This is a genomic window from Streptomyces sp. NPDC031445, from assembly GCF_055581365.1.
On sequence record NZ_JBVIJO010000007.1, the window covers coordinates 281,915 to 444,865 of the forward strand.

Genomic DNA, 162,951 nt, shown 5'->3' on the forward strand with positions numbered 1-162,951 from the left:
TGCAGCCCGTGGCGTCCGTCCTCGGGGACGGCGGGCTGTACCGCCATCTGTGGCGCAGCGTCGTCGAGTTCGACACCGTCGACCGCCTGGCCGCCCGCGTCCGCGCGGCCGGCTTCGAGCGGGTCCGGGCGCTGCCCCTGCCGGGCTGGCAGACCGGCATCACCCACACCGTCGTCGCCCGGCGCGCGGAGAGCGCGCGATGACCGCGGCGGAGCGGGCGGCGGCCGCGGCCGAGCGGCCGGACGGCGATCGTCCCGGACGGGACCGGCGGGCCCGGATGCTGCCGGCGCCGCCCGGCGCCCGGCGCGTCGGCGGGACCCGCCCCAGCGCGGCCGTCGTCGGCGGCGGCATCGCCGGTCTCGCCGCCGCCACGGCGCTCGCCGAACGCGGGGTGGCCGTGACGCTGTACGAGCGGCAGCCGTACCTCGGCGGGCGCGCCGGGGGCTGGCCGACCACCCTGCGGGACGGCACCCGGGTGACCATGAGCCGGGGCTTCCACGCCTTCTTCCGCCAGTACTACAACCTGCGCGGGCTGCTCCGCCGTACCGACCCCGGCCTGCGGCGGCTGACCGGTCTGCCCGACTATCCGCTGCTGCACGCCGGCGGAACGCGCGACAGCTTCCGCCGCGTCCCGCGCACCCCGCCGTGGAGCGCGCTCGGCTTCGCCGCGCTCAGCCCCACCTTCACCCTGCGGGACATGTGCCGCATGAACCCGGTCGCGGCCCTGCCGCTGCTGGACGTCCGCGTCCCCGAGATCTACGACCGGCTCGACCACGTCAGCGCCCACGCGTTCCTCGACGCCGTCCGCTTCCCCGAGAAGGCCCGGCACCTCGCCTTCGAGGTGTTCTCCCGCAGCTTCTTCGCCGACCCCCGGCAGCTCTCGGCGGCCGAGATGGCGCTGATGTTCCACGTCTACTTCCTCGGCTCGGCCGAGGGCCTGCTGTTCGACGTGCCCCGCGCGCCCTTCCCGGCCGCCCTGTGGGAGCCCCTGGCCGGTCACCTGCGGCGGCACGGCGCCGAGGTGCGCACCGCCACGGCCGTCGAACACATCACGCCGGGGCGCGGCGGCGGTCACCAGGTCGTCACGGACCGGGACGAGCGGCATCACGACGCCGTCGTCCTCGCCCTGGACACCGCCGGCCTGCGCCGCCTCGTCGCCCGCTCGGACCTGCTGGGCGACGCCCCGTGGCGCGAGCGGATCGCACGGCTGCGCAACGCGCCGCCGTTCCTGGTGACCAGGCTGTGGCTGGACCGTCCCGTGGCGCCGGGCCGTCCGGGCTTCCTGGGCACCGGCGGATTCGGGAGCCTGGACAACGTCAGTGTCCTGGAGCGCTGGGAGGACGAGGCCGCCCACTGGGCCGCACGCACCGGGGGGTCCGTGGTGGAACTGCACGCCTACGCCGTCCCGGCCGGCGCCGCCCGGGACGTCGAGGAGAAGCGCCTGATCGAACAGATGCACCGCGTCTATCCGGAGACGCGCGACGCCACGATCGTCGACGCCCGCCACGAATGGCGCGACGACTGCCCGCTGTTCCCGGTGGGCGGGCACGGCGACCGGCCGGCCGTCCGCACCCCGGACCCCCACCTCGTGGTGGCCGGCGACCTCGTCCGCACCGGCCTGCCCGTGGCGCTCATGGAACGGGCCGCGACGACCGGCTTCCTCGCGGCCAACGCCCTGCTGGAGCAGTGGGGCGTGCGGGGAGTGACCCTGTGGACGGTTCCACGGCACGGCCGGAACGCCCTGCTGCGGGGCCTGGCCGGCGCCGCCGACCGGGGCTTTGGCACGCGGTGAACGCCCCTCCGCGCATGGCGATCCCGGAGAGCGCGCGGCCACACGACGCACGACGGCTCCTCACCCGTCCGGCCCACGCCGCACGCGGTCGCCCGGTGCGACGGGAAGGGATGCGGGGACCGACAGAGCCACAGCACCCAGGGAGTGCCATGAACGAGTACCAGGGCGGCCCCGAGCACCGGTACCACCGCCCGGAAGGCGTCGACGACCTGACCGTCGAAGCCCTCGGATCGCTGTCGAAGGCCCTGGAGACCACGGAACGCGCCCGCGGCCACCTGTACAGCTTCCACCAGCTGACCGGCGGCGCCGACCGCGAACTGGAACGAGCGGTAGGGCTGTTGCGCGAGGCCGGGCACACCGAGTGGGCGGCGAAGGCCGAGGCGGAGATCCTGGGCCGCGACGTCATCCCCGGTCACTGGACCTTCCAGATCATCGAGGCCTACAACGACACCTACTACGGGCCGTTCCGGGAGCTGGAACGCGGCGTGGTCAACGCACTCGCCCAGGGCCGGGACCACCTGTACGAGGCGGAGATGAAGGAGGCGCGCCGCACCCTCGGACACCCCGGTCACACGGCGAGCCCCCCGGCCGCCGACGGCTGACCGCCCCCTCGCCCCGCCGGGCCCGGCGGCACACCTCCGAATGACCCCGGAGCACCCGAACTCCCGCACCAGCCGCACGACTTCCAGGACGGCGACCATGCAGACGTTCCTGCCCGATGCCGACTTCCGGCGCTCCGCCCTGCTCCTGGACCGGCGCCGCCTGGGCAAGCAGCGGGTGGAGGCACTCCAGGTCCTGCGCGGCCTGACCGTTCCCGGATACGGCTGGCGCAGGCACCCGGCCGTGCGCATGTGGAACGGCTACGAGGAGGCCCTGGTCCGCTACGGGCTCGAAGTATGCCGGGTCTGGCGCGAGCAGGGGCACCAGGACAGCTGTGCCGCGTCACTGATCGCCGGATACGCCGCGGGCCGTCCTGGCGCACACGTGCGCGACCAGCCCGCTCTCGCCGCCGCGGGCGAACTCCCGCCGTGGCTCGGTGACGAGGCCTTCCACCGCAGCCACCAGTCAGCGCTCGTCCGCAAGGACCGGGACACGTACGCACCCGTGTTCCCCGGCGTGCCGGACGACCTGCCCTACGTGTGGCCGTCCTCCGACCGGGAGGGGACGACCGCCTGACCCGGTGCGCCGGACGACGTGGCGGGCCCGGACGGCGGGGCCGCCGACGCAGGCGCACGGCTGGGGGTTTTCCGAAGGCCCCGCCCGCCCTGCGACGCCCTGCGGGGCTCCCACGAGCCGTGCTTCACGACCGACGGGGCCGAGGGGTCGCGGACCGCCCGGTCCGTGTGCCCCGGTCTGCGGCCTTCGTCGGGACGGTCAGGCGCCCGAACCCGAACGGCGGGTCCGCAGCTTGCCGATGAGCCGCTGGGCCTGGGCTCGACGGCGCGGATCGGCGGCGGTACGGCGCACTTGGTCGATCGTGCGCCGACCCTGCGGGCTGTTGGCGAACTGCTTGAGTCGTTGGAGAACTCCTGACATGACACTCCTCTCGCCGGGGGTGCCCTGCTCTCGGCGGGCCCCACGGGGTTCGGCTACCCGTAAACCGGTGGTCCAGCCTCCGGCGTCCGGGGACGCGGCTGTCAGCGCGTCGAATGGGCGGTGCCGGTGCGGACATCGCCGCCCCGTGCCCTGAGAGGCGCGCCGACTTCGGTGAGCACGCGGTGCACGAAGCCGTACGACCGGCCATGAGCCTCGGCTATGGCGCGGATCGACCGCCCCTCCCGGTACTCCTTGGTGAAGGCGTCGGCCAACTCCTTGCGCGCGCTGCCCGTTATCCACTTGCCCTTGTGCACGGAGAATCTCCTCCCGCATCGCCGAAACGTGATCACCGGTTTCCCGCGTCGGCGCGACCCATGCGGGACAAACGGTCACAGGGTCTGTCCGGGCCCGTCACAGCGGTGGCAGACGGTCGCCAAGGGGCCTTCGCCGACCGGATCCTCCAGGACCGCGATCAGGAGCACGAACCAGTCGTGCGCCGTGTCGCCGTCCCACACGGCCTCGATCGCGGCCACGCGGCCCCGGCAGGGGGCGCGGAACGGGCCGCGAGCGAGGGGACGTCGAGCGGACCCTCGGCCGGCCGGGGCCTACGGCGACGGGGTCCAGCGGGGAGCCGTCCGGGCCCAGGCGGTGTCCCACGCGGCGAGGTTGCGGCGCTGGATGACGAGGCAGGCGGCGCCGTAGGCGGCGGCCGCCGCGGCGTGGAGGCCCAGGGTGGCGATGATGCCTGATCCCATGGCGCGGCTGCGGACCTCACGGGGGCTCATCGGCGGGCCGGTGACCGTGCCGTCGGTGCCGACCCAGACGCGGACCGCGCTGCCCCGGGGGAGCGCGGGCTGGACGTCGGCGGTGGCCGTGCGGGTGCGCCCGTGCGGGTCGGTGAAGCGGACCTCGGCCGGGTAGCGGGTCTTCCTGGCCTCGGCGGATCCGGGTTCGGGGTGGTGCCGGGAGTCCTCCAGGAGGACGGCGGTGGTCTGGTGACGGGTGGCGGCCTGGTGCTGGGCGGCGCGGGCGTAGTGGCGGTGGGCGGCGTCGCCGACGAGGACCATGGTGACAGGGGTGGCCGCCAGCGCGGCCAGCAGCAGGCACAGACGTGCCCACGCCCGGACCAGGTCGCTGCGGCGGCACAGGGGGTTGCGTCTCAGGCGCCGGAGCGCGGGTCCGGGCGAGTCCTCGGGAGGGGGCGGATTGCGGCCGGGCACGTGTCCTCCTTCCGGCGTGGACGCAGTGGACGGGGCACCCGGGGCGCCCGGGGAAGCGGGGCACGAGCGCGGCCCGGCAGTGTGTCTCGCCGTTCGTCCCGGGGTCTCGCCGTTCGTCCCCGGGGCCACGGGACTCGGCACGTACGTCTGCCCCCTCGCCGTCGGTCACCCGACGCGCCGAGCCATCCCCCTCCGCCTCACGGCCGCACGCGTCGAACCCCGCGCGCCACGGTCTAGCGGGGGCGGACGGGCGGGAGAACGCCGGACGCGGAGGGGTGGGTGTGGGCGGCTTGCAGGAGCTTGGCGGCCCCGCGAACCGCTGCGGTGTGCGGGGCCGTGACCACGTGCAGCGGCATGTGCAACCGCTCGGTGAGACTGCGGGTGATCCCGGGACGCAAGGCGCCCCCACCGGCCAGCAGGACGCCGCGGTGCGCCGCGTCGGCGGCGAGCGAGGTGCGGTCCTGCCGGAGCATCGCGGTCAGCATCGAGGCCACCGCCCCGGCGATCTCCTCCGGTGTGGTCGTGTCGTCCAGATCGCCGGTGCCCAGGGCGGTGCGGCGCGCGTCGGTGATGTCACCGCCGGCCAGCAGCACCACCTCGGTGAGATGGGCGCCGATGTCCACCACCATCAGCGGACGGGACATGTCCGCGCCGGCCGCCACGGCGATGGCCCGGGCGCTGGGCACGGTCAGGACGCTGCGCGGACGCAGCACGTCGACCGCGCCACGGGCGTGGGCGCGGTAGGCGACGCCGTCCAGGACGGGCGCGGTCACGATGACCATGGGGCGGGCGGAGCGCGGCAGGCGGTGGGCGAGCAGACGGTGGAGCATACGGGCGCACTCCGGGGTGTCGATGATGGTGCCGCGCTGGATGGGGTGCACCGCGCCGGAGCCCGGGAAGGTCACGGAGGGCACGTCGACGACCACGCCCTTTCCGGCGATCCAGGCGCGGGTGCGCGCGCTTCCCATGTCCAGGGCGACGCCGCAGCAGCGCCGGCACAGCGGCCAGGGCAGGTGCCGGACGGCGGCGGTGCGGTCGTGGCCGGTGCCGGTCATGGGACCGCCCGCCTGACCTGCTGGCAGCGGACGCAGTAGCGGCACTGCGGCACGATCATCAGCCGCTCCCGGTCGACGGGGCGCCGGCACAGGTGGCAGATGCCGTACGAGCCGTCGTCCATGCGCCGCAGGGCCGCCTCGACGTCGGCGAGGACCATGCGGGCGGACGCGGCCAGCTTGACGCGTACCTCGATCTGCGCGGCGTCCTGCCGCTGCAGCCGGTCCTCGGCGCGTGAGGTGACCGGCCCGGCGAGCTGCAGCAGTTGCTCCTGGCGGAACAGGCGCTGCTCCTGGAGGTGCCGGCGCAGCGCGGCGAGGTCATCGGCCGACAGGTGTGCCGTGCTCTGGCCGATCGTCTGGTGGTTCACCACTTCACCCCTTCGGGGGCAGGAGGAGGGCGGCGTGACGGGCGGTGGTCAGGTGGCGCGGCGCTGGCAGGCGACGCAGTAGCGGGTGTAGGGCAGGATCTCCAGCCGTTCCGCGGGGATGGGCTTGGCACAGTCGTGGCAGGCGCCGTAGGAGCCGTCGTCGACGCGGGTGAAGGCATCCTCGATCTCCTTCAGGACCCGCTTCATGGCGGACTTCTGCTCGGACAGCAGGTACGCGTCCGTGGTCTGCACGGTCTCGTCGAGCGCCTGGAGCTGGGCCAGCCGCGAGACACGGGCGTGCTCCAGGTGCCGTCGGGCCTCGTCCGGGTGGGGTTCGGCCCGGGTGACGTCGAGTGACATGGTCGGTTCCTTTCACGGCGGCCCACGGCGCGGCGGCGTCGCCGAGCCGCACGCTCGTCGTCGGCGGTGATCGTGTGCCTCCCACCATGGCCGGGCCGGCGGCGGACACCCATCGGGCGCGGAACCCATCTACGCGGGGGCGCGGGACCCATACGGGAGGGCCATGGGTGGTGCGCGCCCCGTGAAATGGGGTCCGAGCCCCATCGACGCGGCACACGCGGCGGGGGGACGCTGGCCGCAGGCGCACCCGAGCGCCCCGGTACCGTGGACGCGGTGGGGCTGCGCGATGGCCGACAGTGGAGGTGGACCGAGAGTGTAGAAGGGGAGGCGTGGGGCCGGTGTCCTTGTTCTGGCGGATCTTCGCCCTGAACGCCGTCGTGCTGGGCACGGCGACCGCCCTGCTCCTGTGGGCCCCGGTGACCGTCTCCGTGCCGGTCCTGCTCACCGAGGCGGTCATCCTGGTCGGCGGAATGGCCGTGATGCTCGTCGCCAACGCCGTGCTGCTGCGGCTCGGACTGGCCCCGCTCGACCGGCTCACGAAGCTCATGACCACCGTCGACCTGCTGCGCCCCGGCCAGCGTCTGCCGGCTTCCGGGGGCGGCGAGGTCGCCGAGGTGATCCGCACGTTCAACGCCATGCTGGAGCGGCTGGAACACGAGAGGGCCACCAGCAGCGCCCGCGCCCTGCTGGCCCAGGAGGCCGAACGCCGCCGCATCGCCCAGGAGTTGCACGACGAGGTCGGCCAGAGCATGACCGCGATCCTGCTGGGACTGAAGCGGGCCGCGGACGAGGCACCGGCGGCGCTGCGGGAAGAGCTGCACGAGGCGCAGGAGATCACCCGGCAGAGCCTCGACGAGGTCCGTCGCCTGGTACGCCGGCTGCGGCCCGGCGTGCTGGACGACCTGGGGCTGGTCAGTGCGCTGACCTCGCTCACCGAGGACTTCGCCACGCACACCGGGCTGCGGGTCAGCCGCCGGTTCGACGCCGACCTGCCCGCCCTCGCGCCGGAGACCGAACTGGTCCTCTACCGCGTGGCCCAGGAGTCGCTGACCAACGTCGCCCGGCACGCGGACGCCCAGCGGGTCACGGTCGCCCTGCGCCACGCCGACGACAGCGTGGTGCTGACGGTCACCGACGACGGCTCCGGCATCAAGGCCCCCCGCGAAGGCGCCGGCATCCGCGGCATGCGCGAGCGGTCCCTGCTCATCGGGGGGAGCCTCGAGATCACCCCGGCTCCCGGTACCGGCACCCGGGTCCAGCTCACCGCGTCCGTTCCCAGGAAGCAGCCCTGACCATGCCCGACGCCACGACGCCCTCGGCGGGGACACCGCACCGGACGGCCTCCCGGAGCACGATCCGTATCCTGCTCGCCGACGACCACGCGCTGGTCCGGCGGGGTGTGCGGCTCATCCTCGACCAGGAACCGGACCTGGAGGTGGTCGCCGAGGCCGGCGACGGCGCCGAGGCCGTCGGCCTGGCCCGCACCCATGACGTGGACCTGGCCGTGCTGGACATCGCCATGCCGCGCATGACCGGCCTGCAGGCCGCCAGGGAACTGGCCGTCCTCAGGCCGGGCCTGCGCATCCTGATGCTCACCATGCACGACAACGAGCAGTACTTCTTCCAGGCCCTGAAGGCCGGCGCGAGCGGGTACGTGCTGAAGTCGGTCGCCGACCGGGACCTGGTCGCCGCGTGCCGGGCCGCGATGCGGGACGAACCGTTCTTGTACCCCGGCGCGGTCACCGCCCTGATCCGCAACTACCTGGACCGGGCCCGACGCGGCGAGGAAGCCCCCGACCAGGTCCTCACACCCCGCGAGGAGGAGGTCCTGAAGCTGGTGGCCGAGGGGCACTCGTCGAAGGAGATCGCCGAGCTGCTGTTCATCAGCGTCAAGACGGTCCAGCGGCACCGCGCGAATCTGCTGCAGAAGCTCGGCCTGCGTGACCGCCTGGAACTCACCCGGTACGCCATCCGCGTCGGCCTGATCGAACCCTGACGTCCCGTCCGACCCCACCGGTGGCCGCCCGCTCCCGGACCCGGCATCCGCACACCACGACGAGAGGGGAGGGGCATGCGCCACGCCTCCCGCCGAGGAAACGCCCGGCTCTCCGCCGGAGCGGTCCTGGCGGCCGTCGTCCTGACACTGCTGACCACGGTGGGCCTCACCGGCCCCGCGAGTGCGGGCGGCGCCGCGGTGAGGGGTGGCCCTGCGATGACGGGCGGCCCGGCGTTCGGGGGTGGCCCCGCGATGACGAGCGGCGCCTCGGCGGCGGGTGGCGCCGGGATGACGGGCGGTTCCGTGATCGCGGACGGCCCTGCGATGACGGGCGGCCCGGCGTTCGGGGGTGGCCCCGCGATGACGGGCGGCGCCTCGGCGGCGGGTGGCGTCGGGATGACGGGCGGTTCCGTGATCGCGGACGGCCCCGCGATGACGGGCGGCCTTTCGACGGCGGGTGGACCCGCGATGACGAGCGGCGCCTCGGCGGCGGGTGGCGCCGGGACGGCAGGCGGCCCCGCGACCCCGTACGGTTCCTCAGCCCCGGGTGCTCCCGCCGCTATGGGCGGCCCCCTGGACACGGGCGGCCCTGCCACCGCGTACGGTTCCGCAGCCCCGGGCGACCCCGCGCCCCCGGGTAGCCCCGCGCCCACGAGTGGTCCCATGCCCGCGGACGGCCCCCCGGCCGTGATCGCGGAAGGAGCGGGTCACCACCTGGACCCCGGGCCGCGCGTCGACGACGGGTGTGACCCCTTCTGCGTCGTCCGGGCGGCACCGCGTCAGGAGCAGCACGGCGAACTGCCCGCTCCGCGTTGCCATCCCGGTGTCTGTCCCGAGGGCACGGACGTCGGTCCGCCCCGCCCGGCGCGGCACACGGAATCCACCCGGCACGTCCCCTCCTCGGGTCCTCACGCACCCCCTGACCGTGGCCGGGCGCCGCCGGTCGCCTCCGGCACCTGACACCCCCTCACTTTTCCCTCACCGCTCACCCCGCCCCCGGCCCGCGCCGTGGCCGTGGTGTGCCTGCCGGAGGCTCCCGTTGACCCGTTCCCAGCGGGTGAGGGCGTTGCTCGCCCTCGCCGTGATCGCCGTATCGCTGTACATCGCCGTCACCGTGCCGGTCCGTCTCGGACTCGACCTGCGCGGCGGCACCCAGATCGTGCTCCAGACCCGGTCCACCGCCACCACCGACGCCGACCGCGCGGCCACCGACCGCACCCTGGAGGTGCTGCGCGGCCGCATCGACGCGCTCGGCGTCGCCGAACCCACCCTCGTCCGCTCCGGCGACGACCGCATCCTCGTCGAACTGCCCGGTGTGCAGGACCCGAAGAAGGCCGCCGACGTCCTGGGCCGCACCGCGCAGCTCACCTTCCACCCCGTGCTCGGCACCGCTGCCGACGCCGGCGACGACTCCCGTTCCCTGCCGGGGCGGTCCCGGGAATCCGTCCTGCCCGACGAGTCCGGTACGCCCCTGCGCCTCGGTGCCGCCGCCCTGACCGGCGCGCACGTCGAGGAAGCCGCCGCCCGCTTCGACCAGCAGGGCGGCGCCGGCTGGCACGTCACCGTCGGCTTCGCCGGCGCCGGCCGCGACGGCTGGGCCCGGCTGACCGGCGAGGCCGCCTGCCACCCGCCGGGCGCCCCGGAGCGGCGGGTCGCCATCGTCCTCGACGGCAAGGTCATCTCCTCACCGCAGGTCGACCCGTCCGTCGCCTGCGGGACCGGCATCCGCGACGGCGCCACACAGATCACCGGCTCCTTCGGCCCCGAGGAAGCCCGCGAGCTGTCCCTGCTCATCAACGGCGGAGCGCTGCCCGTGCCGGTCGAGACCGTCGAACAGCGCACCGTGGGCCCGACCCTGGGCGCGCAGGCCATCACGGCAAGTGCCTGGGCGGCGGCCATCGGCACGGCGCTGACCTCGCTGTTCATCATCGCCGTCTACCGGCTGATGGGAGCGCTGGCCGCCGTGGCCCTGGTCTGCTACGGCCTGGTGTCCTACGCCGCTCTGGCCGTGCTGGGCGCCACCTTGACCCTGCCGGGCCTGGCCGGTTTCGTCCTGGCGATCGGCATGGCCGTGGACGCCAACGTGCTGGTCTTCGAACGGGCCCGCGAGGAGTACGCCGCCCGCCGCCGCCCCAGTGCCCGTTCGGCGCTGGCGGCCGGGTTCCGTAACGCGCTCAGCGCGATCGCCGACTCCAACATCACCACCCTGATCGCCGCCGCCCTGCTGTTCTTCCTCGCGTCCGGACCCGTGCGGGGCTTCGGTGTGACCCTCGGCATCGGCGTGCTCGCCTCCATGTTCAGCGCCCTGGTGATCACCCGGGTGTTCGCCGAGTACGCCGCCGGCCGCCCCGGGCTGCGCCGCCGCCCGCACCTGACCGGCATCGCGACCACGGGCGCCGTCCGTGCCCGGCTCACCCGGCGCGACCCCCACCTCATGCGCCGCCCGCGCCGCTGGCTGGCCACGTCCGCCGCCGTGCTCGTCCTGGCCGCGTCGGGCATCGCGGTGCGGGGCCTCGAACCGGGTGTGGAGTTCACCGGCGGCCGCCTCGTGGAGTACGCCACCAGCGCGCCCGTCGACGCCGACCGGGCCCGCACCGCGCTCGCGGAGGCCGGATTCCCCCGGGCCGTCGTGCAGTCCTCCGGCGACAGCGGCCTGACCGTGCGCACCGAGCAGCTGACCGACGCCGAAGAAGCCGAGGTCACCGGCGCGGTACGCGACCTCGCGGGCGGGGCGGACAAGGTGCGCGACGAACTGATCGGCCCCAGCCTCGGCAAGGAGCTGCGCCGGGACGCCCTGACCGCGCTCGCCGTGGCCCTCGGTGCGCAGCTCGTCTACCTGGCGGCGCGCTTCCGTCTGCTGTTCGGCACCGCCGCGGTCGCGGCCCTCGCCCACGACGTGGTGATCCTCGTCGGCGTCTTCGCCTGGCTGGGCAAGCCCGTCGACGGGGTGTTCCTGGCAGCCCTGCTCACCGTCATCGGCTACTCGGTGAACGACTCCGTGGTCCTCTTCGACCGCGTCAGGGAACTGACCCGCACAGCCGGACCGACCCGCCGAGCCGCCTCCACACCGCTGCCCGACCTCGCGAACCAGGCGATCCTCCAGACCCTGCCCCGCACGGTGAACACCGGCATGGGCGCCGTCTTCATCCTCACCGCCCTCGCCGTGCTCGGCGGGTCCTCGCTCACCGACTTCGCCCTGGCCCTGCTCATCGGCCTCGCGGTCGGCACCTACTCCTCGGTCTTCACCGCCGCTCCGGTGGCCCTGGAACTCCACCGGCACGGCGCCGACGACCGCGGGCGTCATCGTCCGAAACCCGTCGGTACCGCACCGTCCTGACGGACGTGCCGCGGCGAAGGGAGCGTCACGTGGCGGTGCCGTCACGGTCAGAGGCGTACGACGATCAGCGCGATGTCGTCGCGGCCGCCGCTTGAGACGCCGAGGCGTGCCAGGACCGTGTCGGCGAGTTGTCCGGTGCCGAGGCGACCGTGTGCGCCGAGCACGTCGGTCAGGCGTCCGAGGCCGGCGTCGATGTCCTCGCCGCGGCGCTCGATCAGCCCGTCGGTGTACAGCACCAGGGTGTCGCCGTGTCTGTAGGACAGGCTGGCCTGCGGGCGGGGAACGTGCTGGGGGCGGGCGCCCAGCGGTGGGTCGGTGGCCTGGTCGAGCAGTTCCCAGTCGCCGCCGGGGTGGAGGAGCACCGGCGGTGGGTGGCCGGCGTTGCTGTACGTGATCAGGCGGCAGCGGGTGTCGGCGAGTACCTGGACGGCGGTGGTGCCCAGCGCGTCCTCGATGGACCGGGCGTACAGGCCGAGCACTTCCAGCGCCTGGGCGGGGCGTTCCAGGGCGCGGGTGGCCGCCGACAGGGCGCTGCGGAGCATGCCCATCACGGCCGCGGCCCGCAGGCCGTGGCCGATGACGTCGCCGACAGCGAGGGCGAGCCGGTCGGGCGGGATGTCGACGACGTCGTACCAGTCGCCGCACACGTTGAGGGAGCCGGTGGCGGGCAGGTAGCGGACGGTCACATCGTGGGGGTGCTGGGCCAGGTCGGGGGCGTGGAGCATGGCTTCCTGCAAGGCGAGGGCGACCGTGCGTTCCCGCGTGTGGGCCTGGCGCAGTTCCTCGTTCAGCCGCTGGAGCTCCCGCGCCCGTGAGTACAGTTCGGCCTCCAGCGCCTGGGTTTCCTCCAGGTACTGGCCCGCCCGGAGGCCGGCGGGCCGCACGGCCTGGTGGGCCTTGACGAAGGCGGTGACGTCCTCCACCCGGTGGATGATGTAGGCCACCTGCCCGTCCGGTCCGAGGACGGGGGTGTTCACCGGGGACCACCACCGTTCCTCGAAGACGCCCGGCCGGTCCATGACGGGGATGTCGTACTTCTGCAGGCCCATCGTGTCGGGCCGGCTGGTGGTCAGGACCCGGTGCAGCGAGGCGTCGAGGTTGCGGACCCCGTCGGCCTCCGGGTCGGCGGGGTTGTCGGGGAACGCGGTGAAGACGTGCCGGCCGAGCAGTTCCTCGCGGGTGCGTTCGGTGGCCTCCAGGTACGCCTGGTTGACATCGACGATGATCAGGTCCGGGCCCAGTACCAGGTACGGGCTCGGTGTGGCGGCGAACAGCGCCGCGTGATCGACCCGAGATGCCACCGGCGGCGCTCCCTTCCGGCCCCCACAGCCCTCACCCTCAACTTACGGTCCGCCCCGCGTCCGCGCCCGCCGTCCCCTCTCCGCACCGCCGGCCCCCGTACCGGGGCCGCCCCGGGCCGCCGGCATCACCCGACGCGGCGACGACAGGGGGACCAGGCGCTGCGCCGACCGGTGCCGGGTTCTAAGCTGCGGTCATGACCGAGATCCAGACCCCGACGCCCCGCGACGCCTTCGAGCTGCTGCTGGCCGGCAACCAGCGCTTCGTCGCCGGCACGCCCGAGCACCCGAACCAGGACGCCACCCGCCGTACGGAGATCGCACCGTCCCAGCAGCCCTTCGCCGTGCTGTTCGGGTGCTCGGACTCCCGGCTGGCCGCCGAGATCATCTTCGACCGCGGTCTGGGGGACCTCTTCGTGGTGCGCACCGCGGGCCACGTGGCGGGCGCGGAGGTGCTGGGCAGCATCGAGTACGGCCTGGACGTGCTGGGCTGTCCGCTGGTCGTGGTGCTCGGTCACGACTCGTGCGGCGCGGTCGGCGCGGCGTGCGCCGCGCTGGAGGACGGCATGACCCCGTCCGGCTACGTCCGGGACGTCGTCGAACGGGTGACTCCCAGCGTGCTGGCGGCGCGGGCCGCCGGACGGGTCGAGCCGGACGAGATCCTCGCCGAGCACATAAGGCACACCGTCGACCTGCTGCTGGACCGCTCCCGGGTGCTCGCCGAGAAGGTCGCCGCCGGCCAGGCCGCCGTGGTGGGCCTGTGCTACCGCCTCGCCGACGGCAGCGCACAGCTCGTCGCCTCCCACGGCCTCGACGCGGCGCTCCCCACCGCGTCCTGACCGCCGGCCCCCGCCCCCTGGAAGCGCAGCCCGCCCCCGCGCCGACCTGACGGGGGCCGGGCGGCGCCGGAGCCGGCCGGGCAGCCATGAAACCGGGGTTCACTCCGCTACCGCCGGCCACACTGATCGGCGTCGCGGCGCCGGACGTTGCCGAGCACCCGGTCGGGAGCGAGGCGGCGCGGAGCTGCCGCGGCTCCCGCCAGGGCCGCCGTAAACGCGGACGGGACGACCGGCACCCCGCGCCCCGCAACGGGCGTACGCGCGCCCCCGCCGTGTCGCGCGCCGTGCACCGGCCCGGACGTGCAGCCCTCGCCGGGTCCTGCGCGGTATGCCGGCCCAGACGTACAGCCCCGCCGTGGCGTCCCTGGTGCGCTGGTACCAGACTCACAGTCCCCGCCGTGACGTCCCCGGTGCGCCGGTACCAGACTCACAGCCCCGGCCGTGGCGTCCCCGGTGCGCCGGTACCGGACTCACAGCCCTCGCCGGGTCCTGCGCGGCGTGCCGGCCCGGACGTGCAGCCCTCGCTGTCGCGTCCCCCGTGCGCCGGCCCGTATACCACCCGGCCCTGTCGTGTCCGGGGCACCCGCCCCGGACGCGCACGCGTGTTTCGTGCAGCGCGGCGCGCGCATCGTGCAGGACGACGTGTCTGCCTCCTGCGCACACTCGGTGATCCAAGCCATCGGCGCACACCGGATGACAGACGGAGGCAGAACTCCATGCGGACGTTCGTCCACACATCCCGTCCCTCGCGGGTCGTCTTCGGATCCGGCACGGTGGACCGGCTCCGCGAGGAGGTCCAGCGGCTCGGCCGCTCCCGTGTCCTGCTCCTGTCCAGCCGGCCCCTGGCCCGCACCACCACACGGGTCCGCGAGGCGCTCGGGGACCTCGTGGCGGCGGAGTTCGGCGGTGCCGCCATGCACACCCCGTTGGACGTGACCGAGCAGGCGCTGGACGTGCTCACCCACGCCTCGGCCGACGTGATCGTGGCCGTCGGCGGCGGCTCGACGACCGGCCTGTCCAAGGCGCTGGCGCTGCGCACCGACCTCCCGCAGGTGATCCTGCCGACCACCTACGCCGGTTCCGAGGTGACCCCGGTGCTCGGCGAGACCCGGGACGGGCGCAAGGTCACCCGGTCCTCCCCGGCGATCCTGCCCGAGACCGTCGTCTACGACGTCGACTTCACCCTCGCGCTGCCGCTGCCCCTCACGGTGACGAGCGGCGTCAACGCCCTCGCGCACGCCGTCGAGGCCCTCTACTCGGCCGACGCCGACCCGGTGACGGACCGGCAGGCCCTCGACGCGATCTCGGGCATCGCCCGGGCGCTGCCCCGGCTGGCCGCCGACCCGGCCGACCCGGAGGCCCGGACCGGCCTGCTGCACGCCGCCTGGCTCGCCGGGACCTGCCTCGCCACGGTCGGCATGGGCCTGCACCACAAGCTGTGCCACACCCTCGGCGGCAGCTTCGGCCTGCCGCACGCCGAGACCCACACCGTCGTCCTGGCACACGCCATGGCGTACAACGCTCCCGCCGTCCCCGAGGTCATGCGCCGCATCGCCGACGCCCTGGGGGTGCCCGACGCGCCGAGCGGTGTGTACGACCTGATCGTCTCCCTGGGCGGCCCCACCTCCCTGCGCGACCTCGGCATGGCGGAGGCAGACCTGGCGCGCGCCGCCGAGCTGGCCGCCGCGACGCCGTACCCCAACCCGCGCGAGCTGACCACCGAGGGCATCGGTGAGCTGCTGGCCGGAGCCTGGCAGGGATGCCGCCCGCAGGGGCCGCCCTCGACGGAGGCGAAGCTGGCCCGGCTCACCGAGGAGGTGGTGGCCAGCTTCGCGCACGCCCCCGACGCCAGGGTCCGTACGCTGATGGCCGACCTCGTCCGGCACCTGCACACGTTCGTCGCGGCCAACGACGTCACGGACGCCGAATGGCAGTACGCCATCGACTTCCTCACCCGTACCGGGCAGATCTGCGGTCCGACCCGCCAGGAGTTCGTCCTGCTGTCCGACACGCTCGGCGTCTCCAGCGCGGTGGACCTGCTCACCAACTCCCGCACCCCCGGCACCACCCCGTCCGCGGTGCTCGGCCCCTTCTACGTGGAGGGCCCGCCCGAGGCCGCGCCCGGCAGCGACATCTCCGGCGGCCTGCCCGGCACCCCGCTGTGGGTGGACGTCCGCGTCACGGACGGCGAGGGCGAGCCGGTCAAGGACGCGGTGGTGGACGTGTGGCAGTCCAACGAGGACGGCTTCTACGACGTACAGCTCCCCGATCTGGAGGGGCCGGTGCTGCGGGCCCGGCTGCGCAGCGACGGCCAGGGGCGGGTCACCTTCTGGTCCATCCTGCCCTCGTACTACCCGATCCCCGCCGACGGACCGGTCGGGCAGATGCTCGACGCGGTCGGCCGTCACCCCTACCGGGCGCCCCACCTGCACTTCATGTTCGACGCGCCCGGCCACCGCCGGCTCGTCACACAGCTGTTCGTGGCCGGCGGAGCGTACCTGGACAGCGACACCGTCTTCGGCGTCAAGGACGAACTCGTCGTGGACTTCACCCCGGGGTCCGGCCCCGCCCCCGACGGCCGTCCGGTCGACGGTCCGTGGTGCCGGCTCGACTACACCTTCCGTCTCGCCCCCCAGGCCGGATGACCGAGGAGCGCACACCCATGACGACCACCGACCCGCTCGACGCCTACGACACCGACGTCCTCGTCGTCGGCAGCGGCCCCGCAGGCGGCTCGGCCGCCCTGCTGCTGGCCACCTACGGCGTCCGCACCCTGCTGGTCACGAAGTACGGATGGCTCGCCAACACCCCCCGGGCGCACATCACGAACCAGCGCACCATGGAGGTCCTGCGCGACCTCGGCGTCGAGTCCGAGGCACTGGCCCTCGGCAGCCCCTCGCACCTGATGGGGGACACCGTGCTGTGCACGGCGCTCACGGGCGAGGAGATCGGCCGCATCCGCAGCTGGGGCACCGGCCCCGCGACGGCCACCGAGTACTCCGCCAAGAGCCCCTGCGAGATGATCGACCTGCCGCAGACGTATCTGGAGCCGATCCTCGTCGACAACGCGGCGGCCCGCGGCGCCAAGGTCCGCTTCGACACCGAGTTCATCAGCTTCGACCAGGACGAGGACGGGGTCACCGCCCTGCTGCGCGACCGGGTCCGGGGCGACGAGTTCACGGTCCGGGCCCGCTATCTGATCGGCGCCGACGGCGGACGCAGCGCGGTCGCCGGGCAACTCGGCCTGCCCTTCGCCGGCCGCATGGCCAAGGCCGGCAGCATGAACATCGTCTTCAAGGCCGACCTCGCCCGGTACTGCGCCCACCGTCCGAGCGTCCTGTACTGGGTGCTGCGGCCCGGCGCGGACACCGGAGGCATCGGCATGGGCCTGGTCCGCATGGTCCGCCCCTGGAACGAGTGGCTGCTGGTGTGGGGTTACGACATAGAGCAGCCGCCGCCGCGGGTCGACGAGGAGGCCGCGCGCGCGATCGTCCGCGACCTCGTCGGTGATCCGGACCTGCCGGTGGAGATCACGTCGACCTCGCTGTGGACCGTCAACCACGCCTACGCCGTGGAGTACGCGAGCGGCAGGGTCTTCTGCGCCGGCGACGCCGTGCACCGCCATCCGCCGTCCAACGGACTGGGCTCCAACACCTCCGTCCAGGACGCGTACAACCTCGCGTGGAAGCTCGCGATGGTGATCCGCGGTGAGGCGGGCCCCGCGCTGCTCGACAGCTACACGGCCGAACGCGCCCCCGTGGGGCGGCAGATCGTCGAACGGGCCAACCTCAGCCGCGACCAGTTCGGGCCGGTCTTCGACGTGCTCGGCGTCGGCGGCGGCAGCGACGCGGAGGCCATCGCCGAGGGGATCGCGGCCATACGGGCGCGGACACCCGAGGGCGCCAAGAAGAGACGGCGGCTGGAGGAGGCGATCCAGCTGAAGAACTACGAGTTCAACGCGCACGGCGTGGAGATGAACCAGCGGTACGTCTCCGGCGCGGTGCTCTCCGACGACAGCCCGGCCGAAGTCTGGGCGGGCGACCGCGAGTTGGTGCACCAGCCGACGACCCGGCCGGGCGCCAAGCTGCCGCACGCCTGGCTGGTCGACGCACAGGGCGAGCGCGTCTCCACGCTGGACGCCGTCGGCCACGGCGTCTTCACCGTGCTGACCGGCCTGTCCGGCGGTGTCTGGGACACGGCCGCGCGCGCCTGCGCTGACGCCCTCGGCGTACCGCTGCGCGTGGTCCGCGTCGGTGACGACGACTACCGTGACGCCTACGGCGAGTGGAGCCGCGTCAGCGAGATCGCCGAGGACGGCGTGCTGCTGGTGCGCCCGGACGGACACGTCGCCTGGCGCCGGGCCACCGCCGCCGGGACCGACGAGGCGGCGCGGGACGAACTCCTCGGCGCGCTCCGCCACGTCCTGGCGCGGTAGGGGAGGACCCGGTCGGCCTCGCCCCGCGGCACACCCTCACCGGGCGGCTGCGAGCGGGGGAGTGGGCAGGGGGTGCGGAACTCCCGTCTGGCCGCGGCGGGAGGGGGCGCCCGGACGGCGGAGGTGTGCGTCCGGGCGGGCCAGGCACCGGCGCTGGAACGCTGGGAGCCGTGGCCGCGCCGGTCAGCCCGCGCGGCGCAGTGCGGCGGGGGTGGTGCCGAGCCGGGCGCGCATCACCCGGGTGAGGTGCTCCTGGTGGGAGAACCCGCAGGCGACGGCCACCTCGGCGATCGGGTCGCTGCCGGCGCGCAGCAGCCGGCAGGCCCGCTCCAGGCGCAGGCCGAGCAGGAACTGGTGCGGCGACTGGCCCGTGCTCGCCCGGAACCGCCGGGTGAACTGGCTGCGGCTCAGTGAGGCCGCGTCGGCGAGGTCCGCGATCGGCAGCGGTTCGGCCAGCCGTTCCTCCATGAGCGCGCGGACGGCGGCGAAACGGCGTGCGGACAGCCCGGACCGCCGGTCCGCCGGCACGGCCTCCCGGACGCCGTGCCGACGGGCGAGCTGTGCGGCGAGCATCCCGGTCAGGTGGTCGGTGTAGGTACGGGCCGACGGTTCCCACGAGCGCACCGCGCCGGCCAGCGCGAGCAGGAGCTGCTCGGCCAGGGGGTCGGTGGTGCCGAGTTCCTCGGACAGCTCCACGCGCCGTCCGTCGTTCGCCTCGCACAGCGCGTCGTCGGTGAGGTAGGCGTGGACCGTGTCGAGCGTGCCGCCCAGTTCGACGGCGAGCGTCCGGCCGGCCGGTTGCAGGAACAGCCCACCGGCCGGGATGGTCCTGGACCGGGTGACCGCACCCCGTCCCCGCCGCACGGTGACGGGGCCGCTCAGGTGCAGGATCAGCAGATGCGTGGGCGCCGGATCGAAGGCGGCACGATAGGGCTGCTCCTCCTGGACGGAGACGTACAGCCGCTCCCACCCGAGCCCGGCACTGCTGTGCCGCGTCCGTACGCCGGGTTGCCGAAGGATGCCGACGGTGTCGGCCAGGCCCAGCTCCGCCATGGTGCGACCTCCTCGTGGCACCGAATGTTGTTGAATAGTAAACCGTGATGGCGGGAGCGGAAGGGTGTGCGGCACCACCGGCACACAGAACACGGCGGCGAGTGCGTCGCGGAACCGCTCAGGCGGCGCGCGTGGCCCGGTCGCACCGGGCCGGCGCCGGCACGGTCGCGAGGTACGCGGTCGCCAGGAGGCCGCCGGCGTCCCGTACCCGCGGCAACAGCCCGCAGGCGGTGCCGAGTCGGAGCGCAGCCGTCGTCGCCGGAGGCGTTCCGGCTCCTGTACGACGTCGCAGCCGCGGCTTGCCGCCCCGATCGCCGCTCACGGAAGGGCACTTGGGGGCCGGTTCACCGCCGCACGCGCAGCACCAGTCGCGGAAGACGCCTGACCAGCCAGGCGCTGGCCAGCCCGATCGCGGCACCGGCGGCGACGTCACTCGGGTAGTGGGCGCCCGACTGCACCCGCTCCACCGCCACCAGCGCGGCCGGCACCGCGCAGACCGCCCCGGCCGACGGCCACGAGGGGGCGACCGCAGCGGTGAAGGCCAGCGCGGCCGCGGTGTGCCCGGAGGCGAACGACGAGGAACCGGGCCGGTCCTCGACCCCGTCGTGAGGGATCCACTCCTTGGGCGGACGCGGACGGTCGATCACCTGCTTGCACACACCGTTGCACACCAACTGCGCCAAACCGAGAGCCGCGATGCCCGCCACCGCGGCCTTACGGCCCTTCCACCCGCCGGCCCCGGCCATCACCGCGGCGGCACCCCACCACAGCTTGGTGGCTTCCGCCGTTTCCTCCACCACCGACAGCGTCCGGTGCACCCCGGGTTTCCGGCAGGAAGCCACCCGCTTGGTCAGCCGACGGTCCATCTCACGCACTAGGGCAAGCAACCTCATGACCTGCTGGTATCCCGCGCTCACCGGATCACGCGCGTCCGGATTCGGCACACGCACCGACCCGTCCGCGCGGCGCCCTAGCTAGGTCGATGTGCCGAGGCAGGATCGGCCGCGGGCGGGTTTCCACGCCCGGCCGCGTCGCCGGCGTGGGCGGTCAGCCACGATCACGCGCGTGCCGCTCCCGGCCTGTCCACGCACCCCGGTGGGGCGGATGCGCCGCACCCGCGCACGCGGCGGGCCGCTTCCGCGGAGCCACACCTGACCGAGCCCTCGGACGATCCCGCCGGGGAACGTGCCGACGCCGTCCGTAACCGCGCCCGGCCGCTGGAGGCGGCTGCCTGGCTGGTGGCCGAGCGGGGCGCCGAGCGCCTGACGATGCGTCAGGTCGCGCAGGCGGCCGGGGTGGGCAAGGGCACGCTCTTCCGCGGGTTCGGCGACCGCGGCGGCCTCCTGCTGGCCCTGCTGGACGACGCCGAGGCGGACTTCCACGAGGCGTACACCTGCGGACGCCCTCCGCTGGGGCCGGGCGACCGCCGGAGGGGTCGCCGTCCGCGGGCGCGCCGGGCGGCTCCCCTGCGGGGCACCATGCCTCGACTACGACGCCCTCGAAATCCCCGCCGACCCCGGCCTGACGACCGTCACCTGCACCCTCGCCCCCACCGCACCCCGCGCCCCACGCTCCTCCGGCTTCACCACCACATGCCGGCTCCCGTCACGGGGCCGGACCCGGCGGCGCGGTGACACGGCACCCGACGACGCCTCCCGGTGGGGAGAGGGGACGGCGCCGGCCGCCGGGCGGGCGCGCACGTCAGCCGGCGGGGTCGTCGCCGGAAGAGGTCTCGGCCGCGCGGCAGGCCGCGCACACGACCTGCGCGGCGGGCCCGTAGCGGCGCGTCAGCCCCTGGCAGCGTGCGCAGTAGCCGACCTGGTTCGGAGTGCAGCCGAGCAACAGGGCGGCCGTGGCTCGATCCGTCGAAGGGGCGATGCGCCGAGGCATCTCCTCCACGTGTCCGAATGTACGGCCGTCCGCCGCTCCGGGCAGCTCGTCAGGGCCTCGGCACGTACGCCGGGGCCGTGCGGGCAGAGCCTGCGGGAAGGGGGCGCGCGACCCGTCCGGCTGTGCCACCGTGGCACGGAGGGACGCGTGAGAGGCGAGCGCAGCCACGGGAGGCGTCATGAGCATCGGTCCTGCCCGCCGAGGAGGCCCGGACGACGGGGCGGCACCCGCGGGGCGGCCCGGACGCAGGCGCTTCCTCGGAGCGTGCGCCGGCCTCGGGCTCGCCTCGATGACGGCGGCCTGCGACGCGTCCCCTCCCGCCCACGGACACCCCCCGGCGGCCCTGTCCCACCGGCCCGAAGCGGAACGGGACCGGCCCGGGACACCCGATTGGCGTATCACCTCCCGGGGCCCCGCCCCGGCCGTCGCCGGCTACGCGGACCGGGTGAGCGTGACACCCGGCGAGGAGTGCGGCCTGTACGTGTCGACGACCGCGTCGTCCTTCCGGGTCTCGGCCTTCCGCGTCGGCTGGTACGGCGGCAGCCAGGCCCGGCTCGTATGGTCGTCCGGGCGCGTACGCGGCCGCGTCCAGCCGGAACCCCGCTTCCTGCCGGACACCCGCACCGTGCGCGCGGACTGGCCGCGCACGCTCACCGTCGGCACGGCCGGCTGGCCGGAGGGCGCGTACCTGCTGCGGCTGGACGCGGACAGCGGCCACCAGCGCTACATCCCGCTGATCGTGCGCTCCACGCGGGGCACGGGCCGAACGGTGCTGATCCACGCCCCCGCCACCTGGCAGGCGTACAACCGCTGGGGCGGCTACAGCCTCTACGCCGGTGCCTCCGGCGCGTACGCCACCCGCTCCCTGGCCGTCAGCTTCGACCGCCCCTACGACGCCGACGGCGCGGAGAAGTTCATGGTGTACGAACGGGCGGCGGTGGTCCTGGCGGAACAGCTCGGCATACCCCTCGCCTACACCACCGGCACGGACGTGCACCGCGACCCGGGGGTCCTGCGCGGCGCGGCCGCGGTGGTCTGCCTGGGGCACGACGAGTACTGGACCCCTCAGCAGCGCCGGCATGTCGCCCAGGCCCGCGACGCCGGCGCCAACGTGCTCTTCCTCGGCGCCAACACATGCTTCCGCCGGGTCCGCCTCGCGCAAGGGGAGACACGGCCGGACCGCACGGTGGTCTGCTACAAGACCTCCGTACGGTCGGACCCGCTCTACACCACCCAGCCCGCCCTGGCGACCACAGACTTCCGCCAGGCCCCGGCGCCGGATCCGGAATCCTCGCTCACGGGAGTGCTCTACGAGGGCTACCCGACGGACGCGCCGTACGTGGTCCACGCGGCGGACCACTGGCTGTACGAGGGAACGGGCGTACGGCCCGGCGACGCCTTCGACCACCTGGTCGGCGTCGAGTACGACCGGGTCACACCCGCGGCCCCCGTCCCCGGGCCGCTGGAGATCACGGCCCACTCTCCTCTGGTGTGCGGTGGCCGGCGCAGCCACAGCGACTCCGCCTACTACACGGCTGCCGGCGGCGCGGGCGTGTTCGCCACCGGCACCATGCGCTGGGTGGAGGCCCTCATGGCCGGCACCCCCGACGGCGGCCGCGACCACGGAATGGACGCCCGGACCCGCGCCTTCGTGACCCGCACGACGGAGAACGCCCTGCGCGCCTTCGCACAGGGCCCCGCCGCCCGACACCGCCCGGCGGCCCGTGCGAACATCAGCGAGCTGTACAGGACCCGTACATGAGGCGGCACCGCGGAATCCGCACCTTCAGCCCGCGGCTCAGGCCTCCTCCGGCACCCGCGATCCTTCCTCCTCACGGCTGAAGGCATAGGCGCGTTCCACCCGCGCGACCTCCACGCTGTACGAGGAGTACCAGCGCTCACGTCCGAGCCGCTGTGCCTCGACATGTTCGGGATGAGCCTTCCACGCCGCTATCGAGGCCTCGTCGGCGTAGTAGATGACGACGAGGTCCCGGCCGTCCTCGTCCGTCAGCGACTCACGGCCGAGATAGCCGGGTTGCGTCTCACCGAGTTCGGCCATGCGCTCGCTCATCGCGGCATAGCCCTCGAGATCCGCGGCGGGCCGGGAAGTGATGATCACGGCGTAATACGGCGGCTTGGGACGGACGAACGAGGTGGTCATCTGAGGAGCCCTCCGTCAGTAAGGAGCGTGGCAGCCAATGCTACTGGCGTCACCCACCGCCAGTCCCGATCCCGGGATCGACTAGGTTTGCCCCATGTTCGAAGGCAAGCTGGTGAGACTGCGCGCGCTGCGCCCCGAAGACGCCGAGCACCATGTGCGGTGGCGCAACGACCCGGAGGTGGTTCGCTGGGCCGCGGCGGGAGACCCGCTGTTCGGCCCGGTCACGGCGGAAGCGATCCAGCTCGGCTTCGACACCATGCTGCGACTGAACCCCAGGGAGTCGGCCGTGTTCACGGTCGAGGACCTGGCGGACGGGAACGTGATCGGCATGGCCGACTACCGTGACCTGGACCCCTATGCCGGAGTGGCCACCCTGGGAGTCACCATCGGTGAGCGGGAGTTCTGGGGCCGCGGCCACGGCAGTGACGCGTTGCGGCTGCTCGTGGACCACCTGTTCGGCGCGTACTGCCTGAGCCGGCTGGAGCTGGACACCTGGAGCGGCAACGAGCGTGCCGTGCGCGCCTTCACCAGGCTGGGCTTCCGCGAAGAAGGCCGCCGCCGCTCGGCCGTGCTGGTGGCGGGAGAGCGTTACGACCGTGTGCTCTTCGGCATGCTGCGCGAGGAGTGGGCGAACCGCACGTGAACGCCGGCCGCGGCCCGTTCTCCGCTCACACCCCCGCGGACGCCATGAGCTCGTCCAAGGTGGGAATCCTCTCGGCCACCGGATCCCCGGTGAAGTCGCCTGTCCATCCGTCGTCCTCCTCGAAGAAGCGGATGGCGCAGAAGCGCGGTACCTCCCCCATGTCGTACCCGTGCCTGGTCCCGGCCGGCACCGACAGCAGGTCCCCCGCCTCGCACACGACGGCGTACACACGGTCCTCCAGGTGGAGGTAGAAGCAGCCGCGCCCCTCGACGAAGAAGCGCACCTCGTCCTCGCTGTGCCGGTGCTCGCTCAGGAACTTCTGCCGGGCGGCGCGGGCCACGGCGGTCCATTCCGGGTCGTCGGTGCGGGGTGTCATCCGCGCCACGTCCACCAGCCGGAACCCGCGCTGTGCGCGGAGCCGGTCGACCTGGTCGCGGTACAGGGCGAGGACCTCCTCCTGTCCGGCCTCCCCGGAAAGGGCGTGATCGGTGCGCCGGCGCCGGAACTCGACGTGGTGAGCGCCGAGTTCGGCCTCGATCCGCGCCGGATCGGTGGTGCGCAGGAGCGTGTCCCGACCGCTGTCGGGCATGATCTGCAGGACTGTCACGTCGATCTCGCCTTGTCGTGTCTCCTCATGGCGGCGCCCGACGGGTCGTTTTGACCAGTCCTAACACCGAGGTCGAGAGTCCGAAGCGGTCACGCAGACTCGGCAGGAACAGCCCGTAGCCGTACCGGGCGAAGCGGTAGGCCACCGCCTGGGCCGCCACGCCCACACCGCCGACCTGCCAAGCCACACTCGACGCCGCCGACTTACGCCGTCCGGTCACGCGGATTCTCCTCGTGCTCGGGCCAATTCCGGAACGCCGGTTATCCAGTCAGCGCCCTGGTACACCGGGGCTCGCCGTGACACGAGCCGATCCCGGCCAATGTCACACGACTGCCTCGCGGGAGTGTCCCGGCCGCCGCAGTGGGAATCGGGTCAGGGCTGCTCGTCCGCACGGGTACGCCGGCGGTAGGCGGCGGCGTTGATCCTGCTGCCGCAGCTCCGCTTGGAGCACCAGCGCCGGGTGCCCGCCTGGGAGCGGTCGACGAAGAGACGGGTGCAGGGCTCACCGGAGCAGTGCCGGATCAGCAGGTGGTCGGGCCCGCCGAGCAGGTCGCTGGCGCTCGCCCCGAGGGTGGCCAGCACCTCCTGGACCCCGCCGCGGCGTTCCACCCGGCCGACGGCCTGGAGCGTGAGGCGGACCGGTGGGTGTGCGGCGGCCCGCCGGACCCGGGCGACGTCCCCGGAGTCGTGCGGTTCCCCTTCCGCGGCCGCCAGGGCCAGCCGGTAGACCGCCTCACGCAGCGCCCGTGCCTCGGCCAGTTCCGCGTGGCTCACCGCCTCCAACCGGTCGACCACCCCCGCCTCCACGGCCCAGCGGGCGAAGTCCTCCGGCTCGCCCAGCAGTTCCTTCCGGCGAGTCGTGCGCCACGCCATGGTGGCGGCGAAATCAAGGGCGAGGTGATCACTGACGAAGGCGAAGCTCACCCCCCGAGTATGAGCGGTCCGGACGCCGGACACACATGCCGTCATACCTTCAGGGTATGACACAGAAGGCGAGCCGCGTCGAGCGCCATGCCGCGCACGCGGCACGTGGAGCGCCCGAGCAGCGGGGTCCCGGTCTGGAGGCAAGCGGTGGGTACGCAGACGTCAGTGAAGCCGGATCGGCGTTCAGGCCCGCGGAAGTGGGTGCTCGTCCGCTACCTCCAGGTGGCCCTGCTGGTGCGCCTCGCCTCCGAAGGAGCACGAGTCGGCCTGGTGGTGCTCGCCGTGGACCGCACGCGCAGCACCGGCTTCGGAGGCGCCCTCGTGGCGGCCCTGCTGGTGCCCAGCGTCGTCGCCGCCCCGGCGGCCGGCGCCCTCGCCGACCGGGTCCGGCGACGCCGGCTGTTCCACGGTGGCTGCCTGGTCTTCTACGGGACGGGACTGGCCGCCGTGGCGATGCTCGTCGGACGGGCCTCCGCCCCCCTCGTCCTGGCCGTGGCGGCCGCCGCGGGCTGCTGCACCCCCCTGCTGACCGGGGGCCTGACCAGCCTGCTGGGCGACCTGCTGCCGCCCGCGGCGCTGGACCGTGCCTTCAGTCTGGACGCCGTCTCCTACAACCTGGCCGGAATCGCCGGCCCGGCCCTCGCCTCCGCCCTCGCCGCGGCAGCCGGTCCCGCCCGCGCCCTCGCGGCACTGGGCGCCGGAGCCGCCGCGGGCGGTGCGCTCGTCTTCGCCCTGCCGCTGCAACCCCGGGCCCCGAAAACCCCTGTGCCGCGCCCCGCCGATCTGGGTGCCGCGGCCGTCCTGCTGCTCCGCGACCCGCCGCTGCGCTCGCTCACGTGGGCCAGCGCGGTGGGCCAGCTCGGGATCGGGGCGTTGCCCGTGGCCTGTGTGATGCTCGCCGCCCGCTACCAGACGCCCTGGGCCGCCGGGGGTCTGATGACCGCCATGGCGCTCGGCTCGCTGACCGGCTCCCTGGTGTACGCCTGGCGGCCGTGGGGCACCCGCCGCCCCGAACTGACCGTCCTCGTCATGCTGTTCGCCACCGGAGCGGCGCTGGCCGCCGTGCCCTGGACGGACAGTGCCGGCGCGACGGCCGGCGGCTTCGCCCTGGCCGGGTGCTGCACCGGCCCGCTCTTCGCCGCCCTGCTGACCGGGCGTGACCGTTACGCGCCCCCGGCCGCCCGCACCCAGGTGTTCACCCTCGGAGCCGGCGTCAAGAGCGCCTTCGCCGCGGGCGGGGCCGCGCTCGCGGGCGGCTGGCAGTCAGCCGGGCCGGGAGGTCTCGTCGCGGCGGTGGCAGGCTGCCAGGTCCTCGCGGCGGCCCTGGGCGCGCTCCTGCTCAGGGAACGACGTATCAGTGGGTCAACAGGAAGGCGGCGGCCAGCATGACGAGCACGGAGACACCACAGAACGCCAGGTGCGAGCGCGGATAGTCGTACCGCTCGCGCGTCACTCCCTTGTTGATCTCGTGCGCCCACACCGCGAACAGCTTGCGGCTCGGGTACATGCCGATCGTCAGCCCGATGAGCGCGAACGAGCACAGGACGAGCATGTCCGACAGAGCGAAGCCGCGCCAGGATCCGAGCGACAGCCAACAGCCACGGCCCGTCCGTGGTGAGCGACGTGAACACGGCCTTCCCCCAAAGTCGTTGAACTCCCAAAGAGTAACAGCGAGGTGAGGGAGGACCGTTGGGCGTCACTGGTCACGGGCCGTCAGCGGGCACTAGCACTTGTCCTGGAACTCGATCGCGTCGCCCCGGCGCCCCCGCCCGTCAGTGGCCGGCGCTCTGGCCGCCGTCGACGTGGAGGATCTCTCCGGTGACGAAGGGCGCGTTCTCGAGGTAGACGACCGCGTCGACGACGTCGCTGATCTCGCCTGCCCGGCCGAGAGGGTGGAGGGCGGCCAGCACGTCGTCGGAGTCGCCCGAGTGCATGGGGGTCTTGACGACGCCCAGGGCGACGGCGTTGCTGCGGACACCCCGGCCGGCGTACTCGATCGCCAGGGCCTTGGTGGCGGACTGCAGACCCCCCTTGGTCAGGGACGCCAGCACGGAGGGCACGGCGGAGTTGGCATGGTCGACCAGGCTGGTGGTGATCTGGACGATGTGTCCACCGCCCTGGCGGGTCATCTGCTCGACGGCGAGTTGGGTGATGCGGAAGAACCCGGTCAGATTGACACCCGTCACCGCTTCGTAGTCGTCCTGCGTGTACTCGGTGAACGGCTTCCCGATGAAGATGCCCGCGTTGTTGACCAGTGTGTCGATGCGCCCGAAGCGTTCCAGTCCGGCGGCGATGACGCGCTCGGCGGTGGCGGGGTCGGCGATGTCACCGCGCACGGTGACGACGCCGGGGTCCTCCGGCGCGGCGATGCCACGGGCGGTGGCGACCACGCCGTAGCCGAGCTTGCGGTAGGCGTCCACCAGCCCGGCACCGATGCCCTGCGACGCACCGGTGACGACCGCGACCTTCTCCACGGGAATGCTCATGACTGTCCTCTCGGCCGGGACCGCGCGCAAAACGCACTTCCACCGACATACTGACCGATAATCCCCCGGAGGGCGCTTCGGGCGAGCCTCACGCTCCGCGACGCCGACCTGCGCTGGGAGTGCCGGCCTGTCACCTGGGAGACGACAGGTCCCGGCCTGGGCGCTCCTGGCCTTTGACTCCCTCCGCACGGCCGCCTAGGTTTGCGTAGTCGACCGGTCGGTTCGTGACGTCCGGTCGCGTTCTTCACCGATCCCCTTACCGAAGGCAGAGATCAGCGTGCGTACCACCACCCTGGGCACCCACGGACCCGCGGTCGGCATCATCGGCCTGGGCGCGATGGGCATGAGTTTCGCCTACGACATGGCCACAGCCCGGGATGAAGCCACCTCCGTCTCCGTCATCCACCAGGCCCTCGACCTGGGCATGACCTTGATCGACACCGCCGACGTCTACGGTCCTTACACCAACGAGGAACTCGTCGGCCGGGCCCTGGCCGGCCGACGCGATCAGGCCGTGATCGCCACGAAGGTCGGTTTGGAGTGCATCGACCCCATCGGCGGCCCCGGCGGCGCCCCACTGGTCAGGCCCAACGGCCGGCCCGAGCACGTCCGTGCCGCCATCGACGCCAGCCTGCGCCGCCTGGGCACCGACCACGTCGACCTCTACCAGCTCCACCGCGTCGACCCCGCCGTACCGCTCGAGGAGACCTGGGGCGCCCTGGCGGAGGCGGTCACGGCCGGCAAGGCGCGTCACATCGGCCTGTCCGAAGTGAGCGTCGAGCAGATCAGGCGCGCCCAGACCATCCACCCGGTCACCACCGTGCAGTCCGAGTTCTCCCTGTGGACCCGCGACGTCCAAGCGGAGGTCCTGCCCTACTGCGAGGCACAGGGCATCGGCCTGCTGCCGTACTCGCCGCTGGGCCGCGGCTTCCTCCTCGGCCGGTTCAGCTCCTTCGACGAACTGCCGGAGAACGACCAGCGGCGGCGACTGCCCCGGTTCCAGCAGGACAACCTGCGGGCCAACCTCGCCATCGCCACCAAGGTCCGCGAGGTCGCCGACCGCGTCGGCGCGGCCCCCGCGCAGGTCGCGCTGGCCTGGCTCGTCGCCCAGGGCGAGCATGTCGTCCCGATCCCCGGCACCAAGACACCGAAGTACCTCGCAGAGAACGCGGGCGGTGCGGACGTCCGGCTGTCCGCGGCCGACCTCGCCGAGCTCGACAGCATCCCGGCCCCCGTCGGCGCCCGGTACTGAGCCACGCCCGGGGCCGGCGGGAAGCGGCCGGGACGGACCGTCGAGGGCCGGGCGGGTACGGCGCCCCAGGTGTGCTGTCCCGGGAGGTTGGTGGCACGTGTGCCGGGTGCTCGAGCGCCGCAGGAGGCTGAGGCTCCCAGCAGGGAGGACACCGGTCCTGGAGCCCGCGCCCATGGCGGGGGCAAGCTGGGGCCGTGGACATCGGACAGCACACCTGGCCCTGCTGACGAGGCTGCCGGCCACCGCCTCGAATCCACCCCTCGGCCGGCCCACGCGGCGGGCTCTCGCGACCGCCGCAGGCCGGCCCGGACGAAGGGGCCCCGAGTACGTGATCCACGACTGGACCGTCGAGCATCCCGAGGAAGACCGCATGACCAAGACGCCGTCACCCCACCGGGCCCGAGTCGGGGGGGAGGCGATCCGCTCACCCTGGGCCCACATCGCACAGGCCGCCGCCGCCCTGGCGGCCGGCATGGGAGTGGGACGCTTCGTCTACACCCCGATCCTGCCGCTGATGCACGCACAGGCGGGACTGTCGGCCGAGGCAGGGGCGAACCTGGCCACCGCCAACTACGTGGGGTACCTGGCCGGGGCGCTTGCCGGAACCTTGCTGCCGCGGCTGGTGCGCTCCGCGGCCGTGCTACGCGGCAGCCTCCTGGGACTGACCGCCTCTCTGGCCGCGATGCCGCTGGCCCACTCCACCACCCCGTGGCTGCTGCTCAGGCTGGCCGCCGGGGCCTTCAGCGCACTGATCTTCGTCATCGCCGCGAGTTCCCTGCTCAGCCATCTGCGCGATCACCCGGCCCATCTGCCGGGTTGGGCGTTCGGCGGAGTCGGCGCCGGGATCGCCCTGTCGGGCCTGCTCGTGCTGGTGCTGCGCACGGTCGGCACCTGGCGGGTGGCGTGGTGGGCCTCGGCCGCTCTGGCCGCGGCACTCGCCCTCGCCGCGTGGGGCCTACGACCCGAGCCGGCGCCCCAGCCCACCTCGTCCGCGGCGCACACGCACACCGGGAGCGACGGACCCGGCACGAAGCGCTGGTTCAACACCCTGTTCGCCTCCTACACACTGGAGGGGATCGGGTACATCATCGCGGGCACGTTCCTGGTCGCGGCCATCGAGCAGGCCTCGCCCGGCTGGATCGGCAGCGGCGCCTGGGTGCTGGTGGGCCTGGCAGCCGTTCCCTCCTCCGCGGTGTGGGCCGGTCTGGGACGCCGCTGGTCCCGCCCGGACCTGCTGCTGGCCGCGCTCGGTGTGCAGGCCGTGGGCATCGCCTTGCCCGCACTGGTCGGCGGGGTGGCGTCCGCGCTGATCTCCGCCGTGCTCTTCGGCTCGACCTTCATCGGTGTGAGCACGCTGGCCCTCGCGACCGGCGCGCATCTGCAGTTCCCCCGCGCCGTGGCCCTGTTGACCGCCGGATACTCGATCGGTCAGATCCTGGGCCCGCTGATCGCCAGGCCCTTGCTGCACCACGGCTACCACCAGGCCCTGATCCTGGCCTCCGCAGTCGTCCTCGCCGCGGCGCTCGCCGCCCTGGTTCTCCGCGTCGGCTTCCCGCACCACGTACCGGCACCGGGTGACCTCGTCCGGCGCCCGACGACGGCCCCCGGCCGCCGACGGGCCTAGGGAACGCCGGCTCCGACAAGCGGCATTCATCTCACTTCAGGAGCTCAAGCAGCCGATCTGCCAGAATCGCCGCGGAATGAGGGTTCTGGCCGGTGATGAGGTTGCGGTCCTCCACCATGTACGGCTCCCAGATCGGGCCGCGGCTGAAGTCGACGCCGACCTTCTCCTTCAACTCGGTCTCCAGCAGCCACGGTGCCCGGGACGCGAGCCCGACACCCTCCTCCTCCTCGTCGGTGAAACACGTGATCCTGTACCCCTTGAAGGGCGACTCGCCGTGAATCCTGGTGGCGAGGATCGCGGCGGGGGCGTGGCACACGATCGCGAGCGGCTTGCCCGAGGCGAGTTGTGCCGTCAGCAGCCGGCCGGCGTCGGCGTCGACCGACAAGTCCGCCATCGGGCCGTGACCGCCGGGCAGGTACACCGCGTCGTAGTCCTCGAGACGGACGTCCGACAGCTTCAGGGGCCGACGCATCACCTCCGCGGACCGGATGATGGCCTCCAGTTCGAGAGCGCCTTCCTCACCGCCCGCCATGGAGGGGCGCAGGCTCATCATGTCGACGTTGGGGGTCACGCCACCGGGTGTGGCCACCACGACCTCATGGCCGGCTTCCGTGATCTTCTTGTACGGCAGGGCGAACTCTTCAGCCCAGTAGCCGGTCGCGTATCTGGTGCCGTCCTTGAGTATCCAGTACGTCGCCCCGCTCACCATGAAGAGTATTCTCGCCATCGCGCTCCGCCTCCTCGCCCCCGCCCGAGTCGTTGTGGGATTTGACTTTTTGCCACCCTAAGCGCGCACTTGTCCGGCCGCATGTCGGCGCTCTTCTGCAAGATCTTCGAAACACCGGAGACCCGGCGACCCGTCTTCAGGGCCTGCGGCCGTGGAAGGTGCGGCGCAGGTCGCTCACCCAGGCGTCGGGGTTCTCCCAGGGGATGAAGTGGCCTCCGTGGTCGTGGGCGTTGACGTTGACGTGGTTGAACCAATCGGCCTGTGGGCCGGTCTTGAACGCCCGGACGCGCTCGTCGGCGGTGCGGATGCCGGGCGGGTTCTCGAACGTGACGAAGGTGAGGCCGACCGGTGCCTGCACGACCGGGGTGCGGTCGTGGGCGGGGGCCCACGGGTAGCGGTTGGCGTTGGCGTAGTAACGCATCGACGTGGCGATGGAGTTGTTCACCCAGAAGATGGTGGCGTGGGTGAGCAGGTCGTCCCTGGTGAAGACGGATTCGAGGTCGCCGGCGTTGTCGCTCCAGGCGTTCCAGCGCTCCAGCAGCCAGGCGAGCAGTCCGGCGGGTGAGTCGCTCAGCCCGTGGGCCAGGGTGGCGCCGTCGAGCATGTGCACGGCGAGGTGGGACGCCCAGCGGTGGTCCTGCTCGATGATGCGGGCGCGGACGTCGGCGGGCTGGTCGTCGCCGAGGGGGCGGTTCCGTGCGAAGTCCCATGCGCGGGGGCCGTTGAAGAAGTCGAGCGGCAGACCGGAACCGATGTGGATGCCGTACAGCTCGTCGGCGTACTTGTGGCCGAGCTGGCTGGAGACGAGGCCGCCGATGTCGCAGCCCCCGGCGGCGTACTTCCCGTACCCCAGGGTCTCGGTCATCAGGGTGTGCCAGAGGTCGGCGACCTTCCAGAAGTTGACGTCCGGGAAATCGGTGAGCGGGCCGGGGAAACCGAAGCCGGGCAGGGACGGCACGATGACGTCGAACGCGTCGGCGGGGTCACCGCCGAACGCGGCCGGATCGGCGAGCGGGTCGATCACCTTCGACCAGTGCCAGAACGTCCACGGCCAGCCGTGGGTGAGGATCAACGGGATCGGGCGGGGACCGCGGCCGGGCTTGCGCATGAAGTGCACCGGGACACCGGCGACGCTCACCTGGTAGTGCTCCTGGACGTTGATGGCGGCCTCCGCCTTCCGCCAGTCGTAGCCCTCCCGCCAGTAGGCGACCAGCTCACGGAGACAGCCGGCCGGGACGCCGTAGGACCAGTCCTCGTTCCCCTCGTCCAGCGGCGGACGGGTCAGCGCGAGACGGGCGCGCAGGTCGTCGAGCACCTCGTCGGACACATGGATTGAGGTGGGGGCCAGGGGGAAGGCGCGCGGGATGGTCATGCCGTGATTCCTTACTGGACAGTAGGCGAAACGGTGCCGTGGGCCTGTGGGGTGGACGGGCGGCGAGCCTGGCCGTTTCAAGGAGCGGGGGCAGCGGCGCGGGGAGTGCCTGCCGGTGGCACGGGGCGAGCCGGCCGGCCAGACCACCGATGCTCTCCTTTCGCCGCGACACGGCCATCTTGGCACCGCCGAGCGGGACTTGAGGCAGCAGGCCCGGTTACGGTGCCGCGGTCCAGCCGCAGCGAAGCCGCAGCCGCCGAAGCCGTGGCGCTGCGCCGGGCCCATGCCCCATGCCGGGCGGCAGGACGGCGTGGGTTCGCGCTACGAGCACGTTCGAAAGACCGCACGACCCGCCGCGCCCCGCACGCCCACGGGACGCTCACCCGTCCGGCCGATGACGTCCCGGGCGCGCGTGAGGCGCTGTGCGGGGCGACATGCGGGGTCCCGGTGGTACGGGGGAGACCACCGGGACGACGGCGGCCTGCTCGACACCGTTCACCCGGGTGCCGGGATCGCGGGACGCGTCCGGATGCGGCCGTCCGGGCCACCGGATCCGGGCCGACGTGGTCCACTCGATCGGACCGTATCCGACTCATGGACGAATGATCGAATGACAGGGCCCCGGTCGGGGTAGAACGGACGATGGCATCTCCCCGCAGGGGGAGATGCCGCTACTTACTCCGGCCGGCACCCCCGGCAAGATCGAAGGACGCAGTATGGCCAGCGGCACCGTGAAGTGGTTCAACTCCGAAAAGGGTTTCGGTTTCATCGCCCAGGACGGCGGCGGACCGGACGTTTTCGCCCACTACTCCAACATCTCCGGCAACGGCTACCGCGAGCTGGTCGAGGGCGAGACGGTCACGTTCGACGTCACCCAGGGCCAGAAGGGCCCCCAGGCCGAGAACATCGTCCGCGGCTGACGTCCCTCACCTGACCTGCGGTGCCCTGTGCGGAGCTGCACCACCCACGCCGGGTGGAGCAGCTCGGTAGCCGGCTGGGCGCATGACCCAGAGGCCGCAGGTTCGACTCCTGACCCGCTACGGAAGACGGGGGCCCGGCATCGGCCGGGCCCCTGACGCGTTCCTGCGTACATTGCGGGAAGGCGCTCGGCTCCCAGCGACGGCAGGCGTCCATGGCCCGGCCACCCGGTGTTCGAGGTCGACCCGGTGGTTGTCCGGTTCGAACCGTGGCACGGGCCTTCGGCGGGGTAGCCGCTGTTGTGATCGACACAGAGCGGCTGAGGCGTCCGCTCGCAGGAGAGGAGAGGAGCCGCATGGCTACCGGCGCGGACTCGGCGAGGATCACGGCGAAGATCCAGGGCAAGGACATCACCTTGGACGGCCCGCTGACGAAGGACGAGATCCGGAGCAGGATCTGGTGGTGGCAGAGCGTCGGCACCACGTACGACGACTCCCACAAGGACGTGATCACGACCCTGGGCGGGTACTACGAGGTCTCCCCCGACCCCCGTACGCCCGAGGCCCAGGGGCTCGTGGACCTGGTGTACGACGAGCTTCACCCGGACGAGTGACACAGCGCGGCACGGACGGAGCCGGGATCAGGCTCTCCGCCGGGACGAGAGGCCCCAACCGAACGCGGCAGGAGCAATGCATACGGTGATCAAGCCGGGGCACACGACTCCCTGAAGCACGCACCCACCGCTCTCGGCCCCGCCGCCCGGCGGGTGCGCGCTCACGGACGTCGCGGGCCCTGCGGAGCGGCCCGCCCTGCGAGGAGGATGTCGCTGTGTTGCTGCCTGCGGAGAAGGAACTACGCGCGGTACTGGCCCGCTTTGCCGACGCCCGCTTTCGCCATGACCTGCACCCCACCGGTCGCTCCAGCCGGGAGCTTGAGGACACCACCTACACGCTGTGCGTCATGACCGGCACCCAGTCGGTGGACGAAGCCCTCGCCGCCGCCGACGTTCTTCTGGAACGGCTGCGGGCGAATCGCACCGCGCCCACGAAGGCGACGCAGACCCTGGCCGCCTGACGCCGGCCCTCCGGCAGCAGCCTCGCGCAGGGTGAGCAGCCTGTACGAACGGTCAGGAATACGGACAGAACTCCGATGCCTGAAAAATCCGTGGATGTGTGTACGGCAGGAGGAACGGGTAGGGGCGCTCCCGCGACCGCACCACCGCTGGAACACGCGTCACGCGCTGTCTCGCCCTGAGGGACAGGGGAACGCGGCCCGGCAAGAAGGAGAAGATCATGCAGATGACTGGACGGATCGCGATAGTAGGCGCTTCCACGATGCTCGCCGCGGGCGCCATGGCGATCGGCAGCGGTCCCGCGACGGCGAACACGGCCCAGGCACCCGAGCCCCGTCCGGCCGTCGCCGTGTCCGGTTGCGCCCAGAGCTCCGCCGACCGCCATCCTGCCGCCCGGCAGCCCACGGACCAGTGGATCGAGGACCAGCTGGCGACCTTCTACCCGTCGGCCAGGCAGCGGCTCGCGGTGTTCGACCCCTGGGTCAAGGACCAGCTCGCGCTGTTCCAGGAGACCGGCCGGTGAGGGAGGCCGACGGCCACTCTCGCGTGCCCTCGGGCAACACCGCACACCGTGCCCAGACGTGACGACGTCTCAACATGCTGTGCCCTTCGGAGTGACTCACGCCGATGAAGCCACGGTGACTCGGCCCAGAGGATCCTGCGCGTCGCGATGAGTCCCGGCGTGTCCGGCAGTCCTACTGTCGAACCCGTCGTCAAGGAGGACTCCCATGCGCAGCGTGACCTACTCGATGAGCGTCTCCCTCGACGGCTACATCGTCGGGCCGGACGGCCGCTTCGACTGGACGGCGCCCGACGAGGAGGTCTTCCGCTTCGCCACCGACGAGGTGCGAGAGGCCGGCGTCCACGTGCTGGGACGACGGCTGTACGAGACGATGCTGTACTGGGAGAGCGTGGATCAGAACCCTTCGCTCGATTTCTCCACGCTGGAGTTCGCCGCGCTCTGGAAGGCGCTCCCCAAGGTGGTGTTCTCCACCACGCTGCCGGCGGTGCAGGGCAACGCCCGCCTGGCCTCCGGCGGCCTGGCGGAGGAGATCGAGCGGTTGCGGGCCGAGCCGGGAGAGGGTGACATCGCGATCGGCGGCGCGACTCTCGCCGCCGAGGCCGCCTCGTTGGGTTTGATCGACGAGTACCGTGCCAGGGTCCACCCGGTCCTGGTCGGTGGTGGCATCCCGTTCTTCCCCCGGCGCGAGCGCCGGGTGGATCTCGAACTCGTCGAGACCCGTACCATCGGCCCGAAACTCGTCTACCTCCGCTACCGCGCGACGCGCTGACCGGCTCGTCCGCCGAGCGCGGGGGAGACGGGCCGGCCAGTCAGGTTCCGGCGGTGTCAGACGATCTTCACAGTGGTGCCGTTGTTCTCGAGTGCCGCGGTCTCGCCGGCGGGCGCGGTGGTGTCGGTGACGAGGACGTCGACCAGGCTGGCGGGGCCGACGTAGGCGCGTGCGGTGCGGCCGAGTTTGCCGCCGTCGGCGGCGGCGATGACGCGGCGTGCCGACGTGATGACCGCCTTCTTCACCGCTGCCTCGTCGAGGTCGTAGGCGGTCATGCCGTCCCCGGCGGTCAGACCGCAGCAGCCCAGGACGGCGGTGTCGAACCGCAACGCCGAGAGGGAGGCGAGGGTGAGGGGCCCGGTGAGGGCCCCTTCACCGGCGCGAGGCCGGCCCCCGGGCACGAGGAGTGCGGTCGGTTCGGGGGCGTCACCGAGGACGCCGATCGCCTGCAGTGACAGGGGCATCACGGTGACCTGCCGGCCGCGCAGCAGGCGCGCGACTTCCAGACAGGTCGTGCCGCTGTCCAGCAGGACGGTCTCACCGTCGGTGATGAGCGAGGCCACCTCTGCCGCGATCCGGCGTTTGGCGTCGACGGCTTCATGCGTGCGCAGCGCGAAGGGCGGCTCGTCCCCGCGCAGGAGGAGCGTGCGCGCCCCGCCACGGAACCGTTCGAGGACGCCTTGCGCGGCCAACTGGTCCAGATCCCGGCGGATGGTCATGTCCGAGGCGCCCGTCAGGTCGGCCAGTTCGGCGACCGTGACCGTTCCTGCCTCCTGGACGGCCTGGGCGATCAGTCGATGACGTTCCACGGTGCTCATACCGTGATTCAACACCACTCACATCAAACAAGTGAGACGTTCGGAAAGTGATGCTTCAAACATAACTCGTGTTCGTTTAGGGTGCTCGCATGGAAAGAACGCTGCGCGTCTCGCGCGTTGTGACGTTTGTCTACTTCGTCCTCAATGGCACGTTGCTGGGCATGTGGGTGGTGCAGATCCCGGCCGTCGAGGAACGCGTGGGCATCAGTCACGCCGCCCTGGGCGGGTTCCTCGTGTTGCTGGGGGCAGGGGCCTTCGCCGGCATGCAGGTCGGCGGGCGCCTGTCCGACCGGCTCGGCACGCGCACCGTCGTTCCGGCGGCCGGGGTGCTGTGCAGTGTGACCCTGGTGCTGCCCGGCCTCGCCCGGGAGCCGTGGGCCCTCGGAGCAGCCCTGCTGGTCTTCGGATTCGGCAACGGCACCCTCGATGTGAGCATGAACGCGCACGCCGTACAGGTGGAGAAGGCGTACGAACGGCCGGTCATGTCGGCTTTCCACGCCACGTTCTCCGTCGGCGGCGTCCTGGCCGCACTCGCCGGCGCCGTGGCCGTAGGCATCGGATGGGACCCGGCGACGACGCTGGGCGCCGCCGCGGGAGTCGGCGTCATCACCGCCCTGGCGTCGGCTCGCGGCCTGCTGCCCGCCGAGCCGGCCGCCCCCGTGACCGATGCGCAGGGGGAGCCCGGGGAGAGGAAGCGGTCCGTTCCCGCCCGGATCTGGCTCCTGGCCGTTCTGGCTCTGCTGATCATGCTGTGCGAGGGAGCCGCCAACGACTGGAGCGTCCTGCACCTCAAGACCGTTCTGGGCGCGCCCGAGAGCACCGCAGCCTTCGCTTATGGGACGTATGCGGCGACGATGACCATCGGCAGGCTCCTGGCGGACCGGATATCCGCGCGGTTCGGGCCGGTCGCCGTCCTGCGGTACGGCTCGGCCCTGGCCGCCGTCGGCATCACGGTCGTGGCCCTCTCGCCGTGGGTCTGGGCGGCGCTGGCCGGCTGGGCGCTGTTCGGTCTGGGCCTGTCCGGCTGCATCCCACAGCTGTTCAGCGCCGCCGGACACGCCGACCCCACGGCTGCGGGCACCAACGTGTCCCGGGTCGCCGGACTCGGTTACATCGGCATGCTCGCGGGACCTGCTGTCATCGGCTGGATGACCCACGTCGTGGCCCTCAACCACACCTTCCTGCTCCTCGCCCTGTTCTGCGCATCGGCTGCCGCGGCGGCCGGCATCCTGCGCACCTCGCCCGAGCGGTCCCGCGCAGTCGAGCTGACCCCCTGACCCGACCCCGCAACCGGCGGACCGTCGAACACGCCGAGCGGTGCCGCTGTACGGATTCGCCTTCCTGGTCGCCCTCGGTACCGACTCATCACCACCGGCGGGGATGCGGACCCCCGTGCGAGTTCCCTCCACGGGGCTCCTGGACGAACCGTCGGCACCCGGGCGCAGGCCCGACGCGCCCGCGCCGCGAGGCGCCCCGGCGGACTGTGACAATACGATGCAGACCCGATGCGAGTTGCCCCCGCAGTGCTCCCGGACGGACCGTGGCCGTGAGGCGTCAAGCCACTCGGAACAGGCCGCAAAAGGAGCAGGCGACATGACGGCACTTGCTGTGACCGAAGCCGGGCACACGCCCGTAGCCATGACCGTGGCCATGTCCGTACCCGTGCCCGCGGCGTCCCCGGAAGACGACCTGGCCTACCGATTCGCGGCCGGGGACGAGGCCGTCATGGAGGCGGTCTACCGCCGATGGGCCCCCCTCGTCCTGTCGCTGGCGCGGCAGTCGCTGGGCGACGGCGCGGAAGCCGAGGACGTCACCCAGACGGTGTTCCTCGCCGCCTGGCGCGGGCGCCACGGATACCGTCCGGGCCGTGGTCCGCTGCCCGCCTGGCTCGTGGGGATCACCCGCCGCAAGATCGCCGACGCCCTGTCCGCCCGCACCCGGCGCACGGACGCCGCCGCGGCGGCGGCACGCGAGCCGGACCGCACACCGGAGCCGTCGTACGCGCAGGACGACGTCCTGAACCGCGTGGACGTCACCCGGGAGCTGCGCCGCCTTCCCGAGGCCCAGCGGCGGGTGCTGTGCCTGACGTTCTACGGTGACCTGACGCAGACGCAGATCGCCCACGTCACCGGCTGGCCACTGGGTACGGTCAAGAGCCACGCCCGGCGCGGCCTGCTGCGCCTGGGCCGGAGCCTGGTCGGGGAGGCGCCGGAACGAGCCCGCTGAACGGGCGGTGCGCGGGACGTGGAACACGGGCCGCGAGGGGCGGCCCCCGCGGGCCGGCTCGTCGCCGGTCTCGTCCGCGCGACTTCCGGCGCGCGGACACCAGGAGAACAGGGACACTTGACCACCGTGAACCCCGCCGCACCGCCTCCCCCCGAACCGCCCGCCGTACCGGGCGATGCCGGCCTGACCACCGGTGTGCTGGCCCGGCGCCTCGGTGTGTCGCCCATGACCCTGCGCTCGTGGGACCGCCGCTACGGCATCGGACCGACCGCGCGCACCGAGGGCGGCCACCGCCGCTGGACGGCGGCGGACGTGGCCACGGTCGAGGAGATGTGCCGGCTGACGGCGACGGGCGTTCCGCCGGCCGACGCGGCCCGCGCCGCCCGTACGGCCTGTGCCGGCCCGCCCGCCGAGGCCGCGACCGCCACCGCTTCCGCGCCGTCGGCGCCCCCCGGGCGATCACGGGCCGCCGGCGCGCTGCCCCTCGGCGATGTCCGCCAGGAGTGCCGCGGTCTCGCCCGCGCCGCCGTACGGCTGGACGCACCCGCGCTCGAGACACAGCTCGCCGCCGCCGTCGAACGCCACGGCCTCGTCGTCGCCTGGCAGGAGGTGATGGTGCCCACCCTGCACGCCGTGGGACGCCGCTGGGCCTCCTCCGACGACCGGTACGTGGAGGTGGAGCACCTGCTCGCCTGGCACGTCTCCACCGTGCTGCGCCGCAGCACGCCGCCCGCCGCCCCCGTCGCGTCCCCCGGGGCCGGCTGCGTCCTGCTGGCCTGCGTCCCCGGTGAGCAGCACACGCTGCCCCTGGAGGCGCTGCACGCGGCGCTCGGTCAGGAGGGGCTGCCGGTGCGCATGCTGGGAGCCGCCGTTCCGCACGAGGCCCTGGACGCGGCGGTGCGCCGGCTCGGCCCGGCCGCCGTCGTGCTGTGGGCCCAGGAGAGTACGCGGGCGGCCCCGGCCCTGGCCCGGCACGTGGCCGGGCTGCGCTGGGGGATGAAGGGGACGCGGCGCGGCCCGGCGGTGGTGCTCGGCGGTCCCGGCTGGAGCCGGGGCCAGCCCGTCGCCGGCATCAGACCGGCCGGGCTCGCACAGGCGGTGGAGGTGCTGCGCGCGCTCTGCGCCGCCGGGTGAACCGACGCACACCTCTCCGTCCCCCCCCCCGCTCGCCGGCCGCCCCGGCGGGGCGCACGCCGCCGGTCCGTCCGCGACGCCCCCGGCTCCTTCACGGCGTGCCCGCCGCGCGCCGCCGCTCCTGCCGCAGCACCTCTTCCAGGTCGCGGAGACGGTCCAGACCCTGTACCGCGCGTCGCACGCGGGCGTTGCCGGACAACAGCCGCCGGTGCCGGTGCAGGAAGGCCCAGTACCCGGCGGTGAAGGGGCACGCGCGCGGGCCGGTGCGCTCGGTGGGCCGGTAGGCGCAGCCGTCGCACAGGTCGCTCATGCGGTGGATGTAGGCGCCGCCCGACGTGTACGGCTTGGTGGTCATCCGGCCGCCATCCGCGTACTGGGACATGCCCACCACGTTCGGCACCATCACCCAGTCGTAGCCGTCGACGAAACAGCGGTGGAACCAGTCGGTCACCGCGGCCGGGTCCCAGCCCCGCTGCAGTGCGTGGCTGCCCAGCACCATCAGCCGTGGGATGTGGTGCGTCCACCCGCTGTCGCGCACCTGGGCCAGCACGGTGGCCAGGCAGCGCGCGGTGAGCGCGTCCGCGTCCAGCTCGGCGAAGTACTCGGGCAGTTCCGCGGTGTGCCCGAGCGCGTTGCCGTGCCGGTAGTCCTCGCCGAAGTGCCAGTACAGCTGCCACACGTACTCCCGCCAGCCCGCCACCTGCCGGACGAAGCCCTCCGCGCTGTTCACCGGGACCGCGCCCTCCCGCCACGCCCGCTCGGCCCGCTCCACGCACTCCGCCGGGTGCAGCAGTCCGAGGTTCAGCGAGGACGACAGCAGGCTGTGGCTCATCACCGGATCACCGGCGAGCATCGCGTCCTCGTACGGCCCGAAGGACGCCAGCCGGTGCGCCACGAAACGGCGCAGGGCCGACAGCGCCTCCCGCCGGGTGGCGGGGAAGCGGCGGGGCCCGTCCCGGCCGACGAACCGCACCCCGTCCTCGCGCTCCCACCGGTCGAGGTCGTCGCGCACCCCGGCGTCGATGTCGTCCTCCTTCGGCTCGAACGGGCCCGGCACGTCCAGTGCCCGGGTCCCGCTCGGCGGGGGCTCGCGGTTGGCGTGGTCGTGGTTGAACCGGCCGCCCGCCGGGTGACCGCCCTCCATCAGCAGGTCGTGCTGCCGGCGCACCCAGTGGTAGAAGTCCTCCTGGAGCAGCCGTCGCCCTCCGCGCCCCTCGGCCCAGGCGGCGAACTCCTCGCGGGACACCAGGAAGCCCCGGGCGGGCAGCACCCGCACCCGCGGCAGCGAGCGCACCAGCCGGAGCGCCGCGTAGGAGGTGGGGTGGCACACCGTGACCGGCCCGCCGCCGACCGCCCGGCGCAGGCCCTCGCGGTAGGTTTCGGCCCGCACGTACGTCACCCGCCCGCCCAGTTCCGCCGCGCGGTGCCGCATCGCGGAGAGCACCAGGTGCGCCTTGGCGCGGTGGAAGCGGCGCCGCCGGAAGACCGACCGGGCCTCGATCATCACCAGGGGCGCCCCGCGGTCGGGGCCGTCCTCACCGGCGGGCGTGAGGAAATGGGGACCGAGCTGGTCGCCGAAGATCCAGTGCGGGGTGGTCATCGCGGCGGAGCCTTCCGGGTCGTGGCTGGGTGCCTGCCGTGCGGTGCCTGCGCGGAGTTCCTGTGCCGGGCGCCGCGACCGGTGCCTGGCCGGGTCCGGCACCGGGCCTCGCGGTGCCTCACCGGCACCGGAACCCAGTGAGGCCACTCTCGGACGGTTCCGCCCGGTCGGCGGGCGCCGGACGCGGCGCGCCGCCGACGATCCTCCGTTCGGGCGTGGCTGTGGGCGCGGGCGACGGACCGGTATATCCCGAAAGTCGGGTATGGCCTTCCGTGGCCGAGTGCGATTAGCATGACGTCCACCTCTGCCGGGACCGCGGCTTTCCTGCCGCGTTGACACCGATGCCCTGATCGGCCCGTGGAGGCACGAGATGACCCCCTCACCCGTGTTCCGGACCCCCGAACCCGACTGGCGCGTCCGGGCGTTGTGCGTCGGCGAGGATCCCGAGCTGTTCTTCCCGCTGGTGGAGACGGACCTCGCGACGGCGCGTGCCCGCGCGGTGTGCCTGCGCTGCCCGGTGCTGCTGCCCTGCCGTGACTGGGCGGTCCGCCACGGCGAGACCGACGGCGTCTGGGGCGCCACCACCGCGAGCCAGCGCAGGGCGATCCGCCGTGCCGCCCTCGACCGGTGAGCGCGGGTACGAGGACGGCCGGGGAAGCCGCCCGCGCGCCCCTCAGCCCGGGAACCGGCCGGTGGACCGCAGCTGCCAGCGCCGCTCGGCATACGCCAGGTCGTCCCGCCACAACCGCCCCGCCGCCGCACGCACCAAGGGCCGCAGCAAGGGCGCGGCCCGGCGGACGGCGGCGAAACCCGGACGGTCCGAGGCGGCGACCACCGCCTCGATCACGGCGGTGCGGGGCCGCCCGGCCTCGTCCGCGCCCAGCGGCGTGGCATGGGTCTCCACGACGGAACCCGCGCCGTCGCCCTCGGTGATGTGCATGACGACCGTGCGCGGTTCGGGGGCGGTGAACACGGCGCGCACCGGCACGACCAGGCGGCCCGCCACCTTGAAGGACACGTCGACCGTCAGCGCGTCCGGCCCGTCGTCCGCCGCACCGGCCCGGTCTCCGGGCGCGTCGACCACCGTCAGGTCGACGAACGAGTACGGGTGGAACCAGCCTCCGTGCCACGGATCGAGCCGGTTGGCCACCACGTCCTCGGGCTCGCAGACACCCACGACGGTGCAGACGGTGTCCACAGCGCCCGGCAGCCCCGGCCGCCGCGGTACGACCGGCGCGTCCAGCGGCTCCTCACCGCCCATCTCGTCCAGGCGGGCCCACACCAGCACCCCGTCGTCGTGCACCGGCAGCGGCGCCCAGCCCGCGTACGGGCGGCCGTCCAGCGCCAGTCCGTGCCAGTGGCACACCAGGGTGCCGCAGCGCACCGGGCTGTCCCGCAACGGCGCCCCCAGGTGCGGGCAGACGCCCGGCCCGCCCACCAGGCGCCCGTCAGGCCCTCGCCACACCACGACCTCCTGCCCCGCCACGGTCCGCGCCAGCTTGCCGTCGCCGCGCAGGGCGCGGGAGGCGCCGAGCACGAACCAGTTCCCGGACGGACGGGCCTGCGCCCGCTTCAGCGCCCCGGCGATCACCCCGGGCCGCGCCTCGCGCCAGGTGGGCCGCTGCCGCTCCCACGGCACGGCACGGCGACGCAGCGACAGCAGCGGACGACGGCGGCTCACGCGACCTCCTCGGCGGGGCGGACGGCCGCCGTCGCCGGGAACACGGCCGCGGGCAGGTCGCGGGCGCGCTCGGGCGGCCGGTGTCCGCCGCCGGCCCGCATGCGCAGCCGGGCCGCCGCAACCCGGACCAGCCCGTCGGCGGCGACGACCGCCCTGCGCCGTCGCGGCACCACCGACCGCCGGTGCAGCACGGCCCAGCCGTCGCGCGCGACGGCGTCCAGGATGCCGCCGTACAGGACGGCCGCGGTGCGGATGCAGGGCCGGGACACCGGTTCGAGCAGTTCGACGCCCGGCATCGCCGCCCGGTACACCCCGCGGGTCAGCGCCTCGAACTCCCTGAGCGCGGCCGTGATCCGGCGGTCGGGGCGGCCCGACGCGCGGCTGCGGACCAGCAGCTCCCGGTCGACGCCGTGACCGGCGAGCAGGTCGGCGGGCACGTAGACGCGCCCGCGGTCCAGGTCCTCGCCGACGTCCCGCAGGAAGTTGCTCAACTGGAAGGCGACGCCGAGCGCCGCGGCGTACGGCTCGGCCTCCTCCCGCGGCACCACCGTGCCCAGCACCGGCAGCATCTGGAGCCCGATCACCGCGGCCGAGCCGTGCATGTACGCGCACAGGTCCGCGTAGGTGGGGTAGGCGGTCACGGTCAGGTCGGAGCGCATCGCGGTCATGAAGTCGCGGAAGTGGACGTGGTCGATGGCGTACCGGCGGGCGGTGTCGGCGAGGGCCCGCACCACGGGCTCCCCGCCGCCGCCCCGCCGCAGCCCCTCCTCCAGTTCCTCCTGGAGCCGGGTCAGCGCCGCCGCCCGCGCGTCGGCTCCGGCGCCGGTGCCGAGGGAGTCGACGATGTCGTCGGCCCAGCGGGCGAAGCCGTACAGGGCGTGCACGGCCGGCCGCCGCTCGACGGGCAGCAGCCGCGTGGCGAGGAAGTAGGTCCTGCCGTGCCGCGCGTTGAGGGCGCGGCAGTGCCGGTAGGCCGCGCGCAGCGCCGGATCGGTGATCCCCGCCGCGTCCAGCTCTCGATCGGTCATCGGGTCCCGCCTTCGGTCGTGGGGGCAGCAGGGGCGGCCGGGGGGCTCTGTGGTGTACCGGACTGTGCCGCGGCAGCAGGCGGACGCGGTGGGGACGACGGCGGTCCCTGCGTGCCGGCGGCCCGGCCGGGAGGTGTGTCGCACACGCGCGGTTCGGCCGCCGGTTCCGCTCCGCCGGACGGGGACGGGGACACCCTCGGGGAACCGGCGGGCGCCCGCGCGCCGGACCGGGACACGGACGGGCCGGGGGAGCCCGACGGGCCGGGGGAGCCGGCGGGGGCCCGGGCGCCCTGCCGGTCGGGGACGGCGGCGCTCGCGGCGGGGCGCGACGGGTGCGGACGGGTGTTGCCGCGGGTGTCGGCGCGCCCGGGCACCCCCGTGACGCGGGCCGCGGCCAGCTTCCCCGACAGCAGCACCGTGGGCACGCCGACGCCGGGTGTGGTGCCGCAGCCGGCGAGGACGGCGTTCTCCGTGCCGCGCACCAGGTTCCGCGGCCGGAACGGCCCGGTCTGCGCGAAGGTGTGCGCGGCCGAGAAGGGGGTTCCGGCGGCATGCCCCTGGGCCTGCCAGTCGGCCGGGGTGACCAGGCACTCCTCCTCGACGGCGTCCGCGACGCCCTCCAGGCCGCGCCGCCCGAGTTCCCGCAGCAGCGCGTCCCGGTAGCGCGGACCGAGGTCGGACCAGGCCGCCGCGTCCGGGCCGATGTCGGTGTTGGGGCAGGGGGCGAGGATGTAGTGCAGGTGGCGGCCCGGCGGCGCGAGACCCGGATCGGTGGCCGTGGGGCGGGTGACGAGCAGCGACGGGTCGCTCATCAGCCGTCCGGCGCGGGTGAGTTCGTCGAACGTGGTGTGCCACGCCGCGCCGAACATGATCGTGTGGTGGGCGAGGCGGGGCCAGGTGCGGTCCGTGCCGACGTGCAGCACGACCGCCGAGGGCGAGTGGCGCAGCCGCACCGGCCGGCGCGGCCGGCGCCCGAGCAGCCGGTAGGCGACGGGCAGGTCCGGGGTGAGGACGACCGCGTCGCACGGGATGCGGCCCGCGTCGGTGACGACGGCCGTGACGCGCTCGCCGGACCGCTCCAGGCGGGTCACCCGCTGCCCGTACCGCAGGTCGGCGCCCGCCGCCGCGGCCGCGTCCGCCATCGCCCGCGGCAGGGCGTGCATGCCGCCCCGGGGGAAGTACACGCCCGCGACGGTGTCCATGTAGGCGATGACCGCGTACGCGGCCAGCGCGCGGGCCGGGGGCACACCCGCGTACAGCGCCTGGAAGGAGAACACCCGGCGCAGCCGCTCGTCGCTCAGGAACCGGCCGATCCGTGCGTCCAGGCGACCGAAACCGCCGAGGGCGGCCAGCCGGGCGAGATCGGGGGTGAGCAGGCCGAGCGGGGAGTCGAAGTTGGCGTCGATGAACCGGCGCATCTGCGCCCGGTACAGCCGTTCGAGCCAGTCGCGCAGCCGCCGGTAGCCCGCCGCCTCACCGGGGCCGGCGAAGCGCTCCACCTCCGCCGCCATCGCCTCGGCGCCGGTGTGCACGTCCAGGCCGCTGCCGTCCGCGAAGCAGGCCCGGTACGCCGGGTGCAGGGGGACCAGCTCGACCCGCTCGTACAGACTGTCCCCGACGGCGGCGAACGCCTCGTCGGCGAGGTCGGGCATGGTCAGCACGGTGGGCCCGGTGTCGACCCGGTAGCCCCCGAGGTCGAGGCGTCCGGCCCGGCCGCCGGGCAGCCCCTCGCGCTCGACGACGGTGACCCGGCGTCCGGCGCCCAGCAGGTGCAACGCCGCCGACAGTCCGGCGAGTCCGGCGCCGACGACCACCACGTGGTCGGTGCGCCCGGGCAGGGTGCGGGTCATCGGCCGCTCCCCGCGCCGCGGGGATGGGGGGCGTACGGGCCCTGCCAGGACCGCGGCCGTACGGCGGCGTCCCCGCCCGGCCGTGCCCCGGCCGTGGCGAGCAGCAGCGCGCGCAACGGCGCCGCGCCCTCCGGATCGAGCAGGGCGCGGTCGAAGTGCCGCAGCCCCTGCGCGGCCAGCCGGTCGACCTTGGTCTCCACGGTGGCGCGCGCACCCGTCGCGACGAGCACCTCCCGCACCTCGTCCAGGCCGGCCCCGGTGAGGGCCGCGTCACCGAGCCGCCGGTCCAGTACGGCGAGGGCGGCGCCGTCACCGGCGGCCTCGGCCCGCGCGCGGGCGACCGCGACCAGATAGGTGGGCTTGCCCTCCCGGATGTCACCGCCGCACGCCTTGCCGGTCTCCAGCGGGTCGCCGAAGACGTCGTCCAGGTCGTCGCGCAGCTGGAACGCCATGCCGGCACAGCGCCCGGCGTCGCACAGCCGGCGCAGCGTCCCGTCGTCCGCGCCCGCCACGGCGGCTCCCAGGGCGAGGGGCCGCTCGACCGAGTACAAGGCGCTCTTCAGCAGGGCGGCGCGCAGCACGCGGGCCAGGGACCGTGACGCGGTGATCTGCCCGTGCAGGTCCAGGTACTGGCCGGCCACCATCTCCGTGCGCATGTCGCTCCACAGCCGCCGCACCACCACCCCCGTCCACGCCGCCAGCGGGATCTCCGCCACCAGGTCGTCGGCCCAGGCCAGCGCCAGGTCCCCGGCGAGAACCGCCGCCGACTGCCCGAACCGCCGGGCCCGCTCGGGCCCCACCCGGTCCTCGTGCCCGGCCGTGAGGTCCGTGTGCAGCGTGGGCCGGCCCCGTCGCAGCGCGGCCCGGTCCATCACGTCGTCGTGGACGAGCGCGCACGTCTGGAGCAGCTCCAGGGCGCCGCCGATCCGCAGGGCCCTGCCCGCCGTGGCGGCGTCCCGGCCGGCGCAGGCCCGCGCGGCCCACCACACCAGCTGAGCGCGTGTGCGTTTACCACCCTCCAGAGTGAAGCGCGTCACCCGTTCGGCCACGTCCTGCGCGAACAGCGGATCCGCCAGCCGTGCGCGGCGCAGGCGCTCCGCCAGTGCCTGGTCGAGCACCCGGTCGACGGCGCCGGGCACGTCGGCGTCGATCCGGCGCACCTCCTCGGGCCCGGCCGGAAGCGGTCCGGCCGCCGCCGGGCACGCCTCGGTCCCGTCCCGCCCCGCGCCGTCGCCGGCCACCGGCCCGTGGGCGGGCGCCGCCACGGCCGTCGTCGCGACCGGCCGCGGCGGTGAGGCCGCACGGTGGTCCTTCGCGTGGGTAGGACGCATCCCGGTTTCCTCCGTCGTGTCTGTGTCCGTCGTCTCCGTAGGGACTGCTTCCGCGTGGGCGGTGGGAACGGATGCGCGAACCCCCCAGTTGGTCGCGCGGCCGTCGGGTGCTCCGCCCACTCCACCGTGCTGTGTCCAGCGCTCGTCCGCTCGCCGCCGAAGGCGCCCCGCGTCCGCCCGGGTACACCGTCCGGAACACCGGACGGGGGCATCCCCGTCAGCCGGGCACCTCGCTCCCGGCGGTCCGTGACCGCCGCGGGACCCGCTGCCGCGAGGGACGTCCGGACGGATCGGAGCGGAAGCACACCGCACAGGGCAGGCGCCGTGCCGGAAGCGCAGTCAGTAGAGTGGTGGCAGCAAACGAGGGAGGGGTAGTGAGAGCGCCGCGCACTCTGACGACCCTGGACGAGGTCGACACGGGTGATCACGTCTGTCAGGTACTGGACCCCGCTGACGACGTCATCGACCGCAGCCGGGCCTTCGTCGCGGACGGAGAGCTGTACGGCGACAAGGTGGTGATCGTCGGTCCCATGCTCCAGGCCGACAGCGAGTTCGCGCGGCTCGTGCTCGATCCCGCCCGGCTGGGCGGTTCCCTCCTGGCCGCGGTCCGCCGCGAGGCGGCCACCGCCGACCGGCAGGGGTTCCGTTCGCTCCGGGTGCTGCGTCACGTCGCTCCCGGCAGCCGCGCGGCGCGGACCGACGAACTGCTGCGCAGCGAACTCGACCTGGAGGAGTTCGCCGCCGACACCGGAGCCCTGGTGGTCTGCGCCTACCACGCCGCCGACTGGGACCTTCCCGCTCTCCAGCGACTCGGGTGCGTGCATCCCCACCGGCTGGGCAGTCCGGTATCTCCCGCGTTCCGGGTGTTCCGGGCGAGGAAGGAAGGCTGGGCGGTGACCGGGATCGTCGACGGCGACGGCGCGGACGCCTTCCGTGCCGTCCTGTGCGCCCTCCTGGCCCAGACGGACACGGTGCGCCTGTTCTGCCACGCCCTGGAGTTCTTCGACGCGTCCGGGATGAGTGCCCTGGCCGACGCCGCGAGGCACCTTCCGGACCGCAAGATCGTCCTGGAAGGCGCCAACGACACCGTGCGGCTCGCCTGGGAGCTGTCCGGCTTCGCCTTCCCCGACGTTCCGGTGGTGATGGCGCCATGACGACCTTCTCCGCGCCCGCCCCCGCCGTGGCCGGTTCCGAATACCGGCACGAGCTGTACCCGTACTCCGGCAAGGACGAGTTCGTCGAGGGCACGGCACGTTTCATCCGGGACGCGCTCGACGGGGGCGAGGCCGTCGTCGTGGCCGTCCCGCAGGACAAGGCTTCCCTGCTGCGGGCCGAGATCGAGGACGACGCCGTGCGCTACGTCGACACCAGCCGGGTGGCGCACCATCCGGGCAGGCTGATCGCCGCCTGGCAGGAGTGGCTCCAGGAGCACGTCTCGGAAGGGCGGCCCGTCCGGGGGATCGGCGAATCGCCCTGGGACGCGGTCCGGGGCCAGGCCGAGGCCCAGGAACTGCGCTACCACGAGTGGCTTCTCAACAAGGCGTTCGCCCAGGGCCCGGCCTGGTGGCTGCTGTGTCCCTACGACGTCGCGCAGGACGACGGCGGGCTGGCGCAGATGGCCCGCTGCCATCCCGAGGTGCGCGAGAACGGCCGGACCATCCAGTCCGAGACGTACGACCCGCAGGCGCCGTACCGCTTCACCCCACTCACCGGCGCCTGTGATCCGTACGACGAGTTCTCCTACACCCAGGGCGAGCTGTCCTCCGTGCGCGAGAAGATCACCGCCTGCGCCGAAGAGCACGGCCTGACGGGCCGGCGCCTGCGCGAACTGCACCTCGCCGCCACGGAGGTCGCGACCAACAGCATCCGCCACGGCGGCGGACACGGCGTGCTGCGCACATGGAGCGAGGACCGTCGGCTCGTGTGCGAGTTCCGCGACGCCGGCTACATCGACGACCCCCTGGCCGGACGGAGGAGGCCGGACCCCCGGCAGGCGGGCGGACGCGGCCTGTGGCTGGTCCAGCAGCTCTGCGACCTCGTGGAGATCAGGTCCACACCGCACGAGGGCACCACGATACGTCTCCACACCGCGCTGCCCGAGTGATCCGGGTATCCCGCCCCGGCTTCCGAAGGCGTCCCTGTACTCTGCCCACGGACAGCCGAGTCGTCGCCAGCAGGCACGCCGGCCCGAACGACGGGTAGGCGTACGGCAGTGCCCACACAGGGCGGTACCAGGCGAATGGCCAAGTTGGGAGCACGTCACCCATGCTCACCGTGCGGATGCGGGGCGAGGACACGACAGTCGCACAATTGCCGGAGGAGATCGACTACGACACCGCCTCACTCATCGGTGCCCAGTGCGAGGACCTGATCCGGCAGGGCTGCACCACCCTGGTCCTGGACGGGTCCCGCGTCGAATACCTCGACTCGTCGGGCGTCAGCATGTTCCTGGCGCTGTGGCGCATGCTCGACGCCCGCACCGGCACCCTGCGCCTCGCGGCCTTCAACGCCCACCACCAGCAGGTGTGGAAGTTCCTCGGCCTGGACACGTTGCTCCCGCTCTTCCCCACCCCGGACGCCGCCCTCGCGGCCCCCGCCCGGCAGGACCAGATGGACCGGAGCCAGGACGCGGGCTGACGACGCCGGCGCCAGCCCCTTCAGGGGACTCGTGGTGGGGGCCGCCCAGGCGGCTGACGGTGCCGTCGTCCAGGACCGCGCCGAGCACGGTGTCGAGGGCCTGGCGGGTGCCCACGGCCTCGATACCGACCACCAGCACCGCATCGCCGCGGCCGACGCCGGCGGTGACGGCACGGTGGTCATCACATCAGACAGCGCCGACAGCGAAGGCAGCAGCGCGGAGCCGGCGGCCACCGGCAGCTTCACCAAGAAGCCCGGCGGCGTCGCCGACAGCCCGACGACCCGTTCCGGCCCGGAGGGTCAGGCCGTGGCCTCCACGAGCCGCTTCATGCCAGGCTGGTCGGTCACACAGCCCACCAGACCGAGCGCCCGGGCCAGCGCCAAGTCCCGCTCGTCGTTGACCGTCCAGGCCATCACGTCGATGCCGGCCGCACCGCACTTGTCCACGATGGCCTGGTTCAGCTGGCGCAGGTCCACGCTGACCAGACGGGAACCGACCTCCTGAGCGCGGCCGACGAAGGTGTCACGGTGCGCGCTGGCGCCCGCCACCAGCACGGTGCGGGCCCGCGGCAGCAGGTTGTGGATCTCGATCAGCGCGGCGTCGTGGAAGGACAGCACCGAGACACGGTCCAGCAGGTCACGGTCGGCGAGCACCTTGGCCAGCGACCGGGCAGCGGCCACGTCCTTGATCTCCGCCTGGATCGGCAGCGTCGGCCCGACGGCGTCCAGCACCTCCCCGAACGTGGGGATCCGCTCGCCGAGACCGGCATCGAGCTGCTTGAGCCCGCTCAGCTCCTGGTCGGCGATCCGACCCGAGCCGTCCGTCGTACGGTCCAGGGTTTCGTCGTGCATGACGACCAACTCGCCGTCCCTGCTCAGATGCAGGTCCAGTTCGATGCCGTCCAGTCCCTCGCGCTCGGCCCGCAGAAAGGAACGCAAGGTGTTCTCCGGCTCGGCGGCCATGACACCGCGGTGGCCGATGGTGAAGAAAGACACTCTGTTGCCGTCCTTCGATGGGGAGACCCGGGCAGCCGCGCGGGCGCCGTATCCGACTGCCCGCCAGCACGCCCAAGCCTAACGGCCCCCACCCGGCCGGACGTTCCCACCCACCCGGAAGCCGGTGTCTCCGGTGGTCTGCCGGAACGCCGCGAAGCAGAACGATCCTGGACGGGGCGGTCGAGAACGTCCGGCATGGGGTCCTGAGTGGCTGCTGCCGGACGCCGGGTCTAGCGTGGGCACCGTGCCGCAGGCTCCCTGCAGACCGTAGAAGCGGGTTCCCCGGGAAGGGAGGCCGGCATGCTCCCTCCGTACCGCCGGACCACGACGTTCGCCGGCCGACAGGTGCTCTCCGCAGGCCCGAGCCCGGTCTGCCCGGACACCCGGCCGCACGACCGGACCCTCCTGGAGCACTTCCGCACCGGCAAGCCGGACCCCGAACGAGGAGGGTGAGCGGTGGCGACCTTGGTCGCGGTCAACGTGGGGATGCCCGCGGACGTGCCCTGGCACGGCAGGACCGTGTACACCGGCGTGTACAAGCGGACCGTGTCCGGACCGCGGATGGCGCGGCGGCTGAACATCGACGGAGACGGCCAGGGCGACCTGGGTGGACACGGTGGGGAGATGCGGGCCGTGCTGGTCTACCAGCTCGAGTCCTACCGCTTCTGGTCGCGGGAACTCGGACGCGACGACCTGACGCCCGGAAGCTTCGGTGAGAACTTCACCGTGGACGGGCTGCCCGACAACGAGGTGTGCATCGGTGACCGGTACCGCATCGGCGGGGCCCTGTTCGAGGTCTCACAGCCCAGGGTGACGTGTTACCGGGTCGGCCTGCGCCTGGGAGAGCCGCAGATGGCGGCGCTGCTGGTGGCCCGTCACCGGCCCGGTTTCTACCTGCGGGTCATAGAGGAGGGGGAGGTGGAGGCCGGGCAGGAGATCGTCAGGGTCTCCACCGGCCCGGAAGCGATGACCGTCGAGGAGATCGACTCGGTCCTCTACCTCCCCGGACACACTCGCGAGCAGGTGGAGCGGGCCCTGCGGATCCCCGCCCTCAGCCCGGGCTGGCAGGGGTCGATGCGCACGCTCCTTGAGCAGGCGGAACGGGGGCCGGGCTCGACGTCGGGCAGCGCCGGCCTCACGGCGGCATCCAGCGCTCCGCCCCCTGCGTGGACCGGCTTCCGCCCCCTCACGATCACGGACGTCCGGCCCGAGAGCGAGAGCGTCATCAGCCTGGCCCTGGCGGCGGCCGAGGGCACCGCCCTGCCGGCCGCCCTGCCAGGACAGTTCCTGACCGTGCGGATACGGCCCGAGGAGGACGGGCCACCGCTGATTCGCAGCTACTCGCTGTCCGGCCGGCCCGGCACGGGCACGTACCGGATCAGCGTGAAGGCGGAACCACACGGCGTGGCGAGCAACTACCTGCGCGCACACGCCCGCGCTGGTGGCAGCCTGGACGTCGCCGCGCCCCGCGGCACGTTCTGCCTGGCCGACGGCGACCGTCCAGTGGTTCTCGTGTCCGCCGGGGTAGGGGTGACGCCCGTGCTGGCCATGCTGCACTCGCTGGTGAGCGCCCGCTCCCGGCGGCAGGTGTGGTGGCTGCACGGCGCCCGCAACGGCACGGAGCACCCCTTCGCCCAGGAGACCCGCGGCTTGCTGGAGAGCCTGGACCACGCGCGGTCGGTCGTCTACTACAGCAGGCCGAACGCCGAGGACCGGCAGGGCGAGGACTACGCGCAGGCGGGACGCCTGACCAGCGAGCGGATTCTCGGCCTCGGCCTGCCCACCGATGCCGACGCCTACATCTGCGGGCCGGTGACCTTCATGGACGAGGTCACCGCCGCCCTGGTCGAGGCCGGCCTGGAAGCGTCGCGCGTGCACACCGAGAACTTCGGCTCCGGGCCCTCGATCACTCCGGGCATCAAGGGCGCGCCGCCGGCCAGGGCGCCGCACCAGCCCGCGGGCCCGGCCGGCACCGGCCCCTCCGTCTCGTTCACACGCAGTGGGCTGACCGTTGCCTGGGACGACACCCGCGACTCCCTGCTCGAACTCGCCGAAGCCTGCGACGTCCCGGTCCAGTGGTCGTGCCGCACCGGTGTGTGCCACACATGCGAACTCGCCCTGATGTCGGGGAGCGTCGACTACTCACCCGATCCCGTCGAACCGCCGGGCGACGGGAACATCCTCATCTGCTGCTCCAAACCCGCTCAGGACGTCGTCCTGGACCTTTAGGGGTCAGCCCTGCCCGTCGCCGTCCGCCGCGGCCGCGGCACGGTCGGCCCGTCCACCGGCGCCCAGGCTGCCCGTGGCACGCAGCGGCCGTCCGGCGTCCCAGCCGGGCAGATGATGCCGGGCCAGCCGCAGTACCACGGGCGGCAGGGCACAGCGCACGGGCTGGACGAGGCGCAGCCACGCCGGGACGTAGACGGCGGTGCTGCGGCGCTCGACGGCGCGCGCCAGCCGGGCGGCGACCGCGTCCGCCGGACGGATGTCCCGGACGCCGGGTGGCATGTGCACGCGCAGTTCGCGCAGGGCCGCGAAGTCCTCGGCTTCGCGGATCATGTCGGTGTCCGCCCAGGCGGGATAGGCGACACCCACCGCGATCCCCTCATGGGCCACCTCGGCCTGGAGGGAGTGGGCGAAGGCCTCCACACCAGCTTTGGAGGCGCAGTAGGCGCTCATCATCGGGGTGGCCCCGAGTGACGCGAGCGACGCGACCTGGAGGAAGTAGCCCGCCGTCGCCGTCAGGTCGGGCAGGAAAGCCCGCGCGGTCTGGGCACTGCCGGTCACGTTCACGTCGATGACACGGCGCCATGAGGCGGGGTCCGACGTCGCGAAGGGGCCTCCCTCGGCGATTCCCGCGTTCGCCACGACCGCCGACGGCCGACCGAGCTGTGTGCGGACCTCGCCCGCCGCATCGTCCAGAGCCGAGCTGTCGGTGACGTCGACCTCGACCGCCAGCGCCGGTACGGGCAGGGAGGCCGCCAACGCATCCAGTGCGGGCCCCTCGTGGCCGAGGAGTGCCAGGCGTGCCCCGCGCCGGGCCAGTTCGCGCGCCAGGGCCGCTCCCAGTCCGCGTGCGGCTCCGGTGACCACGACGGTCCGGCCCTGGAGCGGGCTCGCCCTCATGTGCTGTCCCTGCGCCGGTGGTCCCGGCTCGCGCCCGGCCGGCCGGACCGGTCCGCCGACGGTGCCTCCTGGGCCGGTGCCTCCTGGGCCGGCGCGCCGCCCGAGGGGTTCGCCCCCGCCCAGGAGACCGGGCGCACCGGTGCTCCTTCCGGCGACTCGAGCCAACGGGTGGAGATGTGCACACCGTCGGCCGGCCGGCCTCCCGACATCGCGGCGGCGGCCAGGCAGAAGCGGACCCACATGTTGAGCTGGATCTCCTTCGCCAGGCGCAGGTGCGAGTACAGAAGGTGCACCAGGCGACTGCCGGGGCACGCCCAGAGCTCGATCTCGAACACGAGCAGGCCGTCCTCCTCTCGCGCGCGGAAATGCACCTGACCTGCCTCCATGTGACCGCGCAGGGTCACCAGGCGCAGGCTTTCGCCGTCACGGTGGACGACCTTGACCGGTCCGTTCCAGGGCCCTGGCATCTCCACCAGCAGCTCGTCCCCGACGTCCAGACCGTGGTCACGGAGCTCACCGGTGTGGATGTCGACCACCTCGGAGGGCACGAATCCCTTGAAATCGCGGCAGACCCATTCGATGAGCCGGCCCGGACCGACGTCGGTATCGGCGATGCGCACGCGGAAGAGGCGGTGGAACAGGGGGCCGTAACCGTCCTGTGCCCGTTGCACCCGGCTGTCGACCGCGGCGGGCGGCAGCTGCGGCGGGAGGTCGGTCTCGTCACCGCGGCACTCGCCGCCCCGGTGCAAAGGCGTCGTCTCCCACAGGTAGCGCCACGAGACCAGCCCTGTGCCCAGAAGCCACCGCGCGAGCACGTTCAGCGTCCGAGAACAGCGTGGAAGCGTCATCCCGGCCCCTTCGACTCCGTATGAAACATCGGCAAAAGGTCTATACCCTGATAAAAGCGTACTTTCGCGAAAAACGCTGATACAAGGAAGCGACCCGGAGGTCCCCATGGTGGTCCGGCTCCTGCGCCGCGCGGGTGTGCGGAGTAGTCATCTGCACCTGGTCTCGCTCGCCTCCGTGGGCCTCTGCGTGACGTTGTGGGTGCGCGCGAAGGCCGTCGACCAGGAGCAACGGGGCAACGCCGAGCGGCGCGCGCTCTTCGTCGGTCTGTGGCCGCCGACGCTGTGGCTGATCGGCGACTCGCTCGAAGGTTCCGAATGAGTTCCTCGGGCAACCGGGTCTTCGGACGGCCCGACGCCGTGCAGGTGTGGCGGAACCTCGCGGACGCGCGCGTCAACTACGCGGTCGACGAGGTACGCCGGCCGTCGTGGAACATCGACGTCCACCGCACCGCGCTGCCGGCGGAGCGACCGGGCCCGCCGGAACCGGGAGGCTCCTGGGAACGGGCCTGCCGTCTGGTCCGCGACTACGAGTTCTCGCCGCCGGAGATCGTGCGCGCGCTCTACGACCCCGCCGCACCCTTGCCCGGCCGCGACATGCTGCTGGAGGCACGATTCCACGGCATGCACTTCTACTGCGGTGTGCGCGTCACCGCAGTGGTGGACGAGGTGCGCGACGGGACCGACCGCGTCTGGGGATGGGCCTACGAGACCTTGGAGGGCCACCTGGAACGCGGCCGGGCCACCTATGAGGTGGTGAAACGGCAGGACACCGGCGAGGTGCTGTTCGTCGTCTCATGCCATTCGCAGGGCGCCCCCACCCTGGACCGGATCACCCTCCTCGGGTGGCGCCTGTTCGGCCGCCGCACCCAGCTGCGGTTCTACCGCAGGTGTGCCGCACGGCTGTGCTTGTTCGTCGAGGCCGAACTGGACGGGCGTCATCCGCTGCCCGGCCGACCCCCGGCAGTCGGGCGTCTGGTGTGGGCACCCTCCGACACGAGGACGCACCACAGGGACGCGCTGGCGATCCACCGGGTCGCCCCCGGCTGAGGCACATCGCCGGACCGGCCGAGTCCGACCGGGGTACCCGGACCGCATGTCAGAAACCTTCATCTGGTTGCGTCGCCGTATCAGGGAACGGGCGCAGGAGTGGGGGAGGCGCAGGTTCCGGCCTTGGCCCGAGGAACGGCACCGCTGAGTCGCCCGGCGCCGCAGAGGCTGAGCACGCCGGTACGACGTGTGTCCGTCCGCGTCAGGAGAGGCAGTCACCCGAGCCGATGAACTCGGGGGTACCCATGTTCCCGCTGTAGACGGCGACGGACCAGCGGATGTACTGCCAGGACCGGTTCCTGCTGTACTCGTCCCTCGGTTTCCCGCAGGTGGTCCTCCGGGCGACATCCTGGAAGTTGTCTCTCTGGGCGCGGCCGATCAGCGTTCCGTAGGTGTCCTGGATCCATACGTACGCCGCCTTCTCGGCCGGGTCGAACCCGAGGCTGATGTCGTCGTCCGCGGCGGAGGGGTCCACGCCGTTGCCCTCGGCGACCCGCGCCTTCCACGCGGCGGTGAGGGCCTTGTCCGTGGCGTCCGCGACCCGGATCGTCCTTGTCGGCACTGGGTATCTGCGCGGTCGCCATGCCGGACTCGTCCCCCCGCCACTGCCCCGCGACCTCGCTGTGGCACCCGTCGGTGGCCCGGCCGAAACCGAGGACGTCCGCCTCGGAGTCACCGTCGGAGTCCTTCCAGAAGACGGAGTAACGGCCGTAGGGCCAGGTGGCCGGACCGCTCTGGAAGCGGCGGGCGAGGGTGGTGCAGGATGCCGTCTCACCTGCCCTGCGGAACACCTCCCGGTCGTCCTCAGGCAGTTGGGAGACCGGCCCGCCGGTCACCATCACGGTCTGCGCACGGCGGTTGAACGTGACCGTGGCGGTGAGGTGGTTCAGGCCCTTGGTGGCGAGCATCGACCTCACGTCGTCCTCGATCGCCCGGGCGGTGTCCTTCTCCTCCTGGGTGCTCGCGGTGGTGCTCGCCCTCCACTCGTCGTCCGACGGCTGCTCCTCGTCACCGGCCCGCGTGAACGCCGGGTCGGCGACGCCGGCCAGCGGATCGGTCGGTACGTGGATCCCGCGCGCATCGTCAGCGGTGTGCGTCGCCGCAGCCGGACCAGGGGTTCCGGCGGGCCCGGTGGCGCCGCCGGTGTGCCGGGCCGGGGACGCGGTCGGCCGGCCCGCGACGGCGTCCCGCGCGCCGCCCCGGTCACCGTCGTCAGGGAAGGCGGCCGGGAAGGCCAGGGCGCCCCTGGCGAGAGCGCCGGTCACGGCGGCGGCCACCAGCACGGTCGTGACGGTCCGTCTGCGGGAAGGAGGGCCGTGCCGACGAGGCGGCTCGGCCACGACGACGCCGAACTACCCGCGCCCGCCGATCAGTTCACGGCCCACCTCCCGGTTCCGGAGATGCTCGCCGGAGCCGTGCTGGACCTGGCCCGGTACGGACGGACTGTTCCAGCACGCCCGCAGGGACGGCCCGTTGGCAGTGACCGCACCGTTCGGAAGACCGCCTGCCCGAGGTGCCGGCCGGCTACGACCGTACTGCCACGGCCCGGCCGGTGCGCTACCTCCACCCGTGTTCCCGGTAGGCGTGGGCCGGGGTGGTCATCGTCCTGCCGTGGAGGTCGCGCTCTCCGCCGAGCGCGGGCGGTAGTCGCCGTCCGGGCAGAGGCGGCCCACTGGGGTGAGGTGCCGTCAGGCGGGCGCTATGCGCTCCAGTACCTTCGCGGCGGCGGCGATGTCGCAGCCGTCCAGGCGCGAGAACACATGGCGGCGCACGCTCGCGAGGTTGGTGGGCCACGCCTGCCTCAGCTGTGCCCAGCCCGCGCTGGTGAGGACGGCGAGCCAGGCCCGCCCGTCGTCCGGCGACTTCTCACGGATGACCAGCGACTGCGACTCCAGCCGGTTGACCACTCGCGTCATGCCGCTCAGCGACAGCCCGCACCTGCCGGCGAGCTCGCTCATCCGCATCTGGTGGTCCGGCACCTCGGAGAGGTGCACCAGGACCATGTACTCGGTACCCGAGATCGGCTGCTCTTCCAGCATGTCCGCGTCGACCACCCGGGGCAGGAACGTGATCACTCTGCCCAGAGCCCGCAGGAAGGCCTCCTCGTCCGGGTCCAAGGGCTTGAGGGGCGTCGCGTCTGCCATGGCCACAGTGTAGATCGCCCGCGATCGCCGTCTCCGCGGCCGGTGACCCCTGAACCAAACCCCCCGCCGGCAACGTGTACCTCCTGAAGGACTCCCGCCACCCACCCCCTTGTGGCGGGACGGGGCGGCCGCCCCACGTGGTGCGCACTACGGGCGGCCGCCCTTCAGCGCGTCAGGATGCCGTGCAGGAGCAGATCGATCAGGGCCGGGGCCAGGCCGGGCTGTTGTTCGGTGTCGGCCATGACGCTGATGCCGCCGAGGGCCATGAGGACGTCCTGCGCTTCGACCTGTGACCGGGTGACGTTCTGGCTCGCCCCGGCGGCGAGCAGGTGACGGACCGCCTCGGTGAGGTGGGCGCGGGTGGTCAGCCGCTCGCCCTCGTCGGTCAGCACCACGCGCAGCACGTCGGCCATGCCGTGCTTGGCGGCCATGAAGTCGATGAAGCGTTCCATCCAGGCCCGGAGCGCCTCCGCCGGGGGCAGCGAAGCGGTGAGTTCGGGTGCGGCTGCGCACAACACCTGTACTTCGTGCCGGTACGTCGCCTCGATCAGCAGTTCCTTGGACGGGAACCGGCGGTAGAGCGTGCCGACACCGACGCCGGCCGCGCGGGCGATGTCCTTGACCGAGGCGCCCGTGCCTTCCCGGGCGAACGCCTCTGCCGCGGCGCTGAGCAGCCGGTCCTCGTTCCGTCGCGCATCGGCGCGCAGCGGCCTGTCCTGGCGTCCGGTGCCGTCCGTGCCCTTGCCGGTCACCCTGTTTCCTTCCCCTCGCGCTTGCAAGCGGAACCAGTTCCGCTTAATGTGCATCCGGAACCGGTTCCGGTTACGAGGCTACCGTGCCTCGGCACGAGGGGCGAGGGGCGCCGCCGGATCACGGCGGACGCCCGGCTCGCCGCCCGTTTCCCGTATCGCCGGCATCCGAGGGCGACCTGCCCGACCGCCCCTATGAGGAGGAAGACACATGACCGCGCGACTGCAGAACACAGTGGCCCTGGTGACCGGTGCGAGCAGCGGCATCGGCGAGGCGACCGCACGCGGGCTCGCCGCGGAAGGCGCGGCGGTCGCCGTGCTGGGACGGCGGCGGGCACGCCTTGAGGCGCTCGCGGACACGGTGCGGGCGGAGGGTGGCACGGCCTTGGTGGTGGAGGCCGACATCACGGACAAGCAGCAGGCCGCGAGCGCGCTGGAGAGCGTGGTGGCGGAGCTCGGCCGTCTGGACACGGTCGTCAACAACGCCGGCGTCATGGGCGTCGGGCAGGCCGTGGACTCTCCGCTGGAGGAGTGGGAACACATGCTGGAGGTGAACGTGCAGGGTCTGCTGTACGTCACCCATGCCGCGCTGCCGCATCTCCTGCGCGCGGCGGAGGACTCGCCGCGGGGAGTGGCGGATCTGGTCAACATCAGCTCCACCGCGGGACGGGTCGCCCGTCCCGGAACGGCCGTCTACAACCTGACCAAGTTCGGGGTCAACGGCTTCACCGAGGCGCTGCGGCAGGAGTTGATCTCGAAGCGCGTACGGGTGAGCGTGGTCGAGCCCGGCACCGTGGCCACCGAACTGAGCACGCACCTGCGCGACGGCGTACGACAGGCCGTCGAGCGCCAGATCGCGGACATGGAGGCGCTCCGTCCCGAGGACATAGCCGACGCCGTGTCCTACATCGTCACCCGGGACCGCCGGGTCGCCGTCAACGAGATCCTCGTCCGCGCCGGCGAACAGACCTGGTAGCCGGCAGTCCGCGGGCGCGCCGCGCGACGCTCACCCGGGCCGGCGGTCCCCGCCCGGTCCGGCGGGCTCAGCTCCGCAGTGACGCCAGTGCGGCGGCGACCCGCTCGGAGACCTCGGGCGGCGTCGAGGCGTGCGGGGAGAAACGGAGTGAGTCGGCGCGCACCGTCGGAGTGACACCCTCGGCGTGCAGGGCCTTCGCCACGAGGGACGGTTCGCGCCCCGGCATGGTGAAGGAGAGGATGCCCGCGCGCCGTGCGGGGTCGGCGGGGGAGAGGACGCGGCCCCCGCACCGCTGGACGGTGTCGGAGAGCTCGGCGATCCGCGCGGCGATCGCGTCCTCGATCGCGGCTACGGTGTGCCGCTCCACGATGGCCAGCGCGGACGCGAACGCGGCGGCCGTCACCGGGCTCAGATGGGTGATCGACCACCGGCGCGCGTCCGGGGCCGGCGGGTGTGCCGTTCCGTCGAAGAGGCCGGCGTCCTCGACGCCCGTCCAGCCGGTGAGGACGGGGTCGAGGCGTTCCAGCGCCCGGTCGGACAGCGTGGCGAAGCCGGTGCCCCACCCCGCGCGCAGCCACTTCTGGCCGCCCGTCACCAGTACGTCGGCCGTGTCCCAGGGCAGCGCGGCCACGCCGAACGCCTGGATGCCGTCCACGATCAGCAACCGGTCCGGGCCGATCGCCTCGCGCAGCGCCGCCAGGTCGGTGCGGAAGCCGGTACGGAAGTCCACGGCGCTCACGGACAGGGCGACCACGTCATCGGTCAGGGCGGTGCGGACCAGGTCGGGGGTGACACCGGCGCCCGGCGCCGGGTCGAGCCAGCGCGGGGTGGCCCGGCCCAGCTGCGCGGCGCGGTGCCAGGGATAGTGGTTGGCGGGGAAGTCGGTCCGCGGCGTGAGAACCAGGCCCTCCCGGATGCCGAGAGCCGCGTGGAACAGGCCGGTGGACGTGTTCGGGAGCAGCACGGTGTGCCGGACGTCGGTGCCCGCCAGGCGGGCGGCCGTCTCCCGAGCGGCCTCTTCCGCACGCATCAGGGCGTCCACGGTGGTGTGGTCGGCGGTGGCGGATTCCGCCGCGGCTCGCGCCCCGGCGGCCACGGCGTCCCGCGACGGCGGTCCGAAACGTGCGAAGTCCAGGTACCCGGCGGGCGTGTCGAAGTGGGCGGCGTACGACGTGAGCACGGGGCTCGTCCTTCCGGGCCGATGCGGTGCGGTGTGGGTGGCGCGGCGGGTGAGGACCGTGCGCGTGCCGTGGACCGCCTCCTCGCCGCCCACCACCCCGCGTGTCGCCACCCGCCCCGCACCGTACGCGGTTCGCGGCGCACGGTTTTCCCCGGGGTGCCGGTCCGCAGGGGATCTCCGTCATCCCGCTCTGCTAGCCGCCCCGCGCATCGCGCCGCACGAGCCCCGGCCGAGGCTCGCGCGACGGTCGTCCGCCGCCGCTCGGGCACATGCCCCGGCAGCGCGCGGCTGTTCACCGCCTGCCGGAGTGCCCTCGCGCGGCCACAGGGGGAGACTGGAGAGACCGTGGCCCAGGGCCGCCGCGCCGGGACACACGTGTGCCGGGGCTTGGTGTGTGGGCTGTGCCACGCGTCGGCCGGGGAGCGGGCCGGGCCGTCGCGGCGGGACGCGCGGCGGTCGCCCGGCGAGCACGCGGACCGGGGGATTCCCGGCCTCTCCGCCTGCCCGCCTTCCCGCACCCGCGGGCGCCCGCGGAAGTACCGGCCGCCTTGGATCGGTGGCCTGATCGGCGCAGGAGGAGCGCTATGTCGAGACAGACGAACATCGCCGCCCAGACCGCCTTCGCGGAGGCCGTCATCTCAGGAGACCTCGACGCCCTCGACAAGGTCGTGGCGCCCGGTTCGATCGACCACGACCCCGCCCCCGGCCAGGGGCCCGGGCCCGCCGGGTACAAGGCGATGTTCGGCGAACTCCGCGCCGCCTTCCCGGACCTGAACGTGGCGGTGGAACACCTCGTGGCCACCGACGACGAGCTGGCCTTCGCCTACACCATCAGCGGAACCCACCTCGGACCACTGAGGGGGCACCCGCCCACCGGCAGGAAGGTGAGCTACCGGGGCATGCAGATCAGCCGCTTCGACAGTGACGGCAGGCTCGTCGAACGCTGGGGCAGCAGTGACGAGCTCGGCATGCTGCGGCAACTGGGCCTCACCGGGGACGCGTGACGCCCCGGACGAACAGACGGCGCCGGAAGCCGTCCCCAGCTCCGCACGTCCCGCCCGTCCGCTGTCCCGTTGACGTGAGTCCAGGCTCTCCGCCGCGCCGCCTCTCCGGGGCAGCCCTTGTCCGAGAGGCCGTCGGGGTGCGGGAGGGCCGCCTGGCGCACGAGCGAACCGAAGGCGCCGCCTCGCCCGCCGAGGAGGTTCATGCACGGGCTATTCAATAGGTAATGTATAACCCTAATTGGCGGGACGTCCGTGCGGGTGTCCGTCCGCAGCCCACCGCAGAGGGAAGGCAAGACCACATGGCGATGCACGCCTCCGACCTCGGTCACGCGCTCTTCAAGGTCCTGGAGACCGGTGACCCGGCGCTGGCCGCCGAAGTCGTCCACGACGAGTTCCACAACCGCGAAGCGGCGGTGTCTCCTCCGGCCTGCCGGATTCCGGGTCCGGCGGGCGTGCTCGCCTCCAGCGCGTGGATGCGGTACGCGTTCGCCGACCTCCGGCTGCCCGTGACCGACATCGTCACCAGCGACTCCCAGGCGTGGGTACGGCTGCGCATGCGGGGCCGGCACACCGGTGCCTTCGTCCTCTTCAAGGACCAGGGGGTCGACCAGGTCGTCCCGCCCACCGGCCGGGAGATCGACTTCGAGCAGATCCACGTGCTGGACCTGCGGGACGGCAAGGTCGTCCGGCACGAAGCCGTGCGGGACGACCTCACCATGCTCGGTCAGCTCGGCGTCTTTCCCCCCGGCCCGGCCGCCGGGCTGCGCATGCTGTCCTGGCGGGTGACCGGCCGAGCCGCAAAGGCCGCCTCCGAGGTCACGGCGCGAGCGACCGAGGCAGCCGCGGCGCCGGCGCGCGACACCACGGTATGAAAGTTGCGCCCCCCGCACAGGCGAGGGGCCGAGGACGCCGGTCCGGTCACCGCTCTACTCGCACGGCTGGTCTTCCGGTGCGGGGGTGCGGCGGAGCAGGGTCGCGACGGAGGTGTGCAGCAGAAAGGCCTCGGCACGCTCCCAGGACCAGCCGTTCTCCCGCACCAGGGTGCGCCAGCCGGTCGGGCCGAACCAGAACCAGAGGAGATCCGCCGTCTCCTCCTCGGGGCGGTCGGGCGCCGGGGTCAGGGTGTGCAGGTGGCGGGCGGCTGTCCGCAGGGCCTCGCGGTAGGCGGAGGTCGCCCGTTCCCACAGCGCCTCGCCGTTCTCGTGGACGGGCAGGGCCGCCCGGATCGCTTCGTGGATCTGGAACTGTCCTTCGTTGCCGGTCCGCGTGCCCCGCGCCAGCGCCTCCAGGACGGCTTCCGGCGTGCGCAGCGCGAGCACGTGCCGCATGGTCTTCTCGTAGTCCGACGCGACCACGCCCTGGTCGACGATCTCGTTCAGGATGTCGCCCTTGCTGCCCACGCTGGCGAAGATGGTCTTGGCCGAGACTCCGCTCGCCGAGGCGATGTCCGCCACGGTGACCCTGCCGTAACCGCGGGCGGCGAACAGCTCGGTCGCGCACCGCAGGATCTCCGCGCGCGTGCGTGCGGCCGCCTGCTGGCGCAGGGGAGAGACGTAGGGGCGTTTGGCAGGCATGAGGTCATGGTAACGGCCGTGATCACGCCCGGTTCTATTCATTAGGTGCCGTAACACCCCGAATGCGCGGCAGGCCGCCGATCACGCTCGTGATCGGCGGCCCGCCGAGGGTCCGGAGGGGTCCGGCGACGGGTGACCGCCGGCCCCGGCGTCAGTGGCCGGCGCTCTGACCGCCGTCGACGTGCAGGACCTCGCCGGTGACGAACGGCGCGCCCTCCAGGTAGAGGACCGCGTCGACGATGTCGCTGATCTCACCCATCCGCCCGACCGGGTGCAGGGCGGCGAGCGTCTCGTGGGTCTCCTCCGCGTGCATCGGGGTCTTGATGACGCCGAGGGAGACGGCGTTGCTGCGGATGCCCCGGGTCGCGTACTCGATGGCCAGAGCCTTGGTGGCGGACTGGAGGCCGCCCTTGGTCAGGGAGGCCAGCACCGAGGGCACCGCCGAGTGGGCGTGGTCCACCAGGCTCGTGGTGATCTGGACGACGTGGCCGCCGCCCTGACGGAGCATCTGCGCGACGGCGAGCTGGGTGATCCGGAAGAACCCGCTCAGGTTGACGCCGGTGACCGCGTCGTAGTCCTCCTGGGTGTACTCGGTGAACGGCTTGGCGACGAAGATGCCGGCGTTGTTGACCAGGGTGTCGATGCGGCCGAACCGCTCGATCGCGGCGGCGGCGACGCGCTCGGCCGTGGCGGGGTCGGCGATGTCGCCCTGGAGGGTGACGACGTCCGGGTCGTCCGAAGGGGCGATCGTCCGCGAGGTGGCGACGACGGCGTAACCGAGCTTGCGGTACGCCTCGACCAGGCCCGCGCCGATGCCCTGGGAAGCACCGGTGATGACGGCGACCTTCTTGCCGGAGTTGCTCATGACTGCCTTCTTCGTTCTCGGTCCGTGACGGTGGTGGTGCCGACCGGTCCTCGTCGGACGGTCACGTGTGAGAACCAGACGACCAGTCGCCTAATTCCGGTCCGGCTCACCCAAGCATTCTCGCTCCACCTTCTCTGACCTGCGGTGGGAGCCTGTGACTACCAGCTGCAAGCCAACACGTCACGGAGGGCCCCGGGGCTGTTCCGTCCGTCGCCGCTCCGTAGCATGGGCCTCATGGAGTTGCGTCAGTTGCGGTACTTCGTAGCGGTGGCCGAGGACCTCAACTTCGGGCGTGCCGCGGACCGGCTGCTGATAGCCGGTCCGTCGCTGTCCCAGCAGATCAAGGCGTTGGAGCGCGACCTCGGTGTGCGGCTCTTCGACCGCGACCGCCGCTCGGTCGCCCTCACGGCCGCCGGTGCGGCACTCCTTCCGCAGGCGCGCGACCTGCTGGAGCGCGCGGACGACCTCCGGAACCGCGCCGCCAGGATCGCCGGCTCGGAATCCGTCCGGATCGGCTACGTCAACTGGCTGCCACCCGACCTGACGGCCCGGACCTCGGCCGTGGCGCGGGTGCACGTCGACGCATGGGTCGCGCCCTCGCACACCCAGGCGGCACGGGTCGCGGACGGCAGTCTCGACCTCGCGGTGTGCTGGGTCCGCCGGCAGGACCTGGACGAACGCGGCCTCAACGCCCGGCTCATCGGCGCGGACCGCCTCTACGCGGTCTCCGCGGGCCGTCAGCCGGACGACATCCGCGCCCAGGACCTCCTCGTCCTCACGGACGCCGACGTCACGACATGGTCGTCCTGGAACGTCTACGCCGAGCGGCTGGCCCGCGACACCGGCGCCCGTGCGGTGCGCGTCTCCGACGGAGGCATCACCGGTCCGGGCTTCTTCGACCACGTACGCCGTGCGCGTCGCCCGATCCTCAACTGCCCGAAGGCTCAGGGGGCACCGCTGCCCCCCGATCTGGTCGCGCGCCCCGTGTCCGGGCCGAAGATCTACTGGACGTGGTCCCTGGTGTGGCGCCGCGACGAGCAACGCGCGGCCGTGCTCAGCACCGTGGACGCCCTCACGGAGGGAGTCGGCGACTGCGGTCTGGACGACCCGGACGCATGGCTCCCCGACGACGACCCGCACCGCCGCTGACCGGCTCCGCCACGTCCGGCGCCACCACCTCACCCCCGGCCCCGGCCCGGCGGCCGGCAGAGCGTCCCGGAGCCGTCGGCGCTAGGTGAGCGGCACCCTGGCGCACAGCAGCGCACGGCCGGCTTGCGCTGAAGTAGACCGGTCGTCTAGCTTAGGTGACCGGTCGACTCAACAGGTCGACGCAGTCCCTCGAAATGGAGAAGCCCTGTGTCCGCTCCGATCAAGCTCGCCATCGTCTTCTACTCGTCCACCGGCACGATCACCGAGATCGCCAAGGAGCTGCGCGACGCCGGTGTTAAGGCGGGCGCCGAGGTGCGCCTGCTGAAGGTGGCCGAGCTGGCCCCGCGGGCCGCCATCGACTCCAACCCCGCCTGGGCCGCCAACCACGCCGCCATCGCCGACATTCCCGAGGCCACCCCGGAGGACATCGAGTGGGCCGACGCGGTGGTCTTCGGCACGCCGACCCGCTTCGGCAACGTCTCCTCGCAGCTGAAGCAGTTCATCGACACGCTCGGCGGCCTGTGGGCCCAGGGCAAGCTCGCGGACAAGGTCTACAGCGGCTTCGTCTCCACCGCCACCGACCACGCCGGCCAGGAGTCCACCCTGCTCGCGCTGTACAACTCCGTGCACCACTTCGGCGGCATCATCGTCACGCCGGGCTTCACCGACCCGCAGAAGTTCGTCGACGGCAACCCCTACGGCACCTCCCACGCCGACGGCCAGGGCACCAAGCCCGTGGGTGAGACCACCCGCCTCGCCGCCGCCATCCAGGCCGAACGCGTCGTGAAGATCGCCGCCGCCCTCCGGACCGCCGCCTGACCGGAATGCTGGGCGCGTGCCGGGCCGGCCGGCGGTAACCGGCCGGCCCTGTTCTTCGATAAGCATCGCAGCCCGCAGTACCGAGAAAGGAAGAATGACGATGAAGGAATTCCTGGTCGTGCTCACCACGACCGTGCCGGAGGGCACCGACTCCGCCGAGGTCGACCGGCGGCGCGCGGCCGAATCCGTCCGGGCCCGGGAACTGGCCGCCACCGGACACCTGTTCCGGCTGTGGCGCCCGGTCGGGGAGCTGCGCAGCGTCGGCGTGTGGCGCGCGGACGACGAGGCCGACCTGCGTGAGAACGTGCTCGGCACCCTGCCCCTGTGGCCGTGGATGACCGCCGAGATCACCGCCCTGCAGTCACACCCCAACGACCCGGGCCCCACCGGCCCCACCGCCTGACACCACATGGGGCGCTCCCCTGCGCGCCCTGCCGGCAAGAGGAGGAAACCGATGAGCGGCACAGCAGCGCAGGAAGCGATCCTGCGTGGCGTCATGGACCAGTGGAAGAGCGCGGTCGACGCGCACGAGCCGGAGAAGGTCGCGGCGCTCTTCACCGAGGACGCCATTTTCCAGGGGCTCCGCCCCTACAGCGTCGGCCGTCCCGGGGTCGCCGCGTACTACGACTCCCAGCCGATCGGGCTGACCGCCGAGTACCGGGTGCTGGAGACGCGGAGCCTCGCGGACGACGCTCTGCTCGGGTATCTGGACGTCGACTTCGGGTTCACCGACCGGCCGGACATCCACGTCACGCTCAGCATCGTGCTCAAGCAGGTGGTCGACCGCTGGTACGTCTCCCACTACCAGGTGACGAAGCTCGGCTGACGCGCTACCCGCCTCGCGATGTCCGCTCCCACCGAGCGTCACCTATTTGACAGGTGACGAGTTATGCGTCATAGTAGTGCGGTAACTCCTCCGGTCGCTGGGGGAGGGGAAGGGTGAGAACTGATGACCGACATCGAGGAAAGGGCGCTGCTGGCGGGCGGCTGCTTCTGGGGCATGCAGGAACTGATCCGCAAACTCCCCGGTGTGACCCGCACCCGGGTCGGTTACAGCGGCGACGACGGCCTGGCCCATCCCACGTACCGCAACCACGGGAACCACGCCGAGTCGATCGAGATCACCTTCGACCCGACCGTCACCGACTACCGTGCGATCCTGGAGTACTTCTTCCAGATCCACGACCCGACCACGAAGAACCGGCAGGGCAACGACATCGGGGCCAGTTACCGTTCCGCCATCTTCTACCTCGACGAGGAGCAGCGGCGCGTCGCGCTCGACACGATCGCCGATGTCGAGGCGTCGGGGCTGTGGCCGGGATCGGTGGTGACCGAGGTCGTCCCGGCAGGTCCGTTCTGGGAGGCCGAGCCGGAGCACCAGGACTACCTCCAGCGCTACCCGGACGGCTACACCTGCCACTTCCCGCGCCCGAACTGGCGGCTGCCGAAGCGCGCGGAAGTCTGAGCACCACGGGGCGGTGAGGCCGCCCTCCACGCGGTACGGCCGCGGGACGAGCCGGTGAGGCTCGTCCCGCGGCCGTTTTCGCGAGGTCGCCTCCGAGCGCGCCGCCGCCCGGGATCGCGTCCCTCCGGCTCCGCCGGCGGCGCCCGCGCCATGGAACACCTGACTTCGGCGACGTCCCGGTCCGCGTCGCTCATGGGGCGGCGGGAAGGCGTTCAGCAGGGTTCCGCGGTGCCCCGGTGGCGGTGGGTTTCCAGCAGCCTGAGCCAGACCTCGCTGATCGTCGGGAAGGCCGGCACGGCGTGCCAGAGCCTGTCGACGGTCACCTCGGCCGTCACCGCGACGGTCGCCGAGTACAGGAGTTCCCCTACGCCGGGGCCGACGAAGGTGACTCCCAGGACGACGCCCGTCTCCTCGTCGAGCAGCATGCGGGCCGCGCCCCGGTAGCCCTCGGCGTACTGACGCGCACCCGCGACCAGTCCGATGTCGTAGTCCACGACCTCGACCCTGCGTCCGGCGCGTGCGGCCTCGCGTGTGGTGAGACCCACGGACGCGACCTCGGGGTCCGTGAAGACGACTTGGGGAACGGCCACGAGGTCGGCGGTGGTCGTGTGGGCGCCCCACTTGGTCTCGTCGAGGGTCTCGCCCCGCGCGCGTGCGCCGATGACGGCGCCCGCGATCCGTGCCTGGTACTTGCCCTGGTGCGTCATCAGCGCCCGGTGGTTGACGTCACCCACGGCGTAGAGCCAGCCGTCGGGGACGGCGGTCACCCGGCAGGTGTCGTCCACCCGCAGCCAGTCGCCGGGCGTCAGTCCGACGGTCTCCAGCCCCAGCTTCCCCGTCTGCGGGGTGCGGCCGACGGCGAACAGGATCTCGTCCGCGGTCGTCTCGGTCCCGTCCTTGAGTTCGGCCCTGACCTCGCCGGCGGGCTCCTGGCGCGTCACGGAGATCACCGAGGTACCGAGGCGGACGTCGACCCCTGCCTCGCGCAGGCCCTCCGCGACGAGTTCACCGGCGAACGGTTCCATCCGGGGAAGCAGTCCGGCCTCGCTGCGGACCAGCACGGTCACCCGGGAGCCGAGGGCCTGCCAGGCGGTGGCCATCTCCACGGCCACCACACCGCCGCCCACCACCAGGAGCCGCCCGGGTACCTCGGAGGAACTGGTCGCCTCACGGCTGGTCCACGGACGCACCGAGTCGAGTCCGGGCAGGTCGGGGAGGGCCGCGCCGGTGCCCGTGGCGACGACGACGGCGTGCCGGGCGGTGAGGCGGACCGTGTCGCCCTCGGGCGTCTCCACCGCCACCTGCTTCTCGCCGGTGAGCCGGCCGTGGCCCCGGATCAGGTCCACGCTGACCGAGTTCAGCCAGTCGACCTGGTCGTCGTCCCTCCAGTGCTCGGCCATCGTGTCACGGTGCGCGAGCACCGCGGGAACGTCCAGGGGCCCGTCCGCCGCGTGGCGGAAGCCGGGGACCCGGCGGGCGTCGGCCCGCGCCATCACAGGCCGCAGCAGCGCCTTGCTGGGTTCGCAGGCCCAGAAGGAGCACTCACCTCCGAGGAGTTCGTGCTCGATGATGACCGTGCTGAGTCCGGCGGCCCGGGTGCGGTCGGCCACGTTCTCGCCGGCCGGGCCGGCTCCGATGACGATGACGTCGTAAGCGCGGGAGACATCGTTCATCACTGCTCCTGAGGCTTGGCCGTGCCTCGTCGGCCGGAGCCGCTCGCTGTCGTTCGGAGCGAGAGGGGCTTCCCGCCGGTATGCGCCGGCGCGCGGAGGAAGTGGCCGTCCCGACCCCGGTGTGTCCTCACCGGGGTCGGACGAGACACGGGAGAACGGATGAGGCACACCCTATGCCCTGGTCCGTGCGGGCGCACTGTCCCACCGTGACGGCGCGAGGGCTTTCGGAGGTACGACGGCGGCCCCTGGTCACCAGGACCAGGGGCCGCCGTCGTACTCGGACGTTCGGTCAGGTCGTGCCGTCAGGCCGCGGCCGGGACGGCCGGCCGGGCGTTCAGCAGCGCCAGGCAGTTGGCCCAGAGCCCGTTCAGCGTCGAGGTGGTGTTGTAGAGCTTGGCGAACATCACCTGGCCCTCGAGCTGTGCCACGATCGACCGGGCGGCCTCTCGTGCGTCGTCGGCCGAGACCTCCCCGCGCTCCTGGGCTTCGGTGACGACCTTCTCGACCATCTCCACCTGGGCGTCGAAGATGTGCTGAAGGCGTTCGCGGATGGGCTCCGTCTGGTTGCTCAGCTCCAGCGTGAGGTTGCCGAACATGCATCCGGAGACGGTCCCGCAGCTCTGCTGACCGGCGCGCAGGCCGGCCTCGGTCTCCTCGAACAGCCGTCGCAGCCGCGACAGCGGTTCGCCGTCGCCCTGCAGCACCCGGGTCCACTGACCGCGCTGGGCCTCCCAGTGTTCGTCGAGGACGGCCAGGGCGAGGGCCTCCTTCGACTCGAAGAAGTAGTAGAAGCTGCCCTTCGGCACCCCGGCGGCCTTGCAGATCTCGGCCACGCCCAGCGCCGAGTAGCCACGCAGCTCGATGAGTGACTGCGCAGCGTCGAGGATCTTCTTCCTGGCGTCACTTGTGCGTCCCATGCCACCATTATACGACCGATCGACTACATCGTTCGGGCGTCCAGCTCCCCTGCTCGTCAGCGGCTGCGTCCCAGGCTGTCCAGCGGTGTGCCGGCCGCCCAGCGGCGCAACCGCCGGCCGTCGACGAGGTGGACGTCGGTCTGCCGGGACGCCCAGCGCGCCTCGGCCCGGCTGAAGGCACCGCGGTGGACGATGAGCCGCCCGGGCCGCTCCGCGCCGGGCCGGACCGTCTCCTGCACGGTCTCCGGCCAGCGGGCGTCCTCGTCGGCCGGCGCGGCGGGACGGAACCTGACGTCGAGCGCGCGACCGTGCCGGTCCCGGGCGTACAGGTGCATGTCCCCCTTGCGCAAACTCAGATCGGCCACACGCCAGCCGTCGCGCTCCAGCATGCGCGTGGTGGCCTCCACCAGCCCGCGGTCGTCCAGCCGTGCGAGTTCCTGGGCGGTGTAACGGCCGCGGCGCCGGCGGAGGACCCTCCGGCGCAGGCGCAGGCCCGCCGGGGCGGCCGTCACGGACAGGAGGGCGCACGTCAGCAGGCCGGTGACCCCGAGCGCGTGGCTGAGGCGGCCGGCCAGCAGCAGGAGCGTCAGCAGCACCAGGCCGAGGCCGACGAAGGAGGGGAGGACCTCCCGCAGCTCGGGACCGTACCGGCCCTGGGCCCGCAGTTCGGCGACCCGCTGCCGACGCAGGGACCGGCGCGACGTCGGTACGGGCGAGTCCGGGTACCGCACCTTCGTCATCCCGCCCGCCCCCGCCCTCTCGGTTCCTTCGGCCCCTCGCCGCGCCCCTGCGCCGGTCCGACCGTACATGTGTGACCGTCCGGCTCAGGACCTCGCCCCACCCCCGCGCCGCCGCCGCACACCGCCCGGGGACGGGCGGCACCAGGGGCGCCGATTGTTCCACGCGTCGGCCGGCGCCCGCACGGGGTTCGCCGTCCGCGTCGACACGTGTCTGCCGGGGCCGGCGCCCGGCTGCTCTCCGGTTGCCGGACCGGTTCACCCGTTCGAGCATGGTGGTGGGCGCGGACTCGCCGTGCGCTCACCCCCGTCCTGCGTCTCCGTGACTGACGCAGGACGAAGGAGGAACCTTGCCCAGCGCCTTCGTCCAGGTGTTCAGGACTCCTGATCTGCGGAAGAAGACCGTCTTCACGCTCGGTGTCATCGTGCTGTACCGCCTGGGGTCACACGTCCCCCTTCCGGGGGTGGACTACGGGAACGTGCAGAGGTGTGTGGACCAGGCGTCGGGCAGCGGTGGCCTGCTGGGACTGGCGAACGTGTTCAGCGGTGGGGCACTTCTCCAGATCACGCTGTTCGCCCTGGGCATCCTGCCCTACATCACGGCGAGCATCATCCTGCAGTTGCTGACCGTGGTCGTGCCGAGACTGGAGACCCTGAAGAAGGAGGGGTCGGCCGGGCAGGGGAAGATCACCCAGTACACCCGTTATCTGACGGTGGGGCTCGCCCTCGTGCAGGGCACGGGCCTCGTCGCCACCGCCCGCAGCGGCGCCCTGTTCCCCGCCTGCCGGACGGCGTCGGGCATCGTTCCGGACACCTCCGTCCTCGCGGCTGTCGTGATGGTGCTCACGGTCACCGCGGGGACGGCCTGCGTGATGTGGCTCGCGGAGCTGATCACCGAGCGGGGGATCGGCAACGGCATGTCGTTGCTCATCTTCGTCTCCATCGCCTCCACGCTCCCGAGGGCGCTGTGGGCCGTGAAGGAGCAGGGTGAGATCGCCGGCGGATGGCTCAGCTTCGGCAGCGTGGTCCTCGTCGGCCTGGTCATGGTCGCCCTGGTCGTGTTCGTGGAGCAGGGCCAGCGGCGGATCCCGGTCCAGTACGCGAAGCGGATGGTGGGACGCAGGTCGTACGGGGGGACGGCGACGTACATCCCGCTCAAGGTGAACCAGGCCGGTGTGGTCCCCGTCATCTTCGCCTCGTCCCTGCTCTACATCCCGGCGCTGATCGCGCAGTTCTCGCACTCGAACTCGGGCTGGGCGGCGTGGATCACGCGGAACTTCGTCCGGGGCGACCATCCCTTCTACGTCGCCGCCTACTTCCTGCTGATCGTGTTCTTCGCCTTCTTCTACGTGGCGATCACGTTCAACGCGGAGGAAGTGGCGGGGAACATCAGACAGGCCGGGGGGTTCGTCCCCGGCATCCGGGCCGGCCGGCCCACGGCCGAGTACCTCGGCTACGTCCTCAACAGGCTGACCTGGCCGGGCTCGCTGTACCTGGGCCTGATCGCGCTGGTGCCCACCGTGGCGTTCGCCGGCCTGGGCGGTGCCAACCAGCTGACCGGCACCAGCATCCTGATCATCGTGAGCGTCGGCCTGGAGACGGTCAAGCAGATCAACAGCCAGATCGAACAGCACCGTTACGAGGGCTTCCTCCGCTGAGGAAGCCCTGGCGGGCCCTGCTTGGCGTGGCCCGGCTCCGATGCGGGGAAGCGGTCGAGCATGGCGCGCAGCTCCGCGGCGCTCACGTCGGCGCCGAAGGGTTCGGTGCCCGGTTGCAGTCGTACGCCGTCGGCGAGCGGGCCGGCGACGACGGGGTCGAAGCCGAGGGCGTGGACGAGGCTTGCGACCGTGGCCCTGTCGTCGGGGTCGTCACCGGCGAGGGCGATCGCCTTGCGGTCGGCCGCCCCGGCGGGCCGGGCCTCGTCCTCCAGGTCGTGGTAGCCCATGTGGTTGAACGCCTTGACCACGCGGGAGCCCGGCAGGAACGCCTGGACCAGTTCGCTGGTGGACGTGCGCGGGTCGGTGAAGTCGTCGCGAACACCGTCGACCTCCCACCAGTAGTTCATGGCGTCCACGACGAGTTTGCCGCGCAGTGCCTCCACCGGGACGTTGCGGTACTTGCCCAGGGGCAGAGCCAGGATCGCCACGTCGGCCCGGGCAGCGGCCTCCTGTGCGGTGACCGCGACCGCACCGGGGGCGAGGACCTCCACGGTGAGCGCGATGGCGTCGGCCCCGCCCGAGCCCGCGATCAGCACCCGGTAGCCGGCTGCCACCGCGAGCCGCGCCAGTACGGTTCCCACCTTCCCCGCGCCCAGGATGCCGATCGTGCGGATGTCGGTGACCGGATCAGGCACGGGCCGGCTCCGCACTGAGCAGTTCCCTCACGCGGGGGGCGACTTCGCGGCCCAGCAGCTCGATCGTGCGGGCGCGGGCCTGCCGGGGCAGGTGCATGATGTCGTACTTGAGGTCGAAGCGGCTGAGGTGCAGATCTCGGGCCGTGCGGGCGATCTTGCGGGCGACGGTTTCCGGGGAGCCCACGTAGAGCGCGCCGTCGGCGAGTTCCGCCTCGAAGCGTGCGCGGGTCGGGGCGTAGAACCCGCGTTCCTCGGCCAGTGCGGTCACGACCGGCTCCCAGTACCGCCACCAGGTCTCGACCGCCTCCTCGTCGGTGTCGGCGACGAGGCCCAGGGAGTGCTGGCCGACCGGTCGTGGAGCGTGTCCGGACTGCTGGAGCGCCCGGTGGTAGAGATCGACGTGACCGGCGAAACGCTGCGGACGCCCGCCGATGACGGCCAGCATCAGGGGCAGGCCGTAGCGGGCGGCGCGCAGCACGGAGTGAGGGCTGCCGCCCACGCCGATCCAGGTCGGGATCCCGCCGGGCCGCATCCGGGGCATCAGCCGCTGCTCGGTGAGCGGCGGCCGGAACATCCCCGACCACGTCACCGCCTCCTCGCGCCGCAGCCGCATGAACAGCTCCAGCTTCTCCTCGAAGAGCTGCTCGTAGTCGGCCATGTCGTAGCCGAACAGCGAGAAGGACTCCGTTGCGGACGCGCGTCCCAGGACCAGCTGCGCCCGGCCGCCGGACACCGCGTCCAGCGTCGAGAACTCCTGGTAGAGCCGCACCGGGTCGTTCGTGCTGAGCACGGTCACCGACGTGCCGAGCCGGATGCGTTCCGTGGCCGTCGCCATGGCGGCGAGCAGGACCGGTGTGGCGCTGTCCACGTGGCCCGCGCGGTAGTGCTCGCCGACGCTGAAGACGTCGATGCCCGCGGCCTCGGCGAGCGCGGCCTCCCGGACCAGGAGCCGTACCGTCTCGGCGTCGCCGAGGACACGGCCGTCGTCCGTCGCGATCTCTCCGAAGGAGTTGAGCCCGATGTCGAAGGACGTGGCCATCATGATCCTCCTCAGCCCGGGCTCCGGCTGTCGGGCGCCCGGGGTTGCTTGACAGGTCAAGTATCCAGGCGCATGTTTGACGTGTCAAGTAAGCGGGGTAGGAGGGCTCGGCCCGCTGGCCGGCCGGCGGTGCGGCGGGCAAGGCGCCGGCCGTGCCGGCACTCGCGCGCCGCGGCCCCGTCCCGCTCGACCGTCACGGCCCGGCCGGATGGCCGCAGGCGCGGTCAGTGCCGGGAAGCGGGCGATGCGCCGCGCCGACGGCGCCGTAGCCGATGACCAGGACGCGCTTGCCGACCGGCGAGGTGCGGTACTCGGGCTGCCACGTCGAGCCTCCTGGACAGGGCCGGCATCAGGGTGACCGCCAGTCGCGCCCGGTGCTCAGCCGGGTTCCGGGCGGCATCGCGTCCAGCGGCGGCAGCATGTGGTCGTAGCCGGAACCGAGCAGCTGGACCACCTCCAGCTTGGGCATCCGCGGCAGGACGGGGCGCAGCACCCGTTCTGCGCCCGGGACCGGCGGGCCCACGAGGAAGCGGACCTCGGCGGGGTCGCCCGGCAACGGGCCGGACCCGTCCCAGTAAGCGTAGGTGAGCCCGTCCGGCAGGCCGGGTGTCCGGTCAGCCGGCGAGCGGCGCCGCTTCCAGCAGGACCGCGGCCGCACCGCGGGCGGTCGTCGCGGCGGAGGGGTCACGATCCATCCGCGCGGCCTGACCCGCACCGTCGTAGAGCAGCAGGAGCTGTCGGGCCAGCTCCTCGGGCTGGGCGTACCCGCATGTGGTGGCCAGTTCGGTGAACAGCTCGCGCAGCCAGGACCGATAGTGCTCGGCGGTGCGGCGGACGGCGCTGTCCTCGGCCGTCTCGGCGCTGGCCCGGACGAACGCGCACCCGTTGTACCCCGGGTCGGTGAACGCCTCGCCCAGCGCGTCGAAGACACCGAGGATCTGCTCACGAGGAGTGCGGAAGCGCGTCAGGGTCCGGGTGATCCGATTCCGTGAGCGCTCGAAGCGCTGCTCCAGGTAGGCGCAGACGAGCCCTTCCTTGCTGCCGAAGGTGTTGTAGAGGGACGCCTTCGCCACACCGGCGTGCTCGATGACACGGTCGATGCCGACCGTTTGCACACCCTGCTGGTAGAAGAGTTCGTCAGCCGCCTCGAGCAGCCGCTCACGCGCGGACACCTTGATCGCGGTCCTGGCCGCCATGACCATCACCCTCTCAGACAGACCTGTCCATTCTAGCGCGGACCCTGTGTCATCCCTGGGAGCCGGTCTGTGCCAGGGGCGCCGCCTCCGGGACGGAGACGGAGGCGGCTTCGGGGCGTACGACCGCCACGTGCTCCACCCGGCGGCCGCTGAGCACCAGACCGGTCAGCGCCGCGAGGGCCAGCACGATGACGGCGATGCCGTACTCCCAGGACGTCCGCACCAGGCCGCCGCCGTGCACGACCAGGACCCCGCCGATCACCGCCGGCACGCCGAGCCCCATGTAGCACACGACATACAGAAGGGACAGGACCCCGGCTCGTTCGTGCGGCTCCACCTGCGGCACGACCAGCCTGATGCCCCCCTGGAACCCGCTGCCGAAGCCGAAACCGGATATCGCGCCGCCGATGAAGAACCCGATCACGGACGGGGTGCCGCCGGTTCCGGAGCCGATGGACACCAGGGTGATCACCACGCCGACGACCAGGGAACCGATGCCGATCAGCATGACGCTCCGCGTCGCCGCCTTGCGCAGCAGGACGACGGCCAGACCGGCGGAGCCGGCGAGCACGAACAGGGGCAGCCCGCCCCACACCACGGAGGTGGAGCGCACCAGGGTGCGGATGAGAGCCGGTCCGAGCGCGCCGTACAGGCCGGTCAGCGCCCACACGGCGAACATCACCGGTGCGGCGATCGCCACCGACGCGCGAGCGGACCTGGGCAGCTTGAACTCGGGGGCCATGCTGGCCAGCGCGCCCGGCTTGCGGCCGACGGTCTCGTTCAGGCCGGTCACGGCCAGCGCCTGCACGACGAACACACCGAGGAGCACGTAGTAGACGAGGTGCGTCGGGGCCGGCAGGTACTGCACGATGAGCCCGGAGACCAGGGCACCGCTCGCGGTTCCGATCGTGGGCGCGAAGGAGTTGAGGAAGCCGCCCCTGCGCGCGTCGAGGTCGAGCATTCCGGCGCCGAGCGCGCCGACCGCGGCCCCGGTGCTCAGCCCCTGGACGACGCGGGCGGCCAGCAGCGCGTCCACGCCGCCGGCGGTGATGAAGACCGCCATGGCCGCCGTCTGGCCGACCAGGGCCGCGAAGAGCACCGGCCGCCGGCCCACGTGGTCGGAGATCTTGCCGAAGATCAGGAGCGCGACCAGCACGGCCACCGCGTAGACGCCGAAGACGACGGTGACGGTGATGGGCGAGAACCCCCAGCGCTCCTGGTAGAGCGCGTAGAGGGGGGTCGGCGCGCTGGACGAGGCCAGTAGCGACACGAGGATCGAGGCCAGGAGTCCGAGGGAGGCGATGGGCCCGAGGCCCCTGCGTCGCGGGGCTCCGTGAGCGGGGGACCGCCTGACCGGGATGGCCTCGAAGGCGGGTCGCTGCGTCGTGCTTCTCATGACTCTCACTCTCGGTCTGGTAAGTGAACCTGCTCCATACTAGACAGATCTGTCTGATGCGTGGGAGTCCTGGACCGTGAGAGATGTCGCAGGGAAGGGGGCAGCCCGTTCGGGAGTAGAGCGGAGCTGGGGCGCGTTACGTCTTCGATCTCCGCCGGAGGGTTCGGGCAACGACCCGGGGACGCACGGGTGTGTGCGTGTATGTGCCTGTGTGTACGCGGAGTGGACGATCCGCCGTCCGTGACCGGGTGGTCACTCCGGGCACCGGGGAATGTGCGAACGGCAGCGTGCGGGGCGAGGGGACCGGGCGATCAGCCCTGACACCCCGGCTTCACGCCCAGAGTTCCCGGCTTTCGCACACCCGCGCACCCATGTTGCGCTCCATCATCCGCAGTGCGGCCTGGGCGAGGTCTTCGTGGATGTGCGCGACGGCGTCGTGCGGAACGATGACGTCGAAGTGCCGGATGTGTGCGTCCAGGGCCGAGTACAGCACGCACTGTTCGGTCACCTGGCCGGCGAGCACCAGCCGGTCGATGCCCTGCTGCTGCAACAGGTAGTGCAGCGGTGTCTCGAAGAAGATGGAGTGGCGGGCCTTCAGGACGAAGAGCGAGTCCTCGTCGGGCTTCACGGGCTCGACGAGATGGGCATGAGGAGTGGCCAGGGCCCGGTCGAGCAACTCGCCGTGATGTGAACGCCACTCGCCGAAGTTGTCATTGACGTAGATGACCGGCACTCCGCGACCGCGTGCGCGCCGCAGCAGCTCGGTCAAGACCGGCACGACCGGTTCCGCCGAGCGGATCAGCTGGTCGGCGTCCTTGTGGTCGTAGGTGTTGATCATGTCGATGACGATCAGCGCAGTCTTGCTCATACGACCAGGGTTCCACCGATGGACAGTGAGCCAACTTCTGCACACCGGGCAAGAGACGCTGTTTCACGGATGCGGGACGGTGAGTCGTCCGCGTGCCGCGTCCCTTCCCGGACGTCCTGCCGGCCGGTCCGCCTGAACACGCCGATGGCTCCCCCGGCGTGTCGGGGGAGCCATCGGGAGCGGTTCGACCGCGTGCGGCCTTAGTGGATCACGCGTGGCGGTGCGAGTGGCGGTTGCCGGTGAAGACGCGGTACAGGGCGAGCAGGATGAGGGAGCCTACGATCGCGGCGATCCAGGTGGAGAGTTCGAAGAACCCGTCGACGGAGTCGACGCCGAAGATGACCTTGCCGAGCCAGCCGCCGAGCAGACCGCCGGCGATGCCGATGAGCATGGTGACGATGATGCCGCCCGGGTCCTTGCCCGGCATGATGGCCTTGGCGATGGCGCCGGCGAGCAGGCCGATGATGATCCACGCGAGGATGCCCATGATGTGTCTCCGTCTCGCTGTATAAAGACTGTGTTAGCTCCTCGTCTGTACCGTCCGCGCTCTTACAAACGTGGGATTTTCGGTTTGCGGCTCCCGGAGCGAGAAGACCTGGTGTCTTCGGTGCCGGCGTCGAACCGTCACCGGCGGCGTACCGTGGGCCGGCGAGGGCGAGGGGCCATGAACTCCCCTGGCGGGGAGCGTGGCCGCCGTGGCGGAGCGTCGGGGGAGCGGCCCTGTGGTGATCACGTGGCGACGGGTCCGGGAGCAGGACTTCCCGCTGCTGCGGACGTGGCTGGAGCAGCCCCATGTGAAACGCTGGTGGAACCACGGGACCACGGTGGAAGAGGTGGCGCGCGACTTCGGCCCCGCCGCCCGGGGGCAGGAGCCCTCGGAGGATCTGCTCGCACTCCTGGAAGGCCGTCCGGTCGGTCTCGTGCAACGGGCACGCCTGCTCGACTACCCGGAGTACCTGGCCGAGCTGGCGGCCCTCGTCCCCGTACCTGACGGCGCGATGACCATCGACTATCTGGTCGGCGATCCCCGTCAGACCGGCCGGGGCCTGGGGACGGCGATGATCCGTGCCGTCATCGTGCGGACCTGGGAGGAGCACCCCGCCGCCCCGTGTGTTCTCGTTCCGGTGGTGGCCGCCAACCGTGCTTCGTGGCGGGTGCTGGAACGCGCGGGGTTCCGCCGGATCGCGGCCGGCGACCTGGAGCCGGACAACCCGGTCGACGACCGGACCCACTACCTCTACCGCGTCGACCGCCCCGGGAGCGGCGACTGACGGGCTCCGCGTGGAGCGTATGCGGAGGGGCGCGGGCCGGCTCGGCGGTCCGCCTCAGGCGGACGGGGTTCCGAGCCGACGCCGCCAACAAGCCACGCACCGACGGATATCAGCCATTGCCGCTGTGCGGAGAAATCTGTGCACAGAACTCTTTGCAAAGGAGTCTGTGCGAAGCTAGCTTGGAGCCATGGAACACCTCGAACAGCCCTCCCAGGTCCAGCTGAACGCCCGCAACCTGCGGGGCGTCGCGCATCCGCTACGTGTGCGGATCCTGACGGTTCTGCGGACGGAGGGCCCGGCCACGGCGACCACGCTCGCCCGGAGGCTGGACCAGAACACCGGCGCGACCAGCTATCACCTGCGCCAGCTCGCCGAGTACGGGTTCATCGTCGAGGCGCCGTCACAGGGCGGCGGCCGCCGTGAACGCTGGTGGCAGGCCGCGCACGTCAACACGGTCGTACCGGACGACTCGGTGCTGGCGGGCGGTGAGGGTCTCGGCATCGCCTACCTGCAAGCCCTCAGCCGGGTCTGGTCCGACGCGATGACGGCCGCCGTCGAAGCGACCGCCTCGCTGCCGCCGGAGTGGCGCGAAGCCCAGGACTTCGGCGACTACGTGCTCACACTCACCCCCGCCGAGGCCAAAGAGCTGTCGGCGGACATCCACCGGCTGCTCCGCCGGCGCAACTCCGCGCCGCGGACGGCGGGTTCGCCGCTGCCCGAGGGCGCGGCACGGGTCGCCTTCCAGTTCCAGTTGTTCCCCACCAGTGCGGACCGGCACGTCTCCCACCCCCCGGACTCGGAGTGAGAAAGATGACCTCTCGGCACGCGGCCGCCCAGCAGGCGGCCGACAGCGGCACACGCACGCCCTCCCCGGACGCCCCGGCCGACGGGCCCCGGGTCCTGCGCGGACTGGTCGGCATGCTCTCGGCCAACGCGGCGGCCTTGTCGGCCAACCGGGTGCTCTCCATCGCCCTGCCCTGGTTCGTCCTGACGACGACCGGCAGCGTCGGCAAGACCGGCCTGGTCGCCTTCTGCCAGATAGTGCCGTACGTGATAGCCCAGGCGCTGGCCGGGCCGGTCATCGACCGCCTCGGCCCCAAGCGCATCAGCGTCGCCGGCGACCTGGCCTCCACCGTCGCGACGGCCACCGCCCCGCTGCTCTACCTCACGGGACACCTGTCCTTCGGCCTGCTGCTGGGGTTGCTGGCCGTGGTCGGTGCGGCGGACGGCCCGGCCAATGGGGCCAAGGGGCTCTTCGTGCCGGCGGCGACCCGCGCGGCCCGGGTGCCGCTGGAACGGGGAACCGGCCTGTCAGCGGCGGTCGAGCGGACCGCGACCACCATCGGACCGGCCATCGCCGGCGTGGTGGTCGCCTCCTTCGGCAGTCTCTACGCCCTGTGGATCACCGCCTGCCTGTTCGGCGTGTCGGCGCTGGTCGTCTCCACCACCCTCAGCGACCCGGCGCCCGAGCCGCACGAGACGCCGGTGGAGGAGGCCGAGGGCTACCTGTCGCGGCTGCGCCAGGGCGCCGTGTTCCTGCGCGACGCGAAACTGCTGCGGTCCATCGTGGGCATGCTGGCCGTCACCAACCTGCTCGACCAGGCGTTCATGTCCGTGCTGCTGCCGGTCTGGGCGAAGGAGACGGGCAACGGCGCGGAGGCCGTGGGGCTGGTGGTCAGCGTCTTCGCCGCGACATCGATCCTCGCCGCGCTGGTGGCCGCGGGAGTGGGCGAGCGGCTGCCCCGGCGTACCGTCTACCTGATCGGCTTCACGCTGGGCGGAGTCCCGCGCTTCGCGGCCATGGCCACGGGCGCGCCGCTGTGGCTGGTACTGGCGGTGCTGGCGGTGGGCGGCCTGGGGTCGGGCTTCGTCAATCCGATCGTCGGGGCCGTGACGTACGAGCTGATCCCCACGCCGCTGCTGGGACGGGTCAAGACGCTGGCCCAGGCCGTCACATGGGCGGGCATCCCGTTCGGCGGGCTGCTGGGCGCGGGGCTGGTGACGGTGGCGGGCACCTCGGGTGCGCTGTGGATCGTGGGCGGGCTCTACCTCGTCGCCATCGGCGTGCCGGCCCTGAACCGGGAGTGGGCGGGCATGCGCAAGCGGACGGCGTCCGACACGAGCCCCGTCGGCACCACGCCCGAGAGCGGGAATGCGGCCGGCACGGCTTCCCTGCCCGGAGCGGAGACGGCCGGGGCGGTGGCCTGAGCCGCGGTACGGAACCGGCGCCGGCCGGGGCGGTGGGACCGCCCCGGCCGGCCGCCCGCTTCCCGCGCCCGCCTCCCCGGCACGCGCGACTCCGCCCGGCGGGCGCACCTCCCCGTGGCCGACCCCGAGGGGCAGAAGTGTCCACGTCCGGCGGGCAGAAGTAACCAGTTATCTCTCCAAGATCGCTCTGCGAGCATCGGATTCGGCTGAGTTTCCGAGGGCTTTCGCGAATGGTCGACGACGAGGAACTGGTGGACACATGACGACGAATCCGATGGTGGCCGCGGCCTCCGGACAGGTGGCCGAGCAGGGCGGATTCTCCCCGGCCGAGGCCCGCGTCGCCGCGGTGTGGAATGCGGTGATCGGCACTGAGGTGACGGCGGCGGAGGACGAATTCTTCCAGCTGGGCGGAACCCGCTCGCAGGCGAGGGAAATGGCCCGCCGGATCGCGGAGGAATTCGGTTCGGAATTCGGCGCGGAACCGCTGCCCGAGCCGCTGACGGTGCGGGCGGTGGCGTCCTTCCTCGCGGAGGAGGCCCTGCTGAGGGCCCGCCGGCTGTTCGAGTCCTCCGACTTCGACGCCGGGGAGGTGGCGGACGCCATGGGCGCCCTGGTGGCGGCCGGGGCTCCGGACGACGCTCCGGCCATACCCCGCACACCCCGCGACGGGCGCCCGCTGCCGCTGTCGTTCGCACAGCGCCGGCTGTGGTTCCTGGACCAGTTGGAGCCCGGCCGGGCCGAATACCTGATCCCCATGGGACTGCGCATCCGTGGCCGGCTGGACGTCCCGGCGCTGCGTGCGTCGCTGTCGGAGCTGGTGGCCCGGCACGAGGTGCTGCGCACCCGCTTCGTCAGCGACGCGGACGGCAACCCCGGACAGGTCGTCGACCCGCCCAGGCCGCTGCCCCTCGCCGTTCACGACCTGCGATCCGTCGCCGGGGAGCAGGCGCGCGAGGAGGCCGCCACCGCGCTCGTGGACACCGAGGGCTTCCGCCCGATGGACCTCGGCACCGGACCGGTGGTACGCGCGCTGCTGATCCGGCTGGCCGACGACGAGCACCTCCTCGCGCTGACGGTGCATCACATCGCCTTCGACGGCTGGTCGGCGGGGGTGCTGTCACGGGAGCTGACCGAGCTGTACGGCGCACGGGTCGCGGGCAGAACCGCCGACCTGTGCGAACCTCCCCTGCAGTACGCCGACTTCGCGGTCTGGCAGCGCCAGTGGTTCACCGGCGACGTACTGGCGGAGCAACTGGACTACTGGCGCGGCCGGCTGGCCGGCACCGAACCGCTGGAGCTGCCCACCGACCGACGGCGTCCGGCGCGGCACAGTGGCAAGGGCGCCATGCTCACCTTCCGCGTGCCCGCGGAGACCGCCGACGGCGCCCGGAATCTCTCCAAGGAGACCGGCGCGAGCCTGTTCATGACCCTGCTGGCGGTCTTCCAGCTGGTGCTGTCGCGCTACAGCGGCCAGGAGGACATCGCGGTCGGCACCCCGATCGCGGGCCGCAACCGGGCCGAGATCGAGAACATGATCGGCTTCTTCGTGAACACGCTGGTCATGCGCACCGACCTGTCCGGTGACCCGACGTTCACCGAGCTGCTCGCCCGGGTCAAGGAGACCGCGCTCGGCGCCTACGACCACCAGGACCTGCCCTTCGAACGCCTGGTGGAGGAGCTGGCGCCGCAGCGGGACCTGTCGCGCAACCCGCTGTTCCAGACGATGTTCGTCCTCCAGAACACCCCCGACAGCCGGTCGTGGGAGCTGCCGGGCCTGAGCGTGCGGCAGCTCGACGTGTCCGCCCAGGACTCCAAGTTCGACTTCACCTTCTACGCCACCGAGGCCGCCGACGGCGCTCTGGACGGCACCGTCGTGTACTCCACCGACCTGTTCGACGAGGCCACGATGGTGCGGCTCGCCGGACACTTCGAGACGCTGCTGGCCGCCGCCTGCGCCACCCCGGACGCCCGGCTGTCCGAACTGGAGATGCTCACCGCCGCGGAGCGCCGGACGATCCTCGGCGAGTGGAACGGCGCCGACACCGACGCCCCGGACACGCTGACCGTCACCGCGCTGATCGGGGAGCGGGCCGCCCGCCACCCCGACGCGCCGGCCGTGACGTGCGGCGCCGACCGGCTGACCTACCGGCAGCTCGACGAACGGGCCGAGTGGATCGCCGGCCGGCTGCGCGAGCGCGGTGCGGGGCCGGGCACCCTGGTCGCGGTCTGCCTGAACCGCGGTACCGACATGGTGTGCGCCCTGCTCGGCATCCACAAGGCGGGGGCGGCGTACGTGCCGCTGGACCCCGCGTACCCCACGGACCGGCTCGCCTACATGGTCGAGGACAGCGGCGCCCCGCTGATCGTCACCCAGGCCGCGCACACCGGCCGCCTGCCCGCCCACACGCAGGCGCTGCTGCTGGACGGGCCCTGGCCCGAGGAGCCGTACACCGCCGCCGCCGGTCCGGTGGCGCAGGCCGGTCCGGACGACGTGGCCTACGTGATCTACACCAGCGGTTCCACCGGCCGTCCCAAGGGCGTGCAGATCACCCACGGCGCGCTGCGCGCACGGATGCGGGAGACGAGCCGTGAACTGGGGCTCACCCCCGAGGACCGGGTCCTGCAGTTCGCGTCGATCGCGTTCGACTCCTCGGTGGGCCAGCTGTTCGCCCCGCTGATCTCGGGAGCATGCCTGGTGCTGCGCGACGACGCCTGGGACCCGGGCCGGCTCGCGGAAGCGCTGCGCGAGCACCGGGTCACGGTGGCGTGGCTCACCCCCTCGGCGTTCGGGGCGCTCGCCGCGGACCTGGACGGACCCGACGCGCTGGGGCCGGAGCTGCGGCTGGTCCGGCTCGGCGGCGAGGCGCTCCAGCGGGAACAGGTCCGGGAGTGGTTCCGGCACTGCGCGGTTCCCCTGGTCAACGGCTACGGACCCACGGAGGCCGCACAGGAGGCGACGACCGCCAGGATCACCGGGCCCGTCGACCGGGTGCCGATCGGCCGTCCGGTCGCCAACGCCAAGGTCTTCGTGGTCGACCGCCACGGCCGGCCGGTGCCGGTGGGAGTGCCGGGGGAGATGTGGATCGCCTGCCCCGGACTGGCCCGCGGCTACCTCAACCGGCCCGAGCTGACGGACGAGAAGTTCACCGTCGTCGACGTCGACGGCGCCCCCCGGCGCGTCTACCGCACCGGGGACCACGCCCGATGGCTGCCCGACGGACGACTGGAGTTCGTGGGCCGCGCGGACAACCAGGTCAAGCTGCGCGGCTACCGCGTCGAACTGGGCGAGGTCGAGACGGCGTTGCTCGCCCACCCCGAGGTCACCGGCGCCACCGTCATGCTGCGCGAGGACGTCCCGGGAGCGCAGAGGCTGGTGGCGTACGTGGTGCCCGTGGGATCCCTCGACGTGAACGCGCTGCGCGCCCATCTCCGGCGCGACCTGCCGGACTACATGGTGCCCACGGCCTTCGTGCCGCTGGAGCGCATCCCGCTCACCCCGAACGGCAAGACGGACCGCCGGGCGCTCCCCGCCCCCGCCTCCGACCGGTCCGGACTCGACGCCGAGTACACCGCGCCGCGCACGGACACCGAACGCACGGTGGCCGAGGTGTGGTCCGAGGTGCTGGGCGTCGACCGGATCGGCGTGCACGACGACTTCTTCGCACTGGGCGGCCACTCCCTGCTCGCCACCCAGGTCGTGTCGCGGCTGCGCCGGCGGCTCGGCGCCGATGTCCCGGTGCGCACGCTGTTCGGCGCTCCGACCCCGGCACTGCTGGCCGAGGCCGTCACGGAACTGGACGGCACCGGAGCCGACCGCATCCCGTCGGCACCGCGCGACAGCGGCCCGCCGCCGCTCAGCTTCGCACAGCAACGACTGTGGTTCCTCGACCAGTTGGAGCCGGGCCGGGCCGAGTACCTGCTGCCCTTCGCCTTCCGCATCCGCGGCCCCCTGGACATCGACGCCCTGAACGCCGCGTTCACCGCTGTGGTGGCACGCCACGAGATCCTGCGCACCCGGTTCGGCACGGACGCCGCGGGCTCGCCGGTGCAACTGGTCGACCCGGCACGGCCGGTGCGGATGCGGATACGGGACCTGCGCGGGGTGAAGGACGCCACCACCCGCGAGGCCGCCCTGGCGGACGTACTGCGCGAGGACGGACTGCGGCCGGTCGACCTCGGCACCGGACCGATGCTGCGCGCGCTGCTGGTACGGCTGGCCGACGAGGAGTGCGTCCTGGCGGTCACCGTGCACCACATCGCCTTCGACGGCTGGTCGGTGGGCGTGCTGGTGCGCGAGCTGTCCGCCCGGTACGCGGAAGCCGTCGCGGACCGGCCCGGCGCGTCCGGGCCCGGCCCGCTGCGGGTGCAGTACGCCGACTACGCGGTGTGGCAGCGCTCCTGGCTGTCCGGGGCGCCGCTGGAGCGCCAACTCGCCTACTGGACGGAACGCCTGGACGGCCTGGAACCGCTGGAGCTGCCGACCGACCACGCCCGGCCGGCGGAGCGCGGCGGACGGGGCGAGGTGGTCCGGTTCTCGGTGCCCGCAGACGTCGCCGCCCGTGCCCGCGCGGTGTCCGCCGAGAGCGGCGCGAGCCTGTTCATGTCCCTGCTGGCGGTCTTCCAGCTGCTGCTGGCCCGCTACAGCGGACAGCGGGACATCGCGGTGGGCACCCCGATCGCGGGCCGCAACCGCGCCGAGACGGAGGACCTGATCGGCTTCTTCGTCAACACCCTCGTCCTGCGCACCGACCTGTCCGGCGACCCGACGTTCGCCGAACTCCTCGACCGGGTCAAGGACACCGCGCTCGGCGCCTACGATCACCAGGACCTGCCCTTCGAACGCCTCGTGGAGGAACTCGCCCCCGACCGCGACCTGTCCCGCAACCCCCTGTTCCAGACGATGTTCGCGTTGCAGAACGCACCGGGCGCGGACGCCTGGAACCTGCCGGGCCTGTCGGCGGAACCCGTCGAGATGCCGGTCCGCGACGCCAAGTTCGACCTGTCGATGTACCTCGCGGAGGCGGCGGACGGCACGCTGGACGGCGCCGTGGTCTACGCCGACGACCTGTTCACCGAGGACACCGCGCGCCGCATGGCCGGCCACTTCACCAACCTGCTGGCCGCGGCCACGGCTCGCCCGCACAGCACGCTGTCCGAGGCGGAGATGCTGGACGCGGACGAGCGGCACCGCATCCTCACCGAATGGAACGACACCGCCTCACCCGTCCCGACGGCGACCCTGCACGGGCTGTTCGAGGAGCGGGCGGCGCGGAACCCGGACGCGGTGGCCGTCGTCTGCGGCACCGAGAACCTGACCTACCGTCAGCTCGACGAGCGGGCCAACCGCCTCGCCCACCGCCTCCGCGCCGTACCGGGCATCGGCCCCGACGTACCCGTGGGCGTCTGCCTGGAACGCTCGCCCGCCATGGTGTGGACGCTGCTCGGCATCCTCAAGGCCGGCGCCGCCTACGTGCCACTCGACCCGGAGCACCCGGCGGAGCGGCTGGCGTACCTGGTGGCGGACTCCGGCGCGCCGATGGTCGTCACCGACACCGCGCACGCCCCCCTGCTGCCGGAGGGCCTGGACCTGCTCCACGTGGACCGGCCCGCCGACCTGCCGGACACCCTGCCCACGCACGCACCGGACCCCGTCGCGGACCCCGGCGACCTGTGCTACCTGATCTACACCAGCGGCTCCACCGGCCGCCCCAAGGGCGTCCGCATCGAACACCGCGGAGTGGTCAACTACCTGGCCGGCATGCAGCACGCGTTCCCGCTCGCCGAGGGCGAGGGATTCCTCCAGGCCACACCGCTGTCCTTCGACGTCTCGGCGTACGAGATCTTCTGGCCCCTGTGGCAGGGCGCCACGGTCGTGCTGGTACCCGGTTCCGACCGGCTCGACATGGCCGAGGTGTCCCGCCTGATGCGCGCCCACCGCGTCGTCGGCCTGCACTTCGTGCCCAGCCTGCTGGACCTGTTCGTCTCCCGGGTACGACCGGGGGACTGCACCCACCTGCGGTACGCCTTCGCCAGCGGCGAACCGCTCCAGCCGACACTGGTGAGCCGGTTCACCGAACGCTTCCCCGGCGACCTCGTCAACCTGTACGGCGCCACCGAGGTCTCGGTCGACACCACCTACTGGCGGGCCCCTCGCACGGGCCCCGCCGGACCGGTCCTCGCCGGCCGTCCCATGGTCAACCAGACGGTGTACGTCCTGGACCCGGACCGCCGCCCGGTACCCGCCGGCGTGCTCGGCGAGGTGTACCTCGGCGGCGACAGCGTCGGTCGCGGCTATCACCGGCGGCCCGACCTCACCGCCGAGCGCTTCGTCGCCGACCCGTTCCGCGGCGGCCGGATGTACCGCACCGGCGATCTCGGCCGGTTCACCGCGGACGGCGAACTGGACCTGCTGGGACGCATCGACCGGCAGGTGAAACTGCGCGGCGTCCGGGTCGAACTCGGCGAGATCGAGGCCACACTGCTCACCCACGGCGCGGTCGGGGCCTGCGCGGTGGTGGTCCGGCAGGACACCCCCGGCGACAAACGCCTGGCCGCCTACTGCGTGCCCGTGCCCGGCGCCACCGTGGACGCCGGAGCGCTGCGCGAGTGGGCCGCCGAACGCCTGCCGCGGGCCATGATGCCGTCCGCGTTCGCCGTCCTGCCCGAACTGCCGCTCAACCGGAACGGCAAGGTCGACCACGCGGCGCTGCCCGCTCCCGGCAACGACGGCGACAGCACGGCCCGGTACACCGCGCCGAGGGACGAGATCGAGGCGGAGATCGCCGGGGTCATGGCCACCGTGCTCGGCGTCGAACGCGTCGGAATCCACGACGGCTTCTTCGAGGCCGGCGGGCACTCCCTGCTCGCCATCCAGCTCGTCAACCAGGTGGAGTCGGTGACCGGAGTGCGCATCAGCCTCCGACGCCTCTTCCAGTCGCCGACCGTCATCGGCATCAAGCAACAGCTCGTCGACCTGTTCGACGCCCCGGAACAGGACTCCTGAACCAGCAGCCACTGCTCGCACGAGAAGACGAAAAGGACGGAACATCATGGGCGAGAACTCGGTCGAGGCACGGCTGCTGTCACGCATGCGGCGGCGTGCGGAAGCGGCCCGGATCGCACGCGGTGACCGGGAGGCCGGACCGCTGCCGTTGTCGTTCGCACAGCACCGGCTGTGGTTCCTGGACCGGTTGACTCCCGGCAGCCCGGAGTACCTGGTGCCCACGGCGCTGCGGGTGCGGGGCGCGCTGGACGTCACCGCGCTGGGCACGGCCCTGTCGGGCCTGGTCGCCCGGCACGAGGTGCTGAGGACGTCGTTCCCGGCGGACGACAGCGGCACACCGCGGCAGGTGATCGCCGCACCCTGGCCGGTGGAGGTCACGGTCCACGACCTTCGGGCCGAGGCGGACGCGGAGACCCGCGCCGGCGAAGTGCTGCGCGCCGAGGCGACGCGTCCGTTCGACCTGGACGCGGGCCGGCTCCTGCGGGCCGACGTGGTGCGGCTGGCCGACGACGACCACTTCCTGCTGCTGATGGTGCACCACATCGTCTCGGACGGCTGGTCCTCCGGGATCATGGCCCGCGAACTGCGCGAGCTGTACGCGGCCGCCGTCGCCGGACGCGAGGCGTCACTGCCCGAACTGCCCATCCAGTACGCCGACTTCGCCGCCTGGCAGCGCGAGCGGCTCACCGGTCCGGAAATGGAGCGCCACCTCGCCTACTGGCGCGAGCGCCTGGCCCGGGTGACGCCGCTCGAACTCCCCACCGACCACCAGCGTCCGGCGCGGCCGAGCGGCGGCGGCGACGTGGTCACCTTCTCGGTGCCGCGGGAGGTGGCGGAGGCGCTGCGGTCCACGGCGAGCGGGCAGGGCGCGAGTCTGTTCATGGCGCTGCTGTCCCTGTTCCAGATCGTCCTGGCCCGTTACTGCCGGCAGGACGACATCGCGGTGGGCACTCCGATCGCGGGCCGCAACCGCGCCGAGACGGAGGACCTGATCGGCTTCTTCGTCAACACCCTCGTCCTGCGCACCGACCTGTCCGGCGACCCGACGTTCGCCGAACTCCTCGACCGGGTCAAGGACACCGCGCTCGGCGCCTACGACCACCAGGACCTGCCCTTCGAACGCCTCGTGGAGGAACTCGCCCCCGACCGCGACCTGTCCCGCAACCCCCTGTTCCAGACGATGTTCGTGCTCCAGGCGCCCGGCAGCGCGGAGGGCCGGGCGTGGGAGCTGGAAGGCACGCGGACCGAGCCGGTCGAGATCGAGCGGGGTGTCGCCAAGTTCGACCTGACGCTGACGGCGGTCGAGTCGGCAGACGGACTGCGCGCGGTGCTGGAGTACCGGACGGATCTGTTCGAGCGGGCGACGATCGAGCGCATGGCCGGTCACTTCGCCACCCTGGCCGCGTCGGTGGCGGCCGCACCGCGGGCGCGCCTGTCGGAACTGAACATGCTGACGGAGCGGGAGCGGCAGGAGGTCCTGGTCGACTGGAACGGTGTCACGGGCTGCTACCCGGACGCGGCGACGATCCACCGGCTCATCGAGGACCGGGTCGCTGCCGATCCGGACGCGGTCGCCGTCACTCACGGCGAGCGGTGCTGGACCTACGCGGACATCAACGCGCGTGCGAACCGTCTGGCCCATCATCTGCGTGGCTCGGGCATCACTCCGGACACCCTTGTGGCGGTGTGCCTGGAGCGTTCGCCGGATCTGATCGCCACGCTGCTGGGGATTTTGAAGGCCGGTGCCGCGTTCGTCCCTCTGGACCCGGAGTATCCCGCCGACCGCATCACGTACATGGTCGAGGACGCGGACGCACCCCTTGTCGTCACCAGCACTGCTCTGGCTGATCGTCTGCCGGACACGGTCGACCGTCTGCTGGTCGACACCGGGTGGCCGGCCGGTCCCGACACCGATCCGGAGCCGTTGGCCTCGCCGGACGATCTGGCCTACGTCATCTACACCTCGGGTTCCACGGGCAAGCCCAAGGGTGTGGCCCTGGAACACCGGGGTGTGGTCAACTACCTGCACTGGTGTGACCAGAACTATCCGCCTGGTGCTCCCGGCGGTATCGGCAGCATCCTCTACTCGTCGGTGACGTTCGACCTGACGATCACCGCGCTGTTCCTGCCCCTGATCCAGGGCCAGCAACTGGTCGTACCGGTGACCGAGCCCGGTCAGACGGCGTTCGACGCGGCGATCGACCTGGTCTGCACGGACGTCCCGATCAGCTTCCTCAAGGCGACGCCTTCGCACCTGGAAGTCCTCGCCGCCCACCTCGAAACACGAAACGCGCACCACCGCATCACCACGATCGTCGCCGGCGGCGAGAACCTCTCGCCCCAGCTCGTCGCGCGACTGCTGGAGGCCGGCAGTACGCCGACGGTGATCAGCAACGAGTACGGCGCGACCGAGGGCTCGGTGGCGAACGTCATGAGCCTGACCACGGAACCGGACCCGCATGGGGGGACGACGACCCTGGGCCGGGCCATCACCAACACCACCGTCTACGTCGTCGACCATCACAACCAGCCCGCGCCCGTCGGTGTCCCCGGCCACGCCCTGCTGGGCGGCATCTGCCTGGCGAGGCACTACCACAACCGGCCTGAGCTGACCGAGCAGCGCTTCACCGCCAACCCGCTCAGCCCGCCCCGCCCCGATCCGCGCACGTATCAGACCGGCGACCTCGTCAAGTGGCGTCAAGACGGGACGCTGGAGTTCATCGGCCGGATCGACAACCAGGTCAAGGTGCGCGGCTACCGCATCGAACTCGGCGAGATCGAGAACGCCTTGGCAGGCCATCCCTACGTCCACGCCACCGCAGTGACCGTGCGCGAGGACACACCCGGCAACAAGCAGCTCGTCGCCTATGTCGTCCCCACCCCGGGACACGAGCCGGGCGCCGTCGAACTGCGCAGACATCTCCAGCAGCAGTTGCCCGACTACATGGTCCCGGCCACCTACGTCACCCTCGACCAGCTCCCGCTCACCCCCAACGGGAAGGTCGACACCAAGGCGCTCCCCGCGCCCGACCACCACCGGCCCGACCTCGGCACCACCTACACCGCACCCCGGAACCCGACGGAGGCGGCCATCGCCGGCGTGTGGTCCGACGTCCTCGGCGTCGACACCGTCGGCATCCACGACAACTTCTTCGCACTGGGCGGACACTCGCTGCTCGCCACGCAGGTGACCTCGCGGCTACGGCAACGGCTCGGGGCGGACGTCCCGGTGCGCGCCCTGTTCACTTCGCCCACACCGGCCACACTGGCCGAGGTCGTGCGCGAGCTGGAGACGGCCGACAAGGCGCCGCTGGTACCCGTCGACCGTGGCAGCGGTCCCCAGCCGTTGTCGTTCGCGCAGCAGCGGCTGTGGTTCCTGGACCAGTTGACACCGGGCAGCGCCGAGTACCTCGTACCGTTCGGTCTGCGGGTGCGGGGCGCCCTCGACGCCGGTGCGCTGGGCAGGGCGTTCACCGGCCTCGTGACCCGGCACGAGGTGCTGCGCACCCGGTTCGTCACGGACGACTCGGGCCGTCCCGCACAGATCGTGGACGCGCCGTGGTCGGTCACTCCGGTGCTGCACGACGTCCAAACCGGCTCGGCGGCCGAGCGGGAGCGGGCCGCACTGGAGATCATGGCAGCCGAGGCACGGAGGCCGTTCGAGCTGGACGGCGGGCGGCTGCTGCGGGTGGACGTGGTCCGCGTCGCGGACGACGACCACTACGTGCTGATCACGCTGCACCACATCGTGTCGGACGGCTGGTCCTCCGGGATCATGGCCCGCGAACTGCGCGCGTTGTACGCGGCCGCGGTCGCCGGGCGTGAGGCGTCACTGCCCGAACTGCCCGTCCAGTACGCGGACTTCGCCGCCTGGCAGCGGGAGCAGCTCAGCGGTGAGTTCCTGGAGGGGCAGTTGGCGTACTGGCGCGAGCGCCTCGCGGGGGTGCCGGCCCTTGAACTGCCGACCGACCACGGGCGGCCGGCCGAGCGGGAGGGTGCGGAAGGCGACACCGTGTACTTCTCGGTGCCGCGGGAGGTGGCGGAGGCGCTGCGGTCCACGGCGAGCGGGCAGGGCGCGAGTCTGTTCATGGCGCTGCTGTCCCTGTTCCAGATCGTCCTGGCCCGTTACTGCCGGCAGGACGACATCGCGGTGGGCACCCCGATCGCGGGCCGCAACCGCGCCGAGACCGAGGACCTGATCGGCTTCTTCGTCAACACCCTCGTCCTGCGCACCGACTTGTCCGGCGACCCGGCGTTTACCGAACTCCTCGACCGGGTCAAGGACACCGCCCTCGGCGCCTACGACCACCAGGACCTCCCCTTCGAACGCCTCGTCGACGAGTTGGCTCCCGACCGCGACCTGTCCCGCAACCCGCTGTTCCAGACGATGTTCGTCTTCCAGAACACGCCGGACGACGACGCGTGGAGCCTGCCCGGCCTGACGGTCGAGCAGGTCGGCGTGGGCGGGCAGGACGCCAAGTTCGATCTCCAGCTGACCGCGGCCGAGTCGGACGGCGAGCTGCTGGCGGCCCTGGAGTACCGGACGGATCTGTTCGAGCGGGCGACGATCGAGCGCATGGCAGGCCACTTCACCACCCTGGCCGCGTCGGTGGCGGCCGCACCGCGAGCCCGCCTGTCGGAACTGAACATGCTGACGGAGCGGGAGCGGCAGGAGGTCCTGGTCGACTGGAACGGTGTCACGGGCTGCTACCCGGACGCGGCGACGATCCACCGGCTCATCGAGGACCGGGTCGCCATCGACCCGGACGCGGTCGCCGTCACTCACGGCGAGCGGTGCTGGACCTACGCGGACATCAACGCGCGTGCGAACCGTCTGGCCCATCATCTGCGTGGCTCGGGCATCACTCCGGACACCCTCGTGGCGGTGTGCCTGGAGCGTTCGCCGGATCTGATCGCCACGCTGCTGGGCATCCTGAAGGCCGGTGCCGCGTTCGTCCCTCTGGACCCGGAGTATCCCGCCGACCGCATCACCTACATGGTCGAGGACGCGGACGCACCCCTTGTCGTCACCAGCACCGCTCTGGCTGATCGTCTGCCGGACACGGTCGACCGTCTGCTGGTCGACACCGGGTGGCCGGCCGGTCCCGACACCGATCCGGAGCCGTTGGCCTCGCCGGACGATCTGGCCTACGTCATCTACACCTCGGGTTCCACGGGCAAGCCCAAGGGTGTGGCCCTGGAACACCGGGGTGTGGTCAACTACCTGCACTGGTGCGACCAGAACTATCCGCCTGGTGCTCCCGGCGGTATCGGCAGCATCCTGTACTCGTCGGTGACGTTCGACCTGACGATCACCGCGCTGTTCCTGCCCCTGATCCAGGGCCAGCAACTGGTCGTACCGGTGACCGGGCCCGACCGGACGGCCTTCGACGCGGCGATCGACGTGATCTGCTCCGGCACCCCGATCAGCTTCCTCAAGGCGACGCCTTCGCACCTGGAAGTCCTCGCCGCCCACCTGGAGAGCCGCGGGGCCCGGCATCACATCACCACGATCGTCGCCGGCGGGGAGAACCTCTCGCCCCAGCTCGTCGCGCGACTGCTCGACGCCGGCAGCACACGTACCACCATCAGCAACGAGTACGGTGCGACCGAGGGCTCGGTGGCGAACGTCATGAGCCTGACGACCCAGCCCGATCCGCATGGGGGGACGACCACCCTGGGCCGGGCCATCACCAACACCACCGTCTACGTCGTCGACCACCACAACCAGCCCGCGCCCGTCGGTGTCCCCGGCCACGCCCTGCTGGGCGGCATCTGCCTGGCGAGGCACTACCACAACCGGCCGGAGCTGACCGAGCAGCGCTTCACCGCGAACCCGCTCAGCCCGCCCCGCCCCGATCCGCGCACGTATCAGACCGGCGACCTCGTCAAGTGGCGCCCCGACGGCACCCTCGAGTTCATCGGCCGGATCGACAACCAGGTCAAGGTGCGCGGCTACCGCATCGAACTCGGCGAGATCGAGAACGCCTTGGCGGGCCATCCCTACGTCCACGCCACCGCCGTGACCGTGCGCGAGGACACACCCGGCAACAAGCAGCTCGTCGCCTACATCGTCCCCACCCCGGGACACGAGCCGGGCGCCGTCGAACTGCGCAGCCATCTCCAGCAGCAGTTGCCCGACTACATGGTCCCGGCCACCTACGTCACCCTCGACCAGCTCCCGCTCACCCCCAACGGGAAGGTCGACACCAAGGCGCTCCCCGCGCCCGATCACCACCGGCCCGACCTCGGCACCACCTACACCGCACCCCGGACGGACGTCGAGCGCACCCTCGCCGCGATCTGGTCCGAGATCCTCGGTATCGACACCGTCGGCATCCACGACAACTTCTTCGAACTGGGCGGGGACTCGATCATCAGCATCCAGATGATCGCCCGGGCCAAGAAGTTCGGTGTGCACCTCACCCCGCGGCTGATCTTCAAGCACCAGACGATCGCCGAGATCGCGGCACAGGCCGGTACGGCCACGCCGGTCGACGCGGAACAGGGCCGCGTGGTGGGGGAGGTGCCGCTGACGCCGATACAGCACTGGCTCTTCGAGAAGGACCTGCCGGCGTTCGACCACTTCAACCAGGCCGAACTCCTGGTCACCAACGGACTCGACCCCGACGTGCTGCGTCTGGCGCTGGCCGACCTGATCGAGCACCACGACGCGCTGCGCCTGCGCTGCGCGCACGAGGACGACGGCTGGCGGCAGTACCTGGACGACACCGTGGACACCGGCATCCTCGACGTACACGACCTGTCCGGTGTCGCGGACGCGTCCCTGGCGGCGGTGTCGCTGGACGTCGCGGAGGAGACGCAGCAGAGCCTCGACCTGGCCAAGGGCCCGCTGCTGAGGGCCGCCCTGCTGGAGCTGGGGGCCACACGCGGGCAGCGGCTCCTCATCGTGGTGCACCACCTGGCGGTCGACGGCGTGTCCTGGCGGATCCTGCTGGAGGACCTGGGCAGTTGCTACGAGCGGCGGGCCGCCGGGCTCGCACCCGTGTTGCCGGCGAAGACGACGTCGTTCCGGTCATGGGCCCAGCGACTGCACGGCTTCGCCCGTTCCGCGCAGGCGCGGGCCGAGTTCGCCTACTGGTCCGAGCCCAAGCCGGCCGGCCGGGTGCCGCGTGACCGGGACGGCCGCAACGACCTGGGATCCGCCGCCGGCGTCGTGGCGAGGCTCAGCCCCGAGGAGACCCGTGCCCTGCTGCGGGACGTTCCGAGGGTCTTCAACACCCGGATCAACGACGCGCTGCTCACCGCGCTGGCGCACGCCCTGCGGGACTGGACCGGGGACGACGAGACCCTGATCGGACTGGAGGGGCACGGCCGCGAGGATCTGTTCCCCGACGTGGACCTGTCACGGACGGTGGGGTGGTTCACGTCGGTCTTCCCCGTCGCCCTGCGGCTGGAACCAGGAGCCACCGATGCGGTGGCCTCGCTCGACTCCGTCCGCGAGCAGGTGGCGCGGATCCCCAACAAGGGCGTCGGCTACGGCATCCTGCGCCATCTCGGCGCCCCGGACATGGCCTCCGTACTGCGCCGGCAGCCCACTCCGGAAGTGAACTTCAACTACCTGGGGCAGTTCACCAGGGACCTGCCGGGCATCGGACGGTACGCCGGTCCCGAAGAGCCCAAGGGCCACTCGATCAGCCCGGACGGCATGCGCTGGAACGTGCTGGACGTGACCGCCGCCGTCGAGGGCGACACGTTCGGCCTGTACATCAACTACTCGACCGCGCTGCACGACCGGCGCACCGTCGAGCACCTGGCCGACGGTGTCCTCGGCCACCTGCGCGAGCTGATCGCCGGCAGCGCCGACGGAGCCGCCGATGCCCGCAGGGAGTCCCCTGGTGTTCCCCTCACCGATGTCGGTGACGCCGACATGGCCGCGATCCTGAAGAGGTTCTCGATATGAGCGCGCACAACGTGGAAGACGTCTACGGACTCTCGCCCCTGCAGTTCGGCATGCTGTACCACTCGTTGGAGGACACCTCCGACACGCGCCCCTACATGGTGCAGATGACGGAGGAGGTCGAAGGACCCTTCGACGAGACGCTGTTCGGTGCCGCCTGGCAGCAACTCGTCGACCGGCACTCGATCCTCCGCAGCGCGTTCGTGTGGGAGGGGGTGTCGGAACCGGTGCAGGTGGTGCAGCGCCGGGCCCCCCTCCCCTTCGAGGTGCGGGATCTGCGCGGCCTGTCCGGCCAGGAGGAGCTGCTGCACGCCTTCCTGGCGGAGGACTGGGCCCGGGGGTTCGACCTGTCACGGGCCCCGCTGGTCCGGGTCACCGTGCTGCGCATGACGGAGGAACGCCGCATCGTCGTCTGGTCGTTCCACCACATCCTCCTCGACGGCTGGAGCGTCCAGATCCTGCAGAAGGAGCTGTTCGCCCTCTACCGCGCGCTGCTCGACGGCACTCCCGCCGAGCTGCCGCCGACGGTCCCGTACCGCCGGTACATCGAGTGGCTCAACTCCCGGCGGGACGACGACTCCGCGGCGTTCTGGTCCGAGTACCTGGCGGGCGTCACCGAGCCCACCGCCCTGCACGTCGACCGGGACACCGGTGACACGGGAGTCGGCGAGTTCGAGGTGTGCGCCTCAGCGGAGCTGTTCGCACGGGCCCGGGACTACGCCAGGTCCCAGCGCGTCACGATGAACACCCTCGTACAGGGCCTGTGGTCGATCCTGCTCTCACGGTACAGCCGCCAGGACGAGGTGCTGTTCGGCTCGACCATCTCCGGCCGCTCGATCGACCTGCCCGGCGTCGAGTCGATGATGGGCCTGTTCATCAACACGCTGCCGGTGCGCGGCCGGCTCACGGGCGACCTGGCCGTCTCCGAGTGGCTGCGCGACCTCCAGGACGAGCAACTGGACATGCGGCAGTGGGAGTACTGCCACCTGGTCGACGTGCAGAAGCACAGCAGGATCCCGCGCGGAGAGCCGCTGTTCCGGTCCATCCTCGTCTTCGAGAACTACCCGGTGGTGCAGAAGCCGTCGGACTTCCCCGAGGGACTGACCCGGCGCCTGGTGAACTGCGTGGAGCGCACCGGGTACCCGCTGACCCTCGTCGTCTCGGCGGGCCGGGCCCTGGAGTTCCGCTTCGTCTACGACCGGAGCAGGTTCGACGCGGAGACGGTCGAACGCATGGCAGGCCACCTGGAAAGCCTGCTGGCCTCCCTGGTGGACTCACCCGGGGCACGCATCGCCGACCTGAACATGCTGACGGAGCGGGAGCGGCAGGAGGTCCTGGTCGACTGGAACGGTGTCACGGGCTGCTACCCGGACGCGGCGACGATCCACCGGCTCATCGAGGACCGGGTCGCTGCCGATCCGGACGCGGTCGCCGTCACTCACGGCGAGCGGTGCTGGACCTACGCGGACATCAACGCGCGTGCGAACCGTCTGGCCCATCATCTGCGTGGCTCGGGCATCACTCCGGACACCCTCGTGGCGGTGTGCCTGGAGCGTTCGCCGGATCTGATCGCCACGCTGCTGGGGATTTTGAAGGCCGGTGCCGCGTTCGTCCCTCTGGACCCGGAGTATCCCGCCGACCGCATCACGTACATGGTCGAGGACGCGGACGCACCCCTTGTCGTCACCAGCACTGCTCTGGCTGATCGTCTGCCGGACACGGTCGACCGTCTGCTGGTCGACACCGGGTGGCCGGCCGGTCCCGACACCGATCCGGAGCCGTTGGCCTCGCCGGACGATCTGGCTTACGTCATCTACACCTCGGGTTCCACGGGCAAGCCCAAGGGTGTGGCCCTGGAACACCGGGGTGTGGTCAACTACCTGCACTGGTGCGACCAGAACTATCCGCCTGGTGCTCCCGGCGGTATCGGCAGCATCCTGTACTCGTCGGTGACGTTCGACCTGACGATCACCGCGCTGTTCCTGCCCCTGATCCAGGGCCAGCAACTGGTCATTCCCGTGCCCGAGCCCGGTCAGACGGCCTTCGACGCGGCGATCGACCTGGTCTGCACGGGCGTCCCGATCAGCTTCCTAAAGGCGACGCCTTCACACCTGGAAGTCCTCGCCGCCCACCTCGACACACGAAACGCGCACCACCGCATCACCACGATCGTCGCCGGCGGCGAGAACCTCTCGCCCCAGCTCGTTTCCCGCCTGCTCGACGCCGGCAGCACACGTACCACCATCAGCAACGAGTACGGCGCGACCGAGGGCTCGGTGGCGAACGTCATGAGCCTGACGACCCAGCCCGATCCGCATGGAGGGACGACCACCCTGGGCCGGGCCATCACCAACACCACCGTCTACGTCGTCGACCACCACAACCAGCCCGCGCCCGTCGGTGTCCCCGGCCACGCCCTGCTGGGCGGTATCTGCCTGGCGAGGCACTACCACAACCGGCCGGAGCTGACCGAGCAGCGCTTCGCCCCGAACCCCCTCAGCCCGCCCCGTGCCGATCCGCGCACGTATCAGACCGGCGACCTCGTCAAGTGGCGCCCCGACGGCACCCTCGAGTTCATCGGCCGGATCGACAACCAGGTCAAGGTGCGCGGCTACCGCATCGAACTCGGCGAGATCGAGAACGCCCTCAACACCCACCCCGGCATCCACACCACCGCCGTCACCACCCGCGAGGACACACCCGGGGACAAGCGCCTCGTCGCCTACGTCGTCCCCACTCCCGGCCACACACCCACCACGCACCAGCTCCGCGCGCACCTCCAGCAGCAGTTGCCCGACTACATGGTCCCGGCCACCTACGTCACCCTCGACCAGCTCCCGCTCACCCCGAACGGAAAGGTCGACACCAAGGCGCTCCCCGCGCCCGACCACCACCGGCCCGACCTCGGCACCACCTACACCGCACCCCGGAACCCGACGGAGGCGGCCATCGCCGGCGTGTGGTCCGACGTCCTCGGCGTCGACACCGTCGGCATCCACGACAACTTCTTCGCACTGGGCGGACAGTCGATCAGCGCGGTCCGGGTGGTCTCCCGGCTGCGGGAGGCCGGCCTGGGCGTCGCCCTCCAGCAGATCGTGCGGCACCCGACGGTGGCCCAGCTGGCGGCCGCGCTGGACGTCCCGCAACCGGCGTCGTCCGGGCTCGTGGTGCTCCTCTCGTCCGTGGCCGATCCCAGGCTGCCCGTCCTGTTCTGCGTGCACCCGGGCGGCGGCAGCACCCACCCTTACCGGGCGCTCGCACGGTGCCTGGCGGGCACGTTCACCGTGTACGGCATCCAGGCCCCGGGTCTGAACGCGGGTGAGGCGCCGCTCGTCGGGATGGAGGCGATCGCGGAACGGTACTGGCGGGAGATTCGCACGGTGCAGCCCACGGGCCCGTGCACGATCCTCGGATGGTCGACGGGCGCCGTGATCGCGCACGCGATGGGCGTGACGGCCCCGGAGGAGGTCACCGGCCTGTTCCTGCTGGAGCCGGCGGTGACGGGTGACGACCAGCGGGACCGTTTCCAGCGGCACGCGGAGGTGTACCGCCGGGTGAGCGCGTTGTGGCGGCGCGGCCAGGAGGAGCACGGCGCCGAACGGGCCGCCACCGAGCGGGAGTTGCGGCGCCTGGCGCCGGAGATGAACATCGACGAGGAGCTGGTCACGCTCGACGAGTGGCTGCCCTACGCGGTGCTGGAGGCCGAGGTGCGGTCGCTCGCCGCCTACCGGCCCGGACGCTCGGGGGCCAGGGCGACGCTGTTCGTCAGCGACACGGTGCGTGACGGCAGCGGCGACGAGGTGCCGGAAGCCCGGTACGTCGCCCACTGGCACGGGCTGTACCCGCAGGGCCTGGCCCAGCGGGCCATGCCGGGCCGCCACATGGAGATGGTCAGGGGCGACGACCAACTGGAGCTCCTGGTCTCCACGCTCCGGGAGGCCGTGCCGGGGGCTGCCGCCGACCGGGAACGGGAGCTGCTGACGGCCTGACCGGGACACTGGCCGCACCACCGGAGCCCGACAGCCGCAGAGGGGCCCGCCACGAACGTGGCGGGCCCCTCGTCCTGTTCTCCGGTCCGCCGCCGTCCGTGAGGGGCGGTGCCGCGGTCCCGGCAGCGCACCGCTTGGCCCGGCCCGTTCCCGCCCGGCCCCGCCCCACGACGCGGCACCGGAGGTCTCGTCCGGACCGGCCGGCACGCGCCGGCACGCGGCGCACCACGTGCACCCGGAGCCGGAAGACCACCGAGGGGGCCAGGTCCGTGCTGCAGGGCCCCCGGCCCTTCCTCTCCCTCCCCGCCCCCCGGCTCACCGTCCCCCCTCTCCCTCTCTGCCTTTCCCTCTCTCCTGTCCTTGCGGTGCACGCGGCGACGCCCCGGTCTCGTGCTCCCACCTGGTGCGGGGTGGGAGCACGAGACCGGGGCGTCGGGGGCGGCGGCCGGCGCCGCCCGGCTCACCAGCGCTTCAACTCGGGGAAGAAGCCCGGTATCTCGGTGGCCCGGCCGGTGCGCACGGCCGTCCGGTAGATGTGGTAGCCGACGGCCAGGTCGAGGACGCCGAGGCCGAAGGGGGAGAACACGGTGGGGCGGTCGTGGCCGAGGGTCACGTCACCGCGCAGCACGTCGGCCAGCGTGCCGTCGATGAAGTCGCGTGTGCCGTACTCCGTTTCCGTGAGGTGGGGCGAGGTCCGCGCGGTGAGGCAGTGGTCGATGTCGTCCAGGACGTTGTGGCACTTGATCATGACGGTGGGGTGGATGTCGCGCAGGGACAGGTTCAGGATGAGCTGGCCCGGCAGGAGGGTCTGCCCGTCCGTCAGCCAGGGCGCCGGCGCGGTGGTGGCGAGGACGACCAGGTCGGCGGTGGCCAGGGCCGCGTCGATCTGTGACACGGTGCGGGTCCGCCAGCCGTGGGTGCCGGCGGCGTAGGCGGCGAAGGTCTCGGCGTACGCGTCGACGTGGTCGTGGACCAGGCACTCGCGGACGTCGGTGCCGCGGGCCGCGAGGAAGTCGGAGACGGTCCGGCCGATGACGCCGGCCCCGACGAAGAGGACCGTCTTCGGGGTGTCGGCGTCGGCGAGGGTCTCCACGGCGAGCGCGGCGGACGCCGCCGTGCGGGCGGCGCTGATGCCGGACGCCTCCAGGCAGGCGAACGGGTAGCCGGTCTCCGCGTCGTTCAGCACGAGGACGGCGGAGGCGCGCGGCAGGTTCTGGCGTACGTTCTGCGGGTAGCTGGCGATCCACTTGAGGCCGGAGACCGGTGTGTCGCCGCCGATGTGGGCGGGCAGGGCGATGATCCGGGCGCCGGGATCGTCCGGGAAGCGCAGGAAGTGGCTGTTGGGGTTCACGGTGGCCCCGCGGCTGTGCTGGAGGTAGGTCTCCCGCACGAGGTCCAGGACGTCCGACGGCGCGGAGCCGATGACATCCTGGGCGACGGAGCCGTCGATCACGTGGAAGGTCGACATCGGTGGTTGCCTTTCGGGGGCAGGTGGCGCGGGCGGGATCAGGTCAGGACGCCGAGGTTCCGCTCGACCCAGTCGTCGTTGTAGATGGTGCCGAGGTACCGCTCGCCCAGGTCGGGGGAGACGGCGGCGATGCGGGAGCCGGCCGGCAGGGTGTCGGCCCGGCGGCGGACGGCGGCCAGCACCGAGCCGGTGGAGCCGCCGGTGAGGAGGCCGTGGGAGCGGGCGAGCAGCCGGCACTCGCGCACGGCCTCCTCCTCGGCGACCAGGACGACGTCGTCGGCGAGGCCGGGCTCGAACAGTTCGGGGACGCGGCTGGCGCCCAGTCCGGGGATGCGGCGCGGGCCGGGTGCGGCGCCGAGGATGACGGAGCCGAGGGCGTCCACGGCGACGATCCGGGTGTGGGGCGAGAACTCGCGCAGGTACCGCGCGCAGCCGACGAAGGTGCCCGTGGAGCCGACGCCGATGAACAGGTAGTCGAGGTGCTGGACCTCCTTCAGCAGGGTGCGCGCGGTCTGCTCGTAATGGGCGCGCGGGTTGGCCGGGTTGGCATACTGGTTGAGCCAGACCACGGTCGGGTCCGCTTCGATGTGGCGCCGGATGTGGGCGATGCGTGACTGGAGGAAGCCGCCGTTGGCGTCGACGGTGTCGACGACGACCACCTCGGCGCCCAGGGCGCGCATGTGGTCGATGCTGGTGGCGTTGGTGTTCGGGTCGACGACGCAGGTGAAGCGGTACCCCTTCGCGGCGCAGATGGAGCTGAGGGCGATGCCGAGGTTGCCGGAGGAGGACTCGATCACGCGGGCGCCCGGCGTGAGGACGCCGCGGTGCTCGGCGTCCTCGATGAGGCTCAGCGCGGTCTTCAGCTTGACCGAGCCGGCCGGGTTGAGGCCCTCGATCTTCAAGAAGACGTCGGAGCCGGGCACCATCCGGGGCAGCAGGACGAAGAGGTCGTCGGTGACGAGTTCGTAGGCGTGCTCGTGGATCATGACCGGGGCTCCCACAGGTCTTCGGGGCCGGTCTCCCGCGCCGTGTAGTGGCCCAGCGCGCTGACGGCCATGCGCAGTTCCAGAGCCATGGCGTCCAGAAGGCGCTCCAGTCCGTGCTCGGGGTCCTCGTCGGCGGCGATCAGGGCGGCGCGGCCGAGGCCGACGGCGCGGGCGCCGAGGGCGAGCAGCTTCACCGCGCGCATGCCGTCCCAGACGCGTCCGCTGGCGAGGAGGGTGCCGCCGGCGGGGTCGACGCGGCGCAGGGCTTCGGCGAGGGGCAGCCCGACGTGGCCGAGGAAGCCGGTGGGGGCCCAGCCGGTGCCGCCCTCGGCGCCGTCGACGGCGACGGCGTGGGCGCCGGCCTCCCAGGCGACGGCGGCGGCGTGACCGACGTCGCGGCCGGGGAACAGCTTCACCCAGCAGCGGGCGCGCGGGTAGTTGTTGCGCATGAGCTGGATCTGCCGGCGGAAGATCTCGTCGGTGAAGGTGCCGGGGCTCGCGCAGCGCAGGAGCGACGAGGAGCCGGGGCCGAGCCGTTCCACCGCGTACTGCCCGGCGAGGTCGGACGCGACCGCCTCGCTGATCATGGTGAGGCCGCCGAGGCCGGGCTTGGCGCCCTGGCCGACCTTGAGTTCGAAGCCGAGGCGGCCGGAGGTGAGGAGAGCGGTGACGGCCGGATCGCTGTAGACGTGGTTCCAGACCTCGGAGTCGGCGTCCTCGGTGCTCTGCTGGACGCAGACGCCGCCGACCCCGTCGGGGAGTTCCTCGCAGTACGCCTGGATGCGTTCCAGCAGGCCCTTGCGGTGGTCGTCGCCGCCGGCCCGGAAGCCGTTCATGGGGGCGACGTTCTCGCCGATGACCATGGGGATGCCGAGCCGTCCGGCCTGGCGGCTGAGCGCGAGGCTGGTGCCGGCGACGCGGGTGGAGCCGAGCGCCGACAGGTACACCGGCAGCGGGGCGGTGAAGCCGCCGAGGTCGGTGTCGAGCCGGACGTCCGAGTAGAGGGGTTCGCGGCCGAGGTCGATGAGTGTGGCGAGGCGGCCCGGCATGAACACGGGCGGGACCAGGCGCAGCGCGTCGATCTCGTCGCCGGCGGGCGTGGGGGAGGCGCCGAAGACGGTGGTGCCGTACGTGTCCAGGGGCGGGAAGACGGCGGCGGCGCCGTCGCGGGCCCGGGCGCGGACGGCGTCCTCGGGCAGGCCCGGTGCGGTCAGCGCGGTCACGGCGACACCACCCCCGCGACCTTCGGGAAGGCGGTGGTCCGCCAGGCGGAGTCCAGGCCGGTGACCCAGCGGGTCAGCCGCTCCAGGCCGATGCCGAAGCCGGCGCTGCTGGGGATGCCGTGCCGGGCGACGTCGAGGTACCAGGCGTACTTGGAGGGGTTCTCCCCGGTTTCCCGCATCCGGGTGACCAGGGCCGCGTAGTCGTACTCGCGTTCGCTGCCGCTGCACAGTTCGCCGCAGCCCTCGGGGGCGATGAGGTCGAAGTTGAGCAGGGTACCGGGCGCGGCCGGGTTCTCCTTGTCGTAGAAGCCGCGGGAGCCCTTGGGGTAGCCGACGATGAAGAACGGGGCGTCGGCCTGGCGGGAGATGCGCTCCTCGGCCTCCCATTCGATCTCGGTCCCGGCGGCCTGCGGGTAGCCGTCGCGGCGCAGGCCGTCGACGACCTCGCCGTGCGGGACGCGGGCGAAGGGCCGGGCCACGTGGCGGCGCAGGGTGTCGGGGTCGCGGCCGAGGACGGCGAGGTCGTCGCCGCACTCGTCGACGGCGGTGGTCACGGCGCGGCGGACCAGCTCCTCGGCGACCTCCATGGCGATGTCACGGGTGGCGCCCGCGTACTCGACGTCGATCTGCCGGAACTCGGCGAGGTGGCGGTGGGTGCTGCTGGTCTCGACGGGTTCGAGACGGACGTTGGGCGCGATGAGGAAGATGCGGTCGAAGGCCAGCAGCGAGGCCTGCTTGTAGAGGATGGCGCTGGTCATCAGCTTGTAGCGGTGGCCGTAGTAGTCGACGTCGACCTGCTTGGCGCCGCGCGAACCCGGGTCGGTGACGGGGCCGATGACCGGGTGGGCCATCTCCACCGCGCCGTCGGAGCGCAGGAAGGCACGGGCACCGGCCACCAGTGCCTGCTGGACGCGCAGGGCCGCACGGGTGCGCGGGTCGCGCAGGTGCTCCAGCGGCGAGGGCAGCACGGGGGCCTCGGGGGCCGGCGGGAGATCCATCTGGAGTGTCATGTTCGTCCTGTCCTGTCGTTACCGGGGCGGGGTGACCGGCCACCGGTGGCGGAGGGGATCCGTAAGCGGGGGGTCAGCCCGCCCTGCCCGGGAGGGCGGCGGGGTCGTCGTAGCGGTTCTTGACGTGGTTGAGCGCGTGCAGCAGTCCGGACGAGGTCAGCCGCCTCGACGGCGCCGCCGCGGTGGACCGGCCGAGCGGCAGCGATCCGGTGCGGGACCACTCCAGGCGGCCGCGGTCGGAGATGAAGCTGCGGGTGCGGCCCGCGTTGTCGGGGTGCAGGCAGAAGGGCACGTCCAGGTAGCCGTGCGCGAAGGCGCGGACCAGCGCCTGGCCGAGGTCGTCGTGCAGGTGCAGGACGGCCTCGACGAGGGAGCGGGCCTCCGCCTCGATGCCGGTGGACGGCGGCGGGGCGGCCGGCCGCGCGGTGCGGGCCGCGGCGGCGGCGGTCTCCAGCGCGGTGACGTTCTCCTCGACGGAGGGGATGCGGGCCGACTCCGCCGGTGTCTTGACGATGAGACGGGCGGCCCCGGTGCGTACGGCGAGCCGGGCGGCGTCCGCGACCAGCCGCAGCGCACCCACCCGGGTCTCCGGGTAGACCCCCATGTACGCGTAGACGACCACGTGCCAGGAGGTGTCCGGAAGGTGGTCGGCGGCCAGGGCGCGCAGCGCGTGCACGGCCTCCTCGTCCTGTTCCGCACTGATCTGCTGGGCGTAGCTGAGGGAGACGCTGCGCAGGCCGTGCCGGCGGAAGAACTTCGCTTCCAGGACCGAGAGGGCCACGAGCAGGGAGGGCGGGCAGAGCTGGCCCAGCATGCAGCCGCCGAAGGTCTCCAGGTGCGGTTCGGCGCCGGTCTCGCGCAGGGCGGCGAGGCTGCGGCACGCCTCGGCCCAGGCGCGGACCGACGTGGCCAGCGGGGTGCGGCCGTAGGGCAGGCAGTAGGAGACGGGGCCGCCCTCGGTGGCGTCGAGTCCGGCGGCGATGAGGGCCTCGACGATCCGGCCGGGCCGCGCGGACCCGTGCCGCACCTGTACCGGGAAGCCGGGCCCGTGGACGCCGTCGAGCAGACCGGTGGTGGTCGCACGGTCCATGCTGACCAGCGGATAGCCGTTGAGGTGATGGCCCTGGGCCACGGCGCGGGCGGCGGCGGCGTAGTCGCCGACGCGGGTGAAGCTGTCCAGGGTGAGCGTGCCGACGGTGGTGGCGTCGGCGGCCCGCGTGGCGATCAGGCCCGCACGCATCCGGGCGGGGTCGGCGAAGCCCATGCGGGGCTGCACGACGAGGGTGCCGGCGCGGGCGGCGTCCGCCATGAAGCGGTGGAAGGCGCCCGCGGCGGGGGCGGGCTCAGCGGACGGCATCGGCGTGGGACCTTCCGTGCCGGTGCCCGGGCAGGCCGTCGAGCAGGGCGAGCAGCCCGGGGACGGCGTTCGCGCCGGTCAGGACGGCGTCGAAGCCGGCGTCGGTGAGCGCGGCGTGGACGTCCGGGCCGGTACGGCCCGAGGTGTCCAGCTTGCCTCCGACGACGAGCGGCACCTCGGCCAGCGCGGGCACGGCGCGCACCGCCCGGGCCAGGCCGGGGGCCTCTTCGGCGCCGTGACCGTTGACCGTGCTGACGACGATGAGGTCGGGCGTGCGGGCCGCGGCCTCCTCGACCAGGGCGGCGACCGGGACGCACGCGCCGAGATTGGTGACCTCCCAGCCCTGTTCCTCGAGCAGCAGTTGCAGGAAGAGCAGGTTCCAGGTGTGTGAGTCCGAGGCGATGGTGGTCAGGACCGCGTGGCGCGGGCCGTCCGGGAGCTGGTGATGCGGGTACACGACCGGCTTTTCCTCTCGACACCGTGATGGGGCCGCGACCGCTGCGATCGGGCCGGGTGCCCGTGCATGCGCCCTCGATCGCGGCGTACGGGCTGTCCACTCGTGACGCCGTCCATGGTGGCCAGGGGTGATCGCGGGCGGCACTGGGCAGTTGTGACCACCCCGCGGGGCGTCACTTGTGCCCACTGGGAGCCCGCCGCCCGCGCGCCCTAGCGTGCTTGTCGCGGACGTTCCGCCGGGGCCGTGGTCGTGCCGGCGGCGCGGCCCCCGGCCCGCCCGGGGCGCCCCGCCCCACCCCTCACCGCCCGTCGTACGACGTGCCGCCCGTGAACCGCTTGTACCGCTGACGATGTCCTGACGATGGGGAGTGAACGGTGGCTGATCACCAGCTGGGGGAGTGGAGGCACGAGTCGGCGGCCCTGGAACCGCTGGAACTGCCCTGGGACCGACGGCCGTCGGAGGACGGTCCGGGCCCCGCGGACCGGGTTCCGTTCGACGTGCCCGCCCGGACCGCCGACGCGCTGGCCACGCTGGCCCGCGATACCGGCGTGGAACTCCCCGCGGTCCTGCTGACGGTGTTCCACACGCTGCTGGGCCGGTACGCCGGCCGGGGCGACGTCCCGGTGGCAGTACCGGCGGACGTCCCGGGCACGGCGATCGTCGTACCGGGCGCGGAGGGCGACCCGGTGTTCACCGAGGCCGTGGCGCGGGTCGCGCGGGACATGGCGGACGCCACCGGCCGGGCGACGGCGCCCGGCGCGGTGCCGGCGGGCGCGGTGGCGTGGTTCGCGTCGCGCACGGCCGTCCGGGAGGCGGCCGTGTTCCCGCCGGACGCGCCCGTCACCCTGGAGGTCGTCGCGGACGGCGGCGGACTGAGCGGCGTCCTCGGCTACCGCACCGATCTGTTCGAGCGGGCCACGGCGGAGCGGCTGGCGGGGCACTTCGCGACACTCGCGTGCTCCGCCGGCGACACCCCCGGCCGGCCGCTCAGCGCGCTGGAGATGCTGACGCGGCCCGAGCGGCACCGGATCCTCCACCGGTGGAACGGGCCGCGGTCCGCGTTCCCGGACACGACCGTGCACCGGCTGGTGGAGGAGCGGACCGCCCTCCAACCCGACGCGGTGGCCCTGGAGCACGGCGGACGGCGGATGACCTACCGGGAGCTGGACGAACGGGCCGAGGGGCTGGCGCGGTACCTGGCACAGCGGGGCGTCGGCCCCGGCACGCTGGTCGCGGTGTGCCTGGACCACGGCCCGGACCTGGTGTGCGCGCTGCTCGGCGTGCTCAAGTCGGGGGCCGCCTACGTGCCGCTGGACCCGGCCTACCCGGCCGAGCGGCTGCGGTACATGGTCGAGGACAGCGCCGCCCCGGTGGTGGTGACGCAGTCCGCGCACGCCGGCCTGTTCGCGCCGGGCACCGCGCTGCTGCTGGCCGACCGGGAGTGGCCGGCCGGCACCGGCACCGCCCCCGCCGCCGCGGGCCCGGACGACGTGGCGTACGTCATCTACACCTCGGGCTCCACGGGCCGCCCCAAAGGCGTGCGGGTCGGGCACCGCGGCGTCGTCAACTACCTGCACTGGTGCGACCGGAACTATCCCCCGGCACCCGGCGCGCGGACGGGTTCGCTGCTGTGCTCGTCGGCGGCGTTCGACCTGACGGTGACCGCGCTGTTCCTGCCGCTGGTGCAGGGGCTGTGCCTGGTGGTGCCGCGGCCGGAACCGGGCCGCACGGTGTTCGACGCGGCCGTGGACATCGTCGCGTCCGGCGTCCCCATCAGCTTCCTGAAGGCGACGCCCTCGCACCTGGAGCTGCTGACCGCCCGGCTGGAGCAGGACGGCGTCCGGCACCGCATCGCCACGGTGGTCGCCGGCGGCGAGGACCTGACGCCGGCGCTGGCGCACCGGGTGCTGGAGCTGGGCACCGGGGACACGGCCATCGTCAACGAGTACGGGCCGACCGAGGCGACCGTCGGCAACGTGGTCAGCCGGACGGTGTCGGTGGACCCGGCGGCGGACCACGTGCCGATGGGCCGGGCCATCGACAACACCGAGGTCTACGTGGTCGGGGCGCACGGCGAGGTCCAGCCGGTCGGCGTCCCCGGCGAGCTGCTGATCGGCGGCGTCAACGTGGCCCTCGGCTACCTGGGGCGGCCCGAGCTGACGGCGCGGCGGTTCGTGCCGCACCCCTTCTCGGCCGATCCCGAGGCCCGCGTGTACCGCACCGGCGACCTGGTGAAGTGGCTGCCGGACGGGCGCCTGGTCTACCTGGGCCGGATGGACGACCAGGTCAAGCTGCGCGGGCACCGGGTGGAACTCGGAGAGATCGAGAACGCCCTGCTGTCCCGGCCGGACGTCGCGGCGGCCACCGTCGTGGTCCGCGAGGACATCCCCGGTGACAAGCGGCTGGTGGCGTACCTGGTGCCGGCCGGCGGCGCGGCCCCGGCCGCGGCAGGGCTGCGCGCGGCGCTGGCGCGCGAGCTGCCCGCGCACATGGTCCCCGCCCGGTACGTCGTACTGGAGCGGCTGCCGCTCACCCCGAACGGCAAGGTCGACCGGCGGGCCCTGCCCGCGCCCGAGGGCCACCGCCCGGCCGTCTCCGCCGCGTTCGCCGAGCCGCGTACGCCCACGGAGCGGACGGTCGCCGGCATCTGGGCCGAACTGCTGGGCGTCGACGCGGTCGGCGTGGACGACGACTTCTTCGAACTGGGCGGCCACTCCCTGCTGGCCGCCCGGGTCGCCTCCCGGCTGCGCCGGGACCTCGGCGCGGACGTGCCGCACCGGACGCTGTTCGACGCACCGACACCGAAGCTGCTGGCGGCCGCCGTGGACGCGCTGGGGCCGGGCACCTCCGCCGCGATCCCGCGTGCGGACCGCTCGGCGGGACCCCTGCCGCTGTCCTTCGCGCAGCAACGCCTGTGGTTCCTGGACCAGCTGGCGCCGGGCCGGGCCGAGTACGCGATCCCGGTGGGGCTGCGCGTGGCGGGGGACTTCGCACCGGACGCGTTCGGCACCGCGCTGACGGCGCTGACCGCCCGGCACGAGATCCTGCGGACCCGGTTCCTCGCGGACGGCACGGGACGCCCGTACCAGGTCGTCGACGCCGTGCGGGAGGTGCCGGTGGACGTCCACGACGCCCGCCACCTCGGCGACGGCGCCGCGCGGGAGATCCTGCGCGAGGCGGCGGGACGGCCGTTCGACCTGGCCGCGGGACCGCTGCTGCGCGCGGTGGCCGTACGGGTGGCCGACGCGGAGTGGCTCCTGCTGCTCGCCGTGCACCACATCGTCTCCGACGGCTGGTCGGAGGGCATCCTGGCGCGGGAGCTGGGCGAACTGTACGGCGCGGCGGTGGCCGGCCGGCCCGACACCCTGGCCCCCCTCGGCCTGCAGTACGCGGACTTCGCGAGCTGGCAGCGCGCGGCACTGGACGGCCCGGTCCTGGAGGGGCAGTCCGCGTACTGGCGGGAGCGGCTCGCCGCGGTGCGGCCGCTGGAGCTGCCGGCCGACCACCGGCGGCCGGCCGAGCGGTCGGGCCGGGGCGGCACGGTGTCCTTCGCGGTGCCCGCCGACGTGGCCGGCGCGGCCCGGCGGCTGGCGGCGGGGCAGGGGGCGAGCCTGTTCATGTCCCTGCTGGCGGTGTTCCAGCTGCTGATGGCGAAGTACAGCGGCCAGGAGGACATCGCGGTGGGCACCCCGATCGCCGGCCGCAACCGCGCCGAGACCGAGGACCTGATCGGCTTCTTCGTCAACACCCTCGTCCTGCGCACCGACCTGTCCGGCGACCCGGCCTTCACCGAACTCCTCGACCGGGTCAAGGACACCGCGCTCGGCGCCTACGATCACCAGGACCTGCCCTTCGAACGCCTCGTGGAGGAACTCGCCCCCGACCGGGACCTGTCCCGCCATCCGCTGTTCCAGACGATGTTCGTGCTCCAGAACACCCCGGACGGTCACGCCTGGCGGCTGCCCGGAACGGTGGTGGAGCCCTTCGCGGTCCGCGCGGAGGAGGCCAAGTTCGACCTGACCCTGTTCCTCACCGAGCGGCCCGACGGTTCGCTCGACGGCCGGCTGGTGTTCGCCCTCGACCTCTTCGCACCGGACACGGCCGAGCGGCTGGCCGAGCACTTCACCACACTGCTGCGCGCGGCCGTCACCGGCCCGCGGCGCCGGCTGTCGGAGCTGGAGGTGCTGGCCGGCGCCGAGCGGCGCCGGGTGCTGGCCGACTGGAGCGGGACGGAGACCGCCGCGCACACCGAAGCCGAAGCCGAAGCCGAAGCCGGGGCGACGGTGCACCGGCTCGTCGAGGAGTGCGCCGCCCTGCGACCGGACGCCACGGCGGTGCGCTGGGCCGGCGGGGACCTGACCTACCGCGAGCTGAACGCGCGGGCCAACCGGCTCGCCCGGCACCTGCGCTCCCGCGGAGCCGGCCCCGGTGCCGCGGTCGCCGTGTGCCTGGAGCGCGGCCCCGAGCAGATCACCGCACTGCTCGCGGTCCTCAAGTCCGGCGCCGCCTACGTACCGCTGGACCCGGAGCACCCGTCCGACCGGCTCGCCTACATGGTCGCGGACGCGCGGGCCGGCCTCGTCGTCACCGATGCCGCGGGGGCCGCACGGCTGCCCGAGGGGCCCGGCCGGTTCCTCACCGACCGGGACTGGCCGTCCCTCGCGGACCTGCCGGCCCACGACCCGGAGCCCGCCGCGGCCCCCGGCGACCTGGCGTACGTGATCTACACCAGCGGCTCCACCGGCCGGCCCAAGGGCGTCGAGATCGAGCACCGCAGCCTGGTCAACCTGGTCCGCTGGACGGCCGGCACCTTCGGCGCGGCCCCGGGACGGCGGGTCGCGCTGCTCGCGGGCGTCGGGTTCGACGCGTCGGCCTGGGAACTGTGGCCCGCGCTGGCGACCGGTGCCACCGTGTGCGTACCCGACGACACGGTGCGGCTGACGCCGGCGCTGCTCCAGCGCTGGCTCACCGAGCAGCGCGTCACGGGCACCTTCGTCTCGACACCTGTGCTGGAGGCACTGGCGGCCCTCGACTGGTCGGAGCCGACCTCCCTCGCGTACGTGCTGACCGGTGGGGACGCACTGCGCCTGCCGGCCGGGCTGCGCCTGCCCTTCCGCGTCGTCAACAACTATGGACCGACCGAGTCGACGGTGGTGACGACCTCGGCGGAGGTCGTCCCCGGCACGGCCGTGCCACCGATCGGCCGGCCGGTGCGCGGCACGTTCGTGTACGTCGTGGACCGGCACGGCCGGCCGGTGCCGCCCGGAGTGCCGGGCGAACTCCTCGTCGGCGGGACCGGGCTGGCCCGCGGCTACCGGGGGCAGCCGGACCAGACGGCACAACGCTTCGTGACCGTCCACGTCGACGGCACCCCGCGCCGGGTCTACCGCACCGGGGACCGGGTGCGCTGGCTGGGCGACGGGCAACTGGAGTTCCTGGGACGACTGGACGAGCAGGTCAAGCTGCGCGGGCACCGCATCGAGCCCGGGGAGATCGAGGCGGTGCTGCTGGCCGGCCCCGACGTCGCCGCGGCCACCGTCGTCGTCCGCGAGGACACCCCCGGCGACCGGCGGCTGGTCGCCTACGTCGTCCCGGCGGCGGGCGGTCGCGTGACGGGCGAGGCGCTGCGCGGGCGGCTGCGCCGGGAACTGCCCGACTTCATGGTGCCGTCCGCGTTCGTGGCGCTGGAGCGGCTGCCGCTCACCCCGAACGGCAAGGTGGACCGGCGGGCGCTGCCCGCGCCCGAGCCCCGCGCTTCCGCGGCCGGCGGTCCCGCCCCCCGTACCCCGGTCGAGCGCGCGATCGCGGCGGCCTGGTCCCAGGTGCTGGGCACCGAGGTCACCCGTGTGGACGACAACTTCTTCGAGCTCGGCGGCCACTCGCTGCTCGCCACCCAGGTGACGTCACGGCTGCGGGACGCGCTCGGGGTGGAGGTGCCCGTACGGGCCCTGTTCGCCGCACCCACTGTCGCCGAGCTGGCCGCGGCCGTCGCGGAGCAGGCGGCGGACACGACGGCCGGCGCCGAGCGGATCGCGCCGGCCGACCGGACCGGCGGGCCGCTGCCGCTGAGCTTCGCCCAGCAGCGGCTGTGGTTCCTCGACCAACTGGAACCCGGACGCGCGGAGTACGCCGTACCCTTCGCGCTGCGCGTCAACGGCCCGCTGGACACCGCCGCCCTCGACGCGGCGCTGACCCGCATGCTGGCACGGCACGAGATCCTGCGGACGCGGTACGTCGCCGACGAGGACGGAGAGCCGGCACAGGTCGTCGACCCGCCGGCACCGGTGCGCACGGCCGTCCACGACCTGCGGCACCTCGCCGATCCCGGGGAACGGCAGGAGGCGGCACGGCGCCTCGCCCGGGCGGAGGCCGCCCGCCCGTTCGACCTGGCGGCGGGACCGCTGCTGCGCGCGCACCTGCTGCGGCTGGCCGACGAGGAGGCGCACCTGCTGCTGACGGTGCACCACATCGCCTGCGACGGCTGGTCGGAGCCGCTCATGGCGCGCGAACTGCGGGAGGGCTACCGGGCGGCGACCACCGGTACCCCGCCCGAGGGAACGGAACTGCCGGTGCAGTACGCGGACTTCGCCGTGTGGCAGCGGCACCGGCTCACCGGTGAGGTGCTGGACGGACAGCTGGCGTACTGGCGGGAGCGGCTCGCCGGGGTGGAACCGCTGGAACTGCCGACCGACCACCGCCGTCCGGCGGGACCGCCCGGCGGCGGCGACACCGTGACGTTCCAGGTGGGCGCGACGGTGGCCGCAGGACTGCGGAAAGCGGCCAGGAACGGCTCGGCGAGCCTGTACATGGTGCTGCTTGCGGCGTTCCAGGTGCTGCTGGCCAAGTACGGCCGCCAGGACGACGTGACCGTCGGCAGCCCGGTCGCGGGCCGCAACCGCGCCGAGACCGAGGACCTGATCGGCTTCTTCGTCAACACCCTCGTCCTGCGCACCGACCTGTCCGGCGACCCGACGTTCGCCGAACTCCTCGACCGGGTCAAGGACACCGCGCTCGGCGCCTACGACCACCAGGACCTGCCCTTCGAACGCCTCGTGGAGGAACTCGCCCCCGACCGCGACCCGTCCCGCAACCCCCTGTTCCAGACGATGTTCGTGCTCCAGAACACGCCGGACCAGCACGGCTGGAGCCTCCCGGGGCTGGACGTCGAGCCGTTCACGGTCACGCTGCCGGACGCCAAGTTCGACCTCACCCTGATGATGTCCGAGGACGCGGACGGCGGTCTGCGCGGCGCCCTGGAGTACCGGACCGACCTCTTCGAACGGGACACGGTCGCCCGGCTCGCCGGCCACCTGGGCACCGTACTGGAGACGGTGGCCCGCGAGCCCGCTGTCCGGCTGTCCGGGCTCTGCCTGCTCACCCCCGAGGAGCGGCGGCGCACGGTGGCCGAGTGGAACGACACCGCCACCGCCTTCCCGGACACCGCCACGCTGCACGGCCTGTTCGAGGAGCGGGCGGCACGGCAGCCGGACACGGTGGCCGTCGAGGGGCCGCACGGCACGCTGACCTACGGCGAGCTGAACGCCCGCGCCAACCGGATCGCCCACCACCTGCGCACCCGGTACGGGGTGCGGCCGGACATGCCGGTCGCGGTGTGCCTGGAGCGCGGCCCGGACCTGGTGACGGCCGTACTCGGCGTCCTGAAGGCGGGGGCGCCGTACGTGCCGCTGGACCCGGACTACCCGGCCGAGCGCCTGGCGTACATGGTCCGGGACACCGCGACCCCGGTCGTCCTCACCGGCGCCGCGCACACCGGCCGGCTGCCCTCGGACGTACCCCTGCTGCTGCTCGACGAGGACACCGCGACGCTGGCCGGTGAGCCGGACACCGACCCCCGGCCGGTCACCGCACCGCACCACCTGGCCTACCTCATCTACACCAGCGGATCCACCGGCCGCCCCAAGGGCGTGCAGGTGGAACACCGCAGCGTGGTCAACCTGGTGCACTGGACGGCGCGCGAGTACGGGCTGGAACCCGGGCAGCGGATCGCGCTGCTGGCCGGGATCGGCTTCGACGCGGCGGCCTGGGAACTGTGGCTCGGCCTGACCCGGGGCGCGACCTGCTGCGTCACCACCGAGACCGTCAGGCTCACCCCGCACCTGCTGCGGGACTGGCTGTGCGAGCAGCGCGTCCACGCCACGTTCCTGTCCACGCCGATGCTGGAGGCGCTGATGGCGGTCGAGTGGCCGGCCCGCAGCACACTCCGGTACGTGCTGACCGGCGGTGACCGGCTGCGGATGCCGGCCCGGGCCCGGCTGCCGTTCCGCGTCATCAACAACTACGGCCCCACCGAGACCACCATCATCGTCACCTCGACGGTGGTCGAACCCGGCGACGCGGTCCCGCCGATCGGCCGGCCCATCCCCAACGTCCTGGCGTTCGTGGTGGACCAGCACGGTTGCCCGGTGCCGGTCGGGGTGCCCGGCGAACTCCTCGTCGGGGGCGTGCCGGTGGCCCGCGGCTACCGGGGCAGGCCGGAGCTGACCGAGCAGAAGTTCACCGCGTACGAGGCCGAAGGGCTGAGCACCAGGGTCTACCGCACCGGTGACCTGGTGCGGTGGCGGGCCGACGGCCAGCTGGAGTTCCTGCGGCGGATCGACAACCAGGTGAAGATCCGCGGCAACCGCATCGAGCTCGGCGAGATCGAGGCCACCGTGCTGACCCACCCCGGCATCGGCGAGGTCAGCGTGGTCGTCCGCGAGGACACACCCGGCGACAAGCGGCTCGTGGCGTACCTCGTGGCCACCGGCGCGGACGCGCCGAGCACCGCGGACCTCCACGCCCACCTGGGCCGGTTCCTGCCCGACTACATGATCCCGGCGGCGTTCGTCACGCTGGACCGGCTGCCGCTGACCGCCAACGGCAAGGTGGACCGGGCGGCCCTGCCGGTGCCGGACCACCAGCGGCCGGACCTGGGGACGGAGTACACCGCCCCGCGCAACGCCGTCGAGCGGACCGTCACCGCCGTGTGGCAGGAACTGCTGGGCATCGAACGCGTCGGCGTGCACGACAACTTCTTCCAGCTGGGCGGGCATTCGCTGCTCGCCACACAGGTCGCCTCCCGGCTGCGGAAGGCGCTGCGGGTCGACGTGCCGGTGCGGGCCGTGTTCGACTCGCCCACCCCGGCGGGGCTCGCCCAGGGCATCGCCGACCTGATGATGGCGGCCATCACGGCGCAGTTCGCACCGGCCGGGTGACGGCGCCCGGTGCCACACCGTGAAGGGGCCGGACCTCGTCGTGGAGGTCCGGCCCCTTCACCGTGCGCCGGTCACGCCGGGTGCGCGGCGCCTCAGGCCACGTCCTCGGCGCGGATGCCGCCGCTGGCCAGCGCCAGCGCGCCGAGCTGAAACCGGCTCTGGGCGCCGAACCGGTCGGTCAGCTTCTCCGACAGCCGGCGCACCGTGCGCAGCGAGACGTCCATCCTGCGGGCCGCCGCCGCGTCCGTGAGCCCCTGCGCCCACAGCCGGAGCACATGCTGCTCCTGGAGGGAGAGGTCGCCGCGGGTACGCGGGCGCGCCTCCGTGAACGGCACGGCCTCCTTCCACAGCCGGGCGAACAGGGTCGCGAAGGCTTCCGTGACCGACTCGACGCTGCACGCCATCGCGCCGATCACGCTGTGGCCGCCGATGACCGGCACCACGGCGTGCCTGCGGTCGGAGAGGATCATCCACACCGGCAGCGACGGCAGGGTGCGGACGGTGCCGCCGCACTCCTCCGCGCGACGCAGGTGCTCCGTCGCCCCGGGGTCGTTGCGCACGCTCTCCAGCACGATGGCCCGTGCGGGAGTGCGGCGCCGCCGCAGGATCTCGTCCACCGGCCGGCCGGCCTCCAGGGCCGCCGTGTCCAGCCGCTCGGCCGGTCCGACGGTCAGCCACTCGTTCGCGCACTCCTCGGCGAGAGAGGTGACGTGCCGCCACACGGCGTCCGCGCCGGCCAGCCACTCGACGTCCGGAACGCTCGCACGGCCGCGCCGCCCGCGCTCCGACAGCAGTCGCGTCACCTCCAGCCGGCTGCCCTCCACCTGGAGGCGGTGGCGGGCGAGTTCGTCCTGCTGCCGGGCGAGCATCGCCGCCAGCCCGACCTCCGGATCGACCGGACGCCAGCCGCTCGCGGAATCCCCCGGGACGACGAGCAGCAGGGCGGACAGCCGCTCCAGCCCCTCCTGGACCGTTTCCTCGGTCTCTCCCAGATGCTCGGCCAGCTCGGACACCTTCGCGCCGGGCCGGTCGGCCATCGCGATGTACACGCTCCGCGCAACGGAGTCGATACCCAGAGAGGTCCGCATGTCGTCCACTCCTGTAAGTCTTGTCGTACGGCACCTGTTGGCTGTGGGACACGGGTCGAGATCGGGCCGGCGGCGCCCCCCGGGACACGACCGCGGGCCGCCGGCCGGACACCAGTACAGCGGGAGCCGCCGCGGCGGCGGATGCGGGCCGAACCCCCAAGTTCCTCGCGCACCACCACGCCCGGGTCGGGCGGGGGCACCACCACGGGCCGCGCTCCCGCCCGGCCGCCGGCGCTCCGGCGCTCGCGTCCACCGCGCCCCGAGCGCGGACCGGACGCCACCGCGCGCACCGGCCGCTTCCCCGGCCGTCGGCCCGTCGCCCCGTACGCACGAAGGGCGTGCACCCCGGGTCGTGCGCGCCCCCATATACCCGCACGGCCGGCCACCCGCTCCGTACACCCCTCGGCCACCCGGCAGCTGGCCCCGTCGTCAGCCGCCTCCACGCCGCCGGCCTGCGCTTCTCACCGGGCCGGGCGGCACGGTCCGATCCGTCGTCGCCCGGCGCCGCGTGCCCCGCGGCACCCCGCCTCCCCATCGGCCGGCGGCACCGGGCAGGGGCCGCCGGGAAATATGGGGGACAGTTCCCCATGCGGGCCCCCACCGCATCTGTGACCTTGTTCTCGTGAGCCCATCAGCAGCACCCGCGACTCCCCGCAGCACGCACCACCCGGCCCTCGCCCGACGGGCCGTCACGATCGCCCAGCCCGGCACCGGCCGCGAACCGCTCCGCACCGGCGCTCCCGTCCCGGCCACGGCGGTCGCCGCATGTCGCCCCACCGGCCGGCCGTCCGCACGCTGAGCGTCACCCGGCGGATCCGCCCACGCCGTCCGCACACCTTCCCGTAGCCGCCCTCACAGACACGAGGTTCTCCCCATGGCCGAGCTCCGTCGCGATGCCTCCTCCGCGCCCGCCGACCTTCCCGCCCGTCCGGCCGACGACTCGGACGCCGCCGGCGGCATCACCCTGTCGGGCCGCAACCGCGCCTGCGCCCGAGCCCGCGTCCTGGCCGGCATGGTCCTCACCAGCGGTCTCGTCATCACCCTGACCTCGATCGACACCTCGGTCTCGGCCCCGCACTGAAGCGCCCGCCCCGCGCCGGGGCGCCGGCGGCCGGGCCGGCCGCACCTCGTGCCCACCGATGCCGGATTGGCGCACACCACCGGACCGGCGGGACCGGACCGAGACGGGGAAGCCGGACCGCTCCGGCCGACCGGGCACGGCGCCTCGTGGACGCCGTACGGCTGGCACGCACGGCTTCCCCTCCCGAACCGCGCCGGGCAGGCCGGACGCGGCCGGCCGGGCCCCATCGCCAGGGCCGGCCGCCGAGTCCAGCGGGCCCGTCCGGGGCCCCCTTCCGGCGCGGGAATCCGGCGGACAGCCCTCAGAGGTCCCGCAGGGCGGCCGACTGCGCGCACAGCTCCGCGCGGTTCGCCGCCCCCGTCTTCGTGACCAGGCTCGCGATGTGCTTCTCCGCCGTACGCGGTGAGATGAACAGCCGGTCGGCGATGTCCTTGTTGCTCAGCCGCTCCGCCAGGAGCCGGAACACCTCGAACTCCCGCACCGTGACGCCTTGGGCGCGCAGCCGGTCGGGGATGCCGCTGGTGCCGGTGCGGTGCTGGTGCACGGAGGCGCCGAGCCGGCGCAGCCCCGCCCGGCAGGCGCCCGCGACGGCCTGGACGTCCCGCTCGTGGAAGTAGTGTTCCGCCCGCCGCAGCCAGCCCACCGGATCGCCCCAGCCGTCCTGGTGCGCCGCGTCCGCGATGAGCCGCAGCCCGAGGTGCCGGGCCAGTGGGTACGGCTCGGCCACCGCCAGCGCGGTCTCCACCGTGGCCGCCGCCCGCTCACCCGCGCCCTCGCGCCCCAGCAGCACGGCGTCGCTCAGCAGCACGAACTGACGGTTCCAGCGCATCCGGGCGACGGCGGTGGCGGTGATCTCCTCGTGCCGCGCCCGGTCCGCGTCCCCGGCGAGCACGTCCAGCAGCAGGACCAGGCCGTGGGTGCCGCCGAGATGGTAGGTCGAGGGGTTGACCGCCTCCAGCGCCAGCACCTGCCGCAGTTCCTCCCGGGCCAGGCCGCGGTCCTCCTCCAGCAGTGCGCAGAACGCCCGGGCCAGACCGCGGCCGAGCGCTTCCTCCTGCGAACCGGCGCCGTCCCACTCGGCGAAGGCCGCCAGCGACCGCTCCATCGCGCCCCGGTCGGCGTGGTGGGCCGCCAGGACGGCCTGGGCCATCAGGACGTACCGCACGACGGGCGCGAGACGCAGCCTGCGCACGACGGCCAGGCACTCGGCGGCGGCCGACCGGGCGGTGTCGTACTGGCCGCGCAGCACGGCGTCCAGCACCAGGATGCCGTCCACGGTGTGCACGATGTTCACGGAGCCGAGCCGCAGCGCCTCCTCGCGGACCGCCAGCAGGCCCGTGGTGTCGCCGTCGGCCAGCCAGGCGTTGCCACCGAGCCGGGTGGCCGCGTACATGCGCTGGAGCGGCAGACGGTGGCGCTCCGCCGTGGCCAGTGCCTGTCCGAGCATCGCCGCCGACTCCTCGGGGTCCCGCTCGCGGGCCACCGTCGCGAGCAGTTCCCGGGCCTGGCAGGCGACGACGGGCAGACCGTGCCGTTCGGCGGTGTCGGCGGCGGACCGGGCCAGTTTCTCCGCGTGCTGGGTGCGGTCGGGCCCCGGTGTGTCCAGGGCCAGGTAGGCGGCCGTGACGTCGACGGCCGCGGCGACCGACTCGTCCGGTGCCGCGGCCAGCACCTCACGGGCGCGGGCTACCTGCCGGTTGCCGTCGCTCCACCGGCCCGCCGTGTGGGCGACCTTGGCCAGCCGGGTGTGCAGCGTGGCCAGACGGACGGGGCTGAGCCCCGAACCGTCCAGCGCGTGCAGGTCCTCGGCGAGGTCGAGGGCGCGGGCGAAGTCGCCGGCCTCCGCGAGGGCCGGCAGCAGGTTCTCCAGCACCATGGCCCGCGACTGCGGATCGCCCGCGTCGGCCAGCAGGCCCTCGGACCGGCTCAGCAGGGTGACGGCGGAGCCGAGCGCCCCGGCCGCCAGCGCCCGCTCGCCCGCCTCCGCGAACAGCAGGCCGGCCTGCTCCTTGTCGCCCGCCGTGCCGCGCAGCCCGGCCGCGAGCGCGCACCAGTCACCGGCCAGGTCCGGATGCAGTTCCTCGACCGCCTCCGCGCCCCGCCGGGCCAACTCCGCGCGCAGGCCCGGGGTCATCTGCGTGAACAGGGCCTCCACGGTGAGCGAGTGACGGAAGGAGTACCAGTCCGGCGCGGGTTCGTCGGGAACCACCAGCCGCGCGGCCACCCCGGCGTGCAGATGGCTGAGCAGGGCCCGGTCGTCGACGCCGGTCATGCGCTGCAGAACCGTCAGCGGGAAACGCCGGCCGAGCACGGCCGCGGCCGACAGCAGGGTCAGGCCCTGCGCGCCGAGCCGGTCGATACGCCGCACGATGCCGCGCGCCAGCGACGAGGAGACGTCGCTGCGGAGGTTGTCGACCGCCCGCCAGCCCTCCGGCCCCCGCACCAGGGTGCCGGCTCCGATCATCGACTGGAGCAGTTCCTCGACCAGGTACGGACTGCCCGAACTGTCCTCCCACAGCCGCTCCAGCACCGCCGCGGGCACCTGCTCCGCAGCGTCGGCCCCGAGTTGCGCCGCGATCATCTCGTGCGTCTGGGGCCGGCTCAGCGGCGGCAGTTCCACCAGCGTGGCCGCGCCGCGCCGGCGGGCGGACTGCGCGAGGTCGAGGGCGTCGCTGAAATCCGTCCGGACCGTGGCGAGCAGCAGGACGGGCGAGTACTCCAGGTTGTCCACCAGGTACTCGAGGACGCCGAGCGTTTCCGGGTCGGCGTCGTGCAGGTCCTCCAGCAGCAGCAACTGGCCCTGCCCGCGCCCGGCGGCGATGAGCAGGCGCAGCACCGCCTCGCCCAGGATCACCATGGAACTGCTGTCCCGTTCGCCGGTGTCCCAGTCCGGGATCAACCGCCCGAGAACCGGCCGGTAGGGACCGAGGGCCAGGTCGTCGATGGGTTCGCCACCGCGGAAGAGCGACATCAGGGCTTCGGTGAGCGGTCGGAACGGTACGGCCGGTCCCGTGGTGCTGCTGCGGCCCCGCAGCACCCGCATCCCGGCACCCAGGGCTCCGCCGACGGCCTCCGCGGCGAGCCGCGACTTGCCGACACCGGCCTCTCCCACGAGGAACACGACACCGCCGCGACTCTGGCGCGTGTCTGCCAGAGCACGTTCTAGCAGGGCCAGTTGGGAGTCCCGTCCGACCAGAGAAGGCGCATGGGAACGCATGAACGCAGATAGTAATCGGACATCGGCCACCGCGGCAGGCCGCGCAGCCGGGGACTGGTTCCGCCGCCCCCCGGCGCGCCGGGGGGCGGACCCCGCCGCCACGCCCACGGGAAGGGGCCCGGTGCCACCGCCGGCGAGGTACCGAGTGTGCCGACGACACCGCGGGTGAGCACCACGGCGGCCTGAACACCGTCCGAGCGCGAGCCCGGTCGCGGCCCGCGGGCGTGGCGCACCGGAGCGGGGAGGTGAGCGGTCACCGAACCGGGCTCCTACAGGAGCAGCAGGGACGGCACGCTGTCGGGGTGGGCGAGACGCAGGAGCCCGTAGCCGATGCCGGACAGGCCCGTCAGCAGCCCGGGGGAGGGGACGTGGTCGGGAGTGGCGCACCGGTGGCTCTGCGCCTCGACCAGCGCGAGCACCTGTCCGGAACACCGGGACAGCGCCCCCGCGGCCACCGCGTCCCCCCGTCCGGCGAGTGTGACCAGTGCCTCCAGCGTGCCGAGCGTGCCCTGCCCGAGACTCAGACCGGGACCCACCTCGGCGTCCGCCAGGAAGGGAGTCAGCGCGCCGGCGGCACTCAGGGGCGCCGCGGCGGCCACGCCGGCGAGCCCGGAGACCCAGGACAGGTCCGCGGGCGCGGTCCGTACCGTGCGGACCGCGGCACGCAGCAGCGCGTCGGCGGCGCCCGCGTGCGCGGCGGCCCGCTCCGGGCGACAGCCGGCGTAGCGCCGCAGGGCCCAGCCGATCCCGGCCGCGCCGTCCGCGAACCCGGGCCCGCCACCGGCGAGAGCGGCGTCCGCGGACGGTTCCCGCCGGCCCGGTCCGCGCACCGCGGCCAGCAGCAGGTCCGCCACCGCGTCGGCCAGCCGCAGCGCCTCGGGCGTCCCGGTCGCCTCGTGCGCGGCGACGGCGGCGGTCAGCGCACCGGCCGCACCACCGGCCAGCCCCGGATCGGCGCAGCCGGCCACGGCGTGCCCGAGCGCGGTGAGCGCGTCGGGCAGACAGCCCGTCAGGTCCTCGCCCAGCAGCGCGGACAGCCTCACCAGCGCGTGGACCACACCGGCGAGCCCCGCGTAGGCGCCGGGTCCGGCCGCCCCGCTCAGGTCCGGATCGGCGGCCAGCGCCTTCATCAGGGCGGGCAGCGGCCGGACCGCCTCCCGGGCCAGCGCGGCGTACCGGCCGGCCCCGGTCAGCGCGTCCGCCTGCGCCAGGAACAGCGCCACCCCGCAGTAGCCCTGCCCCAGCCCGGCGCCCATCGGCAGCACGGCCCAGTGCGGTCCCGACACCTGCTCCAGGCCCAGCCAGTTGGTCCGGCCGCCGCCGCGTACCGCGCGGGCGGCGATCTCGTCGGCGACGCCGCACGCGGCGGCCAGCAGCCGCGAGGCGTCCGGCACCACCGCCGGGAGCGAGGCGACGGCGAGTTCGGAGCGCCGCGCCAGGGGTGAACCACTGCCGCGCGCCGCCAGTGTCGCCGAGATGATCCACTCCTGGTCGTGGCAGTCGACCTCGTCCATCCGGGCCAGCTTCTCGCCGACCGCGGTCAGGGCGGCCACCGGCAGCACGTCCGGCAACCACGTGCCATCGGCCGCCCGGACCCCTGTACCGGACGGCCGATGCACGAACAGGGGGACGTCACCGCGCCACAGCTCCGCGGTCTCGTGCTCGACCAGGCGCCGACGGGCCTCGTCGCACTCCGACTCGGTCCACAGCACCGCGAACACGCCCTCCCGGGCCAGGGCGTCGGCGAGCAGCGACGGGTGGGCGGACTCCTCCAGCAGCGCGGCGTACAGACGGGTGGAACGCACGATGAGGCGCGCGGGGCTGTCCGCGTGCCGCGCCAGCGGCCCACCCGGGGCGAGCAGTTCACGGCCGTGCGCGGCCAGCGCCGCGTAGCCGGTGCGGAACCCCTCCAGCAGGGCCGCCCGGTGGTCGGCCCCGTCCAGGGGCGCCCCCGTGGGCAGCGGCTGGTTCTGCGCGGCGGGGCTGAGCACCGCCCCCCGTACCGCCCGCATCGTGTCCTCGCCGCTGTCCTCCCAGTGCAGGCCCTCGCTCGGGAAGGTGCCCTCGGCGTCCCGGCCCAGCGCGGAGATGTCCAGCGCGCCGTGCTCACCGATCAGCAGGTGGGGCAGCAGACAGGTGCGGTGCACCGAGGCATGCAGGGCGTCCGCCGCAGGGTCGGCGCCGGCCGTCATGGCCTGCGGAAGGCCGGTGTGCAGCAGGGTCTCCGCGTCGACCAGGACCGGCTGGTCGCCACAGGCGATGACGTTCTCGTAGTGCATGTCGGCGCCGTCCACCGCGTACAGCAGGGCCAGCAGCGCGCCCTGGTGCCGGTAGAAGGCATCGGCCTCGGTGCCCGACCGGCACCAGCGGTGCTCCACGAACTCCAGCCAGCCGTACCCCGCCCTGCGCACGCTGCGTGGCGTGCGCAGGGCCAGGCCGGGCACCTTGGTGCCGAGCCAGGCCGCCAGGTCGTCCAGCAGACCGTGCTGGTCGAGCGGCCGGGGCTTGTACACGAGCCGGCCGCCGCCGGCGAAGCGCAGGACCGCGACCGCCCGGTTGCCCTGGTGGGCGTCGCCCAGACCCAGGTCCACCCCGGCCAGCGCACCGGGCCCGCGGCCGTCGAGGAGTTCACGGACCAGGTCCTCCCGGTCGGCCCGGAACCGCGTCACCAGCTCCACCGCGGCGTCCGCGGCGTCCAGCGCGGTCTGCGCGAGCATCCGGGCCAGCACCGGGTAGGACGCGAACAGCGCGGACAGGCCCCGCCGGCCGCCGGTGGCGGTGACGAACGAGACGAACCGCTCCCGCGGGTCCGCGCCCACGAGCCGCCCGGCGCGCCGGGCCTGGGACAGCTCGTGGACCAGGGTCCGGGCCGCCTGCCGGGTCAGCTGCTCGGTCAGCCGCCGCTCGAACGCCTCCCGCCACACGACCCGTTCGGTCGCGGACACGTCCGCCGTGCGGCGGGCGAGAAGGCCGGCGGCCGGGGTGACGAGCGGCCGCACGACGGAGGCGAAGACCCCGGGGCCCGTGCCGTCCACGGCCGGCACGTCGACGGTCCCGGGGGCGGCGGCCAGCGCCGCCTCTGCGTACTCGGCCCAGCGGGGCTTGGCCACGCGGGCGGCGAGGCGCTCGGCGGTCTCCGCGGCGAGGGCCGCCGCGGTGGCTCCGTCCACCCCGAGGTGGGCCAGTCGCAGGGCGAAGCCGTCGCCGTCCCCGAGGTTCCACGGGGCCCGGCCGGCGGCGGCACCGGCGGGCGCCGCCGCCGGGAGGCCGGGCGCGGCGAGCCTTTCCGCGAGGGTCAGCGCCGGGGCCCACCAGGCGTGGGGCGGGCCGGCGCTGAGCGGGCTCGGAAGGCTGGCGGTCCGGGGAGCCGGGAGGCCGGTGGTCTCAGTCACGGGGAAGACGGTGCCAGACCTCAGCGGCCCCCACATGGGGAAGTGCCCCCCATATTCTGGCGGCACCCATGTCCGCGCGCGTGCCGCACCGCTGAGGAGCGGTCACGCGTGGGCGTCCCGCACCGGAGGGAGCGGTCGCTCAGAAGCGGGGCGCGGGCAGCAGCCGTGGCTCGATGCGCTCCTCCACCGTCCCCGTGCCGGAGCGGCCGACCACGTAGGCGCCCCTGCCCGGCAGCTCCGCCACGGCCTCGACCAGCTCGGTGCCCCGGTAGACCAGACCCACCCCGTCGTCGGTGCAGTGTGCCGCGCGGAAGGCGCCCTCGGCGACCAGCCGGTGGATCAGCGGACGCCTCCCCGCGTCGGAGTCGTAGTGCACGCCGTTGCCGTACGGCAGCAGGCCCAGCCCGTCGGTGACCGGTCGCAAGCCGGGGCCGAAGGAGTCGGTCGCGCCGCCCTCGAACCAGCAGATGGAACCCGCGCTGACGCCGGCGAGCACCACGCCCGCCCGCCACGCGCGCCGCATGATCACGTCCAGGCCGTGCACCCGCCACACGGCGAGCAGGTTGGCCACCGAACCGCCCATCACCCAGACCACGTCGTGGGCGAGGACCGTGCCCTCGACGTCCTCGACGTTCGGCATCGGGAACAGTTGCAGGGGAGTGAGGTCGTACCCCGCCACCCGGGCCGCCTCCGCCACCCGCGCCGTCACGTGCTCGGCGTCACCGGTCGCCGTGCCGACGTACAGGATGCGGGGGCGCCTGCCGTGCACCCCCGAGAGGTCGACCGCGTGGTGGACCAGGGCGTCGAAGAGCAGCCGGGTGCGCGTACCGGCACGATGCCCTCCGGACGTGGCGAGGATGGTCGGTTCCGCAGCGGTCACACGCGTGATCGTAGCGCCGTGAGCGGCGCCGGTGTCCCGGCCCCGGGAAGACGAACGTCCCCGCGCGGCCCCTCGGTCGGTGTGCCTCGTCTGCGTCGACCGCCCCGCGCCCTCGCCCGCGGCACGCGGGGCACGGGCGCAGGAGTGGGGCGGCGCGGGTTCGGCCCTGGCCCGGGCAGCGACACCGCTGACGCGGCGGGGACGGCGCGCCCCGCCGCCGGGCCGGACCGGGTCATCCTCTGGGACCGTGCCAGTCCAGGATGAGCACGGTGGCGTCGTCCTTGAGGTTGCCCTCGCAGACGTCCCACACCGCGGTGGTCAGGGCGCGTACGGCCTCCCTGGGGTGGCAGTCGCGCGTGTCGCGCACCAGAGAGGCCAGGTCGGCGGCCGCGGCACCGCGGTCCTGCATGCCGTCGGTGAGCAGGATCAGACGGTCGCCGGGGCACAGCCGCAGCTCCTGGAGCCGGTAGGAGGTGGGCGCCGCCACGCCGAACGGCAGGTTGACGGCGAGCGGGACCTCCTCGGCCTCGGCAGCGCCCGCCCGCAGGCGCAGCGGCCAGGGGTGTCCCGCGTTGACCAGCTCGCAGACGCCCGTCTCCAGGCGTACGCACAGCAGTTGGCCCGTGGCCAGCCCGCGCTTGTGGCTCAGCAGGGCCTCGTGGGCACGACGGGCCTGGTGGAGCGCGTCACAGCCGCTGCGGCGGGCGCCGCGCAGGGCACCCATGAGCAACGTGGCCAGCAGGGCGGACTCCGTGTCGTGGCCCATGGCATCGGTGATGGACAGGTGCAGCGTGTCGCGGTCGAGGGTGTAGTCGTACGTGTCGCCGCCGATGTCGTCGGCCGGGACCAGGCCGGCGGCGAGGGTGAACTGGGGGGCCTCGCAGCAGGAGGCCGAGGGAAGCAGCTGGTGCTGGATCTCGGCGGCGAGGCTGGTCCGGGTGGTGCGCCGGCCCACGTGGTAGAGGTCGGTGAAACGACGGTCCGTGACGATGACGTAGGCCAGGGCGTGGGCCGCGTCCGCGACCTGCGCCAGTACACCGTCGTCGGGGTACGGCAGCGTCACCTCCAGCACACCGATGCAGTCGCCGCGGTTGGTCACCGGCGAGATCACGCGCCGCCGGCCCGGGCCGTCCGCTTCCACATGCTGGAGCTGGCTGCGGAGGACCTTGTCGTACACGCTGCCCCGCAAGCCGATCCGCTCGGCACGGTCCGGCGCGCCGCCCTCGGCCGACACGGCCAGGCGCAGCAGCCGCTGCCCCAGCAGATCGGCGAACAGGAACGACACACGCTCGGCCCTGAAGCGCTTGCGCAAGTCGTCCGCGATCACGCCGACGGACTCCCCGGGCGGCGCGGCCTCCGCCGCGGCCAGAAGCTCACCCAGCTCCAGGTTTCCCTCATCCACGGCACCCTCCCATCCGATGCCGCACGTCTTCCCCCGGTCGCGCCGAGTGCACCCGTGCGTCCGTCACACCGCTCCGGCGGCCGCGCACAGCCCGGTCGCGGCATGGGGTCGGGAGGGGCCCGGCCGTCCCCTGCGCCCGACGACCGGACCGTGACGGCATCCCGTGCGCCGCGGCCCCGCCCGCACGGCGCCCCCGGCACTGCGGACGTGCCACGGGTGACCGTGTGTCAGCCCTCGTTCAGGGCGTCCACGGCCTCCTCGACGCTGGAGTGCAACGTGAACATCTGGTCGAGGCCCACCACGCGGAAGAGCTGGGTCATGGCAGGGCTGAGCCGCGCCACCGAGAAGGAGGAGCCCAGGGCCTGGGCGCGCCGGCAGGCCGTGATCAGCACGGTGACTCCGGTGGAGTCGCAGTAGTCCAGTTCCGACAGGTCGGCGACGATGCCTGTGCCGGGGTCGCGCAGCACCTCTTCGACGGTGTGCCGGAGGCGGGGGCCCGTGTCATGGTCCAGCTCCCCGGCCACCCGCAGCACCACCGGCCCCGTCGGCCAGGCCTGCGTGGCGATGGCGAGGGTGCTTCCTGTGTCGTTCACCAGTTCTCCTGTGCGGCGAGTCACCTACGGCGAGGCAGCGGATGCCGTTCGGCAGAGGTCGGTCGAGCGAGAAGCACCCCATCGCGCGGGTACCCGGTAGCCCCGCACCAGCCGCACAGGCTTTCCCGCCCGCCCGCATTATGCTATGAGCCGCAACTGCCCGTCCGTGGAATCACCCGCATCCCGTGTGAATCACGCGTTCGTGGTGTCCGGGGCGATGGCGGCCGCACCGGAGAGGCCGTCGCCCCGCGAGACGGCAGTGGGCGCACGGGGGCGTCGGGCGCCGCTTCCGGGGCAGTCAGGACATAGGCACGCGGTCAGGCATGAGGCGTGCGATCGGCATGGCGACGGCCGCAGGGGCGGGCCGGGCATGAGGGGACAGGTGTCGCGTGGAGGGTTCGCACACGGCTGGGCACGGGCCGCGGCCGACGGCCGCCGACGGCGACGTGTTCGCCGCCGACCGGGAGGTGGGCCGCGATCTCGCCGAGGTGGACTGGGCGGCCACGCCCCTCGGCCCGCCGCGGGAGTGGCCGCAGAGCCTGCGGACAGCCGTCAGCATCCTGCTCTCCTCGCGGTTTCCCATGTGGATGGCCTGGGGTGAGCAGCTGACGTTCTTCTGCAACGCCGCCTACCGGCGCGACACGCTCGGCCGCAAGTACCCGTGGGCGCTGGGGCGGCCCGCGAACGAGGTGTGGGCGGAGATCTGGGACGACATCGGTCCGCGCATCGAAGCCGTGCTCAACACCGGGAATGCCACCTGGGACGAGGGACTGCTGCTCTTCCTGGAGCGCTCCGGATACAGCGAGGAGACCTACCACACCTTCTCCTACAGTCCCCTGCGGGACGACTCCGGTGCCGTCGTGGGCATGCTCTGCGTGGTCAGCGAGGACACCGAGCGGGTGATCGGCGAGCGGCGGATGGCCACGCTGCGGGACCTGGGCTCGGACCCCAGCGTGATCCGCACCGAGCAGGAGGTGCTGGCCTTCGCCGACCGGCAGCTGAACCGCAACCGGAAGGATCTGCCCTTCACCCTCACCTACCTGTTCGACGGCGACACCGCCCGGCTGTCCGGCAGGACCGGGATCCCCGCCGGGCACCCGGCCGCACCGACCGCCCTCCGCGTGGCAGACCCTGACGCCGTGTGGCCCGCCGCGGCGCTGGCCGGCGGCGAGACGGCGCTGGTGCCGCTCGACGGCGACGTCTTCACCGACCTGCCCCGCGGCGACTGGCCCCAGCCACCCGAGCAGGCACTCGTGGTCCCGCTCCTGCAACAGGGCAGCGCCCCCTACGGTTTCTGCGTCGCCGGACTCAACCGCTACCGCGTGCCGGACGAGGGCTACCGGGGCTTCGTCGAACTGACGGCCGGACACATCGCCTCCGGCATCGGCAGCGCCCGCAGCTACCAGGCCCAGCAGCGACGGGCGGAGGAACTCGCCGAACTGGACCGGGCCAAGACCACCTTCTTCTCGAACATCAGCCACGAGTTCCGGACCCCGCTGACCCTGATCATGGGACCCGTCGAGGACCTCCGGACGCGGCTCGCCGGCGCGGACGGCCACGTACGGCAGGAGCTCGACGTCATCCACCGCAACGGACTGCGGCTGGGCAAGCTGGTCAACACGCTGCTGGACTTCTCGCGCATCGAGGCGGGCCGCATGCAGGCCCGGTACGAGCCGGTCGACCTCGCCCTGGTCACCGCGGAGCTGGCCAGCGTCTTCCGCTCGGCCATGGAGAAGGCCGGGCTCGCGTTCGACGTGGACTGCCCGGCCCTGGACGAACCCGTGTACGTCGACCGCGGCATGTGGGAGAAGGTGGTCCTCAACCTGCTCAGCAACGCCCTGAAGTTCACGTTCGACGGTACGGTCCGCGTCGGCGTCCGCGGAGCCGGCCGGCACGCGGTGGTCACCGTCGCGGACACCGGGATCGGCGTGCCCGAAGCGGAGATGCCCCGGCTGTTCGAGCGCTTCCACCGCATCGAGAACGCACGCTCCCGGTCGAACGAGGGCAGCGGCATCGGCCTGGCCCTGGTCCAGGAACTCGTCACTCTGCACGGCGGCACCATCACCGCCGAGAGCACCGAGGGCAAGGGCACCGCGTTCACCATCCGCATACCGTTCGGGGCCGCCCACCTGCCCTCCGACTCCGTGCTGCCCGAAGCGGGCGGCACCGCGGCGTCCGCCACCGCCGACCCCTACGTCCAGGAGGCCCTGCGCTGGCTTCCGGGCGGGACCACCGGCACCGGCACCGACGACATGGGTATGCCCGCCGAGGCGAACACCACCGCCTCCGGCGCGGTGCCCGCCGTGACCGCCCGCGTGCTGGTGGCCGACGACAACGCCGACATGCGCGAATACCTCACCCGCATCCTGTCCGGAGCGGGATACCAGGTCAGCACGGTCACCGACGGCGCGGAAGCCCTCCACTCCGCCCGCCGCGACACCCCCGACCTCGTCGTCAGCGACGTGATGATGCCCCGGCTGGGCGGACTGGAGCTGGTGGCCCGGCTGCGCGCCGACACACGTACGGCCTCGGTACCCGTCCTCCTGCTGTCGGCGAGGGCCGGACAGGAGGCGTCGATCGAGGGCTTGCAGGCGGGCGCCGACGACTACCTGGTCAAGCCCTTCGCCGCTGCCGAGCTCCTGGCGCGCGTGCGCGCGAACATCGAACTGTCCCGGCTGCGCAGCCACCACGTCCGCTGGCGGGCGGCGCTCATCGACTCCCTCCAGGAGGCGTTCTTCGTCTGCGACGAGTCCGGAGCCGTCGTCGAGATCAACACGGCGTTCACCGACATCCTCGGCTACGGTCCCGAGGACCTGCCGTACGCACCGGTCCACCCGTGGTGGCCGGACGCGGCCGCCGACCCCGAAGCGCACCGTCAGGTCGGTGACGCCTTCACCGCCCTGCTGGAAAACCCCCAGGGTTCCTACACCGTCCCCGTCACCCACCGTGACGGTCACCGTGTGTGGGTGGCCGTCACCTACAACAAGGCCGAGGACCCCGACACCGGACGCAGCGTCACCGTGGGCACCTTCCGCGACGTCACCGCCGAGCACTACGCCGTCCAGCGCGAGACGGCGCTGGCCGCGCTCAGCACGTCCCTGTCCAGGGCCGCCAGCCTGCCCGAAGCACTGTCGGGCGCCCTCGCCGAACTGAGGGCGCTGTGGCGCGCGCGGAGCGTCGTCGCCGCCGTCTTCGGACGCGGTGACGTACCCGCCCTGACCGCCACGGACGCGGACCTGCGATGGGAGGACCTGCCCGCCGAGCGCCGGGAGGAAGTCGCCGCACTGTGCCACCGGTCACCGCTCACCCCGGTCGCCGCGGACACCGGCGCCGGAGTCCTGCTGGAACACCCCCACGGCCCGCTGGCCGTATGGATCGACCTGGGCGAGAACCGGCCGTTCACCTCCGAGGACCGGCTCCTGCTCTCCCTGCTGGCCGGGCACCTCGCACAGGGCCTGGTCCGGGCCCACCAGATCGACCAGCAGCGCGAGACCGCCATCGCGCTCCAGCGCGCCATACTGGGTCCCGCCCGGCTCCCCGACGGCTTCGCCGTGCGATACGAACCCGCGACCCGCCCCCTGGAGGTGGGAGGCGACTGGTACGACACCGTCGCCCTGCCGGACGGGCGGATCGGCATCGTCGTGGGCGACTGCGTCGGACGCGGGCTGGAGGCGGCCAGCGTCATGGGGCAGCTGCGCAGCGCCTGCCGCGCCCTGATGCTGCGCGAGCCCAGCCCGTCCCGGACACTGATGGCACTCGACCAGTTCGCGGCGAGCGTCCCCGGCGCGCTGTGCACGACCGTCTTCTGCGGTGTCCTCGATCCCGGCACCGGCGACCTGACCTACTCCAGCGCCGGACACCCCCCGGGCATCCTCGCGCATCCCGACGGCACCACCCGGCTCCTGGACGAGGGCCGGTCCCTGCCCCTCGCCGTCCGACCGGGCCGGCAGCGCCCCGAGGCCCGGTGCACCCTGCCCGCGCGGGCCACGCTGCTGCTGTACACCGACGGGCTGGTCGAACGCCGCCGGCGGCCGCTCAGCACCGGGATCGACGAGGCGAGCGAGGCCGTGCAGCGAGGCCGCGAGGTGCCCGTCGACGACCTCGCCACCGAGGTCATGGCGCGGCTCGCCCCGGTCGGGGGGTACGACGACGACGTGGCGCTGCTGCTCTACCGTCATCCGGCGCCGCTGGAGCTGTCCTTCCCGGCCGAGTCAGGCCAGCTCGCGCCCGTCCGCAAGGCGCTGCGCAACTGGCTCGCCCAGTGCGGCCTGCCTCCGAACACCGTGCAGAACGTGCTCGTCGCCGCGGGGGAGGCGTGCGCCAACGCGATCGAGCACGGTCACCGGCACACGCCGGGCGAGGCGGTGCGGCTGCGCGCCGAAGCCTTCGTGGACAACCTGCGCCTGACCGTCGCCGACAGCGGCCGGTGGAAGGTGCCGCAGCCGGAGCTCAACGCCCACCGCGGCCGGGGCGTGACCCTGATGCGGGCCATGATGCAGCAGGTCACCATCACTCCCGGCCCGTCCGGCACCACCGTCGACATGCAGATGAGGATCGCCTGATGACCACCGCCCTGAGGCTCACCCCCGGCCGACGCCCGGACGGCACCCCCCGTCTCACCGTCAGCGGCGAGATCGACATGAGCAACGCGGGCTCCCTCGCCGACGCCCTGGAGGCGGGATCGGGTCCGCTCGTCGTGGACCTGACCGGGGTGGAGTACCTCGACAGCGCCGGGCTGAGCGTGCTCTTCGCCCACGCCGACCGGCTGGAACTCGTCGTCAGCCCGCTGCTGGAGCCCGTACTCACCGTCTCGGGCCTCGCCGACCTGGTCACCGTCCGCGGTCGCGGAACCGACGACACACCGCGGCCATGACCACCCGCCGCACCGCGAACCACGCCCTGTCCGCCCCCGACGTCACCGCCCAGCGCACACCACCGCAGTGCCCGAACCCCGGCCAGGAGTGATGACCGACGTGTCCGAGACCCTCGACATGACCGTCCAGCAGGTCAGCGACGGCACCGCCGTCCTCGCCGTCACCGGAGACGTGGACCTGCACACGGCGCCATCCCTGCGCGCGCACGCCCTGGACCTCGTGGAACAGGGAGTGCCCCACCTCGTCCTGGATCTCGCACGCGTGGACTTCGTCGACTCGACGGGGCTGAGCACCTTCATCTCCCTGCTGCACACGACACGGGAGGCGGGTGGCTCGCTCCGCCTCGCCGACGTCCCCGACCGCCTCACGCGCATGGTGACCATGACGGGCATCGCGCAGCTGCTGCCCGTCCATCCCACGGTGGCCGACGCGCTGGCCGACGGACCCGTCGACGCCGCGCCCGACGGCGCCGGTGCGTCCGGCTGAGCCCGCGGTGCCATGGACACGCGGCAGACGGTCCGCGGGCGGGGTCCGGTTTCCCGGGCCGGGAGCACCCTGCGGTAGCTTGTCACCTGCGCACGCTACGGGGCCCCGCCGCACGAGGGAGGAAAACGGTGGTTTGATGCACGGCATACCCGCTCAGGCGCGCGGCGAGTCCGCGCCCGCCCGGCACGTGCCGGTGCAGCGCCCCGCCGACGACGCATGGGCCGGTCATCCGGTCCCCTTCGTGCGGGCCGGGACCGGCGGGGGCGAGCAGGCGCGGTGCCCCTCCGACGCGACCGGCCGCGGTCACGGGACGCGTACGCACGCCGAGCGCGGCGTCGGCGCCGTCTCCGCCACGCGGCGCGGAAGGCCGCCGGCGACCACCGCCGACCGGACCCGTCTGGCCGGGCCCCGATCCGGGCAGCTGATCGGCGAGGGGTCCTGGAGCGCCCGGCACGCACCCGGTGAGCCCGGTGCCCGCCCGGAGGAGGCCGGGCGGTGACGACGTACACACGACCGTCGGCCGCACCCGGCCGGACCGGGACGGTCCGCCACCCCGCCTTCTTCTACACCACGCAGGAGGACTACCTGCGGGGCGTGGGCGACTTCGTGCGCGCCGAAGCGGCGGGCGGCCGCCCCCTGCTGGTCGCCGTGCCCGGCGCCCGCCTGAGCCTGCTGCGGGACACCCTCGGCACCGCACACGAGGACGTCACCTGGGCCGACATGCGGCAGACCGGACGCAATCCGGGGCGGATCCTGTCGATGCTCCAGGAGTTCGCCGACCAGCACGCGGACCGGCGTCCGTCCATCGTCAGCGAACCGATCTGGGTCGGCCGCACTCCCGCGGAAGCACGCGAGGCCACGCGCCACGAAGCACTGATCAACCTGGCCTTCGCCGACCGGGACGCCACCATCCTGTGCCCCTACGACACCGCCCTGCCGGAGCGCGTACTGGCGCAGGCACACCGGACCCATCCCGTCGTCGGTGATCCGGAGGGCCACCGCGACAGCCCGGCCTACGCGCCCGCACACGCGGTGTGCCGCGACTGCGACGAGCCGCTGCCCGAACCGGTGGACCCCCTCGTCCTGCACTTCGCGGAGGGTGACCTCGCGAAGGTCCGGGGCGTCGCCGCGGACTGGGCGGCCGCGCAGGGCCTGTCGGCGCGCCGCCGCACCGACTGGCTGCTCGCCGTCAACGAGGCCACCGGCAACTCGGTGCGGCACGGCGGAGGGCACGGCACCCTGCGGCTGTGGCGTGCGGACGGCACCCTGATCGCCGAGACACGGGACCGCGGCCGGCTCCGGGATCCCCTGGTCGGCCGGCGCCGCCCCGACCCGCTGTCCCCGGCCGGCGGCCGGGGCATGTGGATGATGCACCATCTGTGCGACCTGGTGGAGATCCGGACACCGCCGACGGGGCTGGTCGTACGCCTGCACCTGGCGCTGGACTGAGCGCGGCGTCCTTCCGGCAGGCTTGCGCCGGTCGTCCCGGTGCACACGATCCCGGGTGAGGCATGGACCGATGCCGAACGACATGATGGCTGCCGGAAGGCGGCCGGTGAGGGGGGCGAGGTGACGGCTGAACGTGACCGGCGGCCGACGGGCGGCACCAGCCGGTCCGATGCCGTGCGCGACACGGACGAGGACCTGTCGCTGCTCTTCGGGACGTCGACCGCGTTGTTCGCGTCGATGGCGGGGCCCGCGCACGTGCTGGAGGCGGCGAACCCGGCGTTCTTCGCGGCCGTCGGGGGCGGCCGGCGGGAGCGCACCGGTGTACCGCTGGCCGACCTCGTGCCCGAACTGGTCGGCCAGGGATTCATCGCCCTCCTGGACCAGGTGTACCGGTCGGGGAGCGGCACGTCGGCCGTGACGCGCGCGTCGTCATCGGAGCCGGGGCGGACGCCCGTGAGGCGTACTTCGACTTCACCTACGAGGCCCGCCGCGACGCCGGCGGCAACGTCGTCGGCGTGCGGATGATCGGCGTGGAGACCACCCACATCAAGCACGCCCGGCGACTCGCCGCCGAGCAGCGCGCGCTGCTGGAGCAGATCGCCCGGCACGCCCCGCTGCCCGAGGTGCTGGACGGCATGTGCCGGGCGATCGAGGAACTGTCTCCCGACGTGATCGTCTCCGTCCTGCTGGCCGACGACGACGGCCGGCACCTGCGGCACGGCGCGGCCCCCAGCCTGCCCGCGTTCTACAACCAGGCCATCGACGGCATCGCCACGGGGGAAGGCGTGGGCTCCTGCGGCACCGCCGCCCACCGGCGGCGAACCGTCGCCGTCAACGACATCGCCACCGATCCCCTGTGGGACGACTTCCGCGACCTCGCCGGCCGCGCCGGGCTCGCCGCCTGCTGGTCGACGCCGATCCTCGCCCGCGACGGCCGGCTGCTGGGCACGTTCGCGATGTACCACCGCACCCCGCGCGCCCCCTACGACAGCGACCTCGCGCTGGCCCGTGTCTTCGCCGACACCGCGGCCCTCGCCATCGAACGCCACCACGCCGAACAGGCCCGACTGGCGGCCGACGCCAGGGAGAAGGCGGCCCGCGACGACCTCGCCTTCCTCCTGACCGCCAGCACCGCCCTGGCCGGCCGGCTGGACGAGAAGCAGACGCTGGAGTGCCTGGCCGCCCTGGCCAGGCCGGCCCTGGCCCCCCTGGCCGCCGTCGACGTCGTGGAGGCCGGACGCGTGCGGCGGGTGGCGACCGCCGCCCCGACCGAGCAGGCGCGCGACCTGCTCCGCGCACACGCCCCGGCCGGCGGCGGGGACGAAGCGATCGACCGCGTCCTGGCGACCGGGCTGACCGAAGTGGCCCGCCGTCCCCCGGCCGGGCCCGGTCCCTGGCGCGACCTGGGCGTCACCGGCTACGTCTGCGTGCCCCTCGTGGACCGCGGGCGGCCCTTCGGCGCCCTGACCCTGCTGTCCACCGAGGAGCACAGCTTCGACGGGCACCGCATCGCCCTGGCGGAGGAGCTGGCCCGCCGCGCCGCCTCGGCCGCCCGCAACGCCCGCCAGTACGCGCAGCGCGCCGCCATCGCCCGCGACCTGCAGACCGGTCTGCTGCTGCCCGACCTGCCCGACATCCCCGGCGCCGAGCTGGCCGCCTTCTACCACCCGGCCGGCGAGGGACTGGAGATAGGAGGCGACTTCTACGACGTCTTCCGCCGGGACGACGGCAGCTGGGCCTTCATCCTCGGAGACGTCTGCGGGCGCGGGGCCAAGGCCGCCACCACGACCGCCCTCGTCCGCCACACCGCTCGCGCCGTCGCCCCGCTGCTCGACGACCCCGTCGACATCGTCAAGGCCGTCGACAAGGCCCTCAACGACCGCAACGCCCACTTCAACAACGGCTTCGTCACCCTCGTCTACGGTCACCTCGCACCGGCCGCCGACGGACTCACCGTCCACCTCGTCAGGGCCGGTCACACGATGCCCCTGCTGCTGGACGCGGATCACACGGTCGCAGCGGTCGAGGCGCCCGGCGGACTGCTCGGCATCGGCATCCCGCCCAGGCTCACCGGCCGCCGCTTCACCCTCCGCCCCGCCGAGAGCCTGCTCCTGTACACCGACGGCATCACCGAGTGCCGGGCCGCCGGGACCGACCAGTACGGCGACACGCGGCTGGCCGCAGCGCTGGCGTCCGCTCCGCCCCGGCCGGCCGCCGCGGAGGTCCTGCGGACGATCGCCGAGGACGTGCGCGGTTTCCTGGGCGACGGCCGGGACGTGGAGGACGACCAGGCGGCCCTGGTCATCACCGCCGTGTGACCGGAGCGGTGTGCCGGTGCCGCCGGAAGCCGGGACATCCCAGGAATGCCGGCCGGCAGCCGGGGTAGACGCTCGCCTGTCGGCCGACGGACCGGCGAAGACGACAATCCGATCGACTGGGAGGGGCGCGACCGTGGCGACGACGACCGTGCGGACCTATGAGCAGACGGTGACGGTGCCGGAGATCGCGGACCCGTCCAAGGTGGCGCCGAAGGACGCGCGGGAGCTGTCGAAGCTGTTCTTCGAACAGCTGGCGGTGCTCGAGGAGGGCACGCCGGAGCACCAGTACGCCCGCAACACGCTGATCGAGATGAACATGTCCCTCGTGCGCTTCGCGGCGGCCCGGTTCCGCAGCCGCGGGCAGGAGGAGATGGAGGACATCGTCCAGGTCGGGATGATCGGCCTGATCAAGGCGATCGACCGGTTCGAGCTGTCCCGCGAGGTCGAGTTCACCTCCTTCGCCGTCCCCTACATCGTCGGTGAGATCAAGCGCTTCTTCCGTGACACCTCCTGGGCGGTGCACGTCCCGCGCCGGCTCCAGGAGGCCCGCGTCCAGCTCGCGCGCGCCAACGAGGAACTGCGCAGCCGGCTGGGCCGGACGCCGACGGTCAAGGAACTGTCCGAGCTGATGTGCCTCCCGGAGGACGAGGTCGTCGAGGCCCAGCTCGCCTCCAACGGCTACCGGTCGGCCTCCCTGGACGCCGCGATCAACGGCAGCGAGGAGGGCGAGGCCGCGCTGGCGGACTTCATCGGGGACGAGGACACGGCCCTCGGTCTGGTGGAGGACTTCCACGCCCTCGCTCCGATGATCGCCGAGCTCGACGAACGCGACCGCAAGATCATCCACTGGCGCTTCGTCGAGGAACTGACCCAGGCCCAGATCGGCGAGCGGCTCGGCGTGTCGCAGATGCACGTCTCGCGCCTGATCACGCGTCTGCTGACCCGCCTGCGCGAAGGCATGCTGAGCACCACCTGACACCGGGGGCCGCCGGCCGGACCGTCACCGGGTCCGGCCTCACCGGCGCGCTCCGGCGCTGTGACACGGCGGTGTGACACGTGGTCCGCCCCGCAGCGCAGGCAGCCGCCGTCCGCGGCCGCGGACCAGGACCGGCCCGCACCGCCGATCACGGCCGGTCACTCCGCACGGGTGGAGAACCGGCCCGCCCGTTTCGGAACGGTGTGGGCGGAGACTTCTGATGGCGTGCGGTGCGTAGATTCGTCGCCCATGGCGCCGGTCATCCGTTGCTTGCTCCCCGTGCGGCCGAGCGCCCTTCACCGGGGGTGAACCATGAGTGTCCTCGCACGCCTGGACCGGTATCAGCGACGGCACCGCTGGGTGGGCCAGCCGCTCGGCGTCCTGTACAAGTTCTACGACGACCAGGCGCTGTACCTCGCGGCCCTCCTCACCTATTACGGTTTCCTCTCGCTCTTCCCGCTGCTGCTGATCCTCGTCGTGGTCCTGAGCACCTTCCTCAGTGACGACCCCCACCTGCGGCAACGGGTGCTTGACTCCGCCCTGAGCGAGTTCCCGGTCATCGGTGACCAGATCGGGGAGAACATCCGCTCCTTCCACGGCAACGGTGTGGCCCTGGCCGCCGGCATCGTCGGCAGCCTCTACGGCTCTCTCGGCGTCGCCCAGGCCGCGCAGTACGCGCTCAACAAGATCTGGGCCGTGCCGAGGCACGCCCGCCCCGATCCGCTGCGGTCGCGCCTGAAGGGCCTGGTCTTCCTGCTGCTCCTCGCCCTCGGACTGTGTGCCTTCACCCTGCTGTCCGTGGCGGGCTCGGCGACGGGCGTCCTCGGCGCACGGCTGCGGGGCGCGACCTGGATCGCCGCCACGGCAGGTTCCGTCTGTCTGAGCACGGTGCTGCTGCTGTTGAGCTACCAGCTGCTGACGCACCGGCCACTGCCACTGCGCCGCCTCCTCGGCGTGGCGCTGGGCGCCGCCATCGCCTGGCAGGCACTGCAGTGGGTGGGCTCCTACTACGTGAGCCACGTCCTGCGCGGCGCCACGGCCACCTACGGCCTGTTCGGCATCGTGCTGGGACTGCTCGCCTGGCTCTATGCCGGGGCACTGATCTTCGTCACAGCCGCCGAGGTGGGAGCCGTGCAGATCATGCGGCTGTGGCCGCGCAGTCTGCTGTCCCCGTTCACGGACCGGGTGCACCTGAGCCCGGCGGACCGCCGCGCCTACCAGTCGTACGCGGCGACCGAGGCGTTCAAGGGCTTCCAGAAGATCCGCGTGCACTTCGGGCCACCGCCCGACGCCCCGCGGCACGACCAGCCGCCCGACGACACCCGGTGAGACGGTGACCCCCGCGCGGGGACGTACGCCCGGCCCGCACCGGCTCGGACGATTGCCGGCGGCGGGCCCCGCATCTGATCGGCTCCTTCCGGAGTGGTCGATTCCGCTTCCGGGTGACTCCGAGACGCTGCTCACAGCGGGCGGCGGTGACGGCGGGGTATCCGAACCGGGAGACTCACGGACCTGACAGTTGCCGTTTGACAACTATGGCCGTGAGGCAACAAAGTGTCGGAGTCGTGACGCACGGGGAAGGAACCGCAATGCTCCGGTGGACGGAGGTCGCTCCGTGTGCCGGCCATCCAAGCCCTGAACCGCGGGGGCGACCGGTGGCTGGGCCCTGTGTTCAGGCCGTCTGGTCTCCGGCGTCCGGCGCGGTGTCGTGTATCTGCAGTGCCGCCGTGTCGCAGAACGCCTCGAGTCCTTCCAGGAGCGCGGTCCGCTTGGCGGCGGGCATCAGCTCCAGGACCGCGTGCAGTTCCCGCTCCCGGCGCGCACGCAGGTCGGCGAGGAAGGCGCGACCGCGGCTGCTGAGATGCAGCCGCACCTCGCGCCGGTCGGCCGGGCTGACCACCCGCTCCAGGAAGCCGGCGGCCACCAGGCGGTCGCACAGCCGGCTGGTGGACGGCGGGGTGGAGGCGAGGGAGTCGGCGAGGGTGCGCAGGTTGATGCCGTCCTGGTGCTCGAGCATCAGCAGGACGCGCAGCTGGGACGGAGAGGCGGGCGCGGTCGAGGCCCGCCCCCAGAGGACTTCCAGCAACTCCACGGCCGTCAAGGTCACGCGTGCGACTTCGGCGGGCTCTGGGCGGGGGCGGAAGACAGTCACCGTCACACTCTCGCAGGCACTGGGACGGCCGCCAGCGTACTAGGTGCCGCGAGCGGCAAGAGATGGTTCGGACGAACGGCGCGATTCGACTCCGGGTGGCCTCGTCACCCGGGCCGGGCCCGTGTCCGTCGAAGGATAGGTGTTTTGACCGTCGTGAACAGATTTGTGACCGCCGAGCGCGCCCTGCGCACGGCGGCCCCGCATGCGTTGTTCGACGCTGTGCGCGGTGTCCTCACCAAGGAGTACGCCGCGCGCTCCGTCGAGTTGTACCTGGCCGACTACGGGCTCACCCTCCTGCAGCCGGTGTCGGCGGCGTCCCACGGGACGGAGCCGGTGTCGGTGTACGGCAGCGCCGCCGGTCGTGCGTTCGGTGCCCAGGAGCCGTTCGTGGAGGTGCTCCACGAGGGCCCCGCGCGCGTGCATCTGCCGGTCACCGTGCGGGGGGACCGGCTGGGCGTGCTGTCGGTCACCCTGCCGGACGGGGAGGCCGAGCCCGGCCGCCTCGACGAGCTCGCGGAGATCGCCGAGGTGCTCGGGCACGAGATCGTGGTCGCCGAGCGGGACACGGACGTGTATCTGCGGGCCAGGCGCAAGGACCGGCTGACCCTGGCCGCCGAGATGCAGTGGCAGCTGCTGCCCGGTCGCGCGTGCTCCCGTCCCGAGTACGAACTCGGCGCGCAGCTCGAGCCGGCGTACGCCATCTACGGTGACAACTTCGACTGGTCCGCCACCGCGGACCACCTCATGCTCTACGTCACCAACGGCATGGGGGAGGGCATAGAGGCCGCCCTGCTGACCAACCTGGCCATCAACGCGCTGCGCAACGCCCGGCGGGCCGGTATCGCCATCGACGACCAGGCGGCCCTGGCCGACCAGGCGGTGTACGCCCATTACCGGGGGCGCTGCTACCTTTCCGTGCTCATGTTCGACTTCGACCTCGCGACGGGCCGGGCGAAGGTCGTGGACGCGGGCTCACCGCAGTTGCTGCGGCTGCGTGACGGTTCGGTCGAGCCCGTCGCCTTCGAGGCGCAGCTGCCGCTCGGGATGTTCGAGGAGACCGACTACGTGCCTCAGGACTTCCAGGTCCAGCCGGGGGACCGCCTCGTCTTCGTCAGCGACGGGGTGCACGCGGTCGCCTCGCCCAAGGGGGAGGCGTACGGGGACACGGCGCTGGCCCGGGCCATCACCTCCACCCGCCTCCTGCCGGCCGCCGAGGTGCCGCGCGCCGTCCTGCGCGAGCTGACCGGCCATCGGGGCCGTTCCGTTCCGGACGACGACGCCCTGGTGGTGTGCCTGGACTGGCACGGACGCTGACGTCGCGCGCCAGGGCGGTCGCGTCCACGAGCCGGATGTGTCGATGCTGTGTCGTTTCACCACGCCCGCAGCGCCCATGCTTGTCATGAGACAATAATTGCCGCTGTTGTGCCCGACGCGTCGGTCGCAGCGGCCCGTCGCGGAGGGAGACGATGCAGGTGCCGGAGCAGCCCGCGGAAGGGGTGGCGGCGCGGGAACTGGGGAACTTCCTGGAACGCCGCCGCGAACAGATCGCCCAGCGGTGGGCGGACATGCCCCTCTTCCGTACCGTGTTCACCGTCTCCCGCGACGAAGCCGTGGAGGCCTGCAAGGTCGTGGTGGACGCTCTGCGCGAGGTCGCGTCGAGCGGCCGGCTGGAGAACGTCGCGGCGTCCGGATTCGACCCCGCGCGCGAACAGCTGGGACGCATGGCCGCCTCGCGTGCGCGCAGGGGCGTCAGCCCGGCGCGGATCGCGAACGAGGCCGCCGGCCTGCGAGCGGCGGCCGCCGAGCTGCTGCGCGGCGAGGAGCTGCCCGATCATGAAGCGCGCGAAGCCCTGCTGGCGCTCACCGTCCTGACGGGGACGCTGCGACTGGTGATCATGGAGACGGCCGTCCTGGCCGGCGAGGAGCTGATAGCCCGCCAGCGGCACCAACTCCTCGAGATGGCCACCCCCGTGATCAGCCTCTGGGAAGGCGTCGTCGCGGTGCCCCTGATCGGCACGCTGGACAGCGCCCGCAGCCAGGTCGTCATGGAGTCGCTGCTCCAGGCCGTCGTCGAGCGGGGGGCCCGCCACGCGATCCTCGACATCACCGGCGTCCCCGCGGTCGACTCGCTGGTCGCGCAGCACCTGATGCAGACGGTCGCCGCGGTGCGGCTGATGGGCGCCGAGTGCATCATCTCCGGCATCCGCCCCGCCATCGCGCAGACGATCGTGCACCTGGGCATCGACCTGAGTCCGGTCCACACGCGCGGCTCGCTGGCCGACGCCCTGGAGTACGCGCTCGCCCGGCAGGGCATCGAGCTCTCACTGCGCGCGGCCGGTGCGACACCACGATGACCGCCCTCCTCCCGGGAGGACGGCCCACCGCGCCGCCGGCGGCACCGCGGGCCGTCCTCCCGGCCCCCCGAGGCCGTCGACTCGTTCCTCCGGGGGGCATGTGATGCCCGCCTCCGACCCCGCCGCCACGACCACCATGCCCATCGCCTCCGACGCCGATCTCGCGTGGGTCCGCCACCGGGTACGCCAGTGCGCGGCCGGACTCGGGTTCGGGCTGGTGCAGCAGACGAAGCTCGTCACCGCGGCCAGCGAGCTGGCCCGGAACACGCTGGTCCACGGCGGAGGAGGACAGGTCGAGATCACCTCACTCGCCGACGGCCCGAGGCGGGGGATCAGGCTGGCCTTCACCGACAGCGGACCCGGCATCGGCGACGTGGACCTGGCGATGACCGACGGCTACAGCAGCGCCTGCGGTCTCGGGCTGGGCCTCGGCGGGGCCAGGCGGCTCGTGGACGAGCTCAGCGTCGACAGCCGGGCAGGTCAGGGCGCCGTCGTCACGGTCGTCGCCTGGGTGACCGGCAGGCCCGCCGGTCCCACGGGGAACGGATGACGCGGGTGCGGGAGCTGCCGGCCACGACTCCTCCCGGGTGCGGGACGTGGCAGCCGACGATGCCCGGGTCCATGCCGCCCGGACGCCCGTCCCACCGCGACCGCGGTCCGGCCGCACCGAGCCGGCGACCGGCCCGCCCCGGCCCGCCCGGCGCCGGCCGCCCGCTGACGGGCCCCGCGTCCGTGAGGGACGCTCCCAGCCCGCGGACCCGGCCGCCCGGACGGTCCGCCGCGTGCACCCGGCGCTCCCCGTGCGACGAAGGCGAGGCGCCTGCCGTCAGGGCCGGGCACGCGCGTCCGTCACCGCCGCGCCGATCACGCCGGAAGCCGCCCCGGAACGCGATAGCGTGGAGGTCGCAAGGGGAGAGGATGGAGAATCCGTGAACGCCTTTGAACCGGTCCCGTCCGTGGAAGCCCAGCTGCGTGCTGCTCCGCCCCACGCCCTGGTGCCCACCGCCGGCCGCCTGCTGGCGCAGCGCTTCGGCGCCCGGGACGTGACGCTCCTCCTCGCCGACTACGGCCTGAGCGTCCTGCAGCCCGTCACCGAGCTACCGCACACGGGCGATCCGGTCTCGGCGCACGACGGTCCCGCAGGTACCGCCTTCACCACGCAGACCCCGGTGATCGAAGTCACCGCCGAACCGGCCACCGAGCTGGTCCACCTGCCCATCACCGTACGCGGTGACCGGCTCGGCGTGCTCTGCGTGCGCGTTCCCGACACCGCCACCGATCCGGGTACGGTCCTGCGGCTCGGGGAGTTCGCCACCGCACTGGGCCACGAACTCACCACGGCCGGCCGGGACACCGACCTGTACCTCCTGGCACGCCGCACCCGCCGGCTCACCCTCGCCGCCGAAATGCAGTGGCAGCTGCTGCCGGGCACGGGCTGCGTGCGCGACGAGTACGTCATCGGCGCCCACCTGGAGCCGGCCTACGCCATCGGCGGCGACAACTTCGACTGGTCCTCCAGCGCCGACCACCTCACCCTCACCGTCACCGACGGCATGGGCCAGGGCATCGACGCCTCCCTGCTCACCAACCTCGCCGTCGGGGCGCTGCGCAACGCCCGCCGTGCCGGGGTAGGCCTCGCGGACCAGGCCTGCCTCGCCGACCAGGCCCTCTACTCGCAGTACCGAGGCAAGTCGTACGCCTCCACCCTCCTGCTGCGTTTCGACCTCGCCACCGGCCGGGTCCATGCCGTGGACGCCGGGTCCCCCCAGCTGTACCGCCTCCGCGGCACCAGGATCGAACGCGTCGAACTGGAGGCCCAGCTGCCGCTCGGCATGCTCGAGGAGACCCTCTACGAGGAGCAGGCGTTCCAGGTCGAAGCGGGAGACCGCCTGGTCGCCGTCAGCACCGGCGCCCACGGCACCCGTTCGGCGACCGGAGAGGTGTTCGGCGAGAGCGTCCTGCGCCAGGTCCTGAGCGCGACCCGGGGAACACCACCGCACGAGACGGCGCGCTCGGTCGTCGCCGGTCTCCTGGAACACGTCGGCCACCAGGATCTGCTCGCCGACGCCGCCGTCGTCTGCGTCGACTGGAACGGCCGCCCCGGCGAGGCGCCCTGAGAGAGCGTGGCGGGCCGGCCGGCCCTACGGTGCCTCCGGTGACCCGGGCGGCACCTTCCCGTGTGCCGAGAAGAAAGCTTTCATGCCGCGGACCAGCGCCGCTCGCTCCGCGGGCGCCATCTGTGCCAGCACACCGGCCAGGGCCTGGGTGCGCCGACGGGCCACGTCTCCCAGTACCCGCCGCCCCTGCCCCGTGAGCCGCAGCTGCACCTCACGGCGGTTGCGCGGGTGCAGCGAGCGCTCCAGCATCCCGGCCGCCTCCAGCCGGTCGCACAGCCGGCTGGCGGTGGGAAGCCCTATGTCCAGCCGTTCCGCCAGACCGGTGAGATTCACCTCCGGCGCCGTCTCCAGGGTCCTGAGCGCCCGCAGCTGGTGGAGCGACAGCCGCACAGCCGCCTCCTGGGCGGCCGTCGACCACAGGTTCGCAAGGCTCTCCACGGCATCGGCGATCTCACGCGCGCCGGCGTCCGGCACGTCACCCGAGCTCTCAGCGCGATCGTCGGCGCCGCCGGGAGAAGTCACGAACACATCACTTTCCATAGGATCCGGGTGCTGCGAGCACCACCCATAATCTCTCGCTGTACCCGAGGGGCTTGTCGGCAAGCAGCGTTCTTGGCACGGGACCACCCGGCCGCCCCGACAGGTGCACCTGAGCGGCCCGCTCGCCGCTCGGGCGGCCGCCACGGGCGCCGCGCCCGCGGACGCGGCGGGCGACAGGGACGGCCTGCGACGGACGGCCGACGACCGGGCGGGTCAGCAGCACCCGAAGCGGGATCCGGACCGCCTCGTGCGCCGGCGCGGCGGCCCGGCCGGTGACGGCGCGGTTCCGCCCGGCCACCGGCGTCCGGGGTGGCACCGCCCCCCGACCGGCCGCACGATCGTCACCGTCCTCCATGAGGCGGATGTTCTCACCCCCGACACTGCGTCATTCCCCCGGCCACGACTGCGGCTCCCCTTCCCCGAAACGTCGATGACATGCCCGTGACTCGTCCGCAGGATCTGGGCGAAACGGATGTAGTGGTCCGGTGCGACTTTCCGGGACGGGTTGCGACGGCGGGTGCGGGTGCGGGACTGTTGCCGTACGACATCTGTTTCCCCATGACAGGAAGGTGGTGAGGTACGCACGTGCGTGCCTCCGCTTGTGTCTTCTTCCCCCGGTACCTCCGCCCGTTCCCCCGATGCCGGCCACACGGTCGGCGCGACCTGGACTGACGCACCCTGTCCCGTCCTCGTCGTCGACCGGCACGGCGGCCTCGTGGACATCAACGGGGCCGCCCGGAGACTCCTCCCCGGTGCCGTCAGCGGCGACTGGCTGCACGAGCACGTCCCGCCCTGGCTCTGCGACGCCCACCAGGGCATCGGTGAGGGACTGCGCGGCACCCACGCCGAGCCGCTGAACGGACCCATCAAGGAGCGCCACTTCGAGGCGCACCCGACGGAGGCCGAGGACGGCGACGTCGTGTGGTGGCTGCTCGACGACACCGACCGCCGCCAGGCCCAGACCGCGCTGACCGACGCGCAGACGCGCACCGAGATCCTCTCGGAGGTGTCCACCACGCTGCTGTCCACGCTGAACGTGCCGCGCTGCATGGAAGTGACCGCCGCCATGGCCGCGGAACACCTCGCCGACGCCGCGGTCCTCGTCGCCCCGCCGAAAGGCCGGCGCCACCCGCTGACCTACGCGACCAGGGGCGGGCCGGCCACCCAGGTCACGCGACTGGTCGACGTCTCCGGCGTACCGGGCCTGACCGAAGCCCTGCAAGGCTTCCCCCCGGTACCCGCCCGCTGGATAAACCCCGCCGACCTCCCCGACTGGGTCACCCCGGACGGTTTCGCCGGCCCGGTCGGATCCGTGATCGTCGCTCCGCTCCCCGGCCACGGCGTACCGGCCGGAGCCCTGATCCTGGTGCGCGCCAGCACCGAGCAGTCCTTCACGGAAGGCGAGGAGGTCTTCGCCCGGCTCTTCGCCGCGCGCGCCGGCGCCGCCCTCTCCGCCGCCCGCCTCTACAGCGAACAGGCCACCGTCACCGCCACGCTGATGCGCGAGTTGCTGCCCCCGCCGCTGAGCAGCGTGAACGGGGTGGAGTACGCCGGCGGCTACCGCGCGGCCAAGGACCACGAACGGGTCGGCGGGGACTTCTACGACGTCCACCCCGGCTCCGACCCCTCCCAGGACACCTTCGTCGTCCTCGGCGACGTCGCGGGCAAGGGTCTGGACGCGGCGGTGCTCACGGGCAAGATCCGCAACACGCTGCACGCGCTGCTGCCGCTGACCGACGACCATCAGCGGGTCCTCGACCTGCTCAACGGCGCCCTTCTCACCTCCCGTCACACACGCTTCGCCACGCTGGTCCTCGCCTCAGTCCGCCGCCGCGGCAGCCGGGCACGGCTCCGCCTGACCAGCGCCGGACACCTGCCGCCGCTCATCCTCCGCGCCGACGGAACGGTGGAAGAAGTACCCGCCAGAGGGACCCTCGTCGGGGCACTGCCCGCCGTCACGGCACACACGGTCGAGACGGTGCTGGCGCCGGGAGAGACCTGCCTGCTCTACACCGACGGCATCACCGAAGCGCGCGGCGGCCCGCTCGGCGACGAGTTCTTCGGCGAGCACCGCCTGCGCCGGGCCCTGTCGGAGTGCGCGGGCCTCCCGGCCGAAGCGGTCGTCGAACGGGTGCAGATGCTCGCCGCCCACTGGCTGGGTGCCGGCCGCCACGACGACATGGCCGCCGTCGCCATCAGCGTCCCCCGGCCCGGCCCCCTGACCGTCGTCAACGGGCGCTCCCGCGCGAGGAACACGAGCAGCACGTGATCTCCTCGGCCGCGTCCGCCGGTCTGCCGGACCGGCTGTGGACGGCAGCGGCCGACGACGCGGGGGAGGAGACTGGGCCTTCGGCCGCCGGCCGCACCACCCGGCACCGGAACGCCACGCTGCTCGTCAGGGCCGTGTCACGGCTGGCCGCGTCGACGGCGAACGGCACGCCGCCCCCGCCCGGCTCGTCGCCGAGGCGCTCCGCCCGCGCGGCCGGCGGGCCGACCATCCCGGCGCCCGACCCCCCACACCGCATCTGGTCGCAGGGGGCGGACGACCTGCCCCACCTGGCGGACCGCGATGGCACGAGGCCCTGACCCCGGCGCCCACGTCGACGACCCCGGAAGCTTCACCGCGTTCCCGCCCCGGACCGCCGACGCCCTCGAGGCCAGGCACGCCCCGGCAGCTCCGCACGTCCCGCCCGCACCCCACGCCTGCCGCACGGGGCGGCGCTGCGGCGCCCGACCGCACTCCCCGTCCCGCCACCGGCCCCCACACCCAGGCATGACCGACCCGTACCCCACCGAATCCACCCTCACCGTCCTCCGTACGGCCGGCACGCTGACCGTGGGAGTGGGCGGCGAACTCGACTACGACACGAGCGACGGCCGGACCGAGATGATCGTGCGGCACCTGACAGCCGACGAGGCCGGACTGAGCGACGTGGGCTCGACCCGCAGCCGGGCGGCCCGAGCCGCCGCGTCGCCGTCCCGGCCGGCGGCGAGTGAGCACAGCAGGAGCGCAGCGCCGGCCGCGCAGCCCGATCGGCGCTGTCCGGGCCGGCCCCGGGCAACGGTCGCCCATCGGCGTACCGGCGTGCCGGCTCATCGGCGACGCGGCGGGAGAACCTGGGCCGCGGGCCCCGGCGTCGCTCAGGAGGAGACCCGGCGGCGGCGCCGGGCGGCGACGGCCCCCAGGACCACACCGACCGCGATGACGATCAGCCCGCGCGCCCAGACCTCGGCCTCGACCTGCGTGGCGAGCGCCACGCACGAGGCCGCCCCCAGGACGGGGACGGCGGTGTACGCCCGGAAGTGCGGGCGGTCGCAGCGGTCGCGCCGCTGGACGAGCACCGCGGTGTTGACGATGAAGAACACCACCAGGAGCAACAGCACGAGCGTGGAGGCGAGGCTGGCCACGTCACCGGTGAGCGCCAGCAGGAAGGACAGCACGGTCGTCACCGCGATCGAGGCCCACGGCGTACGGCGGCCGGGAAGCACCCGGGTCAGGAAGCGGGGCAGGAGCCCGTCCCGCGCCATGCCGTAGGCCAGGCGGGAGCTCATGATGCCGGTGAGCAGCGCGCCGTTGGCCACTGCGACGAGGGCGATGGCGCCGAACACCTTCGGCGGCACCCCGCCGGCCTCCTTCACCACCTCCAGCAGCGGACCGCTGGAGCGGGCCAGCGTCGCCGTGGGGACGGCGGCCGAGGCCACGACACCGACCAGGACGTACACGGCTCCCGCCGTCACCAGGGCGCCGAAGAGGGCCCGCGGGTAGGAGCGGCGCGGGTCGCGGGTCTCCTCGGCGACGTTGACGGAGGTCTCGAAGCCGACGAAGGAGTAGTACGCGAGCACCGTTCCGCCCAGCACACCGGCGGCGGCCCCCGTGTGCGCGGTGCCGAGGTGGACGAGCCGGCCGGGGTCGCCGTCGCCGCGGAGGAACAGCCAGACCCCGAGCCCGACGACGAGCAGGAGGCCGCCGACCTCGACGACCGTCGCCGCCACGTTGGCGCGGGTGGACTCGCTGATGCCGCGGGCGTTCAGCAGGGCCAGGGCGCACAGGAAGGCGGCCGCCACCAGCACGACCGGAAGGCTGACGAAGACGGCCAGGTAGTCGCCGGCGAAACCCCGCGCGAGCGCGGCGACGGAGACGATGCCCGCGGCGAGCATGCAGAACCCGGCGAGGAAGCCGGTGAACGGCCCGTAGGCGAGGGTCGCGTAGTGGGAGGCGCCGCCCGCCCTCGGGTACTTCGTGGCGAGTTCGGCGTACGAGGCGGCCGTCAGGAGCGACAGCAGCAGCGCCAGGAGCAGGGGCAGCCACACGGCGCCCCCCGACTCCGCGGCGATCTGGCCGACGAGGACGTAGACACCGGCGCCCAGCACGTCGCCGAGGATGAAGAAGTACAGCAGGGGGGTCGTCAGGGCCTTCTTGAGCGCGGGGGCTCCGCTGTGCGGTGAGCCGTCCGTCTCGGCGGTGGAAGGCGTGGAAGGCGTGGAAGGAGTGGTAGGAGGTGTCACCATGCCCGGCTACCCCCCTGGGGCCGGCCGCAGACGGGGACGGGCGTGTGACGTGCGGGGACCGCCCCGGCACGGCTCGCTGTCCGCCGGGTTCGCCGTCGACCGGGCTGCCGTCGGCGTCCAGAGGCCCGACGTGCTCGCGGAGCCGGGGGAGTCCCGCCCTGCTGCCGGTCGCCGGGCGTCACCGCGTGCCGGAAGGGTCGCTCAGGTACGGGGAGAGCAGGCGGCGGTACTCCGTGGAGGGCCGCCAGGCCGAGCTCCCGGCGCGGCCGGTGCCAGCTCCGTCTTCCACCTCCAGGGCGACCGGGTCTCACCCGAAGTGCTCAAACAGCGCGAGGACCTGCTCGGCACCACCAGCTCCTCGTCCCTCGTGTACACCACCCTCGACGGATGGCGCCGCCACATGGTCCAGCACGGCCACGGCCTGCTGGACGCGGCGCTGCACCGCACGGCACGCATCCGCAAGGCCGTCACCGGGACGCCCGGCCTGCGCCTGATGGGCCGGGAGGTCGTCGAACAGGGCCTCACGACGGAACTGGATCCGCTGAAGATCACCATCGACGTGCGGGAGCTCGGCATCAGCGGCATGCAGGCCACCGAGTGGCTGCGCGCCCACTGCCAGGTCGACATCGGCTCCTCCGACACCTGCCGGCTGAGCGCACAGATCACCCACGCCGACAACGACCGGACCGAGAACCTCCTCATCGACTCCCTGCACCGCCTCGTCGAGCACGCGGACACCATCGAGACGCGGCCTTCGGTCCGCCTGCCCGAGCCCCGCGCGCTGCAACTCGAGCAGGCCACGCTGCCCCGGGACGCCTTCTTCGCGAGCGCCGAGCACGTCTCGGCCCGGGACGCCGTCGGACGCGTCGCGGCGGAGACGATCAGCCCCTACCCGCCCGGCGTCCCCGTCGTCGCCCTGGGCGAGGTCATCACCCGCGAGGTCGTCGACTACCTGACCAGCGGCGTGGCCGCCGGCATGCTCATCCCCGACGCCGCCGACCCCAGTGCCGAAACCCTGCGGGTGACGGCCCGGTAGTCCGAAGCCGTGTTCCCGCCCCGCCCGCCTGGCCAAGGGCGCCCGGCACCCACAGGCCGCCCGGCATTCACAGGCCGTCTCGCACCCCTTGCCAAGGCCGCCGGGCACAGCCGACCGTGGGTCCGCGGGGCCGACTGGTCCCCTGATCGAGGGGGGCGCGCGCGAACGACCCGCCTCCTGGCCTCGGCACGACGCAACGGCCGCCGACGGCTGGGTGCCGGTGCGGAAGCATGCACGGCTGTCCCGGGGTACTTGGGAATCCTGTCGTCCTCCCCGGCCGCGCGGTCCCTCCCGCGGTCAGAGGGGCCGGCTCCTCACTCGGCGAGGCACCGGGCTCCGGCTGGGAAGTGCACCGACCTCGGCAGGAGCGGAGACGATCATGCCAGGCACATGGTTGACAGGCGGGCAGCCCGGAGCGACGAGCGCGACGAGCCCTGCGGACGCTGCGGAAGCACGCGGGTGGCGGGCGGTGCTGGTCGGACTCGCGGACCGCGACAGCCCGGATTCCGCGACGGCGGACTCCCTGGACGAGCTGGAGCGTCTGGCCGCGACCGACGCGATCGAGGTGACGGACCGGGTGGTACAGGTGCGGGAGCGCCCGGACCCGGCGACGTACCTCGGTGCGGGCAAGGTGCGCGAGCTCGCGGAGCTGACCGAGGCCCGGCAGGCGGACCTGGTGATCGCCGACGGTGACCTCACCCCGGCCCAGGTACGAGGTCTGGAGGACGGCGTCGGGGCGCGGGTGGTGGACCGGACGGGGTTGATCCTGGACATCTTCGGCGAGCACGCCCACAGCTCGGAAGGCAAGGCACAGGTGGAGCTGGCGCAGCTCGCCTACGAGCTGCCGAGGCTGCGTGGCCACGGCCGGGAGATGTCCCGGATCGGCGGCGGCCGGGTGGCCGGCGGTGCCGGGATCGGTGTGCGTGGCCGTGGTGAGACGCGTCTGGAGATCCGGCGACGCCATCTGCGCCGGCGGATGCGGACCCTGCGCGAGCAGGTGCGCCGCACCGCGCGCCGCCGTGAGGTGACCCGTGGGCGCCGGGTGCGTGACCGCGTGCCGTCGGTGGCGATCACCGGTTACACCAATGCCGGCAAGTCGGCCCTGCTGAACCGCCTGGCGGGCGCGGACGCCGAGGTCGCCGACGTCCTGTTCGCCACCCTGGACCCGCTGGTACGCCAGGTCCGCACCCTCGACGGACTCGCCTACACCCTCACCGACACGGTCGGTTTCGTCCGCCGTCTCCCGCACCAGCTCGTCGACGCCTTCCGGTCGACCCTGGAGGAGGTCGCGCGGGCCGATCTGGCCCTGCACGTCGTCGACGCCTCCTCCCCGCAGGCCACCCAGCACATCGCCACCGTGCGCGAGGTGCTGCGGGAGATCGGTGCGCAGGACGTTCCGGAACTGCTGGTGCTGAACAAGGCGGACCTCGCCGAACCCGAACAGGTGGCCGCGTTGCGGCGCCTCCACCCGGGCGCAGTCGCCGTCTCCGCCCGAACGGGCGAGGGTCTGGGCGACCTCCGCAAGGCGCTGAGGGACCACCTTTCGGCGCTGTTCCCGCCGGTGCCGGCCCCCACCGCCCCACCCGCCGGCCAGGAAGGAAGCACGTGATGCAGGACCCCGACCCCGCCGTCCGCGGCTATCCGCACGACCGCGTCGGCGCACTGCGGGACGATCTGGCCGCCTGGGTGCGCATCCCGTCGGTGTCCGACGACCCGGCACACGAGCGGGACGTGACCCGTTCGGCGCGCTGGCTCCGGGCCCACCTGCGGGAGACCGGCTTTCCCGAGGTCGGGGAATGGGACACCGACGGCCCGCAGACCGTGTTCGCCTGCTGGCCGGCCGAGGCCGCCCCGGACGCGCCGGCCGCCCTGGTCTGCAGCCATCACGACGCGCACCGGCGCTGCGGTCCGACGCCAAGGGGCAGGTGCCGGCGCACGTCTGGGCCCTGCTTGCGGGAAGCCGCCGTCCGCACCGCGACACGGGGCGTGGTCAACGCCCATCTGGAAGTGCGCGGACCGCGCCGGGACGTGCACAGCGGCGTCGTCGCCGGCACCGCTCCCAACCCCCTGACGGAGATCTGCCGCCTGCTGGGCCGGCCCCACGACGACGAGCACCGCATCACGCTGCCCTGCGACACGGTCGCGCAGCCGTCCCAGCGCCCGGGCACTGCGCATACGCAACGCACTGCTCCCAGGCGCCGGAACACTCGCCTACCTGCTCGGGGATCCCTGTGGGCGGCTGCGCGGCTGAGCGGCGGGCCGCTCGCCACCGGGGAAGGCAGAGGGCACGTTCCCGTGGTCACGCGAAACCGGAGGACGGCCATGGAACCGGATGACCAGATCATGCAGGGACCCGGCGAGCGGAGAGTCGCCGAGGCGGCGGAACGGATCGTGGCCGAGGGCGGCCCACGGTTGCACCGCACCTGGACGTCCTTGGTGGCCACGTCACTGCTGGGCGGTATCGACGTCGGTGTCGGCGTCATGGCGCTGCTGTTCGTGCGGCACGCCACCGGCAGCGAGCTCCTGGCCGGACTGGCCTTCTCCGTGGGACTCATCGCCTTGCTGCTCGGGCACAGCGAACTGTTCACAGAGGGGTTCCTGGTGCCCGTCGCCACCGTCATCGCGGGCGCGGCCACCTGGCTGGACCTGGTCAGGATGTGGGGAACGGTCCTGGTGATGAACCTGGTCGGCGGATGGGTGTTCATGGGGCTGGTCATGCAGGCCTACCCGGACCTGCACGGCACCGCGGCCGCCTTGGGCGCGAAGTTCGTCGACGGCGGGTACACACTGGGCACTTTCTGCCTCGCAGTGCTGGGCGGCGGCGTCATCACGCTCATGACCCGTATGCACCATGGCAGTGAGTCCATGACCGGGAAGATCACCGCATCGATCACCACCGCGTTCGTCCTGGCCGGGTTCGGGCTGTGGCACTCGGTGCTGGACTCCCTCATCGCGTTCGCCGGCCTGCACACCGGCACGACGGCCTACGGTTACCTCGACTGGCTGAAGTGGCTGGCCTGGGCGGTCCTGGGCAACATCGTCGGCGGCCTCCTGCTGACCACGACCCTGCGCCTCATCCGCAGTGCCCCCGTGCTGAGCGACGACACAGCACGAACCGGCTAGTGACGCCGGCGACCACCGGCCGCACCGAGGTGGCCGCCAGCCGTCCAGGGCACCGTTACGGTGCCTCGTTCCCGGGGGTCAGGCCGGCTGGCCGGGAAGGCGGCGGTGATCACGGGCGGCGACAGTGGCATCGGCAAGGCCGTGGCCATCGCCTTCGCCCGGGAGGGCGCGGATCTTCTGCTCTCCTACCTGCCCGAGGACTCTGACATGCCGGTGCCCACGCTGCTGCCCTACGACGTGACCAAGGCGGGCATCGCCAACATGGTCGGGGCCATGGCACAACTGCTGGGCGAGCGAGGAATCCGCGTCAACAGCGTGACCCCGGGGCCGATCAGGACACCGCTGATCCCCGCGACGATGCCGCCCGAACAAGTGGAGACCTTCGGCTCTCAGGTTCCGGTCAATCGTCCGGGCCAGCCGGCCGAGGTCGCCCCGGTCCATGTGCTGCTCGCCTCCGACGAGGGTTCGTACGTCTCCGGCGCCCGGATCGCGATCACCGGCGGCCAGCCCATCCTTTGAAAAGCGAGTCCAGCGAGGTTCGGGCCAATCCGTTCCGCTCCCGGCTGTGGCGCGACGGCCGCGAGGGCGGCGGCGAACTCTCTGGCTGACCCATGTAGTGGCGGAAGCGATGCGTATGTAGCGGACGCGGTGCTACGAGACCAACAGAGCCAGCGCTTCCTTCGCGTTGTGCTCGGCGATTTCCCGCATCACCGTGCGGTGCGGGAAGTCGCCATCGAGCAGGCGAAGGGGGCCGGCCACCCAGTGAGAGACGCATCGCGAGCATGTAGAGGTCGAGTCGTGCCGGATCGAGTCCGGGGCGGGACAAGGCTGGGTACTGGTCACCGAACCGAAGCCGCAGGAAGACGTGCTCCCACTCGACGTCGAAGAACATCAGGCCCTCGATGTCGATGAGGACAGGGTGGCCGGAGGCGTCGACCAGGACGTGGCCGGGCCCGAGTTCACCGTGGATCAGTCCGTGCTGCGTGCGCGGAGCCACTCGTCCGGCCGGCTCCTGCAAGCGATCGTGCAAAGAAGCCGCGGCTGATCCGATGCTGGGGTCGCGTTCGGCAGCCTCGGCGAGATCCTCGATGGCACGGTCGAGCACCAGTTGCTCGCATGAATCGCCACTCGCTCTGTCGCCCCGTTCGAGCACGTCCACCCTGCCGTAGTGCTGGCTGTGCTGCTGGTGCATCACGTCAAGCATGGCGGCCAGCTCACTCAAGGCATGTGCCGCGCGTGCGGGATCCGTCTTCAGGAGCGCTTCAAGAGTGCCGCCGGCAACGTCCTCGACAACCGCCACGTCCGCCGGGTAGCGGCGTCGGCCGTCGTCAGCGAGAAGCACCCCTGGAACCCGCACTCCAAGGCCGTCCAGTCTCCGCTGGGCCGCCAGGAAGGGGACCAACCCGGAGGCGGGAGCGAACGGGTGGGCCGCGTCGACGGCTTCCGCAGCCGGCCAGAAGTTCTCGGCCCCGGCCCAGCTGTAGACGATCACACTCGCTGTACGTGATCCGCTCGTATGAACCCGGTAGACCCCCTTCTTGCTCCCACCGCGCAACCGGTCCACTCCGACGACGCAGGCCTCCGCCCCCAGCGCCTCATGCACGATCCCTGACAAGGCTTCACCATCCGCGAACTGGCGCATCCGACGACCCTGTCTCCGGCCGGAAGCACCGCCGGGCCGAGCCGGCCTTCTGTAGATCAGTCCTGGTCCAGCCGCCGAAGGACTCGTTGGAGGCGATAGCGACGCCGTTCTTCTCCTCCCGCGCGGTCAGCACCTGGAACAGCGGCTCGGCGCCGTGCCGGCTCAGTTCCTGTAGCCGAGCTCGTCGATGCAGAGGAGGCCGACGCGGCCGTAGCGGGCGGTGGTCTTGTTCAGCTGCCCGCAGGGACTTCTCCCGCGGGTAGCCTGCCGCCTTGATCCGCCGTTCCGAACGGCGTCGGGCCCGGTCGTCGCGCTCGGCCATCAGCAGCTCGGCGAGGAAGCCGCGGTAGGTGCTCTCATCCTTCATCGCCCGGTCGGCGATCTCGGGGAACTCCTTGCGGTTCGACGGCAACCGCAGCATGCGGCAGGCGGTGTCGATGGCGGCGTCGGCGGCCTGCTCGGTCAAGCCTCGCTGGCGTGGCAGGGTCTCTGCTGCTTCCCCCTCTCGGTGCCCGCCGTTGACGCGACGACGTCGGAGCAACCGGTCATAGAGGGTCACCGACGGCAGGGGCCTGGTGTCCGCCGGGAGCCTCGCACCACGGACATGCGCGCCCGCGTCGAACGGTTCACCGAGGTGACCTCAACGACACGGGCGCGGCGGCGACGGGCTCCTACGAGGCGTCGGAGGTGTCGCGGTGGTCGTCCGGTGTGCGGCGAGTGCCGACAAGGGCGGTCGCCAGGGTGAGTGCCGAGGCTGCCAGGGACAGGGCGGCGGTGGCCAGTTGGAGGGCGAGTGTCCAGTACTGCATGAGTGTTCTCCTCTGCGGAGCGGTGAGGAGGGGCCGGCCGGATCCCCGTTGGTGTACGCAGCCTGGCCGCGGAGGGAGACAGGCGGGGATCTGCCGCGTTCTGCGTGCTGGACGGCCTATGCTGCCGCAGGCAGGCACCGGGGTGGGCGTGCGCGGAGAGAACGCGTGCAGGACGGGGGAGAACACCCCGCACGTGCCCCCGTACCGCGTCGGGAAGGGAGGCAGCGTGGGACGAGGCAGGAGGATCAACCGCTCCGGCTGGCCTGAACAGGGGCCGCAACGCGAGCTGTTGGAGTGGCTCGACGCCGTGCACCTCGCCAACGGCGTGAAGAGCATGGCCGATGTCGCGAAAGGCATGGGCCTCTCCGCCCGCTCACGGGTCAATGCGCTGCTGCGGGGAACCAACGGTGCACTTCCCGCCGACGAGGCGCAGTTGACGCGGCTCGTGCGCGCTCTCGGCGGGGGCGACGACGACGTGCGGGTCGCCCTGCAGCGCTACGCAGACGCGGTCAGGGCGCGGGACCAGAGAACCGTCGCTGCGCGCTCGCCCGCCGAACAGAAGGCCGCCGACGCCGTTGCCCTCTACGGGGACCGCGCACTGGAGGTGTACGGACGCCTGGACCTGGAGGTGCTCGCCCCGGCGGGGGAGGCGCCGTCGGCGGTCCGGCTGCCGGAGGTGTTCGTCCCCCCGGCCGTGCGGGCTGACCCCCCGCCTGTACACCTCCCCCGGGAACTGCAACGGCGCGTGTCGGAATCGGGTGGGCTCCTGAACCACGAACTGCTGCCACCAGGGTCGGACCCGGATGCGTTCGAGCGCCTGCGCACCTCGTATCTGGCACGCCCCGAACAGTGTGTGCTGGAGGCGCTGGCCGGACCCGCGGGCCGCCGAGTGGTCCTCCTCGGCGATCCGGGCGCGGGCAAGTCCACCCTCATCCGCTACCTGACGCTGACCCTGACCCGCGGCGAACCCGACGGCGCCCTCCAGCCGCTGAAGGGCCTGGTGCCCATGGTGGTCGAACTGCGGCAGTACGCCGACGAGCGTTGGCGTCACAGCGGTTTCGAGGTCTTCCTCGACCACCAGTACAGCGATTTCACACTCGGCGTCCCACCCGCCGTCCGGGACCATCTGCTGGCCGAGGGCCAGGCGCTGGTAATCTTCGACGGTCTGGATGAGATCTTCGACGCCAAGGTGCGGACGGAGGCCGTACAACGGATCGCCGGTTTCGCCGCCCGCCACCCCGCGACGCGCATCCTGGTGACCTCCCGAGTCATCGGGTATCAACGTGCGGTCCTGGACGCCGCGGGCTTCGCCCACTTCACGATCCAGGACCTGGACGACGAGCGGATCAGCACGTTCGCCGACCGCTGGTATCGCGCCACCTGCCCTGATGACACCATGCTGGCCCGGGAACGGTCGGAACGGCTCACGGCGGCGATCGAGACCTCACAGCCGCTGCGGGAGATGGCGGGCAATCCGCTCCTGCTGACCATTCTGGCCATCATCGGCCGGCACCCTTCCCTTCCACGCAACAGGCGGGGCGTGTACGACCACGCGATCAGGGTCCTGGTCGCGCACTGGGACGAGGCCGCCAAGATGCTCAAGGCGCCCCTGCCCCCAGGCGTCGCCGAGGCACTGGACGTGCTGGGCCCGGTGGGACGGCTGAGGCTGCTGCGTCTGGTGGCCCGCACCATGCAGGAAGGCCACAACGGCATCGCCGGCAACCACATTCACTCAAGCGACCTCGAAGGTGTCTTCCGCGACCATCTGCAGCAGTACACACCCGGCCCCGTCCAGGCCACCCTTGCTGCCTCGGCCATGATCGCCCAGCTGTACCAGCGCAACTTCATCCTGGCGCCCTACGGAGAGGACATCTACGGTTTCGTCCACCGCGCCTTCCTCGAACACCTGACAGCAGCCGACATCGCCCACCGGTACGAAGAAGAACGTCATTGGACGCCGGAGGGTTTGATCGACCAGGTCGTCACCGTGCGGGCCGCTGACCCCGCGTGGCACGAGGTACTCGTGCTCCTCATCGGGCAGTTGGACGTGGACGACGCGACCGCCGCCATCGACCGGCTCCTGGACCTCCACGCCCGGCGAACGGACCCCACCGACGCCCGCTACGCGATCCTGGCCCTGCGCGCCCTGGCCGAGGCGGACAAGGTCGCAGCACCGGCCGCCCAGAGCGCTGCCGCCGTCGACGCCGTCACCGCGGTTCTGCATACGCGCGGTTCCAAGGGGCCGTGGCTCCTGACCGAAGCGTGGTCGGCGTTGGCCTCGTTCAACCGGTACCAGGCCGGGCGCGAGTCCTACCTGCGCTGGTACCGCCTGAGCGGACAGTTCTCCTTCAGCGACGAGCCGACCGCCGTCCTGGCCTTCGCTCTCAAAACCCACGACGACGAGCTGGCGGCACTCGCCCGCAGCTGTTACTACGGCTTGGACCGTCTGACATTCCTCTACGTACTGGGACAACGGAATCCGCACGACGACACTGTCCTCGAACTCGTCCTGCGTGAGGCGACGCTCAGTCCCGGTCACCGAGTCCGCTCGATGGCGCTGGAGGTACTCGGAGAGGTCTGGAGGGACCAGGAAGACGTCCGCGCCTTCCTGATCACCCGCGCCGCCGAAGATCCCAAAGCGAACACCCGCGGCAGAGCCCTGGAAGTCCTGGGCGCCTGGTGGTCGGATGACGACCACGTCCGTGACCTGATCGTCCACGCGGCCACCCACGGCGACCATCCGTTCGTTCGTAGCGACGCGCTGCGCACTCTCGGCCGTCAGTGGCACGGCCGTGAGGACATACGGTCCGTGCTCATCCGACGTGCCCGCGACGACCAGGACGACGACACACGCGGCACAGCGCTGCAGACGCTGAGACTGCACTGCACCGGCTACCGGGACGTGCTGGACTTCCTGACACAGCGAGCCGCCGACGACACCGACGCCGACCTGTGCCGAAGTGCGATACGGGTCCTCGGCGGATGCGTACACGGAGACGACACGATCCGCGCTCTGCTGATCGAACGTGCCGTCGACTCGTCCGCTCCTGGCGTCCGCGAAGTGGCGTTGGACGCGTTGGCCGGGAAGTGGCCTGGGCACGCCGACATCCGCCAGACGCTCGTCCGCGCCGTCACCGACGATCACTGTCCACGTGTGCGCGCGACCGCCCTTCGGCAACTGGGCGAGCGCTGGTCCCGGCACGAGCGCGTCCGGGAGCTGATCCTGCGCCGGGTGCACCAGGACGCGGATGAAGAAGTGCGTGGTGCTGCCGTAGAGGTGGTGGACAACCACTTCCGCGACGATGACGACGCCCTCAGCAGCCTCAGCCGCGCAGCCACCGGTGATCCGCACGAGAGCGTCCGGCGGCGTGCCCTGCGTGTGCTGGCCGAGCAGTGGGCCGGACAACCGGACATCCGCGACCTTCTTGTCCGAGCCTGCGCCGACGACGTGGACCTATGGACCCGCGCGACCGTGCTGCGGGGCCTGGTGGAGCACTGGCCCGCTCGGGAGGACGTTCACCAGCTGCTCCTGGCCTCTGCCGATCACCCACACCGCTACACCAGCTCCACCTTGCTCGACGAGTTGCGGGATCACTGGCCCGACCGCGACGACGCCCGCGCGGTCCTGATCCGGCTGGTGACCGAGCGCGAGGACTATGTCGTCGGGAGCTCCGCCGTGAAGGTGCTGGCGAAGCGGTGGATGGACCGCACCGACGTCAGAGCCTTCGTACTGGGTATCGCCGCGGACCCCTCGCACCGCTACGGGGACGTGGTGCTGGATGTGCTGTGTGAACACTGGGCCTACCGCGAGGACGTCCGGGACACCCTCATGCGGGCAGCCTCGGACCAGCCCGGCAAGGACGCCCGTGCAAAGGCCGTGAAGGTGCTGGGCCTCCGCTGGAGGGACCACGAAGGCGTGCAGGAACTGTTCCGTCGGCGCGCCGTCGCCGACCCGGACCCCGAGGTGAGGTTCTCCTCGCTCCGTTGGTGGGTGGTCAAGGCCGGCGAGGACGAGGGGGCGGCGCTGGTGAGCATGCGCGCTGCCGAGGATCCGGACCCGGAGACGCGCCGCAAGATCAGGCACATGCTCGACCTGGGCTGGCCGACACATCCATGAACCGCTGCTGTACTGCGAGGCCGCGTTCACGCCCTCGCCGCCTCATCACGGGCGGCTCCATAGAACTTGTCCAAGCCAGGGCACCACGGCCTCGGCGGTGAGAGACTTCGGCGGATCGCGTGCCGCCTCGGCGCGAGCAAGGAGGAGTGGAAGCGGTGTCCAATGGACCTGGGGCGTTGGGGACGATCCTGATCGCGCTGGCGACTGCGCTGGTCACGACGGTGGGGACCGGCTGGCTCGTGGTGCCTCGGCTGGAGGCCCGTAAGCGGAGGATCGGGGAAGCCCATCAGGCGCGAGACCGATTTCTCGCGTCGATGCTCAGGATCGTCGCGGCAGCGGCCCGGCTGCGGGAGTTCGAGGAGCCGGCCGCGGACGACCCGGGGTGGACGGAAGTGATGCGCGAGCGCGTCCGGGCGGAGCGGGCCCGGTGGATGAAGCAGCTCGACCAGGCGACCGAGTGGATGGTCGACAACATGGAGACCTTCGCGCCGACCTGGCCCACAGACGTCCTGCGCCAGATGATCGGCACGTACGTGGCCCATGCCCGCGCGGTAGCGATCTCCGAGCGTGAGGACATGAAGAAGGCCGAGCGACTGGCCGAGCTCACCGTGCCGGTATGGGCGGTTTTCGGCTCCCGGGGCTGGCAGCGCAGCCCCCGTCTCCTCCCCAGGTCGATCGAGCGGCTCACTGCGGCCGTTGAGGCGCTTGGGGCCGACGCGGACCCACAGGTAGACGTTCCCCAGCAGGCCCCCGCTGCCTGACGCCGTACCATCCGGCACTGTCCCGTGCGACGTCGACGCCGACCTCCACCACCAGCTCCGGCGTCACGAGAGTCACGAGCAGAGCGCCCCCGGCCCGTGACGTCCACGAACCTCACGTGGCCGGCCGGTACGTCCAGGGCGGAGGTGCGGCACCCGGTGGAGCCGGATTACCGGCCGGAATGCGTTCCGGAGCACGCTGAAGAGGCAGAGCCCCTAACTCGTTGCACGCAGGTCCTGCCTGGGGCCGTACTCGGATCACCAAGGGGCGAAGGTGCAGACCCCGAAGGGTGGTCCGAAGCACATCGTGCTCGCGTACGTCGTCGACCAGGTGGAGGAACTGCCGAACGCCATGCTCGCCGCCGTGGTGGCGGATCTGCTGATCGGGGGGCGAAGCGGCTGCTGCGGTGACCTCGCCGGAGTGGGGTTCGGAGTGCACGAGCACGGTGACGGGCTGGCCACACGGGGCCGGCCCCTGCGCTCCAAGGGGGAGCACGTGAACGGGTACCAGTCGATGCCGGACTGTCAGCGCTGTTGTGAGAAGTCCGTTCGTCGGGCGGTGGTATTCCCCGCGAGCACCGAGTCGCCGACCGGCCTTTATCCGGATGGGACCGCTGGCGCTCTTGTTGTTGGGCGCACCGGGGCGCATGCCCGGTCGCAGGCGGCCAGGACGGGCAGACGGTGCCGGACGAGGATGCGATGGTCGGTCGAAGCGACGATGCCCGTCCTCGCGGCCAGCCGCACCGGACCGATCCGGTGCTCGCATCGCAGCCGGACGACCTGTTCTTCCACGGCGGCCGGGGCCTGCCGCGGCGATCGGAGCGGCCGGCTGGAGCGGTCCCGCATCCCCGCTGCACCGTGCTGCCGGTAGCGGCCTGCCCAGCGTGCGGCGGTGGTGTGGCTGACCTCGAAGCGTTCCGCGGCGCGCCGCAGCGGCCAGCCGTCGTCCACGACACACCGGGCCAGACGCAGCCTGCCGGTCGGGGTCAGCGGCGCATTACGGTGGGACGCGAGGGCCTCCAGAAGGCCCTCACCTGTTCAAGCACCCAGCATGCGTGTCACCAACGTCCCGGGACAGAACACCTAGGACTTGTCCGGCCGATCATGTGACCACTCCGCTGTCGTGTCGTTGATGTGGACATGGGGCGGGGTGATCTGACGGATGCCGAGTGGGAACGGCTGCGGCCGTTCCTGCCGGTCAGCAACAGGCGTTGTGGCAGGTGGCGGGATCACCGGCAGGTGATCGA

General features: G+C 72.9%; 131 protein-coding genes and 3 pseudogenes (1 of these 134 running past the window's edge). 70 read left to right on the plus strand and 64 right to left on the minus strand.

What is annotated here, in order from left to right:
- From ACZ5DC_RS20655 to ACZ5DC_RS20670, 4 genes are all read left to right on the plus strand, one after another.
- A protein-coding gene (locus tag ACZ5DC_RS20655; RefSeq protein WP_468654625.1) for a class I SAM-dependent methyltransferase crosses the window boundary here: on the plus strand, positions 1-203 show its 3' portion. 517 nt of this gene lie to the left of the window's left edge; the window shows 203 of its 720 coding nt (coding positions 518-720); the start codon falls outside the window, past its left edge; its stop codon occupies positions 201-203.
- Entirely contained in the window at positions 200-1,792 is a 1,593-nt protein-coding gene (locus ACZ5DC_RS20660) for an FAD-dependent oxidoreductase (RefSeq protein WP_468654627.1), read from the plus strand. Before ACZ5DC_RS20655 ends, ACZ5DC_RS20660 begins: the two co-directional genes overlap by 4 nt.
- Before the next feature lie 149 nt (positions 1,793-1,941).
- Complete coding sequence (locus tag ACZ5DC_RS20665; protein WP_468654629.1) at positions 1,942-2,394, plus strand: hypothetical protein; 453 nt, start codon at positions 1,942-1,944, stop codon at positions 2,392-2,394.
- A gap of 97 nt (positions 2,395-2,491) precedes the next feature.
- Positions 2,492-2,968 (plus strand): MSMEG_6728 family protein, encoded by a 477-nt coding sequence (locus tag ACZ5DC_RS20670; RefSeq protein WP_366753133.1) that lies wholly within the window; start codon positions 2,492-2,494, stop codon positions 2,966-2,968.
- Between the two features lie 198 nt (positions 2,969-3,166).
- On the opposite strand, the gene ACZ5DC_RS20675 is transcribed toward ACZ5DC_RS20670, so the two are convergent.
- From ACZ5DC_RS20675 to ACZ5DC_RS20705, 7 genes are all read right to left on the minus strand, one after another.
- Positions 3,167-3,328, minus strand: a complete 162-nt coding sequence (locus ACZ5DC_RS20675; protein ID WP_468654631.1) for a hypothetical protein — start codon at positions 3,326-3,328, stop codon at positions 3,167-3,169.
- A gap of 101 nt (positions 3,329-3,429) precedes the next feature.
- The gene (locus ACZ5DC_RS20680; protein ID WP_468654633.1) at positions 3,430-3,642 is read right to left on the minus strand and encodes a helix-turn-helix domain-containing protein; all 213 of its coding nucleotides are present in this window, start codon (positions 3,640-3,642) and stop codon (positions 3,430-3,432) included.
- Positions 3,643-3,717: 75 nt separating this feature from the next.
- Positions 3,718-3,861 carry a hypothetical protein gene (locus ACZ5DC_RS20685; protein WP_468654635.1) on the minus strand — a complete coding sequence of 48 codons (144 nt, stop codon included), beginning with the start codon at positions 3,859-3,861 and terminating at the stop codon, positions 3,718-3,720.
- A gap of 72 nt (positions 3,862-3,933) precedes the next feature.
- Positions 3,934-4,548, minus strand: a complete 615-nt coding sequence (locus tag ACZ5DC_RS20690; RefSeq protein WP_468654637.1) for an Rv1733c family protein — start codon at positions 4,546-4,548, stop codon at positions 3,934-3,936.
- 233 nt (positions 4,549-4,781) lie between these two features.
- Positions 4,782-5,603 (minus strand): rod shape-determining protein, encoded by an 822-nt coding sequence (locus ACZ5DC_RS20695; RefSeq protein ID WP_468654639.1) that lies wholly within the window; start codon positions 5,601-5,603, stop codon positions 4,782-4,784.
- Positions 5,600-5,974 carry a TraR/DksA family transcriptional regulator gene (locus ACZ5DC_RS20700; RefSeq protein WP_468654641.1) on the minus strand — a complete coding sequence of 125 codons (375 nt, stop codon included), beginning with the start codon at positions 5,972-5,974 and terminating at the stop codon, positions 5,600-5,602. Before ACZ5DC_RS20700 ends, ACZ5DC_RS20695 begins: the two co-directional genes overlap by 4 nt.
- Before the next feature lie 45 nt (positions 5,975-6,019).
- The gene (locus ACZ5DC_RS20705; RefSeq protein ID WP_468654643.1) at positions 6,020-6,331 is read right to left on the minus strand and encodes a TraR/DksA family transcriptional regulator; all 312 of its coding nucleotides are present in this window, start codon (positions 6,329-6,331) and stop codon (positions 6,020-6,022) included.
- A gap of 338 nt (positions 6,332-6,669) precedes the next feature.
- Between ACZ5DC_RS20705 and ACZ5DC_RS20710 the strand changes: the two genes are divergently transcribed.
- The 3 genes from ACZ5DC_RS20710 to secD all read left to right on the plus strand — a co-directional run bounded on the left by ACZ5DC_RS20710 (position 6,670) and on the right by secD (position 11,664).
- Positions 6,670-7,623, plus strand: a complete 954-nt coding sequence (locus ACZ5DC_RS20710) for a sensor histidine kinase (protein WP_468654645.1) — start codon at positions 6,670-6,672, stop codon at positions 7,621-7,623.
- A 2-nt stretch (positions 7,624-7,625) separates the two neighbouring features.
- Complete coding sequence (locus ACZ5DC_RS20715; protein WP_468654647.1) at positions 7,626-8,327, plus strand: response regulator; 702 nt, start codon at positions 7,626-7,628, stop codon at positions 8,325-8,327.
- 1,039 nt (positions 8,328-9,366) lie between these two features.
- The gene (secD, locus tag ACZ5DC_RS20720; protein WP_468654649.1) at positions 9,367-11,664 is read left to right on the plus strand and encodes a protein translocase subunit SecD; all 2,298 of its coding nucleotides are present in this window, start codon (positions 9,367-9,369) and stop codon (positions 11,662-11,664) included.
- Positions 11,665-11,711: 47 nt separating this feature from the next.
- Here secD and ACZ5DC_RS20725 read toward each other — a convergent pair whose 3' ends face one another.
- A complete protein-coding gene (locus ACZ5DC_RS20725) occupies positions 11,712-12,965 on the minus strand; it encodes a PP2C family protein-serine/threonine phosphatase (protein WP_468654651.1) in 1,254 nt (417 codons plus the stop codon).
- Between the two features lie 194 nt (positions 12,966-13,159).
- Between ACZ5DC_RS20725 and ACZ5DC_RS20730 the strand changes: the two genes are divergently transcribed.
- The 3 genes from ACZ5DC_RS20730 (at position 13,160) to ACZ5DC_RS20740 (ending at position 18,236) form a co-directional block, all read left to right on the plus strand.
- Positions 13,160-13,801: a carbonic anhydrase gene (locus tag ACZ5DC_RS20730; RefSeq protein WP_468654653.1), complete on the plus strand. Its 642-nt coding sequence runs from the start codon at positions 13,160-13,162 to the stop codon at positions 13,799-13,801.
- A gap of 716 nt (positions 13,802-14,517) precedes the next feature.
- Positions 14,518-16,446, plus strand: coding sequence for a maleylacetate reductase and hydroxyquinol 1,2-dioxygenase domain-containing protein (locus ACZ5DC_RS20735; RefSeq protein WP_468654655.1), 1,929 nt, complete (start codon positions 14,518-14,520; stop codon positions 16,444-16,446).
- Positions 16,447-16,463: 17 nt separating this feature from the next.
- Positions 16,464-18,236: an FAD-dependent oxidoreductase gene (locus ACZ5DC_RS20740; protein ID WP_468654657.1), complete on the plus strand. Its 1,773-nt coding sequence runs from the start codon at positions 16,464-16,466 to the stop codon at positions 18,234-18,236.
- A gap of 183 nt (positions 18,237-18,419) precedes the next feature.
- Here ACZ5DC_RS20740 and ACZ5DC_RS20745 read toward each other — a convergent pair whose 3' ends face one another.
- Both ACZ5DC_RS20745 and ACZ5DC_RS20750 read right to left on the minus strand, forming a co-directional pair.
- Positions 18,420-19,289, minus strand: a complete 870-nt coding sequence (locus ACZ5DC_RS20745; RefSeq protein ID WP_468654659.1) for a helix-turn-helix domain-containing protein — start codon at positions 19,287-19,289, stop codon at positions 18,420-18,422.
- A 344-nt stretch (positions 19,290-19,633) separates the two neighbouring features.
- Positions 19,634-20,155, minus strand: coding sequence for a phosphatase PAP2 family protein (locus ACZ5DC_RS20750; protein ID WP_468654661.1), 522 nt, complete (start codon positions 20,153-20,155; stop codon positions 19,634-19,636).
- Between the two features lie 351 nt (positions 20,156-20,506).
- Between ACZ5DC_RS20750 and ACZ5DC_RS20755 the strand changes: the two genes are divergently transcribed.
- On the plus strand, positions 20,507-20,923 hold the full coding sequence (locus ACZ5DC_RS20755) for a helix-turn-helix domain-containing protein (RefSeq protein WP_468654884.1): 417 nt from the start codon (positions 20,507-20,509) through the stop codon (positions 20,921-20,923).
- Between the two features lie 67 nt (positions 20,924-20,990).
- Here ACZ5DC_RS20755 and ACZ5DC_RS20760 read toward each other — a convergent pair whose 3' ends face one another.
- On the minus strand, positions 20,991-21,179 hold the full coding sequence (locus ACZ5DC_RS20760; RefSeq protein ID WP_468654886.1) for a hypothetical protein: 189 nt from the start codon (positions 21,177-21,179) through the stop codon (positions 20,991-20,993).
- A 445-nt stretch (positions 21,180-21,624) separates the two neighbouring features.
- On the opposite strand from ACZ5DC_RS20760, the gene ACZ5DC_RS20765 reads away from it, so the two are divergent.
- On the plus strand, positions 21,625-22,941 hold the full coding sequence (locus ACZ5DC_RS20765; RefSeq protein WP_468654663.1) for a N,N-dimethylformamidase beta subunit family domain-containing protein: 1,317 nt from the start codon (positions 21,625-21,627) through the stop codon (positions 22,939-22,941).
- A gap of 36 nt (positions 22,942-22,977) precedes the next feature.
- Here ACZ5DC_RS20765 and ACZ5DC_RS20770 read toward each other — a convergent pair whose 3' ends face one another.
- Positions 22,978-23,340: an antibiotic biosynthesis monooxygenase family protein gene (locus ACZ5DC_RS20770; protein ID WP_468654665.1), complete on the minus strand. Its 363-nt coding sequence runs from the start codon at positions 23,338-23,340 to the stop codon at positions 22,978-22,980.
- Between the two features lie 94 nt (positions 23,341-23,434).
- Between ACZ5DC_RS20770 and ACZ5DC_RS20775 the strand changes: the two genes are divergently transcribed.
- Entirely contained in the window at positions 23,435-23,983 is a 549-nt protein-coding gene (locus tag ACZ5DC_RS20775; protein WP_468654667.1) for a GNAT family N-acetyltransferase, read from the plus strand.
- Between the two features lie 25 nt (positions 23,984-24,008).
- Here the strand turns inward: ACZ5DC_RS20775 and ACZ5DC_RS20780 are convergent, their stop codons facing one another.
- From ACZ5DC_RS20780 to ACZ5DC_RS20790, 3 genes are all read right to left on the minus strand, one after another.
- On the minus strand, positions 24,009-24,590 hold the full coding sequence (locus ACZ5DC_RS20780) for a 1,2-dihydroxy-3-keto-5-methylthiopentene dioxygenase (protein ID WP_468654669.1): 582 nt from the start codon (positions 24,588-24,590) through the stop codon (positions 24,009-24,011).
- Positions 24,591-24,615: 25 nt separating this feature from the next.
- Positions 24,616-24,810, minus strand: coding sequence for a hypothetical protein (locus tag ACZ5DC_RS20785; RefSeq protein ID WP_468654671.1), 195 nt, complete (start codon positions 24,808-24,810; stop codon positions 24,616-24,618).
- A 152-nt stretch (positions 24,811-24,962) separates the two neighbouring features.
- Positions 24,963-25,514, minus strand: coding sequence for a CGNR zinc finger domain-containing protein (locus ACZ5DC_RS20790; RefSeq protein ID WP_468654673.1), 552 nt, complete (start codon positions 25,512-25,514; stop codon positions 24,963-24,965).
- 201 nt (positions 25,515-25,715) lie between these two features.
- Between ACZ5DC_RS20790 and ACZ5DC_RS20795 the strand changes: the two genes are divergently transcribed.
- Positions 25,716-26,903, plus strand: a complete 1,188-nt coding sequence (locus ACZ5DC_RS20795; RefSeq protein WP_468654675.1) for an MFS transporter — start codon at positions 25,716-25,718, stop codon at positions 26,901-26,903.
- Here ACZ5DC_RS20795 and ACZ5DC_RS20800 read toward each other — a convergent pair.
- Both ACZ5DC_RS20800 and ACZ5DC_RS20805 read right to left on the minus strand, forming a co-directional pair.
- Positions 26,869-27,066 (minus strand): hypothetical protein, encoded by a 198-nt coding sequence (locus ACZ5DC_RS20800; RefSeq protein WP_468654677.1) that lies wholly within the window; start codon positions 27,064-27,066, stop codon positions 26,869-26,871. The genes ACZ5DC_RS20795 and ACZ5DC_RS20800 overlap by 35 nt on opposite strands.
- Positions 27,067-27,286: 220 nt before the next feature.
- Positions 27,287-28,000 (minus strand): SDR family NAD(P)-dependent oxidoreductase, encoded by a 714-nt coding sequence (locus tag ACZ5DC_RS20805; protein ID WP_468654679.1) that lies wholly within the window; start codon positions 27,998-28,000, stop codon positions 27,287-27,289.
- Between the two features lie 277 nt (positions 28,001-28,277).
- Here ACZ5DC_RS20805 and ACZ5DC_RS20810 point away from each other — a divergent pair, with 277 nt between their 5' ends.
- Both ACZ5DC_RS20810 and ACZ5DC_RS20815 read left to right on the plus strand, forming a co-directional pair.
- A complete protein-coding gene (locus ACZ5DC_RS20810) occupies positions 28,278-29,252 on the plus strand; it encodes an aldo/keto reductase (RefSeq protein WP_468654681.1) in 975 nt (324 codons plus the stop codon).
- Positions 29,253-29,724: 472 nt separating this feature from the next.
- Entirely contained in the window at positions 29,725-30,876 is a 1,152-nt protein-coding gene (locus tag ACZ5DC_RS20815; RefSeq protein ID WP_468654888.1) for a YbfB/YjiJ family MFS transporter, read from the plus strand.
- Between the two features lie 31 nt (positions 30,877-30,907).
- Here ACZ5DC_RS20815 and ACZ5DC_RS20820 read toward each other — a convergent pair whose 3' ends face one another.
- Complete coding sequence (locus ACZ5DC_RS20820; protein WP_468654683.1) at positions 30,908-31,603, minus strand: type 1 glutamine amidotransferase domain-containing protein; 696 nt, start codon at positions 31,601-31,603, stop codon at positions 30,908-30,910.
- A gap of 136 nt (positions 31,604-31,739) precedes the next feature.
- Positions 31,740-32,975: an epoxide hydrolase family protein gene (locus tag ACZ5DC_RS20825; RefSeq protein ID WP_468654685.1), complete on the minus strand. Its 1,236-nt coding sequence runs from the start codon at positions 32,973-32,975 to the stop codon at positions 31,740-31,742.
- A 716-nt stretch (positions 32,976-33,691) separates the two neighbouring features.
- Between ACZ5DC_RS20825 and ACZ5DC_RS20830 the strand changes: the two genes are divergently transcribed.
- The 5 genes from ACZ5DC_RS20830 to ACZ5DC_RS20850 all read left to right on the plus strand — a co-directional run bounded on the left by ACZ5DC_RS20830 (position 33,692) and on the right by ACZ5DC_RS20850 (position 36,257).
- Entirely contained in the window at positions 33,692-33,895 is a 204-nt protein-coding gene (locus ACZ5DC_RS20830; protein WP_014677112.1) for a cold-shock protein, read from the plus strand.
- Positions 33,896-34,248: 353 nt separating this feature from the next.
- Positions 34,249-34,506, plus strand: coding sequence for a hypothetical protein (locus ACZ5DC_RS20835; protein WP_468654687.1), 258 nt, complete (start codon positions 34,249-34,251; stop codon positions 34,504-34,506).
- Positions 34,507-34,721: 215 nt separating this feature from the next.
- On the plus strand, positions 34,722-34,967 hold the full coding sequence (locus ACZ5DC_RS20840; RefSeq protein ID WP_468654689.1) for a DUF5133 domain-containing protein: 246 nt from the start codon (positions 34,722-34,724) through the stop codon (positions 34,965-34,967).
- A gap of 218 nt (positions 34,968-35,185) precedes the next feature.
- On the plus strand, positions 35,186-35,488 hold the full coding sequence (locus tag ACZ5DC_RS20845) for a hypothetical protein (protein WP_468654691.1): 303 nt from the start codon (positions 35,186-35,188) through the stop codon (positions 35,486-35,488).
- Positions 35,489-35,693: 205 nt separating this feature from the next.
- Complete coding sequence (locus ACZ5DC_RS20850; RefSeq protein WP_468654693.1) at positions 35,694-36,257, plus strand: dihydrofolate reductase family protein; 564 nt, start codon at positions 35,694-35,696, stop codon at positions 36,255-36,257.
- 56 nt (positions 36,258-36,313) lie between these two features.
- On the opposite strand, the gene ACZ5DC_RS20855 is transcribed toward ACZ5DC_RS20850, so the two are convergent.
- Entirely contained in the window at positions 36,314-37,075 is a 762-nt protein-coding gene (locus ACZ5DC_RS20855; RefSeq protein WP_468654695.1) for a DeoR/GlpR family DNA-binding transcription regulator, read from the minus strand.
- An 89-nt stretch (positions 37,076-37,164) separates the two neighbouring features.
- On the opposite strand from ACZ5DC_RS20855, the gene ACZ5DC_RS20860 reads away from it, so the two are divergent.
- The 3 genes from ACZ5DC_RS20860 (at position 37,165) to ACZ5DC_RS20870 (ending at position 40,435) form a co-directional block, all read left to right on the plus strand.
- Positions 37,165-38,352: an MFS transporter gene (locus ACZ5DC_RS20860; RefSeq protein WP_468654697.1), complete on the plus strand. Its 1,188-nt coding sequence runs from the start codon at positions 37,165-37,167 to the stop codon at positions 38,350-38,352.
- Positions 38,353-38,713: 361 nt separating this feature from the next.
- Entirely contained in the window at positions 38,714-39,301 is a 588-nt protein-coding gene (locus ACZ5DC_RS20865; protein ID WP_468654890.1) for an RNA polymerase sigma factor, read from the plus strand.
- Between the two features lie 225 nt (positions 39,302-39,526).
- A complete protein-coding gene (locus ACZ5DC_RS20870; RefSeq protein ID WP_468654892.1) occupies positions 39,527-40,435 on the plus strand; it encodes a MerR family transcriptional regulator in 909 nt (302 codons plus the stop codon).
- Between the two features lie 91 nt (positions 40,436-40,526).
- On the opposite strand, the gene ACZ5DC_RS20875 is transcribed toward ACZ5DC_RS20870, so the two are convergent.
- Positions 40,527-42,035, minus strand: a complete 1,509-nt coding sequence (locus ACZ5DC_RS20875; RefSeq protein WP_468654699.1) for a cryptochrome/photolyase family protein — start codon at positions 42,033-42,035, stop codon at positions 40,527-40,529.
- Positions 42,036-42,405: 370 nt separating this feature from the next.
- Between ACZ5DC_RS20875 and ACZ5DC_RS20880 the strand changes: the two genes are divergently transcribed.
- On the plus strand, positions 42,406-42,666 hold the full coding sequence (locus ACZ5DC_RS20880; protein WP_468654701.1) for a WhiB family transcriptional regulator: 261 nt from the start codon (positions 42,406-42,408) through the stop codon (positions 42,664-42,666).
- A gap of 42 nt (positions 42,667-42,708) precedes the next feature.
- On the opposite strand, the gene ACZ5DC_RS20885 is transcribed toward ACZ5DC_RS20880, so the two are convergent.
- Genes ACZ5DC_RS20885 through ACZ5DC_RS20900 form a run of 4 tightly spaced genes read right to left on the minus strand, consistent with a single transcriptional unit; the run spans position 42,709 to position 47,925 of the window.
- Positions 42,709-43,716 (minus strand): DUF5914 domain-containing protein, encoded by a 1,008-nt coding sequence (locus ACZ5DC_RS20885; RefSeq protein WP_468654703.1) that lies wholly within the window; start codon positions 43,714-43,716, stop codon positions 42,709-42,711.
- On the minus strand, positions 43,713-44,744 hold the full coding sequence (locus ACZ5DC_RS20890; protein ID WP_468654705.1) for a phytoene/squalene synthase family protein: 1,032 nt from the start codon (positions 44,742-44,744) through the stop codon (positions 43,713-43,715). Before ACZ5DC_RS20890 ends, ACZ5DC_RS20885 begins: the two co-directional genes overlap by 4 nt.
- Positions 44,741-46,594, minus strand: coding sequence for a phytoene desaturase (locus ACZ5DC_RS20895; RefSeq protein WP_468654707.1), 1,854 nt, complete (start codon positions 46,592-46,594; stop codon positions 44,741-44,743). Before ACZ5DC_RS20895 ends, ACZ5DC_RS20890 begins: the two co-directional genes overlap by 4 nt.
- Positions 46,591-47,925: a polyprenyl synthetase family protein gene (locus ACZ5DC_RS20900; RefSeq protein WP_468654709.1), complete on the minus strand. Its 1,335-nt coding sequence runs from the start codon at positions 47,923-47,925 to the stop codon at positions 46,591-46,593. Before ACZ5DC_RS20900 ends, ACZ5DC_RS20895 begins: the two co-directional genes overlap by 4 nt.
- A gap of 374 nt (positions 47,926-48,299) precedes the next feature.
- Between ACZ5DC_RS20900 and ACZ5DC_RS20905 the strand changes: the two genes are divergently transcribed.
- From ACZ5DC_RS20905 to ACZ5DC_RS20915, 3 genes are all read left to right on the plus strand, one after another.
- Positions 48,300-49,079, plus strand: a complete 780-nt coding sequence (locus ACZ5DC_RS20905; RefSeq protein WP_468654711.1) for an MEDS domain-containing protein — start codon at positions 48,300-48,302, stop codon at positions 49,077-49,079.
- Positions 49,076-50,029: an anti-sigma factor RsbA family regulatory protein gene (locus tag ACZ5DC_RS20910; RefSeq protein WP_468654713.1), complete on the plus strand. Its 954-nt coding sequence runs from the start codon at positions 49,076-49,078 to the stop codon at positions 50,027-50,029. The genes ACZ5DC_RS20905 and ACZ5DC_RS20910 overlap by 4 nt, the downstream gene beginning before the upstream one ends.
- Positions 50,030-50,190: 161 nt before the next feature.
- Complete coding sequence (locus ACZ5DC_RS20915) at positions 50,191-50,562, plus strand: STAS domain-containing protein (RefSeq protein WP_468654715.1); 372 nt, start codon at positions 50,191-50,193, stop codon at positions 50,560-50,562.
- Here ACZ5DC_RS20915 and ACZ5DC_RS20920 read toward each other — a convergent pair.
- Positions 50,525-50,817 (minus strand): annotated as a pseudogene (locus tag ACZ5DC_RS20920) (IMP dehydrogenase); the annotation flags it as partial. The gene ACZ5DC_RS20915 and the pseudogene ACZ5DC_RS20920 overlap by 38 nt on opposite strands.
- Before the next feature lie 45 nt (positions 50,818-50,862).
- The gene (locus ACZ5DC_RS20925) at positions 50,863-51,558 is read right to left on the minus strand and encodes a glycerophosphodiester phosphodiesterase (RefSeq protein WP_468654717.1); all 696 of its coding nucleotides are present in this window, start codon (positions 51,556-51,558) and stop codon (positions 50,863-50,865) included.
- Positions 51,559-51,858: 300 nt separating this feature from the next.
- On the opposite strand from ACZ5DC_RS20925, the gene ACZ5DC_RS20930 reads away from it, so the two are divergent.
- Positions 51,859-52,011, plus strand: coding sequence for a hypothetical protein (locus ACZ5DC_RS20930; RefSeq protein ID WP_468654719.1), 153 nt, complete (start codon positions 51,859-51,861; stop codon positions 52,009-52,011).
- Positions 52,012-52,014: 3 nt separating this feature from the next.
- Entirely contained in the window at positions 52,015-53,787 is a 1,773-nt protein-coding gene (locus tag ACZ5DC_RS20935; RefSeq protein WP_468654721.1) for an MOSC domain-containing protein, read from the plus strand.
- A 3-nt stretch (positions 53,788-53,790) separates the two neighbouring features.
- Here ACZ5DC_RS20935 and ACZ5DC_RS20940 read toward each other — a convergent pair whose 3' ends face one another.
- Together ACZ5DC_RS20940 and ACZ5DC_RS20945 are read right to left on the minus strand one after the other, a co-directional pair.
- Entirely contained in the window at positions 53,791-54,684 is an 894-nt protein-coding gene (locus ACZ5DC_RS20940; protein ID WP_468654723.1) for a short-chain dehydrogenase/reductase, read from the minus strand.
- The gene (locus tag ACZ5DC_RS20945) at positions 54,681-55,640 is read right to left on the minus strand and encodes a DUF1990 family protein (protein ID WP_468654725.1); all 960 of its coding nucleotides are present in this window, start codon (positions 55,638-55,640) and stop codon (positions 54,681-54,683) included. The genes ACZ5DC_RS20940 and ACZ5DC_RS20945 overlap by 4 nt, the downstream gene beginning before the upstream one ends.
- On the opposite strand from ACZ5DC_RS20945, the gene ACZ5DC_RS20950 reads away from it, so the two are divergent.
- Together ACZ5DC_RS20950 and ACZ5DC_RS20955 are read left to right on the plus strand one after the other, a co-directional pair.
- Entirely contained in the window at positions 55,639-55,851 is a 213-nt protein-coding gene (locus ACZ5DC_RS20950; RefSeq protein ID WP_366753086.1) for a hypothetical protein, read from the plus strand. The two genes, ACZ5DC_RS20945 and ACZ5DC_RS20950, sit on opposite strands and share 2 nt — an antisense overlap.
- Entirely contained in the window at positions 55,848-56,579 is a 732-nt protein-coding gene (locus tag ACZ5DC_RS20955) for a DUF1990 family protein (RefSeq protein WP_468654727.1), read from the plus strand. The genes ACZ5DC_RS20950 and ACZ5DC_RS20955 overlap by 4 nt, the downstream gene beginning before the upstream one ends.
- A gap of 202 nt (positions 56,580-56,781) precedes the next feature.
- Here ACZ5DC_RS20955 and ACZ5DC_RS20960 read toward each other — a convergent pair whose 3' ends face one another.
- The 3 genes from ACZ5DC_RS20960 to ACZ5DC_RS20970 all read right to left on the minus strand — a co-directional run bounded on the left by ACZ5DC_RS20960 (position 56,782) and on the right by ACZ5DC_RS20970 (position 59,475).
- A complete protein-coding gene (locus tag ACZ5DC_RS20960; protein WP_468654729.1) occupies positions 56,782-57,141 on the minus strand; it encodes a hypothetical protein in 360 nt (119 codons plus the stop codon).
- A 1,126-nt stretch (positions 57,142-58,267) separates the two neighbouring features.
- Positions 58,268-58,723: a MarR family winged helix-turn-helix transcriptional regulator gene (locus ACZ5DC_RS20965; protein WP_366753084.1), complete on the minus strand. Its 456-nt coding sequence runs from the start codon at positions 58,721-58,723 to the stop codon at positions 58,268-58,270.
- A 164-nt stretch (positions 58,724-58,887) separates the two neighbouring features.
- Entirely contained in the window at positions 58,888-59,475 is a 588-nt protein-coding gene (locus tag ACZ5DC_RS20970; protein ID WP_468654731.1) for a TetR/AcrR family transcriptional regulator, read from the minus strand.
- Between the two features lie 208 nt (positions 59,476-59,683).
- Here ACZ5DC_RS20970 and ACZ5DC_RS20975 point away from each other — a divergent pair, with 208 nt between their 5' ends.
- Positions 59,684-60,448 carry an SDR family NAD(P)-dependent oxidoreductase gene (locus tag ACZ5DC_RS20975; RefSeq protein WP_468654733.1) on the plus strand — a complete coding sequence of 255 codons (765 nt, stop codon included), beginning with the start codon at positions 59,684-59,686 and terminating at the stop codon, positions 60,446-60,448.
- A 67-nt stretch (positions 60,449-60,515) separates the two neighbouring features.
- On the opposite strand, the gene ACZ5DC_RS20980 is transcribed toward ACZ5DC_RS20975, so the two are convergent.
- Positions 60,516-61,739 carry an aminotransferase class V-fold PLP-dependent enzyme gene (locus ACZ5DC_RS20980; protein WP_468654735.1) on the minus strand — a complete coding sequence of 408 codons (1,224 nt, stop codon included), beginning with the start codon at positions 61,737-61,739 and terminating at the stop codon, positions 60,516-60,518.
- 473 nt (positions 61,740-62,212) lie between these two features.
- Between ACZ5DC_RS20980 and ACZ5DC_RS20985 the strand changes: the two genes are divergently transcribed.
- Positions 62,213-62,632: an ester cyclase gene (locus tag ACZ5DC_RS20985; RefSeq protein WP_468654737.1), complete on the plus strand. Its 420-nt coding sequence runs from the start codon at positions 62,213-62,215 to the stop codon at positions 62,630-62,632.
- A gap of 299 nt (positions 62,633-62,931) precedes the next feature.
- Complete coding sequence (locus ACZ5DC_RS20990; RefSeq protein ID WP_468654739.1) at positions 62,932-63,504, plus strand: ester cyclase; 573 nt, start codon at positions 62,932-62,934, stop codon at positions 63,502-63,504.
- Positions 63,505-63,558: 54 nt separating this feature from the next.
- On the opposite strand, the gene ACZ5DC_RS20995 is transcribed toward ACZ5DC_RS20990, so the two are convergent.
- Together ACZ5DC_RS20995 and ACZ5DC_RS21000 are read right to left on the minus strand one after the other, a co-directional pair.
- Entirely contained in the window at positions 63,559-64,206 is a 648-nt protein-coding gene (locus ACZ5DC_RS20995) for a TetR/AcrR family transcriptional regulator (RefSeq protein WP_468654741.1), read from the minus strand.
- A 151-nt stretch (positions 64,207-64,357) separates the two neighbouring features.
- Positions 64,358-65,071, minus strand: a complete 714-nt coding sequence (locus tag ACZ5DC_RS21000; protein ID WP_468654743.1) for an SDR family NAD(P)-dependent oxidoreductase — start codon at positions 65,069-65,071, stop codon at positions 64,358-64,360.
- 225 nt (positions 65,072-65,296) lie between these two features.
- Between ACZ5DC_RS21000 and ACZ5DC_RS21005 the strand changes: the two genes are divergently transcribed.
- The 5 genes from ACZ5DC_RS21005 (at position 65,297) to msrA (ending at position 68,504) form a co-directional block, all read left to right on the plus strand.
- Complete coding sequence (locus ACZ5DC_RS21005; protein ID WP_468654745.1) at positions 65,297-66,220, plus strand: LysR family transcriptional regulator; 924 nt, start codon at positions 65,297-65,299, stop codon at positions 66,218-66,220.
- A 207-nt stretch (positions 66,221-66,427) separates the two neighbouring features.
- A complete protein-coding gene (gene wrbA / locus ACZ5DC_RS21010) occupies positions 66,428-67,039 on the plus strand; it encodes an NAD(P)H:quinone oxidoreductase (protein WP_468654747.1) in 612 nt (203 codons plus the stop codon).
- 100 nt (positions 67,040-67,139) lie between these two features.
- Positions 67,140-67,442 (plus strand): muconolactone Delta-isomerase family protein, encoded by a 303-nt coding sequence (locus ACZ5DC_RS21015; protein WP_468654894.1) that lies wholly within the window; start codon positions 67,140-67,142, stop codon positions 67,440-67,442.
- A 51-nt stretch (positions 67,443-67,493) separates the two neighbouring features.
- Entirely contained in the window at positions 67,494-67,865 is a 372-nt protein-coding gene (locus ACZ5DC_RS21020; protein ID WP_468654749.1) for an SgcJ/EcaC family oxidoreductase, read from the plus strand.
- Positions 67,866-67,988: 123 nt separating this feature from the next.
- Complete coding sequence (gene msrA / locus ACZ5DC_RS21025; protein ID WP_468654751.1) at positions 67,989-68,504, plus strand: peptide-methionine (S)-S-oxide reductase MsrA; 516 nt, start codon at positions 67,989-67,991, stop codon at positions 68,502-68,504.
- 212 nt (positions 68,505-68,716) lie between these two features.
- On the opposite strand, the gene ACZ5DC_RS21030 is transcribed toward msrA, so the two are convergent.
- The 3 genes from ACZ5DC_RS21030 to ACZ5DC_RS21040 form a co-directional block, all read right to left on the minus strand.
- Entirely contained in the window at positions 68,717-70,177 is a 1,461-nt protein-coding gene (locus ACZ5DC_RS21030; RefSeq protein ID WP_468654753.1) for a dihydrolipoyl dehydrogenase family protein, read from the minus strand.
- A 302-nt stretch (positions 70,178-70,479) separates the two neighbouring features.
- Positions 70,480-71,094, minus strand: coding sequence for a TetR/AcrR family transcriptional regulator (locus ACZ5DC_RS21035; RefSeq protein WP_468654755.1), 615 nt, complete (start codon positions 71,092-71,094; stop codon positions 70,480-70,482).
- A gap of 56 nt (positions 71,095-71,150) precedes the next feature.
- A complete protein-coding gene (locus tag ACZ5DC_RS21040; protein WP_468654757.1) occupies positions 71,151-71,834 on the minus strand; it encodes a hypothetical protein in 684 nt (227 codons plus the stop codon).
- Positions 71,835-72,181: 347 nt separating this feature from the next.
- Here ACZ5DC_RS21040 and secY point away from each other — a divergent pair, with 347 nt between their 5' ends.
- Complete coding sequence (gene secY, locus ACZ5DC_RS21045) at positions 72,182-73,489, plus strand: preprotein translocase subunit SecY (protein WP_468654758.1); 1,308 nt, start codon at positions 72,182-72,184, stop codon at positions 73,487-73,489.
- On the opposite strand, the gene ACZ5DC_RS21050 is transcribed toward secY, so the two are convergent.
- The 7 genes from ACZ5DC_RS21050 to ACZ5DC_RS21080 all read right to left on the minus strand — a co-directional run bounded on the left by ACZ5DC_RS21050 (position 73,468) and on the right by ACZ5DC_RS21080 (position 79,170).
- Complete coding sequence (locus ACZ5DC_RS21050; RefSeq protein WP_468654760.1) at positions 73,468-74,184, minus strand: NADPH-dependent F420 reductase; 717 nt, start codon at positions 74,182-74,184, stop codon at positions 73,468-73,470. The genes secY and ACZ5DC_RS21050 overlap by 22 nt on opposite strands.
- Positions 74,177-75,226 (minus strand): LLM class flavin-dependent oxidoreductase, encoded by a 1,050-nt coding sequence (locus ACZ5DC_RS21055; protein ID WP_468654762.1) that lies wholly within the window; start codon positions 75,224-75,226, stop codon positions 74,177-74,179. Before ACZ5DC_RS21055 ends, ACZ5DC_RS21050 begins: the two co-directional genes overlap by 8 nt.
- Positions 75,227-75,572: 346 nt before the next feature.
- A complete protein-coding gene (locus ACZ5DC_RS21060; RefSeq protein ID WP_468654764.1) occupies positions 75,573-75,779 on the minus strand; it encodes a hypothetical protein in 207 nt (68 codons plus the stop codon).
- Positions 75,780-75,837: 58 nt separating this feature from the next.
- Positions 75,838-76,419 carry a TetR/AcrR family transcriptional regulator gene (locus ACZ5DC_RS21065; RefSeq protein WP_468654766.1) on the minus strand — a complete coding sequence of 194 codons (582 nt, stop codon included), beginning with the start codon at positions 76,417-76,419 and terminating at the stop codon, positions 75,838-75,840.
- A 49-nt stretch (positions 76,420-76,468) separates the two neighbouring features.
- Positions 76,469-77,815, minus strand: coding sequence for an MFS transporter (locus ACZ5DC_RS21070; protein WP_468654768.1), 1,347 nt, complete (start codon positions 77,813-77,815; stop codon positions 76,469-76,471).
- Positions 77,816-78,146: 331 nt separating this feature from the next.
- Complete coding sequence (locus ACZ5DC_RS21075) at positions 78,147-78,683, minus strand: cysteine hydrolase family protein (protein ID WP_468654770.1); 537 nt, start codon at positions 78,681-78,683, stop codon at positions 78,147-78,149.
- A gap of 208 nt (positions 78,684-78,891) precedes the next feature.
- Positions 78,892-79,170, minus strand: coding sequence for a GlsB/YeaQ/YmgE family stress response membrane protein (locus ACZ5DC_RS21080; RefSeq protein ID WP_468654772.1), 279 nt, complete (start codon positions 79,168-79,170; stop codon positions 78,892-78,894).
- A 238-nt stretch (positions 79,171-79,408) separates the two neighbouring features.
- Here ACZ5DC_RS21080 and ACZ5DC_RS21085 point away from each other — a divergent pair, with 238 nt between their 5' ends.
- From ACZ5DC_RS21085 to ACZ5DC_RS21110, 6 genes are all read left to right on the plus strand, one after another.
- The gene (locus ACZ5DC_RS21085) at positions 79,409-79,954 is read left to right on the plus strand and encodes a GNAT family N-acetyltransferase (RefSeq protein WP_468654774.1); all 546 of its coding nucleotides are present in this window, start codon (positions 79,409-79,411) and stop codon (positions 79,952-79,954) included.
- A gap of 187 nt (positions 79,955-80,141) precedes the next feature.
- Positions 80,142-80,759 (plus strand): helix-turn-helix domain-containing protein, encoded by a 618-nt coding sequence (locus tag ACZ5DC_RS21090; protein WP_468654776.1) that lies wholly within the window; start codon positions 80,142-80,144, stop codon positions 80,757-80,759.
- A 5-nt stretch (positions 80,760-80,764) separates the two neighbouring features.
- Positions 80,765-82,162, plus strand: a complete 1,398-nt coding sequence (locus ACZ5DC_RS21095) for an MFS transporter (RefSeq protein WP_468654778.1) — start codon at positions 80,765-80,767, stop codon at positions 82,160-82,162.
- Positions 82,163-82,421: 259 nt separating this feature from the next.
- Positions 82,422-89,165, plus strand: coding sequence for an amino acid adenylation domain-containing protein (locus ACZ5DC_RS21100; protein ID WP_468654780.1), 6,744 nt, complete (start codon positions 82,422-82,424; stop codon positions 89,163-89,165).
- A gap of 46 nt (positions 89,166-89,211) precedes the next feature.
- A complete protein-coding gene (locus ACZ5DC_RS21105) occupies positions 89,212-97,089 on the plus strand; it encodes an amino acid adenylation domain-containing protein (RefSeq protein WP_468654782.1) in 7,878 nt (2,625 codons plus the stop codon).
- The gene (locus tag ACZ5DC_RS21110; protein WP_468654784.1) at positions 97,086-101,075 is read left to right on the plus strand and encodes an amino acid adenylation domain-containing protein; all 3,990 of its coding nucleotides are present in this window, start codon (positions 97,086-97,088) and stop codon (positions 101,073-101,075) included. The genes ACZ5DC_RS21105 and ACZ5DC_RS21110 overlap by 4 nt, the downstream gene beginning before the upstream one ends.
- A gap of 460 nt (positions 101,076-101,535) precedes the next feature.
- On the opposite strand, the gene sbnB is transcribed toward ACZ5DC_RS21110, so the two are convergent.
- The 6 genes from sbnB to ACZ5DC_RS21140 form a co-directional block, all read right to left on the minus strand.
- The gene (gene sbnB / locus ACZ5DC_RS21115) at positions 101,536-102,543 is read right to left on the minus strand and encodes a 2,3-diaminopropionate biosynthesis protein SbnB (protein WP_468654786.1); all 1,008 of its coding nucleotides are present in this window, start codon (positions 102,541-102,543) and stop codon (positions 101,536-101,538) included.
- Between the two features lie 38 nt (positions 102,544-102,581).
- A complete protein-coding gene (sbnA, locus tag ACZ5DC_RS21120; RefSeq protein ID WP_468654788.1) occupies positions 102,582-103,529 on the minus strand; it encodes a 2,3-diaminopropionate biosynthesis protein SbnA in 948 nt (315 codons plus the stop codon).
- Entirely contained in the window at positions 103,526-104,752 is a 1,227-nt protein-coding gene (locus ACZ5DC_RS21125; protein ID WP_468654790.1) for a glutamate synthase-related protein, read from the minus strand. The genes sbnA and ACZ5DC_RS21125 overlap by 4 nt, the downstream gene beginning before the upstream one ends.
- On the minus strand, positions 104,749-105,762 hold the full coding sequence (locus ACZ5DC_RS21130) for an asparagine synthetase A (protein ID WP_468654792.1): 1,014 nt from the start codon (positions 105,760-105,762) through the stop codon (positions 104,749-104,751). The genes ACZ5DC_RS21125 and ACZ5DC_RS21130 overlap by 4 nt, the downstream gene beginning before the upstream one ends.
- 73 nt (positions 105,763-105,835) lie before the next feature.
- Complete coding sequence (locus ACZ5DC_RS21135; protein WP_468654794.1) at positions 105,836-107,119, minus strand: methylaspartate mutase; 1,284 nt, start codon at positions 107,117-107,119, stop codon at positions 105,836-105,838.
- Positions 107,106-107,576 (minus strand): cobalamin-dependent protein, encoded by a 471-nt coding sequence (locus ACZ5DC_RS21140; protein WP_468654796.1) that lies wholly within the window; start codon positions 107,574-107,576, stop codon positions 107,106-107,108. Before ACZ5DC_RS21140 ends, ACZ5DC_RS21135 begins: the two co-directional genes overlap by 14 nt.
- Positions 107,577-107,950: 374 nt before the next feature.
- Here ACZ5DC_RS21140 and ACZ5DC_RS21145 point away from each other — a divergent pair, with 374 nt between their 5' ends.
- Entirely contained in the window at positions 107,951-116,791 is an 8,841-nt protein-coding gene (locus ACZ5DC_RS21145; protein ID WP_468654798.1) for a non-ribosomal peptide synthetase, read from the plus strand.
- A gap of 92 nt (positions 116,792-116,883) precedes the next feature.
- Here ACZ5DC_RS21145 and ACZ5DC_RS21150 read toward each other — a convergent pair whose 3' ends face one another.
- Positions 116,884-117,879 carry a helix-turn-helix domain-containing protein gene (locus tag ACZ5DC_RS21150; RefSeq protein WP_468654800.1) on the minus strand — a complete coding sequence of 332 codons (996 nt, stop codon included), beginning with the start codon at positions 117,877-117,879 and terminating at the stop codon, positions 116,884-116,886.
- Between the two features lie 874 nt (positions 117,880-118,753).
- Between ACZ5DC_RS21150 and ACZ5DC_RS21155 the strand changes: the two genes are divergently transcribed.
- Positions 118,754-118,960 (plus strand): hypothetical protein, encoded by a 207-nt coding sequence (locus tag ACZ5DC_RS21155; RefSeq protein WP_366755021.1) that lies wholly within the window; start codon positions 118,754-118,756, stop codon positions 118,958-118,960.
- Positions 118,961-119,261: 301 nt separating this feature from the next.
- Here ACZ5DC_RS21155 and ACZ5DC_RS21160 read toward each other — a convergent pair whose 3' ends face one another.
- The 5 genes from ACZ5DC_RS21160 to ACZ5DC_RS21180 all read right to left on the minus strand — a co-directional run bounded on the left by ACZ5DC_RS21160 (position 119,262) and on the right by ACZ5DC_RS21180 (position 128,444).
- Entirely contained in the window at positions 119,262-122,177 is a 2,916-nt protein-coding gene (locus ACZ5DC_RS21160; protein ID WP_468654802.1) for a helix-turn-helix transcriptional regulator, read from the minus strand.
- Between the two features lie 269 nt (positions 122,178-122,446).
- Positions 122,447-125,569, minus strand: coding sequence for a type 2 lanthipeptide synthetase LanM family protein (locus ACZ5DC_RS21165; RefSeq protein WP_468654804.1), 3,123 nt, complete (start codon positions 125,567-125,569; stop codon positions 122,447-122,449).
- 139 nt (positions 125,570-125,708) lie between these two features.
- Positions 125,709-126,449, minus strand: coding sequence for a Type 1 glutamine amidotransferase-like domain-containing protein (locus ACZ5DC_RS21170; RefSeq protein ID WP_468654806.1), 741 nt, complete (start codon positions 126,447-126,449; stop codon positions 125,709-125,711).
- 232 nt (positions 126,450-126,681) lie between these two features.
- Positions 126,682-127,851: a PP2C family protein-serine/threonine phosphatase gene (locus ACZ5DC_RS21175; RefSeq protein ID WP_468654808.1), complete on the minus strand. Its 1,170-nt coding sequence runs from the start codon at positions 127,849-127,851 to the stop codon at positions 126,682-126,684.
- Between the two features lie 227 nt (positions 127,852-128,078).
- Complete coding sequence (locus ACZ5DC_RS21180) at positions 128,079-128,444, minus strand: STAS domain-containing protein (RefSeq protein WP_468654810.1); 366 nt, start codon at positions 128,442-128,444, stop codon at positions 128,079-128,081.
- Between the two features lie 389 nt (positions 128,445-128,833).
- Between ACZ5DC_RS21180 and ACZ5DC_RS21185 the strand changes: the two genes are divergently transcribed.
- The 9 genes from ACZ5DC_RS21185 to ACZ5DC_RS21225 all read left to right on the plus strand — a co-directional run bounded on the left by ACZ5DC_RS21185 (position 128,834) and on the right by ACZ5DC_RS21225 (position 139,876).
- Positions 128,834-133,006 carry a SpoIIE family protein phosphatase gene (locus ACZ5DC_RS21185; RefSeq protein WP_468654812.1) on the plus strand — a complete coding sequence of 1,391 codons (4,173 nt, stop codon included), beginning with the start codon at positions 128,834-128,836 and terminating at the stop codon, positions 133,004-133,006.
- On the plus strand, positions 133,006-133,317 hold the full coding sequence (locus ACZ5DC_RS21190) for an STAS domain-containing protein (protein WP_468654814.1): 312 nt from the start codon (positions 133,006-133,008) through the stop codon (positions 133,315-133,317). The genes ACZ5DC_RS21185 and ACZ5DC_RS21190 overlap by 1 nt, the downstream gene beginning before the upstream one ends.
- Before the next feature lie 91 nt (positions 133,318-133,408).
- Complete coding sequence (locus tag ACZ5DC_RS21195; RefSeq protein ID WP_468654816.1) at positions 133,409-133,804, plus strand: STAS domain-containing protein; 396 nt, start codon at positions 133,409-133,411, stop codon at positions 133,802-133,804.
- A gap of 136 nt (positions 133,805-133,940) precedes the next feature.
- On the plus strand, positions 133,941-134,303 hold the full coding sequence (locus tag ACZ5DC_RS21200; RefSeq protein ID WP_468654818.1) for a hypothetical protein: 363 nt from the start codon (positions 133,941-133,943) through the stop codon (positions 134,301-134,303).
- The gene (locus tag ACZ5DC_RS21205; protein WP_468654820.1) at positions 134,300-135,253 is read left to right on the plus strand and encodes an anti-sigma factor RsbA family regulatory protein; all 954 of its coding nucleotides are present in this window, start codon (positions 134,300-134,302) and stop codon (positions 135,251-135,253) included. The genes ACZ5DC_RS21200 and ACZ5DC_RS21205 overlap by 4 nt, the downstream gene beginning before the upstream one ends.
- Before the next feature lie 120 nt (positions 135,254-135,373).
- Positions 135,374-135,778, plus strand: coding sequence for a hypothetical protein (locus ACZ5DC_RS21210; protein WP_468654822.1), 405 nt, complete (start codon positions 135,374-135,376; stop codon positions 135,776-135,778).
- Positions 135,775-137,571 carry a SpoIIE family protein phosphatase gene (locus ACZ5DC_RS21215; RefSeq protein WP_468654896.1) on the plus strand — a complete coding sequence of 599 codons (1,797 nt, stop codon included), beginning with the start codon at positions 135,775-135,777 and terminating at the stop codon, positions 137,569-137,571. Before ACZ5DC_RS21210 ends, ACZ5DC_RS21215 begins: the two co-directional genes overlap by 4 nt.
- Before the next feature lie 133 nt (positions 137,572-137,704).
- A complete protein-coding gene (locus ACZ5DC_RS21220; RefSeq protein WP_468654824.1) occupies positions 137,705-138,547 on the plus strand; it encodes an RNA polymerase sigma factor SigF in 843 nt (280 codons plus the stop codon).
- A 312-nt stretch (positions 138,548-138,859) separates the two neighbouring features.
- Positions 138,860-139,876 (plus strand): YihY/virulence factor BrkB family protein, encoded by a 1,017-nt coding sequence (locus ACZ5DC_RS21225; protein ID WP_468654826.1) that lies wholly within the window; start codon positions 138,860-138,862, stop codon positions 139,874-139,876.
- A gap of 343 nt (positions 139,877-140,219) precedes the next feature.
- On the opposite strand, the gene ACZ5DC_RS21230 is transcribed toward ACZ5DC_RS21225, so the two are convergent.
- On the minus strand, positions 140,220-140,654 hold the full coding sequence (locus ACZ5DC_RS21230; RefSeq protein WP_468654828.1) for a MarR family winged helix-turn-helix transcriptional regulator: 435 nt from the start codon (positions 140,652-140,654) through the stop codon (positions 140,220-140,222).
- A gap of 198 nt (positions 140,655-140,852) precedes the next feature.
- Between ACZ5DC_RS21230 and ACZ5DC_RS21235 the strand changes: the two genes are divergently transcribed.
- The 4 genes from ACZ5DC_RS21235 (at position 140,853) to ACZ5DC_RS21250 (ending at position 145,170) form a co-directional block, all read left to right on the plus strand.
- Positions 140,853-142,013 carry a PP2C family protein-serine/threonine phosphatase gene (locus tag ACZ5DC_RS21235; protein ID WP_468654830.1) on the plus strand — a complete coding sequence of 387 codons (1,161 nt, stop codon included), beginning with the start codon at positions 140,853-140,855 and terminating at the stop codon, positions 142,011-142,013.
- A gap of 152 nt (positions 142,014-142,165) precedes the next feature.
- Entirely contained in the window at positions 142,166-143,053 is an 888-nt protein-coding gene (locus tag ACZ5DC_RS21240) for an STAS domain-containing protein (protein ID WP_468654832.1), read from the plus strand.
- Between the two features lie 103 nt (positions 143,054-143,156).
- A complete protein-coding gene (locus tag ACZ5DC_RS21245; RefSeq protein ID WP_468654834.1) occupies positions 143,157-143,603 on the plus strand; it encodes an anti-sigma regulatory factor in 447 nt (148 codons plus the stop codon).
- Positions 143,604-143,982: 379 nt separating this feature from the next.
- The gene (locus ACZ5DC_RS21250; protein ID WP_468654836.1) at positions 143,983-145,170 is read left to right on the plus strand and encodes a PP2C family protein-serine/threonine phosphatase; all 1,188 of its coding nucleotides are present in this window, start codon (positions 143,983-143,985) and stop codon (positions 145,168-145,170) included.
- A 24-nt stretch (positions 145,171-145,194) separates the two neighbouring features.
- Here ACZ5DC_RS21250 and ACZ5DC_RS21255 read toward each other — a convergent pair whose 3' ends face one another.
- Positions 145,195-145,692, minus strand: coding sequence for a MarR family winged helix-turn-helix transcriptional regulator (locus tag ACZ5DC_RS21255; RefSeq protein ID WP_468654838.1), 498 nt, complete (start codon positions 145,690-145,692; stop codon positions 145,195-145,197).
- Between the two features lie 619 nt (positions 145,693-146,311).
- On the opposite strand from ACZ5DC_RS21255, the gene ACZ5DC_RS21260 reads away from it, so the two are divergent.
- Together ACZ5DC_RS21260 and ACZ5DC_RS21265 are read left to right on the plus strand one after the other, a co-directional pair.
- Entirely contained in the window at positions 146,312-147,979 is a 1,668-nt protein-coding gene (locus ACZ5DC_RS21260) for a PP2C family protein-serine/threonine phosphatase (RefSeq protein ID WP_468654840.1), read from the plus strand.
- On the plus strand, positions 147,976-148,296 hold the full coding sequence (locus ACZ5DC_RS21265) for a hypothetical protein (RefSeq protein ID WP_468654842.1): 321 nt from the start codon (positions 147,976-147,978) through the stop codon (positions 148,294-148,296). Before ACZ5DC_RS21260 ends, ACZ5DC_RS21265 begins: the two co-directional genes overlap by 4 nt.
- 555 nt (positions 148,297-148,851) lie before the next feature.
- On the opposite strand, the gene ACZ5DC_RS21270 is transcribed toward ACZ5DC_RS21265, so the two are convergent.
- On the minus strand, positions 148,852-150,108 hold the full coding sequence (locus ACZ5DC_RS21270; protein ID WP_468654898.1) for an APC family permease: 1,257 nt from the start codon (positions 150,106-150,108) through the stop codon (positions 148,852-148,854).
- Positions 150,109-150,535: 427 nt separating this feature from the next.
- On the opposite strand from ACZ5DC_RS21270, the gene ACZ5DC_RS21275 reads away from it, so the two are divergent.
- The 4 genes from ACZ5DC_RS21275 (at position 150,536) to ACZ5DC_RS21290 (ending at position 154,897) form a co-directional block, all read left to right on the plus strand.
- The gene (locus ACZ5DC_RS21275) at positions 150,536-151,255 is read left to right on the plus strand and encodes an Orn/Lys/Arg family decarboxylase (protein WP_468654844.1); all 720 of its coding nucleotides are present in this window, start codon (positions 150,536-150,538) and stop codon (positions 151,253-151,255) included.
- 469 nt (positions 151,256-151,724) lie between these two features.
- Positions 151,725-152,864, plus strand: a complete 1,140-nt coding sequence (gene hflX / locus ACZ5DC_RS21280) for a GTPase HflX (RefSeq protein ID WP_468654846.1) — start codon at positions 151,725-151,727, stop codon at positions 152,862-152,864.
- Positions 152,864-154,378 carry a formate/nitrite transporter family protein gene (locus ACZ5DC_RS21285; protein WP_468654848.1) on the plus strand — a complete coding sequence of 505 codons (1,515 nt, stop codon included), beginning with the start codon at positions 152,864-152,866 and terminating at the stop codon, positions 154,376-154,378. The genes hflX and ACZ5DC_RS21285 overlap by 1 nt, the downstream gene beginning before the upstream one ends.
- 105 nt (positions 154,379-154,483) lie before the next feature.
- Positions 154,484-154,897: an SDR family oxidoreductase gene (locus tag ACZ5DC_RS21290; RefSeq protein ID WP_468654850.1), complete on the plus strand. Its 414-nt coding sequence runs from the start codon at positions 154,484-154,486 to the stop codon at positions 154,895-154,897.
- Here ACZ5DC_RS21290 and ACZ5DC_RS21295 read toward each other — a convergent pair.
- The 3 genes and pseudogenes from ACZ5DC_RS21295 to ACZ5DC_RS21305 form a co-directional block, all read right to left on the minus strand.
- Positions 154,872-156,020, minus strand: a complete 1,149-nt coding sequence (locus ACZ5DC_RS21295) for a phosphotransferase family protein (RefSeq protein ID WP_468654852.1) — start codon at positions 156,018-156,020, stop codon at positions 154,872-154,874. The genes ACZ5DC_RS21290 and ACZ5DC_RS21295 overlap by 26 nt on opposite strands.
- Before the next feature lie 58 nt (positions 156,021-156,078).
- Positions 156,079-156,504 (minus strand): annotated as a pseudogene (locus ACZ5DC_RS21300) (ATP-binding protein); the annotation flags it as partial.
- 187 nt (positions 156,505-156,691) lie between these two features.
- Positions 156,692-156,829 (minus strand): hypothetical protein, encoded by a 138-nt coding sequence (locus ACZ5DC_RS21305; RefSeq protein WP_468654854.1) that lies wholly within the window; start codon positions 156,827-156,829, stop codon positions 156,692-156,694.
- A 226-nt stretch (positions 156,830-157,055) separates the two neighbouring features.
- On the opposite strand from ACZ5DC_RS21305, the gene ACZ5DC_RS21310 reads away from it, so the two are divergent.
- Together ACZ5DC_RS21310 and ACZ5DC_RS21315 are read left to right on the plus strand one after the other, a co-directional pair.
- Positions 157,056-160,946 carry a HEAT repeat domain-containing protein gene (locus ACZ5DC_RS21310; protein WP_468654856.1) on the plus strand — a complete coding sequence of 1,297 codons (3,891 nt, stop codon included), beginning with the start codon at positions 157,056-157,058 and terminating at the stop codon, positions 160,944-160,946.
- 176 nt (positions 160,947-161,122) lie between these two features.
- The gene (locus ACZ5DC_RS21315) at positions 161,123-161,707 is read left to right on the plus strand and encodes a hypothetical protein (RefSeq protein ID WP_468654857.1); all 585 of its coding nucleotides are present in this window, start codon (positions 161,123-161,125) and stop codon (positions 161,705-161,707) included.
- A gap of 648 nt (positions 161,708-162,355) precedes the next feature.
- Here the strand turns inward: ACZ5DC_RS21315 and ACZ5DC_RS21320 are convergent.
- Positions 162,356-162,727: pseudogene (locus tag ACZ5DC_RS21320) on the minus strand (leucine zipper domain-containing protein); the annotation flags it as partial.
- Between the last annotated feature and the right edge of the window lie 224 nt (positions 162,728-162,951).

What these genes read in the sequence shown, in the direction of transcription:
- ACZ5DC_RS20830 (WP_014677112.1), top strand. Translation starts at nt 33,692, where the DNA reads ATGGCCAGCGGCACCGTGAAGTGGTTCAACTCCGAAAAGGGTTTCGGT.
- ACZ5DC_RS20750 (WP_468654661.1), bottom strand. Translation starts at nt 20,155, where the DNA reads ATGGACCGTCGGCTGACCAAGCGGGTGGCTTCCTGCCGGAAACCCGGG.
- ACZ5DC_RS21215 (WP_468654896.1), top strand. Translation starts at nt 135,775, where the DNA reads ATGATCGGCGTGGAGACCACCCACATCAAGCACGCCCGGCGACTCGCC.
- ACZ5DC_RS21055 (WP_468654762.1), bottom strand. Translation starts at nt 75,226, where the DNA reads ATGATGGCCACGTCCTTCGACATCGGGCTCAACTCCTTCGGAGAGATC.
- ACZ5DC_RS20915 (WP_468654715.1), top strand. Translation starts at nt 50,191, where the DNA reads ATGCTCACCGTGCGGATGCGGGGCGAGGACACGACAGTCGCACAATTG.
- ACZ5DC_RS21075 (WP_468654770.1), bottom strand. Translation starts at nt 78,683, where the DNA reads ATGAGCAAGACTGCGCTGATCGTCATCGACATGATCAACACCTACGAC.
- ACZ5DC_RS21295 (WP_468654852.1), bottom strand. Translation starts at nt 156,020, where the DNA reads ATGCGCCAGTTCGCGGATGGTGAAGCCTTGTCAGGGATCGTGCATGAG.
- ACZ5DC_RS21110 (WP_468654784.1), top strand. Translation starts at nt 97,086, where the DNA reads ATGAGCGCGCACAACGTGGAAGACGTCTACGGACTCTCGCCCCTGCAG.
- ACZ5DC_RS20715 (WP_468654647.1), top strand. Translation starts at nt 7,626, where the DNA reads ATGCCCGACGCCACGACGCCCTCGGCGGGGACACCGCACCGGACGGCC.
- ACZ5DC_RS20695 (WP_468654639.1), bottom strand. Translation starts at nt 5,603, where the DNA reads ATGACCGGCACCGGCCACGACCGCACCGCCGCCGTCCGGCACCTGCCC.
- ACZ5DC_RS21030 (WP_468654753.1), bottom strand. Translation starts at nt 70,177, where the DNA reads ATGAACGATGTCTCCCGCGCTTACGACGTCATCGTCATCGGAGCCGGC.
- ACZ5DC_RS21240 (WP_468654832.1), top strand. Translation starts at nt 142,166, where the DNA reads ATGCAGGTGCCGGAGCAGCCCGCGGAAGGGGTGGCGGCGCGGGAACTG.
- ACZ5DC_RS21285 (WP_468654848.1), top strand. Translation starts at nt 152,864, where the DNA reads ATGCAGGACCCCGACCCCGCCGTCCGCGGCTATCCGCACGACCGCGTC.
- ACZ5DC_RS21005 (WP_468654745.1), top strand. Translation starts at nt 65,297, where the DNA reads ATGGGCCTCATGGAGTTGCGTCAGTTGCGGTACTTCGTAGCGGTGGCC.
- ACZ5DC_RS20660 (WP_468654627.1), top strand. Translation starts at nt 200, where the DNA reads ATGACCGCGGCGGAGCGGGCGGCGGCCGCGGCCGAGCGGCCGGACGGC.
- ACZ5DC_RS20940 (WP_468654723.1), bottom strand. Translation starts at nt 54,684, where the DNA reads ATGAGGGCGAGCCCGCTCCAGGGCCGGACCGTCGTGGTCACCGGAGCC.
- ACZ5DC_RS20930 (WP_468654719.1), top strand. Translation starts at nt 51,859, where the DNA reads ATGCTCCCTCCGTACCGCCGGACCACGACGTTCGCCGGCCGACAGGTG.
- ACZ5DC_RS20825 (WP_468654685.1), bottom strand. Translation starts at nt 32,975, where the DNA reads ATGACCATCCCGCGCGCCTTCCCCCTGGCCCCCACCTCAATCCATGTG.
- ACZ5DC_RS20805 (WP_468654679.1), bottom strand. Translation starts at nt 28,000, where the DNA reads ATGAGCATTCCCGTGGAGAAGGTCGCGGTCGTCACCGGTGCGTCGCAG.
- ACZ5DC_RS21015 (WP_468654894.1), top strand. Translation starts at nt 67,140, where the DNA reads ATGAAGGAATTCCTGGTCGTGCTCACCACGACCGTGCCGGAGGGCACC.
- ACZ5DC_RS21100 (WP_468654780.1), top strand. Translation starts at nt 82,422, where the DNA reads ATGACGACGAATCCGATGGTGGCCGCGGCCTCCGGACAGGTGGCCGAG.
- ACZ5DC_RS21070 (WP_468654768.1), bottom strand. Translation starts at nt 77,815, where the DNA reads ATGAGAAGCACGACGCAGCGACCCGCCTTCGAGGCCATCCCGGTCAGG.
- ACZ5DC_RS21190 (WP_468654814.1), top strand. Translation starts at nt 133,006, where the DNA reads ATGACCACCGCCCTGAGGCTCACCCCCGGCCGACGCCCGGACGGCACC.
- sbnB (WP_468654786.1), bottom strand. Translation starts at nt 102,543, where the DNA reads ATGTCGACCTTCCACGTGATCGACGGCTCCGTCGCCCAGGATGTCATC.
- ACZ5DC_RS21160 (WP_468654802.1), bottom strand. Translation starts at nt 122,177, where the DNA reads ATGCGTTCCCATGCGCCTTCTCTGGTCGGACGGGACTCCCAACTGGCC.
- ACZ5DC_RS21130 (WP_468654792.1), bottom strand. Translation starts at nt 105,762, where the DNA reads ATGACACTCCAGATGGATCTCCCGCCGGCCCCCGAGGCCCCCGTGCTG.
- ACZ5DC_RS20870 (WP_468654892.1), top strand. Translation starts at nt 39,527, where the DNA reads ATGACCCTGCGCTCGTGGGACCGCCGCTACGGCATCGGACCGACCGCG.
- ACZ5DC_RS20850 (WP_468654693.1), top strand. Translation starts at nt 35,694, where the DNA reads ATGCGCAGCGTGACCTACTCGATGAGCGTCTCCCTCGACGGCTACATC.
- ACZ5DC_RS21035 (WP_468654755.1), bottom strand. Translation starts at nt 71,094, where the DNA reads ATGGGACGCACAAGTGACGCCAGGAAGAAGATCCTCGACGCTGCGCAG.
- ACZ5DC_RS21065 (WP_468654766.1), bottom strand. Translation starts at nt 76,419, where the DNA reads ATGGCGGCCAGGACCGCGATCAAGGTGTCCGCGCGTGAGCGGCTGCTC.
- ACZ5DC_RS21245 (WP_468654834.1), top strand. Translation starts at nt 143,157, where the DNA reads ATGCCCGCCTCCGACCCCGCCGCCACGACCACCATGCCCATCGCCTCC.
- ACZ5DC_RS20945 (WP_468654725.1), bottom strand. Translation starts at nt 55,640, where the DNA reads ATGGGGACCTCCGGGTCGCTTCCTTGTATCAGCGTTTTTCGCGAAAGT.
- ACZ5DC_RS20760 (WP_468654886.1), bottom strand. Translation starts at nt 21,179, where the DNA reads ATGCCTCGGCGCATCGCCCCTTCGACGGATCGAGCCACGGCCGCCCTG.
- ACZ5DC_RS20895 (WP_468654707.1), bottom strand. Translation starts at nt 46,594, where the DNA reads ATGACCCGCACCCTGCCCGGGCGCACCGACCACGTGGTGGTCGTCGGC.
- ACZ5DC_RS20855 (WP_468654695.1), bottom strand. Translation starts at nt 37,075, where the DNA reads ATGAGCACCGTGGAACGTCATCGACTGATCGCCCAGGCCGTCCAGGAG.
- ACZ5DC_RS20835 (WP_468654687.1), top strand. Translation starts at nt 34,249, where the DNA reads ATGGCTACCGGCGCGGACTCGGCGAGGATCACGGCGAAGATCCAGGGC.
- msrA (WP_468654751.1), top strand. Translation starts at nt 67,989, where the DNA reads ATGACCGACATCGAGGAAAGGGCGCTGCTGGCGGGCGGCTGCTTCTGG.
- ACZ5DC_RS20890 (WP_468654705.1), bottom strand. Translation starts at nt 44,744, where the DNA reads ATGACCGATCGAGAGCTGGACGCGGCGGGGATCACCGATCCGGCGCTG.
- ACZ5DC_RS21150 (WP_468654800.1), bottom strand. Translation starts at nt 117,879, where the DNA reads ATGCGGACCTCTCTGGGTATCGACTCCGTTGCGCGGAGCGTGTACATC.
- ACZ5DC_RS21105 (WP_468654782.1), top strand. Translation starts at nt 89,212, where the DNA reads ATGGGCGAGAACTCGGTCGAGGCACGGCTGCTGTCACGCATGCGGCGG.
- ACZ5DC_RS21095 (WP_468654778.1), top strand. Translation starts at nt 80,765, where the DNA reads ATGACCTCTCGGCACGCGGCCGCCCAGCAGGCGGCCGACAGCGGCACA.
- ACZ5DC_RS21305 (WP_468654854.1), bottom strand. Translation starts at nt 156,829, where the DNA reads ATGCAGTACTGGACACTCGCCCTCCAACTGGCCACCGCCGCCCTGTCC.
- ACZ5DC_RS20985 (WP_468654737.1), top strand. Translation starts at nt 62,213, where the DNA reads ATGTCGAGACAGACGAACATCGCCGCCCAGACCGCCTTCGCGGAGGCC.
- ACZ5DC_RS20735 (WP_468654655.1), top strand. Translation starts at nt 14,518, where the DNA reads ATGCGGACGTTCGTCCACACATCCCGTCCCTCGCGGGTCGTCTTCGGA.
- ACZ5DC_RS20665 (WP_468654629.1), top strand. Translation starts at nt 1,942, where the DNA reads ATGAACGAGTACCAGGGCGGCCCCGAGCACCGGTACCACCGCCCGGAA.
- ACZ5DC_RS20965 (WP_366753084.1), bottom strand. Translation starts at nt 58,723, where the DNA reads ATGGCAGACGCGACGCCCCTCAAGCCCTTGGACCCGGACGAGGAGGCC.
- ACZ5DC_RS20975 (WP_468654733.1), top strand. Translation starts at nt 59,684, where the DNA reads ATGACCGCGCGACTGCAGAACACAGTGGCCCTGGTGACCGGTGCGAGC.
- ACZ5DC_RS20860 (WP_468654697.1), top strand. Translation starts at nt 37,165, where the DNA reads ATGGAAAGAACGCTGCGCGTCTCGCGCGTTGTGACGTTTGTCTACTTC.
- ACZ5DC_RS20845 (WP_468654691.1), top strand. Translation starts at nt 35,186, where the DNA reads ATGCAGATGACTGGACGGATCGCGATAGTAGGCGCTTCCACGATGCTC.
- ACZ5DC_RS20990 (WP_468654739.1), top strand. Translation starts at nt 62,932, where the DNA reads ATGGCGATGCACGCCTCCGACCTCGGTCACGCGCTCTTCAAGGTCCTG.
- ACZ5DC_RS21020 (WP_468654749.1), top strand. Translation starts at nt 67,494, where the DNA reads ATGAGCGGCACAGCAGCGCAGGAAGCGATCCTGCGTGGCGTCATGGAC.
- sbnA (WP_468654788.1), bottom strand. Translation starts at nt 103,529, where the DNA reads ATGATCCACGAGCACGCCTACGAACTCGTCACCGACGACCTCTTCGTC.
- ACZ5DC_RS20705 (WP_468654643.1), bottom strand. Translation starts at nt 6,331, where the DNA reads ATGTCACTCGACGTCACCCGGGCCGAACCCCACCCGGACGAGGCCCGA.
- ACZ5DC_RS20675 (WP_468654631.1), bottom strand. Translation starts at nt 3,328, where the DNA reads ATGTCAGGAGTTCTCCAACGACTCAAGCAGTTCGCCAACAGCCCGCAG.
- ACZ5DC_RS21000 (WP_468654743.1), bottom strand. Translation starts at nt 65,071, where the DNA reads ATGAGCAACTCCGGCAAGAAGGTCGCCGTCATCACCGGTGCTTCCCAG.
- ACZ5DC_RS20995 (WP_468654741.1), bottom strand. Translation starts at nt 64,206, where the DNA reads ATGCCTGCCAAACGCCCCTACGTCTCTCCCCTGCGCCAGCAGGCGGCC.
- ACZ5DC_RS21040 (WP_468654757.1), bottom strand. Translation starts at nt 71,834, where the DNA reads ATGACGAAGGTGCGGTACCCGGACTCGCCCGTACCGACGTCGCGCCGG.
- ACZ5DC_RS20745 (WP_468654659.1), bottom strand. Translation starts at nt 19,289, where the DNA reads ATGGCGGAGCTGGGCCTGGCCGACACCGTCGGCATCCTTCGGCAACCC.
- ACZ5DC_RS20815 (WP_468654888.1), top strand. Translation starts at nt 29,725, where the DNA reads ATGGGAGTGGGACGCTTCGTCTACACCCCGATCCTGCCGCTGATGCAC.
- ACZ5DC_RS21225 (WP_468654826.1), top strand. Translation starts at nt 138,860, where the DNA reads ATGAGTGTCCTCGCACGCCTGGACCGGTATCAGCGACGGCACCGCTGG.
- ACZ5DC_RS20775 (WP_468654667.1), top strand. Translation starts at nt 23,435, where the DNA reads ATGTTCGAAGGCAAGCTGGTGAGACTGCGCGCGCTGCGCCCCGAAGAC.
- ACZ5DC_RS20670 (WP_366753133.1), top strand. Translation starts at nt 2,492, where the DNA reads ATGCAGACGTTCCTGCCCGATGCCGACTTCCGGCGCTCCGCCCTGCTC.
- ACZ5DC_RS20950 (WP_366753086.1), top strand. Translation starts at nt 55,639, where the DNA reads ATGGTGGTCCGGCTCCTGCGCCGCGCGGGTGTGCGGAGTAGTCATCTG.
- ACZ5DC_RS20820 (WP_468654683.1), bottom strand. Translation starts at nt 31,603, where the DNA reads ATGGCGAGAATACTCTTCATGGTGAGCGGGGCGACGTACTGGATACTC.
- ACZ5DC_RS21200 (WP_468654818.1), top strand. Translation starts at nt 133,941, where the DNA reads ATGCACGGCATACCCGCTCAGGCGCGCGGCGAGTCCGCGCCCGCCCGG.
- ACZ5DC_RS21135 (WP_468654794.1), bottom strand. Translation starts at nt 107,119, where the DNA reads ATGCCGTCCGCTGAGCCCGCCCCCGCCGCGGGCGCCTTCCACCGCTTC.
- ACZ5DC_RS20770 (WP_468654665.1), bottom strand. Translation starts at nt 23,340, where the DNA reads ATGACCACCTCGTTCGTCCGTCCCAAGCCGCCGTATTACGCCGTGATC.
- ACZ5DC_RS20875 (WP_468654699.1), bottom strand. Translation starts at nt 42,035, where the DNA reads ATGACCACCCCGCACTGGATCTTCGGCGACCAGCTCGGTCCCCATTTC.
- ACZ5DC_RS20730 (WP_468654653.1), top strand. Translation starts at nt 13,160, where the DNA reads ATGACCGAGATCCAGACCCCGACGCCCCGCGACGCCTTCGAGCTGCTG.
- ACZ5DC_RS20800 (WP_468654677.1), bottom strand. Translation starts at nt 27,066, where the DNA reads ATGCTCGTCCTGTGCTCGTTCGCGCTCATCGGGCTGACGATCGGCATG.
- ACZ5DC_RS21090 (WP_468654776.1), top strand. Translation starts at nt 80,142, where the DNA reads ATGGAACACCTCGAACAGCCCTCCCAGGTCCAGCTGAACGCCCGCAAC.
- ACZ5DC_RS21155 (WP_366755021.1), top strand. Translation starts at nt 118,754, where the DNA reads ATGGCCGAGCTCCGTCGCGATGCCTCCTCCGCGCCCGCCGACCTTCCC.
- ACZ5DC_RS20900 (WP_468654709.1), bottom strand. Translation starts at nt 47,925, where the DNA reads ATGCGTCCTACCCACGCGAAGGACCACCGTGCGGCCTCACCGCCGCGG.
- ACZ5DC_RS20865 (WP_468654890.1), top strand. Translation starts at nt 38,714, where the DNA reads ATGACCGTGGCCATGTCCGTACCCGTGCCCGCGGCGTCCCCGGAAGAC.
- ACZ5DC_RS21195 (WP_468654816.1), top strand. Translation starts at nt 133,409, where the DNA reads ATGACCGACGTGTCCGAGACCCTCGACATGACCGTCCAGCAGGTCAGC.
- ACZ5DC_RS20955 (WP_468654727.1), top strand. Translation starts at nt 55,848, where the DNA reads ATGAGTTCCTCGGGCAACCGGGTCTTCGGACGGCCCGACGCCGTGCAG.
- ACZ5DC_RS21080 (WP_468654772.1), bottom strand. Translation starts at nt 79,170, where the DNA reads ATGGGCATCCTCGCGTGGATCATCATCGGCCTGCTCGCCGGCGCCATC.
- ACZ5DC_RS20880 (WP_468654701.1), top strand. Translation starts at nt 42,406, where the DNA reads ATGACCCCCTCACCCGTGTTCCGGACCCCCGAACCCGACTGGCGCGTC.
- ACZ5DC_RS20910 (WP_468654713.1), top strand. Translation starts at nt 49,076, where the DNA reads ATGACGACCTTCTCCGCGCCCGCCCCCGCCGTGGCCGGTTCCGAATAC.
- ACZ5DC_RS20740 (WP_468654657.1), top strand. Translation starts at nt 16,464, where the DNA reads ATGACGACCACCGACCCGCTCGACGCCTACGACACCGACGTCCTCGTC.